Origin of the sequence: Sphingobacterium sp. (assembly GCF_032065005.1) — a bacterium.
Taxonomy (GTDB): domain Bacteria; phylum Bacteroidota; class Bacteroidia; order Sphingobacteriales; family Sphingobacteriaceae; genus Sphingobacterium.
Map to the genome: position 1 here is coordinate 57672 of NZ_DAMBMM010000007.1, position 203720 is coordinate 261391.

General features: G+C 41.0%; 180 protein-coding genes and 3 tRNA genes (1 of these 183 only partly in view). 89 read left to right on the forward strand and 94 right to left on the reverse strand.

Annotated features, from left to right (window positions below):
* From RT138_RS12250 to RT138_RS12285, 8 genes are all read left to right on the forward strand, one after another.
* Positions 1-3265, forward strand: the 3' portion of a protein-coding gene (locus RT138_RS12250; RefSeq protein ID WP_313190918.1) for a two-component regulator propeller domain-containing protein. 860 nt of this gene lie to the left of the window's left edge; 3265 of the gene's 4125 nt are visible here — the last part of the coding sequence; its start codon lies off the left edge, out of view; its stop codon occupies positions 3263-3265.
* Positions 3266-3601: 336 nt separating this feature from the next.
* Positions 3602-4861 carry a family 16 glycosylhydrolase gene (locus RT138_RS12255; RefSeq protein ID WP_313190919.1) on the forward strand — a complete coding sequence of 420 codons (1260 nt, stop codon included), beginning with the start codon at positions 3602-3604 and terminating at the stop codon, positions 4859-4861.
* Positions 4862-4930: 69 nt separating this feature from the next.
* Positions 4931-5845, forward strand: a complete 915-nt coding sequence (locus RT138_RS12260) for a hypothetical protein (RefSeq protein ID WP_313190920.1) — start codon at positions 4931-4933, stop codon at positions 5843-5845.
* Positions 5846-5997: 152 nt separating this feature from the next.
* Positions 5998-8904, forward strand: coding sequence for a triple tyrosine motif-containing protein (locus RT138_RS12265; protein ID WP_313190921.1), 2907 nt, complete (start codon positions 5998-6000; stop codon positions 8902-8904).
* Between the two features lie 288 nt (positions 8905-9192).
* Positions 9193-12312 carry a TonB-dependent receptor gene (locus RT138_RS12270; protein ID WP_313190922.1) on the forward strand — a complete coding sequence of 1040 codons (3120 nt, stop codon included), beginning with the start codon at positions 9193-9195 and terminating at the stop codon, positions 12310-12312.
* 12 nt (positions 12313-12324) lie between these two features.
* Complete coding sequence (locus RT138_RS12275) at positions 12325-13845, forward strand: RagB/SusD family nutrient uptake outer membrane protein (protein WP_313190923.1); 1521 nt, start codon at positions 12325-12327, stop codon at positions 13843-13845.
* An 11-nt stretch (positions 13846-13856) separates the two neighbouring features.
* Entirely contained in the window at positions 13857-14783 is a 927-nt protein-coding gene (locus RT138_RS12280; RefSeq protein ID WP_313190924.1) for a hypothetical protein, read from the forward strand.
* A 35-nt stretch (positions 14784-14818) separates the two neighbouring features.
* Positions 14819-15682: a glycoside hydrolase family 16 protein gene (locus tag RT138_RS12285; RefSeq protein ID WP_313190925.1), complete on the forward strand. Its 864-nt coding sequence runs from the start codon at positions 14819-14821 to the stop codon at positions 15680-15682.
* Between the two features lie 1036 nt (positions 15683-16718).
* Here RT138_RS12285 and RT138_RS12290 read toward each other — a convergent pair.
* The 11 genes from RT138_RS12290 to purD all read right to left on the reverse strand — a co-directional run bounded on the left by RT138_RS12290 (position 16719) and on the right by purD (position 27242).
* On the reverse strand, positions 16719-18179 hold the full coding sequence (locus RT138_RS12290; protein WP_313190926.1) for an SIR2 family protein: 1461 nt from the start codon (positions 18177-18179) through the stop codon (positions 16719-16721).
* Between the two features lie 475 nt (positions 18180-18654).
* On the reverse strand, positions 18655-19227 hold the full coding sequence (locus RT138_RS12295; protein ID WP_313190927.1) for a toll/interleukin-1 receptor domain-containing protein: 573 nt from the start codon (positions 19225-19227) through the stop codon (positions 18655-18657).
* Entirely contained in the window at positions 19220-19819 is a 600-nt protein-coding gene (locus RT138_RS12300) for a hypothetical protein (protein ID WP_313190928.1), read from the reverse strand. Before RT138_RS12300 ends, RT138_RS12295 begins: the two co-directional genes overlap by 8 nt.
* A complete protein-coding gene (locus RT138_RS12305) occupies positions 19801-20973 on the reverse strand; it encodes a toll/interleukin-1 receptor domain-containing protein (RefSeq protein WP_313190929.1) in 1173 nt (390 codons plus the stop codon). The genes RT138_RS12300 and RT138_RS12305 overlap by 19 nt, the downstream gene beginning before the upstream one ends.
* A gap of 619 nt (positions 20974-21592) precedes the next feature.
* Complete coding sequence (locus RT138_RS12310) at positions 21593-22243, reverse strand: hypothetical protein (protein WP_313190930.1); 651 nt, start codon at positions 22241-22243, stop codon at positions 21593-21595.
* A 4-nt stretch (positions 22244-22247) separates the two neighbouring features.
* On the reverse strand, positions 22248-22742 hold the full coding sequence (locus RT138_RS12315) for a TIR domain-containing protein (protein WP_313190931.1): 495 nt from the start codon (positions 22740-22742) through the stop codon (positions 22248-22250).
* A complete protein-coding gene (locus RT138_RS12320; protein WP_313190932.1) occupies positions 22706-23722 on the reverse strand; it encodes a nucleotide kinase domain-containing protein in 1017 nt (338 codons plus the stop codon). The genes RT138_RS12315 and RT138_RS12320 overlap by 37 nt, the downstream gene beginning before the upstream one ends.
* Positions 23723-23734: 12 nt before the next feature.
* The gene (locus RT138_RS12325; RefSeq protein ID WP_313190933.1) at positions 23735-24625 is read right to left on the reverse strand and encodes a MazG nucleotide pyrophosphohydrolase domain-containing protein; all 891 of its coding nucleotides are present in this window, start codon (positions 24623-24625) and stop codon (positions 23735-23737) included.
* A gap of 9 nt (positions 24626-24634) precedes the next feature.
* Positions 24635-25123 carry a TIR domain-containing protein gene (locus tag RT138_RS12330; RefSeq protein ID WP_313190934.1) on the reverse strand — a complete coding sequence of 163 codons (489 nt, stop codon included), beginning with the start codon at positions 25121-25123 and terminating at the stop codon, positions 24635-24637.
* Positions 25124-25798: 675 nt separating this feature from the next.
* Positions 25799-25870, reverse strand: a tRNA-Glu gene (locus tag RT138_RS12335).
* Between the two features lie 97 nt (positions 25871-25967).
* Positions 25968-27242 carry a phosphoribosylamine--glycine ligase gene (gene purD / locus RT138_RS12340; protein ID WP_313190935.1) on the reverse strand — a complete coding sequence of 425 codons (1275 nt, stop codon included), beginning with the start codon at positions 27240-27242 and terminating at the stop codon, positions 25968-25970.
* A gap of 105 nt (positions 27243-27347) precedes the next feature.
* Between purD and RT138_RS12345 the strand changes: the two genes are divergently transcribed.
* From RT138_RS12345 to RT138_RS12375, 7 genes are all read left to right on the forward strand, one after another.
* Positions 27348-30017: a hypothetical protein gene (locus tag RT138_RS12345; RefSeq protein WP_313190936.1), complete on the forward strand. Its 2670-nt coding sequence runs from the start codon at positions 27348-27350 to the stop codon at positions 30015-30017.
* A 149-nt stretch (positions 30018-30166) separates the two neighbouring features.
* Complete coding sequence (locus tag RT138_RS12350) at positions 30167-30934, forward strand: enoyl-CoA hydratase/isomerase family protein (protein ID WP_313190937.1); 768 nt, start codon at positions 30167-30169, stop codon at positions 30932-30934.
* Positions 30935-30936: 2 nt separating this feature from the next.
* Complete coding sequence (locus RT138_RS12355) at positions 30937-31809, forward strand: SDR family oxidoreductase (protein ID WP_185212802.1); 873 nt, start codon at positions 30937-30939, stop codon at positions 31807-31809.
* 2 nt (positions 31810-31811) lie between these two features.
* Positions 31812-32462: a hypothetical protein gene (locus RT138_RS12360; RefSeq protein ID WP_313190938.1), complete on the forward strand. Its 651-nt coding sequence runs from the start codon at positions 31812-31814 to the stop codon at positions 32460-32462.
* 43 nt (positions 32463-32505) lie between these two features.
* Positions 32506-34245, forward strand: coding sequence for a phospho-sugar mutase (locus RT138_RS12365; protein WP_313190939.1), 1740 nt, complete (start codon positions 32506-32508; stop codon positions 34243-34245).
* Positions 34245-34787, forward strand: coding sequence for an NUDIX hydrolase (locus RT138_RS12370; RefSeq protein ID WP_313190940.1), 543 nt, complete (start codon positions 34245-34247; stop codon positions 34785-34787). Before RT138_RS12365 ends, RT138_RS12370 begins: the two co-directional genes overlap by 1 nt.
* Before the next feature lie 71 nt (positions 34788-34858).
* Positions 34859-36172, forward strand: a complete 1314-nt coding sequence (locus RT138_RS12375; protein WP_185212798.1) for a nicotinamide mononucleotide adenylyltransferase — start codon at positions 34859-34861, stop codon at positions 36170-36172.
* 164 nt (positions 36173-36336) lie between these two features.
* On the opposite strand, the gene RT138_RS12380 is transcribed toward RT138_RS12375, so the two are convergent.
* The 3 genes from RT138_RS12380 to gcvP all read right to left on the reverse strand — a co-directional run bounded on the left by RT138_RS12380 (position 36337) and on the right by gcvP (position 40960).
* Entirely contained in the window at positions 36337-37158 is an 822-nt protein-coding gene (locus RT138_RS12380) for an N-acetylmuramoyl-L-alanine amidase (RefSeq protein WP_313190941.1), read from the reverse strand.
* A 21-nt stretch (positions 37159-37179) separates the two neighbouring features.
* The gene (locus tag RT138_RS12385; RefSeq protein ID WP_313190942.1) at positions 37180-37932 is read right to left on the reverse strand and encodes a DUF1080 domain-containing protein; all 753 of its coding nucleotides are present in this window, start codon (positions 37930-37932) and stop codon (positions 37180-37182) included.
* Between the two features lie 154 nt (positions 37933-38086).
* Positions 38087-40960, reverse strand: a complete 2874-nt coding sequence (gene gcvP / locus RT138_RS12390; RefSeq protein WP_313190943.1) for an aminomethyl-transferring glycine dehydrogenase — start codon at positions 40958-40960, stop codon at positions 38087-38089.
* 479 nt (positions 40961-41439) lie between these two features.
* Here gcvP and RT138_RS12395 point away from each other — a divergent pair, with 479 nt between their 5' ends.
* Both RT138_RS12395 and ctlX read left to right on the forward strand, forming a co-directional pair.
* Positions 41440-42354 carry an arginine deiminase family protein gene (locus RT138_RS12395; RefSeq protein ID WP_313190944.1) on the forward strand — a complete coding sequence of 305 codons (915 nt, stop codon included), beginning with the start codon at positions 41440-41442 and terminating at the stop codon, positions 42352-42354.
* A 2-nt stretch (positions 42355-42356) separates the two neighbouring features.
* Complete coding sequence (gene ctlX, locus RT138_RS12400; RefSeq protein ID WP_313190945.1) at positions 42357-43268, forward strand: citrulline utilization hydrolase CtlX; 912 nt, start codon at positions 42357-42359, stop codon at positions 43266-43268.
* 9 nt (positions 43269-43277) lie between these two features.
* On the opposite strand, the gene RT138_RS12405 is transcribed toward ctlX, so the two are convergent.
* The 7 genes from RT138_RS12405 to rpmB all read right to left on the reverse strand — a co-directional run bounded on the left by RT138_RS12405 (position 43278) and on the right by rpmB (position 48717).
* Positions 43278-43874, reverse strand: coding sequence for a Crp/Fnr family transcriptional regulator (locus tag RT138_RS12405; protein ID WP_313190946.1), 597 nt, complete (start codon positions 43872-43874; stop codon positions 43278-43280).
* Positions 43875-43881: 7 nt separating this feature from the next.
* Positions 43882-45471, reverse strand: coding sequence for a bacillithiol biosynthesis cysteine-adding enzyme BshC (gene bshC / locus RT138_RS12410; protein ID WP_313190947.1), 1590 nt, complete (start codon positions 45469-45471; stop codon positions 43882-43884).
* 94 nt (positions 45472-45565) lie between these two features.
* Complete coding sequence (rimO, locus tag RT138_RS12415; RefSeq protein ID WP_313190948.1) at positions 45566-46900, reverse strand: 30S ribosomal protein S12 methylthiotransferase RimO; 1335 nt, start codon at positions 46898-46900, stop codon at positions 45566-45568.
* Between the two features lie 13 nt (positions 46901-46913).
* Positions 46914-47876 (reverse strand): signal recognition particle-docking protein FtsY, encoded by a 963-nt coding sequence (ftsY, locus tag RT138_RS12420; protein ID WP_185212789.1) that lies wholly within the window; start codon positions 47874-47876, stop codon positions 46914-46916.
* A 143-nt stretch (positions 47877-48019) separates the two neighbouring features.
* A complete protein-coding gene (locus RT138_RS12425) occupies positions 48020-48181 on the reverse strand; it encodes a DUF4295 domain-containing protein (RefSeq protein ID WP_093100020.1) in 162 nt (53 codons plus the stop codon).
* Between the two features lie 44 nt (positions 48182-48225).
* Entirely contained in the window at positions 48226-48408 is a 183-nt protein-coding gene (gene rpmG / locus RT138_RS12430) for a 50S ribosomal protein L33 (protein ID WP_002998409.1), read from the reverse strand.
* A 75-nt stretch (positions 48409-48483) separates the two neighbouring features.
* Positions 48484-48717 carry a 50S ribosomal protein L28 gene (gene rpmB, locus RT138_RS12435; protein WP_313190949.1) on the reverse strand — a complete coding sequence of 78 codons (234 nt, stop codon included), beginning with the start codon at positions 48715-48717 and terminating at the stop codon, positions 48484-48486.
* Positions 48718-48921: 204 nt separating this feature from the next.
* Here rpmB and RT138_RS12440 point away from each other — a divergent pair, with 204 nt between their 5' ends.
* Together RT138_RS12440 and recO are read left to right on the forward strand one after the other, a co-directional pair.
* Entirely contained in the window at positions 48922-49146 is a 225-nt protein-coding gene (locus RT138_RS12440; RefSeq protein ID WP_313190950.1) for a signal peptidase, read from the forward strand.
* A gap of 11 nt (positions 49147-49157) precedes the next feature.
* Positions 49158-49877: a DNA repair protein RecO gene (gene recO, locus RT138_RS12445; RefSeq protein WP_185212786.1), complete on the forward strand. Its 720-nt coding sequence runs from the start codon at positions 49158-49160 to the stop codon at positions 49875-49877.
* A gap of 69 nt (positions 49878-49946) precedes the next feature.
* On the opposite strand, the gene RT138_RS12450 is transcribed toward recO, so the two are convergent.
* Positions 49947-50138 carry a cold-shock protein gene (locus tag RT138_RS12450; protein WP_093100014.1) on the reverse strand — a complete coding sequence of 64 codons (192 nt, stop codon included), beginning with the start codon at positions 50136-50138 and terminating at the stop codon, positions 49947-49949.
* A gap of 159 nt (positions 50139-50297) precedes the next feature.
* Between RT138_RS12450 and RT138_RS12455 the strand changes: the two genes are divergently transcribed.
* The 5 genes from RT138_RS12455 (at position 50298) to gcvT (ending at position 53827) form a co-directional block, all read left to right on the forward strand.
* The gene (locus tag RT138_RS12455; protein ID WP_313190951.1) at positions 50298-51017 is read left to right on the forward strand and encodes an SIMPL domain-containing protein; all 720 of its coding nucleotides are present in this window, start codon (positions 50298-50300) and stop codon (positions 51015-51017) included.
* A gap of 2 nt (positions 51018-51019) precedes the next feature.
* On the forward strand, positions 51020-51502 hold the full coding sequence (locus RT138_RS12460) for a DUF4112 domain-containing protein (protein ID WP_313190952.1): 483 nt from the start codon (positions 51020-51022) through the stop codon (positions 51500-51502).
* Positions 51503-51536: 34 nt separating this feature from the next.
* Positions 51537-51902 carry a hypothetical protein gene (locus tag RT138_RS12465; protein ID WP_313190953.1) on the forward strand — a complete coding sequence of 122 codons (366 nt, stop codon included), beginning with the start codon at positions 51537-51539 and terminating at the stop codon, positions 51900-51902.
* Between the two features lie 2 nt (positions 51903-51904).
* Positions 51905-52594: a pseudouridine synthase gene (locus RT138_RS12470; RefSeq protein WP_313190954.1), complete on the forward strand. Its 690-nt coding sequence runs from the start codon at positions 51905-51907 to the stop codon at positions 52592-52594.
* Positions 52595-52747: 153 nt separating this feature from the next.
* On the forward strand, positions 52748-53827 hold the full coding sequence (gene gcvT, locus RT138_RS12475) for a glycine cleavage system aminomethyltransferase GcvT (protein ID WP_313190955.1): 1080 nt from the start codon (positions 52748-52750) through the stop codon (positions 53825-53827).
* Positions 53828-53854: 27 nt separating this feature from the next.
* Here the strand turns inward: gcvT and RT138_RS12480 are convergent, their stop codons facing one another.
* From RT138_RS12480 to RT138_RS12495, 4 genes are all read right to left on the reverse strand, one after another.
* On the reverse strand, positions 53855-54106 hold the full coding sequence (locus RT138_RS12480) for a DUF6358 family protein (protein WP_313190956.1): 252 nt from the start codon (positions 54104-54106) through the stop codon (positions 53855-53857).
* Positions 54103-54408 (reverse strand): hypothetical protein, encoded by a 306-nt coding sequence (locus RT138_RS12485; RefSeq protein WP_185212779.1) that lies wholly within the window; start codon positions 54406-54408, stop codon positions 54103-54105. Before RT138_RS12485 ends, RT138_RS12480 begins: the two co-directional genes overlap by 4 nt.
* A 33-nt stretch (positions 54409-54441) precedes the next feature.
* Positions 54442-55866 (reverse strand): Glu/Leu/Phe/Val dehydrogenase, encoded by a 1425-nt coding sequence (locus tag RT138_RS12490; RefSeq protein ID WP_313190957.1) that lies wholly within the window; start codon positions 55864-55866, stop codon positions 54442-54444.
* A gap of 199 nt (positions 55867-56065) precedes the next feature.
* Positions 56066-56380, reverse strand: a complete 315-nt coding sequence (locus RT138_RS12495; RefSeq protein WP_093099998.1) for a rhodanese-like domain-containing protein — start codon at positions 56378-56380, stop codon at positions 56066-56068.
* Between the two features lie 92 nt (positions 56381-56472).
* Here RT138_RS12495 and RT138_RS12500 point away from each other — a divergent pair, with 92 nt between their 5' ends.
* Positions 56473-57780: a M20/M25/M40 family metallo-hydrolase gene (locus RT138_RS12500; protein ID WP_313190958.1), complete on the forward strand. Its 1308-nt coding sequence runs from the start codon at positions 56473-56475 to the stop codon at positions 57778-57780.
* Between the two features lie 78 nt (positions 57781-57858).
* Here the strand turns inward: RT138_RS12500 and RT138_RS12505 are convergent, their stop codons facing one another.
* The 16 genes from RT138_RS12505 to dnaN form a co-directional block, all read right to left on the reverse strand.
* A complete protein-coding gene (locus tag RT138_RS12505; protein WP_313190959.1) occupies positions 57859-58344 on the reverse strand; it encodes a GNAT family N-acetyltransferase in 486 nt (161 codons plus the stop codon).
* On the reverse strand, positions 58341-58913 hold the full coding sequence (locus RT138_RS12510; protein WP_313190960.1) for a hypothetical protein: 573 nt from the start codon (positions 58911-58913) through the stop codon (positions 58341-58343). The genes RT138_RS12505 and RT138_RS12510 overlap by 4 nt, the downstream gene beginning before the upstream one ends.
* Before the next feature lie 2 nt (positions 58914-58915).
* Complete coding sequence (locus RT138_RS12515) at positions 58916-60106, reverse strand: M20 family metallopeptidase (RefSeq protein ID WP_313190961.1); 1191 nt, start codon at positions 60104-60106, stop codon at positions 58916-58918.
* A gap of 12 nt (positions 60107-60118) precedes the next feature.
* Positions 60119-60574, reverse strand: coding sequence for an SPOR domain-containing protein (locus RT138_RS12520; protein WP_313190962.1), 456 nt, complete (start codon positions 60572-60574; stop codon positions 60119-60121).
* Positions 60575-60581: 7 nt separating this feature from the next.
* Positions 60582-63881 (reverse strand): preprotein translocase subunit SecA, encoded by a 3300-nt coding sequence (gene secA, locus RT138_RS12525; RefSeq protein WP_313190963.1) that lies wholly within the window; start codon positions 63879-63881, stop codon positions 60582-60584.
* 129 nt (positions 63882-64010) lie between these two features.
* Positions 64011-64880, reverse strand: a complete 870-nt coding sequence (locus RT138_RS12530; RefSeq protein WP_313190964.1) for a 1,4-dihydroxy-6-naphthoate synthase — start codon at positions 64878-64880, stop codon at positions 64011-64013.
* Positions 64881-64894: 14 nt separating this feature from the next.
* Positions 64895-65158: a hypothetical protein gene (locus RT138_RS12535; protein WP_313190965.1), complete on the reverse strand. Its 264-nt coding sequence runs from the start codon at positions 65156-65158 to the stop codon at positions 64895-64897.
* Positions 65159-65161: 3 nt separating this feature from the next.
* Positions 65162-65938, reverse strand: coding sequence for a 5'/3'-nucleotidase SurE (surE, locus tag RT138_RS12540; RefSeq protein WP_185212769.1), 777 nt, complete (start codon positions 65936-65938; stop codon positions 65162-65164).
* Between the two features lie 353 nt (positions 65939-66291).
* Positions 66292-66480 carry a CsbD family protein gene (locus RT138_RS12545; RefSeq protein ID WP_093099980.1) on the reverse strand — a complete coding sequence of 63 codons (189 nt, stop codon included), beginning with the start codon at positions 66478-66480 and terminating at the stop codon, positions 66292-66294.
* 105 nt (positions 66481-66585) lie between these two features.
* On the reverse strand, positions 66586-67170 hold the full coding sequence (gene nadD, locus RT138_RS12550) for a nicotinate (nicotinamide) nucleotide adenylyltransferase (RefSeq protein WP_313190966.1): 585 nt from the start codon (positions 67168-67170) through the stop codon (positions 66586-66588).
* A gap of 1 nt (position 67171) precedes the next feature.
* Positions 67172-67741 carry a guanylate kinase gene (gene gmk, locus RT138_RS12555; protein ID WP_254526747.1) on the reverse strand — a complete coding sequence of 190 codons (570 nt, stop codon included), beginning with the start codon at positions 67739-67741 and terminating at the stop codon, positions 67172-67174.
* Position 67742: 1 nt separating this feature from the next.
* Positions 67743-68615 carry a YicC/YloC family endoribonuclease gene (locus tag RT138_RS12560; RefSeq protein WP_185212766.1) on the reverse strand — a complete coding sequence of 291 codons (873 nt, stop codon included), beginning with the start codon at positions 68613-68615 and terminating at the stop codon, positions 67743-67745.
* Positions 68616-68653: 38 nt separating this feature from the next.
* Positions 68654-69223 carry a CAP domain-containing protein gene (locus RT138_RS12565; protein WP_313190967.1) on the reverse strand — a complete coding sequence of 190 codons (570 nt, stop codon included), beginning with the start codon at positions 69221-69223 and terminating at the stop codon, positions 68654-68656.
* A 59-nt stretch (positions 69224-69282) separates the two neighbouring features.
* Complete coding sequence (locus tag RT138_RS12570; RefSeq protein WP_185212764.1) at positions 69283-69933, reverse strand: DedA family protein; 651 nt, start codon at positions 69931-69933, stop codon at positions 69283-69285.
* 105 nt (positions 69934-70038) lie between these two features.
* Positions 70039-70695: a DedA family protein gene (locus RT138_RS12575; RefSeq protein WP_313190968.1), complete on the reverse strand. Its 657-nt coding sequence runs from the start codon at positions 70693-70695 to the stop codon at positions 70039-70041.
* A 12-nt stretch (positions 70696-70707) separates the two neighbouring features.
* Positions 70708-71829: a DNA polymerase III subunit beta gene (gene dnaN / locus RT138_RS12580; RefSeq protein WP_185212762.1), complete on the reverse strand. Its 1122-nt coding sequence runs from the start codon at positions 71827-71829 to the stop codon at positions 70708-70710.
* A 130-nt stretch (positions 71830-71959) separates the two neighbouring features.
* Here dnaN and RT138_RS12585 point away from each other — a divergent pair, with 130 nt between their 5' ends.
* The 5 genes from RT138_RS12585 to RT138_RS12605 all read left to right on the forward strand — a co-directional run bounded on the left by RT138_RS12585 (position 71960) and on the right by RT138_RS12605 (position 76666).
* Positions 71960-73102 (forward strand): hypothetical protein, encoded by a 1143-nt coding sequence (locus tag RT138_RS12585; RefSeq protein WP_313190969.1) that lies wholly within the window; start codon positions 71960-71962, stop codon positions 73100-73102.
* A gap of 10 nt (positions 73103-73112) precedes the next feature.
* Complete coding sequence (locus RT138_RS12590) at positions 73113-74483, forward strand: regulatory iron-sulfur-containing complex subunit RicT (RefSeq protein ID WP_313190970.1); 1371 nt, start codon at positions 73113-73115, stop codon at positions 74481-74483.
* A gap of 11 nt (positions 74484-74494) precedes the next feature.
* Positions 74495-74953, forward strand: a complete 459-nt coding sequence (locus RT138_RS12595; RefSeq protein ID WP_185212759.1) for a gliding motility lipoprotein GldH — start codon at positions 74495-74497, stop codon at positions 74951-74953.
* A gap of 2 nt (positions 74954-74955) precedes the next feature.
* Positions 74956-75987, forward strand: a complete 1032-nt coding sequence (lpxK, locus tag RT138_RS12600; protein ID WP_313190971.1) for a tetraacyldisaccharide 4'-kinase — start codon at positions 74956-74958, stop codon at positions 75985-75987.
* 307 nt (positions 75988-76294) lie between these two features.
* Entirely contained in the window at positions 76295-76666 is a 372-nt protein-coding gene (locus RT138_RS12605) for a hypothetical protein (RefSeq protein ID WP_313190972.1), read from the forward strand.
* Positions 76667-76849: 183 nt separating this feature from the next.
* Here the strand turns inward: RT138_RS12605 and dnaA are convergent, their stop codons facing one another.
* Both dnaA and dxs read right to left on the reverse strand, forming a co-directional pair.
* On the reverse strand, positions 76850-78277 hold the full coding sequence (dnaA, locus tag RT138_RS12610) for a chromosomal replication initiator protein DnaA (RefSeq protein ID WP_093099955.1): 1428 nt from the start codon (positions 78275-78277) through the stop codon (positions 76850-76852).
* Between the two features lie 352 nt (positions 78278-78629).
* Positions 78630-80558, reverse strand: coding sequence for a 1-deoxy-D-xylulose-5-phosphate synthase (dxs, locus tag RT138_RS12615; RefSeq protein WP_313190973.1), 1929 nt, complete (start codon positions 80556-80558; stop codon positions 78630-78632).
* A 151-nt stretch (positions 80559-80709) separates the two neighbouring features.
* On the opposite strand from dxs, the gene RT138_RS12620 reads away from it, so the two are divergent.
* Positions 80710-81462 carry a segregation and condensation protein A gene (locus RT138_RS12620; protein WP_313190974.1) on the forward strand — a complete coding sequence of 251 codons (753 nt, stop codon included), beginning with the start codon at positions 80710-80712 and terminating at the stop codon, positions 81460-81462.
* On the opposite strand, the gene RT138_RS12625 is transcribed toward RT138_RS12620, so the two are convergent.
* The 3 genes from RT138_RS12625 to RT138_RS12635 are packed head-to-tail and all read right to left on the reverse strand — an operon-like array spanning position 81459 to position 84193.
* On the reverse strand, positions 81459-82205 hold the full coding sequence (locus RT138_RS12625) for an enoyl-CoA hydratase/isomerase family protein (protein ID WP_313190975.1): 747 nt from the start codon (positions 82203-82205) through the stop codon (positions 81459-81461). The genes RT138_RS12620 and RT138_RS12625 overlap by 4 nt on opposite strands.
* Positions 82195-83052, reverse strand: a complete 858-nt coding sequence (locus tag RT138_RS12630) for a hydroxymethylglutaryl-CoA lyase (RefSeq protein ID WP_313190976.1) — start codon at positions 83050-83052, stop codon at positions 82195-82197. The genes RT138_RS12625 and RT138_RS12630 overlap by 11 nt, the downstream gene beginning before the upstream one ends.
* A complete protein-coding gene (locus tag RT138_RS12635; RefSeq protein WP_313190977.1) occupies positions 83042-84193 on the reverse strand; it encodes an acyl-CoA dehydrogenase family protein in 1152 nt (383 codons plus the stop codon). Before RT138_RS12635 ends, RT138_RS12630 begins: the two co-directional genes overlap by 11 nt.
* Before the next feature lie 136 nt (positions 84194-84329).
* Between RT138_RS12635 and RT138_RS12640 the strand changes: the two genes are divergently transcribed.
* Entirely contained in the window at positions 84330-85937 is a 1608-nt protein-coding gene (locus RT138_RS12640; protein WP_313190978.1) for an acyl-CoA carboxylase subunit beta, read from the forward strand.
* 313 nt (positions 85938-86250) lie between these two features.
* Here the strand turns inward: RT138_RS12640 and thiL are convergent, their stop codons facing one another.
* A complete protein-coding gene (gene thiL / locus RT138_RS12645; protein ID WP_313191062.1) occupies positions 86251-87297 on the reverse strand; it encodes a thiamine-phosphate kinase in 1047 nt (348 codons plus the stop codon).
* Positions 87298-87304: 7 nt separating this feature from the next.
* Positions 87305-88303, reverse strand: a complete 999-nt coding sequence (nadA, locus tag RT138_RS12650; protein WP_313190979.1) for a quinolinate synthase NadA — start codon at positions 88301-88303, stop codon at positions 87305-87307.
* A 493-nt stretch (positions 88304-88796) separates the two neighbouring features.
* On the opposite strand from nadA, the gene nadB reads away from it, so the two are divergent.
* Together nadB and RT138_RS12660 are read left to right on the forward strand one after the other, a co-directional pair.
* Entirely contained in the window at positions 88797-90389 is a 1593-nt protein-coding gene (gene nadB / locus RT138_RS12655) for an L-aspartate oxidase (RefSeq protein ID WP_313190980.1), read from the forward strand.
* A gap of 20 nt (positions 90390-90409) precedes the next feature.
* Complete coding sequence (locus RT138_RS12660; protein WP_313190981.1) at positions 90410-90922, forward strand: gamma carbonic anhydrase family protein; 513 nt, start codon at positions 90410-90412, stop codon at positions 90920-90922.
* An 8-nt stretch (positions 90923-90930) separates the two neighbouring features.
* Here RT138_RS12660 and RT138_RS12665 read toward each other — a convergent pair whose 3' ends face one another.
* The 4 genes from RT138_RS12665 to apaG form a co-directional block, all read right to left on the reverse strand.
* Positions 90931-92610 carry an Ig-like domain-containing domain gene (locus RT138_RS12665; protein WP_313190982.1) on the reverse strand — a complete coding sequence of 560 codons (1680 nt, stop codon included), beginning with the start codon at positions 92608-92610 and terminating at the stop codon, positions 90931-90933.
* A 77-nt stretch (positions 92611-92687) separates the two neighbouring features.
* A complete protein-coding gene (gene mnmG / locus RT138_RS12670) occupies positions 92688-94547 on the reverse strand; it encodes a tRNA uridine-5-carboxymethylaminomethyl(34) synthesis enzyme MnmG (protein ID WP_313190983.1) in 1860 nt (619 codons plus the stop codon).
* Between the two features lie 61 nt (positions 94548-94608).
* Positions 94609-96453, reverse strand: coding sequence for an ABC-F family ATP-binding cassette domain-containing protein (locus tag RT138_RS12675; RefSeq protein WP_313190984.1), 1845 nt, complete (start codon positions 96451-96453; stop codon positions 94609-94611).
* Between the two features lie 102 nt (positions 96454-96555).
* Positions 96556-96942 carry a Co2+/Mg2+ efflux protein ApaG gene (gene apaG, locus RT138_RS12680; protein ID WP_185212745.1) on the reverse strand — a complete coding sequence of 129 codons (387 nt, stop codon included), beginning with the start codon at positions 96940-96942 and terminating at the stop codon, positions 96556-96558.
* Between the two features lie 229 nt (positions 96943-97171).
* On the opposite strand from apaG, the gene RT138_RS12685 reads away from it, so the two are divergent.
* The 11 genes from RT138_RS12685 (at position 97172) to RT138_RS12735 (ending at position 107817) form a co-directional block, all read left to right on the forward strand.
* Positions 97172-97885, forward strand: coding sequence for an SAM-dependent methyltransferase (locus RT138_RS12685; protein WP_313190985.1), 714 nt, complete (start codon positions 97172-97174; stop codon positions 97883-97885).
* Between the two features lie 19 nt (positions 97886-97904).
* On the forward strand, positions 97905-98654 hold the full coding sequence (locus tag RT138_RS12690) for an alpha/beta hydrolase (protein WP_313190986.1): 750 nt from the start codon (positions 97905-97907) through the stop codon (positions 98652-98654).
* Positions 98655-99140, forward strand: a complete 486-nt coding sequence (locus RT138_RS12695; protein ID WP_185212742.1) for a hypothetical protein — start codon at positions 98655-98657, stop codon at positions 99138-99140.
* The gene (locus RT138_RS12700) at positions 99130-100227 is read left to right on the forward strand and encodes a Nif3-like dinuclear metal center hexameric protein (protein ID WP_313190987.1); all 1098 of its coding nucleotides are present in this window, start codon (positions 99130-99132) and stop codon (positions 100225-100227) included. The genes RT138_RS12695 and RT138_RS12700 overlap by 11 nt, the downstream gene beginning before the upstream one ends.
* A complete protein-coding gene (locus RT138_RS12705; RefSeq protein WP_093099925.1) occupies positions 100227-100964 on the forward strand; it encodes a zinc ribbon domain-containing protein in 738 nt (245 codons plus the stop codon). The genes RT138_RS12700 and RT138_RS12705 overlap by 1 nt, the downstream gene beginning before the upstream one ends.
* A gap of 162 nt (positions 100965-101126) precedes the next feature.
* Positions 101127-104423: a PDZ domain-containing protein gene (locus RT138_RS12710; RefSeq protein ID WP_313190988.1), complete on the forward strand. Its 3297-nt coding sequence runs from the start codon at positions 101127-101129 to the stop codon at positions 104421-104423.
* Positions 104424-104495: 72 nt separating this feature from the next.
* Positions 104496-105209 (forward strand): DsbA family oxidoreductase, encoded by a 714-nt coding sequence (locus tag RT138_RS12715; RefSeq protein WP_313190989.1) that lies wholly within the window; start codon positions 104496-104498, stop codon positions 105207-105209.
* Positions 105210-105215: 6 nt separating this feature from the next.
* Positions 105216-106157, forward strand: coding sequence for a CPBP family intramembrane glutamic endopeptidase (locus RT138_RS12720; RefSeq protein WP_313190990.1), 942 nt, complete (start codon positions 105216-105218; stop codon positions 106155-106157).
* Positions 106138-106350 carry a putative signal transducing protein gene (locus RT138_RS12725; protein ID WP_313190991.1) on the forward strand — a complete coding sequence of 71 codons (213 nt, stop codon included), beginning with the start codon at positions 106138-106140 and terminating at the stop codon, positions 106348-106350. The genes RT138_RS12720 and RT138_RS12725 overlap by 20 nt, the downstream gene beginning before the upstream one ends.
* Positions 106351-107148, forward strand: a complete 798-nt coding sequence (locus RT138_RS12730) for a phosphatidate cytidylyltransferase (protein ID WP_313190992.1) — start codon at positions 106351-106353, stop codon at positions 107146-107148.
* Positions 107149-107154: 6 nt separating this feature from the next.
* On the forward strand, positions 107155-107817 hold the full coding sequence (locus RT138_RS12735; RefSeq protein ID WP_313190993.1) for a DUF2461 domain-containing protein: 663 nt from the start codon (positions 107155-107157) through the stop codon (positions 107815-107817).
* On the opposite strand, the gene RT138_RS12740 is transcribed toward RT138_RS12735, so the two are convergent.
* Positions 107811-109004, reverse strand: a complete 1194-nt coding sequence (locus RT138_RS12740; RefSeq protein ID WP_313190994.1) for an anhydro-N-acetylmuramic acid kinase — start codon at positions 109002-109004, stop codon at positions 107811-107813. The two genes, RT138_RS12735 and RT138_RS12740, sit on opposite strands and share 7 nt — an antisense overlap.
* Before the next feature lie 73 nt (positions 109005-109077).
* Here RT138_RS12740 and gcvH point away from each other — a divergent pair, with 73 nt between their 5' ends.
* A complete protein-coding gene (gcvH, locus tag RT138_RS12745) occupies positions 109078-109458 on the forward strand; it encodes a glycine cleavage system protein GcvH (protein ID WP_093099913.1) in 381 nt (126 codons plus the stop codon).
* Between the two features lie 68 nt (positions 109459-109526).
* Here the strand turns inward: gcvH and RT138_RS12750 are convergent, their stop codons facing one another.
* From RT138_RS12750 to mqnB, 3 genes are all read right to left on the reverse strand, one after another.
* Entirely contained in the window at positions 109527-110261 is a 735-nt protein-coding gene (locus RT138_RS12750) for a DUF6263 family protein (protein WP_313190995.1), read from the reverse strand.
* A 122-nt stretch (positions 110262-110383) separates the two neighbouring features.
* Positions 110384-111370, reverse strand: a complete 987-nt coding sequence (locus RT138_RS12755; protein WP_093099909.1) for a pyruvate dehydrogenase complex E1 component subunit beta — start codon at positions 111368-111370, stop codon at positions 110384-110386.
* Positions 111371-111480: 110 nt separating this feature from the next.
* Entirely contained in the window at positions 111481-112122 is a 642-nt protein-coding gene (gene mqnB / locus RT138_RS12760; RefSeq protein WP_313190996.1) for a futalosine hydrolase, read from the reverse strand.
* 51 nt (positions 112123-112173) lie between these two features.
* Here mqnB and RT138_RS12765 point away from each other — a divergent pair, with 51 nt between their 5' ends.
* From RT138_RS12765 to RT138_RS12800, 8 genes are all read left to right on the forward strand, one after another.
* Positions 112174-112587 (forward strand): 6-carboxytetrahydropterin synthase, encoded by a 414-nt coding sequence (locus RT138_RS12765; protein ID WP_313190997.1) that lies wholly within the window; start codon positions 112174-112176, stop codon positions 112585-112587.
* A 23-nt stretch (positions 112588-112610) separates the two neighbouring features.
* Positions 112611-113243, forward strand: a complete 633-nt coding sequence (gene folE, locus RT138_RS12770; RefSeq protein WP_185212730.1) for a GTP cyclohydrolase I FolE — start codon at positions 112611-112613, stop codon at positions 113241-113243.
* Positions 113244-113693: 450 nt separating this feature from the next.
* The gene (locus RT138_RS12775) at positions 113694-114335 is read left to right on the forward strand and encodes an O-methyltransferase (protein ID WP_313190998.1); all 642 of its coding nucleotides are present in this window, start codon (positions 113694-113696) and stop codon (positions 114333-114335) included.
* 15 nt (positions 114336-114350) lie between these two features.
* Positions 114351-114857: a glucosaminidase domain-containing protein gene (locus RT138_RS12780; protein WP_313190999.1), complete on the forward strand. Its 507-nt coding sequence runs from the start codon at positions 114351-114353 to the stop codon at positions 114855-114857.
* Positions 114858-114875: 18 nt separating this feature from the next.
* Positions 114876-115715, forward strand: a complete 840-nt coding sequence (locus RT138_RS12785; RefSeq protein WP_313191000.1) for a glucosaminidase domain-containing protein — start codon at positions 114876-114878, stop codon at positions 115713-115715.
* A gap of 66 nt (positions 115716-115781) precedes the next feature.
* Positions 115782-116543 carry a hypothetical protein gene (locus RT138_RS12790; protein WP_313191001.1) on the forward strand — a complete coding sequence of 254 codons (762 nt, stop codon included), beginning with the start codon at positions 115782-115784 and terminating at the stop codon, positions 116541-116543.
* A gap of 1 nt (position 116544) precedes the next feature.
* The gene (locus RT138_RS12795) at positions 116545-117588 is read left to right on the forward strand and encodes a DUF3078 domain-containing protein (protein WP_313191002.1); all 1044 of its coding nucleotides are present in this window, start codon (positions 116545-116547) and stop codon (positions 117586-117588) included.
* 5 nt (positions 117589-117593) lie between these two features.
* Positions 117594-118520: an N-acetylmuramoyl-L-alanine amidase gene (locus RT138_RS12800; RefSeq protein ID WP_313191003.1), complete on the forward strand. Its 927-nt coding sequence runs from the start codon at positions 117594-117596 to the stop codon at positions 118518-118520.
* 35 nt (positions 118521-118555) lie between these two features.
* Here RT138_RS12800 and RT138_RS12805 read toward each other — a convergent pair whose 3' ends face one another.
* The 6 genes from RT138_RS12805 to RT138_RS12830 all read right to left on the reverse strand — a co-directional run bounded on the left by RT138_RS12805 (position 118556) and on the right by RT138_RS12830 (position 124577).
* Positions 118556-120271: a sodium:solute symporter family transporter gene (locus RT138_RS12805; protein WP_313191004.1), complete on the reverse strand. Its 1716-nt coding sequence runs from the start codon at positions 120269-120271 to the stop codon at positions 118556-118558.
* Positions 120272-120376: 105 nt separating this feature from the next.
* The gene (locus tag RT138_RS12810; RefSeq protein ID WP_185212722.1) at positions 120377-120574 is read right to left on the reverse strand and encodes a hypothetical protein; all 198 of its coding nucleotides are present in this window, start codon (positions 120572-120574) and stop codon (positions 120377-120379) included.
* Positions 120575-120582: 8 nt separating this feature from the next.
* Positions 120583-123021: a PIG-L family deacetylase gene (locus tag RT138_RS12815; protein WP_313191005.1), complete on the reverse strand. Its 2439-nt coding sequence runs from the start codon at positions 123019-123021 to the stop codon at positions 120583-120585.
* A 299-nt stretch (positions 123022-123320) separates the two neighbouring features.
* Complete coding sequence (locus RT138_RS12820; RefSeq protein WP_099369797.1) at positions 123321-123578, reverse strand: DUF6952 family protein; 258 nt, start codon at positions 123576-123578, stop codon at positions 123321-123323.
* Positions 123559-123873 (reverse strand): co-chaperone YbbN, encoded by a 315-nt coding sequence (locus RT138_RS12825; RefSeq protein ID WP_185212720.1) that lies wholly within the window; start codon positions 123871-123873, stop codon positions 123559-123561. The genes RT138_RS12820 and RT138_RS12825 overlap by 20 nt, the downstream gene beginning before the upstream one ends.
* Before the next feature lie 71 nt (positions 123874-123944).
* Positions 123945-124577 (reverse strand): peroxiredoxin, encoded by a 633-nt coding sequence (locus RT138_RS12830; RefSeq protein WP_185218618.1) that lies wholly within the window; start codon positions 124575-124577, stop codon positions 123945-123947.
* A gap of 302 nt (positions 124578-124879) precedes the next feature.
* On the opposite strand from RT138_RS12830, the gene RT138_RS12835 reads away from it, so the two are divergent.
* A tRNA-Arg gene (locus RT138_RS12835) sits at positions 124880-124951 on the forward strand.
* Positions 124952-124992: 41 nt separating this feature from the next.
* On the opposite strand, the gene RT138_RS12840 is transcribed toward RT138_RS12835, so the two are convergent.
* Entirely contained in the window at positions 124993-126198 is a 1206-nt protein-coding gene (locus tag RT138_RS12840) for an MFS transporter (protein ID WP_313191006.1), read from the reverse strand.
* 82 nt (positions 126199-126280) lie between these two features.
* On the opposite strand from RT138_RS12840, the gene RT138_RS12845 reads away from it, so the two are divergent.
* Positions 126281-127069 (forward strand): AraC family transcriptional regulator, encoded by a 789-nt coding sequence (locus RT138_RS12845; protein ID WP_313191007.1) that lies wholly within the window; start codon positions 126281-126283, stop codon positions 127067-127069.
* A 37-nt stretch (positions 127070-127106) separates the two neighbouring features.
* Here the strand turns inward: RT138_RS12845 and RT138_RS12850 are convergent, their stop codons facing one another.
* Entirely contained in the window at positions 127107-127784 is a 678-nt protein-coding gene (locus RT138_RS12850) for a hypothetical protein (RefSeq protein WP_313191008.1), read from the reverse strand.
* A gap of 3 nt (positions 127785-127787) precedes the next feature.
* Positions 127788-128777, reverse strand: a complete 990-nt coding sequence (locus RT138_RS12855; protein ID WP_313191009.1) for a hypothetical protein — start codon at positions 128775-128777, stop codon at positions 127788-127790.
* Positions 128778-128936: 159 nt separating this feature from the next.
* Between RT138_RS12855 and RT138_RS12860 the strand changes: the two genes are divergently transcribed.
* Both RT138_RS12860 and RT138_RS12865 read left to right on the forward strand, forming a co-directional pair.
* On the forward strand, positions 128937-132272 hold the full coding sequence (locus RT138_RS12860; protein WP_313191010.1) for an SNF2-related protein: 3336 nt from the start codon (positions 128937-128939) through the stop codon (positions 132270-132272).
* A gap of 144 nt (positions 132273-132416) precedes the next feature.
* Positions 132417-134393 (forward strand): ATP-binding protein, encoded by a 1977-nt coding sequence (locus RT138_RS12865; RefSeq protein ID WP_313191011.1) that lies wholly within the window; start codon positions 132417-132419, stop codon positions 134391-134393.
* 288 nt (positions 134394-134681) lie between these two features.
* Here RT138_RS12865 and RT138_RS12870 read toward each other — a convergent pair whose 3' ends face one another.
* Positions 134682-135755, reverse strand: a complete 1074-nt coding sequence (locus RT138_RS12870; RefSeq protein WP_313191012.1) for a leucine-rich repeat domain-containing protein — start codon at positions 135753-135755, stop codon at positions 134682-134684.
* Between the two features lie 203 nt (positions 135756-135958).
* On the opposite strand from RT138_RS12870, the gene RT138_RS12875 reads away from it, so the two are divergent.
* Positions 135959-136900, forward strand: coding sequence for a glycoside hydrolase family 43 protein (locus tag RT138_RS12875; RefSeq protein WP_313191013.1), 942 nt, complete (start codon positions 135959-135961; stop codon positions 136898-136900).
* 4 nt (positions 136901-136904) lie between these two features.
* On the opposite strand, the gene RT138_RS12880 is transcribed toward RT138_RS12875, so the two are convergent.
* The gene (locus tag RT138_RS12880) at positions 136905-138086 is read right to left on the reverse strand and encodes an MFS transporter (RefSeq protein WP_313191014.1); all 1182 of its coding nucleotides are present in this window, start codon (positions 138084-138086) and stop codon (positions 136905-136907) included.
* Positions 138087-138312: 226 nt separating this feature from the next.
* On the opposite strand from RT138_RS12880, the gene RT138_RS12885 reads away from it, so the two are divergent.
* Positions 138313-141495, forward strand: coding sequence for a S41 family peptidase (locus tag RT138_RS12885; RefSeq protein ID WP_313191015.1), 3183 nt, complete (start codon positions 138313-138315; stop codon positions 141493-141495).
* A 79-nt stretch (positions 141496-141574) separates the two neighbouring features.
* On the opposite strand, the gene RT138_RS12890 is transcribed toward RT138_RS12885, so the two are convergent.
* Positions 141575-141757, reverse strand: a complete 183-nt coding sequence (locus RT138_RS12890; protein WP_185212709.1) for a hypothetical protein — start codon at positions 141755-141757, stop codon at positions 141575-141577.
* Positions 141758-142471: 714 nt separating this feature from the next.
* Here RT138_RS12890 and RT138_RS12895 point away from each other — a divergent pair.
* The 11 genes from RT138_RS12895 (at position 142472) to RT138_RS12945 (ending at position 153243) form a co-directional block, all read left to right on the forward strand.
* Positions 142472-144034 (forward strand): calcineurin-like phosphoesterase C-terminal domain-containing protein, encoded by a 1563-nt coding sequence (locus RT138_RS12895; RefSeq protein ID WP_313191016.1) that lies wholly within the window; start codon positions 142472-142474, stop codon positions 144032-144034.
* 954 nt (positions 144035-144988) lie between these two features.
* Complete coding sequence (locus tag RT138_RS12900; RefSeq protein ID WP_313191017.1) at positions 144989-145660, forward strand: DUF1080 domain-containing protein; 672 nt, start codon at positions 144989-144991, stop codon at positions 145658-145660.
* Between the two features lie 21 nt (positions 145661-145681).
* Entirely contained in the window at positions 145682-147052 is a 1371-nt protein-coding gene (locus RT138_RS12905; protein ID WP_313191018.1) for a Gfo/Idh/MocA family oxidoreductase, read from the forward strand.
* 73 nt (positions 147053-147125) lie between these two features.
* Positions 147126-147761 carry an HD domain-containing protein gene (locus RT138_RS12910; RefSeq protein WP_313191019.1) on the forward strand — a complete coding sequence of 212 codons (636 nt, stop codon included), beginning with the start codon at positions 147126-147128 and terminating at the stop codon, positions 147759-147761.
* Between the two features lie 254 nt (positions 147762-148015).
* Complete coding sequence (locus RT138_RS12915) at positions 148016-148351, forward strand: hypothetical protein (RefSeq protein WP_313191020.1); 336 nt, start codon at positions 148016-148018, stop codon at positions 148349-148351.
* Positions 148352-148506: 155 nt separating this feature from the next.
* Positions 148507-148579 (forward strand) — tRNA-Lys (locus tag RT138_RS12920).
* A gap of 185 nt (positions 148580-148764) precedes the next feature.
* Entirely contained in the window at positions 148765-149013 is a 249-nt protein-coding gene (locus tag RT138_RS12925; protein ID WP_313191021.1) for a hypothetical protein, read from the forward strand.
* A gap of 507 nt (positions 149014-149520) precedes the next feature.
* Positions 149521-150183, forward strand: a complete 663-nt coding sequence (locus RT138_RS12930; protein ID WP_313191022.1) for a hypothetical protein — start codon at positions 149521-149523, stop codon at positions 150181-150183.
* Complete coding sequence (locus RT138_RS12935) at positions 150173-151210, forward strand: phosphoadenosine phosphosulfate reductase family protein (protein WP_313191023.1); 1038 nt, start codon at positions 150173-150175, stop codon at positions 151208-151210. The genes RT138_RS12930 and RT138_RS12935 overlap by 11 nt, the downstream gene beginning before the upstream one ends.
* A gap of 310 nt (positions 151211-151520) precedes the next feature.
* Positions 151521-152015: a hypothetical protein gene (locus RT138_RS12940; RefSeq protein ID WP_313191024.1), complete on the forward strand. Its 495-nt coding sequence runs from the start codon at positions 151521-151523 to the stop codon at positions 152013-152015.
* Positions 152016-152112: 97 nt separating this feature from the next.
* Positions 152113-153243 carry an endo-1,4-beta-xylanase gene (locus tag RT138_RS12945; protein ID WP_313191025.1) on the forward strand — a complete coding sequence of 377 codons (1131 nt, stop codon included), beginning with the start codon at positions 152113-152115 and terminating at the stop codon, positions 153241-153243.
* Positions 153244-153253: 10 nt separating this feature from the next.
* On the opposite strand, the gene RT138_RS12950 is transcribed toward RT138_RS12945, so the two are convergent.
* Complete coding sequence (locus RT138_RS12950; protein ID WP_313191026.1) at positions 153254-154138, reverse strand: AraC family transcriptional regulator; 885 nt, start codon at positions 154136-154138, stop codon at positions 153254-153256.
* Positions 154139-154473: 335 nt separating this feature from the next.
* Between RT138_RS12950 and RT138_RS12955 the strand changes: the two genes are divergently transcribed.
* The 4 genes from RT138_RS12955 (at position 154474) to RT138_RS12970 (ending at position 160554) form a co-directional block, all read left to right on the forward strand.
* Positions 154474-155346, forward strand: a complete 873-nt coding sequence (locus RT138_RS12955) for a sugar phosphate isomerase/epimerase family protein (RefSeq protein ID WP_313191027.1) — start codon at positions 154474-154476, stop codon at positions 155344-155346.
* A gap of 17 nt (positions 155347-155363) precedes the next feature.
* A complete protein-coding gene (locus RT138_RS12960; protein WP_214648486.1) occupies positions 155364-156500 on the forward strand; it encodes a Gfo/Idh/MocA family oxidoreductase in 1137 nt (378 codons plus the stop codon).
* 42 nt (positions 156501-156542) lie between these two features.
* Positions 156543-160034 (forward strand): PVC-type heme-binding CxxCH protein, encoded by a 3492-nt coding sequence (locus tag RT138_RS12965; RefSeq protein WP_313191028.1) that lies wholly within the window; start codon positions 156543-156545, stop codon positions 160032-160034.
* 154 nt (positions 160035-160188) lie between these two features.
* The gene (locus RT138_RS12970; RefSeq protein WP_313191029.1) at positions 160189-160554 is read left to right on the forward strand and encodes a nuclear transport factor 2 family protein; all 366 of its coding nucleotides are present in this window, start codon (positions 160189-160191) and stop codon (positions 160552-160554) included.
* Positions 160555-160561: 7 nt separating this feature from the next.
* Here the strand turns inward: RT138_RS12970 and RT138_RS12975 are convergent, their stop codons facing one another.
* On the reverse strand, positions 160562-161773 hold the full coding sequence (locus RT138_RS12975) for a carboxypeptidase-like regulatory domain-containing protein (RefSeq protein WP_313191030.1): 1212 nt from the start codon (positions 161771-161773) through the stop codon (positions 160562-160564).
* Positions 161774-161888: 115 nt separating this feature from the next.
* Between RT138_RS12975 and RT138_RS12980 the strand changes: the two genes are divergently transcribed.
* Positions 161889-163094 (forward strand): DUF1343 domain-containing protein, encoded by a 1206-nt coding sequence (locus tag RT138_RS12980; protein ID WP_313191031.1) that lies wholly within the window; start codon positions 161889-161891, stop codon positions 163092-163094.
* A gap of 9 nt (positions 163095-163103) precedes the next feature.
* On the opposite strand, the gene RT138_RS12985 is transcribed toward RT138_RS12980, so the two are convergent.
* Complete coding sequence (locus tag RT138_RS12985; RefSeq protein ID WP_313191032.1) at positions 163104-164036, reverse strand: GT-D fold domain-containing glycosyltransferase; 933 nt, start codon at positions 164034-164036, stop codon at positions 163104-163106.
* A gap of 237 nt (positions 164037-164273) precedes the next feature.
* Between RT138_RS12985 and RT138_RS12990 the strand changes: the two genes are divergently transcribed.
* Positions 164274-165071 (forward strand): DUF1080 domain-containing protein, encoded by a 798-nt coding sequence (locus RT138_RS12990; RefSeq protein ID WP_313191033.1) that lies wholly within the window; start codon positions 164274-164276, stop codon positions 165069-165071.
* Positions 165072-166087: 1016 nt separating this feature from the next.
* On the opposite strand, the gene RT138_RS12995 is transcribed toward RT138_RS12990, so the two are convergent.
* Positions 166088-167305 carry an enolase C-terminal domain-like protein gene (locus tag RT138_RS12995; RefSeq protein WP_313191034.1) on the reverse strand — a complete coding sequence of 406 codons (1218 nt, stop codon included), beginning with the start codon at positions 167303-167305 and terminating at the stop codon, positions 166088-166090.
* Between the two features lie 224 nt (positions 167306-167529).
* Between RT138_RS12995 and RT138_RS13000 the strand changes: the two genes are divergently transcribed.
* On the forward strand, positions 167530-168246 hold the full coding sequence (locus tag RT138_RS13000) for a DNA alkylation repair protein (RefSeq protein ID WP_313191035.1): 717 nt from the start codon (positions 167530-167532) through the stop codon (positions 168244-168246).
* 4 nt (positions 168247-168250) lie between these two features.
* Here RT138_RS13000 and RT138_RS13005 read toward each other — a convergent pair whose 3' ends face one another.
* The 8 genes from RT138_RS13005 to RT138_RS13040 all read right to left on the reverse strand — a co-directional run bounded on the left by RT138_RS13005 (position 168251) and on the right by RT138_RS13040 (position 180841).
* Entirely contained in the window at positions 168251-170527 is a 2277-nt protein-coding gene (locus RT138_RS13005) for a GH92 family glycosyl hydrolase (RefSeq protein ID WP_313191036.1), read from the reverse strand.
* A 99-nt stretch (positions 170528-170626) separates the two neighbouring features.
* Complete coding sequence (locus RT138_RS13010; protein WP_313191037.1) at positions 170627-171346, reverse strand: methyltransferase domain-containing protein; 720 nt, start codon at positions 171344-171346, stop codon at positions 170627-170629.
* Between the two features lie 356 nt (positions 171347-171702).
* Entirely contained in the window at positions 171703-172770 is a 1068-nt protein-coding gene (locus RT138_RS13015; protein WP_313191038.1) for a metallophosphoesterase, read from the reverse strand.
* Positions 172771-172772: 2 nt separating this feature from the next.
* Complete coding sequence (locus tag RT138_RS13020) at positions 172773-173639, reverse strand: SdiA-regulated domain-containing protein (protein ID WP_313191039.1); 867 nt, start codon at positions 173637-173639, stop codon at positions 172773-172775.
* 338 nt (positions 173640-173977) lie between these two features.
* Entirely contained in the window at positions 173978-174427 is a 450-nt protein-coding gene (locus RT138_RS13025) for a PepSY-like domain-containing protein (RefSeq protein ID WP_313191040.1), read from the reverse strand.
* A 430-nt stretch (positions 174428-174857) separates the two neighbouring features.
* Entirely contained in the window at positions 174858-176315 is a 1458-nt protein-coding gene (locus tag RT138_RS13030; protein ID WP_185212676.1) for a SusD/RagB family nutrient-binding outer membrane lipoprotein, read from the reverse strand.
* An 11-nt stretch (positions 176316-176326) separates the two neighbouring features.
* The gene (locus RT138_RS13035) at positions 176327-179590 is read right to left on the reverse strand and encodes a SusC/RagA family TonB-linked outer membrane protein (RefSeq protein WP_313191041.1); all 3264 of its coding nucleotides are present in this window, start codon (positions 179588-179590) and stop codon (positions 176327-176329) included.
* A gap of 459 nt (positions 179591-180049) precedes the next feature.
* Positions 180050-180841 carry a 2OG-Fe(II) oxygenase gene (locus tag RT138_RS13040; protein ID WP_313191042.1) on the reverse strand — a complete coding sequence of 264 codons (792 nt, stop codon included), beginning with the start codon at positions 180839-180841 and terminating at the stop codon, positions 180050-180052.
* A gap of 333 nt (positions 180842-181174) precedes the next feature.
* Here RT138_RS13040 and RT138_RS13045 point away from each other — a divergent pair, with 333 nt between their 5' ends.
* Complete coding sequence (locus RT138_RS13045) at positions 181175-181393, forward strand: hypothetical protein (protein WP_185212674.1); 219 nt, start codon at positions 181175-181177, stop codon at positions 181391-181393.
* A 60-nt stretch (positions 181394-181453) separates the two neighbouring features.
* On the opposite strand, the gene RT138_RS13050 is transcribed toward RT138_RS13045, so the two are convergent.
* Together RT138_RS13050 and RT138_RS13055 are read right to left on the reverse strand one after the other, a co-directional pair.
* Positions 181454-181711: a hypothetical protein gene (locus RT138_RS13050; RefSeq protein WP_313191043.1), complete on the reverse strand. Its 258-nt coding sequence runs from the start codon at positions 181709-181711 to the stop codon at positions 181454-181456.
* 170 nt (positions 181712-181881) lie between these two features.
* Positions 181882-182496, reverse strand: a complete 615-nt coding sequence (locus RT138_RS13055; RefSeq protein ID WP_313191044.1) for a hypothetical protein — start codon at positions 182494-182496, stop codon at positions 181882-181884.
* Between the two features lie 171 nt (positions 182497-182667).
* On the opposite strand from RT138_RS13055, the gene RT138_RS13060 reads away from it, so the two are divergent.
* Both RT138_RS13060 and RT138_RS13065 read left to right on the forward strand, forming a co-directional pair.
* Positions 182668-183690 carry a nucleoside hydrolase gene (locus RT138_RS13060; protein WP_313191045.1) on the forward strand — a complete coding sequence of 341 codons (1023 nt, stop codon included), beginning with the start codon at positions 182668-182670 and terminating at the stop codon, positions 183688-183690.
* An 837-nt stretch (positions 183691-184527) separates the two neighbouring features.
* Complete coding sequence (locus RT138_RS13065) at positions 184528-184998, forward strand: hypothetical protein (protein WP_313191046.1); 471 nt, start codon at positions 184528-184530, stop codon at positions 184996-184998.
* A 2-nt stretch (positions 184999-185000) separates the two neighbouring features.
* On the opposite strand, the gene RT138_RS13070 is transcribed toward RT138_RS13065, so the two are convergent.
* The 4 genes from RT138_RS13070 to RT138_RS13085 form a co-directional block, all read right to left on the reverse strand.
* A complete protein-coding gene (locus RT138_RS13070; RefSeq protein WP_313191047.1) occupies positions 185001-185756 on the reverse strand; it encodes a LytTR family DNA-binding domain-containing protein in 756 nt (251 codons plus the stop codon).
* Entirely contained in the window at positions 185753-186784 is a 1032-nt protein-coding gene (locus RT138_RS13075) for a sensor histidine kinase (protein ID WP_313191048.1), read from the reverse strand. The genes RT138_RS13070 and RT138_RS13075 overlap by 4 nt, the downstream gene beginning before the upstream one ends.
* A 7-nt stretch (positions 186785-186791) precedes the next feature.
* A complete protein-coding gene (locus RT138_RS13080; protein WP_313191049.1) occupies positions 186792-187406 on the reverse strand; it encodes a hypothetical protein in 615 nt (204 codons plus the stop codon).
* A gap of 92 nt (positions 187407-187498) precedes the next feature.
* A complete protein-coding gene (locus RT138_RS13085) occupies positions 187499-189643 on the reverse strand; it encodes a TonB-dependent receptor domain-containing protein (RefSeq protein ID WP_313191050.1) in 2145 nt (714 codons plus the stop codon).
* A gap of 139 nt (positions 189644-189782) precedes the next feature.
* On the opposite strand from RT138_RS13085, the gene RT138_RS13090 reads away from it, so the two are divergent.
* The 4 genes from RT138_RS13090 (at position 189783) to RT138_RS13105 (ending at position 194030) form a co-directional block, all read left to right on the forward strand.
* Positions 189783-190847: an aminotransferase class I/II-fold pyridoxal phosphate-dependent enzyme gene (locus tag RT138_RS13090; protein ID WP_313191051.1), complete on the forward strand. Its 1065-nt coding sequence runs from the start codon at positions 189783-189785 to the stop codon at positions 190845-190847.
* A 199-nt stretch (positions 190848-191046) separates the two neighbouring features.
* A complete protein-coding gene (locus tag RT138_RS13095) occupies positions 191047-191334 on the forward strand; it encodes an HU family DNA-binding protein (protein WP_093099732.1) in 288 nt (95 codons plus the stop codon).
* A 9-nt stretch (positions 191335-191343) separates the two neighbouring features.
* Complete coding sequence (locus tag RT138_RS13100) at positions 191344-192195, forward strand: tetratricopeptide repeat protein (RefSeq protein ID WP_313191052.1); 852 nt, start codon at positions 191344-191346, stop codon at positions 192193-192195.
* 281 nt (positions 192196-192476) lie between these two features.
* A complete protein-coding gene (locus RT138_RS13105) occupies positions 192477-194030 on the forward strand; it encodes an Rne/Rng family ribonuclease (RefSeq protein ID WP_185212663.1) in 1554 nt (517 codons plus the stop codon).
* A 37-nt stretch (positions 194031-194067) separates the two neighbouring features.
* On the opposite strand, the gene miaA is transcribed toward RT138_RS13105, so the two are convergent.
* Genes miaA through RT138_RS13120 form a run of 3 tightly spaced genes read right to left on the reverse strand, consistent with a single transcriptional unit; the run spans position 194068 to position 196972 of the window.
* Positions 194068-195000: a tRNA (adenosine(37)-N6)-dimethylallyltransferase MiaA gene (gene miaA, locus RT138_RS13110; RefSeq protein ID WP_313191053.1), complete on the reverse strand. Its 933-nt coding sequence runs from the start codon at positions 194998-195000 to the stop codon at positions 194068-194070.
* On the reverse strand, positions 194979-196151 hold the full coding sequence (locus tag RT138_RS13115; protein WP_313191054.1) for a Gfo/Idh/MocA family oxidoreductase: 1173 nt from the start codon (positions 196149-196151) through the stop codon (positions 194979-194981). The genes miaA and RT138_RS13115 overlap by 22 nt, the downstream gene beginning before the upstream one ends.
* A 53-nt stretch (positions 196152-196204) precedes the next feature.
* Positions 196205-196972, reverse strand: a complete 768-nt coding sequence (locus RT138_RS13120) for a hypothetical protein (protein ID WP_313191055.1) — start codon at positions 196970-196972, stop codon at positions 196205-196207.
* 78 nt (positions 196973-197050) lie between these two features.
* On the opposite strand from RT138_RS13120, the gene def reads away from it, so the two are divergent.
* Positions 197051-197638 (forward strand): peptide deformylase, encoded by a 588-nt coding sequence (def, locus tag RT138_RS13125; protein ID WP_185212659.1) that lies wholly within the window; start codon positions 197051-197053, stop codon positions 197636-197638.
* Between the two features lie 35 nt (positions 197639-197673).
* On the opposite strand, the gene RT138_RS13130 is transcribed toward def, so the two are convergent.
* From RT138_RS13130 to RT138_RS13145, 4 genes are all read right to left on the reverse strand, one after another.
* The gene (locus tag RT138_RS13130; RefSeq protein ID WP_313191056.1) at positions 197674-198663 is read right to left on the reverse strand and encodes an endo alpha-1,4 polygalactosaminidase; all 990 of its coding nucleotides are present in this window, start codon (positions 198661-198663) and stop codon (positions 197674-197676) included.
* Positions 198664-198750: 87 nt separating this feature from the next.
* Entirely contained in the window at positions 198751-199359 is a 609-nt protein-coding gene (locus tag RT138_RS13135) for a trimeric intracellular cation channel family protein (RefSeq protein ID WP_185212657.1), read from the reverse strand.
* 117 nt (positions 199360-199476) lie between these two features.
* Positions 199477-201258: a M56 family metallopeptidase gene (locus RT138_RS13140; RefSeq protein WP_313191057.1), complete on the reverse strand. Its 1782-nt coding sequence runs from the start codon at positions 201256-201258 to the stop codon at positions 199477-199479.
* Between the two features lie 2 nt (positions 201259-201260).
* Positions 201261-201623 carry a BlaI/MecI/CopY family transcriptional regulator gene (locus tag RT138_RS13145; RefSeq protein ID WP_313191058.1) on the reverse strand — a complete coding sequence of 121 codons (363 nt, stop codon included), beginning with the start codon at positions 201621-201623 and terminating at the stop codon, positions 201261-201263.
* 205 nt (positions 201624-201828) lie between these two features.
* On the opposite strand from RT138_RS13145, the gene RT138_RS13150 reads away from it, so the two are divergent.
* The 3 genes from RT138_RS13150 to RT138_RS13160 all read left to right on the forward strand — a co-directional run.
* Entirely contained in the window at positions 201829-202749 is a 921-nt protein-coding gene (locus RT138_RS13150) for an NADP-dependent oxidoreductase (RefSeq protein ID WP_313191059.1), read from the forward strand.
* Positions 202750-202800: 51 nt separating this feature from the next.
* On the forward strand, positions 202801-203154 hold the full coding sequence (locus tag RT138_RS13155; protein ID WP_313191060.1) for a TfoX/Sxy family protein: 354 nt from the start codon (positions 202801-202803) through the stop codon (positions 203152-203154).
* A gap of 348 nt (positions 203155-203502) precedes the next feature.
* Positions 203503-203720, forward strand: a 218-nt coding sequence (locus tag RT138_RS13160) for a hypothetical protein (protein WP_313191061.1), incomplete at its 3' end; no start/stop codon positions are given.

A 203720-nucleotide genomic window follows, 5' to 3' on the forward strand; every position in this document is an offset into this window, starting at 1 on the left:
CACAGAAAACGGCGGTCTTAATCTATATCTAGAAAGGGAAGACCGGTTCCATCATTATGAGAATCCACTCAGGAGTCTAAATGGCGTATCGCAAAAAACCATATCCTCAATTTTTGAGGATAGGCAGGGAAATATCTGGCTAGGGACTCATCGGTCCGGGATAAGTTATTTCAATCCCTTGATGGATAATTTTGAGTTTTACGGAGTTGGGATTCCATTTCGGGACTTAAGCTATAAGGATGTAAAGACATTTTTTGAGGATAGCGACGGAACCATCCTCATAGGGACCGATGGAGGGGGCTTGAACAGTTGGGACAGGAAAACCGATCGATTCCGCTATTACAGGCACAGTCCTACGGACGCAAACAGCCTCGGTTCGAATGCAGTCATGCATATCATGAAAGATCGTGAAGGCAATATATGGGTCAGTACTTGGGGTGGTGGCTTGAACTTGTTTGATCGAAAGGCGGGTAGGTTCAAACGGTTTATGCATGAGGACGGTAATGTGCTATCCATCAGTTCCAACTACGTTTGGCGGGTTTTTGAAGACAGCAAAGGTAACCTTTGGGTTGCAACCTCAAATGGCGGGCTAAATCTACTTAATCCTCAAAAGAGCAGCTTCAAAAAGGTCAATTGGACAAACCAGAATAACCCGAAGATAGGCATGGAACAGAGTTATTACAGTATAGAGGAGGATGCAGAAGGAAAGTTATGGCTAGGAGCAGATGGTGGGATCCTCCATTGCTATGATCCAAAAACCCAAAACCTAAAGGAATATAATTTCGCAGAGATCCCAAATTATCCCGCGTCTACCAATGCTGTAAGGGTAATTTATAGGGATAGCAAAAATAGGCTGTGGTTTGGTCAGGAGGGTTTATTCCTGTATGATCAAGCAGCTGATCGAATGGTCCCTGTGTTTCCTGAGTCAACCTTGAGGGATGAAGCTATACAGGGAATTCTGGAGGACGATCTTGGAAATCTGTGGATCAGCAGTAAAAACGGCTTGTTCCGTTACCATCTGCAGACCAAGGATATCAAGCACTTTAATTTAAATGATGGCCTTCAAGGCATGGAATTCGGCCCTAATACAGCCCTGAAGACCCGTGCTGGGGAACTGCTTTTCGGAGGTTACTATGGCTTCAATGTATTGGACCCAGGTCATATCGAGACCAACCTTGTTGCCCCAGATATTTATTTTACCGACTTTCAAATTTCGCATAAAAGCCAGAAACCCCATCAGGAACATTCTCCACTGACCCAACAGATTGCAGCAACCGAGGAGATTACCTTAGCCTATGATCAAGCAACTTTCACTATCGCCTATACGGCTTTGAACTTTATCGCTAGCCCTAAGAATCAATTTGCCTATAAGATGCTGGGCTTGGACAAGGATTGGCATTATGTTAAGGATGTCAGGTCGGCCACTTATACCAACCTGAGTCCGGGTGATTATATCTTTAAGGTCAAGGCATCGAACAATGACGGCGTATGGAATGAAGCGGGGAAAAGTATCAAGATCAATATCCTCCCTCCTTTTTGGCAGCGTTGGTGGTTTAAGGTGATTATCGCCAGCCTGGCGCTGGGTATAGCCAGTTTCTACCTGCTCTTATACCGCAACCTGGAAATCCGTAAGCTCAAGAGCTTGCAACAGGAAGAAATCCATGATGTACAATCGCAGTTCTTTACCAATATTTCTCATGAATTTAAGGCGCCACTTACCCTGATCATGGGTGCCTTGGAGAACATAAGGAGCAACCAGCATATAGAAAAAAGCCATCGCCTGATGGAAAAAAATGCGGAACGCCTTGCTGGTCTGATCAATGAAGTCATGGATTTCCAAAAGATTGAAAGTGGTCTGCGGACCTTGCAGGTAAGCCGGAACAATATGAACCTCCTGCTGAGCGACATCGCTGAGGATTTTGCGGAATTGGCCTTGCGGCGAAACATGACGCTGCAGCTCGAGCTACCCCAGATCCAGAAAATCGCCTATTGCGATAGAAAAGTTATTGAAAAAATCATGCTCAATCTGCTGAACAATGCCTTTAAGTTTTCTCCTGACCAAAGTACGGTCAGAATTTCACTGTTGAGCAGCCTTAAGTACCATCAGACCGGATTGGACCATCTGTTACAGATCAACCAAGCCCTTCCCAATGTGCATTATTGCCATATCCTGGTTGCCGACCAAGGAATCGGTATCCATAAAGAAGCATCCAAGGGGCTCTTTGAGCGCTTTTACAGGATTTCAAATGAACATATGGGTTCTGGAATAGGGCTTGCATTCGTCAAGAGCTTGGTGAGCCACCACCGCGGATATATCAATGTATATAGCCGAAAGGATGTCGGTACGGAAATCATTGTGAGCATTCCCTATCGGAAATCTGAATATCGGCCAGATGAGATTTCATATCAAGACAGTCCAGGATCGAAGGGGAATGAAGGACAGCTTTCCGCAAAGCAGGGAGACTTGAGCATTAATGTTAACGAACCTCAAAAGCATTTGCCTCGTGCTGAAAGGATCCTCTTGATTGATGATGACAGGGAACTGCGAACCTTTGTCAAGGAGAACCTGGAACAGGACTACGAAATATTGGAGGCTGAAAATGGTGAACAGGCTTTGGAAATGATGGAAAACCAGCTGCCTGGCCTGATCATAAGCGACCTGATGATGCCTAAAATGGATGGAATGGCGTTCTGTCAAACCTTGAAGGATACTCCAGCCTACAGCCATATCCCTATTATTATGCTGACGGCTAAGGAAGAGACAGCTACCCGGTTGGAAGGCCTGGCACATGGGGCGAATGTCTATCTGACCAAACCTTTCAGTATGCAATTGCTCAGGTTGACCATTGTGAATCTTTTTATGCTGGGAAAAAACCAGAAAGAAAGATATATGCTAGAATTCCAACGCTCTGCATTATCCATGGTTCAGCAAAAAAGAGAAGAAGTTTTTATGCATACGCTTATGGCTATTTTAGAAAAGCACTTGGACGACCCCCACCTCAAGGTGGAGGTTTTGAGTAGGGAAATGGGCATGAGCCAGTCAAAATTCTATAAAAAGATTAAGGAAATCACTGGAAATAATATATCAGAATATGTGCGCAAGGTCCGGATGGAACGCGCCCGGCAAATCCTGCTGAGCGAGGACACAACAATAACGCAGGTGATGTATCGGGTAGGGATTTCCTCGTCTTCCTATTTTACTTCAGCTTTTAAGAAAGAATTTGGGGAGACTCCTTCGGAGTATTTGAAGGGTGTGAAGGGGTGAGAAATAAGACATGAAACTATATTAAGACCTATCTAGCCCTGTTGAAGTAATAAAAATTTTACAAAACGTAACGTTTTTAAAATCAGCTATTTAAAATACACCTGTAGTGAATTTGTGTGAGTAATTAGCCTATAATTTACTCTCCAAACCTAATTCTGTAGTGACAATGTAGGGCCTTGATTTTACTCTCGCATAAAAGTTTTGTTGGAACTTTAATAATGGATTTTCCTATCTCGAAATTTTAATCCGTCTTGGGGAATACGGGCGGCATAGACCAGGGATTTTGAATAACCAATGATAAAGAAAATCACAATTAAACTATAAACCAAATTTATTATGAGAATCTTTCAAATTAAATGGACACAGAGCATCACATGGGCTATGTCCCTCTTTACATTGCTCGGAATGGTTTCCTGCGAAAAGGAAACTACAATCACTGAAAACCAAGTCGAAGAATTTAAAGCAACTGCACGCGCAGCTACCTACAGCTTGGTATGGTCTGATGAGTTCAATTACTCTGGCCAACCCAACAGTCAGAAATGGAGCCATGTCATCTGGAATCCAGGACAAGTAAACAATGAGAAACAGGCCTATACCAATCGGCTTGAGAACACGCGTGTTGAGAACGGAAACCTGATCATTGAAGCAAGAAGGGATTGGGGCAATGGACATGAGTACACCTCAGGCCGCTTAAACTCTAAGGCTGGCTGGACCTACGGCAGGATGGAAGCTCGCATTAAAATTCCTTCAGGTTGGGGAACATGGCCAGCTTTTTGGCTCTATCCAAATGATGAAACTAAATACGGCTGGAACAATACCACCAATTACTGGTGGCCAAACTGTGGTGAGATTGATATCTTGGAGCATGTGGGCAAGGACCAGAACAATATCCATGGTTCCGTACATAGCAGGGATTATTATTTCAGGATAGGTAACCAGCGCACTGGAAAAACCTATGTAGGCGATGCGACTTCGAATTATCACGTATATGCCGTGGAATGGTCTCCTGACCGCATCGACTTCTTTGTCGACAACAATAAATACTATACGGTACACAACGACTATACAGGTTGGGGTTCTTGGCCATTCAACCACGATTTCCACATTATCCTGAACCTAGCTGTAGGCGGAGATTGGGGAGGTGATCCTGATCCAAATATCTGGCCTAGAAGAATGGAAGTGGATTATGTTCGTGTTTATAAGATGGATAATACCTCATCTCCAATTGGTCGTACCATTACCCTAAAAGGTAGCAATAATCAGTTCGTTAGTGGACAAAACGGAACAAATCCCGTTATGTGTAACAGACCAAATGCACAAGCTTGGGAGCAATTTACGGTGGTTGATGCAGGAAATGGTAAGGTGGCTCTTCGCAGCATGAACAAATACCTTTCTTCCGAAAACGGACTTAAATCAATGACTTGTAGCCGAGACAACATCGGTGACTGGGAGAAATTCACCTGGGAGGTCATGCCTGATGGTAAGGTGGCCTTGAAAGGGAATAATGGAAAATATGTTTCCTCAGAAAATGGATTAAAAGAAATGACCTGCCAACGGGATTACCCGCAAGCTTGGGAAACCTTTACATATAATTAGTTAGAATTAATAAATTCCCAAAAAAGCCAGTGGTCCAATGGATCACTGGTGTTTTTGTTAACCTGATATATGCTCAATTACAGAATCATTTCTCTTTCTTTTTCCTTTCTATGGATCCTTATTCCTTCATTGGCTTTTACTCAAACCAATGATAGGCTTATTTTTGTGGGCAAAACCGGATTAAGGTTTGAAAGAATGGATTGGTCCATTGCTGGAAATCTTGAAGGAACGAACCCCAATATCAAATCAGAGCTGAAGTGGACAGAGTTGGTCATTGCAGACTTTGCCTTTGCTTCTCGATTTAAATTTACTCCTAGTTTCTCCATAGAAGCTGGAGGAAGTTTTGGAAAGACCCTAAGCGGCAATGTTTCAGATATAGATTATTTGGGAGATAATCGAACCAATCCTTCCTATCAACTCCATATAAAAAACAAGAAAGGCTCTGACCAGTCTTTTTATGGCCATCTATCTTATTCTTTTCAGCCAAGTGAATCTTTTGATATAGAGCCATTGATTGGATATAAGACTTCCTCGCATACCTACTGGTTGTCAGATGATGGAATCGAACAGGGAGGCAACACGTTAAACAGTTCCTATAAAACAAATTGGAAGGGACCATATGCAGGTGTCAACATGATTTATAAGCCAATGGAAAGGCTAGCCTTCCAAACAAACCTACAATATCATCAAATCAACTATCGCGCAGAGGGTAATTGGAACCTAATGACTCAATTTGCTCATCCAAAAAGTTTTGAACATACCGCAAAAGGGTATCAAGTTGCAGCATCGCTATCACCCTTGTGGACTGTCCATCAAAACGTAAGGTTACTCTTGGGCCTAAGCTACCATTACGGCCATACAGCTGATGGAAATGATTTGGCGTTTATGGCCGATGGAACGCAAGGATATACGCGTTTGAATGCAGTATCCAGAAGTTATTGGCAAGGTAGGATAGGCATAATTTTTAACTTCCTTGAAATTTAAGGAAGATCATAATCAGAAGGGAATCCATCCCTCAGTATGTCCTTGAATCCATCATTATGTACTATAGCATGCTGCAACAAACATTTTAAATATTTATTTTGTAATATTACATAGCGAATTTTAACCTATAGGTTATCCCCCAATACTTTTTTATGAACTATTGCTTTAGATTTCTATTTCTGATATTATTATTTATTTCACTGGATAGTTTTGCGCAGGGCACCATTTCTAAACCACAGATTTTCAATTATTCAAGCAGCATCTATAAGGGGGGATTGCAGAATTGGTGTGTGGCCCAAGACTCCAAAGGGGTCATGTACTTTGGGAACAATGAAGGTCTTCTATCCTTTGATGGCAGAAACTGGCGGATTCACCCACTTCCGAATGCCACTGTGGTTCGCTCGGTGGCCATTGACAAGAATGACCGGATATATGTAGGTGGACAGGATGAACTTGGTTATTTTGAAGGTGATGATAAAGGTATGTTGGTCTTCCATTCCCTGAAAGAGAAGCTACAGGAATCTGAGCGGTTTTTCTCCGATGTTTGGCATACGGAAATATTGGGAGATGACATCTTCTTCCATACCTCCCTGTATATCTTTAGGCTCAGCCATGACAAGATGATTGTCGATCGGGCCAAGAGCAGCTGGCAGTTCTTGGGACAGGTGAAGGGTGATATGTATGCCTATGAAGCCGAAATGGGCTTGATGCGGTATGAAAATGGCATCTGGAAATCCATATTAAAATCTACGGACATTGCCTCTGATGTGATTACGGATATCGTCAGTTATAATGCGGATACCCTCCTCATCTCTACTCTTCGGAACGGCCTGTATACTTATATCAATGGACAGCTTGCCCCGAAAATTATTAAAGGCTATACCAATCTCAATTCTTATCGTATTTCTTGTCTACAAGATCTTGAGAATGACCGATATGCAATAGGCACCAATTCTGGAGGATTATTTATCATCAATGCTTCTGGGGATGTGATGCAACATTACGTCTACAAGGGCGGTCTGCAGACCAATCATATACGAGCTATATTTACCGATAAAAACTCCAATCTATGGCTAGCAACCGATGATGGCATAGACTATATCACCATCAACAGCAGTGTTGGATATATACAGCCAGATCAAAACACAACAGTCAGCGCCTATTCGCACTTAATTTATGGTGGCCGCCTGTTTATAGGAACCTCAAATGGCCTTTATGCGACCGAATTGCTCAACGGCAATACAGGAAGGGATATTGGCATGTCTCAAGCTAATTTCAAAAAGATAGCGCATAGCGATGGACAGGTATGGTCATTAAATGAATTCAATGGCAGGCTTTTGATGGCTCATGAGGACGGAAGTTTTGAGATCAAGGGCGATCAGGCGAATGCGATCTATAGATCCATCGGGACATGGCTCCACAAAGCCACTACGCGGGTGCTGCCATTTGAGCGATTGATTGCGGGTACTTATGCGGGTTTATGGTTGATCGGGTTTGATGGCAATAATTTTAATGAGTTGGGCCATATCAACAAGTCCAATGAATCGCTGCGTTTCATTCATTATGATGATAATGCAAATGCCGTTTGGGTATCCCACCCCTACCGTGGAGTGTCGAAGCTATGGTTATCGAAAGATTTCAAGGAGGTCGTCAAGGAAAAATCATATACCCTTCCGGAGGCAGAGTCCTCTATCCTCCACAACTATCTGTTCTTTATCAAGAACAAGGTGATTGTCTGTAATCCCAACTATATCTATGAGTATGATGAAAAAGCCGATCAATTTGTAAAATCAACAGATTTTGCGGCATTAAATGGATTACCTATTCAGTACATGAAGGAAGACAAGTTTGGCAATATCTGGTTTGTCAGCAATAAACGGTTGAGCGTCCTGGATTATTCAAAAAGCAGTAAGCAGCATCCATTCATTCTCAATCACTTTCCTATGTTGAATGGGAAGATCTTAGGTGGATTTGAGTCCGTGTATGTACATGATCTAGAGAATGTCTTTATCAATGGGCAGAAAGGCGGGATTCTCCTAGACTATAAAGGTTATCTGGAGAAGGCCATCAAACCTAATGTATTGCTTCGGTTGATCAAGATATCGAATCAGGCCAAAGAGGAACAGGTCCTATACGGAGGAAATGGTAGCACTGCGGCTGAAGACCGGAAAATCCCCAATGCTTTCAATACCGTCCACTTTGAATTTAGCTCAACAAATTATGAGCAGCAGGAGCAGGTAGAATACAGTTACCTGTTGGATGGCTTGGAAACAAAATGGTCTTCTTGGAGCAACAAAGGGGAAAAGGAATACACGAATCTAGGGCCAGGAGACTATGTCTTTAAGGTCAAGTCCCGCAATGGAGTGGGCAATGAATCTGAAGAGGCGACTATTGCCTTTACCGTTGCTCCACCTTGGTACCTGCATCCCTTGATGTATGTGCTGTATGCCATTTTCTTTATCTCCTTCCCATTCTGGATTTTGGCCATGCAGCGTAAAAAACTGAGAAGGGTCCATCAGCAGGAACTTCAGCTTACCCAACTGGAGATCGAGAAAAAAGAAAAGGAAGTCATCAAGTTACGCAATCAAAACCTGGAGGCTGAAATAGGCTATATGGACAAGGAATTGGCCAATTTAACCATGAACATTATTCAGCGCGGTGAAGCCCTTGGCAAGATTAAGGAAGGGATAAACCGGTCCATGGAAGGCATAAAAGACGCGGAGCTGAAGAGCAATTTCAAGCAGCTGACCCGGATCATCCGTTCAGCAGAACAGACCAATGATGATTGGGAGAAATTCAATATACACTTCAATCATGCCAACGAGAACTTCTTTTTGCGCTTGAAGAAAGAGCATCCCGACCTGACCCAAAAAGAGCTGCAGCTATGTGCATTCTTAAGGATGAACCTGTCCTCAAAAGAAATTGCCCAGTTGATGCATGTTACAGCCAAGGCTGTTGAAGTAAGTCGGTATAGGCTTAGAAAAAAACTGAAGATAGACCCAGAAATCAACCTCTACAATTACCTTTTGGAATTTGCGAAGCCTGAAACACCAAATTAAGGTAAGGGAAATATTTGCCGGAACCCCCAAAATCGGAACAAATAGCACTGAGGGGAAACCGTAAATATACAGCGCTGATTATCAGCTGTTAACAATACCGATGTAGGGTAGCTGTAGTGTTCAAAACTGATGGAATGAGTCAAAAATTTCTCTGATGTAGTGGTAATTGTTTTACCTAAAAAATACACAATATTCTTCCCCACAATATCTTTGATTTATCATGAAAAGGCCATAACCAAGCCTGCATGATTTTTCAATTATATCACCATGTTAATTTATTTTCCTTTTATGAGATTAAAAATTTTGCATGCATTCATCTTGATTTGCATGTGTATTTCTGTGACGGATCTGAAAGCGCAGACTTTATCGATCCGTGGACAGGTTACCTCATCAAGTACTGGAGAACCCATCTCTGGCGTGACGGTAACTGTCGAAGGTAAAAGACAAGCTACGAGTACTGATTTAGAGGGCCAGTATACCCTTGAGTTTCCGGGCAGCAGTGCCACGGTGAAGTTCTCCCAAATCGGGAAGCTCTCCAAGAGTATACAAGTAGGGCAATCTGGAGTCTATAATGTACAGTTAGAAGATGGCTTGGACGAATTAGAAGAGATCGTAGTCGTTGGGTATGGAACGCAGAAAAAGAGCGTTGTTACCGGGGCTATCAGTAGTGTTAAAGGCAGCGACCTGGAGACTATGCCAGTTACCCGATTGGAACAGTCCCTTCAAGGTAGAGCATCCGGACTAACCATCGCTTCCAATTCCGGGGAACCAGGAGCTTCATCCACCATTAGGATCCGTGGATTCACAACGTTCGGAAACAATAACCCATTATGGGTTGTCGATGGGGTCGTTGTTGATGCTGGCGGTATCAGCTACCTGAACCAATCGGATATCGAATCTATCGAAGTGTTGAAAGATGCTTCCTCACAAGCGATCTACGGTGCTAGAGCGGCTGCGGGTGTTATCCTTGTTACCACCAAGAAAGGTGCACAGGGAGCGATCCGTATCAATTACAACACCTTCTTGGGCAGTTCAGCTCCCGCTAGAAAACTGAGCCTATTGAATGCCACGGAATATGCAACCTTGAGAAATGAGGCGGCTTTGGCTGCAGGTAATGCGCTGCCATTCCAAGATCCGGCTTCATTAGGAGAAGGAACAGATTGGCAAGAACATATCTTCAATAGAAATGCATTCCGCCAGAACCATGAACTCAGCATCAGCGGAGGAAACGAAGTTTCTACGTTCTACACCTCTTTCGGTCTATTGAGCCAAGATGGTATCGTAGCCTCAGAGATTTCCAACTATAAAAGAACAAACATCCGTTTAAACTCGGAACATAAGGTTGCCAAATGGTTGAAATTTGGTCAAAACCTTGGTTATTCACATGAAAAAGGACAAGGTGTAGGGAACACGAACAGTGAGTTCGGTGGACCATTGTCATCGGCCATCAACTTAGATCCGACTACGCCATTGATCATCACCGACCCATCGGTGATCAATAACCCAAGCTTACCTTATGCGTCACAGGCGGTTCCACGCGATCCTAACGGCAACCCTTACGGTATTTCCCAATTCGTTGCTCAGGAGATGTCGAATCCATTGGCTTACATCCAAACCCGATTAGGCAACCATGGATGGTCAGACAATATCGTAGGAAATGTATATGGCGAGATTGAGCCTATCAAAGGCCTAAAAATCCGTTCCACCTTAGGTTCAAAGCTATCCTTTTGGGGAAATGAGAGCTTCACACCTGTGTATTACCTGAATGCAGTCATGAAGAGAGCACAGAACGACTTTACACGAGGAACGAATAGAGGTTTTGATTGGAACTTAGAGAATACCATTTCCTATCAATATACCATCCAAGACCATAATATTTCCGCATTGGTGGGTCAAGGAGCGTACTATGACAACCGAGCGAGAGGTATAGCCGTAACTTATTTTGATATTCCTGTCAATAATTTTGATGATGCCTCCCTGAACTACACCGTTCCGGCAGACCAAAAGAATTCATCAGGATATGAGAATGTAGGACATACGGTTTCTTCCTTATTTGCCAGGTTAAACTATAATTACAAGGAAAAGTACTTGGCTGAAGGATTGATCAGAAGAGACGGATCATCCCGTTTTGGAGCCAATAACAAGTACGGTATCTTCCCGTCCTTCTCATTAGGTTGGGTCGTTAGCAAGGAAGATTTCCTAATCGACAACCCACATATCAACATGTTGAAGATCCGCGGTGGATATGGGGTAGTAGGTAATGATAACATCGGTGATTTTGCCTTCCTTTCCACTATCGGTGGCGGACGTAATTACACCATCGGCTTGACGGACATCTATACCGTAGGAAATAGCCCGAATGCACCATCAAACCCAGACCTGAAATGGGAGCAGACCAGTCAGGCCAACATAGGTTTGGAGCTTTCCTTTTTGAGGAACTTCAATTTGACCTTCGATTGGTTCAATAAAGTAACGACCGGTATTTTACAGAATCCACGTATCCCAGGTTATGTTGGGGCGATTGGAAACCCTGCAGCCAACGTTGCGGACATGAAAAATACAGGTGTGGAGTTGGAATTGGGTTACAAAAACCGACTAGGAGAAGTCAACTTCGCCTTGAACGGAAATGCATCCTACCTGAAGAATGAGGTGACCGATATCGGTGCAGGCGTGAGCTTCCTGAACGGAGCTGGCTTCCAGGCATCGACCTACAACATCACCCGTACCATGGTAGGCGAAGCTTTCAACTCATTCTATGGATTCAAGACCATGGGTATCTTCCAGAATCAGGCAGAGATTGAAGCTTACAAGAGCGCAGAAGGCGCTTTGATCCAGCCGAATGCACGTCCAGGAGATTTCAAATGGGCAGATCTAGATGGCAATGGCGCAATCGACGCAAATGACAGAACCTTTATCGGCGATCCGACACCTAACTGGTCTTTCGGTTTCACCCTGAACCTAGAGTGGAATAATTTTGATGCCCTGATCTTCGGACAAGGTGTCGCTGGAAACAAGGTATTCCAAGGGTTAAGAAGGCTAGACATCAACAATGCCAATTACTCTACACGAGCTTTGGGAAGATGGACAGGAGAAGGCAGTTCAAACGACTATCCGCGATTAACGGATGCCGATGCGAACAATAACTTCACGAATCCTTCCGAATTCTATTTGGAGGACGGAAGCTACTTCCGCCTGAAAACCGTTCAGATCGGATATTCCATCCCTTCGGAACTGACCAGAAGAATCGGACTTCAAAAAATCAGGCTATATGCCATGGCTGAGAACCTGATGACCTTCACGAAATACACAGGATACGACCCTGAAATCGGTGGCGGTATCATGAGTATCGACCGAGGCATCTATCCGCAAGCAAGGTCATATATGTTCGGTCTAAATGTTGCATTTTAATCTAGATTAGTGATGAAATTAAATAATAAATTATTCCTTATACTTATTGCTTTCTCTTTATTGGGGCAATCCTGTTCCGATAGCTTTTTGGAACTAAAACCTAGGGGCACGGACTTAGAAGAGAACTACTACAGGAACCGACAAGAGGCTTACAACGGTCTGGTTGCGGTATATGATGTGGTGGGTTTCCAGAGTTCCAGCTATGTCACTAAAATATTGGCTACCTCAGCGGCATCCGACGATCATTTTGCTGGCGGCGGTGGTTCCTCAGATTTACCAAATATCCAAGCTTGGTCCAACTATTCCCTAAGCCCAGCAGTGGGTCCGCAGGAGGATCTTTGGCGCCGAGGCTATATGGGAATCATGAGAGCCAACGTATTGCTGGAGAAATTGCCAGAGATCCCAATGGGCGATGATGAAAAGGCAAGGTTTACCGCAGAAGCGAAATTCCTGAGAGCCTATTTTTATTTTGACCTTATTCGCTACTTCCGCAATATCCCATTGATCCTGAGCCCGCTCGTTGGAGATGCCATTTATGCAACCCCACAAGTAGCACCTCAGGAGGTCTATGCTGCGATGGAGAAAGATCTGATGGAGGCCATCCCGGTTCTACCTATCAATTTAAACTTAGATACCGAGGCCGGAAGAGCATCACAGGGCACAGCAAAGGCATTACTGGGCAAGGTCTATCTACAGCAAGAAAAGTTCACCGAGGCAGCTGCCCAATTCAGGGAAGTGAACGGCGAACCCGGTCAAACCAGCAAATATGGCTACAAGTTATTGGCCAATTATGGCGACCTCTTCAAGGTGAGCAATAAATTCAACAGCGAGTCCATCATGGAAATCTCCTTTACTAACACTTCCGTTGGCGACTGGGGCTGTATCGACTGTACCGAAGGTAATATCCTGAATATCATGATCGGTCCCCGTGGATATGCGGCAGGTTCAGGAGCACCGGACTATATTGCCGGCTGGGGATTCCTTCCCTTGACCAATGGCCTTGTTGACCAGCTAAAGGGAGATCCTAGATACCAATACACCGTTGCGGATATGCACCAACTGCAAGCAGAAGGCAAAGCATCTTACACACCGGGCTATATGGATACAGGTTACTTCCTGGAAAAATATGCCGGTAGAGAGTCGAACAGATGGACAGGCGCCGGAACGTTCGAGCTTAATTTTCCACAGAACATCTATGATATCCGCCTTGCCGACACCTATCTCCTGGAAGCAGAAGCTTTGGTCAGAGGCAATGGAAACATCACCCGTGCAGGAGCCCTATTAAACGCCGTGAGAGCAAGGGTTGGACTTCCGGCGACTACAGCGACCTTTGCAAACATCAAGCGCGAGAGAAGGCTTGAATTGGCCGGAGAAGGGCAACGTTGGTTCGACCTAGTGCGTTGGGGAGATGCAGCAGCCGCTCTATCAGCCAGAGGATATGTCGCTGGGAAGCATGAAGTATTACCCATTCCGCTTTTGGAGCTAGATAATACCCAATTGGAGCAAAACAAAGAATACGGAGGCACGAAATAATTGACTGAATTATGAAAACGATATATAACAAAATATTTAATGCGAATCTCTGGAGGATCATGCTATTCTCAATGGTCGTGATCGCCTGTCGTCCAGAAGGAGATGACCTCAGCTTGAATCCCCTACCGCAGCCCAATTTTGAAGCGGTGGAAATAGCACCGGGCCGTGTACAACTGAAAAACACGACCAACACCCCTACCATTGCCAACTGGACCATCGTATCCAGCGGACAGAAACTGTCGGGTGACGTAGTAGAAGTTGCCTTGATATTTGCAGGCAACTACGACGTGAAATTGGATGTCGTAGGTCAGGGAGGGATGGCAAGTGTGACCAAGCCTATTGCCGTGAAGCAAAACGACCCGAATGCCTGTGATGCCAAGACCGCACTGGGCTTTATTGCCAGCTGTACCAAGAAGACCTGGAAGCTGAACCCTCAAGCGGGAGCTTTCAAGGTAGGCCCAGGTGCCGATAACGGCGACTGGTGGAGCAGCGGTGCAGGTGAAGTAACCGGTAGAGCCTGTGAGTTCAATGATGAATTTACCTTCTCCTTTAATGCAGAGGGAACCTATGCCTACGATAACAAAGGCGACTACTTTGCCGATGGCTACCTAGGGAACAAAACGACCGGCTGTGAACCCGCAGCAAACCTGAAAGGTGAACAAGCCTTGTGGAATTCCGGGAATTTTAAATTTTCGGTAACGGAAGGAACAGGCGTCAAAAAGCTAGGTCAATTGAGATTGGTGGGCAAAGGGGCACATATCGGTGTCAAGAAAGCACATAACGGTGGTGAGACAGCAACGGGTCCAGTGAACGACTTTGTGCTTTATGATATATTGGAGATGACCAAAAATAAAGATGGAGCTGGCTATGATATCCTGAAGGTTGGTGTCAACATCGGCGGAGACGCTTGGTGGACCATGACCTTACGTTCTTTCTAATCAGCGATCGATTTTATTTAATAAACAATTTAAAAATGAAGAGAAATATGAGCTTTTGGATCTTACCTATCCTTATACTATTGTCCTGTTCAGAAAAGTCGAACGAGAACAATATCGTTATCCCTGAACCTCCCCCGGCCCCAAAACCGAAAGAATACAAGTATTCGGAGGCACCGGTTTGGTTTGATGAATTTGATAAGGATGGTCTGCCCAATACCGAACTATGGGGCTATGACGTAGGAAGAGGCGATAGTGGATGGGGAAATAATGAATTGCAATATTATACCAATGCCCGTCCGGAGAACGTGAATATTGCCGATGGCATTTTGAGCATTACCGCCAGAAAAGAAAAATTTGAAGGCGCTGACTATACCTCAACCCGTTTGATCAGCAAGGGAAAAGGTGATTTCCTGTATGGTAGGTTTGTCGTAAGGGCTAAGGTTCCTGCTGGAAAAGGAACTTGGCCAGCAGCATGGATGTTGCCTACCGACTGGGCATACGGACCATGGCCAGCTTCTGGGGAAATTGATATCCTGGAACATGTGGGTTACGAACCGGATGTAGTGCATATCACCATGCATACCGAAGATTACAACCATGTTAAGGGCACCCAAAAGGAGGCCATCAAGAAGATTCAAAATGCAACTACGGAATTCCACGAATACCGTGTGGACTGGACCCCTGAGTATATCAGAGGTTTTGTGGACGGCGAACAGATCCTGCACTTTCCCAATGAAGGTAAAGGAAGTGGGGTATGGCCGTTTGACAAGAAGTTCCACTGGTTGCTGAACTTGGCAGTCGGAGGTAATTGGGGCGGATTAAAAGGCATTGATGAAGCCTCCTTCCCTAATGTTTATCAAGTAGATTATGTGCGGGTTTATGAACTGTTGAACCCATAATAGCGAAGATTGTTTTATGTGGCAGGTATTTGTACCTTAAATGCTGTTACTGATGTGATGATTGGGGTAAGAATTAGCTTCGATGGGTAGGCTAATCTTACCCCTTAATCTTTTTTATAGGGGGATTAATTGGGTGTTTCCCTTTCATTTCAGCATGAGCTTCTTTTTGATGTTATTGGGCTTGGCATTGTAATTCCTTTTCTGGAGATCTATATTTATTCCTTAGTTTTTGATGGGTTTGAAATTCTTTTGGTTTTGAAGGGGGATTGCTGGTTTTGTTTTGGTCTCATTCGAGACACATTCGGAAAATTCGCAATATGGGTAAAGGAAGGGTAAAGACAACCCCGAAGAATTGTTAAATGGATTAGAGAGGAAGGTCGGAAAATGTTGGGTGTTTTTCGGGACTTTTCTCGAATATGTCTCGAATGAGAGTGGGCTGAGAGTGGGGAGTGACCTGGAAATGAATTTATGTGTTTTTCGGGAAATATTTAATATTTAATATTGAAATATGTTGAAGTCAAATAATTAAAATAATTAGCATAAATTATTAATCGAAAAACAAAACACCGAATCAATTGATTATGTTTTGTTCTGTCAAAACATAAAATTATCGACTATGAAGTGGTTTTCTGCGAGGATAAAACAACAATAAAACTAAACTATAATAGTCGAAAAAGTACAAAATGCAAAAATGAGAGCCATACAGCTTATTAAAACCCAATTATTTGGCATAAACCAATTTAATATTTTTTAGTATTTAAATCCTAATCACTAATTGATCCAGTCAGCAAAAGTGACTTAAATAGTCGCTTTTATTGTAGTCTGTAGAAAATAACACCCATACAGTAATAATTGATATTTCATTGATTTAAATAGCCGAGATTTTCCAAAATCTGCGAATATATCACATGTTTGACATACATTTTAGCTGCAATTGCTTATAATTATTAAATATGTTAAAAAATAATAAATTCACTCTTCAATAATAAACTCTATTAATATTTTATAAGTACTCCTTTTTACTATTAGCCCTTTTCTAAGTTTCTTGAAGAATATCAATCGCTTTTATAACACCCTCTATTATTCTTTGTTTTGAAATGCCATCTTTACCTAATTCAAATATTATTTTCTGTAATTCTTTCTTTTCTGGGTAGAATAAATCAGGATTCGCCATTACTTTTTCCCATAGTTCTTTTGCCATAGATCCAGTATTTCCTATGGGAATGGGAATCACATTATTCTTTAAACAAAGATCAAATTCTTCTTTCATACCATCAGAATTGGTTACTTTACCCTCTTCTAGTTTATTTCCAAAAATAAATATCGCTATTCCAGCAAGTGATATTGTATCCTTTCTATAATTACTCCGTATTTCCTTGGCGTCTTTAGTACCCGACTGAATTTGTGGGAATGGCCGTAAAATAAGTAGGTCGTCTAAGCTTCTGTAATTTGAATTCAGTTTAAATTCCAACGCTCCGTTAATGACAACACTTCCTATTCCGACCCCAAATCCTGAAACTATTTTATAATTCCTTTCTGCTAATTTAAAACTCAACGAATGAATAAGATCTTGAGCATCATCAATAGTATAAGGTATATATTGATGAGCAGCGCCAGAAATAAAAATGTTATTCCTTTTTACTCTCTTTTCTACCTCTGAAAGAATAATTGTAATATCCGAATATTCCTTAATTAGTATAGGATTAATACCATATCGAAGTAGATTTTCTATTTTGAGATCTTGCTTTATCTTTGCATACAGAAAATCCTCTTTATTTTCATCTTTTGATTTTTTTAAATCGTCAAAATCAGTTTCTGAAATTTCTTTAAAAAAACAATAATGTGCTGGAGAATTCCCCTTAAGCAAAATTTTTACACGGCCTAAGATATAATCTAGGTTTGGATCATCAAAACTAAAACCAATAAAAAGAAATGTCTTATTAAGTAAATCACCCCTTAATGCTGTAGAAAAAAGCTCCCTATTGTCGTTGTAGGACTCATAGTCATCCTTTGTTAAGACGGCGTCATTTGGCGAATCTTTGTCCCCATGCATTTTAAACACTGTGGCATCCTTCTTTTTAATATTTCTTCCAAAATCTTCATTTCTAACTTTCTTTTCAACAGTTTTTCCATAGGACTCAAGTGTTTTTTCTATTATTTGATCGTAGTTTGTAGTCCAAAAACTATCAATATCTAATCTAGCGAGAATTTTATGGTTTTCAGTACCATCTTTAATAGTGGTAAATTCATTTATTATTTTATTATTAATCCTTCCTCGATTAAATTTATTGAAATGATATTGGGCAACTGCGATTAAATCATGTTCTTTGTCAATACTTAAGTCAAGTTCGTCAGCGAAATCTCTTAATAGCTCCTTCCAGTTAACAAATCCAACAGATGCAGAAAAACCTGCCCCAGCAAATATTGCTGCGTCGCCGTTCTTAATTTCCGATACAAAAGCATTTATAAAAGATTGTTGCTGTTTAGTAAATTCCATAAGTTATTTATTAATCCATTGATAAAACCAAAACGATGAACCATTAATATAAATTAATTTAAAGATATTATTTTAAAGAGTTTATGTACCGACTTCCCAATTAAACCATTTGATGGAATAGAAGCATTCGTGGCATATAGCCTTATCATAGTTAAAATTTTTTGATTTATTTTTTTACACAGGTGTACTGCTCTTTTTTTCTAGCTTGTTTTCATCAGTCCAATCCACCTATTTGCTAATATTCAGGAATCCGAAAAAGAACCTTAATTGAGTAACAATTGATTGGGACGTATGAATCTGTTCTTAAGATTCAAGTTTTTCACCATCCCTCCTACACCCTATAAATGAAAGAAGAGAAGAAATACATAATTTGATTACATAGTTTTCTTATTTATTAATTATGGTTGAATATCGTAAGAGCCTTGATACTTTTATCCAGATTGTGGTTAAAACCTTAAAAATTTTGAAATTATTTTCACTTTAATATCCAATCAATAAAATTCATGGTTCGATTATCATAAAAACTAATCCTAATATCTTCTGCTTTTAAAGAATGCATATTTTCTAATCCATCGATCTTCATCTCAGGGTATAGCTGTAAATATTCATTCCCAGTCCATTTCCCAGTCCTCGACTCTATAGGTAGAATTGCAAAGTCATTTTCTCCCTTACTAGAGTATGCAATACCTAGTTCCCAATTGCACCACTTTGATCTTAAAGCATTATAGGTAGCTAGAAATATAAATTTATGTGCCTTGTCAATCTTTTCTCTTATTATTCTGGCTGTATTCCGATCCGTATATCGAGGCATATCTAAATCCATCCAGTCGACATATAATTCAATATTTATCTTATTGAATAGAATAACAATCTTATCTACAATCGTCTTATCTAAATGGCTATGACATAAAAATATACTATGAGTTACGTTTGTATGATCTTTTAATTTTTGACTTCTTTTCAGTTCCTCAAATCGAGTTTTACCTAAACTTTTTATTTCTTCTTTAAAAAGCTGATCAAGATTATTTTGAGATAAAAGATTACCCATTGTTTAAGATGTTTTTGAGCATAGACTTAAATAAGGACATATATGCGTATTCTTTCTTCAATTTAATATCCAGATTTGGAACCTGATCATCATAGATTATTCTGGCTGCGGCACCAGTACTAGCAATAGGAAGTAATAAAGCAGAAGGATGAGCATTTTTAAACATCAAAAATTCTTCCTCAACACCTTGCATTCCTCCAATAAAAATTCCAGCCTTAAACTCGTTTTCTATTATCATCGCATTTCGCATATCGAGTAAACTGCTATCTCTATCAATATTTTTATCAATAATTTTAATATTCTCAAAAGCCAAATTGTCTTCAATGAAATGATCCTTAAAAAAGTTAGATTGATAAATGGTAACATGCTTTTTAACATCTGAACCCATTTTATCCATTACAAACCTAATTAATGGAGTAATTGAGGGGTGGCCTCCCCAAATGAGGATTGAATTTGGTATAACAACGGTTGCTAAGGCTTTAACAGCATCCCTAATTGCTACTATATCTGCAGTACGGTAAAATTTAGGATCCCTATCTTGTAATGGAATACTTGCAGACAGGAAGATTTTGTTTAATTTTTTTTCAGCCATGATTCTATTTCAATAATTTTAATAGTCTTAATTGGTAAATAAGTATCTAACCAAGCAAGATGATCGAGCCACCGCTTCCGTACATTTCTATGATCATAGAGTAAATATGCAGTTACAACCTCCTGAGTTTTAATTCTTTTAACAAGTTCTTCAGATTGGTTATAAGTAAAAGCTTGTGGGACCCCAACTGTTGGAATGATTACAATCTCTTTTCCATCTTTCTTTTTCATAGTCAGGAATTTTTCAGGTTGTAAGCTAACATCTAAACCTAAATTATGAGCACTTTTTACAAATTCAGTAACTATATTATCATGACGAGCGGCTAGGCTCCTAGCTCTTAAAGACTCAGCCTCACTAATGATTTTATTTAGAATTACCTGATTAAGGAAGCTTTTAGAATCTGAGAAACTTTGGTTTCCAAAATCACTTGTCTTTAATTGAAAAGGTATACTTAACTCAGCCTCCCTTTCAAGTTTATGATTTGGCCATATTAGTTGTAGAATTCCAATTGACATAGAGTTAGCTTGTGCTAATTCTTCCTTAGTCCAATTACTTTTCAAGAAACCAGGGGTGTTTAATAATACAACGATGTCTGTATCAGCCAATCTATGCCACAGCTCCTCTTGAAATACCTCTCCAGGCCGAATACTATGAGTGTCCAGAAACACATCAAATCCTGATTTCTCAAATTGTTCAAAAAGTTGTATAGCAATTGAGCTAGATTCATCCCTTTTATAACTAACGAAAAGCCTTCGCGATAACCTCAATAACCCAAGTCCTTCTAAAACATTGCTAATTAAAGGCTCTATTTCCTCTTGAGAAGTCAATTTAAAAGCATTTATTTTTCTTAATCTTTCCGGAATAATATTGCCAATCTCGTTTAAATCACAAACAACTGGTAAAATGAGTGTCGCATCATCTATTAAAATTTCTAGGATATCATGATTTGGAAATACTCCATCTTCATCACCATAGTACAAACAAAAGGCCGGAGCGTTAGCAATATACGCAGTTTGAAAGTTTTCCTCATCTATAATCAGTATTGCATTGTTGTCTATTCCAAGATCTTCAATCCTTTTTCTGAAAATCTGTTCAATTTCATGTTTAAATGGGATTGGTTTTCCAATAAATATAAATTGATATTTTGTTTCCATAAATTCGTTAAATTTAAGATTATTTTAAAGAGCTTTATTTTAATTTGTGAATTATTTAAAATTCAGATACTCTTTCATTGGCCGAGTTATCCAATCGAAAACTTTGGCTATTGGATTCCATAAACAATATTCAACAGATATTTATTTCTCATCAGAAATAACAATGTTGTAGTCTATTTGTAGATAAATAAGAATTTTTTCCTTCTGTTGCGTATAACCAATTCGCAAAAAAACTAATTTTATTAAATTGCCTCTTAGTTTTTAATAGAATAAATTTATCGTAATTATTAATTACTTCCTCAGTGCGAACAATAATGTCTCTACAGTTTTATTATTGCTTTATGTATACCTACCTATCTATGTATCTTCACTCCAAAAATCTTCAATCCTCCTCTCCCCCCTTTTAACCTTTTAAATATCAGTTTTTATTTAGAAGCGCAATAAGTACTATATGTTAATACTACTCTTAGTAAAAAAATGGATAATACTTCCGTTAATAGATTTCTTATTTAAGACTCCATTTTCAGAAAACATATTAATTCTGTTTCTTTTATATAAAGATGCAATGCTATAAATATATTAAATTATGGGAAAAGCTGCTTTCTCCAATATTAAGTTACTACTTCGTGATCTTGTTCGTTGCAACTGAATAATGGGCATTGCTATTATCGAAATTAAACGGGTCTGAAACGACAATATTCAAACAATCGGAATACTCATTTTCGATCCAATCAACCAATTTATTAGCAGCTGAATAATCAAATTTACGATGACCAATTCCATTAGTATATCCAAGGTCCTTTAATAATTCTTCAGGAATCAGCGGTGCCGCACTTCCAAAATAATAAAAGCACCTAGATATTAACACTTTATGAGATTGGGTGTCTCGATCTCTATTATATGTATTTAAACTCCCATCCGGATTACTATGGTGTGAATGTGATTGTTTCCATAATTTGTTTTCCACATCAAAAAAGTATATATTATCCCCAAGAAGCATCACCTTGCTTCCATTTCGAACTGCTTTTTTATTATTATATTCTGGATTTTCCCAATATTCATTAAATGAAATCTTATTAGTGACCTTCATTGCGAAAATACATTTTCTCGTTGCTTTTAACCGAGCCCCCCCGACGCCAATAACCCAATCACCAATTTTTGCTGAATTCCTTATCCTTGGCTTACAAGTTGCAAGTGTACAAATCCCATGAAACGGGTTTGGGGCAAATCCTAGATCTCGGTCGACAACATATATGTAAACATTTTGCATTTTATCAACAATTAACTGAACCACCAGAATTCGGGGCATCACGAGTTGAACCATCCGGATTTTCAAAGTTATTTACACCATCAATCGCATTAATAATACTATCAGAATTCCAATTAACTATTGCTGAACCATACTTTTCGAGACTGGGTGGTATATTTGCCTCGGTCCCTCCACGTACAAATACACCAATAATACGCTTCCCTTGTTGATGCGCTTTGTCAATTTCCCAATTTACCCATTTCCGTGAATGGGTATCTTTGCCAATAAGAACAACGATAGTACCAGCCCAGGATATTTTCATTCTTAAAACCCTTTCGATAACTTTATCACTAACTCGTTTCTCATCCATCCTTCTCTGGTTTTCTGGTTTCATTCTAACCGAACTATTTCTAACATCATATCCTTTCCCTAGCATTAAATTTGTCAATTTAGACACCTCACCATCATCCTTATGATGATGACTTATAAAAAGATGTCTGCGTTTTCCTTCTTTTGACATGATTTTTGTATTTTATGATTAATATTCCATTTTGGCGGAAAGAAAAATTTTTGAGTGCCCTTAGGGTTTGTAAATTTTTGTTTTATTTTTGTTCTTCCTGATGCTGTCGAAAGTTCAGGATTTGTCCCCCTTAAATACTTATCTACTTCACAAAATATGTTTTGGCAATCAATTAATTGAAGTCTTCTTCCCCACAGGTTTGGAGGCTTCAAATTCAATCTTTCACATTCTAATTCCTGGTCATCCGTCATTAACTTTATGACATCTTCGAATGAGTAAGAACCAATTGAATCAAAGCACTTTAATATTCCATTTTTTGCACCTGGTCCAGCAACAACAAAATCCATTTCAGAGAAGTTAATGAGTTGACTATAGTTAAGATCAATCGTGTATTGGTATGCCAGAAAACTACCAAATGAAGGATATGATAAAATTATTTTATAAACATCTTGAAGGCTTTTACTTCTTTGGATTTTTAGATATGTCTTTTCCTTTATCATCCTTGAAAGTAAAGCTAAATGATTGGAATGTTTTAGCTTATATCCAAACACATTTCCTGCAGAGGGCATAATATAAGCTGCTGAATATATTGTCTTTTTATCCATCATTCGAGCAGTTAACAATTTGTCGTAACTGCTAGTAGAGAAAGTATTTACAGATATCCTTTCAACATGCGTCTCCAAATATTTATACGTCTCAATTTTGTTGAAAATTTTAAACAACATGGTTTTAAAGAAAACCTCTTCTATATTTTCTCCTTGATATTGCAAATCAATTAAATACTGACTTACTCTGTCAGAAGCCCTAAAAACATTCGTAAAGCGATGGTTATTTATCACGTGGTCATCCGTCCAAGGTGCGGGTTGGCCAATGAGGCGCTTTTCAAATATCTCTTGTCTTTTATTGGCAAAGATCCAGTATAAGTCATATACAGAGGATCTTTTTGGCCTTGTTAGTTTAACGTAATGAGAAATTCCCATGTCAAATGATCTTTATTTGCCTAAATATTTTAACGTCCTGTCTACTGGAGAAACTAATACTTTACCGCCCCTATTTTCTACCACCTCATGAAAGATTTTATAAGACTCAATAATAGTTTTTTCCCATTGATTAGAACTAACACATGCTACCTCTAGATCAACTACAAGTTGCTTTATGGTGTTTAACAATTCAGTATCAATTCTATCGCTACTACGTAACATTTTATTACCTTTTGCATAATTATAAATTATCAAGGTGATTGCCTCTTCAGCAACTTGAGGTCTTCCTCTGTCTTCAGCATCTAAAGTGATACTATCACTTTTCCGTTTCAGTTTCATAAGGTGGCGGATAACAGGAGACCAGCCCAAAAAAGCAATATGTCCTAAGTGAAACACGTCATGGTATCTATAGGCATTTGGAATTCTTGAGTTGTCGGTCAATGGATCACCTAATTCGATTAATTCATCGTTTGGATTCTTTTCCCAAAGCATTTTAACTTCTAATAGTCCGTTCTCGCCTTCTTCCTCAATGAAATTAATAATAAAAGAATCTGGGAATTGTTCAACGTAGGATTTGTCCAGTCGTGGAATAGTTTTGAGATCAACTTCGTCAAATCGATCTTGTGTTTTAATTAAGTTATTTTTCGCGATGTCTTCAAGACTAATATTATTATGACTCGCTATTGAAGAGATATACCATAGCACATCACCTAATTCTTCAGTAAGCTTTTCATTAAAGCTGCCATATCCTTCACCGTCCCTAATTAGTTTTTTTAAAGTTGTTAAAACTGATCCCGCTTCCCCTGCTAATCCTAAATATCCCAAAAAAAAATTTTCTTGATCTTTTGATTTATACTGTTGAACAGTTCCTACTGCTTTTTTTTGATATTCGTCTAATGTCATGATACAAAGTTATCTACCTACAAGTTGCGCCGCTTTATCTATCCATTTATCAATGTTATTCCTTCCTCCATCCATTATCCAGTGATAAGTCTTATAATTAGAGTAATAAAATAATTCTGTTCCAAAAGAATCAACCGCTTTCTTCAGAGGATTAATGCCGGCACCGTCTATTTCATTCTGCATTGTACTCATACCGCTCATATCAATTGCTATAATTCCTCTATTTTCCTTATGAGCTTTTTCTAATTCATACTTCACCCATGGTCTAGTATAAGTTTTTAGACCAAAACACAAAATAATGACTGAAGCACCATCCATGTTTTTATCAATCCAATTTCTTATTGCAGTTGGACCTGTTCGTTCTATTGACTCCCACTCAGATTTTGGAATAAAAGGTGATTTTGTAAAGTGTTGTGAGATGCTATTACATTCACGAATTTGCGAGACACGGTGTGAATCACGTTCATAATGAAAGCTGAAAAATACTTTTCGTGCCATACCATTTAGGTTAATAATTGTTTGGTAAAATAATATAACTAATTTAATTTTATTAATCTGAATTCCAAAGAAAAGTGTGTATGTTAAAATTCTCTAATCTTCAAAAAAACCTTTCAAAAATTAATATTATTAAATTTACTATTAGATGTTTTAAACTCTTTACGGGAAGCCGTAATTTTGTAATTTTAATGGTTCTGAGATCTACCTGAAAGCTTGAGAAAAGAAAATTTATAAGTATATCATCACTACAACGTCAATCAGCTGAGCAATTAAAAGTAGGGAAATCCCTACTTTTCAGTTCATTCTTTGCATTTGACCTTTTGATCATCTTCTGCAGATACCTTTTTTTTTAATATCCCTAATCCAACTTTTCAGAATGTCTTAAGAAATCCCCTTGGGAAGTGTAAAGTAAATCCTATCTAAAATCAAAACAGCTTCATTTGTTAAAACTGATTTCACCAGAATTATTTTTTACCCAGCTGAAAAACCTATAAAAATGAACTGAAAATATAAAAGAAACAGATATGAAAATCAGATTAGTGAAGTTGGTCAGTTTTTAGAAGCTCAAGGCAGAAGTTGCGGAAGAAATATAACATTTTATTAATCAAAAAAATTCCGCATTAAACCATCCTCCCCAAACCAAAAAAAGCGACTTTTTCAAGTCGCTTTTTTCTGTAGCCCGTAGGGGAATCGAACCCCTGTTTCAAGAATGAAAATCTTGCGTCCTAACCCCTAGACGAACGGGCCATTTTGCTTTGGTGATGCAAATATAGAAGCTTTATCTATTCTTCCAAAATATTTTCACTGGCAAAAATATAACTCATTGGCTTTTAAACCGATATTTTTATATAAGATCGAATCCGATGTCGGTTCTGAAGTACTTTCCTTGGAAAAAGATGCGTCCAGCGTCAGCGGTTGCCTGTTGCAAAGCGGAGAACAGGTCATCTTCCAGTGCAGTAACGGCTAGAACCCTACCTCCGGCAGTCAGCACATTCTGACCATCAAGTTTAGTTCCGGCATGGAATACGATAGATTCTTTTACGTTTTCGATGTTTGTGATCAGCTTGCCTGTTTCATAATTTCCTGGATAACCACCGGAAACAATCATTACGGTTGCTGCCGTTTTATTTGTTACGGTATAAGAGCGCGTTGCCAGGTCTTCATTGGCTACACCTTCCAAAAGGTCAACTAGGTCAGATTCGATACGAACCAATACCGATTCTGTTTCAGGATCGCCCATACGCACGTTGTATTCAATTACGAACGGTTCTCCGTCTACATTCATCAGTCCGATAAAGATAAAGCCCTTGTAAGGGATGTTATCCTTTTTCAGCCCATCTACGGTAGGTTTGATGATGCGGCTCTCTACCTTGTCCAAAAATGCCTGATCTGCAAAAGGAACCGGTGATACCGAACCCATACCGCCTGTATTTAATCCTGTATCCCCTTCGCCGATACGTTTGTAATCTTTTGCGGAAGGCAATACCTTATAGTCATTCCCGTCGGTCAATACGAAAACTGAAAGCTCGATACCTTTCAAGAATTCTTCTACGACCACCACATCACTTGCGGCACCGAATTTAGCATCATTGATCATGGCCTTCAGTTCCGCTTTCGCTTCTTCGTAATTATCGATGATCAATACGCCCTTTCCTTGTGCCAAACCATCAGCCTTCAAAACGATAGGAAGATTTTGGGTATCTAGGTATGCCAAACCTTCTTCTAGGTTTTCTTTGTTGAAGGATTTGAAAGCAGCGGTTGGGATATTGTGTCGGATCATAAATTCCTTGGAGAAATCCTTAGATCCTTCCAATTGAGCGCCTTCTTGTTGCGGGCCAACAATAGCAATATGTTTTAGGTCTTCCCTAGAAAGGAAGAAATCATGAATACCTTTCACCAATGGTTCTTCTGGACCTACCACGATCATTTGCACTTGGTTTTTCAAAGCAAAATCAGCGATTCCTTCAAAGTCGGTCACTTTTAGAGGTACATTTTCACCGTACTGTCCAGTTCCTGCATTTCCAGGAGCGATAAATAATTTGCTTAGTTTAGGGCTTTGCGAGATTTTATAGGCAAAGGCAGACTCTCTACCTCCAGAGCCGATGATCAGAATATTCATACCGCAAAGATATTGAAGCAGATGAGAAATCCGCTCCCAAAAAAGATTTTTACATAGATTCTTTACAAATTTTCGTATAATTATAAGGATTTAGCCGACTTAATTATGAAGAAACTCACAGCCATCTTGGCTTTCCTGTGTTTTATCAGTTTATTTAATCCACTAGCTGCTCAAACTTCAGAATCCTTTCAAGAAAAAATGGATCTGTATGCAGGAAAATTCCCCCAGGAAAAGATCCACATCCAAACCGACCGCAATAATTACGGTGCCGGAGAAACCGTCTGGTACAAAATCTATTCGACGATCGGACTGGAAAATCAACTCTCTATTCTATCCAATATTGCCTATGTGGAATTGATCAGCCCGACGGGCGAGATTGTGTCACAAAAGATCAATTCCCTGTTTACGGGCGTATCTGTAGGCGATATGTTGCTTGCGGACACGCTGGTAGAAGGTTCTTACCGCATGCGGGCGTACAGCAATTGGATGCGGAACAGCAGCTCTGACTATTATTTTGAGAAGGTGTTGAATATCGGTAATGTCCGTTCAGACAATATCATTGGCAGCAGCAAGCTTATCAAGGAGGGGGAAAATGAGTTCTATCTCTTAAATTTCGAAAATCCAGAAAACAAAAGTTGGGAAAAGACTGCTGTTGGCTATACGGTGATGGATGGGGAAAAGGTAGTTGACCGAGGTCGGGAGTCCATGCAGCCTGATGGGAGCATCAGGATCAAGGTGACCGATAAAAATCGGGGGAAACCGCTTTCGATTCGCTTCAAGAACCTAGATGGCTCCATTGTCAAGAAACTGATCAATACGAATGTCTTTGATTCTGGGAATTCAGTCCAATATTTTATAGAGGGCGGGCAAATTGTCAGCAATGAACTGAATAGGATAGCCATTAAGACCTTGAATCCGCAAGGATTGGGCATAAAGGCGGATATCACGATCATCAATTCGAAACAAGATACCGCAGCCGTGCTGAGCACCAACGAACTGGGCATGGGTTCTGCACCCTGTTATTTTGAGGAGGGTGAAAGCTACCAGATCCAGACTAAATTTGAGGATGGCAGCCAAAAGACCATCAGTATAGATGCGGTTTCTGGCAACAATATCTCCTTGGCCATCAACAACAGCAATTCGGATAAGGTCTTTGCACAGGTCAATATAGCGGAAGGGAAGATAAACAATGAGGAACTCTACCTCATAGTCCAACAGCTAGGCAAGATTTACTATATGGCCAAGAATAAGGCCGGACAAGCGAATGTCCTGTTCAATGTGCCGCGTAAGGACCTGCCTATGGGTGTTTTGACGGTGAGTTTGCTGAACAAGGATTTTCTACCCCTTTCTGAAAGGGCTATTTTTAACTATAATAAAAAGTCCATTTTACCTGCTGAGGTGAAATTGAACAAGAGCAGTTATGGTTTAAGGGAAAAGGTGAACACGGAGATTACGATAGGGAATACGGAGGATAGCATTCGCTTCTCTGCATTATCAGCTTCTGTCGTTAACCTGAAGAACTACAGAGATGATGTTCCCAACTCGGTGAGCATATTAAGTTCACTCTTTTTAAATGCAGATATCAAGGGTTTTATTGAGAAGCCAAGTTTTTACTTCAATGCCGATGGTACGGTCAAGGCGGCGGACCTGGACAACCTGATGTTGACGCAGGGTTGGCGGAAGATTTCGATCAATAAATTGGATTCGCTCAGCAATGCAAAAGCGGAGTTCGACGAGGAGAAAGGGATTACCATCAAAGGGAGCATCAATAAGGTGGGCAGAAAGGCACCGGTTCCCAATGCGAAAATACAGCTGATATCCACGAATAACTTTATGGATTACTTGGATACCACGGCGAATGCAGAAGGTGAGTTTGCCTTTAAGAACCTCTTGTTTCCGGACAGTGTCAAGTTTTTATTGTCGGCAAGAAATGATAAGGGAAAAAACTTTGTGGATATCATTGCGAACCCTTTTAAGGAGCCAGCCATAAACTTCGGAAAGAACCAGCCCTTGATCTTGAATGACATCAACAAACTGAATGCGGATCAATTGCTGGCCAGCAAAAAGTTCTATGAGCAACTGGAGAAAAAGGGGATCATGGAAAAGGTATTCCAGATTGAAGAGGTTACCGTTCGGGCACAACGTCCGAAAGCGGCAGCCAATTCGTCCAACCTCAATGGTTCTGGCAATGCGGATCAGGTATTGACAGCGGAAGACCTGAGCACCTGCCCTAGTTTGGAGATGTGTCTAAACGGCAGGCTGACCGGCGTGGTATTCCGCGGAGGAATTCCCTACAGCACGCGTAGCAATGGACCGATGCAGTTGGTGATAGATGGGATGTATGTGGAAGGTGATATGCTATCCAGCATCAACCCTGTCGACATACAGAGCGTTGAGGTGCTGAGAAATATTAATTACACCTCCATCTACGGTAGCTACGGTGGAAATGGTTTGATCATTATCACTTCGAAAACAGGCAGGGATGCACGTAGTTCGGCCTATCAGCCAACGGGAATCCTTTCGATTTCGCCAAGAGGAATATCTTTGACCAAGGAATTTTATAAACCTGTCTATGAAACGAATTCGGAAAGCCAGTTCCAAACGGACCTTAGAACGACGATACACTGGGAACCGGGGATAGTATCGAATGAAAAGGGTATTGCAAATTTTGATTTTTACACTTCGGATGAAGCTGGAACCTATAGAATGATTATTGAGGGCTTGGACTTCAATGGCAGGATATTGAGAAGGATAATAGAGTTTGAAGTTAAATAATAGAGATAGGCCCATTCATTTGGGCCTATTCTTTTGATAATCTTATTCTAACATCAATATATCTCCACATTACCTTATAATAAGCGCTAATTTTTTATCAAAACGTCTAATTTTTCCGTAAATTTCCATACTTAACAAATGGAATTCATATGGGTACATTCTTAAATACTCAAGTATCAGAGAACATCTGTTACATTCAATTAGATCGAGGAAAATCCAATGCCATGCATCTGGAAATGATCGAGGAAATCACGACTACATTCAGATCCCTAAAGGAAGATCCATCCGTTTTTGCTGTTGTCCTTCAAGGTAAAGAAGGTTTCTTTACTTCAGGTCTGGACCTGATCACGCTCTTTCAATACGATGAGGCACAGATGAAATCCTTTTGGGAAAAGTTCATTGACCTGATCGAAGAACTGGTCTCTTTCCCTAAGCCTTTTATCACGGCGGTTACAGGACATAGTCCTGCAGGTGGCTGTGTGTTGGCCCTTTGCTCCGATTACCGTGTAATGGCAGCTGGAGAATATATCATCGGTTTGAATGAGGTGCCAGTAGGCATCATTGTCCCTAGCAGTATTTTTGAACTTTATGCCTTTTGGATCGGTTCAGGTAATGCGGCGCGATTCTTATTGGAAGGCAAGCTATTGACTCCGCAGGAGGCATTGAACGCAGGTTTGGTTGATGAGGTCGTTAATTTTGACCGCATCCAGACGACTGCAGCCAAGAAGGCCAAGCAGTACCTGCAGTTTGAACCCAATGCATGGAGGGCTTCAAAGTTAAATATCCGCAAGCATCTCTTGCAACAGGTAAAAGAAACCAAAGGGGCTGCCATTGAGCAGGTCCTAGAGCGCTGGTGGGCACCGTCCACAAGGGCGATCTTGAAAGCAATAATCGACAATCTCACTAAAAAATCATAAATATGGCAGTACAAGGAGCTTTACAGCAGGATGCCTTGAAAGGTAAAACAGTGGTAGTAACCGGTGGTGGAACTGGATTGGGGAAGGCGATGTCCGTCTATTTTTCGGAATTGGGGGCCAATGTGGTCATCACGAGCCGTAAACTGGATGTTCTGGAAGAAACTGCCAAAGAAATCCAGGCCAAGACCGGAAACCCCGTATTACCTGTTGCCTGTGATATCAGGAATACGGAGGAGATCAAGCTTGTACGGGAGAAAGCCATCGAGATCTTCGGGCAGGTTGATGTATTGGTGAACAATGCCGCGGGGAACTTTATCTCGCCAACCGAGCGTTTATCTGCAAATGCTTTTTCTACCATTATCGATATCGTCCTGAAAGGTACGGTGAACTGTACTTTGGAGTTTGGCAAGCACTGGATCGAAAGGAAACAGGCTGCCAACGTACTGAATATCGTGACGACCTATGCCTTCACAGGTTCGGGCTATGTGGTACCATCGGCCGTTGCAAAAGGCGGTGTGGTGACCTTGACCAAATCCTTGGCGGTTGAATGGGGGAAATATGGCATCCGTCATAATGCAATTGCTCCGGGACCTTTTCCTACAAAAGGGGCTTGGGATCGCCTTCTACCTGGCGAATTGGCCCAGAAATTTGACTTTAAGAACCGAGTTCCATTAAAACGTGTTGGAGAACATCAGGAATTGGCAAACTTGGCAGCTTTCTTGATATCTGATTTTGCAGGTTATATCAATGGCGAGATAATCAGCATAGATGGAGGAGAATGGCTACAAGGAGCCGGTCAGATGAATGGCATGGAGGCCATCCCTTCAGAAATGTGGGATACAATCGAGCAAACTATCCGGAAAAACAACAAATAATCATGATCAAAAATTACGCAGTGGGACTGTTAGCCTTTATTGTGCTATTAGGTTCCTGTAATAACTCATCAAAAACAGCAACAGCCCATCAGGACACGGTAACCCGAGCAAGCCTGAACCAACCTGAGGAGATCCAACAGATTTCGGAGGTGATTACGCGGTTTGTGCGTGCCTACCTCAGCCAAGACAATGAAAAAGTCAATGCCTTGATCCATCCTGAACATGGACTTGCCATTATCTATCGTCCTGGGGTGATGGATGACTTCAAATTAGTGGACAGCTTTGATGTTCAAAATCCTGTTCCCGAATCCTATCCCTATACTACTTTTGAAAACGACAAGACCTTGACCTTTGAGGCATTGCCTGAATTTCTATGTGATACGGATAAATGGACCAAATATGGTTTCTCTAGCGATACGACCGCAACCAGCGTGACGCATCTGCTGGATACCATCATGAAGTATCAAGGGGAATTCAATGGAGCTAAATACGATGATAAGACCTTGGAAAGGGTTTCCAAATTGGAAGATGGCAGTTATCGCGTTATTTTAAACCCGACGGATGAACACTTTTTGGTTTTCCATGTTAAACAGTTTGAGGGCTCTTGGTATGTGACTGTACTGGACCGTTCTTATGGCAACTGCGATGCCTAATTAATAATTACACTAATATATTTACCTTAAAAAATGTAACCACATGGGTACTCTAGATAAAGAAACACAAGGAAGAATCAATCAATGGCAAACGGATGAATACGATAAGGACACCGTTTCCAAAGTAAAGGCATTGGTCGACAACAAGGAAGAGACGGAATTATTGGATTCGTTCTATAAGGAACTGGAATTCGGTACGGGTGGTCTGCGCGGCATAATGGGCGTGGGATCCAATAGGATGAACAAATATACGATCGGAAAAGCGACACAAGGCTTGGCAAATTACCTGATCAAGCAATTCCCAGATCAGGAAATCAAAGTTGCGGTATCCTATGATAGCCGAAACAATTCGCAAGAATTTGGGCAGCTGGTTGCCGATGTTTTTTCAGCAAATGGCTTCCAGGTCTATCTGTTCAAGGAATTGAGACCTACACCGATGTTGTCCTTTGCTGTACGCCATTTCAAATGTCAAGGTGGGGTGATGTTGACCGCATCGCACAATCCTAAGGAATACAATGGATATAAGGCATATTGGAATGATGGTGGACAATTGGTTGCTCCACATGATAAAAATGTAATCACTGAGGTGAATGCGATCTCTTCTGTGAAAGAGATCAAGTTTGAGGGCGTTAAGAAGAATATCCACTTGGTGGGAGAAGACTTTGACCAACTCTATATAGATGCGAACAAGAAATTGAGCTTACATCCTGAAGCCGTTATGGAGCAGAGCGACCTGAAGATCGTTTATTCTCCAATCCACGGAACAGGTATCACCATCGTTCCAAAGATGTTGGAAGCATGGGGTTTTAAGAATGTTCAGGTTGTTGAGGACCAAGCTAAACCGGACGGTAACTTCCCTACGGTAGTTTATCCAAACCCTGAGGAGGAAGAAGCGATGTCGAAGGCTATGGCCATGGGTCAGGAAATCGATGCAGATGTGGTTATGGCAACAGACCCAGATGCGGACCGCGTGGGTGTAGCGATCAAATTGCCATCAGGCGAATTCCAATTGATCAATGGTAACCAAATCGGTAGCTTGTTGACCTATTATGTGCTTTCTTCCAAGAAGGACCTGGGTCAGCTTAAGGCAAACCAATATATCGTAAAAACCATCGTTACTTCGAACCTATTCTCGGATATCGCGAAAGCATTTGATGTGAAAAGCTATGAGACCTTAACGGGCTTTAAGTTTATCGGAGAGGTCATGACGAAACTGGAAGGCAAGGAAACTTATCTAGTGGGCGGTGAAGAGAGCTACGGTTTCTTGGTTGGAGATTTAGTGCGTGATAAGGATGCTGTTAACTCATGTGCCTTTATCTCGGAGATGGCTGCCTATTTCAAAAGTCAGGGTAAATCCTTGTACGATGTCCTGTTGAAGCTTTATTTGGACTATGGCTATTACAAGGAGAAGCTGATTTCCCTAACTAAAAAAGGCAAGGCTGGAGCCGATGAAATCAAACAGATGATGGCCGATCTACGTGCTGACCTACCAAAAACATTGGGCGATATCGAGGTGGTTGAGGTTAGGGATTACGAAACTTCAGAAGCGACGGATATGGCGACAGGTAAGAAGTCTAAAATTGATCTTCCTAAATCCGATGTGCTTCAGTTTATCACCAAAGATGGCGATGTTATTTCTGCCAGACCTTCTGGAACGGAGCCAAAGATTAAATTCTATTGTTCGGTAAGGGAGAATCTGGAGTTTACCTCTGAGTTTGGTCAGATTTCAAACCGTTTGGATGATAAAGTGAGATTGATGATGGCTGATATAGTGAAAGATTAATGGAGAAGTGGAAAACAATTGATTCGAAATACATTATTCAACGCCCTTGGGCCACTCTACGCGTCGATAAGCTAGAGATGCCCAATGGCAACATAAAAGAGGAATACTACGTACTGGAATACCCTACATGGGTCAATATGGTTGCTCTGACGGAAGATAATCAGGTTATATTCGTCAAGCAGTACCGTCATGGTGCCGGCAGGATCATGGTTGAGCTTCCAGCGGGCGTGGTTGAAGATAACGAGGATCCTGAGATTGCCGCAAGGCGGGAGCTGTTGGAAGAAACGGGCTATGCTTTTGATGATATCAGCTTTGTCTGCGAGTTATTTGCCAATCCTGCGACTTCGGGAAATATCACCTATACTTATCTCTTGACCGGTGGAAGGAAAGTGCAGGAACAGGACCTAGACCCTTCGGAAGATATTGAAGTGGTATTAATGGACCTGGAAGAGGCAAAACAATTCCTTTTTGATAATAAAATCGGACAGGCTTTGCATAGCTCTGCCCTATTCTATACATTGAAAAAGTTAGGCGAGCTATAATCTCGCCTAACTTTATTCTTTATACCAACCTCTTTACACAATTATTGACGCTGTTTTCGTACCTTTGCCGCATGGCAAGAGAAATTTACGAAACCAAGCGCAAAGCGCTTAAAATCAATCTTAACGCTGATATTTATGGTACATTCGCAGAAATTGGCGCGGGACAGGAAGTCGCTCGTAATTTCTTTGAAGCAGGTGCAGCGTCTGGAACCATTGCAAAGACCATCTCTGCATACGATATGGCATTCTCCGATGCCATCTATGGTATCGAAGAGTCCGGAAGATACGTGAGCCGGACCCGACTGACCAAAATGCTTGACCATGAGTATAGCCTCCTAACGGAGCGCCTACAGGGTGAGAAATACAGCAGTAAAAAATTCTTTGCTTTTGCCGATACAGTAACCACATTGAATTTTACGAAAACCAATGAACCTCATGGATGGATCGGAATCCGATTCCAACATGAAGTGGATGGTCCGACCAACGATATCATCATCCATGTCAGGTTATTGGACAGTGACAATAGATTGCAGACCAAAGTCCTTGGTATTTTAGGTGTAAACCTTGTATTTGCCGCTTATTACTATGCGGAGAACCCGCAGACGATGATTGAGTCCCTAGTGGACAATCTATCTGTAGGCTCGGTAGAAATTGACCTGGTTAAGGTTTCAGGACCTCTTTTCGCGAATGCAAATGAGCGCTTGTTGAACCTATACCTGATCGCAAAAGGTTTCTCAAAAGCAGCGATCTTCAAACCAGATGGAAAGGCTGCCCAAATCAAAGATTATCTTTATAAAAAGAACATCATTATCCTACGTACGAAGTATCGTCAAAAGTCAAATCCGAACTTTGACCTGTTTAACCTGGCCGTTGAAGAGTTCTTGAAGAACACGAAGGCGGTTCCAGAGAATACCGTCGTGCTGATTGAGGTATTGATGGGGAATGTGCTGGATGAAAACAGCGTGATTTCAGATGAGGATCTGATCTACTTCGCTGAACGTGCGGAATACCTATGTTCTACAGGTAACAATATCCTGGTTTCCAACTTCAGAAGGAATAACCATTTGGCTGAATTCGTTCAGACTTTCAAGCCGAAACATGTAGGTATTGCAACCAACGTTTCCAACTTGAAAAACATCTTCAATTCGGATAATTACAATAAGGAAAACTATACCAATGAGCTGTTGAGCTATATCTCAGGTATGTTCAGCAAGAACGTTAAGCTTTATGCTTACCCTTATTTGGATAAAAAATCAGAGAAAATCGTTACAACGAAGAACCTTCCTGTTTCTCCAGAAGCAAAACCATTGTTTGATTTCTTGATCAACAACAGATACATCGTTGATATCGAGAACTACGATGAGAAATTCGTTAAAACTGTTTAAATAGTATTTAGTAGTAAGTATTTAGTATTTAGACCTAGGGCGTCCTTTTCTTTTGAGTATTTAGTAGAAAGTATTTAGTATTTAGACCTAGGGCGTCCTACATGTCTAAATACTAAATACTAAATACTAGATACTAAATTCTAAATACTAGGTACTAAATACTACTATAAAAACTTCTTAAAGATCGAATAAAGGATCTTGAGGTCGTGTTCAGTGAGGTTGGCGCTAGTGACATCCATCTGGGTATAGTGCTGCTTAAATCCTTTGATAGCGGCATCTAGGTTCTTCACATCATAACCAATGATCCTTAATGCAATCTTAGGGTCGAAGCCCATTGGAGGATCTTCCAAGACATCATCATACCAATATCCAAATCCTTTATCTGCCAATACCTTCCATGGGAACCTTGAAGGGTCGTTCTTTCTGGTTGGGGCATAGTCCATATGTCCGATAAAGTTTGCCTGTGGGATTTTATAGGTTTCCTTTAGGTAGGAAAGCAATTGGACCAAGGCGTTGATCTGCACTACTGGCCATGGGTCACTGATACCGTTATTATCCAATTCGATACCGATGGAAGAGGAGTTCAGGTCAGTGTCATTACCCCATCTTCCCAAACCGGCATGGTGCGCACGGTACAGGTCGTTGACCATCTGAACAATCTTTCCGTCCCTGCCGATGACATAGTGCGAACTTACGCCTACCTTTTCATTATGGAAGGTCCTGACGGTCTGGTCCAGGTCCTTTTGAGCAGTGTGATGAATCATCACATAGTTTGGTTTGCGGACACCAAAATTGGTTGAAGCAATCCATTCCTTATGGTTGGCCGCAATCCTTTCTACCTGTCCTTTTACAGGGGCTTCCTTATAAAGTTCCGAGAAATCTTTGGCTTTCTTTTTATATATCTTTTCTGTGCTGGCATACTTCCCTCCGCCACAAGAACTTACCAATGCAGCAAGCGAAAAATAAATAATGTATTTCTTGATCATATCCTTTTGTTAAACATTCTCTTATAAGGGATCAACCACAAACTCTGGGCGATCCATTCCTGGTTCCAATTCAATAATCTGAAGGTTCCTGAATTCCATTTTAGCCCCTTCAGCTTCTAAGCAAAGATAGCCTTTTCGTTTGGAGGCAAGTCTGATACTGTTTACGAATTTACCATTAACCGCTAATTTCACTGTCCCGTCCACACAGACAACGGTGTATTTATTCCACTCTCCTACTCCGAGGCACCTGTTTTCTAGAGACTTACTTCTTTCGCCCCTTGGGTTGTCTGGTGATGCTGTCATCCCTCCGGCTCCGAATAATTCACCGTGGACATAGGCAATTGGCTGTTGTTTGCCATCTACGGCATTGATATTTACCCAGTCCAACTCCAACATCTGCACTTCCATTCCCATCGGAAGCCTGCTCTTCGGATCTGCCTTGGCATCGCACCATACAAAAATCCCGGAGTTGCCGCCTTTCTCCAGATGTCTCCACTCGACATGCATGATAAAGTTCTCATACATCTTCTCCGAACGTACTACACCTATAGGATTACCGCTGTTCTGTAGAAGGTTTCCCTTCGCCTTCCAAGTGGTATCGGAGGTATTGACATCAATCCATTGGATAGCCTTGCCCTTGGTTTTGGCGTTTAAGATGGATTCGTCAAAGCTCTTTTCCACTCCAAATTGGAACAGCTTCTTTTGTGCTTCTGCAAATTGAGTACCTAAAAGGAATAATACAAGGATCGATAATAGAGATAGGTAGGGTTTCATGATCAAAATCAGATTTAATTGAAAACCTAAAATAGTAAAAACATAACAGAAATGCCATGTTTTAGGGGGTTAACCTCATTTTCCACAGCAAATAGAAAAGCCTTTACTCAATATAGAGCAAAGGCTTTCAGGTTCTTAATATTTTCAGATCTTCTTAGATCTCTGCGTATGCTTCCATCGGAGGGCATGAACAGATTAATGTTCTGTCTCCTTGAGAATCATTCACACGACCTACTGAAGGCCAGAATTTGTTTACTCTTAAGTATTCGATAGGGTAAGCTGCAGTCTGACGAGAGTATGGTCTATCCCACTCATCACCTGTAACCACTCTAGCGGTATGTGGCGCATTTTTCAGAACGTTGTCTTTTTGATCTGCCTCTCCATTCTCAACCGCAGCAATCTCGGCACGGATACCGATCAATGCATCACAGAACCTATCTAATTCTGGTTTTGATTCTGATTCCGTAGGCTCAACCATCAAAGTTCCAGCAACTGGGAATGATACTGTTGGAGCGTGGAAACCATAGTCCATCAAACGCTTAGCGATGTCAGCAACTTCGATTCCAACATTCTTAAATCCACGGCAATCCAAGATCATCTCGTGTGCACAACGACCATTGGCACCAGCATATAATACTGGGTAATGTTGCTCTAGGCGAGCTTTGATATAGTTGGCATTCAAGATAGCCGTCTTAGTAGCGTTTGTAAGGCCTTCTCCGCCCATCATAGCGATGTAAGCATGCGAGATGACCAAGATAGAAGCTGAACCGAATGGAGCCGCTGAAACAGCTGAAATTCCTTCTTCTCCAGAGATCTCGATGATCTCATGGTTAGGCAAGAATGGAACTAAGTGTTCTGCTACACCGATTGGACCCATACCTGGACCTCCACCACCGTGAGGAATACAGAAAGTCTTGTGTAAGTTCAAATGACAAACGTCTGCTCCAATGAAGCCTGGGCTAGTCAAGCCTACCTGAGCGTTCATATTTGCACCGTCCATATATACTTGACCACCATTCTCATGGATGATATTACAGATCTCAACAATTGGCTCTTCAAATACTCCGTGAGTCGATGGATAAGTCACCATCAAGGAGTTCAAGTGAGCTGCATGTTCAGTAGCTTTTGCTTTCAAATCTTCCACATCGATATTACCACGATCGTCACATTTAACGACAACCACTTTCAAGCCTGCCATAGATGCAGATGCTGGGTTGGTACCATGTGCAGATGCAGGGATCAAACAGATGTTTCTATCGAAATCTCCACGGCTGTGGTGGTATGCACGGATTACCATTAATCCAGCGTATTCACCTTGTGCACCAGAGTTTGGTTGGAAAGACATCTTGGCAAATCCTGTGATTTCACATAACCAATCGTTCAATTCATTGATCAATTGCATGTAACCTGAAGTTTGGTCAACAGGAGCAAATGGGTGCAATCCACCGAATCTAGCCCAAGTAACTGGAACCATTTCTGTCGTTGCGTTCAATTTCATGGTACATGATCCCAAAGGAATCATGGAATGGCACAATGATAGGTCTTTTGCCTCCAAGGATTTGATATAACGAAGCATTTCACTTTCGGAGTGATAGCTATTGAATACTGGGTGAGTCAAGTACTCAGAAGATCTTTCCAAGTGTTCAGGAATAGAAGTTCCTAATTCCTTAACGATTCCGTCCATGTCAACATCGGTAATGTGCTTGCCTTTTACCTTAGCAAATACTTTCACGATGGTTTGGATATCATCAAAAGTAGTGGTCTCATCGATAGAGATACCAACTGTACCGTCTTGGTAGAAGAAGTTTAGCTCATGGTTCAAAGCTTCGCTCTTCAAGCCATCAACTTCTTTGCCTACATCAAAACGTAGTGTATCAAAGTATGATTCGTTAACTTGTTTGTAGCCTAATGCTTGGATAGCTTGATCAGCTAATTTTGTCAAGTCATTGATGCGGGAAGCGATATTTTTGATTCCTTTCGGGCCGTGGTAAACTGCGTAGAAAGAAGCCATGATTGCCAACAACGCCTGTGCTGTACAGATGTTTGAAGAAGCTTTATCTCTACGGATATGTTGTTCACGGGTCTGAAGAGCCATACGCAACGCATATTCACCATTGGAATCAGAAGTAACACCGATGATTCTTCCTGGAATGTTACGTTTATAAGTATCCTTCGTTGCGAAGAAAGCAGCATGAGGGCCACCGAATCCCATTGGTACACCAAAACGTTGCGAGTTACCTACAACGACATCAGCACCCCATTCTCCCGGAGGAGTCAACAATGCCAATGACATTAAGTCTGTACCTACGCATACCGTGATGTCTTTATCGTGGGCATAAGCAGAAAATTCTTTATAATCATTTACCGTACCATCAGCTGCTGGATATTGGATGTATGTGGCAAACACATCGTCCGTTAGGTTCTCTACAGTTAAATCTGCAACCCTGATCTCAACACCGAAAGGAACGGCTCTTGTTTGCAGTACATCCAAGGTTTGAGGATATACATTTGGAGTCACCAAGAAAACATTTGCATCCTTGTTTTTACGTGTGCTGTACAACATGAACATACCTTCAGCTGCAGCAGTAGCCTCATCCAGAAGCGAAGCATTGGCAATCTCTAAACCAGTAAGGTCAGATACCATGGTTTGGAAGTTCAATAACGCTTGCAAACGTCCCTGAGCGATTTCCGCTTGGTAAGGCGTATATTGAGTATACCATCCTGGATTTTCAAAAACATTACGTTGAATAACTCCCGGAAGGATCACATCATTATATCCCTGACCGATATAAGATTTGAATACCTTGTTCTTTTCAGCTATTTGAGCTATTTTTTCCAAATACGCAACCTCACTAAGTGCAGAAGGAAGGTTCAAAGCTTGTTTCTTACGAATCTGTGCAGGAACGGTCTGATCGATCAATTCATCCAAAGAACCTACTGAAAGCACGTTCAACATTTCCTCTACTTGCGCAGAACTTGGACCATTATGGCGATCCTCAAATTTTTCTTGGTAAAATATGTTACTCATTTTAAGTATTAATTGTAACTTTTGAGACTGATTAACTATCTGTTATCCAAAATATTTCAACAGGATTTCTCTGTAAAAATTTAGATGTGCAAAGATACGCTTTTTATAGGTAATTTTAAGGAGTCGACCTGCTCGAAAAACTTTTATTAACACATCAATCGATTGCACATTTCTTTAAATTCCAAACAACAATAGCGTTAATATTTTATCAATGTAACAGTCTTTCGGTCCTTTTGCTTTAAAAGACCTAAATCAATTTCCCTATTAGGATATGCTGCTTTCGGGATAATGTGACACACCTATTAAAAAAACTGCAAACAAACCTCAAAAACATTCCATTTTCTGCATTGAACACCCCTCCTTTAATACTTTAATTCCACCATTAAAGCACTTGCTGTTAAATATTTACAATAATTTTCGCAGGTATTTTTAAGATGGGAATCTTTACTAATTTAGGCCTAAATCAATTAATAAATTATATGCTTAAATTAAACGTGAGGAATGAATCCGACCGCTTGACCGCTGTAATACTGGGGATTGCCAATGATAACGGCCCCACCCCAACAGCCGAAGAAGCTTACGACCCCAAGTCACTGGAACATATCCTCGCAGGTACTTACCCCACCGAACCAGACATGGTTCATGAACTTGAGCAGTTCCAGCAAGTTCTCAAAAAATATGCTGTTGAAGTCTATCGTCCGGAAACAATCCCCAACCTTAATCAAATCTTTACCAGAGATATAGGTTTTGTTATTGACGATTACTTCGTAAAGTCCAATATCCTTCCTGATAGAGCAGAAGAATGGGAAGCCATCTTGTACATCATCGACCAGATCGATCCTGACAAGCTCATTACCGCACCTGACCATATTCACATGGAAGGTGGTGATGTCATCCTCTGGAAGGACTATATTTTTATAGGAACCTATACTGGTCCGGATTATTCAGAGATCAATACAGCAAGAACAAACCTGCAAGGAGTTGAATTCCTAAAGGAAAAATTCCCCAACAAGACCGTGATGGGTTTTGACCTGATTAAATCCATGACAGACCCTAGGTCTAATGCCTTACACTTGGATTGTTGCTTTCAACCGGTAGGAGAAAACAAGGCAATCATATACCCTGGAGGCTTCCGGAACCAAAAGGATTTCCAATTTCTGCTGTCCTTATTCTCTGAAGAGAATGTATTCCAGATTACAGCAGATGAAATGTACCAGATGTATTCTAATGTGTTTTCCATCTCTCCTACGGTCGTTGTTACGGAGGAAAGATTTACCAGGCTGAACAATTGGCTAAGGGATCAAAACTTCATTGTAGAAGAAATCCCTTATCATGAAATCGGGAAGCAAGAAGGGCTCCTACGCTGCTCTACCCTACCTTTAATCAGAAAATAACCATGCAAACCACCAATACAATCCTAATGGTCAGACCGTTCTACTTCCGAAGAAACGAAGAAACGGCTGTCAATAACTTCTTCCAAGCAAAAAATGAACGGAACGACAGGCTTTCCGACCTGGCCATTACCGAGTTTGACAACTTTGTCAAGGTCCTTAAAAATGCGGGAATCAAGGTTTTTGTGGTTCAGGATCCGGGTAAATTGGATACCCCGGACAGTATATTCCCCAATAATGTGATCTCCTTCCATGTCAATAAGAGCATTATCTATCCCATGTTTGCTGAAAACAGGAGAAATGAAAGGCAATTGAACTATTTAGGAAAGCTGGACCAGGCCGGAACACACTACGAGACGGTCCAAGACTACAGCACCTATGAAGACCAGAACAAGTTCCTGGAAGGCACGGGATCCATGATCTTGGATAGGGTCAACAAAATTGCCTATTGCTCCCTGTCGGATCGCGCAAATGAGGAACTATTTCATATTTTCTGCAAAGATCAAGGCTATACCCCATTGGTTTTCCATTCCACCCAACAGGTTGGTGAGGCTTATCTGCCCATTTACCATAGCAATGTGATGATGTCCGTAGGGACAAACTTCAGCGTGATCTGTTTGGAGGTAATCAGGAATCCTGAAGAAAGAGAGCTGGTCGTTTCTACCTTAAAAAACACTGGTAAGGAGATCATTGAGATCAGCGAAGATCAAATGAACCATTTTGCAGGAAATATCTTGGAAGTCAGGAACATTGATGGAGATCCAGTAATCTGCATGAGTTCGCAGGCATTCGAATCCTTTCAAGAGGAACAGATTGAAGCCCTGGAGAAGCACGGAAGGATTGCCCATGCTCCTTTATTTAGTATTGAAAAATATGGTGGTGGCAGCGCCAGATGTATGATGGCTGAGGTTTTTTAACCTCAGCTATTAAAAACTATCCTTTGCTATCTCTCTTCTTACCCTACTCAAACTCTCCGGAGTAATCCCCAGATAAGATGCGATCATCCATTGCGGCACGCGAAGCAAGAGGTTTGGATAAAGCTCGATAAACTCCAGATAGCGTTCTTTTGCGGTCATCGCCAATAGGGAATTGATCCTACGCTGTAAATAATAAACACTTCTTTGCAGGGACCTTTCGGTAAACATCGCGAATTCAAGACGTAATTTTGCTGCTTCCGAAAAGAACTTTGGATGCAAGAAAACGACCTTGCTGGGCTCAATGGCCTTGATATAATACAAGGAAGGCTCATCAAAGTAAACACTGGACCGATCACCCATCAACCAATTTTCTGGTGCAAACTGAAGGATGTGTTCTACGCCTTTCTCATCCAAGGACAAAAACTGCAGTAATCCCTCCTCAACAAACAGAAAATGCTTGCAAACCTCGCCTGCCCTCAGAATATATTGATTGTGCGAAAGTTCCCTAAACTCAAAAAAAGGAAGAAGCTGTTCGAAATCACTCTCAGTCAAAAAAGCTTTTTCTGTATAGTATTTATAGAAATTACTCTTCAATAACTCTTCCATTTCCATATTAATAAAGTATAGTGAATTTAAAGTCTAATGGGTTAAAACTTTTTACCAAGTCGGGAATGAATTCCTTGCCATGTTTCAGGTAAAGTTCAGCAAAGTTGTCGGTCCTTTCCTGCAGCGCACCTCCAGGGAAGAGCTTTTCCTTGATCCGATCAATCTGTATCAAGGCATCCTGATGATTCCGTTTCTCGGCCTTCAACAGCTTCTTTTCTAAGTTATTGACTGCCTTTTTCAATCGGGCTTTGACCGCATCGGTGCTTGGCCCTAGACTCGGATCAATCTTATGTGCCCTCAGCTTGATCTTTCCAAAGATAGCATTGAATTCCATCCATTCATCTTGCAGATTCAACCTATGTTTGGTAATTCGCTTCACATAATCCTTCTTCAAGGTCTCCGACGGCTTGAATATGCTCTTAAAAGTAAAATCTAACCTAAATATTTTCCCCGCCATTTGATCATCTGTAACCAATGCGGAGTTACGCGGAATCAAAATAGGAAAAGGAACTTTATACTGATCAAAATTAGCTTTAAGCTGTAGCCAATAAACTATCTCTGCACCTCCCCCAATATAAGCCAGGTTCGGAAGGATTAATTCCTCATACATTGGACGCATAACCACATTCGGACTGAATCTTTCCGGATGCGCATGGATCTCCTTCTTGATCTCTTCTTCAGTAAAATAGATCCCTTGATGCAAAACCTCAAACTTGCCATCTTCAGTACGGACGATCCTTTCGCGGTATTCATCCGTTAGATAGAAAAAGTTGATCTCCCTTGAATGGACCTGAGTAGCAAAACCCTTTTCCTTCAATTGCTCAGAAGTCTTTTCAATAGCCTTAAAGCTCTTTTCTTTCAGAATATCATCTTCCATGATCGGAGCAAAGATTTTCTTCAATTCTTTCCTGTCCGCGTCAATTATGATCAATCCATATTGCTTAAACAGGGAATTCACGAAAGTTCTCGTAGCATCAGCGAGGCTCAATCCTTTCAGATAGGCCTCTTCTACAAGCTCCGTCAGCTCCGTCGCATTATCAGAAAGCCCAAAGGTATTGCAGTATTGTTTAACGGTATCAGCTATGCTGGAAGTGTCCAAACGACCGGTCGCTGAGTACGATTCTACATCCCAAAGGACCTTTTTGCCAAAAGCCTTGGTATGGTTAATTTCCTCGAAATCATGGTCTTCTGTTGCCATCCAATACACCGGTACAAACTCCTGATCAGGGAATTCCTTCTTTAAATCTTGGGCCAACTTGATGGCCGTCACGATCTTGAAAATAAAGTATAAAGGTCCGGTAAATATGTTTAATTGATGGCCAGTAGTAACTGTATAGGTGTTATCATCCTTTAATCGGATAATGTTCTGCGCCACTTCCGGAGAGGAAGACAGCAGGTCTCCATATTGATCAGTTAATATTTTAGTTAATAATTCCCGATGAGCAAAGCCTTTCTTTTTGCCTATTTGATCCTTAAAACCTGCTATATCAGGTTTGTTCCCATAAAATGGAGCAAGCTGCTCATTATGGTTTAGATAGGCAATTAAGGTTTTGGAGAAACTATTAGTGTCGTTGTAATCAATATATGTGGCTTTCATCTACCTCTTTTAAACTTTTACAAATGTATAGGCATTTAGTATACAAAATACAAAAATTTAAAATAAGCCCGACTACTTGCCACAAATGTTATAGTTATTTGACAATATTTCCGTACAAGTCAAAGTCTTCAGCACGGTCAACCTTCACCTGAACAAAGTCACCAATACGGGCATAATTGGATTTTGCTTCCAATACAACCTCATTGTCAACCTCAGGGGAGTCATATTCTGTCCTGCCTATAAAATAATCGCCATCTACCCTATCCACCAACACTTTATAGGTATTTCCAACTTTTTCTTGATTGATTTCATAGGAAATTCCTTGCTGAACTTCCATGATCTGATCCACACGATCCTGTTTTACCTCTTCCGGCACATCGTCCTCTAGGCTATGCGCATGCGTTTTTTCTTCATGCGAATAAGTAAAACATCCTAAACGATCAAACCGTGTTTCCTCTACCCATTCCAACATTTCCTGGAAGTCTTCTTCCGTTTCTCCTGGGTAACCGCAGATCAATGTCGTTCTTAAGGCGATATCAGGAACTTTATCACGGATCTTATTGACCAAGTCGATCTGCTTTTGTTTGCTAGTCCCTCTACGCATGGAGGTTAGCATACGGTCTGAGATATGCTGCAACGGCATATCCAGGTAATTACAGATATTGGAACGTTCGTTCATGGCATCCAAAATATCCATCGGGAACCCCGAAGGATAAGCATATTGCAAGCGTATCCAATCAATCCCATCCACATCCGATAAATGACGCAAAAGGTCGGAAAGATTACGCTTTCCATAAATATCCAGCCCATAATAGGTCAGGTCCTGAGCGATCAAGATCAGCTCTTTGGTACCATTGGAAGCCAAGAACTTAGCCTCTTTTACCAGATCATCAATGGATTTGGACACATGCTTTCCGCGCATCAATGGGATTGCACAGAATGAACAAGGTCTATTACAGCCTTCAGCAATCTTGAAATAAGAAAAATGAGAAGGAGTCGTCAATAAACGCTCGCCAAGCAATTCATGTCTATAGTCTGCACCAATGCTGGAAAGAAGGTCTGGAAGATCATTCGTTCCAAAGAATGCATCAACATTAGGGATTTCAGTTTGCAATTCAGGTTTGTATCGTTCTGATAAACAACCCGTCACAATAACTTTATTTACTTTTCCCTGGTCTTTTAATTCAGAGAATTGAAGGATGGTATCAATGGATTCTTGTTTGGCATTATCAATAAAACCACAAGTATTGATCACCACAATATCATTAGCTTGGATATTGGATGCTTCGTGGACCACTTCCATCTGATTGCCCTTTAATTGGCCCATCAGCACCTCGCTATCATGTATGTTTTTAGAGCAACCTAGGGTCACCACGTTCACACGTGGTTTAGCCTGTACAGGCGCTGTTTTTGATTGTTTCGTTTTCATATTACGCTGTAGCCTACTTGAATAGTGAGTCTACAAATTCTTTTTTGTTAAATAACTGCAAATCACCGATCTTCTCTCCCACTCCAATGTATTTAACCGGAATTTTAAACTGATCCGAGATCCCTATGACAACACCACCTTTGGCAGTACCGTCCAATTTTGTCAAAGCCAAGGCATTCACGTCGGTAGCTTGAGTAAACTGCGTTGCTTGCTCAATGGCATTTTGACCTGTAGAAGCATCCAAAACCAACAAAATCTCGTGAGGAGCATCAGGGATAACCTTTTGCATCACATTTTTAATCTTGGTCAATTCGTTCATCAAGCCTACTTTATTATGAAGTCTACCTGCTGTATCAATGATGGCCACATCGTCGCCATTCGCAACGGCTGACTTTACGGTATCAAAAGCAACCGATGCAGGATCCGATCCCATGGGTTGTGCAACGACACGCACCCCAACCCGATCACCCCATAATTGGATTTGATCTACAGCAGCGGCCCTGAAGGTATCAGCAGCACCAAGCACAACCTTGTTACCTGCTTCCTTCAACTGATGAGCCAGCTTACCGATGGTTGTGGTCTTTCCTACCCCATTCACTCCAACGACCATAATCACATATGGCTTTTGGTTGCCATATTCAAATGATTCAAAGTCATTACTGTTGTTCTCAGCCAATAAACCTTGGATTTCGTCTTTCAACAGACGGTTCAGGTCATCGGTAGTGACATATTTATCCTGTGCAGCACGTTTTTGAATCCGTTCTACAATCTTCAGGGTGGTCGTCACGCCCACATCAGATGTTACCAGAACCTCCTCCAGATTATCCAACACTTCGTCATCAATGGTAGACTTTCCTACTACTGCTTTCGTAATCTTGGAGAAAAAACCTTCCTTGGTCTTCTCTAAACCTTTGTCCAAAGCCTCTTGAGCTTCAGGTGTCTCTTGCTTCTTTTTAAAAAAATCAAATAATCCCATGATGGATGTGTTATAGATAAAGGATCTGAATCGTATCAAAGATACTTAAATACAGGATACTAAAAAAGCCCTTTTGGTGCTCCCAAAACGGCTAATTATAAGATTTTTAAAGAAAAACTTTAAAAAAAGGAATATCTAACTGCTTATTTAGAAGCCGCAGCAACAACCTCTTTTACTTTGTCATTGTGTACCATACTTTCTTTGAAAGTATAAGCGCCAGTTTTTGCAGATTTTGTAGTGATAATTACTTTGGTAAATTCTTTACCACCACCTTTTTGTAATGATGCAACTGCTTTCTTTGCCATGGTATTATATTTTTAATATGGACCCTAAAGATCCAATCCGTTAATTACTTAATTTCTTTGTGAACTGTTACTTTTCTCAATACTGGGTTGAATTTTTTCAACTCTAAACGCTCAGTTGTGTTCTTTTTGTTCTTAGTGGTAATGTAACGAGACATTCCTGGAAGACCACTTTCTTTGTGCTCAGTACATTCTAAGATAACTTGTACTCTATTTCCTTTTTTTGCCATTGCCTTACTTTATTTATACCCTCACGGGTGAATTTCATGATTCTATTTTCTGCTGATATAACAGGCTACTATCTATTAAATATGACCTCTTTTAATAAACTTGTCGATAGATGCTGTAATACCGTTTTTGTTGATGGTTTTAATAGCCGAAGTAGATACTTTTAAAGTAATCCAACGATTTTCTTCTGGAATATAAAAACGCTTGGTCTGTAAATTAGGATAGAATTTACGCTTAGTCTTAACGTTCGAGTGTGATACGTTATTTCCCTTTAATGCCGTCTTGCCTGTTAAATCACAAATTCTTGACATGATATTCGATTTTTTATTGTTGTTCTAATTCAATTATCGTTCCTCAGAAACGAGTGTGCAAATATCTATATTTCTTTTGGGAAATACAATAATAATTAGCGAATTATTTTAAAATAATCTAGGAATAGGGCAGAAGTCAACAAAAATACTGTATTTTGCATTATTATTTGCGCCGACGCTCACAATAGTTTTCAACAATTCACAATGAACAAGTATTTAATACGAGGATTAGCTTTCACTTTGCTGGGAATAATCTGTATCTACTATGGTACCATCCTCATGGAATCCGACAACATGTGGTATAAACCGCTCCTGGTTGTCGGCGTCATCTCTTTCGGATTCGGCTTTATCACCTTTATTTATCGCTTGTTCAGAAAGATCGATCGAAACGCAATATTGGACGACAGGAAGTCCAAGAACAACAAATAGGGTAGAACCTGATGCTGCAACAAACCAAAGGAATCACCTTAAAAGTTACCAACTACTCCGAAAGTAGCGTTGTCGCTCAGATATATACGGAGGTTTTGGGCCTGCAATCTTATCTGATCAATGGCGCCAGAAAACCGAAGGCCAAGATCCCATTCAATATGCTCCAGCCATTTCATCTATTAGAAATGGTCGTTTATAATAAGGAAAACAACAACCTGCAGCGAATAAAGGAAGCCCAGCAGATCCCTGCACTCAAGAGCATCCCTCTAGATATCGTCAAGAGTTCCATTGCGATGTTCTTGAACGAAGTCCTCTACAAGGTCTTGAGACATCAGCATCCCGAACCGCAACTTTTCCAGTTTTTGGAAAATGCCATCATTTGGCTGGATGAAAGCAAAGAAGGATTGGCAAATTATCATCTGGTCTTCCTCGCCAAACTGAGCCACTACCTAGGCTTCAAACCCATCATACAGGATCTTCCATATTTCGACTTGATGGAAGGCCGCTTTTCCAACAGCTTACCTGCGCACTTTCATGTCCTGCAGGAACCCTACAGCACTTATTTCAGAGAAATTTTACAAAGCAGCTTTACGAATTGTAACAAAATTAGGCTAAACCGACAGGATCGGACCTATCTCCTGCAAAAAATCATCGACTATTATCGACTTCATACAGAGAACTTTGGAGAGATTAATTCCCTCTATATCCTGGAAGAAATTTTTGGAAATTAAAGGCATGAAAAAACCCGTTGAGTTGGTACTCGACGGGCTTCCACAATAAATATATATTGAATCTAATTTTTAGATAAGCTTTACATTTACCGCGTTTAGTCCCTTACGACCTTGTTGTACTTCGTAAGAAACATGGTCGTTTTCACGAACCTTGTCTACTAATCCAGAAACGTGAACGAAAATTTCACTCTCGCCAGAATTTGGAATGATGAAACCGAAACCTTTGGCTTCATTAAAGAATTTTACTACTCCTTCTTGCATAATAATTACTATTGTTTTTTTTTAAAGGTATCATTATTTTTTGAATACCAATTAAATTTAATCGTTAAATCTACTAAACATTTTTCAAATTATTTGGCAATTTCTTTTCGCCAACAATTTGGAAAGGTTTTTGCCATGAACAATTTATTTAAAAATATTATGAAAAAATTAATTACGCTAATTGCGCTTGTAGGAATGATGACCTCATTGAGCGCCCAAACTAATAATATGGAAAACACTAGGAGAGTAGCAACCCGTGGTTATGCAGAAAAAGAAGTAACACCGGATATCATCTATCTTTCTATTTCTTTGAAAGAGTATTACCAAGATGGAAATACCAAGAAAAAGGTTGCTATTGACCAGCTAGAAAAACAACTTTTTGATGCAGCTATGAAAAATGGAGTCAAAAAAGAAGACTTTACCGTTCAAAACATCTATAGCTACAATGTTGAAAACAAAAAGAAAAACAACGAACTGTTACAGGCGAGACAATACAGGATCAAGGTTACTAATCTGAAGAACTTAAATCCAATGTTGGAGGAAGTAGATGCAAAAGGACTGCAGAGCACCAACATCTCCGGATACGATCATTCGCAAAAGAAAGAAATCGAAAAGGAATTGAAAACCCTAGCTGTTCGTGATGCGAGGACAAATGCAGAGATCCTTGCTGCTGCAGATGCTGAAAACGTTGGTAAGGTTATCATGATCAATGATAACAGCAGCTTGAACTGGAATGATCTAGTTCCTCAGCCACGTATGTATGCCATGGCTGCCAAAGGGGTGAGCAATGAAATGGATTCTAATGAACAAGGCTTGGATCTAGAGGTAAAACCGATCAAACTTACCTGTAATATCGACGCCGTATTCGCGCTGAAATAACAATGGAGAAACATCATCCTTCATACAATTTACAGAAGATTGACAAAGACTTTCAATGGGTAAAACGACTATCTGTCCTGATGGATAGTCGTTTCCGCATTGGAAACTTCCGCTTCGGTCTGGACCCCATCCTAAACTTTATTCCTTTTGGAGGGCAGATTGCCACCTTCATTATTTCACTGGTACTTGTATCCGTGATGTACAGAAATGGAGCAAGCAGCAAAGTTGCCGTAAAAATGCTGCTCAATGTTACTTATGACGCACTTTTAGGTTCCATACCCATCATTGGAAATGTATTTGACTTCTTCAACAAGGCCAATGAGAAAAATGTCAAACTCCTACGGGAACATTATTACGACAATAAACATCAAGGAAGTGCCAAAAACATCCTGATCACCCTGGGTATCGTTATATTCATAACCATCATTTTGTTTATTTATGCCATGTATGCCCTTACAATTTGGCTGTTTGGCTTGATATTTTAGTCCAATCTCTTCAAAATAAACTATTTTTGTACCTATGAGTAAAACAAGAATCTTTGCCTTATTGGGGGTTGTCATTATGTTGGTCGCGGTTTTCACCAATCCTTCCAAGGAGAAAATCAATGAAAAACTGTCACTCAAGGCCAAAGAAATCCTCAAAAAACAATTGGATTACAAGCATAAGGACGCTGTAGATCTAGGTATGATGCTCATAGGCGACCAGGTGGTCAATGAATTTGTGAACAATTACACCTACACCGAAAACTATTACCTTTTTTCTCTTGCCAAGATTAACTGGAACAGCGAAAAGATTACCATTGGAGGAGGGGCTTTCGGACAGGTATGGATCAGTTCCAAGATCGATGAAAAAGCCGGAATGTTAATCGACGCATTAAAGCGATAGACATGCTTGAGATCTTATTCGAAGATGAGGATTTTGTTGCCATCAACAAACCCCATGGATTATTGGTCCATAAATCCTCCATTGCTGCAGATACTTCCGAGTTTGCCCTACAACTCTTAAGAGATCAAATAGGGAAGAAGGTCTATCCTGCCCATCGTTTGGACCGAAAGACCGCAGGGGTGCTTTTATTTTCCCTGAACAAGGAAATGGATAGCGCCATACAAACCGCATTTTCCCAAAACTTAATCAAAAAAGAATATTTGGCCGTTCTTCGTGGCCATACCGATCCCGAAGGGACCATTGATTATCCCTTAAAAAAAGAAAACGGCACGATCCAAGAAGCATTGACCAACTACCAGACCCTGGCTACCACTGAAATTGACCTTCCCTTCGGAAAATTTCCAACTTCTAGGTATTCCTTGGTCCTTGCAAAGCCCGAAACCGGAAGGATGCACCAATTGCGCCGACACTTCGCCCATATTTTCCATCCCATCATCGGCGACAGACCACACGGCTGCAACAAACAGAACAAACTCTGGAAAGATACCTTCCAGCACGACACCATGCTCCTGCACGCGAAATCACTTGTATTCACCCATCCCAAAACCCAAGAAAACATCCTTATCCAAGCCCAAATCCAACCTGAGTTTGAAAGAGCGTTAGGGATATTGAATATAAGATATGAGTATTGAGATTGGAGTATTGAGACATAAAAATCTCTAATTAAATTTTTTAAACTGAAAAATTTCGAAATTAAATTTCTCAAATCTCACATCTCATATCTCAATACTAAATCCTAATTAATTTTCCTATTTTTGTAACAACAAAAAACTCATTGATTTAACATGAAAAAAACTGCGTTAACTGACGTTCATGTCGCTTTAGGTGCGAAAATGGTTCCTTTCGCCGGATTCAATATGCCAGTTCAATATACTGGTATCAACGACGAACACGAAACAGTGCGTACCGCTGTAGGGATGTTCGATGTTAGCCACATGGGGGAGTTTATCTTAAAGGGCGAAAAAGCATTAGACCTTATCCAGAAAGTTTCTTCTAACGATGCCTCAAAACTATATGACGGTAAAGTTCAGTACGGCTATCTTCCAAACGAAAATGGCGGTATTGTAGATGACTTCTTAACTTATAAAATTGATGACAAAACCTATCTTTTGGTTGTAAATGCATCAAACATCGATAAAGACTGGGATTGGATCAGCAAATTCAATACAGAAGGCGTAGAAATGAAAAACATTTCTGACGAAACTTCTCTTTTCGCTGTACAAGGTCCTAAAGCTGCCGATGCCCTACAAAAATTAACGGATATCGACTTGGCTCCAATGGAATACTATTCTTTCCAAAAAGGAGTATTTGCTGGTGTAGAAAACGTGTTGGTTTCTGCAACAGGTTATACCGGCGCCGGTGGTTTCGAAATCTATGTTGCCAACGAACATGCGGAGCAAGTTTGGAATGCAATCATGGAAGCTGGTCAAGAATATGGCATTAAGCCAATCGGACTTGGCGCTAGAGATACCCTACGCTTAGAAATGGGCTTCTGTCTATACGGAAATGATATCGATGACAATACTTCACCTTTGGCAGCTGGCTTAGGATGGGTTACTAAATTCACAAAGGACTTTGTAAACGCTGATAACCTAAAAGCTGAAAAAGAAAAAGGTGTTTCTCAAAAATTGGTAGGATTTGAAATGATTGATAGAGGTATCCCTCGTCATGATTATGAAATCGTGGATGCTGATGGAAACAAGATCGGACGTGTTACCTCCGGAACACAATCTCCATCCTTGAAAAAATCTATCGGTTTAGGTTATGTAGAACCTGCATTTGCTAAAGAAGGTACAGAGATCTTTATCTCTATCCGTAACCAACCTATCAAAGCGATCGTAAGAAAACCTCCTTTTGTAAAATAAGGCGGATTAAAATAAAATGAAAAAGGGCTATTTTTTAGCCCTTTTCTTTTGTTGTCTCATTTCTTGCTGCGCCAGCTTGGCCTTTTCCTCTTGCTTGATCTTCACATCTCGGCTCACCTGTTTTAACAGAACCACCTTCAGATAGATCAACAACACCAATAAGGCGATGGAAATCCCCAAATACAGTACCTGTCCGCTATTATAACCTGCCCATGCGCTCAAAACCAAAAACACGATCCCTAAATTGAGCAGTAAATTCAATATAAACTTCTTCGTCATTTCTTCTTTATTACTTTAAAACCCGTTACTCGTTCCCGAATGAAATAAAAATACACTATTCCGGCCATAATATTCCCCAAGATGACGAATAAAGCCAAAATCAATCGCTCTCCATTGCTGATTCTGGTCGAACGCATGATCTCCAACAGCACCAATACCACCCATATTAATGAAAGTACCATCGAGATGCTCAATAGGATAGGAGCATAGCCCACCTTCAGGATAAATAATAAGATTGAAAGGATATAAAAAGCCAGACTAAATAGGAATGCCTGTTTAGTCTGGTGGAATAATTTATTCATGAAGCAAAGTTAAGGATAAAATCCCGTCCTCGTTTATGGGAATATTCCCAGTTCCTTATAGGATTCTCCAACTTTGTTGATCGCACAGATAAATGCCGCTGTCCTTAGGTCCTCAACGCCATCCATGCTTTTCCAGATCTGATGGATTTCATGGTAGGAACCGATCATGGTATCTTCCAGCCCTGAATACACTAAATCAACCTCATCTGGTCCTCTTAAAATGATCTTGCGCTCCAATTTAGAAACCTTTTGATTGGTCATAGATTCTATGATATTCAAGATTTCAGCATACATGTTTTCGCTGAATCTCTTTTCAAGACGACCATAGCGCACGTGGCTTAGGTTTTTCAACCATTCAAAATAAGATACTGTAACCCCTCCGGCATTTAAATAGATGTCTGGGATCACCAATTTTCCTTTCCTATTGAAAACCTCATCTGCTTCCGGTGTCAATGGACCATTTGCCGCTTCACCAATGATCTGCGCTTGAATTCTTTCTGCATTGTCTCCATTGATCACAGATTCTAATGCTGCAGGGATCAAGATATCACATGGCTGCTCTAAACCTTTTATAGATTCTTCAATATTGATGGCACCAGGGAAATTTAGGATAGAGCCTGTAGCCTTTCTATGTGCAACAACCTCTTCCAGGTCTAGTCCATTTTCATTATAGATGGCGCCCTCATATTCGATCAAGCCAACAAGGATGGAACCACCTTCCTGAAAATATTTAGCAGCATGGTAACCCACATTTCCTAAACCTTGAACGATTACTTTCTTGCCTTCAACACCAGTTGTCAATCCCAACTTGGTCATATCTTCTTCAATCTTACACGCTTCCTTAACCCCGAAAAATACGCCTAAGCCTGTCGCTTCTGTACGGCCTCTTACACCACCTTGAGAAACAGGTTTCCCCGTCACACAGGCCTGTGCATTGATTTCATTCGGGTTCAATGTAGTATAGGTATCTACGATCCAGCTCATCTCGCGTGCACCGGTACCATAATCCGGCGCCGGAACATCCGTTCCCGGTCCAATAAAGTTCTTTTTCACCAATTCCGTCGTGTATCGACGGGTAATTTTTTCTAATTCGTACTCTGAATACTTCTTTGCATCGATTTTCACACCTCCTTTAGCACCACCAAACGGAACGTTTACAATGGCACATTTATAGGTCATTAATGATGCAAGGGCCATCACTTCGTCTTGATCCACCTCCATACTGAAACGGATACCCCCTTTACATGGTAGCTTATGATGTGAATGTTGAACACGGTAAGCTTCTATAACCTCAATGTTATCTCCGATTTTAACCGGAAATCTTACTCGTAATATGGAATTACATGCTTTGATTTGTTCGAGGATGCCAGGAGAAAACTTGGTGAACTTGGCCGCTTTATCAAAATTCCGACCCACTCCTTGAAAGAAGCTGAAAGTTGTGTTTGATTGATTTGACATAAAAATATGTTTTTGTTTATTCTTGGAATAATACTATAAAGTTAGCTCTTTTAATATTTTAATAATAGGCAAGAAAATAAAAACATTATTTTTAAATATATTCTAAAGATAGGGGAGTAAAATTATTATTTAAGCAATAAATTGCCCTAAAAATAAAAAGCTCAAGGAATCCTTGAGCTTTTTATTGATTTACTGTTTCTTAATAAACATCCATCTCCGGATCAAAAGCTTCTTTCCAAGCTAAAATTCCGCCTTGTAGGTTGGATAAATTCGTGTATCCTTCTTGTTCTAAAAGCATAACAGCCTGAGCACTACGCTTCCCTGAACGGCAGTGGATCACCACTGGAATATCTTTTGAAATCTTTTCAGACTCAATCACAACGCCTGACAATGGAATGTTCACTCCATTCAGGTTCGATACCTCATATTCAAAAGGCTCACGAACGTCGATCAATTGAAACTCAACATTGTGATCCATCATGTCCTTTAATTCTTGAACGCTAATTTCTTTCATAGTAAGCTTTTTATCAAATATATAAAATTTAGACTCAAAGGCCCTGCCAATAATATAGAATTTTTGTTAATTTCATCACAAACATTTTATTCATGAAAAAACTATTCTTAGCACTCGTATTTTCTGGCTTTTTATTCCAAATGAGCTCCGCTCAGCAAAAGCAGATTACAAGCACGGAAAATATTTCCAGAATCTTGAATACCCTTGCTTCTGATGATATGAGAGGCCGGTCGGCCCTAAACCTCGAAGATATTGGCAAAGCAGCCGACTTTATAGCATCTGAATTCAAGGAAATTGGCCTGAAACCGTATGAAGGTGATAACTTCCGCCAATCCTTTCTGGTTAATCGGGGCAGGGTGACTGAACAAAGTGTCACCTTAGCTGATAAAAAATTAAATGATGATGAGTTCTTGATCGTAGGTAATTTAGACGAACCTATTACTAAAAATGCACCTTTCATTGAAACCATTAAGATTTCTGCTGATGATGATTTTTCCCAAAAATTCAGGGAAATCGTTCAACAGAACCCAAATAAGGTTGTCGTTTTGGTAGACAAGAAGCATGCTCCATTTTTGGCCCGTTTCAAGAGAATCTACAATCGCGAGAGCATTGTAATCAAAGGCCAGGAAAAAGCTGCCGGAAATCCTAAGGTTTTTATCGTGGCTGATGAATTACCTGAAAACCATGAAATCAAACAGACCCGCAAAACAGAAGAGTTCAATATGTTCAATGTGGCGGCTGTCCTTCCAGGTAAATCTAAACCTGAGGAATATGTAGTAATTTCTTGCCATTATGACCATATCGGTATCTTGCCTGCTGTGGAAGGTGATTCCATTGCAAATGGCGCTGACGATGATGCCTCTGGCACAACGGCGATGATCGAATTGGCTAGATATTACAAGAAATTAAACAACAATGAAAGAACCATCATCTTTGTCGCTTTCACTGCTGAGGAAATTGGCATGTTTGGTTCCAAATATTTCTCCAACAATATAGATCCGGAGAAGGTCGTGGCCATGATCAATATCGAAATGATCGGTAAGGATTCTAAATTCGGCCCGAATAGTCTCTATATTACGGGATACAGCGCGTCTGACCTTGGTAAACTGATGCAAGAGAACCTGAAGGGCTCTGCATTTACCTTCCATCCAGACCCGTATACTACACAAAACCTATTCTACCGCAGCGATAATGCCGTATTGGCCGCATTAGGCGTCCCGGCACATACCTTTTCTACATCACAGATCGATAAGGATCAGTATTACCACACGGTAAAAGACGAGGTAAGTACTTTGGACATCAACAATATTAAATCAAGTATTGAAGCCATCGCAACTGGGGCTATTGGAATTATCAATGGAACTCAAACACCGAGTAGGGTTGAAAAACTAAGAGATTAAGGGTTTATCCCATATAACAGAAAAAGACGGTCAACTGGCCGTCTTTTCTTGTTATATCTTAGATGGGATTAAATGCTGTTAATCCAATTTCTTGCGCATAATGTAATCATCAAGAATAAATCCATAATAGGGGATATCAATTTCCTGAATTACCTCAAATCCTTGTTTCAGATAAAATTGATAGGCATTGTTCGATCGGTTAACATTCAGTTCCAAGGTCTGAAACCCCAGTTTCTTTGCTTCCTGCGCTGCAAAATCGATCAGCAGCTTGCCATAGCCTTTTCCCTGCGTACGAGGTAACAGATAGATTTTCTCGATCCTTAAGAGGTCTTTTTTAAGGTCAAACCCAATAAAACCTACCGGTTTTCCATCCTCATATAGGAGATGAAATGCTTTATTATCTTGGATAGCCGAGCTTAATGCCTCCACCGAATACATTTTATCCAACATAAAGGCAATCTGCTCCTTAGAAAGAATGCTTTCATAAGTCGGAAACCAGATGGCATGTGCTAATTCATGGATTAACACGGCATCTTCCTGCTTTGCTGGTATGATCTCTGTCATAGCTCTTCAGATATAATAAAATAGGATTCTTGCTGCGGAATAGAAACAAAACCATCATTTAGGACAGCATAATCACGATCCCCCAAAGGTTTTAAGTTCTGCATTTCGCCCAATTTCCCTTCCTCAAGTTCAATAAACAAATTAAAGCCTTTTGGAAGCCATTTCTCGTATTTCTTTACAAAAAGTGTTTTCCCCTTATTGTTGATCAGATTGATGTTGAAATCGCCTAAATAGGGCAAATAAAGCGCTATCTCAACGATATCTGTCAAAATATTGACGGCAAAATTGTTTTTCTCTTTTAAATAGGAAAATAAGGGGCCAATATAGGAATCAGAATAGGGGATAAGGGAAATATGCTCTTCAAGCACATGAGATTCCAGACCTTGGTTATCTAGGACCACATCGATCTTTATTTCTCGTGCCTTTAGGGATTCGTAATGTTCGGCCAACGTAATAATGGTTGGACTCCACTCCAAAAGCTGGTTTAAATATTCATCAACCAAACAGTCAGGATTTGCGATGAACAAAGCTGGCTCTTGATTCTCTCGAACAATATGATGAGAAGACATAACTAATTGCCTAAATAACGGACTGCAATATAGGACATCAGACCAATACTGGTTTGAAGTGCAGTTTCGTCGATATCAAAGGTTGAAGTATGTACTGCAGATTGTATGCCTTTGGCTTGATTTCCTGTGCCCAACCTATAGAAACAAGCATTTGTTTCTTGAGAATAATAGGCAAAATCCTCTGCTGCCGGCCATAGATCAAGCTCAACAACATTCTCATGGCCAAGATACTCTTGGGCATACGAACGGGAAGCTTCCGTAATCTGAGGTTCATTGATCAGGAATGGATAACCTTTTCTGATTTCAAAATCACAGGTAGCACCCATACCCTCTGCAATGCCAACAGCCATCTTATGCATTTTCTCATGGGCTTCTGCTCTCCATTTCTCATCAAAGGTCCTGAAAGTACCTTCCAGATAAACCTCTTCAGGGATTACGTTTGTAGCGCCATTTCCAATGATCTTGCCCCAAGATAAAACCGAAGGGGTCCTTGGATCTGCAACACGGCTCACAATCTGTTGCATGGCTGATATGATCTGCGCCGTAATGGCGATAGGGTCAATATTCTGATGGGGTTGAGCACCATGTCCTCCCTTGCCACGAACTGTCATAAACAATTCGTCGCAGGATGCCATATATTTACCGGATCGGAAACCAACTTTGCCGGCCTCGATAAAAGGCATTACATGCTGTCCAACGATACCTTGAGGTTCGGGATTTTGCAATACTCCTTCCTTGATCATTAAGGAAGCACCTCCCGGTAGTCTTTCTTCTCCAGGTTGGAAGATAAGCTTCAGGGTTCCGCCAAATTCAGGTTTCAAATCATTCAATATCTTAGCCACGCCCAGCAAAGACGAGGTATGCACATCATGCCCACAGGCATGCATCACACCCACATTCTTGGAGCCATACGATCTGCCTTCCACCTCTGTGATCGGAAGTGCGTCCATATCTGCTCGTAGGGCAAGTACTTTGTCCGAAGGTAAATCTCCTTTGATCAGGGCTACAACGCCTGTATTGGCCATGGATTCAAAAGGAATCTCTAGGTCCGTCAGCACTTGTTTGATAAATGCCGAGGTGTTGTATTCTTCAAAGGACAATTCAGGATTCTGATGTAGAAACCTTCTGTTGTTTACCGTGTCTTGAAAGTAAGATTGGGCTAATTCTTGAATTCTTTGTTTTGATATTGGCATGTTGATCCTCCACTATTGCCATGTCCAGACATCCTCGACAAAGACAAATACATTATTGTATCGGCCGCGAAGCTCTCGCATATAGGCCGTCGCTGCGGAACGGCTTGTAAAGTCGCCTACTTTGACCCTGTAGTTTGGTTCTACATAATCTAGGTAAGCATTGATATCTGAATTCTGGCTTTGGAAACTACGCTGTACATTTTCAGCATCCCGGCGGCTGGAACCAGAAAAGATCTGTACCCTAAAACCACGGACCTTCACACGGGTTGCGCGTGATTTGTCAATGGTTTTAGGCTCCAGACTTACCGTCTTACTGGCGGCAGGATTTAAAGCATAGAATGAACGGAATTCTTGTAAAAGTCCGATTAAAGAATCCTTTTCAACAATCACTTTGTTCTCTTGTGCCTTTGATACTGATACGATGGCGAACAGCATCAAGAAGCTAACTATAAATCCTTTGTATTTCATTTTTTAATTAACCTTGTTTTCCGTGACAGTTTTTATACTTCAACCCAGAACCACAAGGACATTCATCATTTCTTCCAATGGCCTGATCCTTACGGATAGGTTGGGTAACTTGAGCTTCCTGTGTGTTCAGGTCCTCTTCAGATACTCCGGTTGGAGAACTTAACTCTTCTTTTGTTTCTTTAACTTTTACCTTTGGCGCTTCTGGGCGTGCTGCTTGAATGTTTTGAGGTTCTTGCTGCTGTCCAGGAATCTCGCCTTTGAACAAGAAACTAACGATATCTTTGTTCATGCCGGCCAACATTGTCTTAAACAAGTTGTAAGCCTCCATTTTATAGATAATGATAGGGTCTTTTTGCTCGTATCGCGCGTTCTGTACAGATTGTTTCAAATCATCCATCTCACGAAGGTGCTCTTTCCATGCCTCATCAATCAAAGCTAGAACGATGCCCTTCTCAAATGATTTGAATACGTCTTTACCTTTACTTTCTACAGCTTTTTGCAAATTTGTAGCAACTTGAATGCCACGAATTCCATCTGTAAAAGGAACTATGATATTTTCTATCATCCCACCACGCTCAGCAAGCACATTTGTCAATACCGGTAAAGTCTGCTCAGCGATGTTTACAGCCTTGCGGTGGTAGTAATTGATAACTTGATCAAATAATTTGTCAACTAAACTAGTCGCTGACTCACTTGCAAATTCTTCCTGTGTAATTTCAGGATTGATTGCAAATACACGGATCACCTCGATTTGGAATTCATCATAGGAGTTGTCCTCTTTTGCCTCCAATACGACATCCTCAACCACATCATAGATGGTGTTGTTCAAATCTACATCTAAACGCTCACCGAACAATGCGTTCTTACGTTTGGTATAGATTACCGTACGTTGTGAGTTCATCACGTCATCGTACTCCAATAGGTGCTTACGCGTACCGAAGTTGTTTTCCTCTACCTTACGTTGCGCACGCTCGATAGATTTGGTCAACATACCGTGTTGCATCACCTCGCCATCTTCAACACCCATCTTAACCATCAGGTTAGAGATACGCTCTGAAGCGAATAAACGCATCAATGGATCTTCTAGGGATACGAAGAATTGAGATGAACCTGGGTCTCCTTGACGTCCTGCACGACCTCTTAACTGACGGTCAACACGACGAGACTCATGGCGCTCTGTACCGATGATCGCTAAACCACCTGCATTGATGACCTCTTGGGTCAACTTAATATCCGTACCACGACCTGCCATGTTGGTAGCGATGGTTACTTGGCCCGGACGTCCTGCCTCTGCAACGATGTCTGCCTCTTTTTGGTGAAGCTTCGCGTTCAACACGTTGTGTTTTACACCGCGTAACTTCAACATACGGCTCAATAACTCCGAAATCTCTACAGAAGTCGTACCCACCAATACTGGACGGCCTTGTTCTGTCAAGGTCTGGATCTCTTGTGCTACCGCATTATATTTCTCACGTGCCGTACGATAGATCAAATCTTGACGGTCATCACGTTGGATAACTTTGTTCGTTGGAATTTCAACCACATCCAATTTGTAGATTTCCCAAAGCTCTCCAGCCTCTGTTGATGCCGTACCGGTCATTCCCGATAGCTTGTGGTACATACGGAAGTAGTTCTGTAAGGTAATGGTTGCATACGTTTGGGTTGCATCCTCTACTTTTACGTTCTCTTTAGCTTCGATCGCTTGGTGTAATCCGTCAGAATAACGACGTCCGTCCATGATACGACCGGTTTGCTCATCTACAATCTTAACTTTTCCCTCATCAACGATATATTGATCATCGATTTCAAATAGGGTATAAGCTTTTAACAATTGGTTGATGGAGTGGATACGCTCTGCTTTGATCGAGTAATCGCGCATCAACTCTTCTTTCTGCTGTGCTTTCTCTTCGATAGGAAGATCTGCTTTTTCAATTTCAGCAATCTCGGTACCTACGTCTGGAAGGATAAAGAAGTTTGGATCCTCACCTGTAGCAGTGATCAACTCAATACCTTTTTCAGTAAGTTCTACCTGATTGTTTTTCTCATCGATAACGAAGAACAGTTCCGCATCTGCCTTAGGCATATGACGGTTTTGCTCTTGCATATAGTAGTTTTCTACTTTTTGTAGGATCTGACGGTGATTTCCTTCAGATAGATATTTAATCAATGCTTTGTTCTTCGGCAAACCACGGTAAGCACGGAATAATGCCAATCCACCTTTTTCAGGATCGGTGTCATTATCAGCAATTGCTTTCTTCGCTTGGTTCAAAACCGTGTTGATATAAGCTTTTTGAGCATTTACCAAACGTTCGATCCTTGGTTTCAATTGATAGAACTCATGTTGGTCACCCATAGGGATTGGACCAGAGATAATCAATGGCGTACGCGCATCATCGATCAATACCGAATCCACCTCATCGATCATGGCAAAGTGCAATTTGCGCTGAACCATAGATTCTTTGGTGTTCGTCATATTGTCACGCAAATAATCAAAACCAAATTCGTTGTTTGTACCATAAACGATATCGCTCATATAAGCCTGACGACGTTGTGGAGAGTTCGGTTGGTATTTGTCGATACAATCAACGCTCATTCCGTGGAATTCGAAGATAGGACCGTTCCATTCCGAGTCACGACGTGCCAAATAGTCGTTCACCGTTACGATGTGGATCCCTTGACCCGCCAATGCGTTCAAGTAAGTAGGTAAAGTTCCTACCAAGGTCTTACCTTCACCCGTTGACATCTCGGCGATCTTCCCTTGGTGCAACACGATACCACCGATCAACTGTACGTCGTAGTGAACCATGTTCCAGGTAACTTCAGAACCCGCAGCGATCCAAGTGTTCTTCCAGATGGCTTTATCACCCTGAATGCTTACGTTCGGTTTACGGGCAGCGATATCTCTATCGAATTCAGATGCCGTAACCTCAATCTCTTTATTTTCTGTAAAGCGACGAGCTGTCTCCTTAACAACAGCAAAAGCTTCAGGTAATATTTCCAATAATACTTCCTCAAGCTTCTTATCGCGATCTTTTGTCAATTTGTCAATCTTGTCGTAGGTTGAAGTTTTTAGCTCCATGTCCTCCGTAGCCTCAGCCTCTTGCTTTAGGCTGTTGATTTCATTGTCGATGTCTTGCAAATAGTTGCCGATTCTTTGTTTAAAATCCAAGGTCTTCCCACGTAGCTCATCATGCGTCAAAGCGGATAATTTCTCGTATTCTTCCTTGATTTTATTTACTAATGGCTGTACTCCCTTAACATCTCTTTCGGACTTACTACCAAATAACTTGCTTAAAAACTTTAACATAATTTTCTATTTCTCTATTCGCATGTACAATAATGACTCCAAATCAAATAAGCAGACATTTTGACATTAATCGGGCAAATTTAATTATTAAGGTTGATAACTAATGCTTTCCTGATTCTTTTTTATCAATTATTTTACTAAAAATATGTTTTTCCCCGTACTGGGCACTAAGTTGAGTTCCAGAGCCTTTTCAAACATCTGTCGGATGGCCTTTTTCCCCTCTTCACCTAGGTTTTCGGAATACTGATTTACATAGAGTTCAATATGCTTGTACATCACCGATTCTTCCATTTCCTGTGCATGGGAACGGATATACTCCAGCCCCGACTTAGGATGGTCAAAACCAAACCTGACGCTTTCCGAAATCAACCGGTTCACCTTCAGCTTCACCTCTTCGGGCAGCGACCTCTTGATCACGATTCCGCCCAAAGGTATGGCAGAGCCCGTCGTTCTCTCCCAATAGTCGCCCAGGTCCACGATTTTGTGCAGACCTTTGTCCATATAGGTAAACCTGTTTTCATGGATGATCAATCCTATATCGATGCTTCCGTCCAATAAAGACTGCTCAATTTCTGAAAAAAGCATCACCTGCTTGTTCAACAGCCCCGGAAAGGCCAAGCTCAACAAGAAGTTCGCTGTCGTAAATTTCCCAGGGATACCGACCTTCAGCTCTTTGAATCGTTCCGGTATTTCCTGGCCGGCATAACTAGCCAATTCTTTTGCCAAGGACTCATCCTTGCAGATCAACAAAGGTCCTACACCAAATCCAAGTGCTGACCCAGCATCCAAAAGCTCATAGTCCTCCACGGCATATGCAAAGGCATGATAGCTCAGTTTAGTGATGTCCAGATCGCCCCGGAATGCCTTGGCATTCAAGGTTTCAACATCATGGTATTCCACGTGAAACTGTAGGCCTTCGCAATCGATCTTGTTATGGATCAGGGCATCAAATATAAAGGTATCGTTCGGACAGGGAGAAAATCCCAATGTAAGTTCCATGTTTTCTTTCAATTTTATGTGATGCTGATGTTCTTGGTCAGCACCAATAGTATCATTCCTAAAAAGGTCGCCAATACCAAACCGTTCCCCAATAGATCCTTATCCTTTTTATAACTGATCCAACAACCTACTAAATTGATTGCCGCTGCAATCACATATAGGCCGGTCGGTTTATCGGGAAAGACCTGGCTTTGGATACTGGTGAATTTCATGGCCAAAAAGGCTATCAATGGGCAAACTAATCCCATTAGCACACCCACAAGAATACTGTTTTTCATGTATTAACTATCAAATGACCAAGAATTCAACTCCGGAATCACATGGTGAGCCGTCATATCAAACTGTGTCGGAACAATGGAAACATAACCATTTATGATCGCATAGGCATCGGTATCTTCCCCGCGATCCTGCAGGTCAAATTTACCGGTCATCCAAAAATACTCTCTCTTATAGGGATCCAAGCGTTCATCAAACTCCTCAAACCACTTGGCATTCGCCTGCCTGCAGATTTTGATGCCTTTAATGTCCACGTTCTTGTTTGGAAAGTTCACGTTCAATAGGGAGTTTTTTGGCAGACCGTTTTTCAATACCTGCTCTGCAATGGTCTTCACCCAGGAACGGGTATGGGAAAAATCGGCATTGTGCGCGAAGTCATCCAAGGAATATCCAATCGATGGGATACCCTCGATAGCCCCTTCCACAGCTGCCGACATGGTACCTGAATACAGCACATTGATGGAGTAGTTCAAGCCATGGTTGATACCTGATACACATAAGTCTGGTTTCTTCCCTTTAAAGATCTTGTTGACGGCCAATTTGACGCAATCAACAGGAGTACCCGAACATTTATACATCTCAACCCCAGGATACAGGTCTATCTTATCTAGGCGCAAAGGCTTGCCAATCGTAATGGCATGGCCCATTCCAGACTGTGGACTGTCCGGTGCAACCACCACGACATCCCCAATTTCCTGCATAACCTCTAAAAGAACTTTTATTCCTGGCGCCGTAATTCCATCGTCATTTACGACCAATATCGTGGGTCTCTTTTTTGTCATAGTGCTAAGTTAGTAAAATATGGGTTCATTATCAGCCTCCCAAAATCATGAAGATGTTAAAGATTCAATAGGTTTCCATTAAGCCTCCCGTATGGAATGGACCTCATGCAACATTATTCTTTCTACCCCTCCACATGTTGAGGCTATATATTTATCTTTTGACCTTGTTTTACCCTTATTCGAGGCAAAATAGAAATTTGAAGATATCTCTCGAATATGCCTCGAATAAGGTCAAGGAAATTCTGCTATAAATAGGCTGGTATTAAGCTGAAATCCTAGGCCAAGATTTTAGCTAAGCTGTAAAATAGAAGAAGGTCGACGTGATGTCGACCTTCTTCTTCCTATTTATTACATTAACCTAGTTTGTTCAACCAGTCAATTACTTCTTCTCTGGATTTACCAAGCTTCTGTTGCAATTTGCCCAGTAACTCATCGTCTTTTCCTTCTTCATAGGCCAAATCATCATCTGTCCACTCGGCATATTGTTGTTTGATCTTGCCTTTCAACTCGTTCCATTTACCTTTTAAATCTAATTTATCCATTTTGATTTTCCTCCTTTAATTAATGTGATATATACGATAAACAGAAAGTTGAAAAAATGGTTTTCAAAAATTTATTTTTTTAATAAAGCGGGTGGAATTATGGTTTTAAGATGAATATAGCCCCTTTTTGTCAATAAAATCGATCACTGCATCTGGGGTGTAAAACTTAATGGATTTCCCTTCCTTGATAGCGTTTCTCAGAAAGGTGGACGACAGTTCCATCACTGGCGTATCGGTCATGCTGATGGATGGATGGTTCTTCAATTCGCCGCCATCATAGCCTGGTCTAGGGTAGACCACGATCTTATAGTCACGAAGCAGGATATCCGCATTCTTCCATTTCAATAATCCCTGGAGATTGTCTTCCCCCATGATCAGGATAAATTCCTTGGTCGGATATTTTTCCGCCAAGTGCGTGAGGGTATCTATGGTATAGGAGGGTTGAGGCAATGAAAACTCGATGTCGCTGGCGCGAAGTTTATCCGAACCTTCAATGGCCAAATTGACCATTTCCAGGCGATCATACATGTTGCCAAGGCTCTTTTTCTCCTTAAAGGGATTCTGAGGGGATACAATGAACCATACCTCGTCCAAAGAAGTATAGTTGGCCATATAATTGGCTATAATCAAATGTCCGATATGGACAGGATTAAAGGAACCAAAGAATAATCCAACTTTACTTTTTGCCATGTTATGAGTTGATAAAGTCTAATACCAGTTTTTCTGCTTCTGCACAGGCTGTTTCCAGATCATTGTTATGCAGGATAACATCAAATTTATCGGCAAAGCTCAGCTCATGTTCCGCCTTTGCAAATCGTTCGTTCAATTTTTCCTGGGAATCTGTACCTCTTCCGGTCAATCTTTCTTTCAAGACTTCTAGGGAAGGTGGATTTACGAAAATAGCCAAGGCTTGGTCGGGGAACTTTGATTTCAATCGAAGTCCTCCAACCACATCGATATCAAAGATCACGTGCTTGCCTTCGTTCCAGATACGCTCTACTTCAGACCGCAGGGTTCCGTAGAATGTTCCTGAATAAACCTCTTCAAATTCTATGAATTCGTGCTTTGCTACCTTGTGAAGGAAATCTTCTTTGGAAATAAAATAGTAATCGACGCCATTTACTTCAGCACCGCGGGGTTGACGGGTGCTTGCAGAGATAGAAAATGCAATCTTATCGCTATGCTTTTCCAATAATCTTCTAACGATAGTCGTTTTCCCTGCCCCGGATGGAGCAGAAAAAATAATCAGTTTTCCGCTCATGCTATAGTACGTTTAATAGTTGTTCTTTGACTTTTTCCAACTCGTCCTTCATTTTCACGACAATCTGTTGGATCTGGGCATTGTTTGCCTTTGAACCCAAGGTATTGATTTCGCGGCCCATTTCCTGGGAAATAAACCCGAGTTTCTTACCATTGGAATCTTGGCTGTTCAGGGCCTCCACAAAATAGTTGCAGTGGGAGCGTAGGCGAACTTTCTCTTCCGTGATATCTAGTTTCTCGATGTAAAAAACCAGCTCTTGTTCAAAACGGTTCATGTCTACATTCTCTTTGCCCACAGCTTCTTCCATATATTGGTTGATCCTTTCACGGATCAAAGGGATACGGCTTCCTTCAACAGCTTCTACTTCGGTTAGGTATGATAAAATCAAGGAAACACGGTATTCAAGATCCTTTTTAAGGACAGCGCCCTCATCAGCTCTAAAGCTGTTGAACTGTTTTACGGCAGCGTAAAAGGAATCCATCAAAACCTTGCCTTCTTCTTCGTCCACCTCATCATCATGGCTGATTACCTCAGGCATGTTCAGGGCTTGTTCAAAAAGATTGGCTTTGGTATCGCCCAATTGGAAGGCAATGTCCTGCAATTGTCTATAGTATTCTTTTAATAGATCTGCGTTGATACTTGCTGCTTTGGCAGTTTGGTCAACATATTCGGTGCTTATGTTGATATTTACCTTACCGCGTTCAATCAGTTTGCTGCATTCACCACGAAGCACCAATTCCTTGTCTGAAACAGCTTTTGGTAGGCGAAGGTTAAGTTCCAAGAACTTAGAATTTAAGGATTTGATCTCTACGGTATATTTAACGGTTCCGTTTTCAGCGGTCCCCATACCGTAACCTGTCATCGATTTTATCATATGCAAAGGTAAAAAACTTACAGAAAAGAACGAGTCTATTACCAATCATGTTTGGCGATTATCACGCATAAATAGGTTTTATAGGCAGCACCACGCTTTACGCGGACAAAACCGATGCCTATATCCCTTAAAGAGCCGTTCCATTCATCCATGCCCAAAACATGCTTCCTGTGCATAAAACCGGGCGATCCGCGGCCAATGATAAAGGATTTGATGCCATCAATGGCGGTTTCATGGTTGGCTCCGATGGATTCAAAATTATTGGTGCTTTTTTTCTTCAGCCAATCGGGATTTAAGTAATATCCTGCCTTGTTGATATGGTAATTTGGTCCGTAACCGCTTGGGTCGGTATGGTCAAAGTAATTCCTCCTCGCCATATCTTTGGCTCGCTCTTCAGCTACTTTTGCCAGTTTATCATTCCAGACCAAACGGGTCTGTTTTACATTTCTAAGATTGTTAACCCGGATTTCACGACCATATTTCTTGGGGTTCATCCGAAAATCATTGAGGTATTGGTAAGCCTTCTTGGCTTCGCGTCTGTCGATCTTGATGTTCTGGGCAAGGATTGGCTGTGCCCAAATGATAAAAGCAAATAAAATATATCGCATAGCTGTGTTTAAGGATACTGACTTCAGAAAAAACTCAACGTTTAAACAGCTTTATTAATTTAAGCTGATTTCTTGGCTGTTTTTTCTTTAATGACCTCAATGATAGGGGGTAATAGGGAGATGCCGATAATGGCAAGCACCACGATCGAGAAATTGTTCTTGACAAATGGGATCTGTCCGAAGAAATAACCGCCCAAAAGAAACATCGTTACCCATAAGACACCTCCGACGATATTATAGAGGCCGAATTTGGAATAAGGCATCTTGACTACGCCGGCAACAAACGGGGCAAAGGTCCTGACAATGGGTACAAAGCGTGCATAGATAATGGTCTTGAGGCCATATTTGTTGTAAAAGCTTTGGGTTTTCTCGAGATAGGAGAGCTTGAAGATCTTGGAGTCCTTCGTAAAGACCCGCTGTCCAAAGTGTTTCCCTATTTCATAGTTGACAAAATCACCGATAATGGCTGCTGCAATCAACAGGACCAACATGACCCAAAGGCTAAGGTTGGTTTCAGGTTTTGCGATCAGGGCTCCCATGGCGAATAGGACAGAGTCGCCGGGGAGGAATGGGGTAACCACCAGTCCAGTTTCTGCAAAGATGATCAGGAAAAGGATCAGGTAGGTCCAAGTTTGATATTCTTGGGTGATATCGATCAAATGCTTGTCGATATGGAGAATAAAGTCGATCAGGGTTGAAATTAATTCCATGTTTTCAAATTCGATTTTCCACTGCAAGAATTGCACCAAGCTAATTCTTTTCCTTGAATATGATCCTTGGTCTACAATAGGGCGACTTAAAAGGAAAAAGGAAGCTTATTCAGCTTCCTTTTTCTTTCCGTATTTTTCTTTGATCACCTCAATGATTGGAGGCAGTATGGACAAGATAATGATGGCGAAGACCACTAAGGTAAAGTTGTCCTTGATAATAGGAAGGCCTCCGAAGAAGTATCCAATAAACAAAAAGGAGGTTACCCATAAAATGGCTCCGATAACATTGTATGAAGCAAACTTTCCGTAGGACATAGATCCTACACCGGCTACAAATGGGGCAAAGGTCCTGACGATCGGAACAAATCGCGCATAGATAATGGTTTTGCCACCGTATTTTTCGTAGAACTTCTCTGTCTTTTCTAAATATTCTTTCTTTAGGAATTTATATTTCCCTGAAAAGGCTTTCGGTCCAATGTATTTACCGATATGGTAGTTCACCATGTCTCCTAAAATACCTGCAACCATCAACAATCCCCACATCAAAAAGACGTTCAGATCGGTCTCAGGCTTGGCGATGATAGCGCCAGTTGCAAATAGAAGGGAGTCTCCGGGTAAAAATGGAGTAACGACAAGACCAGTTTCGGCAAAAATAATCAGGAAGAGGATCAAATAGGTCCAAGTCTGATAGTTATTGACGATTTCCACCAAATGATCATCAATATGGAGGATAAAGTCAATTAGGGAATAAATTAAATCCAAAGTTTTGAGCTATTAAATATTGTTCAACATCACTGGCATCACCAACATCAAGATATCTTCATGTTCTTCCTTGATTGCCGGTACTAATAAACCTGCACGGTTTGGTGTACTCATTTCCAGTACGACCTCTTCGCAGTTTAGGTTATTCAGCATTTCTACCAAGAACTTCGCATTGAACCCGATCTCCATGTCTTCACCTTCAAACTGACAGCTCAATCTCTCGTGTGCCTCATTGGAGAAGTCCAAATCTTCAGCAGAGATGTGCAGTTCGCTTCCTGAGATCTTTAACCTTACTTGGTGGGTTGTTTTGTTTGCAAAGATTACCACACGGCGTAGGGTGTTCAGGAACAAAGAACGGTCTACAGTCAGTTTATTAGGGTTCAAACGAGGGATTACGGCTTCGTAATCTGGATAACGCTCATCGATCAATCTACAGATCAAGTTGATGGTTCCGAACTGGAAGAATGCGTTGGTATTGTTGTACTCTATTGAAACATTCACATCATCCGAAGGAAGAGATGACTTTAATAAAGTAAGTGCTTTTTTAGGCAAGATGATCGATGTTGGTTTATCAGCTCCTACATCGGTACGGCGATAACGGACCAATTTGTGCGCATCAGTAGCCACAAAAGTAGTCGATTGCTCCGCCAATTGCACGAATACGCCTGACATGGCTGGGCGAAGTTCGTCATTGCTTACTGCAAAAATGGTTTTATTGATGGCTTCCAACAAGATCGGAGCAGAGATATTCACGGTAGAAATATTCTCTACGACAGGGATTTTTGGGAAGTCGTCTGCATTTTCACCACTAAGCTTATATTTACCGTCTCCGGCAGAAATCTCGATAGCTAGAGTTTTGGTATCTACAGAGAACGCCACAGGCTGATCAGGAAGAGTTTTCAACGTCTCGATCAAGATTTTTGATGGCATAGCAACGCGTCCTTCTTCCTTAGCTTCAATCTGAAGGGTGGTCACCATACTGGTCTGCAAATCCGTAGCGGAGATGGTCAGGAGGTTGTCCTTGATTTCAAACAGGAAGTTTTCTAGGATTGGTAGCACCGTGCTGGAGCTGGAGGCGCCACTAATAGCTTGTAATTGTTTAAGTAATATAGATGTAGATACAATAAATCTCATTTCTTTTAGCTAATAGATTTTATTGCAATAATACAGAAAAGAATCTAATTTTTTGCAATTCAAATTCGAGTTCAGCTGCATAAACATTAAAAAGCACTGCATTAAAATTTGTACATTTGTAAGATTAGGTATGCAATTTAAAAATATCGTAGGCCATCAGGCGCTCAAACAACATCTTATTTCAACGGTAAGAGAAAATCGAGTAAGTCACGCTCAACTGTTTCTAGGTCCAGAAGGATCTGGCAGCTTAGCTTTGGCCCTTGCCTATGCGCAGTTTATCAATTGTGAACAGCCGCAAGCCGACGATAGCTGCGGGCTATGCCCCTCATGCCTAAAGTACGAGAAATTGATTCACCCTGACTTACACTTTTCTTATCCTTTCTTTGCAAAAAAAGCGGATGAAACGGCAAGTACCTATATGGAAGATTGGCGAAAGGCCTTTCTGGAAAACCCATACCTGAGCTTGAGCCATTGGAGAAATCAATTGGAAGCGGAAAACAAACAGGCAAACATCAATATCGCCGAAGCGCATGATATCATCAAGAAACTAAGTCTGAAGGCTTTTGAAGCTGAATATAAGGTTTTGATCATGTGGCTGCCGGAATATCTCGATACACAGGGCAATGCTCTGTTGAAGTTGATCGAAGAGCCTCCTGCGAAGACTTTATTCTTGTTGGTTGCCGAAAATCAGGACAAGATCTTGAATACGATCATCTCCAGGACACAATTGATGAAGGTCAATAAGCTTTCTCATGAGGAATTGATGCAGTTCCTGATCGAGCAGAAAAATATGGATCCTGTTCGTGCAAATGAGGTTGCATTTATCGCTGATGGAAACATGCAATCCGCACTGGACCAGCTGGAAGAGTCTTCTAACGAAAACTTTGACCTTTTGATCCGTTGGTTGAGGTGTATCGTGACGGATGCGGGCTTGAACATCATTCAGATCTGTGATGAGGAAATCAGCAAATTGGGTCGGGAGAACCAAAAACTGTTCTTATTGTACAGCATAAATGTGCTCAGACAGATCGTTCTGTTAAACCAAGGGCTAGATCAATTAGTCTTTCTTAAGAATGCGGAATTGGAGTTCGTGAAAAAATTTAGTGAGATCAGCAGCTTGGAAAAGTTGCAGGTTGCTATAGAATTGCTGGAAAAAACGCATTATTCTGTGGAAAGAAACGCAAATCCTAAAATATTATTTTTAGATTTATCTTTGCAGTTAGTTTTATTATTTAAATACAATACGTTCCCAGCGGGAACTCAATATATATAATTTTAGACATATGGGATGTGGCAGTTGCTCATCCGGGGGTGGTTGCGGAAGTAAATCACTAGGCACAGTACCAGCAGGTTGCAATAACAACGGTACGTGCATGACCAGCGGATGTAATAAATTGGATGTTTACGATTGGTTAGTCGATATGGACTTACCATCTAACTATAAACCTTTTGATATTGTAGAAGTTCGTTTTAAAGGCTCAAGAAAGGAGTTTTTTGTAAATACGGACAATTTATACCTTGAAATGGGAGAAATGGTGGTTGTGGAACCTAATACTGGGGGATACGACATTGGCCACGTTTCGTTGACCGGCGAATTGGTAAGACTACAATTGAAAAAGAACAACGTTAAACCTGACGACGTTGTAAAAAAAGTATACCGAAAGGCAACAGAAAATGATGTTGCCAAGTATAATCTTGCAAAGGATCTTGAATGGGAAACCATGCACCGTGCCCGTAATTTGGCACTGGAGCTGGGCTTGTCCATGAAGATTTCAGACGTCGATTATCAAGGTGATAAGACAAAGGCGACCTTCTACTATACTGCAGAAGGCCGTGTGGATTTCCGGGAGTTGATCAAGAGAATGGCGGAAGCTTTCCGTATCCGTATCGAGATGAGACAGATCGGAATGCGCCAGGAAGCCAGTCGTTTGGGAGGAATTGGATCTTGTGGACGGGAGCTCTGTTGTTCGACATGGCTTACGGACTTCAAAACTGTTTCTACCTCTGCGGCTAGGTATCAGAACCTTTCCCTGAACACCTTGAAACTAGCGGGACAATGCGGTAAATTGAAATGTTGTCTGAACTATGAATTGGACAGCTATATGGATGCCTTAAAGGATATTCCAAACAATATCGATCGTATTGAAACGCATTCTGGTATGGCATACTTGCAGAAAACGGATATCTTCAAGAAGACCATGTGGTTCTCATACCCACATGCAGAATCGTGGATCCCACTATCTGTGCAGCAGGTAAAAGAATTTGCTGAATTAAATGCACAAGGCAAGAAACCGCAAGAATTGATCGTCCCTGAAAAAGAGGAAATCATCAATGTGGCGATTCCAGACTATGAAAATGTCGTTGGACAGGATAGTTTGACCCGCCTTGACGAACGCAATAAAAAGAAAAAGAAACGCAAACCAAAACGTGTTCCAGGAAAGCCTGAGAATGGACAGAAACAAAGTCCTGAACAAGGCAACCAAAAGCCAAAAGCTGATAATAAGCCACAAAACAATGGCAACAAACAGCCTAAGCCAAAGGAAAACAATGGAAATTCGGAAGCTGGAGAAGGTCAGAAAACCAATAGAAGAAGGCCTCAGAATAAGAATAGACGTTTCAATAACAAAAACAAAGACAATAATTCTGAGGGTTAAGTATTAATCCTATGCATAGAACTGTATTCATAGCTATTGTTGCTCTTTTGCTGACCTCCTGTCAGGAAGGGGCATTCTATGAAAGAAATTCCGTTATCCCAGGTCAACTCTGGGATAACGGTTTTAAACCTCAATTTGAGGTAGATGTACAGAATAAACAAGATAAGTACGATCTGTTTATCAACCTTAGGCATACCGCCTACTATCCATACTCCAATTTTTCATTTGGAATCAAGCAAAAAGGTTTAGGAATCCAAGATAGCAGTGCCCACTATAATTTCAAGTTAGCGGAAGCTGATGGCCGCTGGATTGGTCCTTCTGCCGGTAATCTGTACGAGCAGACCAAACTGCTACAGGAGAATTTTACTTTTCCGGATACGGGAAAATATGTATTTTCAATCCAACAGAACATGCGTGACAATCCTTTGAGAGGAATAAACGATGTTGGCATCAAGTTAATCAAGAAATAGATATGCAGCTATTAAGGTGGTTATTGCTTCCCTTTACCATCCTCTATACCTTAATAATTTGGGTAAGAAACAAGCTGTATGACCTAAATATCCTCTCGTCTAGGACATTTGACATCAAAACCATTGTGATCGGTAATCTGGCCGTTGGAGGTGCTGGAAAAAGCCCCTTGACCCAAAAACTTATTGCCCATTTCAAAAACAAATATAAGCTTGCTACCCTAAGCCGGGGCTATGGCAGGAAAACAAAAGGCTTTCGATTGGTTCAAATAGATGACCTCGTTGAAAATGTAGGCGATGAACCTTTGCAATTCAAAAAGAACTTTCCGGATATCAGCATATCAATTGATGAAGATAGGGCAGAGGGCATTGAAATCCTAAGTAAAGACCATAACCTGATCCTGCTGGATGATGCATATCAGCACCGTAAGGTGAAACCAACCACTTCTATTTTAGTCTTTGAATACCATTCCATCCTCGAACCTATAATATTATTGCCAACGGGCCAATATCGAGATACTTTTGATCAGACCAAAAGGGCCGATCTTATCCTCATTAGCAAGTGCCCTGATTATATTCCATTTGAAAACAAATTAAAGATCCAGGAAAAGATCAGGAAACATAATAGCGGTGCAGGCATCTTTTACAGCCGGATAGGCTATAAAGGTTGGATTCCTTTAAATAATACGGAAACAGACCAACCGATTTCAAGAAAGAAAATCTTGCTAGTCACAGGGATTGCAAATCCCAAACCTCTTGTACAGCACCTGAATAGCCAAGGAATAAAGGTTGAGCATTTAAAATTTGCAGACCATCATCAATTTGATGATTTCGATTATAAGGTTATTACAGGACGCTACGAAAAGTTAAATGATAATAAGGAAGCTATACTTTTGACTACCGAGAAGGATGCGCAGCGACTGGACATGAATAAGCTGAAAGATATCCCAACGTTTTATATCCCCATTGATATTGTTATTGAAAACGAAATGGAGTTTTTTCAAGAATTAGAAAGTTCGATAGAAAATAAATCTTAAGGATCTTATCAAATTTCGATAAATAAAAGCTACTTGATATCAGGTAGCTTTTTCTTTTTTGTCACATATTGTAATATTTTTTCCATTCAACTGAAATAATTAGAATTTAACTAGAATCATGCTCAGAACATATGTAGGGCCAACATTCTTTAAATTTAATCACCCTGAGTTTGTATTATTATCTTGTTAAGAAATGTTAAAAAGTAACAAACATGATACAATCATACAATAAAAGATACAATTCGGCTGTTATTTATTGTACAGAAACGGAGTAAATAATAAAGTATTAAACAAAAAAATTAAAATCATGAAAAAGTTATTTTTAGCAGTATCCGCAGTATTATTTTCATTAACTCTAACATTTGCTCAGGAAGTAAATCCAGAAGAGAAAGCAAAAGCAACTGTAACCGAATGGACACAACAGTTGAACTTGACAGAAGATCAACAGACACAAATCTATAATGTAGTATTAGAGCACAAAAAAGCTAAACTAGCTTTAAAGGCAGATACTACAGCAGCAGCTGATGCAAAAGCTACTCAAATTGAGGCTTTGAATTCAGATCTAGACAAAAAAGTATCTGATTTGTTGACTGATGAACAAAAACCATTGTACGCTAAGATTGTAGAAGCTCGTGCAGCGAAAAAAGCGACTATGCCAGAGCCGAAACAAGTACAATAATCTAACTAATATTCATGTTTCATAAATAGAAAAGGGACTGCAGTAGCTGCAGTCCCTTTTCTGTTTCTATAGTAGATGAAAGTAATGAGTAGATAGTATTTAGACTGTTCGAATAGTATCAAAATAAAAAAGCTTGGGATGTTCTCCCAAGCTTTTCAATTTCTTTCTTTACAATGTGTTTTTTTAAGAAGCTTTTAATTTCTTTTGGATGTCTTGCACATAGGTCTTGAATTTCTTATCGGTTTCGATAAGGTCTTCAACTGTTTGGCAAGCATAGATTACGGTAGAGTGGTCACGACCGCCAAAGAAATTACCTATAGATTTCAGCGAAGATTTGGTATGGTTCTTTGCCAAATACATTGAAATCTGTCTTGCTTGTACGATTTCGCGTTTACGAACTTTGGATTTAACCATTTCAACTGGTACCTCAAAGTATTCACATACTAGTTTTTGGATGTACTCCATTGAGATTTCCTTATGGGTGTTCTTGACAAAGTTCTTTAACATCGACTTTGCTAAGTTCAGATCAATCTCTCTTTTGTTGAGAGTAGATTGCGCCAATAAAGAAACCATTGCTCCTTCTAATTCTCGGACACTGTTGTCAATCTGATTCGCCACATATTCCACTACACTTTCTGGCAGCTCAATACCATCTGAGTACATCTTTTTCTTAAGGATGGCCATTCTGGTTTCTAGATCAGGAACCTGAATATCGGCTGATAATCCCCATTTAAAGCGGCTTAACAATCTTTCTTCGAGACCAGAAAGATCCTTAGGTGCTTTATCAGATGTTAAGATGATCTGTTTGCCTGTTTGGTGCAAGTGATTAAAAATGTGGAAGAATATATCCTGTGTTTTCTCTTTGCCAGCAAAATTATGCACATCATCCATGATGATGACATCCATTGCTTGGTAAAAATTCACGAAATCATTGATGGTGTTATTCTTCAAAGAGTCAACAAACTGCTGACAGAACTTTTCACATGACACATAGATTACCAGTTTGTCTGGTAAGTTTCTTTTGATTTCATTACCGATTGCTTGAGCGAGGTGAGTTTTACCTAAACCCACATCTCCATAGACCATCAAAGGGTTGAAAGAAGTTCCTCCTGGTTTATTTGCGACAGCATATCCAGCCGAACGAGCCAAACGGTTACATTCGCCTTCGATAAAATTGTCGAACGTATAATTTTGATTTAATTGAGGATCAACTTGTAATTTCTTTAACCCCGGAATTACAAAAGGATTTTTGATGTTCTTGTTCAATGCAACAGGAACAGGAATTGATTGCTTCTTTCCCTCGGCACCATTCCCATTCGATGGAATGTTGGTGGTGTAAGGTGGGTTAGCAGATGACTTCTCTACAACGATGTTGTATTCCAGTCGGCCTTGTTCACCCAAGAATTTTTTAACTGTTTTTCTGAGAATACCTACATAATGTTCTTCCAGCCACTCATAGAAGAACAGACTTGGTACTTGAATAGTTAAAACGTTTCCTTCTAGACGTACAGCTTTAACGGGCTCGAACCATGTTTTAAAACTTTGCGTTGGTATATTATCTTTTATTACTGCAAGACAACTTTCCCAAACACTTGTACACGTTTTTTCCATTCTGAATTTGTTAATAACTTGAAAACCAATAATTGACAAAATTTCTGTTCATAACTTTTGCCTACAACGAATATGACAAAAAAAAATGAGCTAAAAAATTAAATTGACAAAAAAAAGGTAAGTAACTAAAAAACAACATTTTAATTGTAATTTTTAGCATATTTTGTCCAAAATATTAGTGCAAAATTATTTTATTAACACATATATTTTGATACCCTATTTGTAGGAGTTTTTAAAGCAAAAATTAAGCAAGGAAAAATAAATGTGGAAAACTTTTAATAAAAAAGGAAGCCTGTGGGCTTCCTCTTGTAGACGCTTGATTGTCTTTGAAATACCTGCTCTAATAGAGCAATTATCCTACCAAAGTTTCGGTTTTTATGCCTTTTGTTAATTTCCTAACCTGATCCTCAATTCCAGCAGCATCATATCCACATATATGCCACAACTCTGCCTGCTCTCCGTGCTCCACAATACCATCTGGGATTCCCAAACGTACTACCTGAGCCTCGTAATGATGGTCTGCCATAAACTCTAGGATTGCAGATCCAATCCCGCCCGGCAAACAACCGTCCTCTACGGTAATCACTTTGCTATACTTTTTAAATACCTCATGTAACAAAGCTTCATCAAGAGGTTTTGCAAACCGCATATCATAATGTGCAGGATGGATACCATCTTCACGCAGTTTCAAGATAGCCTTACTAGCTTCATTACCAATATGGCCGAAAGATAATATAGCTATTTCTTCACCATCACAGATCTTTCTGCCTTTTCCGATCGGAATTTCCTTAAACGGAAGCTTCCAATCCGGCATCACTCCATTACCACGAGGGTAGCGGATGGTGAATGGACCTTGATCCGGCAACTGAGCCGTATACATCAAGTTCCGCAGTTCCTCTTCGTTCATTGGTGAAGCCAAGACCATATTCGGAACACAGCGCATGAACGCAATATCGTATGCACCATGGTGCGTAGGGCCGTCAGCACCCACCAATCCGGCTCTATCCAAACAGAATACCACATTCAACTTTTGCAAGGCTACATCATGGATAACCTGATCGTATGCCCTTTGCATAAAAGAAGAATAGATATTACAGAAAGGAACCAAACCTTGAGCGGCCAGGCCTGCACTGAATGTAACAGCATGCTGTTCCGCAATGCCCACATCAAAAGCCCTATCCGGCATCGCCTTCATCATGATGTTCATAGAAGATCCGCTTGGCATAGCCGGTGTGATCCCCATGATCTTATCGTTTGTTTCCGCCAATTCCACCAAAGAATGACCAAATACATCTTGGTATTTTGGTGGTTGTGGTTTCTCGGATATAGATTTCTTGATTTCACCTGTGATCTTGTCAAAAAGACCGGGAGCATGCCATTTTGTTTGGTCCTTTTCTGCCAATGCATAGCCTTTACCCTTTACGGTAACCACATGCAACAACTTAGGACCATTAATATGCTTCAGATCCTCGATGGTTTTCACCAATTTATTGACGTCATGTCCATCAACAGGACCGAAATATCTAAAGTTTAGAGATTCAAATAGGTTAGAGTTCTTCAACAAGGTACCTTTAATGCTCTGCTCGAGCTTTTTAGCCCAGCCGTAAGCATTTGGACCTTTCTTGGAAATCTTCTCCAATACGGACACCAAATCATCCCTAAATCGATTGTAACTTTTTGAAGTGGTAATACTGGTCAGGTATTCTTTCATTGCCCCCACGTTCGGGTCAATGGACATACAGTTGTCGTTCAGAATAACCAATAGATTTGACTTTTCGATCCCAGCATGGTTCAATGCTTCAAAGGCCATACCGCCGGTCAAAGCACCATCGCCGATAACAGCAACATGCTGCCTATCGGTTTCACCCTTATATGCAGAGGCAACTGCCATTCCCAAAGCAGCAGAAATGGAAGTGGAGGAGTGTCCTACACCAAAAGCATCATATTCACTTTCACCGCGTTTAGGAAATCCAGAAAGCCCGCCTAAAATGCGGTTCGTATGGAATTCTTCCCTTCTACCCGTCAGTATCTTGTGTCCATAAGCCTGATGACCGACATCAAAGATGACCTGGTCATAAGGAGTATTCAATGCATAATGCAACGCTACGGTAAGTTCCACTACACCTAAACTAGCTGCAAAATGTCCGCCGTTTACAGAAACGATATCGATGATAAACTGTCTCAGCTCTTTACAAACCTCTTCAAGTTCCGATTCCTTCAAATTTCGAAGATCAGATGGAAATTGAATTTTTTGTAATAGCGGTCCTGCTTCTACCTGCATAAATGAAAAAATTTCGAAATAAGATACAAAGTAACAATTTATTCTTTTAACTATGGAATATATATACAATTTAATCCTCTGCATTGTTTTGCTTTATTCAAATGAATTCCATCTTTTTATACAAGCAAATCCTTATTTTTGAGCATATTCTATGGACGCGACAAACTACGAGATTAAACTGGCACAGTTCGAAGGACCTTTCGACCTTTTGCTATTCTTTATTGAAAGGGATGAATTGAATATCCATGATATTCCTATCTCTAAGATCACGGATGATTTCTTGGCCTATATCCAACATATGCAGTCCCTGAACATAGAATTAGCCTCTGAATTTATCTTTGTTGCCTCGACCTTGATGCGTATCAAGGCTAAAATGCTGCTTCCGCGTCCTGAACTGGATGAGAATGAAAACGAGATCGACCTGAAAAAGGAATTGGTCCAAAAGCTTGTCCTGTACAAGCAATTCAAGGAAATTTGCGAAGAGCTGAAAGATCTGGAGGACTGTAGGTCCAAATTTTATGAAAGGGGAAATACCGAGATCGACCTGAAGATAGCCCGTGAAGCCAAGGCCCAGACCATAGATGAGGAACTATCCAGCTTTGACCTCTATAAATTGATGCTAGTCTATGAAAGGGTCATGTTCAATTTTTCCCATCGCGTACAGGATGTCACGCATACCGTGGTGAAATACCCCTATAGCATAGAACAACAGAAAAAAGCGATTGCCGAATTAATTGAAATCAATAAATCAATGGATTTTTCGGCATTGGCAAAGAATTCTGAAAACAAGGTGCAGTTTGTCTATAATTTCTTGGCCATTTTGGAGATGTTGCAACAAAAACTACTGGATATAGAAGTTGGCCTTGGATTCAATAATTTCTGGATAGAAAAGAAGGTATCTTAGTTCTTATTGAGCCTTTCAGCCATAAATTTCTTCACTTCATCCCTGTCCCTAAGGTTCTGCAGAGACTCCAGGAGAAAAGCATATTGCTTATCAGACTCCATATCACGGATAGCCTTTAGGGCTTTCATCCCGGCCTGCATGGCATAAATGCTCTTATCAGCAAAGGAAGCGATCAAATCATCAATTTTATCCTGTTCCAAATAGCCGTCGACCAATCCCAGTTCTATAGCCTTATCGGTCTGGAAAGGACTAGGGTCAAAACATAATTGTAAAATCTGTTTTTCAGACATGATTCTTTTCAAGCCAGCCATCACCTGGAAAGGAAAGATCCCCAAAGCAATTTCCGGCAATCTAAAATTCAAATCGTTTTTCGCAAAAACATAGGTACAGCCCAAGATATATAGAAAACCTCCGGCGATGACATCGCCTTCAACGATAGCTATGGATGGCTTGTTGAATTGATCAAAGATCTCGCCCAAGGAGCGTTCCTTATTGACTATAGCAGGATTAGGACTATCCAATTCTGGATTTTGATAGGTCTTGAGATCCATTCCAGCACAAAATACAGGACCATTTGCCCTTAGAACCAATACATGCACCTGATCATTGGCTTCCGCTTCCTCCAGGGCATGGGCCACCTCATTGACCGTGGTAGGCGTAAAAGCATTGCGCTTGGCTTCCCGATCCAAGGTCAGGGTAAATACATGTTCTTTTATTTCGGTTTGAATGAATTTATAATTCATGCTTGATCAAATTTTGAAATTCCTGCATTAGTGCAGACATGGTATCAAAGTTAGCTTTATTGAACCGATCCACTAACAATTCCGAAGGAATATTCCCTACCAGCTCATCTTTGGCAAATGGACAGCCTCCATACCCTAAAACAGCACCTTCAAATCGCCTGCAACCCGCCGAATAAGCAGCATCTACTTTCAATAGGGCACTCTCAATCGGCGAATGGAAATGTGCACTGAAAGGAATATCGGTAAATTCCTGTGTAATTTTATGGAACAGATCCTTGATACTGTCTGGAGTAGCCTCAGAAGTGGTATCAGCAATCGAAAAGTTCCTCACCCCAATGGCATTCAGGTTATATATCCATTCCGAAACCAGATCCATATCCCAATGGTCACCATAAGGATTACCAAATGCCATGGATATATAGACCACCAACTCCTGTTTATCATTTTTGCCCATGATACCCAAGATTTCTTTCACAGCTTCATAGGCCTGGGCAATACTGGCGTTTGTATTTTTTTTCTGAAAGGTTTCCGAAATGGAGAAAGGATAACCTAAATAGTCAATTTTCTCCATTTCAGAACCTATTTCAGCACCTCTTTTATTCGCGATGATAGCCAATAGCTTTACCCGCTCATCCTTTTCAAGTCCTTCCAATACAGCTTGTGTATCACTCAATTGCGGAACCGCCTTTGGCGATACAAAGCTTCCAAAGTCTATGCAATCAAAGACCTGGCTTTTTATCAACTGATTGATATAAGCAATTTTCTTTTCTGTTGGAATCTGATAAAGGATACCTTGAATGGCATCTCGGGGGCAATCCACTAGGGTTACCTGATCTTTATTGTACATCTTTTTTTATCTCCCTTGCAATGACCATGCGTTGGATAGAGCTTGTTCCTTCACCAATAGTACATAATTTAGCGTCCCTAAAGTACTTTTCAGCAGGAAAATCCTTGGTAAATCCATATCCACCAAGAATCTGTACAGCATCGTTTGATACCTCAACAGCCGTTTCCGAAGCATATAATTTAGCCATGGCGCCTTCTTTGGTCACTTTTTGACCATGATCTTTCAAATCACCCGCTTGTCTGATCAATAGTTCAGAAGCGGAAATTTTCGTAGCCATATCCGCTAAATTAAAACCAACCGCTTGAAAATCAAAAATTTTAGTCTGAAATTGTTCCCTTTCATTGGCATATTTCAATGCACATTCATAGGCACCTCTCGCTATACCCAAGGATAGGGCAGCAATAGAGATTCTACCTCCATCCAATAATTTCAGGGCCTGCACAAAACCATCACCAATTTCACCGATCAATTGATCCTTGTGGATGCGGCAATTATCGAAAAATAAAGAACCTGTTTCAGAGGCACGCATTCCCAATTTATCCATCTTCGCACCAGCTGAAAAACCTTCCATTCCTTTTTCTACGATAAAAGCAGAAATTCCTTTTTTATCGCCCTTTTCACCGGTCCTAGCCATAACGACAGCCACATCACCGGAAATGGCATGGGTAATAAAGGTTTTATCTCCGTTTAAGATGAAATAATCTCCATCTTGCACCGCAGTGGTATTCATGCCTCCAGCATCAGAACCAGAGCCAGGCTCTGTCAAACCCCACGCGCCAATCCATTCTGCCTTAGCCAGTTTCGGAAGGTATCTTCTTTTCTGCTCCTCATTGGCAAAGCTGAGGATATGGTTGGTACACAATGAATTATGGGCAGCCACCGATAGACCAATAGAACCACATACTTTCGAAATCTCATCTAAAATGGTAATATATTCTTGGTAGTTCAGTCCAGATCCACCATATTCTTCAGGAACTAAGATGCCCATGAAACCATGATCACCTAAATTTTTGAATAGTTCAACAGGGAAAATTTGAGCCTCATCCCACTTCATCACATGAGGTTTTATATAGGCATTTGCAAAATTACGGGCACTCTCTCTAACTAGTGTCAATTCTTCTTTAGAACCGAGGTTATACATAATATTATTTTAATTAAGTTTATATTTGGGTTACAAATGTTTCTTACAAATATTATAAAAAACAAATAATATTTTATGATATTTATAATAATTTAATATTTCAGAACCTAATAAATTACATTATTTCAATAAAGCTATGCGAGGCCAATTAGAAGAACTCCAAAGGAAAAGAGAAAAACTACTGTTAGGTGGAGGCTTGGACAAAATCCAAAAACAACACGAAAAAGGAAAATTATCGGCATGGGAGCGGGTCTTATACCTGTTAGATGAGGATAGGGATTTCACCGAGATTGGTGTCTTTGCTGCCGATGGGCAGTACGAAGAACATGGTGGTTGCCCGAACGCTGGGGTAGTCGTAGTCTTGGGTTATGTTAAGAATAGGTTATGTGTGATTGTATCAAATGATGCTACGGTCAAAGCCGGAGCCTGGTTTCCGATGACCTGTAAGAAAAACCTGAGAGCACAGGAAATAGCCATGGAAAACCATATTCCCATTATCTATTTGGTCGATTCTGCCGGTGTCTTTCTACCTATGCAAGCTGAAATATTCCCTGATAAAGAGCACTTTGGAAGGATCTTTAGAAATAATGCCAAGCTTTCTTCCATGGGTATCCCCCAGATTTCTGCCATAATGGGTTCTTGTGTGGCCGGGGGTGCCTATTTGCCCATCATGTCTGATTATGCACTGATTGTCGAAGGTACCGGATCTGTGTTTTTAGCAGGATCTTACCTGGTGAAATCATCTATTGGAGAAGTTATTGATAATGAGACCTTAGGTGGAGCAGATACGCATTGTGAAATTTCAGGTGTTACCGACAACAAATATCCGAATGATGAGAGCTGCTTGGATGCCATCAAAAATATAGTCGATAAATTCGGTTCAGAACCTACCTATCAATATTCAAGGATAGAAGCGAAGGAGCCAGAATATCCGATGGAAAAACTCTATGATTATATGCCTGAAGATAGATTGAAGCCTTACAATATGGTTGAAATCTTGAAATGTATAGTCGATAGTGGTTCTCTAGAAGAATATAAAGCAGATTATGGCAAGACCTTGATCTGTGCCTTGGCTCGGGTAGATGGATGGGCAGTAGGCATTGTGGCCAATCAACGGGAAGTGGTTAAGGCCAAGAAACCCGGAGGTTCAACAGAAATGCAGATGGGTGGGGTGATCTATTCAGATTCAGCAGATAAGGCAGCCCGTTTTATCATGAACTGTAACCAACAGAAAATACCTTTGCTATTCTTCCAGGACATCACCGGTTTTATGGTGGGTTCCAGGGCAGAGCATGGTGGAATTATCAAGGATGGTGCTAAAATGGTGAATGCCATGGCCAATTCCGTAGTGCCAAAATTTACCTTTATGGTCGGAAATAGCTATGGAGCAGGTAATTACGCAATGTGTGGCAAAGCTTATGATCCTCGATTGATCTATGCGTGGCCTACCGCCAAAATAGCGGTAATGAGCGGTGCATCTGCAGGTAAAACTTTGTTGCAGATCCAAGAAGCAGCCTTAAAATCAAAGAATATCAGCCTGAGTGAAGAGGATAAAAACAAGCTTTTACAGGATATCGAAAAGACCTATAATGAGCAATTGAGTCCTTATTATGCAGCCTCCAGATTATGGGTAGATGGAGTGATCGATCCAGCTGATACCAGAAAAATTATTTCCATGGGTATAGAAGCTGCATCGCACAATACAGAGATCGGAAAATACAATGTGGGCGTGATCCAAACTTAGCGGTTAGCGATTACCTAAATCATAAAATTATAAAAGGAAAGCCTAGTTAATCATGACCAAGCTTTCCTTTTTCTTTACCTATAAAGCCGCTGTACAGTACCTGAAAATATTATAATCAATAAAATTTTTAGTAAATGTGTTTCTGTTTGAATAGGGCAGTTTTTATGGGTTTCGTTTTACTCTCATTCGAGACACATTGCGAAAATTCGCAATGTGTCTCGAATGAGAGTAAGGTCAATATAGGATAATCATAAAAAGAAAGAGCCATTCTAAAATGGCTCTTTCTATAATATTTTAATAAAGATTTTTATGCTTATCCTTGATTTCCAAAGGCATTCCAACCTTGGGCTTTGATTTCATGTACATTACCCGATTTAGAAACCATGGTACAGCCTGCAGCAGCTTCTGTAATATGACCGATAATGCTGATTTCCATGTTGTTTTTCAGCTTATCATAGTCACTTTGCGGTACAGTAAAAAGTAATTCGTAATCCTCACCACCACTTAGGGCACATACCGTTGGATCCAGACCAAATTCACGGGCTGTTTCGTAGGTCATTGGATCGATAGGGATCTTTTCTTCATATAATTTACAACCTACATTGGAAGCTTTACAGATGTGTAATATCTCCGAAGCCAGACCATCCGAAACATCGATCATCGCATGAGGCTTAACAGCTAGAGCAGCCAGTAATTCAACGATATCCTTTCTTGCCTCAGGTCTCAATTGACGTTCGATAATATAGTCCTTTCCTTCCAGATCAGGCTGGATATTAGGGTTTTCCAAGAAAATCTGTTTTTCTCTTTCTAGGAGTTGTAAACCTACATAAGCACCACCCAGATCACCGGATACACAGATCAGGTCTCCTTCTTTAGCAGCGGAACGATAAGCAATGTTATCCGTTTCGGCATAGCCAATACTGGTCACGGAGATTACCAAGCCCTGGGTTGAGGTACTGGTATCACCACCAATCAGGTCCACATTGTAATTCTGGCAAGCCAATAGTGCACCTTCATAGATTTCTTCAACGGCTTCCAGGGGAAACTTAGAAGATAATCCAATGGAAATGGTCACTTGGCTTGCGATTCCATTCATGGCATAAATATCACTTAAATTAACTTGTATAGCTTTGTATCCCAAGTGTTTAAGCGGAACATAGCGCAGGTCAAAATGCACATTTTCCAATAATAGATCGGTGGAAATCAACGTTTTCTTATTGGAAAAATCCAATACGGCAGCATCGTCGCCAATTCCTTTTACAGAACTGGGTTGGGTCAATACTACAGATTGGGTTAGGTGATTGATCAGACCAAATTCACCGATTTCGTTTAGGTTGGTTCTATCGCTATTTTCAAATATACTCATGTTATAATCCTAGTTTTGCGGAAAGTTCAAGCATGCGTTCAATAGGTTTTTGCGCACGTTGAATGATATCTTCATCTAATGTAATTTCTGGTTGTTCGTAGTACAGGCAGTTATATAGCTTCTCCAAGGTATTCAATTTCATGTGCGGGCAATCATTACAAGCACATAGATTGTTTGGAGGAGCAGGTATAAATGTTTTCGAAGGACTGGCTTTTTGCATTTGGTGCAAAATTCCAGATTCAGTTGCTACGATATAAGTATTGGTTGGATCCTCGATGGTATATTTCAACATTCCTGAAGTAGAACCTATATAATCGGCTTGCGCCAGGATATGGTCTTCACATTCCGGATGGGCTATGAATTTTGCATCTGGATACTCAGCACGCAGGGCATCGATTTTTTCTTGGGAGAAGATCTCGTGGACCATACAGGCACCGTTCCAAAGGACAAGGTCTCGACCTGTTTTTTTCTTCACGTAATCCCCTAGGTTGCGATCTGGACCGAAAATGATTTTTTGATCGGCCGGAAGGCTTTCCACGATCTGTACGGCATTGCTGGAGGTACAGACGATATCTGAAAGTGCCTTCAATTCAGCAGTACAGTTCACATAGGTAATCACTAAATGATCCGGATATTTCTCTTTGAATTTAGCAAACAAATGTGGCGGGCAACTATCTGATAATGAACAACCTGCCTTTAAATCTGGTAACAGTACCTTTTTGGAAGGTGATAAGATTTTAGCGGTCTCTGCCATGAAATGCACCCCAGCAAAAACGATGACATCAGCATCTGTTTTAGCTGCTTGTTGAGATAGACCTAAACTATCTCCTATATAATCTGCTATATCCTGGATTTCAGACTCTTGGTAATAATGTGCTAAGATAACAGCATTCTTTTCCTTCTTAAGTCTTTCAATTTCTTTGACCAAATCTAGGTTAGGATCTATTGCAACATCAATATATCCCTTAGCCACTAAGTCTGTTTCAAATGTTGTATTCATTTGGTTTTTCTAAGTTGATTCCTGCCTGTTTGACTTTCTAACATCACAAAAGTAAAGAAAGAAAACGAAACGAAATCCACATTCCCTTTTTTCAATAAATAATAATCTTTTTTTTAAAGAAGAATCTTGTTGTTTATTAGTCTGTGGAAAATGGGGATAATTCAGGTGATTTTTATTTTTTTTAGTGGATGTTCTATAGTTATTCACAACTTATCCACAGGTTGCGGAGGGTTAAGTGCTGATTTTCAATACTGTCGTTTTTCAGCTTTTATTTTTTGCATATTTTTTTGTGAAATGATAGTTGTGGGTAAGATGTTAATATTTCGGTGATATTGTCTTAATATTTTGGTAATAGATGTGTGAAAATTGCTAGTATTGTGGAAACATAAGAAGTTTTACATTTTAATTCACGAGTTATTTACACGTTTTGCACATATTTTGTTAATTTGTTGGTTCAGTAGTAATTAACCGTTACATCTACAATATACATTCCATGCTGGATAGAAAAGTTGATTTTTTGATTATAGGTTCGGGTATCGCCGGATTGAGTTTTGCACTTAAAGCTGCCAAGCTCGGAAAAGTACTTATCGTGACGAAAGCCAATGAGGATGAGTCGAATACGAAATATGCACAGGGTGGAGTAGCTGTAGTCACGGATGAAGGGGATAGCTTTGATAAACACATAGAAGATACCTTAATAGCAGGAGATGGATTATGTGATGCACATGTTGTGGAAAACGTGGTGAAAGAAGGTCCGGAACGTATTGCGGAGCTTATTTCTTACGGTACTACCTTTGATCGTGAAGATTCTGGAGAATATGATCTAGCCAGGGAAGGTGGACATTCTGAACATAGGATCCTTCATTATAAGGACATTACGGGCTATGAGATTGAACGTGCTCTTTTAGAAAAAGTACATGCTGAACCTAATATAGAGATGCTAACGCATTATTTTGCCGTGGACCTGATTACTCAACATCATTTAGGCGTACATGTGGATAAACGTACGGAAGATATCAAATGCTTCGGTATTTATGCCTTTAACACCGAAACGGGACATGTTGAAAAGATACTTTCAAAAATTACCCTGATGGCAACAGGCGGCGCAGGGCATATCTATTCCACAACGACCAATCCTACGATTGCTACCGGAGACGGTATTGCCATGGTGTATCGTGCTAAAGGAAAGGTGAGGAACATGGAATTTATACAATTCCATCCAACGGCCTTATATAATCCAAAGGAATATCCAGCTTTTTTGATCTCTGAAGCCGTACGCGGATTTGGTGGGATTTTGAAAAGGGTTAATGGTGAGTCCTTTATGGAGGAATATGATGAAAGAGGATCCTTGGCTCCACGGGATATCGTTGCCCGTGCGATCGATTCAGAAATGAAAAAATCGGGTCTTGATTATGTCTATTTAGATATCAGACATCGCTCTAAATCAGATATTTTATCGCATTTCCCTAATATTTACGAGAAATGCCTTTCTATTGGTCTGGATATGACCAAAGACCTGATTCCCGTTACTCCAGCAGCACATTATCTATGTGGAGGAATCATGGTCGATGAATATGGTGCAACCTCGATCAATAACCTTTATGCCTGTGGAGAATGTTCTTCTACGGGACTTCATGGGGCTAACCGTTTGGCTTCCAATTCTTTACTGGAGGCTGCTGTGTATGCTCATAGGATCTTCCAGGATGCGAGTAAACATATTGGAAGCATTGATTTTCAGGATCATGTACCTTCTTGGGATGAATCCAATACGCAGTTATTGAACGAAGATATCTTGGTGACGCACAATCTACGTGAAACACAAAAGTTAATGAGTGATTATGTAGGGATCGTCCGTTCGGATTTCCGTCTGGAAAGGGCCATGAGACGTTTGGGATTGCTACATGAGGAAACAGAGGCTTTCTATAAGAATACCAAACTTTCCGTTAAACTTTGTGAGCTGAGAAACGTTATTCAGATAGCCTATCTCGTTGTAAAATCAGCTATGCAGCGAAAAGAGAGCAGAGGACTGCACTATACCACGGATTATCCTAAGCATGCTGATGTACTGGAAGATACCATTCTTTAATTTTAAGTTTTAAACGCTTTATGGCCACGATATTACCTGTAAAGGACAAATACCCTATCATTGAAGAAAACAGCTTTATAGCGCCTAATTGCACCATTGTAGGCGATGTGACGATCGGTTCACATTGTTCGGTTTGGTTCAATGCTGTGGTACGGGGCGATGTGAACTATATCAAGATTGGGGATTATTCCAATATACAGGATAATGTAACCATACATGGGACCTATGAAAAGAACGGGACAGATGTTGGTAACTATGTTAATATCGGTCATAATGCTATCGTACATGGTTGTGTGATAGATGATTATGTGTTAATAGGGATGGGGGCAATCGTGATGGACAGGGCGCACATTCAATCGAACGTCATTATTGCTGCTGGTGCGGTGGTATTGGAGAATATGGTTTGTGAGTCTGGTTATCTTTATGCTGGAGTTCCTGCTAAAAAAATTAAGCCGCTCACGGAGGAGCAGCTTAAACTATTGAAAAAATTACCGCACAATTACGTGCTTTATTCTTCTTGGTTTACGGAGTAATTTGGGTGTTATTTGAATGATACATCTATGGTTTCATTCTGTTCCCAGTTTGCCCGTATTGTAAATGTCCTATCTAAGTACCAGATGGGTTCTGCCTGTCTCTTTTGATAGACATCGCCAGCATCCCATTTACCATTTTTATTGCTATCCTCAATCAGCCTTATGCTGTATTTACCACCTGGATATTTAATATATCGCAAGACATGATCGGGTGGGAGAGGACGTTTATCAAATAGTTTTTCCTTGCTTTCATCGATCAATTCGACGATATACTCTGTACTATCCTTTAGACCGGTAAAGGTTAGATTGATGTCGCCGTAATTCTCGGTTTCATTCAGGGTAAACTGCGATTTGAATTCCTTATTTGTTTCATCGAATGGACCTAAGATAGCTCCTTCCTCCAGAACCAATTCGTAATTTTTGTTTGGTCTCCAATTGAATCGGATATGGTACATTTCACGGTTTACCGAATCCTGTTGTAATTGGAAATTTCTACGTGAAACAGAATCCTCTTTGATCAGTACTTTATTTTTATCAATGGATGCAATGGGATAGTCCGAACTCAATTCTATGTGTTTTACGCGATCTACCTTATTGCTGATATTTAATTTTGGAACAATGCTATTGTCTACTTTAATATTTCTCGCTTTTCTGAGGTCAATAGTGTCCAAAGGAATATTTCTTTCGCTTACTTCCAATTTCAGGGAATCAAATTCCAAGTTTTCTAGATAGATATTAGCGGTATCCTGGGTAGGTTTAAATCTTACCATCTTATTGGCATCCAGTTCATTAGGTGATAATATCCTAATATTACCCTCCTCCAATGGCCTGTTAAAGGTCAATAGGATGGAACCATTGTTATCTACTTTTTTCTCTAAGTTCCTGAATATCTGCGCAGTACCTTTTGTATATTCTAGCTGAATGCCCGAGACATTCTGGTTCAGGAAAATGCTGTCCTGCTGAAAACCTATCCATTCATCATTGCCGTTATAGATCTTATCGTTGTTCATATCCTTCAGCGCATAGACCCTATAGGTATCTTCACGTAGGTTGCTAAACTTGAAATTTCCAGATGAGTCGACTGTGGTATAATAGGAAGCTTTCCTTTTTCCAAAGATGGTATCACGGCTGGTTGGTATGAGGATGGCGATGACTTCCTTGTCTTTTTCCAGATTGAAGTCCTTGGTATAACCATTCTTGACCTGTCCGGAGATACTGAGGGAATCGAGTTCATCACCTGTTGCAAAGACGTAATTGTAATTGATGAACGGATTACCTTCATTGAAGTCGACAAGACCTTTTCCAAAGTTAATGGTGTAGGTAGTGTTGGCTTCCAAGGAATCCGGTAGTTCGATGATGAATCTTTTTTTCCTCACTTTATAAATGGGTTGAGTTTCGACATCTGGGGAAATGTTAAATTCTTTTCCCGGATTTACCGTTTTGATAAATTCGTCGAAGGTCATCTCGATTACTTTCTCCTTGAAATTTTTCGAGAGGTTAGGAGGGGTGACCCCCAATAGTTTTGGAGGTAAAGAATCTTTTGGACCTCCGGTAGGCTTTTGCATGTTGGCACATTGCACAAAACTCAATGCCAAGATGGTAGCAAGACCTAAAAAGATTAGATTTTTAAATAAAGCTGTTTTTAGTTGATTTAACGGATTTTTATCTTTTTTGGATACCTGAGTCATAAAATTTAAAATAATGTCTTAAATCGCTTTATTTACGTTTGTTATTTTATTAATGTAATTTACTGATATTCAGGTAATTAACTCATGTGTACCATTAAAACGCTGATATCGGCCGGAGATACACCTGAAATTCTTGAAGCTTGGCCTAAAGTTCTTGGTTTTACCTTCAAGAGTTTTTGGCGGGCTTCAATAGACAGTGAAGTTAATGAATTATAGTCGAAATCAGGATTGATTTCTTTGTCTTCCATTTTCTTCATCTTACTTACGATCTCCATTTCCTTTTCAAAGTAACTATCGTATTTCACTTTGATCTCTGCCTGCTCGATGGTGTCGTCATCAAAATTTGCAATGAAATTTGCAAAGTCCTTATCGGCTTTGATGAGGTCTTCGATTTCAACTTGTGGTCTGCTCAAGATTCCAAAGAGTCTAGATTTTTGTGCAATCGGACTTGAACCTTTTTCTTCCAGGATCGGGTTCATCTCTGAAGTTCCGATAGAATTATTTTTTAGGTAGTCAACGATGTCATCTGAATTCTTGATTTTAGCATTCACCTTTTCAAGTCTCTCATCCGATACCAATCCCAATTTATGTGCCATTGGTGTCAAGCGGATATCGGCATTATCTTGTCTGAGTAGGAGTCTATGTTCAGCTCTTGAGGTGAACATTCTATAAGGCTCATCTGTTCCTTTTGTTACCAAGTCATCGATCAAAACGCCGATATAAGATTCCGATCTTTTTAGGATCAGTTCGTGCTGGTCGTTTATTCTTTGGTGTGCATTGATCCCTGCCACGAATCCTTGTGCAGCCGCTTCTTCATAGCCAGTTGTTCCATTGATTTGGCCGGCAAAGAAAAGGTGTTTTACGGACAGTGTTTCTAGGGTCAAGTCCAATTGCATAGGAGGGAAGTAGTCATACTCGATGGCGTATCCCGGTCTATACATTTTTGCATTTTCAAATCCTGGGATTAATTGCAAAGCTTTTAATTGTACATCTTCTGGCAGGGAGGTCGAGAAACCGTTGACATAGATTTCTACGGTCTTGAATCCTTCAGGCTCTACGAAGATTTGGTGTCTTTCACGTTCTGCAAATCTGTTGATTTTATCTTCAATGGATGGGCAGTAGCGTGGGCCGAGACCTTTGATTCTTCCGGTGAACATCGGTGATTTTTCGAATCCTGTTTTTAGGATTTCGTGTACTGCTGAATTGGTATAGGTAATCCAACAGCATCTTTGTTCTTGTGGAATCTCCACGTCGGTATAGGAAAATCTTCCACGTGAATCATCTCCCCATTGTTCTTCCATCAGGGAGTAATTTAAACTTCTTCCGTCCACACGTGGAGGAGTTCCTGTTTTCATTCTACCTGATTCGAAACCTAAGGATACCAATTGTTCGGTCAGCCCGGTTGCTGCTTTTTCACCGGTACGACCACCACCAAATTTCTTCTCGCCGACATGGATAATACCATTTAGGAAGGTACCATTCGTCAGGACGACAGCATCAGCATCGATGCGGATTCCCATTGAGGTTACTACCCCTTTAGCTCTTCCGTTTTCTACGATGACTTCTTTGACGGTATCTTGCCACATATCCAGATTGGGAATGGACTCCAATTGAAGGCGCCATTCCTCTGCAAATCGCATTCTGTCGTTTTGGGTTCTTGGGCTCCACATCGCTGGACCTTTTGATTTGTTCAGCATGCGGAATTGGATGGTAGACTTATCGGCGATGATTCCGGTGTATCCACCCATGGCATCGATCTCGCGGACGATCTGTCCTTTTGCCACACCGCCGATAGCGGGGTTACAGCTCATCTGGGCAATGACACCCATGTTCATCGTGATGAGTAAAACCGATGAACCTAAATTGGCAGCTGCTGCTGCCGCCTCACATCCGGCATGGCCGGCTCCAACTACAATAACATTATATTTATTAAACATATATCTTTCTCTAGTTTCACGTGAAACTCTTCATCAGTTGATTTTAGTTTCACGTGGAACGCTATATAAACTCTGCTAGTTCCATCCATCTCTCGGTCTTCTTGTCGAGAGTGGTTTTTGTCAGGTCGATCTCCTCGGCTATCTTTTGGAGCTCTACGTGGTCGGTCGTTTTCGACAGACCTTCGGTCAGGTCGTTGACCTTGTTTTCCAGGTCGGCGATTTCTGTTTCCAGTCCTTCGAATTCTTTTTGCTCCTTGAAGCTCAGCTTCTGTTTCTTTTCTTCGGCCTTTGGTTTTTCAATTTTCTTTTCCGGTTTCTTGTTCAGTTCTTCCTGCTCCAATTTGAAGTCGGCATAGTTACCATTATAGATTACGATGTCGCCATTGCCAGGGAAGATAAAGAGCTGTTCGGTCAACTTGTCGATCAAGTAACGGTCGTGCGATACCAATACCAAAACACCTGGGTAATTTTCCAGGAATTCCTCCAGGACATTCAGGGTGTCGATGTCAAGGTCATTGGAGGGCTCATCCAAAATCAAGAAGTTTGGGTTCGCCATCAGGACACGCATCAACTGCAATCTCTTCTTTTCACCTCCGCTCAATTTGCTGACAAAGCCAAATTGCTTCTCGGGTGGGAAGAGGAATTTTGTCAATAGTTGGGAAGCCGTAATGACTTCTCCGTTTTTCATTTCTATATAGTCCGCAACATTCTTTACAATGTCCAGGACTCTTTCGTCCGATTTAAAGGATAGACCTTCTTGTTTGTAATATCCATATTTGGTCGTCTCCCCAACAGAAAGTTTTCCTTCGGTCGGTTGTATACTGCCTGTAATCAAATTGAGAAAAGTGGACTTGCCGCTTCCGTTCTTCCCGGCCAAACCAATGCGGTCTGCCTTCTTGAAAGTATAGGAGAAAGGGGAGAGGATCTTCTTGTTCGGAACGGAGAATCCGGCACCTTCAATTTCCAGGATCTTGTTTCCCTGTCTTGAAATCTGCATGCTCAGTTCTACCTGATCTTTCTTGAGTGGACCCTTGGATTTTTCCTCGAGGTCATAGAAAGATTCGATCCTTGCCTTTGCTTTTGTACCTCGCGCTTGGGGCTGTCTACGCATCCAGTCCAATTCCTTTCGCCATAGGTTTCGGGCCTTGTCAGCCGCTAGGATTTCATTCGATTCCCGTTCGGCTTTCTTCTCCAAGAAGTATGCATAGTTTCCCTTATAGATATAGACCTGACCTTTGTCAAGTTCACGGATCTCGGTACAGATATTATCTAAAAAATAACGGTCGTGGGAAACAAGGAGGACGGTCTTGCTACCGGTGGTCAACAACTTTTCTAACCACTCAATGGTTTCAATATCCAAGTGGTTGGTAGGCTCATCCAGGATATAGATATCGGGTTCATCGATCAGGAGCTTGGCTAGAGCCAAACGTTTCTTCTGACCCCCGCTCAAGGAGTCAATTCGCTGTTCGAAGTTGGTAATCTGGAATCTGCTCAGGATGGTCTTGATGTTGTTTTCATATTCCCAAGCATTGAGAGCAGTCAGTTTTTCAGTGACATCAAGGAATTTTTTAGAGGTAACATCCTCATTTTCAATTAATTCCTCATATTCTTTGATTAACTGTTGTTGTTCGTTGTCTGCGCTGAATATAAAGTCATTGATGGTCTTGAGGTCAGAGAAATCAGGATCTTGGGGAAGATAGCCTACCCTTAAACCTTTTTCTTTCACAACCTTACCTTTATTAGGAATGACAAGCTCTGCCAATATTTTCAATAAAGTTGATTTTCCTGTTCCGTTGATTCCCACCAATGCTACTCGATCTCCCTTCTGTAAGGCAAAATGAAGATCGGTAAAAAGCCACTTATCGTTATAAGAATGGCTAACTTGTTCTGTGCTTAAAATACTCACCTGATATCTTGACGTAATTATCCAAGCACAAAATTATTAAATATTTGTTACTACTTAACTTTTAATATGAAAAGTATACAGTTAGTTGACCTAGATATCGGTCTAGTTGAGACGGTAGTTAGCGATTAGATTGAATCTTGGGATATGTACATGGAAGATGGAGTTGTCCATTTCACGTATCATCTCGTAATATCCTTCCATAAAGCCCATGTCACTTTTTAAATTACATCCTGAAACATATTGGTGCATTTCCCCGGGTGCGAGTATGGGTTGTTCCCCAACCACTCCATCACCATCAACCTGCTTGTTCAGGCCAATAGAATCATAAATATTCCAATGACGACGCACCAATTGAACGGTGTATTCACTCAGATTCTCAATGGTAATCCGGTAGGCGAACATGAAGTGCTCGTTTTCCGGATTTGAGTATTCTGATTGATACGTCGACTCAACCGATATCTTAACTCCTGAAGTTGTTTGTGTTGTCATAGTCAACCAAATATATATATTCTGATCATTTACACAAAAATAACCTAATTATGCTTTACCTAAATTACAATTATTAGACAAAAATAACTCATAAGTGTTTGAATTAAAGTAACAAACAAAATAGCTTTTTGAAAAAATGTAAGAAAAAATTTCACCATTGTAATTACATAAATAACGATGGAGTCTGTAAATCTGTATAAATTAATCAGCAAATGATTAGGTTTGTAGCATGGCAAAAGGCAATTTATATCTTCTACCTGTTCCCTTAGCTGAACACGCCGACCGCGCATCCTATACGCTGTTGCATCTGGACATCATCAATCATATCAAAGAATATGTGGTGGAGAACGAAAAAACGGCAAGAAAGTTCTTAAAGGAAGCTGGCTTGAAGATCCCTCAGAGCGAATTGATCATCCATGATTATGGAAAACATAGCCGAGAGAAGATCAACTATAATCTTGTTTTCAAGGCAGTGGAGCAGGGTGCTGATATCGGTCTTATGTCAGAAGCGGGCTGTCCAGGGGTTGCCGATCCAGGGGCAGATGTTGTTTTTGAAGCCCATAAAAGAGGGATTAAGGTCATTCCATTGGTAGGACCGAGCTCGATCCTTTTGGGATTGATGGCTTCGGGATTTAATGGACAGAATTTTAGCTTTAAAGGCTACCTCCCCATTGATAAAGGTGATAGATCAAAGGCAATCAAGGATTTGGAATTTGTGAGCCATAAGGAAAGGAGTACCCAGATCTTTATCGAAACTCCATTCAGAAACAACCAGATGCTTTCAGAATTATTGAAATCACTTAAACCGCAAACCCTTCTCTGTGTCGCCTGCAATGTAACGGGCAAGGATGAATACATCCGCACCCAAAGTATTGCCGAATGGAAAAATACGACAGTAGATTTACACAAGAAGCCTTGTATATTTTTATTATTTGCTCCATAAAATTGTATTTTTATAGTTCATGAAAAAACTTATCCTAATTTCCTTTCTATTCCTGTGCTTCCCTTTTATTCATTTGAGGGCTCAAGAGGCGACCTATGTCTTGGTACATGGGGCTTGGGGTGGATCTTGGCAGTTTAAGAATACCGCCGAGAAGTTGGAAAAACTAGGAGCTAAGGTCTATCGGGTGAACCTGACTGGATTAGGGGAGAGATACCATCTTGCAAACCCAGAAGTAGATCTGAACACACACATCACCGATGTAATCAATACTATTTTATTTGAAAGATTGGATTCGGTGATATTGATGGGGCATAGTTATGGAGGAATGGTGGTAACAGGGGTGGCAGATAGCATTCCTGAAAGGATAAAGAAAGTTATATACCTTGATGCTTTTGTTCCGGAGGACGGTGAAAGTGTGGCTGCATATTTCAAGGATGAATCCTCGGGTTCATTGTTGAACAGTAAGGATGGTACCTACGTATATCCATCTTGGGTAAAGGATACGACTGCATTCCCTAGGGATGTTCCGCATCCTTTGGCTTCTTTAAAGGAGGTCATCAACCTCAAGAATACCAAGAGATTGCAGATTCCATCAACCTATATCCTGACCTTCGAACCTTCGCAAGGAGGGGCAGAGAGGGACTCCTTCTATTTCTTTTCTACGAGGGCAAGGAAATACAATTGGAAAGTGATAGAAATGGAAGCGGACCATAACCCGCAAATACACAAGTTAGATGATTTGGTCACGATATTAAATAATGAAAAATAGATGAACGACGTACTTTCTCCCGAATTGACAGCCGAAATAGAAAGAATCAGTATCTTTTTTGTAGTCGTTATCCTTATTATTTGGGCACTTTTTGCCAATACGGTGAGGAATACCTTGAAATTGATTTCCAAAGAAAACCAATGTATCCTGCCTAACCAAGCTTGGTTTTTGGTCGTTCCGTTTTTTAATATCTATTGGAATTTTGAAGTGGCCAGAAGGCTTTCCTATTCCCTAAACAATGAATTTTTTGACCGCAAGATAGCCGTAGAGGACAACCCTTCCTTAGGGGCTGGTATGACTTATGCTTGGTCATTTTTGATATATAATTTCCCTTTCCCTCTTTTTTGGAGGATATTGGGGATGATCGTTAGTTTCGTTTATTTCATCACCTATTGGTTTAAGATCAATCAATACCGTGTATTGTTGATGGAACACAACAAGTGGTTGGAAGCGGAAGCAGAGAAAAACAACAGAAATGAGAATTAAAGAGGTAATAGAACATCTGGAGGAATTAGCTCCATTAAATTATCAAGAAAGCTACGATAACTCGGGTTTGATCGTCGGAGACCCCAATCAGGAGCTCAGCAAGGCCCTGATATCATTGGATTGCACCGAAGAGGTCGTTGATGATGCAATTGCCAAAGGCTGCAACCTGATTATTTCTCATCATCCAATCGTGTTTTCCGGACTGAAGAAGTTCACCGGAAGGAACTACGTGGAAAGAGTGGTAATCAAAGCGATCAAGAACAATATTGCTCTATATGCCATCCACACCAACTTAGACAACGTCGTTGGGGGTGTGAGCAGCAAGATGGCCGATAAACTTGGTTTAGAAAACCAGGCTGTCCTTCGTCCAAAGGGAGGTCTTTTAAAGAAACTGGTCGTATATGTTCCTAGGGCAAATGTTGAAGAAGTGAGACAGGCATTATTTGATGCTGGTGCTGGAGCAATTGGTGATTATGATCAATGTAGTTATAATACAGCAGGTTATGGTACTTTTCGTCCATTAGATGGAGCAAATCCCGCTATTGGTAAGGTAGGGGACCAGGAGCGTGTTGAAGAAACAAAGATCGAGGTCATCTATCCGGCTCAAGCGGAGCGGAAGATCTTGGTTTCCATGCTTGCCGCACATCCCTATGAGGAGGTTGCCCATCAAATCTTTAACATTGAGAACTCTTTTTCCTATGTAGGATCAGGAGTAATTGGAAATTTAGAGGAGCCCATGGAGGAGTCTGAATTCTTGGCTTTCCTAAAGGACCGGATGAAGCTGAACGTCATCAGGCATACGAAGACCTTGGGCAAGAAAATAAGCCGAGTAGCGGTTTGTGGTGGTGCTGGGGGCTTTTTGTTAGGAGACGCCAAGCGTTCGGGGGCAGATATCTTCATCACTGCCGATTATAAATACCATGAGTTTTTTGATGCAGAAGGCGAAATAATCATTGCAGATATCGGACATTTTGAGAGTGAGCAATTTACCCAAGAATTATTGTTAGATATAATTCAGAAAAAATTTGCTAACTTTGCTGTCCTATTGACGGAAATAGACACAAATCCAATAAAATACTACAGTTAATGGAACAAACCGTAGAACAAAAACTAAAAGCTTTATGGGCGTGGCAATCAATCGAAACACAGATTGACAAAATTCGCCAAGTACGTGGAGAACTACCTATCGAGGTAGCTGACCTTGAGGATGAAATCGCAGGTCTAGATACACGTATCGAAAAAATTCGTAATGAGCTAGACGAATTAGAAGATTCTATTGTGAAGCGCAAAAACATGATCAAAGATGCGCAGACAGCAATCAAAAAATACGAGACACAACTAAACGAAGTAAAAAATAACCGTGAATACGATGCAATTTCTAAAGAGATTGAAATCCAAGGGTTAGAGATTCAAGTTTGTGAGAAACGTATTCGTGAAGCTGAGTTCGAAATCAAAAACAAAACTGAGGCTTATGAAGCAACAGCGAAGAATGTAGATTTCAGCAAAGGTGAATTGGATGCTAAGAAACAAGAATTGGAAACAATTACGTCGGAGACTCAAAAAGACGAAGACAAATTGGTTACTGAAGTTGAGAAATCCGAGAAAAACATCGACGATCGTCTTCTTAAAGTGATCAAGAAATTACGTAAGTCCTTCCGTAACGGATTGGCAGTGGTATCTATCGAGCGTGATAGCTGTTCAGGTTGTCACAACAAGATTCCACCTCAATTGCAATCGGAAATTCGCCAAAGAAAGAAAATCATTATCTGTGAACACTGCGGTAGGATTTTAGTTGACGAAGAAATTGCATCTGAAGAAGCATAGTCCTTAAAAAACTATATAGCGAACGCCAGCACATTGTGCTGGCGTTTTTTTATTGCCAAACAATTTACCCTCGGTCTTCGAAATATTTTATAGACAGGGGACCATGAGCTCCATATTATCCCTATTAATTCCTATTTTTATCCAACACACCAATTTATCAATATGCTTAAAAATGTTTTTTCCATTCTTGCATTAGCTGTCAGTCAAATCAGCTTTGCACAAAATAGCAATGAGACTTTATTGTTGAGAAATCCAAGCATTAGCCAGAACCACATCAGTTTTGTTTATGGGGGCGATATCTGGATTGCCGATAAGAGCGGTCAGAATGCACGCAGACTTACCGTCAACCCTGCTGTAGAGCAGAACCCCGTTTTTTCTCCAGACGGCTCTAAAATAGCTTTTACGGGAAACTATGACGGGAACACCGATGTGTATGTGATTTCGATACAGGGCGGCGACCCACAGCGCGTCACGAGCCATCCATCTGCAGACGTGCTAAGGGGTTGGTTATCCAACGATGAGGTTTACTTTACGACGCAACGCGAACTGAATTATTCACTTGGAGCAAGATTATACCGCAGTAAAATCAATGGTTCTGTAGATTATCCCTTGTTGATGCCCGAGGCAAATCAGGGATCTCCATCTGCTGATGGGAGATATTGGGCATATATCAAGAACGGGGATCCTACCGAGAGGGATCGCGTGGCATTTAAGCGTTATCGTGGTGGGGGCATGCCTTCGATTTGGATCTTCGATACCCAGAGCCATGATGTACAGATCGTACCGGGCGAGAAATGCAATGACGTTAAACCAATCTGGCTTGGCGACAAGGTTTTCTTCCTGTCGGACCGAGATAAGATTGTTAATGTTTTCAGTTACGACGTCAAATCAAAACAGGTAGAAAAATTAACCAATTTTACTGATTACGATGTTCGCACTTTGCAGGGCAGGGGCAATGAATTGATCTTTGAACAGGCCGGCAAGCTGCACCTACTGAATACTTCCAATAAATCAAGCAACCCAATTTCCATCAACATTAGTGCCGATGCCTTATCCAAGCGTGGACATTATGTGGATATGAAAAAAGATATCCGAAACTTTGAAATATCCTCAACCGGACAAAGGGCACTTTTTGAATCAAGAGGAGAGATCTTCTCGGTGCCTAAGGAAAAAGGTGATGCACGAAATATTTCAAGTTCGCCAGGGTCACATGAGAAGTACCCAGCATGGTCTCCAAACGGTAAATGGATTTCTTACATTTCAGACAAGAACGGTAAATACGAACTGGTCCTACGTGATCAAAAAGGCATGGATGAACCCAATTATATCAGTTTGGGAAGCAGTAATTTCTATTTCCAGCCGACTTGGTCGCCAGATAGCAAGAAATTGTTCTATACAGATTCTCACCTAAATCTATATTATGTGGATATAGACTCTAAGAAAGTCACGAAGGTAGATGATGATTACCTAGGGTCCCATACTGGACGTAATTATAATTATTTCCAATCCAGCTGGTCGCCGGATTCGAAATGGATAGCCTATATCAAGACCCTTAACAATGGTCAGAATGCGGTGTACATGTACAATCTGGATTCTAAGAAAACACAACAGGTTACCGACGGAATGAGCGAAGTTACTCAGCCGATCTTTACTAGAGACGGCAAGTATTTGGTATTCTCAGCGAGTACCAATGTGGGGTTAACCAATTCAGGGTTGCACATGACTGCCTATGACCGTGATACCGAATATTCACCTTATGCTTTTATCCTATCCAGCGATTCCCCTTCCATCTTCAAGAATGAAAGCGATGAGGAAACCGTGAAATCGGAAGGTTCAAAAGAAGAAAAGGACAAAGAAGAAAAAAAGGACAGCAAAAAAGATAAAAAGGATAGCTCCAAAAAAGATGATTCCAAAGAAGAGGAATCCAAGGAAACCATCAAGCCGATCAAGGTTGATTTTGAACAGATCAATAATCGCATCATTGCCCTTTCCATTCCAAAAGGATCTTATGCATTTGATGGATCGGTTGAAAATATGCTAATCTATAAACGCGGAAGCAACATCTATGCTTATGACCTAAAAAAACTGGAAGAGAAAACCATTGTAGAAAATGCGAACGGTTATTCGATCAGCAGCGATGGTAAGCAGATGATCTACAGCAACAAGGACGGGTATTACATCGTGGAGGCGGGTAAGAAGCCGGCAGGAGATGTTGGTAAGCTGAAATTGGACGATATTAAGTTGCGCGTTGAACCATCTCAAGAATGGAACCAGATCTTCAATGAGGTTTGGGCGATGCAAAAGGACTTCTTCTATGTAGAGAATATGCACGGGGCAGATTGGGCAGCCGTGAAGAAGAAGTATGAAAAATTCCTTCCTTATGTCAATCACCGTTCCGACCTGAGCTATCTGTTGAACGAGATGCTAGGGGAGTTGGTCGTAGGCCATAGCTATATCTATCCAGGAGACGAGCCGAGCGCTCCATCTGTGAGCTCAGGTGTATTGGGAGCAGATTTTGTAATCGACAACAATCGTTATAAGATCAAGAAAATCTACAATAGAATGGATTGGAACCCATCTTTCAAAGCCCCGCTTGCCGAACCAGGTTTAGGTGTGAAAGAAGGCATGTACATTCTGGCCGTAAATGGAAAGGAATTGACCGCAGATATGGATATCTATAGCCTATTTGACTTTACCGTTGACAAACAGATTGGCCTAAAGGTGAATGATAAGCCTAGCCTAGCAGGAGCAAAAGACATTACCGTTAAGCCTATTTCATTTGGAAACGAGGTCGCTCTGAGACGTCAGTACTGGGTAGAAAACAACCGCAAAAAGGTCGATTCATTAAGCAATGGACAGATTGCCTATGTCTATATGCCAAATACAGGCAGAGAAGGCTATGTATCATTCAACCGCTATTACTTCTCGCAAATGGACAAAAAAGCCCTATTGCTGGATGAAAGAAATAACGGCGGAGGATCAGTTGCCGATTATGTGATCGATCTATTGTCGAGAGAATTGATTTCAGGCTGGGGAATCCGTGATGGCAAGAGCTTCACTACCCCTGGAAACGGGATCTTTGGTCCTAAAGCTATGATCATCAACGAATTTGCCGGTTCAGGTGGTGATATGATGCCGTACATGTTTAGATTCAAAGGCTTAGGTAAGCTGGTCGGAAGAACCACCATGGGTATTTTGGTCGGTATTTCTGGCTATCCGCAGCTGTTGGATGGTGGAATGGTGACCTCTCCGAACTTCGGAATCTTCGATCTTAACGGAAATTATATCATTGAAAACGAAGGTGTTGCTCCAGATGTATTTGTCGAGCAGATGCCGAAAGAACTTTTACAAGGTAAAGACCCGCAATTGGAAAGAACTGTTCAGATCCTTTTGGAGGAGATGAAAACCTATCCATACAAAGAGCTTAAAAAGCCCGCGGATCCAATCCGGGTAAATTAAAAAATAAAGGAAAGCCAGGGGGTAACTCGTGGCTTTCGTTCTTTTTACTGATTTAAAAGCGTATTTTTGAACATGTTAATAGAAATCTGGTCCGACATTATGTGTCCTTTCTGTTATATCGGAAAGCATCACTTCGAAAAAGCGCTTGATTCATTTATTTTTAAAGATGAGATTAAGGTAGCATATAAGAGTTATCAATTAGACCCAAACTATCATTATCAAGACGGCGATAGCACATATTCCTATCTTAGCCGTTCTAAAGGCATGCCAATGGAGCAGGTCAAGGAGATGACCGGGAATGTGGAGCAGATGGCAAAGAATGCTGGAATCAACATTGATTTTGCAACAAATATTCCAGCCAATACTTTCAAAGCACATGAACTGATTCATTTTGCTGCCACCCAAGGCAAAGGCGCCGAAATGAAAGAACGCCTATTCCAGGCACATTTCTCAGGTGGATTAAATATCGAAAAGGACGAGGAATTAGTATCCCTAGCTGAAGAAATCGGATTGGATAAGAAACAAGCCGAAGAGGCCCTGAACAGCGATCAATATGCTTATGAAGTCAAACAAGACCTTGCCGAGGCACAACAGATCGGTATTCGTGGCGTTCCATTTTTTCTTATTGACCGTAAATATGCGGTATCTGGCGCTCAACCGGTAGATGTTTTCACAGAGGTTCTAGAAAAAAGCTTTTCAGAATGGAAAGAAAAAAATCCACCCATTATTTTCTTTAAAAGTGATGATTCCGCACCGAGCTGTACGGATGATAAATGCGATATTTAATCTGATATGAACGGCCAAATGTTTGAACCTAAAAAGAATTCAGCTTGGATGTCAATGATGATCCTTTTGGGATTAACATTTGCCTGCGCCTTTGTCGTTCAGGTCGTTGTCATTGTTGGCATATTGATCAGTACAGGAGACATCAAGAGCATGCTGGAAGGCGGAGGCAACTCCCTCTTTTCAGAAAACACTTATGTTCTGTACACGATATTGGCTGCAAGTAGCATTTCTACCTTTCTGTTGCCCTCCGTATTCCTACAGATTACCGAGAAAAACCAATATCGTTATTTCCCATCTGAACCTTTCCAGCTTAAGAACTATCTAGTCCTTATCTTCTTGTTTCTGTTGGTCAGCAACCCTGCCATGGAGCTGGTGAGCCGTTGGAACATGGATATGAAATTGCCGGATTTCTTAGAGAAAACGGAAACTTGGATGCGTTCGCAAGAGGATCAAATGAAGGAGTTGACCGAGCGATTGGTCATGGTGGACGGCATCGGCATGTTGATGATGAACTTGCTGGTCATGGCGGTCATTCCGGCCATCGTGGAAGAATATTATTTTAGGGGCGCTTTGCAGAACATCTTAGGTAGGCTCTTTAATAATGTACATGTGGCTATCTGGGTTACGGCGATTATCTTTTCTGCCATCCACGTCCAGTTCTATGGTTTTTTCCCGAGGATGTTATTGGGCTTGATCTTTGGCTATGCCTTTGTGTGGTCCAAGAATATTTGGGTACCGATATTTGCACACTTCCTGAACAATGCCTCGGTGACCATCATAGCATTTGTGTATACGAGAAACGGAAAGACCTATGAAGACCTGCAAAATGCAGATCCCTATACCATACCTTTTTATATCAGCAGCATCATTATAAGTGTTGCCATCGCTTTCTACTTTTATAAGATTTCGAACCAAAAAACTAAATCAAATGAACTCAAATTGGACTAAAATAAAAGTTTACAACCAAGCCTTTGAGGCCGAAATTGTAAAAAATATGCTTATTGAAAACAATATCCCTGCTGTGGTATTAAACAAAAAGGACTCATCCTATCTATTTGGCGTGGTGGAACTGTATGTGGAGCATGAAAATGCCAACAAAGCAATGGAATTGATGGGTTCATTTGGAGACGAAGAAGAATAAATGAAAACAAGAGCTATTACGGGATTTTTCTTTGTGGTTGCATTGGTATGTGCCACGATTTTTAACCAATATGTTTTTGCCATATTCTTCAGTATCGTTGGTATACTTTCAGCAAGGGAGTTTTTCACAATCTGTAAAACAGAAGAAACAAAACCCTTAATGGGCTTAGGGATATTGACGGCAACTGTGCTTGCTGCGCTGTCTTCTGCCTATTTCTTGGGCGTGTTGGAGCTGAAATACCTGATGTTGGCTTTGCCACTCTTTTCCCTGTTGTTTATTTCATCCTTATACCTGAAAAGAGAAAAACCCTTTCATGATATAGCCTATACCGTATTGGGAATTTGGTATGGTACAGTTCCTTTTCTGTTTTTCATAGGACTGGGCTTCTTAAAGGGAGATTTCAATCCCTATATCCCTATGGGATTCCTGATCATACTCTGGTCCAATGATACCGGCGCCTATCTTTCCGGAAGGGCCTTAGGAAGAACAAAACTGTTTGAACGTATTTCTCCGAATAAAACCTGGGAAGGCTTCATCGGTGGGATTATCCTGGCCATGGGGGTGGCATACAGCCTGGAACACTTCTTTGGAGGCTTGTCCAAAATAGAATGGATTTCCATTGCAGCCATTATCGGCATATTTGGAACATTGGGCGACTTGGTCGAATCCATGCTGAAAAGAAGTCTTGGAATCAAGGATTCTGGACAGATATTACCGGGTCACGGCGGCTTTCTAGATCGTTTTGATGGGCTGTTAATTGCCGCACCTTTAGTCTACGTACTGCTTACTTTATTATAGAAGAACATGAAAATAGAAAAGTCAACCTTCGATTTTCTAAACGATCTGAAAGACAACAACAATAGGGAATGGTTTCAAGAACACAAGCCTGAATATGAGGCCGCATTGAAAAATGTCACTGAGTTTATTGAGGGGATTATCATGAACCTATCTGAGCTTGATCCACATATCAACCAGGAGATATCTGCAAAGAAGTGCCTGTTCCGGATCTACAGGGATGTCAGGTTTTCGAAGAATAAAGACCCTTACAAATCATGGTTTGCTGCTGGGATATCTGTTGATGGCAGAAAATTAGCAGGACCAGAATATTATATACATATCGAACCAAACGGTACTTTCATTGCTGTAGGATATTGGCGTCCCGAAAAGCACCATTTGGATGCAGTTAGGCAAGAAATTGACTATAATGCTGAAGAGCTATTCAAAGCTTTGGAAAAAGGCGGCTGGAAAGCAGAAGACATGTCTGCGGAAGACAGGCTGCAGAGACCGCCAGCAGGATATGCCGCCGACAACGAGCATATAGAGCTCCTGAAGCACCGAAGCTTCATTTTGTCGACCAACCTGAGCAGAAAACAAATGGAAGCGCCTAAGGCCTTAGAAACGGTAATCGAGCATTATGCCAGTATGATTCCATTCAAGGAATTCATCCATCAGGCAATCGATCAATAGGGTAGGGAGATCTTACCCATGCAAACTGCAGGGGAATCCTTGATATTGGAAACAGATTGAGGATCTCCCGCCAAGGTTTCATTCGCCAAAACGGCAAACAAACAAGCTTCCTTTGCGTCCGGATCTAAACCAAGGACCTCAAAGGATTCAACCTTCCCAGGGAATTCCTCCTTTAACTGCTCCATCAGCAAAGGATTGTGCAATCCACCACCACTGACATATATCTTCATGTTCTCCAGGCCTTTTGTGGCTTTTTGTATGCCTTTTACCATTGTTTTGGCCGAGAAACTGTTTAGGCTGGCCATAATATCCTCATGACTTAGTTGAGGAGAACCGATCTTTTCCATGGCCTTATCCAGGTAAGCCAGGTTAAACAATTCGGGACCTGTTGTTTTGGGGAATCCAAGGTTCAAGAAGGGTTCGCTTTCCAGCTCATGCAGTAAATCCAGATTGGCCTGACCCTTTTTGGCTTTTTCAGCGTCTTTATCCATCTCAAGCCCGAAATGCTTCTCCATATATTGGTTCATCATCGTGTTTCCTGGACCCAGATCTGTCGCATAGGCCTTTTGTTCTGAACCTAAAGCCGGAAGAAAAGTGAAGTTGGAAATGCCACCGATATTTAATAGGATCCGGTTTTCAGTATCCGAAGAGAACAAAAGGTAATCGCCATACGCCGCTAAAGGGGCTCCTTCGCCAGCAGCAGCAAGGTGTTTTTGACGAAAATCGGACAAGCAGATGATTCCGGTCCTTACCGCCAGGTGGTCCCCATCGCCCAATTGCAGGGTGCTGTTTGGCAAAGAACGATCATGGGTCAATGACTGTGGGGCATGAAATACCGTCTGCCCATGGCTTGCGATGGCATCAATTTCAGAAACCTCCATATCCCATTTCTGGAGGGCCTCCAAAACCAAAGCTGCATGCACCTCCGCGATATAGGGGTTAAGTCCACAAAGAACCTGTTGGTCAATGCTTCGTTGAGCAAATATCTTACGGACCCAAGTCCTGAATTCAGGCTTATAATCCATCGTTTCAAAGGCCAGAAGTTCAATTTTACTATGGTTTCCATTTCCTTGAATTTTGCATAGGGCAATATCCAGCCCATCCAAGGATGTTCCGGACATCAAACCGATGATCAGACGATGGTCTTTCTGCGCTATTTCAGCTAATTTGGCAATGCTAGGGTTCATAGGATAAAAATACAATAACTTTTGTATTCTCCTTTCTTAATCCTATTTTTGGAGAAATACAAATAGAAAAGACATGAATTTTCCTTCAGAATTAAAGTACACCAAAGATCACGAATGGGTTCGTGTAGAAGGTGATGAAGCAGTAATTGGTATTACGGACTTTGCTCAAAGAGAGCTTGGTGATATCGTATTTGTTGACATCAACACCGTGGGTGATGAGGTAGCAGCAAATGAAGTGTTTGGTTCAGTAGAGGCGGTTAAAACTGTTTCTGATCTATTTATGCCAGTTACTTCTACTGTATTATCAGTAAACGATGCAATTGATGCAAACCCAGAATTGGTTAACTCTGATCCTTACGGTGAAGGTTGGATCATCCGTGTTAAATTGAACAATGCTGCTGATGTAGACGGATTGATGTCTGCAGATGACTACAAAGCTGAAGTTAACGCTTAATCTAGCGATAAAACATAAAAAAGGCCGTTTAGCATTGCTAAATGGCCTTTTTTAATGGTATTAATATCTTATTTAAGGACCGTCATCGTTATATCCGAAGTTACTTTTTGTCCTTCTACATCCATTTGCATTTTGATGGTAGCCGATTTGGTAAACAAAGTTTCCGTGTCTGCAATATAGGTACTGCTCATGCTTCCGATCTTGCTGTCTGATTCATTGAACATTTCACCGGTCGTTTCCACTTGGTATCCTTCTGCCGTTTTGCCAACATATTTATTGATCGCTTTGGTCTTGATTCCTTTGTTTGTAGTTTCCGAGGCCCAGGTATCTCCTGGTTTTACCGGTTTATCAGGGTAGGTGGTGGTCATGGCAAAGTTTTCAAAACTGCTATCCGTTCCTTCAACCCCTTCCATACTGATCATTTTTCCTTTGTCGGAGGTGATCATGGTCATTTTCTTGCCTAGTAACTTTTCAAACTGAGCGGCCATCATCGCGGCCATAGGGTCATCCGAAGGTTTTTCAGAATCATAGCTGATGGTCATCATACCCGCATCCATATCCACCTTAATGGCGTCTGTGGTGTTTTCTATGGTATAGTTCGGACTTTCATATTTAGACACATTTATGGTGCTTTTCATTACCATATCCATGATCATGCTCTGTTCTCCTTCAATATCCATTTTCATGTTGGTAACGGATTTAAATGGCTTGTTCAAAGGCATCTTCATAGTAAAATCAACTTCCTGAGCTTTAGTAACTAATGCCGCTGAAGTAAGTAGGAAAAGGATCAGTAATTTTTTCATTCTTTTGAATTTAGTTCTTTAAAAATACTATTTTTTTGCAGAACACAAAGTTTTCAGTGCAGAAACTCTAAAACAAAAAGCCCCGATATTTTCATATCAGGGCTTCCATTATCTTGTATTTCTTATTTTTTGATATAAGAAACTTCTTTTACCGCTTTTACCACTTTCGCAATACTTGGCAATGATGCCTCTACTAAAGTAGGAGCATATCCTAGAGGAACGTCAGCTGAAGTAACACGAATTACTGGAGCATCCAGGTAATCGAATGCATGTTTTTGAACATGGAACGTAATTTCAGAAGAAATTGAAGCCAATGGCCAAGCTTCTTCCACGATTACCAAGCGATTTGTTTTCTTAACAGATTCGATGATGGTAGCGAAGTCGATAGGACGTACTGAACGCAAGTCGATCAATTCCACGCTTACACCGTCTTTCTCCAATTCCTCAACTGCTGGAATAACCACACGAGGAACCATCTTACCGAATGAAACTACAGTAACTGCAGTACCTTCTTTTACCACATTTGCTTTACCGATAGGCAGGTAGTATTCCTCTTCAGGAACCTCGCCTTTATCACCGTACATCTGCTCAGATTCCATGAAAATAACTGGATCTGGATCGATGATCGCTGATTTCAACAATCCTTTAGCGTCGTAAGGGTTTGAAGGAACAACCACTTTCAATCCTGGAGTATTGGCATACCAGTTTTCAAAGTTTTGAGAGTGCTGAGCACCTAACTGACCAGCATTACCGGTAGGACCTCTGAATACGATCGGACAAGAGAACTGACCACCACTCATTTGGTGGATCTTTGCCGCAGCGTTGATAACTTGGTCAATAGCAACCAGTGAGAAGTTGAAAGTCATGAATTCAATGATCGGCTTTAAACCGTTCATCGCCGCACCCACGCCGATACCTGCAAAACCAAGCTCAGCAATTGGAGTGTCAATAACACGTTTTGCACCAAACTCATCAAGCATACCTTGACTTACTTTATATGCACCATTATATTCAGCGACTTCCTCGCCCATTAAAAAGATTGTTTCGTCTTTACGCATTTCTTCGTTCATCGCTTCACGAAGCGCTTCTCTGAATTGTATTTCTCTCATCAGTATTACAGATAGTGAATTTTGTTTAGATACGCAAAAATACTATTATTTCTCGAATTTTCGTAGCGGCATTGTACTATTTTCGATGGAAATGGGTCTACACAATCGATTTACAAAAGGGGTTTTTGATCTTGTAGAGCAATTAGGAAGCGCTGTAGCCAAGAATTCAGCTCATTTAGGGCCAAAGGGATGTTCCAATTTTCTACATTTCTCTTTTCCACTAGGTTGGAAATTGACCGTACTTGGACACAAGGAATCCTTAATTTATTCGCTGCATAGAAAAAAGCAGCCCCTTCCATGCTTTCCAATATGTTCAGGCCATGTTCCTTTTTGATCCTGTCAATGCTGTTTTCAGATCCGTGGGACTTATTGACCGTAATGGCATCCACATAAGGGATTTCATAAAACTCAGCAGGCAACGCTTGCTCGGGCAAGCTTTCTACAAAAACAGATTGGCCAAAGCCCAGGCTATCGATGGGGATAAAATCCTGGTCATTCTCAGCTCCAAATTCAAAAACCTGGTCGGTCTTGATCTTCAGCATAGCCCCTAGTTTATGATAGGGGTTAAATGTTCCGGCAATACCCACGTTGATCAGCAGGTCATAGGATTTTCCCTGAAGGTATTGCCCCAAGGAAAAGGCCGTGGCGACCATACCAACGCCAGTTACCAAATAATCTGTCTTCGTTTCTATAAATGTGGGAATGGATGCGGCTATTTCTAGTTCCGTCGCTGCTACTACGAGAGTTTTCATATATGTGGCTCAAAGTACTAATTTACGGTAATTTACTTTATCTTTGTCATTATGATTTATATAACACGACGCGAACGCTTTAATGCTGCCCACAAGCTCTATCGTGAAGACTGGTCACTGGAGGAGAATGAGCGTGTTTTCGGTAATTGCTCAAACCCAAATTGGCACGGTCATAACTATGACTTATTTGTGACTGTAAAAGGCCTGGTCAATCCTGAAACGGGGTTTTTGATCGACCTGAAGTTGATGAAAGATATTATTACCAGAGAGGTTATTGACAAATTGGACCATAAGAACGTCAATCTGGATGTAGATTTCATGCAAGGAAAAATGGCCTCTACCGAGGTGATTGCCATTGAAATATTCAATATCCTAAAGCCTTTCTTCGAAAAAGAGAAAGTGTTTTTGCATGCAGTCAGACTTCATGAAACCGAAAATAATTATGTCGAGTACTTCGGCGAATAATTCACCTAAAAACCAATCTTAGAATGAGCAAATTTCAACAATTTGAAGAAGAAGAGCAGGACGGTTATTTAAAGATCGACCAATACAACGAAAAGAATGTTGAACGAATTGCAGAACATTATACAGATATTCTTCAGGCCCTGGGTGAAGACCCTAAGCGTGATGGATTGATCAAAACACCTGAACGTGTAGCAAAGGCCCTTCAGTTTTTAACCCATGGATATGATGTGGATGCTGCTGAGCTATTGCGCAGTGCAATGTTCGAAGAAGAGTACAGCCAGATGGTGGTTGTAAAAGATATCGAGGTCTATTCCATGTGTGAGCACCATATGCTTCCTTTCTTTGGAAAGGCCCATATTGCCTACATTCCTAACGGCCATATCGTAGGCTTGAGCAAGATCCCACGTGTTGTGGATGTTTTCGCAAGGAGACTACAGGTACAGGAAAGATTGACCAATGAGATCCGTGACTGTATCCAAGAGACCCTTAAACCAGCGGGTGTTGCCGTTGTGATAGAGTGTAAACATATGTGCATGGCGATGCGCGGCGTGCAGAAACAGAACTCTGTAACCACCACGTCAGCATTTACCGGTGCCTTCCAAAACGATGTGACCCGATCGGAATTCCTGAGGTTGATTACCGCTTCTTTAGGATAAAGGATTTAAAAAGATAAAATTAAGGCCTGGATTTGCGTAATTCAGGCCTTTTTTATGAACAATAAAGCCCTCTTAATTCCAATATCTACCATTTAGGACAGGAGATTTTTTCACGATTACCCCTTGATTTTACTTTGACCTTATTCGAGACATATTCCGAATTTTCCGAATGTGTCTCGAATGAGACCAAGCCCATACCTAGAGCAAACCATTCAACACAAAAAAATTTATCGAATTTCGTTGTGGAAGGTTTGGAACCCAAAAACCAAATAGGTCAAAATAATGACGTAATTTAAATAAAAGTTTAAAAATTTCACTTTTTGTGACTTGCGTTTAAAGGCTTTAAATGCTGTTTGATACGTCTACTGTTACGAACTAAAACGCTGATAATCATTTGTTTGTAAAATATCTCTTGTTTGGATGCGAGGCTAATATTTATCTTTGCGCAGTATGTTTGAAGAGTCTAATCCATTAAACAGCTATCTGGAAGATACTACGGACGAGGAAAATTCGTTGTTAAAAAAGGTCAATAGAGAGACCTATCTGAAGGAGACCATGCCCCACATGTTATCGGGGCATTACCAAGGAAGAGTGCTGTCGATGATCAGCAAGATGGTACATCCGAGGTTGGCTTTGGAAATTGGAACTTTTACAGGATATGCTACCCTGTGTTTAGCAGAGGGATTGGAAGATGAGGGTGTTTTGCATAGCATTGATATCAATGAGGAGCAACAGGAGCGGGTTCAGTCTTATTTTGATGAATCGCCCTATGCAAGTCAGATCAAGTATCATATTGGCGATGCAGCGGAGGTGATCCCAAATATTGAAGGGACTTTTGATCTGGTGTTCATTGATGCCGACAAAAAAAGGAACCTGTACTACTTCAATACATTGATAGACCGAGTGAGGCCCGGAGGGGTGATCTTAGTTGACAATGTGTTATGGAAAGGCAAGGTTTTTGATGAAAACCCCGACAAGCAAACACAGCAAGTAATCGAATTAAATCAAACCTTGGCAGAGGATAAACGGGTTGAAAAACTTATTCTGCCGATTAGAGATGGGCTTTTTGTGCTACGCAAAAAGCAGTGTTAAACTAAAACAAGTTTTATGCTAGAATATTGTAGAAAGATTTTTGTGGTATGTATACTTATCACTCTTTCAACTTTAGGGCTTTATGCTCAAGATTATACGACCAAGTCGTACATTGAGAAACATAGTCCAGCAGCTCAAACGCTAATGCGTGAAACAGGGGTTCCGGCCTCTGTCATCTTAGCAGTAGCAATTCACGAAAGTGCCTATGGCAATAGTAGAATTGCACGCTATCTGAACAACCACTTTGGTATCAAAGGGAAGAACAACAGTAAAAAGATCCGTTCTGCTTATAAAGGATATGGTTCGGTGTTGGATTCTTACCGTGATTTTGTGGGACTTCTCCAAAGAAGAAAGGCTACACAGCCCTTGTTCGACAAACACAATTCAGAAGACTATAAAGGATGGATTAAGGGAATCGCTAGATCTGGATATTCAGAGACCGGTGATTGGTCGAGAAAGGTAATCTCTACGATCGACACTTATGACCTTGAAAAGTACGACGAAAAAATAAATCTTAATTAAGCGAATTTGTCAGATAAGATGAAGAAGTTTTTAGTGGCCAGTTTAATATTGGCCTTATTTTTTGTTTCCTGTGGAACTAAAAGAAACACTACACTGAAGAACCCAAACGGCAGACCGAACAGTTCCGCCAGTTCCAGCTCTTCATCATCTAGCAACAAAGGAACCTCAACAAGTGGTCTTGACTATATCGATCGCTACAAAGGAATCGCCATTGAGGAAATGAACAAATATGGTATTCCTGCCAGCATCAAATTGGCCCAAGCCCTGTTGGAGTCTGGAAACGGCAATAGTTATCTGGCGACCCGTGCCAACAACCACTTTGGAATCAAATGTGGCGGTACTTGGAACGGCAAGTCGGTAAACCGTCCTGATGACACCAACAATGACTGTTTCAGGGTTTACAATGATCCGGAGCAATCTTTCCGTGATCACTCCCAATTTCTTCTCCGAAAACGCTATGAGAACCTTTTCACCTTAAAAAAGGATGATTACAAAGGCTGGGCAAAGGGATTAAAGGCTGCAGGATATGCGACCAACCCTAGGTATCCAGAACTGTTGATCGACCTGATCGAGCGATATAACCTGCAGCAATATGACCGTGCCGAAGCTCCTGTGGAAGTCATTGCCCGCGTGGAAAAGGTCGAAGAGGTGATCGAAGAAAAAGAAGTGGAAGAGCCTCAAGTTCCTGTTGAGGAGATCAAGAAACCGGTAGCCATGCTGATCTATGAGGTTAAGGCGACCGATACCATGTATTCCATTGCCCGAAAATATAATGTAACCGTGGAAACTATCAAACAATTGAATGGCCTGAGCAGCGATGCGGTAACGGTTGGACAGTTATTGGTCGTATCAAAATAGTTACAAGCCCCATTAAAAGATGTTAAATATTAGCAAGCTATTCTTCTAAGACGTAGTTTTATAGGAGTGAAAATTCTTGTCCGTATCTTTATATTATGCTGTATGCTTTCTCCGGCTTTGCTCTATGCACAACAAAGTCTGGAGGGTATCGTATATGACAAGGATAGCAAGCGAAGGCTTGGGGAAGTGCAAATCAGAAACCTAAACACCCAGAAATACATTTATAATGATGCAAGAGGCGAATTTAAGACTTCTGTACATGCTGGGGATGTGTTGGTCTTTAAGAAGATGGGTTATTTTAGCGATACGGTGGTTGTCAATAACCAGAGTGCGCTGATCGTCAATTTGAAGGAGAATGTATCCAACATTGAAACCGTTACGGTCATTGGCCGCAAGAACCCGGATGATGTTTTAAATGAGATAAAAAGAGATTATGGCAAGGCTTTTGAGTTAGCTAAGCCTGGCGAATTGTTTTCGGTGGGAATGACAGGAGCAGGATTGAATATTAATTCGCTCTATGGCATGATCAGCAAGGAGGGGAAAGACGCAAGGAGATTTACCCAGTTTATCGGGAAGCTCCATGAAGAAAACATTATAGACTTTAATTTTACACCGGAATTGGTCCATAGTCTGGTGGGGTTGGAAGGTGATGACTTGAAGGCATTTATGCAGTTATTTAGGCCTACATACGAGTTTGTGTCGACCGCCAACTATTATCAGATGGTAAAATATATAAAAAGTAAATATGAAGTGTTCAAACTACACCCAAATTTACGACCTTTGCGAGAATTGCCAGATATTCAATTAGACGTAAAAAAAGAAAATTAACATGAATATAAAACTTTACCTATTACCTGTTTTCATTTTTATTTTCGGAATCAGTATGATTCAAGCACAGGATTTACGCGATCTACGTGTAAAGCCGGACAGCAGCATTTCGCCGGAAACGGATGGGAAAGCGCTAGGCATTAAAAATATTAATGTGCCTATCCCTAAGTTGGACCTACAGGTCAATTACTGGAAACATTGGACAAGGCTAGGGGTTAACTTTAATCAAGCGGCCTTTTCTGAAAACTGGAAACTGGGTGGTTTGAATTCATTTGCCATAGGTGGTATCCTTTGGCATAAATCGGAGTTCAACAGGAACAACTTCAACTTTGTTTCCGAGGTGGACCTGAAGTATGGTAAGGTAAAGAATGAGGGACAGTTGGCCAAGCCAAACAATGACCGTATTTTCTGGGATAATAAGTTGGCGTATAAGTTGACCAAATCATGGGCGGTCTATTTATCCCTAACCTACGAAACCCAATTTGATAATGCCTTCCATTATGCGATGCAGGATGGTGAAGAGGTGATTACCGGTTTGAAATCATCATTTATGGCACCTGGATATTTTACGGAATCATTCGGTTTGGAGTATAAGCCAGATGATACATTCTCATTGCGTTTCGGTACAGGTACGGCTAGACAGACCTTAATCTTGGATAACCGCTTGAAACCTTATAATGCCTATGATTATTATCAGAAACATGGAAGATACTTCGACCCTAAAGATGTGAGCAAAGGGACCGGACCAATGTTTGGTGTTGAGGAAGGCAAGAACTTCAATAATGAACTGGCTTTTCAGTTAACCGCAAACTTGGATAGGAACCTGACAAAGAACCTGCATTTAAAATCGCGTTATAACCTATTTGCAGACTACGAAGACATTACCGATCCAACCCATCGTTTGGATGCAACCTTAACAGCTAAAGTGACCTCATTGATCAATGTGGCATTGGGTGGTGTTATTTTGTACGATTCTGCATTGGACAACAAGGTTCAGTGGAACCAGATGCTTTCCATGGGGGTAATGCTTAATTTACCAAAATAAGATAGATGATTAAAATTTCAGTGAGACTGATTGCTGCGTTGTGTGGGGTAATGTTCTTGGTTGGTTGTTCTACGGCCAAGAAGTCGAAGGTTTTGCAATCAAATACAGCTGTAATTACTCCTTCGGTAATCGTTGAGAACTCAGCGCCGAAGCTGGATACCCTGAACAAGCCTGCTGAGGTCATTGAACAGGCTAAAGTAGCGCCTGCGCTTTCGGTTAATTCGGAATTGACACCGGAACAGCAAGCATGGAACATGTTTTTGCAAGGGACCAGTAAACAGTATGACTTTGCAAACGCCATCCATTTTGACGTCCGGAAACCCTCTTTTGTGATGATCCATCATACTTCCCAAGCCAATCTGGCCCAAACGATACGTACCTTTCAGCTGGCACATACCAAGGTCAGCAGCCATTATGTGATCGGTCGTGATGGTCGCGTGGTGCAGATGTTGAATGATTATTTGCGTGGTTGGCATGCCGGTCGAGGCAAATGGGGGAGCATTACGGACATGAATTCGGTGTCTATTGGTATTGAACTTGACAACAATGGCTCTGAACCTTTTCCAGACGCCCAAATAAACTCCCTGTTGGTCTTATTGGATACCCTCAAGACGAAATATAGTATTCCTCAAAAAAACTTCATAGGACATGCTGATTTCGCGCCAGGAAGAAAAGATGACCCGAATGTATTCTTCCCTTGGCAGCTTTTGGCCGAACGAGGATTTGGAATTTGGTACAATCCTAATTATTTAATGGCTCCACCTTCCAACTTTAATCCCATCGATGCCCTTAAGCTCATGGGTTATGACCTGACCAACCAAGATGCGGCCATTAAGTCCTTTAAACGAAAGTTCGTGAAATCTGATCTTTCGCCGATCTTGAATGATCGGGACCGAGGGATCTTATATGATCTTTACCGAAAGTATTATTAGAAGATTTATTAAATGATAATTGCTGGTTTACGGCATTAAGCCTGGACAGCTTCGATATCCTTTTTCGGAGTACCGCCCATGAAGTACTGCAGGATAAGTCCAATGAGGATCAGTAGTACACATCCGATCAAATTCAACCACAGAAAGGCGACAATATTCATCTGCCAGATCCCTATAACGATAACCTCGGTGATTACCGCCGACCAAAAAACAGCTTTTCCACCGATTCTTTTGATATAAAACGCCACTAGGAATATTCCGAGAATGGTTCCATAGAAAAGGGAGCCTAAAATATTTACGGCTTCCAAGAGGTTTCCCAATTGACTGGAGTAAAGGGCTATCCCAATGGTAAAAATCCCCCAGAATAAGGTGCTGATACGTGAAGCCTTTAAATAATGGGCATCATTGGCATCCCGTTTTACGAAGCGTCTATAGATATCGATTACCGTTGTTGAAGAAAGTGAATTGATGGCACTGGCCGTTGCTCCCATAGAGGCCAAAAAGATAATGGCGATCAAGAGGCCTATCAAGCCTTTAGGGAATGTATCGGTTACAAACCTTAGAAAGATATAGTTCGTGTCATTGGTATCCGCATTTGGATCGTTCTTCTTGATCAGGTCCAGCAATTCGGCCCTCAATCCCTGGTCTTTCTCATTGAATTGCTGCAGGTTGGTCCTTGCATCGTCGATTTTATCATCCTGCTCTTCCTTCAATGCGCTGGTCAGCTGATTGATATAAACGGTTTTTTCCTGGCTTAACTGTTCATGTCTTTGCTTGATATCCTCATACTCCTGTTTATGGGAACTGTTTTCCAGTTTCTCAATGACTTGCTCGTTAAAGAATAGGGGTGGGGTATGGTACTGATAATAGGCAAATACCAAGATACCAATCAAGAGGATGCAGAACTGCATAGGCACTTTAAGCAATCCATTCATCAACAATCCCAATCTGCTTTCTTTTACCGATGAACCTGTCAAATAGCGCCCTACCTGGCTCTGATCAGTTCCGAAATAGGATAGCTGCAAGAAGAAACCACCGATCAATCCGGTCCAGACGGTATATTGATTATCCAGGTCAAACGTAAAGTCAATGGCATTTGCTTTTCCGGACTTTCCGGCAATGTGTAGGGCTTCTTTAAAGCCTATGTCCTCAGGTAGAAGATGGACCACCAAGACTCCCGCCAATAGCAGGCCGGCGAATATGATGGACATCTGTAAGAGCTGAGTGTATGATACCGCTTTTGTACCGCCGTATACCGTGTATATAACCACTAAAGTGCCGATGCCGATGGTCGTCATCACCAGGTCGATATTCAGAATGGTCGAGAGGATAATGGCCGGTGCAAAGATGGTGATACCCGTAGAGATCCCTCTCTGGATAAGGAAAAGGGATGCGGTCAGGACACGGGTCTTGATGTCAAACCTTTTTTCCAAGAATTCGTAGGCCGTATAGACCTTGAGTTTATGGAAGATCGGGACGAAGGTGATACAGAGGACAATCATGGCCAAAGGCAGTCCAAAGTAGAACTGGGCGAAGCTCATTCCTGAAGAGTAAGCGAGTCCAGGGGCGGAGAGGAAGGTAATGGCACTGGCCTGGGTTGCCATTACGGAGAGTCCTACGGTGTACCAAGGTAAGGAACGGTCACTGAGGATATAGCCGTCAATGGTTTTGACGTTCTTGCTTTTGTAAATCCCATAGACCACTATGGAAAGCAAGGTAAGGATGAGTACTATCCAATCGATACTACTCATCCAAAATATCTAGTAAAAATATACATTAGAACTATGCAAACGACTAACCAGATGACAATAATCCAATAGAATTGTCTCCAGCTTCGTACGAATGGCGGTAGTCCTTTATCTGTCATGCGATTTTTGTGGCAATAAAGCGGAAATGAAGATGATTGCAAAAATAAAACCACCGATAAGTCCAGCAATTAAGGATAAAAATGTACCACTTGCAACCCAAGCAGTAAGTGCACCTAAGATAGTACCTACTAATAAGATGATGCCTTTTACGTTGATTTCGTTAGAGTTTTCGATTTGATTTTCCATTATATTTATTAATTTTTTTCGTTCTTAGCCAGCAAATTTACAAATAATCTAGTAGCTCCGGGAACTCCTGCCGGCAATTGTCTGAAAAAAGCCAAAGGCGCATAGACAAACTTCCCTTTTCCATAATTCGCTACCAATAGGGACCCCTTGTTTTGCTCCTCGTTTTTGTCTGCCATACTCAACGGAGCGCGGTATTCAGGGGATATATTGGTTGCAAAATAAAGACCTCTTTCCTGTACCCAACCTTCAAAATCCTTGTCTGTAATTTTGTTGGGATAATTCAGGATAGGGTCATTTGGATCTGTAAAGGTCACTTTTGCATCCTCTTCGGTTACCCTTTCGCGATTGATTTCAAATGGATAGGGACCCAGTTTATTGGTACTCATCCTGGAATTCACATTATATTGCGCCAAGACCGTCCCGCCCTGTTCTGCATAATCCAATAGGATCGGCAACCATTGATTGGCATTCGGACTAACGTTATAGGCCCTAATTCCCACTATGATAGCATCGTATTGTTTTAAGTTAGTGCTGGCAAGCAGATCGCTGTTCAATAGGTCGACCTGAATGCCTATGTTTTCCAATGCTAGGGGAACCAAATCCCCCGCACCATGAATATAGCCAATTTTTTTCAAAGGATTGTTAATTTCCAATGCTTTAACCTTTAGGTTGATGGCCGGAAACCAGGTGATATCTGGTATATGCTGGTAGGCAATTTTTTTGAAACCATAGATTGGCTCACCATTGAGTAGGGGCTGGATTTCACTGCTATCGGTATTTTTGGGATTAGATATCTCGAATGTCTTAACGACCAGACCATGTTCAGGGATGTCTATGGAGGCCTTGTTAGGGACAATATTTAAGCCGTCAGATTGTTTAAAGCTTAATTCCGCCTTTTGGGGCTGCTCACTGTTGTTGCTGATGGTTAAACTAATGGTTTTCTTATCACCCGTTTGTAGCAGGGCTTGCGAAGAGCTGATCGCCGCGGTAAGGGCTGGTGATATGGAGACAGGCTGATAGATTTCGCCTTGTACGGGGTCTACATATCGGTATTCCACGGGCTTATCAACGGTTATGGCCAGGCCATCAACCTCGATCACAAACTTAGTCTGCGGATTATTTGTGTTTTCAGGGTTTCCAAAATTCTGGTCTTCAATATCAAACTTGCCTAATGAGTTTGGCTTTTCTAACCAATAGGGCTGTGTCCAATGGTCTACCTTCTTTTCGGAAGCGTATTTTTTGGTTTCATTGGCCGGAAGGGTTTCTTCCAACAGTTTGCCATCAATGGAAATCAATTTCACCGCTATATCTGCGGCTCTCTTGATGATTTCATTGTTTACAGAAAATGCTTGGTTAACCACATAATTCGGCTTGGAGGCAATGGATTCTGCAACTATGCCGGCACAGGATAGGATAATATCCTCGATATCCTTGATTTTCTGATCTCTATATACCGAAGGCTTCAATGCTTTAACCAATTGATGCAGTGCTACCAGTTCCTGGATGGATTTTTCAGGATGGTTGATGTTGAAAGCGTTCTGTATAGATTGGATCTTGGTTTCGATGTTCTTCACAGGTTCGCCTAGGCGCTCCCAACTTGTATTGATACCTTCAAATAGGTCTTTTGTTGCTTTTTCGCCTTCGACATGGTCAAAATACTCGGTTGTTTTGCCTCGGTTGGAGGCAGCACCGAAACCTTGGCTTTTGTGCTGGGATCTGCTCATGGCAGATATTTCACCATATGAATAGCCCAATAAAGGGTTGTAGTCATTCAGTACGACTTTCAGTTGCTCATCCGAGGTATTGTTCATGCCTCCAAAATTGGCGGTATTCCAGACAATACGCTTGGCTTTCCATGGTTTCAGTTCTTTCAGCTGTTCGGGAAAGCGATTGGGATCTGCTGCTGCTTCGTAGGCCTCCTTGGCCAGGATGGCAGAAGCCTGGTGGTGTCCATGGCCTCCACGGCTATCTGGTGGAAAGCGGTTGATGATCACATCCGGTTGGAGCTTACGGATCATATAGACTGCTTCACGGAGGATATCCTCCTTTTTCCAGAAGCTGAAGGTTTCTTCATGCGTTTTGGAAAAGCCAAAATCATAGGCCGCACTGAAGTATTGTTCCCCTTTGTCGATAGCGCGGGCAGCCAATAATTCCTGAGTACGGATCAGACCAAGTTCAATGCCTTGTTCTGTTCCCAGCAAGTTTTGTCCGCCGTCACCACGGGTCAGGGAAAGATATGCAGTTCTATATTTGCGGTCATTGGCTAAATAAGCGATGAGCCTGGTGTTTTCATCATCTGGGTGGGCCGCGAAATAAAGCGCGGTACCTAGTGTTCCGAGTTTATCGATCTTGAGCTTAATTAAGGAAGCCGAATTGCTCTGCTGCGCAAAAGCAACGGAAAAAGATGATAGGAAAAGGAAGATTAGGCCTAAGAATCTGTGAATCATCCTTAAAAGTAATAAGATTCGTGTAAAAAAATAAAAGGAATCAAAATAATTTGATTCCTTTTACCAACAATTAAAAATCTTCGACTTTAAACCATGGTATTAATTCCGTTGGTTTAATTTTTAGCAGGATGATGCGCTTTATTTTGGTCTAACCTTTAATAAATATAAAAGTAATATAAATCAATTTGATTAGCTGCGGTATTTATAAAAAACTTTTCCACAAAAACACAGTTATGCACAGGCTTTTGTGGAAAAGAAAAATGTGGTCAATAGCTTGACCTTATGATTGTTTATGCGAATTACTTGTCAATGGAGCCTAAAACACGCTTCATAAAGGTGTTCAGGGCTTCTTTTTGTGGCATTCCTTCTTGAACCAATTTGTTGACCTCGATGGCGCCGTACATATTGGAGATCAATTCACCAATTACATCTAGCTCTTCGTCTTTCAATTGAGAGACTTCGGTCAACGATTCCAAGGTTTCGATTGTTTCCAATACGAAGTCTGCGTCGTTTTCGGCAATAAATTCCGTAAGATGTTTAATTATTGGTAACTTCATTTAATAGTTCTGTTAATCCTTCGATTTTATTTGTTTGTACTTGATTGATCAACTTTCCGCCTTTGAAAGCAGCGAAAGTTGGCAGGTTGTTTACATTAGCAAGTTTCCTTGATTCTGGGAACTTCTCCGCATCTACGATTACAAATTTCACGTTGTCGTTTTCACCTGCTAATTTTTTGAACTTAGGCTTCATAATGCGGCAGTTACCACACCAAGAAGCAGCATATTGTACCATCACCGTATCATTGCTGTCGATGACCTCTTGTAGATTGTCTGAGCTTAATTCTTCTAACATGATTTTTGATTTAAGAGTTGATCTGAAATAAAAAGAGGAGGTTGCCCCTCCTCTTTCAGTATGGGGGAATATTAATTGTGTGACAAGTATGAAGCAACGCCATCACGTGTAGCGTTCATCGCTTCTTTACCTTCTTCCCAGTTTGCTGGGCACACTTCACCGTGTTTCTGAACGTGCGTATAAGCATCGATCAAACGGATGTATTCTTTTACATTACGGCCTAAAGGCATATCATTTACTGATTCGTGGAATACTTTACCAGTCTCGTCGATCAAGTAAGTAGCACGGTAAGATACCGCAGAACCTTCAACTAGAGTTCCGTATTCAGGGTGTTCAACCTCTTTCATTTCTAAGATACCTAATACGCTAGATAGGTTGCGGTTAGTATCAGCAATGATCGGGTATTCAACACCTTCGATACCGCCGTTGTCTTTTGCAGTGTTCAACCATGCAAAGTGAACCTCTGCAGAGTCACATGATGCACCGATTACGATAGTGTTTCTTTTCTCGAATTCAGCAACAGCCTCTTGGAATGCATGTAACTCTGTAGGACAAACGAAAGTGAAGTCTTTTGGATACCAAAATAATAAGATCTTCTTGTTCTCTTGTTGTGCTTTTTCAAACAAATTCAAAGTGAAGTTGTCGCCTAAATAGTCAATTGCATCTACTGTAATGTTCGGGAAATTTTTACCTGTAAAACTCATAATAATTTTCTTTTCTTTTTTGTAGTACAAAGATACACTTTTTAACGCCTAAAAATAATCGATAATACTTATTAACTATCGGTTTTATCTATTTAAAACCAGTATCACATATAAGAATGATTTATATCACAAATGGTCTTCTTTTTGATTGTCAGGGGATTATTTGATTGGCTGGGCAGAGAGAAATATTTTGATGGGCAGAAGGGTAGGTTTGACTGTTAAGTATATTTTTAATAGACCTAAACATAAGGAGTTGAAAATAAAATTTGCTCTAAGTCCATAAAATATTAGTTTTGCAGCACGGCCCTGTAGTTCAACGGATAGAATAGATGTTTCCTAAACATTTGATAGCAGTTCGATTCTGCTCGGGGCTACAAAAAAAGCAACTCAATGAGTTGCTTTTTTGCTTTCCAGCTTAATGCTCTTCTACAAACCTTGGCCTTGCTGACCTTCTGCCAAATACCGTCATCAGTACAATCACCAATAACAGGAAATAAAATGAATAGGACCAGGATAAAGCATAATCGTGCAATTTGCCAAATAAGGGTGGGCCAAAAGCTGCAATCAGGTAGCCAATAGACTGTGCCTTCCCTGAAATCTTTATGGTGCCGACCATGGTTTTGCTCCTTGAGGACAGGAACAAAATAGCTAAACTAAATGCCAGACCACCTGCTATTCCTAAAAGTATGGCCGTAAAATAGATGTATTGATCCTTCAATAACAACAGCATGAGTATACCGGCAGAGTAGAGAACTCCGATTAAATAGATCATCGATTTAGGATCTTTCATCTTACTGGCAACAATTGGACTGATGAGCATAACGGGCAGCATCGCCAACTGAAGGATAGAAAACACCCAGCCTGCAGCGGATTTGCTCATTCCATATTCCATCAGTACGGTCGGTAGAAAAGCGACCAGGCAATAATAAACTAATGATTGCAGTCCCATAAAGAGGCTGATGTTCCAAGCTTGTTTGGAACGGAATATATTGAATTTTATGTTTTCTGAAGCATTTACTTGCCGGTTTACTGGTTTATTGCCCCAAAATAACTCTGCAAATACAATCAATAAAGCTATGACCGCGACAATTATCCAGACCGACAGGGATCCTTTCCAGCCGGCACCGGTCCACTCTCCGATGGAAATACTTAAGCCTGATGCCAGGGCTGCCACCAAGTTCATGGAAACCGAAAAGATACCAGTCATTAGCCCGATCTTTGCAGGGAACTCATTCTTGATATAGGCAGGAGTCAAAACATTACCCACGCATATTCCTAAACCTATTAAAACTGAGCCCAAATACAGGGTTGTGATATTCCCCGCCACCCTTAAATACAATCCTAAAATCAAGATCACTAAGGAGTAGATCAGGCCATGCCGGATATTTAGTTTTTCAGTGGCTTTGCTCACCAAAATTGAACAAGATGCAAATACGATGAGCGGAATGGAGGTCAGAAAGCTGGCCTGAATATTATCCAGATCCATTGCCGATTTGATTTCATCCAAGATGGGACCTACAGCCGTTATAGGCGATCTAAGGTTGCTGCCTACCCAAATGATGAGCAATATTCCCAACCATGTATTCCTTGTCGTATGATTTTGTTGCATTTTTTCGTCCATGATTTTACTTGTATCTGATCTTGGCCACAAAGATAAGCTTGTCGTTTTTATTAACTTTGCCATTTACTACATATACAACGACATGAAAAACCTAGCTCATCCGGATAAAAAGATCGGGGAATACGTAGATAATATCAGTGCTGATACCTATGTATGGTATGATGCGCAATGGAAACATGATGATAAAGAGCATCAGCACCTCAGTTTTCAGTTAAACTATGTGACTGAGGGCTATCAGTATTTCCATATTGACAAGAAGATCTATTTAGTTCCCCAAAACCATATCATCTGGATTCCCAGCGCAAAACCTCATAAAACAACTACGGAGTCAAGTTCGGTGAATTTGATGTCGGTTCTATTTAGGGAGGTTCCAAAAGGGGACTTTTTCAGGAGGACCCATGTTTTTCCAGCTCCAGCAGTGTTAAAGGAAATGTTGCTATATGCATCAAAATGGAATAGGGTACTTGATATCGACATGGAGCAAAAGCTCTTTTTGAAAGCTTTGTTATACAGCCTGCCTAACTTTTGTGAAGAGAGTATGGCCTTAGAAATCCCAGTCCCTTCTGATGAAAGGTTGATCCCGCTATGTAATCACATCAATAGCAACTATAAGTTCAGTTTTGATATCCAAGCCTTGGCGGAAATGGCAAACCTATCGGTCAGGACTCTTCAAAGAATATTTAAGAAGGAGACGGGAATTACATTACAGAAATATTTACAGTTAGTGCGGATATTAAAAAGTATCGAACTTCTCGATACCAGAAAATATACCCTGACGGAGATTGCCTATAAAGTAGGGTATCAAAGTCTATCTGCTTTCAGCCTTTCCTATTCCAGTTTAATGAAGGAAGGGCCTAAGCTTAAGCAATGATCCTATTATATGGGGGTGCAGTAAGAGAAAAGGCCTTCTACCTTCTCTCAGTCAAATTACCATCCACGTCAAAGTAGAGATAAACATCTTTTCTAGGACCAGTGATGGAAGAATACCAATGGGTCACATCTATATTGGCCACCTTCATGTGAACAAAATAAACATGGTCTGAAGGGGTGCCGCCCTCAATATCCTTGCCTTCTTCAATCAGGATATCGTGGATTTTCTTTACGGTAGAAAACTTAACTTTATCCAATGGGTACAAAAGATCGACCATCTTTAAGTTTCCTGAAACCTTTACAGGAGTAGGATCCAACCACATCCCCTTTGAGTAGGTGTAGGTGTCAATGTTTTCGGGCTTATCGGGGTCTTGTATCTTGATGCTGATTCGGCCACCTTGGAAATCAAAGAAATATAGGTCCTGGTGCATCATGATCTTTTTACCTTTGAACTTCGGCAGGTTCATCAGTTCTGCCTGAATCTTGTCCAATTCTTCAGCACTTGCATATACGCTTTGCTCCTTTTTTTCGTCAGGGTCTGTGACATCAATTGTTACCGAGGAAGAACTGCTTGTCCTTTCCATGGAATGGTCGCTTGCTTCCTTTTGTTGGCGAGGTTTCATAGTGTCCTCAAAACTTTTCTTGATCTGCTGACAGGAAGAAAACAATGCAAGGATTGCAATGCAGGATATAATATGATAAAAAGTCCTTTTCATAGATTAATCGACAACTTCAATGGATTGCGGGTCTTCCGCATCGTATAATATATTTATTTGGTTCCCAACAGCAATTCCGGAAATTTCCAGGATGCCGTACAACTTCTTAAAAGAAGCTACAATGGTTTTCCCTTTGTCCTGAAACTCTATTGTAACCATTATTTGAGGCCTTTCATTGACTGAAAGGTTCGTTTCTTGAGTCGCCACTATGGTTGCGACAGCGGGCTTCCCATAGAGAAGTAAACGATCCGATTTATTGGATTTTGGCAAAAAAGAATTGAAAATAGAGAAAACCCCGAGATATATCAATGCCAGAAAAGGCGAGAGAATAAAGGGGTGCCCAAAGGACAGATAGCGCCATCCTGCGCCTTGGCTCTCATAGAGCATTCCATAAATCAATAGCCCTATGGGAGTCAATATCAATACCGCAAGGACGGAGTAAGCATAGATCAACATGCTTTTGTCGATTTTTACCTTTCCATCTTCCAACATTATCCTTGGTTTTTTTGGATCTGTGCTGACCATCAACCCAATATCTTTTCCTACTTGGTAGCGGTTCATTTCAGGCTTGGTATCAACAAACGGTAAACTAAATGTCAACTCTGATTTTACTAGGTTCACAAAGGAGATCTTAATCATTTTGCTTTCTCCATCGGCAGTTTGCTGCAAGATCCTTTGTTCGACTATTTTGCCCTTAATTCTTTTACCCTCTTTTATTAGGTCTTTATTATCTCTTTTAGCTTTTAAAAGGTTGGAAAGGGATCTCTTAAAAAACAGGTAGATTACGGTAAACCAGAGGAGTAGGCCCAATCCTAAATAAAAGAAAGCGGTTGCGGAAGATTTATCTAAATCGTATTTCCAATCGCCTTGTTGCGAATGGATTAGGATCGGAAGGCCGATGGCCATCAATAATAAGAAGATGGTACCATAGGATAATCCAAAGACTACATTGAAAGTCTTAGCAGGATTTGGTCTGTGGTTTAAGCTACTCATTTTAAACACAATATAAATAAAATTAATCCATGAATTAAAACAAATGTTATTATTCTATAGATTTTTAATTTTGTTGAATCTTTTGGCAATTAATATCAACAAAGCAATCTCAAAAAGATCAAATTTTCGTATTCTTACTCCTGCATTCAATCCACTTCCATGGGAATAGATAAAGAACATATTCTTCCAGCCTACAATTTCAGCAAGCTTTCCGTATTTGAAATGCTCAAGCATGTCGAGCGGGCAGGCTTTATGGACAGTAAGGATTACAGGAACATATATCCCGTCAGCATAGAGTTAAACTGCGGGGTCTTTACAAAGGCTGTTCCAGGCCTTGTTTACCCTAATGTATCGGTGCTTCAGTTGCAGGATCGAATTGTAACAAGTTGTTCCTGTGGAAACTATTCCAAGAAAATGTGCGAACATCAGGGCGAGGTCATACATGCCATCTTGGAAAAGGAAGAGTACCGGGTTTTCTTTGATGCCGAACTTCGGGAAAAAACATTGAAACAATATGCAAAGCCTTATGGTTTAGATAATGAGCCCGCTCTAGATCGCTACTTTGATCTGCACTATGTGGATGGAAAACTGTCGGTAGAGCCTAAGATCCAAGGTTTGTTGCCCTATGACAAACAGGCCATGGCAAAGGGACTAAGTCCAAAACAAGCCAAACTAAAAACAACCGCTCAGGATATTTTAACAAAGAAACCCTTTATCCTGATTGACAAACACCGGTATTACAATCAATTGAACTTTCAATTGATGAAAGCCGATCAGACTAAGGCCGGGAAGATTAAAAACCCTATCGAGGCGATGGATCCCATGGCCCAGGTTTGGAAGACCAATGAGCCGGAGCTACTGAAGTTTTATACGGCGATCCATAGCTTTCAGAATAAATACAATGATGACGAACTTGATCTGGATGCCGAACCCTTAAAGCAGATCATAAAGAACCCTTTGGGTTTAGACTTTTACATCCATGACAGCAAGGTATCCGAATCACTTTCTCCCAAATCCCTAGCCTTAGTAAAGTTAGAACAGCTGCAAGCTGAAATCAGGCTAACGGTCCTTAAAAAAGAGCCTTTCTATGAAATTACAGGAGAATTGCTGTTCAAGGATAGCATATTAGGATTCAAAGAGCTGAACATCCGCAACGATTATCTGCTTTATTATCGCAAGACCCTCTATTTTATCGATAATCCAGACCTATTGCGGGTCATCAAGTTTTTCAAGGCCAATAATGAAATCCTGATCTTACATGCCAACAAGTATGAGGAGTTCTTCCAGGATATCCTTTCGCCATTAGAGCACATCCTGCAGGTCAATTACAGCTACATCAAGCAAGCGACCCCTGCACAGCTGAAAGAGAAGAGCTATGAGCAACAGAAGCTCATCTATCTCGAACAGGACGGCAATTACATTTCCATAGTGCCAGTCATGAAATATGGGGAAATAGAAGTGCCTACAACCTCAAAAAAGCAGCTTTTTGATACCGATCAAAACGGCAATGTATTTCAGCTCGAAAGGGATTATGTTGAAGAGGATAAATTAGTTTCCAGCATTATGGAAAAGCATCCGGATTTCGAAAGCCAGGTCGTGGAAAGGAATTATTTCTATCTGCATAAAGATAAGTTCTTGGATGACGATTGGTTTATTGAAGTCTTTGATGAATGGCGTGAGGAGGATATTTCCATATTAGGCTTCAGTGAAATCAAGAACAACAGGATCAATGCGCATAAAGCCAAAATCTCGATAGAGGTTATCAGTGGCTTGGACTGGTTCAATGCCAAGCTGAAGGTCGGATTTGGAAACCAACAGGCAGCCTTGAGGCAGATCCATCGGACCATACGCAACAAGGGAAAGTATGTACAGCTTGATGATGGCAGTCTGGGATTGCTCCCTGAGGAATGGATCGAGCGAATTGCAGCCTTCTTCCAGATCGGAGAAATAGACCAGGAAATGATTAGCATTCCGAAGATTAACTACTCTGAGGTTTCCGATCTGTTTGACAAAGAGATCATGGGCAAGGAAGTGCAGCATGAAATCGAATTGTTAAAAAGCGACTTTTCATCTGAACTGAAGATCATACCGGTCCCAACCCCGAAAGACCTGAAGGCCGAACTAAGGGAATACCAACAAGAGGGCCTTAACTGGCTCAATTTCCTTGACAGCTACAACTTTGGAGGTTGCTTGGCAGATGATATGGGATTGGGAAAAACCATACAGATCCTGGCCTTTATCCTTTCCCAAAAAGAAAAGCATGGTCAAAAAACCAACCTGATTGTGGTTCCTACTTCACTTCTTTTCAATTGGGAGGATGAAATATCAAAATTTGCACCCTCGCTGCAAGTAATAAAGCATTATGGACCAGACCGGGTAAAGGATGTCGACCAATTTGAAAACCATGATGTGGTCCTCACGACCTACGGGATGTTGCTTTCCGATATCAGGTTCCTGAAGACCTTCAGATTCAATTACATATTCCTGGATGAATCCCAGGCAATCAAGAATCCGAATTCTGAAAGATATAAGGCAGCCCGGCTGTTGCAGGCAAGGAACAGGATCGTGCTGACAGGAACCCCGATCGAGAACAATACATTTGATCTCTATGGGCAGCTCTCCTTTGCTAGCCCAGGCTTATTGGGCAGCAAACAATTCTTCAAGGACACCTATGCTATTCCTATCGACCAATTCCAGTATACCAAAAGGGCGATAGAGCTGCAGGAAAAGGTGAAGCCATTTATCCTTCGGCGGACAAAGAAGCAGGTGGCCAAGGAGCTTCCGGAGAAGACAGAAATGCTCATCTATTGTGAAATGAACGAGGAACAGCGGAAGATCTATGAGGCTTATGAGACAGAACTGCGCGAATTTATATCGGCCAATGAGGATGAAGATATCAAGAAAAACAGCATGCATGTCCTTACAGGGCTTACCAAGCTGAGGCAGATCTGCAATTCTCCCGTGTTATTGAAAAAGGGGCACTCCGCAGAAAATGCCGTAAAGGTTGAAATCCTATTGGAGCAGATTGAAAACAAGTCCAAGGAGCACAAGATCTTGGTCTTTTCGCAATTTGTAGAAATGCTGGATATCATCAAGCCCGAATTGGAAAAAAGGAATATCCCCTTTGAATACTTGACGGGGCAGAGCAAGGATAGGGGCAAGAGGGTCCATAACTTCCAGAACAATGAGGATGTCCGTGTCTTTCTGATCAGTCTAAAGGCCGGCGGGGTGGGCTTGAACCTTACTGAAGCTGATTATGTCTACCTTATTGACCCTTGGTGGAATCCTGCAGCTGAAAATCAGGCTATCGACCGCTCCTATAGGATTGGGCAGACCAAACATGTGGTGGCCGTTCGACTGATCTGTTCTAATACCATCGAGGAAAAGATCCTGAAGCTTCAGAAACGGAAAAGCCAGCTTGCCCAAGATTTGATACAATCAGAAAACGCCTTCTTCAGCTCACTCAGCAAGACCGATATTTTAGACATCCTTTAATAGGCAAGCTTGATTATCAATTAATTGATAATAAATCCTTTGGAATAAAATTTCCTTCGATTCAATTATTTTGTACATTTCCCTTAATTTCAATAATTTAGTTGATAACAATTAACTACACTAGCTGATTTTTCAACCTTGACTATGAAGTATATTATTTCCCTTTGCCTATTATGCTGCCTGACCCTATCTGCTTTTTCACAATTGGTTATCCGAATTGATGAAGATCATGAATACCTGAAAACATTGGAAAAGAGACTCCTGGACGCCCAGACGGATAGTGCCAAAGCGATGACGGCTTTCCGGTTATCCTATATGTACAAGAAGTATAGGAACATGGACCTGGCCAAGCAGCGTCTGGAACAGGGGGTAAAGTATGCCCAAGGGAATAACCTCTTGGAAGGGATAGCCAGTTACAACGAAGCCCTGTATGGTATCGGTCTGGAGGACATGAGCAAGATAGAAAACAACCTTAACCGTAGTGATAGCCTGCTTAAAGACATACAAGATCCAGAAGCCAAGAAGACCTTGAGTGGACTATGGATAATGCGTGGCGTCCTCAGCCAGCTAAAAGGGAATGAGAAAGGCGGTCTAGAGTCTTACATTAACCATGCGCTTCCCTATGCCAAGGAATCCAAAGATAAGTTCAGCATTGCCAATGCCAATAAATTCGTGGCCACCAGTCTTTTAAACGCGACTGAGCGGGTTCGGGGAAATGACTACCTCAAAAATGCACTTGCACTCTTCAAGGAAGCTCCTGCCGAAAGTGAGATCACGAAGTTGGAAGGCATACTGGAAGTAACCATCTTACTAGCTGAAAACAACCTATACCTGAATGACCTGCATTCCAGCAAAGCCTATTTGGATGCCGCTTATGCAGTATTGAAGGACTATCCTGAATCTAATGTTTTCCTGTTCTATTATTTTCCCGAAGGGGTTTATTATGAAAAGATGGGTAAATATGTACAGGCGATCAACAGCTTTGACAAGGCCATCGCTTTTCAAGGCTCCGGTCCTGAGAACTTCTACATCAACCGTTCGAAATTTGCCAAGTTCAACCTATTGCGTAAGATAGGCAGGAATGCGGAAGCTATCGATGTGATGCAGGACCTGCTGAAAAGTACAACCCTGCTGCCTAGTGACCGTAATTCCTATGCCAACCTTTTGGCCGAGACCTATGCCAATACCGGAAACATGAAGGAGGCCTATGAATGGTCCCAAAAATACATCACGGTAAATGATAGCTTGCATGCCGCAGATTACAAAAAGGATATGCTGGATATGGAAAACAAATATCAGTCAGCAGAAAAAGCCAAGCAGATTTCCCAGTTACAGGCAGAGAAACAGGCTGCCGAGCTGGTACAGAAGAACCAGAGGCTTTGGGTGCTGCTCCTTGCAGTCGGAGCTGCGGTACTCTTGTTGGCCTTCCTATACCTGAACAATATCCTGAAAAACCAGAAACGGGCCAATGAATTTAAGTTCAAGGAATTGGAACAGCAAAGGGAACTGCAAGTGACAAAAGCCTTTTTGGAAGGGGAGGACAAGGAACGGCAAAGGATCGCCCAGGACCTGCATGATGGCCTTGGAGGTGCACTCTCTGGCATCAAGATGAAACTATCTGCCGTGCAGAACAACTTCCAGGAACCTGAAATAGACAGTTCCGTCGATCAGCTGGACCGATCCATTATCGAACTGCGTCGAATTGCTCACAATATGATGCCCTCCAATCTCCTGCGAAGTGGGCTGGATGTTGCCTTAAGGGATCTCTGCAGTGCCCTTTCCAGCAGCAGGACCGAAATAGAGCTGCAAACCGAAGGCTTAGACCCCAATTTAAACCAGCATTATCAGGTCAATATCTATCGCATTATCCAAGAGCTTCTGAGCAATGCCCTTCGCCATGCAGATGCCAACCATATCCTGGTCCAATGCATACAGAATGATGAGCAGATCTTGATCACCGTCGAAGATAATGGCAAAGGATTCGACCTTTCAAGAGCGAAAGCCTCCAATGGAATGGGCCTCAACAATATTCAGAACCGTGTCGACATCATGAAAGGAAGCTTGGATTATGATGTCATGCCAGAAGAAGGAACCATAGTGAATATTGAATTGACGGTGTAACCCTTAAGAGCTACATTTCGATTCTGAACGATTAGTGAGGAATCTGTACGCTGTTTTTTTAAAAAGAGATTGTCATTCTCTATCGAAGATAGAAGAACTGTACGCAGTTGTTGGATGGTTGAATATGGTAGAATTAGCGAAAAAACGATGTTTGTTTAATAAATATGGATTTTCAATAACCTTACTTTTTAGATATTATTATGACTATAAGTGATTCCATTGGCGTACGGTTCCTGCACCTTCGGTCCAGGATGACAAAATCCTGGTTCAAAACCCACCACCCCCTCACTACACAATCACCTTTGTGCCTTTCAAAGCTTTAACAAGTTTCTCTTTCTCCTCCTCCGGAATAGGATTGGTACTGATGCGTAACTTTTTCAGCCAGGTCATCTGCTGCATGGACGCTGGAAGGTTTTTAACCTTGTTGTTGTCAATATCCAGCTCTCTTAAGGAAGTCCATTCGGCAATGTTTTCAGGAAGCTTAATAGTTGTCTGGCAGCTCCATAGCTGCAGGTCCTGTAGATTAGTGAGCTCCTTGACGCTATTGAATAGGTTTTGGAGATCGATCGGAGGATTGAAATTCGAATTTATTTTAAGGGTCCTTAGCTGGTTCAGGTTTTTTATATCGGCTGGGATGGTCTTGATTCCGTTCTGGCCTAGATCCAACAGCCTTAAGCCATTCAACTCAAAAAGCGCTTTAGGAAGGACCTTAATGCCATTTCCACTTAAGTTCAATTCCTTTAGTCCTTGTAGTTTATTGATATTTTCAGGAATGCTCAACATTCCACTTAGTGAAAAGCTCAAGTTCTCCAGTTTTGGAAGGGTAGAAAGGACCTCAACTACAGCTTCAAAATCAATTGGCTTAGCCTTTCCTTCAAACAGGAGTTGCGTCAATGTAAAGGATTTTAAGTTCACAAACTTCGAAAAGCTGTCGGGGATACTGGTTATCTTTGGTGTATAAAATTCGATCTCCTCTAGGGAAGTAAGCTCAAAGAACTCATCCGGAAAACCATAGATCTGTTCATGGATAACCAATTTCTTGAGCTTTTTCAATTGGGCGAGTTCTTTCGGCAAGGCCTTCTTGATCGGTGAATCGAAAGCAAGGAATTCCAGGTGCTGCGCCTTTGTAATATTGGCCGGCAAGGTCTCCATGTCGTTCAGGGAAATATCCAGTTTCTTTAAATGGGGAAGCTGAAATAGCCAATCAGGTATTTCGTAGATATTGTTTCCGGTCAGTTTAATCTCCTCAACCAACTTGCATTCCTTTAGCACCTCTGGAACATCTTCCAGCCATTTCTCAGATAAATTAATTTTCTTGATCGTATCCTTCTCTTCGACTATCTTTTTCAGGTATTTTTCCATGGGGTAGATGCGGTTAAATGTGAATCCTGCAGCTTGCAATTACTCTTTATATAGCAAAGCCTGGTTCTTAAATATATTGAAATTTTTCTATTCATGACAAAAATTAATTGGTCACGAGTGGAGCGATATTTCCTCCATGCAGGGTTTAAACCTTGTGGAAATCCCTATTTTGATTATATTTGAGATATCACAAAACCTAAACCATGTACAATAAACTAATTTCCTTTTTGGCAACACTATGTTTTGCATTGACGGCTTCGGCCCAGCAGGACTCAGCCTATGTATTTTCTTATTTTAAGGGGAATGGAGAAGATGGGCTTCACCTCGCGTACAGTGAGGATGGCCTGAAATGGAACCCCTTAAAAAACGATGCCTCTTTTCTCACACCGAAACTGAGCCCCGATAAGTTGATGCGCGACCCTTGTATCATAAAGGGTGGCGATGGGCTCTATCACATGGTCTGGACCGTTAGCTGGACCCAGAAAGGGATTGGACATGCCAGCTCAAAAGACTTGATCAATTGGTCTGAGCAGCAATATATTCCCGTGATGGAACATGAAGAGAATACCAGGAATTCCTGGGCGCCTGAAATAACCTATGATCCTGAAAGCAAACAGTACATGATCTATTGGGCTTCCACCATTACCGGAGAGTTTCCCGAAACACAGGTAGAGGCGGATAATGGCTATAACCATCGGATGTACTATACCCTGACAAAGGATTTCAAGACATTCTCGGAAACCATGCTGCTCTATGATCCAGGCTTCAACTCGATCGATGCCACAATCCTGAAAAATGGAAACAACTGGATGATGGTCATCAAGGATGAAACCCGCGAACCTAAAGCCGAGAAAAACCTAAAACTTGCTTTTGCAGATAGTTTAGAGGGACCTTATAGCGATGCCAGCGAGAAGATCACCGGAGATTATTGGGCCGAAGGACCTACCGTAGCCAAAATAAACGGGGAATATTATATTTATTTCGACCGGTACATGGACAATCATTTTGGCCTGATCAAATCAAAGGACCTCAGGACCTGGACCGATATCAGCGATCAATTGGAGTTGCCAAAAGGGCTGAGGCATGGCACCATATTAAAGATTTCAGGAAAAGAATTGGACAAGCTTAAGGCCGTAAAGCCTTAAGCCTTTATTGCTCCCTAAAGATTTTCAGTCGGCTGGTCATGATGAACATCAAGAAGCCGAACATGGAAAACAGGGCAAATGAATATCGTAGATTAAATATCTCGGCCACATATCCGATCAAGGGAGGACCCATTAAGAACCCGAGATAGGAGATACTGGAAACCATGGCCAAGGCCACGCCGGCAGGAATGGTCTTATGCTTTCCAGTTACGCTGTAAACCGTAGGCACATTGCAGGCTACGCCTAATCCGACCAGCATAAAGGCCAGTGTACAGACCCAAAGGTTCGGGAAGACTACAGAAGACAACATCCCCACAAACATCAGGATTCCACTGATCTGTAGGGTCCTTTGCCTACCAATTTTGCTGATGATGGCATCTCCGATAAAACGGCCGGTGGCCATCATGATCATAAAGGAGGCATATCCCAATATCACTAAGTTCTCGGGGGCATGCACAACATCACTGAAGTACACACCGCTCCAATCAAACATGGCGCCTTCCGTTGCCATACTGAAGAAACCTATGATACCCAGCTGTACGATCAATGCATCAGGTTTAAACTTGGTCTTTTCTTTTTCCTTCTTCTCGGTACTGACTTCCGGAACCAAAAACTGCTTGTTCAACAGAATATTGATAGTCAAAAGGATGATAACCCCGATGAAATGGCCATAGGTGTTGATATTGAAGTTCAAGGTCAACAAACCGATCAAGGCACCTGTGAATCCCGCCAAGGACCATGCCCCATGGAAAGAAGACATAATGGACCTTCCGTAAAGCTCCTCGGCCAATACGCCTTGGGTATTGACGGAGATATTACAGATGTTGCCCGTTACCCCAAAAAGGAAAAGTGCAGCACCCAAAAACCAGGCGTTAGTTGAAAAAGCGATGAACAACAATACCAAAGCATAGAGGAATGCCGCCCAAGGCAATATTTTATGGCTACCGTATTTGTTGACCAAGGCTGCCGAAATAGGCATGGTCAACAACTGGCCAATCGGTAACATCAATAAGATGGTTCCCAACTGGGCTTCGGATAGTCCTAAAGCCGTTTTGATGGTCGGGATACGGCTTGCCCAACTCGCAAAGCCCAAACCTTGACCAAAGTAAAATAAGGCTACCGCCCACCGGATCCTGCTTTTCATGGATTGAGAGACATGGTTGCCTGCCTCACCTAATGATGTCATCGTTGATAAATTTGTAACAAAAGTAGCACATTTTTCAGATAAGTAGTATAGATAAGTGTAAAAAATACACAATTCTAACTATTTATTAATCTTGCCGTTATATCCAGTTTTTATTCCGTGCCTTCTGATGGTTTCGTTGAAATCCGCAAATTCCAAGTTCAGGTTTTAATAATACTGAAATTGAATTGTACATTTGTTTTGAATCAATTCAATATTGACCCAATTTATGAATAAAACACTACTGTCACTAGCCTTGTTGTTAGGGGGATCCATGCAATTGAAGGCTCAGGTCCAACCGACCTTTTTGTCCAATCCTACGCTCAGTCCCGATGCCCAAACCATAGTCTTCAGTTTTGAGGGCGATCTATGGAAAGTAGCAACAGCTGGCGGACCGGCTCTGCGCCTAACGGCAATGGAGGGCAATGAAGTCATGCCAAGGATCTCTCCAGATGGGCAATGGCTGGCATTCTCTTCCAACCAAAATGGAAATATGGACGTCTACATCATGCCGATGGCCGGTGGAAACATCAAACAGATTACCTTCCATGAAGCTAGCGATGAGGTCGATTCCTGGAGCTGGGACAGTAAACAGGTGTACTTTACTTCTGGACGCGAGAACCGCCTCAGCAGCTATAAGGTAAGCAAGGATGGTGGTACCGCAGAGCGTATCTTCCCACATTTCTTCAACTATATCCATAATATGGTGGAGACACCAAGCGGTGAATTGCTTTTTACCGACTCTTGGGAAAGCTATAGTGCGGCCAATAGAAAACGATATAAAGGCGCATTTAACCCCGATATCAAGGGTTACAACCCTAAAACCAAAGCCTATAAGGAATACACGACCTATGAAGGCAAGGACCTTTGGCCAACCGTGGACAGCAAAGGCACGATCTTCTTTGCCTCCGATGAAGGTAATGACGAATACAATCTATACAGCATAAACAATGGGCAAAAACAAGGCCTGACCCAGTTTCCTGAGTCTATCCGTAGCCCGCAGGTTGCTGCGAATGGTGCTGCGGTAGTCTTTGAGAAAGGATATCAGCTCTTCGTCTATGACGTGGCCAGCAAGAAAACCACACAACCTGCCATTAGCCTGAGCCGTAACCAGGTATTGGGCAAGTCCAAGGAGTTTGATGTCAAGAGCAATATCAGCAATTTTGATGTCTCTCCTGACGGTAAGAAAATGGCCTTTGTGTCGAGGGGCGAACTGTTTGTCTCGGATGTGGATGGCAAGTTTATCCGTCAGATGCCTAGCCAAGGCGAACGGATCTCTGAGGTCATGTGGCTGAAGGACAATAAAACCTTGGTCTACAACCAGACCCTGAACGGCTATCTCAATTGGTACTCCCGCTCGGCAGATGGGAAAGGCGAAGCCAAGCAACTGACCCAGGACAACAGGAACAACCGTGATATCAACTTCAATAAAGATAATACCAAGGCGGTTTACCTGAGTGGACGCGATGAAGTCCGTTTATTGGACCTAGTGTCCCTAAAGAGTGAAACCATCGTCAAGGACGAGATCTGGGCCTTCCAGAACTCTTCCCCGTCTTTCTCTCCTGACGGAAAATATGTGCTCTTTACGGCCATCCGCAATTTTGAACAGGATATATTCGTGTACAATCTCGCAGATAAGAAAACGCTGAACCTAACGAACACCGGAGTAACGGAAGCTTCACCGGCATGGTCGCCTGATGGTAAATATATCTACTTCTCCAGCAACCGCACCAAGCCTTCCTATCCAACGGGAATGGAAAATGCCAGCCTCTACCGGATGGCCCTTGAGAATTATGATGAACCGTACCGCATCAGCAAATTCGACGAAATGTTCAAGGAAACCGATAAGGATACGGTAAAGAAAGATAGCACAGCGACCAAAAACGACAAGAAAAGCAAGGACAGCAAAGCAAAACCAGCCGCAAAGGAGGATAAGAAAGATGATAAAAAGGTTATCGTAAGCATTGACGTACAAGGCCTTTCTGACCGGATAACCCAAGTCAGTCCGCAGGCTGGCACCCAATACAACCCTATATTGTTTGCAAAAGGGGATAAAACATACCTATTCTACCAATCCAACCATGAGGGCAAATGGGCAACTTACCGCATTACCTTTGAACCTTTTACCAACAGCAAGACCGAAAAGGTACTGGACGGTGGTCTGCAAGCCCTGCAGGAAGTGGATGGTAAATTCTTTGCCATCAGCAATGGTAACATACAGAAATACAATATTGACCAGAACAAGCTTGAAAATGTAGATATCAATTTCAAGTTCAACCGTGATCTTGACAAGGAATTCAAGCAGATGTTCTATGAAACCTGGGCCAATGTGGAAGAGAACTACTATGACGAGAAATTCCATGGCATAGACTGGGAAGGGATGAAAAAGAAATATGGAAACTACCTTTCGGGCATCAACAACCGTATGGACCTTCGGATCTTGCTGAACGATATGCTGGGCGAATTGAACTCCTCACACATGGGCTTCAGTACCTTTGGAACCGACGAGCGGAAGCAATATAATTTCATCACGAATGAACTCGGGGTCACTTATGACGCGAAAGATCCCTATAAGATCGCGCATATCGTTGCCAAGGGTCCTGCTTCCAAGAAAGATGTCAACCTGAAGGTTGGGGATGTCCTGGTTGCGGTGAATGGAAACAAGATCGATAAAACACGTGACCGCGACTCCTATTTTACCTGGCCGTCACTTGCCAATGAAGTCCAATTGACCGTAAACCGTGGCGGTAAGGAAGAGATCATCAATATCCGTCCGCAGAGCAATGCTGCTTTCAAGGACCTATTGTATGATGAGTGGATCAAAGGGAACCGTAACAAGGTCGATCAGTTGAGCAAGAATAGGATTGCCTATTCGCACATGAAGAACATGAGCGGGGGTGAACTACAATCCTTCTTGATCGATATGGCAGAGCAGGAGAACAACAAGGATGCTGTTATCCTTGACTTGCGCTATAATACCGGTGGTAATGTGCATGATGAGGTACTTAGGTTCCTTTCCCAACGACCTTACCTAAAATGGCAATATCGTGGGGGTAAGCTATCTCCGCAGAGCAATTTTGCTCCAGCAGGAAAGCCAATCGTGCTATTGATCAATGAACAGTCCCTTTCGGATGCGGAAATGACTGCGGCAGGTTTCAAAGCGCTCAAGTTGGGTAAGATCATCGGTACGGAAACCTATAGATGGATCATCTTTACCTCAGGTAAGGGTTTGGTCGATGGTTCGTTCTACCGCTTGCCGTCGTGGGGATGTTATACCCTGGACGGACAGGATCTGGAACTGACCGGTGTCGCTCCAGATATCGCCATCAAGAATACCGTAGCGGATCGCGTTGCAGATAAAGACCCGCAATTGGAAAGAGCGGTGCAGGAAATCTTAAAGGACCTGAACTAATCGATTCTCCATAAACTAAAAAAGCCCTGAATTCAAACTTGAGTTCAGGGCTTTTGTAGTTTAGTATCCTTGGCTTGGATTATGTGTTTTTTAGTTGCCTATTCTGCCTGATGAGGAGAATGGTCAAGGTAGCAAAGACCATAAAGCCAGTCCCGGCGCAGATTATCCGCCATATCTCCTTATCCAAAGAATCAAGAAGAATATAGAAGCTAAAGGATGCCAGTACCAAATTCAGCAATAATCCAAGTCTGTTGTTTTTCATATCCGTTAATTATAATATCGGAAAAATATCTCAGAATTCCAGAGAAGGAGGGTTAAAAAACTATCTTAACGAACAAATATTAATTAATAGGTAATAATTCATTAATGTTTTCTAAATATTACTGGGTTACATTTGTGCAATTATTAAAATATTTAGAGAATGAGAATCCTTATTCCATTGGTGTTGAACACGTTTGCGATAAAACTCGCCCAGAATGAAAATGACAAAACTTCAAAATTGAAGTAAAAGAGAAACATACAGCTTCAGTTGCAGCAAACTGTAAGCGTTTTTGTAGGTTGTAATTTATATTTGTTTGAGAAGGTTGCCTGTTGATCAGGCAACCTTTTTTGTTTTGGGTTAGACGTAGTGCATACCTCCGCTGTCGATCCTATTGATGCATGGATCTTCCCGACATTCCCATCTTGAATCCTTAGGATATACCATTTGTTAACATTAAATACATGTTCAAATTTTCATCGCCAGCAGAAAGAATTCGGAAAAAAATTGACCATGTTCGCTTAGTCTTGTTCGACCCATATTCGAGACATATTGCGAAAATTCGGAATATGTCCCGAATAAGACCAAGTCCAGAATAGGTGATAATTCCGTATTTTAGAAAATAGCCAAGGAATTTTAATATAAGATTAACTTAACAGTGGCTTAACCTTTTATTTAATTACATACCCTATGTTTGGGACAAACAACCATAAACACATGAAAAAATTATATTGGTCTTTGCTAGCATGTTTATTGACAGGAACAGCTTTCGGTCAGGACATGGCAAAGGGAACTGTCTTTATTGATGCAAATGCAAACGGTCGTCTGGACAAAAAAGAGGCAGGCATAGCAGGAGTAAGTGTCAGTAATGGCAAGGAAGTCGTACAAACGGACAAGAACGGAAAATATCAGATCCCGGTTGATAACGACAACATCATCTTTGTGATCAAACCTTCTGGTTATGAATTACCGGTAGATGCCGACAATCAGCCTAAGTTCTATTATATCCATAAACCAAACGGTGCCCCAGCCTTGAAATATCCGGGCGTAACGGCTACCGGTCCGCTTCCAAAATCAATCGACTTTGCCTTAAAGGTGAAAGAAGAACCGGCAAACTTTTCGGCTTTCGTGTTTGGCGATCCTCAACCCTATACCCCTGAGGAAATGGAGTTCTTTAAAAATGGCGTGGTAAATGAAGCAAAGACCAGAAAAGGTCCGCTTTTCGGGATCAGCCTTGGCGACTTGGTTGGTGATGACCTAACCCTGCACCCAAGTTATAAACAGACTATCGGACAGATGGGCTTACCATGGTTCAATGTGATGGGTAACCACGATATGAACTATGATGTGAAGGAAGATAAGTATGCGGATGAAGGTTTTGAGAAATCCTTCGGACCGGCAAACTACTCTTTCAATGTGGGCAATGCACACTTTATCGTGCTAGATGATATTATCTATCCGCATCCAGAAACAGGAAAAGGTTACCAAGGTGGATTGAGACAAGATCAGATCGATTTCGTAGCCAATGACCTGAAGTTTGTCCCTAAGGATAAATTGATTGTCCTTGCTTATCATATCCCATTGTTTCCGGAGAATGCCAAGTCATTCCGTCCGGAGGATAGAAAACAACTTTTCGATATCCTAAAGGACTACCCGAATACCTTAGGGCTATCAGCACACACGCATTATCAACAGCAAAACTTCCTAACGACTGAGCACGGTTGGTCAGGTAGCAAACCTTACCATGAATACAATGTGGGAACGACCTCTGGCGACTGGTACTCTGGTCTTCCGAATGAACAGGGTATCCCTGCTTCGACCATGCGTGACGGTACGCCGAAAGGTTATGCCATTCTATCCATAGATGGAAATCAATATAAATTCGACTATAAGGTCGTAGGAAAAGATGATAGCTATACCATCGGTCTATTTGGCCCAGCAGTGGTAAAGGCGAAGTATGCAGGTCGCTATAATGTATATGCAAACTTCTTCTTAGGTTCAGCAAATGATCAGGTACGTTATAGGATCGACAATGCAGATTGGATCGTGATGGACAGGGTAAAAGGTCAAGACCCCGCATATATGAAAGAACTATTGGCCTATGATGGTGCCAATTCCTTGGTTGCCGGCAGAAGACCAAGTGATCCTGTTCAATCAGCCCACCTCTGGAAATTGAAGCTTCCAAAGCTTAAAGCTGGTAAACATACCATCGAAGTGGAAGCCGTAGATATGTTCGGCAGAACACATGCCGCCAAGAAAGAAATTGAGGTGGTTGAGTAGGTGGTTTTGATGTAAGGTATTGTGGTATAGGTCTTTGTGAAAAATGTTTCACGGGGAGCGTGGGGTAGGAACCACTTGATAGGTAGCAGGCAGTGTAGGGGCTTTTGAACCAGGATTAATGGGATGGGAGGATAGGCCAAGATCTACCCGCAGAGGACAAATTCAATATTTTAAGAAAATAACAAAAGCGGTATTTTTGCAACAAGCAAGAATACCGCTTTTGTGCATTTTGATTCTGAACAATTCATGAAGAATATGTACCTTTCTTCTCCCTTAGGTCTTGTCATCCTGGACCGAAGGTTCAGGAACTGTACGCCAATGGAATCCTTTATATTATTTATTCTGAACAATTCGTGAAGAATCTGTACGTTTCTTCTCCCTCAGGTCTTGTCATTCTGGACCGCAGGTTCAGGAAAGTACGCCAATGTAATCCTTTATATTATTTATTCTGAACAATTCGTAAAGAATCTGTACGTTTCATTTCCCTCAGGTCTTGTCATCCTGGACCGCAGGTTCAGGAACCGTACGCCAATACAATCCATGATATTTTTGGGTTTGAAGGTTGGCATTTTTCCGAGACCATTTTGGGAAATCCTACTGTGGCACAAAAGCATTAAATACAGGTTAGTCGGGAATCAAAAAAACAAATGTTGATGCCATATCTATATTAGCGTACAGTTCCTCTATCTTCGATAGAGGATGACAGGGGGGGGTCTTTCATACGCCAAATGCTGCCATGCTCTTGGTCCATCCTCCAATCCTCTTAGGGTGAGCGGAGTCGAGCCCAATCCTGGTTCAACCCCCCATCCCCCTTATACCATTATTTTTACAATTAATAACCTTACATGTATATACAATCTGTTCATTAATTTATTATATTAGGGTCTATAAACCTGATAGCTAAAGGCTTGCGTCGCATTATCTTATAGACCTAAGAATTAAAATTTATTGTATATGAACATATTGAGATTTAGTGCCAATCAATGCTGTGCATTGATTTTGCTGTGTTTTTTTGGATGTTTTGGCGTTGGTTCTGCTGCTGCGCAGACGCAGGCTGAGAAGGATGAAGGTTGGATTTCGCTGTTTGATGGGAAGACCCTGAATGGCTGGAGGGTGAATGAGAACCCGGAAACCTTTTCCGTGAAAGATGGTGCCATTGTGGTGAACGGTAATGTGTCCCATCTATTCTATGAAGGGGATGTCAATAACCATGACTTCAAGAATTTCGAACTGAAGATCGATGTCATGACTTTCCCGAATTCCAATTCGGGAATCTATTTCCATACTGACTTTCAGGAAAAGGGCTTCCCCGGTGTAGGTCATGAGGTACAGGTAAACCTGACCCATACGGATTGGAAGAAGTCTGGTAGCCTTTATAATGTGGTAAATGTGGATAAGGCTCCAGCAGTGGACAACCAATGGTACACCCAACATATCATCGTAAAGGGCAAGACGGTAAGGATTCTGATCAATGGGCAATTGCTATATGAATATGTGGAGCCAAACCTAAAAAAGGATGCTGAACGTGGTCAGTTTATTTCCCATGGAACCTTTGCACTACAGGGACACGATCCGGGAAGCAAAGCCATGTTCAAAAATATACGTGTGAAAGTCCTTCCAAACTAACCAACAGCAAAGCCTAAAATTATGAACAATAAGAACCTAACTTCCAGAAGGAATTTTATCCGTACCGTTGCGGGTGTTGCGGTCTCTGCGCCATTTTTCCTAGACCAAGCTTTTGCAAATGCTCCTGCCAAGAAACTGAGACATGCCTGTATTGGCGTTGGTGGAATGGGCGGGCATGACCTGCAACAGTTTAAATCGCACCCCGATATTGAGATCGTTGCCCTTTGTGATGTGGATGAGAACCACCTGAAGCAGGCGGCACAGCAGATCCCCGGGGCAAGATTATATACCGATTGGCGAGAAATGCTCGAAAAGGAGAAAAAGAACATCGACTCGGTGAACGTAACGGTTCCTGACCATAACCATTTTATCATTGCCATGGCCGCCATCGATGCGGGCAAGCATGTGTACTGCCAAAAGCCGATGTGCCATGATGTTGCTGAGGTCAGGGTTCTGACCAAGCATGCGGTAAAAGCAGGGGTGGTCACTCAATTAGGGATACAGATTGCCTCTTCCATCGGGGACCGCACGGCGGTGCAATGGATCAAGGAAGGTCTGATCGGAAAGGTGAAGCAGGCCTATTTATGTTCTAACCGTTCGGGAATCGCGGGCTATCGCTTGGAAGGACCAAGACCAAAGGAAACCCATGAGGTTCCAGCGACCTTGGACTGGGATAAGTGGATTGGAACAGCTCCCATGCGTCCTTTTGCGCCGAGCATCTATCATCCTGGAATCTGGCGTACCTGGCAGGATTTCGGAACAGGTTGGTCCGGAGATATCGGTTGCCATATCTTCGATGCGGTCTGGAAAGGCCTGGGCTTGAAAGCTCCGCTTTCCGTAGTTGCCGAAGTGCAGCAATCTTGGAAGGATTCCCCTGAACGTAGGGCTGATACCTGGTCGCTGGGGAACCATATCAGCTGGCAATTCCCTGGAAATGAGAAAACAGCGGCAGAAGTACTGCCATTGGAATGGTTTGATGGCGAGTTCTACCCTCCAAAAGAGGTTCAAGCGCTTTTCAACAATGGCGAGAAGTACCCCGAAGAGGCCGCAATGTTGGTCGGTACCGAAGGTGCCCTGTTGATTCCGCATGGAGGAACGCCGGTATTGTTGCCACAGAGCAAGTTTAAGGACCATCAGTACCCTAAGTTGGAAGAAAGAAATCATTATCACCATTATGTGGATGCCTGTCTGAAAAAGGCAAAAACGGAATCGCATTTTGCGCAGACCGGTCCGATGACCGAAGCGATATTATTGGGTACCGTAGCGATTAGAGTGCCTGGGAAGGTCTTGGAATGGGATGCAGTGAATTTGAAATTCCCAAATGCCCCGGAAGCGGATAAGTTTTTGAAGAGGAAATATAGGAAGGGTTGGGAAGTGAAAGGTTTTGGGTAGGGGAATAATTGCCTCAGAAAAGTTATTTGTTGTTTCGTCTTGATTTATTAAATTTAATGAAACAACAAACAATATGAAAAAAGAGCAATTGGTTGCCATTTTGGAAGTCCTGAAATTAGCAGAAAAGCTAAAGTTTGAACTTAGGCACAGCTGGTTGTCCAATGGTAGGCAAGAGAGTGTTGCCGAGCATACCTGGCGCATGTCCTTAATGGCGGTTTTGCTTGAACCATTGTTGGATCAACAGGTCGATATGGCTCGTTTATTGAAAATGATCATAATCCATGATCTAGTGGAAGCTGAAGCTGGTGATGTCTCTGTGCTCGACCAAATCCGTAATCCTGAAATCAGAAAAATAAAGCAACACAGAGAGGAAATAGCCATCAATAATCTCCGTAAAAAACTAGCTGCTAGCAATGGTGAAGAGATATACCATTTGTTCTATGAATTCGAGGAGAAAGAGACCTTTGAAGCAAAAGTGGCCAATGCAATAGATAAGCTAGAAGTTCAACTTCAACATAATCATGCCGATATTACTACTTGGGAAGAGATTGAATATGATCTGTCATTTGTAATAGGTAAGCATGTGCAGTTTGATGAAACCTTTGCGATGCTGAAAGACTTAATTGAGCAAGAAGCAGAAGAAAAGCTTAGGGGAGCTGGCTTGGATGTTTCAGAGATTAGGATCAGAGCGATTTCTCAATTTTCGTAAGGGAAGTGGATTCAGAATTGATATTTTTAGTGAAAGAGAACATATTCAATTCCTGTTATTAATCATTGTTTTTTATGAGGCCAATAGCTTTAATTGTATTTCTGTTTTTGATAAGCAGTTGTGTTCAACCAAAATATTATTCTGAAAACGTATTTCCCTATAGAAACTATACAGAAAACTACTCTCCATTTGTTCCTATCAATCTGCTTAATTTGGATACAGTCTATAGAATATGGTTATTCGAATCGACTTCATTGGATAGATTGATAGTCATTACGAATCACGAAAAGAACAAATTTCAAGCTGAATTAGTCGAATTTGGCTTTGTACAGAACAAGAAGCAGATAAAGGAGGTTTTTCGCTTGAAGGCGATAACTGGGAAAGATAGTCTAAGTAAATTTATTGAGTACTTGGATGTGATTTCAAAAAATGATTCTATCAGTGTTGATACTACAGAAATCGCTTATGATCAGCCCATCAAACATTTTTTCTTAGAAAGGAAAATCAACAAAACAATTGAAACTATTGTTTTACACCCTGAAAGTAAGGCTTTAAAGGTTATAAAAGATCAATTTAATCTCAAAAATTAGGCTTTTGAAATAATTGGTATTGCTTATTATTCCTGCAAAGAGGCTTCTGTTGAATTTTATTTAAGGTGAAAATTTATACAATGTCAGAAAAGTTCAAAAAACTATGGAATTTATTTGATTTTTTTGTGATGACTTGTACCTTTGATTCATCAAAAGACTTCGTAGCTCAGTTGGTAGAGCAACAGACTCTTAATCTGTGGGTCCTGAGTTCGAGCCTCAGCGGGGTCACTGGAAACCATCTCTAGATAATAGAGGTGGTTTTTTTGATTATTCCCCAAAGAAACGAGGTTATTCATGAAAAATTTCTGAATTTCAATTTTTAGATTAATATTTCCTTAATAATTTTTCATGTTCAAAGTTTTATATATGAATAACTTAGAAAAAAGCGATGGAACTCGATTAAGACCTAAAATTTGAGATTAATACTTCTGGTAATTTTTATTAGCATCACTCCAATTCACCGTATCAATTATTTTTCTGATTTTGATTGGGATAAAAATTTGATAAAAACTCGCATTGAGATAAAAGCTGGAGGCTTTATAGTATCCTATGAAACAGACTTAACAACTTTTGATTTTAAGAATTTAAAAGAAGACTTAAGCAAATTATACAATAACCTAAATGAGAAAATTATATTTAACGATTTAGAAGGTTATTTGTAACTTATCTTTGAGGGCGATAATACAGGTAACTTTACTTTACAAAAAACTTGTATTGATCAACCTGGAATTTATTCAGCAGAACTTAAATATGAAATGCAATTTGATCAAACATATATAACCATTGGTTAAAATATTGGATGATATCTTAAAGCAATACCCTATTGTTGGAGAGTATAATTATTAATTCTCTTGGTTTATCGACTTGGGAATTGAACAAATGAAGTTTAAGAGAAGATTGGGAGCCTATTCAATGACAATTTCGAAGCATGAATGCTCAACAGGTGAGCCAAACTCAAAAAGCGATAAGATGTTTAATGAAATTAAAAAAATTTAAGAGCTTTTATGTAGAGAAGTAATTGCCAATTCAGTTATTATGACAAACAGAAAAGCTTAATAAAAAAATTACGGGAAACCGTTTTATTTATGGCTTTGTTTGGTGTAAATTGATGCTGGTAATTCCAAAACGGAATGCCTTATAATCTATTTTTATTAAACCAATTAAATATTATGGACCAAAACACACTAAAAATTTTAAGGCTAATAATCCCAGGGATTATAATATTTGCAGTAGGTTATTTCTTTTTTCAAATATTAACTAATAATCAACTAAAAGAATTGAACTTTTCTGAATTTGGAATTCAATTATTAGTAGCTGTTGTTATTGGGGCTCTCTATCAAACATTTAATTTAAGATTTATTATTACAAATTACACCCATAAGAAAATTGATTTGAACATTAAAAATCATATTTTTAAATTATACGTCGGAAATTTAAGTCCTACTCAAATACAATATTTATTCAAACAAAATAGATTAAAAAATGTATTTTATAAAATAGTTGATAATGATCCATCCTTAGTAGCAAAAGGTAAAAATGTATATTTTAATGGACTTCTTTGTACATCTTTTGCAGATTCTTTTATTATTACTTTTTTGAGTTCAATTTTTGTTCTGATTTTTACATTTTTCAATGATACAAACTCAGAGGAATTACTTTCATATTCATTCATTTTATTTTTAATTGCAATAGGATCAATTCTCTTTCATATAATCGCATTCTTCAATCATACTAAAATTTCTAATACTCAAATTGAATTTATTGAAGCAAATTACATTTCCGATGTGAAGAAAATAATCGATAATATTATCCGAGAAAATAATGTTCAATAAAGACCTTAATTTAAATACAGTTAATTTCATAAAGAATGAATATTTAAAAGATGATATCCCTTGGTATCTTGGCTATAGTGGAGGAAAAGATTCATCAGCTGTTTTGAAATTAACATTTAATGCTATGTTGCAAATTGAAAATCACCATAAAAAAATCTATATTTTATATTGTGATACTGGTGTGGAGAATCCAATTGTAACAAATTATGTTTATCATACTTTTGAGAAACTAAGTCTTGAAAACGAACTTCATAAATTACCTTTTATTTTCAAAATACTCAAGCCAAAAATTGAAGATAGATTTTTTGTAAAAGTTATAGGACGAGGGTATCCAACACCCACTAATATTTTCAGATGGTGTACTGATAAATTAAGAATAAATCCGGTAAGTGATTTTATAAATAAATCCGGTCGTTCCACAATTTTATTAGGAGTTAGAAAATCTGAGAGTGAGCAAAGGGACCGCACTATTTCTAAACATGATTCTGGTAATGAATACTATTTAAAACAAAATAATTCAAAAAACAAAATGATATTTTCTCCAATCATTAATCATTCACTTGAAGAAGTTTGGATAACATTAAAAAGTTTAGAGTTACCTAAAAGTATTGATTATAAAAAAATTAGAGAAATATATCAAGATGCTGAATCAGAGTGTGGTGCTATAAAAACCGAAAAAGGTAAAGCTTGTGGCAGTTCACGATTTGGTTGCTGGACTTGTACGGTTGTAAGACAAGACAAGTCTGTTAAGAATATGATATTAAATGGGTACAATGAATTAAACGAATTATACAAATTCAGAAATTGGATTTACGAGTTTAGAGATAATAAGAATTTTAGATGTAGAAAAAGGAGAAATGGAATTGAAGGACTTGGTCCATTTACAATTGAGGCTCGAAAAATAATTCTAAATCGATTAATAAAAACTGAAACAAAATCAGGTTTTAAATTAATTGAGCAGGAAGAGCTTACAAAAATTTATGAATTGTGGGATTCGGATATAAATAATCCCAAATATTTTGAATAATTAACTATTTAAAACTACTTCATTAAAACCTTTGTAATGTAACCTAAATACCCTTTGATTACCAAAATCAAGCAATTCTCAATACTCCATTGGAACTGTTTATAAGGTTTACAATAAACTCTTCCAAGAAAGTATTTAAAATTTCTTCCCCGACATTTATAATAATCTGGAAGGTTTCCTAAGAATGAGATTTGGGGCCATTCAGATAGCTTTAAATTTTATTCCAAAGTAACTCCATGATTTAAAATCATTTTGTATTTTACTTAAACTAATCCAATAAACACTAATCCCCTACAATAACCCACCGCCCATGGCACTCTACAAGGCAAACTCTACAAATTCCCGCAATTTTAAGGTGACTCTCGAAAACCAAGAAATTGGCGAATTACTAATCAAGAAATGGTATTCCTTTGATGCTGATTTAATTATGTCTGATGGCAAAAATTATCAGCTTATCACAAAAGGGTTTTGGGATTCTAAGGTTGAATTAATCGATGGTTCACAAACCTTATTGGACTTTAAGATGGGTTGGAAAGGAATAGTAATCAAGACCTATTTTGATAATCAAGAAAGGTACTATCTGTTAAAGGTGCAAGGTTTTATTAATAGTAAGTTTATTCTAATAGACGATTCTGATCAAAAGTTATCGGTAGCCAGTACAGATTTCAAATGGCTAACCCTCAACTTTAACTATGATATAGAAACGTCTGCAAGCTTTGACCAATTAAGGAATAGGGATTTACTGCTGATGACCATGTTGCATTGCATGAATTATTATATATCCTATCTGAGTGCTGCTACATAATTTCAATGGGTCAGGAAATTATCCTGTCGACCTGTTTCAAATGGATTGGTTATATTTAACCTAAGCCATTACAAAATCACCTAAAACGAATCCATCTATGCACAAGCCCAGGTCTGTTTTACTTCTTGTCATTACTCTTCTTTTCATTGCTAATCATTCATGGGCACAGAAAGGACCAGAGGAATTGTCCTTAAAGTCGGCTTTTTCCGGGAAGTTTGACATTGGGGCTGCATTAAACCTGAAGCAGATCTATGAGCGGGATGAACAGGCTGCTGCCTTGATTAAAGCACAATTCAATTCCATTACGGCTGAGAACTGTATGAAAGCGATGTACCTGCAGCCTAAGGAAGGGGAATTTAATTTTAAGGATGCAGACCGATTTGTTGAACTGGGTGAGAAGTACGGTATGCAACTTATTGGGCATACCTTGATCTGGCATTCCCAAGCGCCAGAATGGATCTTTATTGGCAAGGACGGCAAAGAGGTTTCTAGAGAAGTTTTGATCGAACGGATACGCAAGCATATCCATACCGTAGTATCGAGATACAAGGGAAGGATAAAGGGCTGGGATGTAGTCAATGAGGCCATATTGGATAATGGGGATTGGCGGCAGAGCAAGTTTTATCAGATCATTGGAGAAGATTTTATTGAATTGGCCTTTCAATTTGCACATGAGGCTGATCCGGATGCTGAACTGTATTACAATGATTTTTCCATGTCCCAAAAAGGGAAAAGGGAAGGCGTGGCTAGGATGGTCCGCAAACTCAAGGTTAAAGGAGTTCAAATAAATGGAATAGGTATGCAAGGGCATTTAAGCCTAGATTACCCTTCCCTTGCTGACTTTGAAGCGAGCATCTTGGCGTTTTCTAGTTTAGGTGTACAAGTAATGATTACGGAGCTTGATATCTCTGTGTTGCCGATTCCCGGTCCTTCACAAGGGGCGGAGGTCAGTACCAATTACCAATATGATCAAGTCCTCAATCCTTATGGGGAGGGATTGCCGGTGGAAGTGGAAAGTAAATTGGCCAATCGCTATAAGGAGTTTTTTGCACTGTTTGTAAAGCATCATGATAAGATTGATCGGGTTACCTTGTGGGGGCTAACAGATGCTGACTCTTGGAAAAATAATTGGCCAGTAAGAGGAAGGACTGATTATCCTTTGCTGTTTGACCGAAACTATCAGGCAAAGCCTTTTGTAAGGGAATTAGTTGAGATGGCTAAGGAATAAAATTGGTTTCTTAAAGCATCATAAACTTCAATCTATACTCCATCGGTGTCATTCCAATAAAAGTCTTGAATTGTTTATTGAAATTGGATAGGGTATTAAATCCTGAATCATAGCAAATCTGGGCTACGCTCTTGGATTCGGCTACGGATAGGAGCTTGCAGGCATGCTTGATTCGCAGCTCGGTGATGAAATAGGAAAAGGTCTTGGAAGTCTTGGCTGTAAAATATCGGCTAAAGGATGTGGGTTTCATATTGAGCAGGGCGGCCACTTCTTCCAAGGTTATTTTATTTCTGAAATGGTTCAGGGCATAATTATAGACGATATTGATGCGGTTGGTTTCCACATCTTTGGACTGATACTGGAATTCATCATAATGCAAAAGCGCATAATCCTTTCCCTTGGCCAGTACATTCAAGATCTTGAAAAGATGAATGATGCTTTCCATGCCATGCAGGTTGAGGAGTTCATGCATCAATGCGATGATTTCCTTGGCTGTAGCTCCCTGAATCTCCATTCCATGTCTCACTTTTTCCAACAGGACCTTTAACTGATTAAACTCCTCTTTTTCAGTGAATTTCTCTAATTCTGAACCATTGATATAAATGACCAAGCCTTCGCTGCTTTTTTTGGATTGGGGATCAAAGTAAATATCATCACTTCGCCATAGGTGGGGGATATTGGGTCCAATAAAAGATAGGTCCCCTTTTACAAAGGATTTCATGGTATTGCCGATAAACCTGGTTCCGGAGCCCTCTACGACAAGGAAAAGTTGATACTCGGAATGGGCATGCCAAGTGGTATCAAAATGTTTGTCGGAAAGCTTTCGCACAAAGAATATGCGCGAGGAAGGTATCCTGGTTTTCTGGACGGCGGTTTTTTTGAAATTGATATCCATGGATGGAATATAAATGGTCGTCCCCAGGTCTGCTGGGGCTCATATCAAAAGTAAGGGTTTAAGGGGCAATTCGCAAGGTTTACAGCGGGTAAATGTCTGATTGTTGTCCAATGTTCTGCTGTTTGTCTGTAAACTGTGGTAAAATACAGTCATCATTGGGTATTTAATAGGTATGTAAAATTCTTCATGAATCTTAATTTAGGGTTCTAGGATTAACCATTTTAAACCAACCTTGGATAATGCAATAGGCAAGCTCTATTTCATTTGATCAAGGACAATGCTAAAGTGTATGGCCTATAAACCTTTAAGAATCATCAATTTATTAAAATAATTATATGCAATTACCTGTAAAATTAGGCGTTAGCACCTGGCTATGGACTTCTCCTTTCCGTACGGAGGATGCTGCTGGCCTGTTTGAGAAAATAGCAAGCTTGGGCTACGAAGTTGTGGAGATAGCGGTGGAAGACCCTTTGTTGATCGATACCCAAAAGATTGCTATTGAGCTTGAAAGGAATGGTTTGCAAGCGCTGGTGTGCGGTGCGTTTGGACCGACTAGGGATTTGACCAGTGATGATGGGTCCCTGCAAAAGACCGGTCTTCAGTATATCGAGGATTGCCTAAATATTTCGAATGAATTGGGAGCCAGTTTTTTCGCTGGTCCTATGTATTCTGCAGTGGGCAAAGCGCGGATGGTTCCGGATGCACAGCGCCAAATCGAATGGAACAGGGCGGTTGATAATTTGGGGAAGGTCTGTGAGATGGCAGCTTCCAGAGGATTGGAGCTTGGTTTGGAACCTTTGAATCGCTTTGAATCGGATCTGATCAATAATGTAGATGATGTTTTGCGTTTGATCCATGACCTCAATCACCCAGCAGCCAAGATCTGTCTGGATATGTTCCATATGAACATCGAGGAACCGGATCCAGGATTGGCGATCCGAAAAGCCGGAGATAAGTTGATCCATGTGCAGGTATCGGAGAATTATCGTGGTACCCCAGGCACCGGAAATGCCAGTTGGGGCGCCTTCTATGAGGCACTGTTGGCCATAGGCTATAAGGGTGCCGTATCGATTGAAAGTTTTACACCAGAAAATAAAGAGTTGGCGGCGGCAGTTTGTATTTGGCGCAACCTAGCCGAGGATCAAGATGCATTTGCGCGTGATGGGCATGCGTTTTTGCAGAAATGGGCGGCCAATAAATTAGACTAACATAATCAATGAACGAAATGATGAAGAAAGAAAAAATTAATGTAGCTATTATCGGGTTAGGATTTGGAGCGGAGTTTATTCCTATTTACCAACAGCACCCTCATGCTAACCTATATGCTATCTGTCAACGTAATGAAGCAAGCCTGAACGAAATTGGAGATGCCTTTTCGATAGAAAAGCGCTATACCGATTATGATGAGCTGCTGAAAGATGAAAATATTGATGCCGTACATATCAACACACCTATTCCAAACCATGCGGAGCAATCGATCAAGGCATTGCGTGCCGGCAAGCACGTGGCCTGTACCGTTCCGATGGCGACGACGGTTGAGGAATGTAGACAGATCGTGGAAGCGGTTGAGGAAACTGGTCTTACCTATATGATGATGGAAACCGTGTTGTATGCGCGTGAATTCCTGTTTATGAAGGAACTATACGAGAAGGGTGAGCTGGGCAAGATCCAATTCCTTAAAGCGAGCCATCAGCAGGATATGGATGGATGGCCGAACTATTGGCCGGGTCTGCCGCCGATGCATTATGCTACGCACTGTGTAGGGCCGGTTTTAGGCTTGACGCGTAATGAAGCGGAGTATGTGTCCTGCTTTGGCTCTGGTACCATCCGTGAGGATTTGGTTGGGCATTATAATTCTCCATTTGCCATAGAATCTGCACATATAAAATTCAGGAACTCTGACCTAAGTGCTCAAGTGTACCGATCACTATTTGATACGGCTAGGCAATACCGTGAGAGCTTTGAGGTATATGGATCTAAGCAGTCAGTGGAATGGCCATTGATCGAAGGCAAGCCATTGGTTTTACATGTGGCCAAACGTCCGGAGCCTGAAATTCCAGAGGAAGTGGACTGTCCAGATTATGCACACTTGCTACCGGAACCGATTCAGCATTTTACTAGGGCCGGAGTTTATGATGAAGGCGAAAACCAACACCTTTCTTTCCTGCAGGGAAGTGGGCATGGGGGTTCGCATCCGCATTTAGTACATGAATTTATCAGTGCATTGGTAGAGGGCAGACAGCCATTTCCGAATGCTAGGCAATCTGCAAATATAACATGTGTGGGGATTTTGGCGCATGAGTCTGCCCTGAAAGGAGGAGAGATCATTCCTTTACCTGATTTTACTTGGGAAACCAATTAATGGCTTTGCTTCCTGAGGAACCTTTATCTCAATAATATTAAGATGAATAAGATTTTAAAATTTTGCGTTCTGTTCTGTGTTGTTCTGTCGGTACTGGGATGTGCCGATGATAACAAACCTAGAAGACTGGAACTGTTTTTTCTGGGACATGATAGTAAACACCATGACTCGGAACTATTGGCCGACATCTTGTCAAAAGAGTATTTCGCTGATGGAATAAACATTACCTATTCTATCGATCCCGATGATTTGACTCGTCCGGATCTCAAGAAATATGATGGTTTGATCTTGTATGCGAACCATGATACGATCAGTCCGGCGCAGGAGAAGGCCTTGTTGGATTATGTAGCCTCCGGTAAAGGCTATATTAATATCCACTCTGCATCCTACTGCTTTCGGAACTCGGATGATGTCGTAGCCTTGATCGGTGGCCAATTCAAGAGCCATGGTGGTGGTTCGTTTGGCGCTGAGATCATCAAGCCTGACCATCCGGTGATGAAAGGGCTTTCGCCATTTGTCACCGAATGGGATGAAACCTATGTGCATCATCTTTTGGCGAAAGATATCGAAGTGTTGATGGAACGTGTGGATAGCACGCATAGAGAGCCTTATACCTGGGTAAAAGAGCATGGGAAGGGTAGGGTGTTCTATACGGCTTTTGGCCATGATGAGCGGACCTTCCGTAACCCTGGATTTTTACAATTGGTGAAGAACGGTATTCTTTGGGCTGTCGGTGATAAGGCTGTGGAGCGCATGAAGAAGTATGAGATTGCGAAGCCTCAATATGAGGAAGCGCGCATGCCTAATTATGAACGCAAAGACCCGGCACCGCGCTATCAGCATCCCTTAACGCCGGAACAATCGCAAACCCTGATACAGGTGCCTGTTGGTTTTCGCCTGGAGCTGTTTGCCAGTGAACCGGACATAAAAAAGCCGATCGCAATGGATTGGGACGAGCAGGGAAGGCTATGGGTCATCGAAACGGTGGACTATCCGAATACCGTAAGAAATGACAAAGGGGAAGGTGATGACCGAATCACCATCTGTGAGGATACGGACAATGATGGAAAGGCGGATAAGTTTACCGTATTTGCTGAAGGTCTTAATATCCCGACTTCCTTTGTGTTTTCTGATGGCGGGATTATCGTTGCGCAGGCTCCTCACTTTCTGTTCTTAAAAGATACGGATGGAGATGGCAAAGCAGATGTTCGCAAGGTTTTTATTGATGGCTGGGGCACCTTTGATACGCATGCTGGCCCATCTAACCTGAAATATGGAATGGATAACAAAATCTGGGGAACCGTTGGTTATTCTGGATTTGAAGGTAATATTGCGGGCAAACCTTATAAATTTGGATCGGGGGCATATCGTTTTAATCCTAAGGCTCAGGATTTTGAGTTCCTTGGGACCACGACCAATAACACTTGGGGATTGGGATTCTCGGAAGATTTTGATGTATTCCTGTCCACGGCCAATAACGAGCACAGTAACTTTATGGCTATTCCTGCTCGCTATTATGAAAAAGCTAACCTGAACGAGCGGGGGATCGAGAAGATTGATGCCCACTACATGATACATGAATTAACTAAAGAACTGCGCCAGGTGGATGTATTTGGTGGATTTACCGCCGCAGCTGGCCATAATCTCTATACGGCACGTGCCTTTCCTCAAGAATATTGGAATAGGGTAGCCTTCATTGCTGAGCCGACCGGACGCCTGATCCATAAACATATCTTGGAACCTTCGGGATCTGGATTCAAGGAAAAGGGCGATGGCTGGAACATGGTCGCTAGTTCTGATAACTGGTTTGGACCTGTGGAAGCCAAAGTAGGACCTGATGGTGCGCTGTGGTTCTTGGATTGGTACAACTTCATTATCCAGCATAACCCAACTCCTCAAGGCTTTGACAACGGACCTGGAAATGCCTACATAGACCCATTGAGGGATAGTTCTAAAGGGCGTATTTACCGATTGGTGCATGAAGATGCTGCCAAGCAAAGGAAGTTTAAATTGGATGGCAAGAAAGGACGTGAATTGGTCGACGCATTGACGAGCGATAATATGTTCTGGCGTACGACCGCACAACGACTATTGGTTGAAGGCGCGGATAAGTCTATTGCCAATGACCTTAACAAACTGATTAGTGATAAGTCGGTGGATGAGGTCAACATCAATGGGGGTGCCATTCACGCAATCTGGACTTTGCATGGATTAGGTTTACTGTCTGATGGTGAGAATGCTAGCTTTGATGCCGTTCTAAAGGCTCTTAAGCATCCAGCCGCAGGGGTGAGAAGGGCAGCAATTCAGACCTTGCCTAAAAATGCGAAGGTGATAGATGAGTTGATTTCCGCAGGTGTCGTTCAGGACAAGGACTTGAGAGTTCGCTTAGCGGCCATATTGGCTTTGTCTGAGGCGCCGCCAAGTGCGAAAGTTGCTAAGGTGATCTTTGATGCGGTACAGAACCCTGAAAATGAAAAAGACAAATGGTTATTCCATGCCTTGATGATTGCCGGTGGTATTCACCAGAAAGATTTTATGCATGAATATCATACGAAGTTTGGACATCCTGACTTTTCAAACGCCAATGGATCCTTAGCAGAAAGGATCATTGCCGGAAATAACATGAACGTCCTTGCGCTGAATACTGCAAGGAACGGAGTGATTGGGCCAAGGCAAATTCCTGATCTGATGAATAGAGAGATCCATTTTGTGGGTACAGTAAGTCAGAAAGATAAGAAGCCCCTAAATGGAGCCTTACTTTCCTATGGTAACAAGAAGGATGGATTTGCAGTTTCTTTCAAAGATGGTAGACTGGAGTTTAGGGTCAACCAAAAAGGAAATAAAGCAGTCATTCAATCTGAGGTATTAACTAAACCTACATTTAAGCTGAGGACTTCCTTATTGTCTGATGGAAAGATGTTGGTGTTCATTGATGATGCGAAGGTTGCAGAAGGCAAGACTTTAGGTCTATTCCCTGAAAAGCAAGATGGTTTCCTTCTGGTTGGGAAAGCCAGTGCATCCAAGGATGCTGAACAAGGGCCTAATGATAGCCCAGGAGATTTTGCCAAGGATTTTGACTTTAATGGAAACCTAGAGGATGGGCGATTGGTGGCTATGAACAAAACGGTAGTGGCTGAAGGCAGTACCGTAGAAGCGGATAAGGTCTTAAAAATTAAGGCTATCGTTGGGGAAATGAAGTATGATATCACTAATTTTTCTGCGAAGGCGGGTTCTAATCTGAAGATTATTTTTGAAAACCCTGACCATATGCAGCATAATCTACTGATCCTGAAACCGGGTAGTCTGGACCGTGTTGGACAGGCCGCTGATAAGTTGGCCACTCAAAGCAATGCAGCCGAGCTTCAGTATATTCCAAATACACCTGATGTCTTATTCAGCACCTCCTTGATTGATCCGGAAGGTTCTTATGAATTGAACATCAAAGTGCCTTCGGAGCCGGGAGATTATCCATTTGCCTGTACTTTTCCAGGGCATTGGCGAATAATGAACGGGGTCATGAAAGTGACGAAATAATAGAAAAGGGGAATAAGCTTCAGGGTTTATTCCCCTTTTTTAATGGCTTTGTATTTAGGTTGACATAGTGGTCTTGTTGGAGCTCATATGAATAATGAAACGGTTGGATTAGCGTTACTATATGAGTGAATAACCTGATCATAAATCGAATGCCATGATGAAAAAGCAAGATATCCTGACCCTTGAAAACCAACTTTATGATGCCATGAAATCGGGTAACCTCGAAATGTTGGATAAGCTATTGCATAAGGATTTGCTGTTTATTATCCCGAGCGGAGAGATTATAGGTAAAGAGAAGGATTTAGAAACATATCGTTCTGGAGTTCTTAAAATCATTGAACTCAGCCCAGATGTTGAAAACCTAAATATCATTGATGATGTTGCCATAATCACCTTAAGGATGAAATTAGTAGGAAGTTATTCCGGAGAGCCTTTTGAAGCCCAGTTTCGATATATCCGCTTTTGGAAAGAATTCGAAGATGGAATAAAGGTTATCGGTGGAAGCGGAATTGCCCTATAACTTAAGCTTAATCACTTGGTACATAATCCAAAGGCAACATATAGGCTAGTTTAGAATAGCCAACGGCATAGCCGCTCAATATCCAGTTAGCAGTCGGAAAATAGGAGCCTTGTGGCTCAATGATGATTCCATCGGTCTCGACGATAGACAGTTCGGAAACTTCGCTGGCAGCTTTCTGTAAGATCTTGTTCTTGGATTTTGAGAAATCAGCAGGGTAGATGATGTAGAGGTAATCAGTATAATTAAGTTTCATGAGCCCTTTCTCTTTATCCTCATCTGCAATAATTTCATTGGGCTGCATGATCCCCATCAAATAACTGATTTTCTCGGGTTGAGACATCTGCTTCCGGATGGTATTTACCTTGTCTTCCGTGTAGTCCTTTTGAGAGACATAGAATAGGTTCCAGTTTCCTCGATATTTCTTCTGAACGCTGTCTAAAATGGCATTATATTTTTGTCTGGCCTCCATGCGGACTGCATTGTCTTCCTTAACCAATTTCCTGACGATATAGCCGTCCTGTTCCCATTGTTTGTTGTAGGTACTTCGTACAAACCTGTTCAAGGACAATAGGTAGGAAACATTTCGGTTCTTTTTATATTTAGACCGTCCCTTGCCTACATCCTTAAAAAAAGCATAACCCTCGAAAAGAAACATCCTGCTTCCAAAGTCCATTCTAAATCCGCCTAGATCATAGGTCAGCTCATAACCCAAGGCATCATTGCGGATCTTAAGTGGCTCGGTACAGATAGCCGTCAAGACATTAGCCTTTTTGTCAAATCGGAATTTTACGACCTCATGGTTGAGGATTTTGCAGTGATCGGCAAAGTCTCCTTGTCCTATTAAATTCTCAATAAAAAAGTCGCCCCATTCCTTCCAGCCATCTTTTAGGTAATTGGTAACTACGACTTCTTCTATAGCTGTAGACTTTTCCTTGATCGCGATGACCAGCTCGTGCTGCAAGGGAAGCTGGATTTCCAAGACCCTTTTTTCAAAGCCCATATTGCTCACCACCAGTTCCACATTCCTGTTCGGCGAATGCAGGGTAAACAGTCCTTCCTTATTCGAACTGGTTCCCAATGAAGAATTATTGATATAGATTGAGGCACCGGCAATAGGGCTGCGGTCATCTGCATTGATGATTTTCCCTTGAATGCTATGTTGGGCCAATAGGGGATGGGCAAAGAAAAGAGACGCAAGAAATAGGTAGAATCGGATCATGTTACGACATTTTCGTAAATATACTGAAAAGCAAGAAGAGATTTCAGTAGCATTAAGGCTTTAATTTGCAGCTAGTTGGTCTTTAATTTTTTGATAAAATGCTATATTTAGTTCTATGAAAAAGGTAGTTTCCCTAGTATGGACATTGTTATTAGCCGTGAATTGTCTAATTGCGCAGGTTCATTATTCCAATGATATCATTCAGACCGGCGCTGAACGCACAGAAAAGTACATGCCACAGCTACAGGGTAAAAGAGTTGCCCTGATTGCCAATCAAACTTCCATAATAGGGGATAAACATCTATTGGATAACCTCGTGAATGCTGGGATAGAGATTGTCAAGGTCTTTGGTCCGGAACATGGCTTCCGGGGGAATGCCAGCAATGGAACGTCTGTGGGCGATGAGGTAGATCCGAATACAGGGGTCAAGATCATCTCGCTTTATGGGAAAAAGAAGAAGCCTTCAAAGGAGGACCTTGCTGATGTGGATGTACTGCTCTATGATATACAGGATGTGGGATGCCGTTTCTATACCAACATAAATGTCTTACGGGATGTGATGCAGGCAGCGGCAGAAAATGGAAAAGAAATGCTTATCCTGGACCGACCTAACCCTAATGCCTACTTTATTGATGGGCCTATTTTGGATATGAAAAACAAATCTGGAATCGGGCAGTTTCCAATTCCCATAGTTCATGGACTTACGGTTGCCGAATTTGCACTTATGGCAAATGGAGAGGGCTGGCTGGGTAATGGCCTGAAATGTAAGTTAAAAGTCGTTGAAAATGCCAACTATAAACACAGCCTAATGTATAAGTTGCCTGTTAACCCATCACCGAACCTCAACACTCCTGAGAGCATTCTATTATATCCGACAACCTGCCTTTTTGAAGGGGTTTCATTAAACCATGGACGTGGTACTGATTTTCCATTCACCGTTGTAGGTGCACCAATGTTCAAGGGAATCTATGAATTCAGTTATACCCCGGTTTCTATGCCTGGACGTGCAGAAAATCCATTGTATAAGGACCAGGTTTGCTATGGTCTGGACTTACGTGGGACAGATTTCGAGGAGTTGGTCAAATCCAAGAAGATTAATCTGAAATGGATGATTGAGCTTTATGCTAAAAGCCCAGATAAAGCTGCCTTTTTTGAAAGGTTTCATCCACAGATCGGTAATATCGACTATCTCGTTGGGGTGTCAGCGTTTAAGGATCAGATCCGTGCCGGCATGACGGAGGATCAAATCCGTAAAACTTGGGAGCCCGGTATTGAGAAATATAAGGAGATACGCAAAAAGTACTTGTTGTATAAGGAATAGAGATCATTTCTATATCCTAAAAACAACATCGCTTTCCTCGTAATCCTCTTGAGTAGCCGGGAAAGGATCGTTTTGGATACTCTCCACAGTCCCGATTTTAATCCCTGCTATTGAGCTTTCATCTGTAGCATTCGTGAGAAAGAAGTGGTATTCCAGTTCTAGATAGCCCAAGTCAAGTGCCCTGATCCCTTCCTTTGCCAAATCATATGCTAATACCGCAGAGGTTGGTCCTAGGGCGAGTATGATTAATTTATTGGTTCCATATTTTTTTGCTGCCGATAAGATTTCATTATAATGCTTAAAGCTGTTGCTATTCGGGCATTCAATCCTTTCTACGCTTTTAGCATTTCCATAATAGCCTTTGCCCTTACCTAGATTGCTGCCTTTGCCCTCGATTATTAATAAATCCTGATCTTCCCAAAGTCTTTTCCAATGCGCTATCCTTTTTTCAATTGCCTCTTGATCCTTGTTTCTGTCATCAAGATAGAACCTACTGATCTGCGCATTGAGGTAAGTGTAATCCTTCCTTAGAAAAGATGATATTTTGTAGAATAATTCATTTAAATAATGTTTCCAAAATCCTATTGATGAATCTGTCAACTTGTTGTTATCTAGGTCTACTAAGGTTCGAGGAACTGCAATTTTTAAATTGTATTGATCGGTGTTTCTATCCTTCAGAATTTCCAGCAACCTCTTTTTGAGATCAGGGTCTGCTTCCTGATGCTTTAATGAGACGTTCCTTGGACACAGGAACTCTCCATTTAGCATCAAGGTAAATTCTCCGTCCCCAAATCTGGATAATGAACATTTGGAATCAATCAAAAAGTCAAGGCTTTCATCAAAGGTCAGTACCTGCAGTTTGTTGTTCTGAAGTTCTTTGCTGGACCTGGAAACATTGAGTTTCCAATCTATCTTGTTCAATAGCTTATGAAGGATGTTCATTTAATAATTAGTTTGGTTACTGTGATGCTGTAAATGTACTATAAAACATTCAGGATTTGGGATGAGTGCGCCCAAACTATTGTATTTGTAAATGGATTTCTAATCTTTTGTTTATATGTCGAACATGGCGATTCTAATACTTTGCATGAAAATATAGGACTGGGAAAGTTTATTAAATTATTATATCCGCAAGGGATTATCCTGTATATTGCAGGCAAATCAACCCTAAAAACCAAAATGAAAAAAGTTGTTTATTCTATTCTGTTTGCATGTTTATTGTTTTCTGGCTGTAAGAGCAATTTATCCCAAAAGGGAAATGCTGATTGGAAGCCCTTGTTTAACGGGAAGGATATTGATGATTGGTTTGTCAAGATCCATCATCATGAGGTAGGTGAGAATTTTGGGAATACCTTTCGTGTGGAAGATGGTATCATCAAGATCAGGTATGATCAATACGGCGATTTTAACGATCAGTTTGGCCACCTGTATTATAAGACTCCGTTTTCCTATTATCACCTGAAATTTGAATATAAGTTTGCTGGTGAGCTTCAACGTGGGGCACCTGAATATACCCTCTTAAACTCTGGCGTAATGTTCCATTCTCAAGATCCTCGTGGGATGCTAAAAGAACAGGATTGGCCTATTTCCGTCGAAATGCAATTGTTAGCTGGACTTGGTGACGGCAAACCTAGACCTACCGGAAACATGTGCTCCCCAGGAACCAATGTAGTTTACCAAGGCAAGATTGCTGAATCCCATTGCTTGAACTCGACTTCTAAGACCTATGATAAAGACCAATGGGTCAAGGGCGAATTGATTGTTTATGGAGACTCCCTTATCCAGCATATTATTGAAGGCGATACTGTGCTGCAATATTCCAAACCGCAGATCGGTGGAGGTACAGCAAATGGTTATGATCCGAAAATTAAGATTGACGGGAAACTATTGAGCAGTGGTTTTATTGCTTTGCAGAGTGAAGGTCAGCCGGTAGATTTCAGGAATATTTATATCAAAGATCTTTCGAAGCCCTTTTAATGGCATAGAGTGGAATGCCCACTGGGCATATTAATACGGTTGTAATGGCAGCTCCCCATAATCTAGCCCTACTGGAATAAAAGGCTTAAGCAAAGTGCAATATTGTGATAAAGAATAGGGAAAATGCGGTCACTTAAAGACCAAATAGATTCTGTTTTTTATTATATTGTTCAGAGAGATGACCCCTGCGGCTGCTCTTGACCCATATTTGGCCGCAGAGGATGCATCTCTTAATACGCTTATACTTTAGGCAACGTTTGGATTTACATCATCGATGCTATTATTAGGGACAGAACTTACAATAATTAAAGGGACATTGTTTGAGCGACTGGTCTTATTGTTTGTTCCAACCACCTGCACCTTTAAGAAACCAATGGGCTCTTGGTAACAATATGTAAGTTGGCCTCCCTTATTTTTGTTTTTTGTCCATGCAAATCGTTAATGGAAAACAGCAACGAGAAAATGGTTAATAATGATTGTTAGATTCTTTTTTATACGGTAGGAGATTTGGGTTGAATCTTTAATTAAATGGGTCTGTTGATTTTCTCCTTTATAACCTATTTCTTTGCCTTTATTATTATGAATGTTTCCTAATATTATTGGTCAGCTCTGGACTGGTTACACTCAAATATAGAACCACTATTTTATTCTTGCAAATTTATTTTTTAATTAATAGTAATTTTTATCACTAAATATATCAACAAAGTAAAAAGCGTATTGCAAACATTTAAATTAAACCTGTAAGGATAAATTAAATTTTCATATTGCGTTAAATGGATGACTTGTGGTTTATTTATTGTTTTAAGGCGTTATTTTGAACCACGAGAATACAAGATGGTCTATCTGTCCTGCTGTGATAAGGTATTTTAAAAATACTATTTTAATCTAAATCATTGTGATAACCTATAGACGAAGAAAATTCAAGTCCCCAATCCTTAAGTAACATATGTAGACATCGGTACCGATGTCTACACCAAAGATCTTAGAGTTTCACTACACTTAAAACTTTCTAATTGCTATATGGTCTTCAATAACTGCATACCAAAACCCGGCAGATCAGGCGGAATTAATTTCCCGTCTTTTACCGCGTAGGCTGTCAGGTCCATATCGTCTGAACTGCTTGTCACCCCTTCAATGGTGACGGTGTTTCCCAGACCACCAGCCAGATGCGCCGTATAATTCGTTTTCAGTAATGAGCCCCAAGCATGCGGAGAGGCTAGGGTGCCCGTCTTGACCAGTTCAGGCATCATCCTTCTCCAGTTGGTAAAGCCTAATCCTTCAATATCAGTTAATTGCACGTCCAAGAGCTTCTGTTCAAAGAGTTTCTTGAGGAAGGCTTGGTCTGGATCCGCTTCTCCATCGGCCAATAAGGTGTCCAACTTTTCTTGCTGAACAAAGTCCCGAAGCTTTTTATAGTCTTCGACCGTTTCATGGAAAGGCTCTTCAATCCAGAAAAGCTTAATTCCAGCAATACCTTTTAAATATTGGATAAACTCGTCACTCGTAAAGCCATTGTTTCCATCAACCAGTATCTCACAGTCTGGAAAGGCAGCAGCAACGGCCTTTGTCACCTCGATATCCCTTTGCAAACCTTCGGCTTTGGGCATCCATTTATGGCCACGACCTATCTTTAATTTAAACTGTCTGTATCCCACGCCGTAATCGAATAGGCACTCCTCCAGGATTTTATCGATTCCGGCGGGCTGATCCTTAGGTTCTAGATCGTCAAAATAGATCATGCCGCTATAATACTTGGTAATAAAGGGGTCTTTTTTGCCTAATAGAGCATAAACTGGCTTTTGAAGGATGACACCGGCCAAATCATGCAAGGCCATGTCAAAAGCGATATGTTTTTCCGAAAGTGTCCCAGCTTTTGGAGTAAAGAGTTCCGATATTTTTTTACCAACTAACTCAGGGATTAACCGTTCGGCATCTTTTTTTGATCCACGAAGGGATGCCCAACCCATTGCGCCTTGATCCGTCCTCAAGCAACAGATGTCCAACTCAGGACCATGGCCATGTAGGTCTAATCTGGCATTTTTTCCAACTAATCTTGGATAGTTCAGTTTTACTTTAGAAAAAACTATACTATCTATTTTATGTTCGGCAAGTTCCCTTTCGTCTGCTGCCAATTCGAATAGATCCGCCAAAGGACTACCATATCCATTGGAATTTAAGAGTAGGGAAGAGGCAAAGCCAATACCTAAGGAGTTGATAAAGGTTCTTCTTTTCATAGGTTTTTTGTGGTAAGTTGATTGTACAAAATTACAACAAAAAATATTCCCTTATGTTTGGTTATTAGTGATTTAGCTTAGATTATTTACACTGCAATTGCTCCAGTAGCTCATCCAAGTTTCCTTGACTGGCAGACATGCCTGCCAAACTAAATCGATCTCTGCATTTGGTTTCACAAGTATTTTGAATAATTTCCTCTATCTATTTTTCTAAATTTGATTCCATGAATGATCTTTTGCTTGATATCCGGCAAACCTTAATTGACAATGTCAATAATGCCACTTCTGACTCCATGGCTCGTTTTTTTAAAGAAGGAGAAGGTGCAAAACGCTATGGCGTTCCCATTGAAATTGTTCGAAAGATAGGCAAGGAGGTTTATCAGGATATCAAGAAAAAGCCAAAACAGGATATCTTTACTTTATGTGATGAGCTTTGGAAATCCAAGATCTTTGAAGAAGCCTATATTGCATGTATCATCACTAAATCCCTTCGTAAACATTATGAGGCGGAAGACATGAAGATCTATGCAAACTGGGTCAATCTATATGTCAACAATTGGTCGGATTGTGATACGCTTTGCTGTACGACCATTGGCTATAATCTGATTCAATTTCCAGAAAATGTAAAAATGCTGAAGACCTGGGCAAAGTCCAAAAATCGCTGGACCAAGCGTGCCGCAGCGGTTAGTTTGGTGGTTCCAGGTAAGAGAGGCTATTACTTGGCCGATGTTTTTCAGATTGCCGATATCCTCATGATGGACCCTGATGATATGGTGCAGAAAGGCTATGGCTGGATGTTGAAAGAAACCAGCAAAGCCTATGAAAAAGAGGTTTTCGACTATGTTATGAAGCACAAGGCAAGCATGCCAAGGACTGCCCTGCGATATGCCATTGAGAAAATGCCGGATGACCTTAAGGCTGCGGCCATGAAAAAAGACTAATTCCTTACCGATTTTGCTGCAATGAAAATGGTCTTGCCTCTTTACTGGTTCCTCTGCTTTTATTTGGAGCACCACTCATCTGAAAGACCATTTCACCGCCTTTATTGATGTCATCAAAGGTGATGTAGTTCTTGTCCAAGGGTTTACCATTCAGTTCAGCTGATAGGATATAAACATTCGCTTCATTATTGTTATTTGCTTGGATAACAAAAGTTTTTCCATTCTCTAAACTGATGGTTGCCTTTTCGAACACCGGACTTCCGATCACATATTGGTCCGTTCCTGGGCATACACTATAGATTCCTAAGGCACTAAGGACATACCATGATGACATCTGTCCTTGATCTTCATCGCCGGGATAGCCTTTTTCCGTGGCATTGTACAATTGCTTGCAGACCATGCGCACCTGTTTTTGTGCTTTCCAAGGCTCGCCGCTAAAGTTGTAGAGGTAAGGGACATGCTGGGTAGGTTGATTGCCATGTGCATATTGACCCATCTTGGCCAATAGCATTTCGCGCATTTCATGGATTTCCTGCTTATAGCTGCCGTATTTTATGCTTTGATCCATCGTGAAAAAGGAATCCAACTTGGCATTAAATCTCTCTTCGCCACCAATCATGCCGATTAAATCCTCAACATTGTGCAAGACCGACCAGGTATATTGCCAAGCATTTGCTTCTGTAAAGGGACCGCCCCATTCAACGGGATCAAAATCTGGTTTCCACTCCCCATTCGGCAATCTCCCCCGCACAAAATTGACCTGTGGATCAAATACATTTCGATAATTGTACATCTGTCGCCCAAAAACATTTTCATAGAAAGTGTTGCCTGTCAACTTCGCCAATTGATAGGCGCAAAAATCATCGTATGCATATTCCAAGGTTTTTGCAGTGCTCTCATGGATGTCACCGTATGGGATATAGCCAAGGGTATAATATTCCTTCCAGCCTTCTCTTCCATTTGATCCTCCATAAAAGCCTTTGTTGGTGGTTTCATGGTAATAGGCACTTAAGGCTGAATTGGGGTCAAAGGTTCTGATTCCTTTCACCCAAGCATCGGTCAGTAATGAGATGGCATGATTTCCGATCATGACACCGGACATGCCTGGATTGGACCAAGTCGGGTAAAAACCTGCTTGCTGCTGGGCATCTAATAGAGATTGCATATACCTGCCTTGCATCTGCTGATGTAGAATGTTGCTCAATGGAAATTGAGCCCTAAAGGTATCCCAAAATCCATTGTCCGTATACATGTATCCGGTGTGGATCTTGCCGTCATAAGGACTGTAATAATAGGGATTGCCCTTGGCATCTATTTCATAGAACTTCCTGGAGAATAGGTTTGCCCGAAACAGGCAGGAATAGAATGTGGCCTTATCCTCCTCGGAACCACCTTCCACCAAAACCCGATTCAATAGCTCATTCCAGATCTCAAATCCCTTTTTCTTGGTTACCTCTAAATTTTTATGGTCAGCTAATTCCTGTTTAAAATTGAGTTCGGCCTGTTCGGGACTGATATAAGAGGAAGCCATCTTGACTTCTACCTTGGAACCCGGCTTAAACTCCAAAAACGCACCTACACCTTTACCTAGATCCTGCTTATTATTGGCTTTAATCGTCCCTTTCTCGTTTTCCCAAGTCCCATAGGATTTAAAATCTTGATTGAACTCAAGGACAAAATAACTCTTAAAGTTTTCCGGTACTATCCTTCCATTGTTTACATAGCCAATTATTTTCCTTTCTTCCGGTATGATCTTGATTTCACAGTCTTTGGTATAGCCATCAAACACCAAGTTTGCTCTTCCAGTTTTTGGAAAACTGAAACGCATGTGTGACCCTCGTTCCACCGGACTGATTTCTGTCTGTATGCCATTGTCAAATATTACGGAATAATAATGTGGCTTGGCAATCTCATTAGCATGTGAAAACTTCAATGCACGCTGATCTTCATTGACGGTCAATTCCCCAATTCCCGGCATCAATGAAAATACCGCATAGTCGTTCATCCAGGGTGAACATTGATGTACCTGCTGGAACCCCCTGATCTTTTCGGCTTGGTATTGATACTTCCAGCCATCGCCATTTTTTCCGGTCTGCGCAGAAAAGAAATGTACCGCAAAGGGTAGTCCTATGGTCGGGTAAGTGTTTCCATAAGAAAGGGCATATTCTGAATGTGTCCCTTGTAGGGTATTGACGTATTTTACTAAATCTGGTTTTTGAGCCAAAAGAAAGGCTGCATGGAATAGTAGAATAAGGAGTGTTACAAAAGATTTAAGCTGCATGTGATTTTATAATTGGTGATTTGTGATGATTAAAAATAATCATTTTTGGAATGGGAATAGGGAAGGGATTGAAATAATGTGTGGGGCACTAATTTTCCATCACAAATAAGGGTTATGAGGAATATCTGTTAATTTATATCCATCTTTCTTTAATGCTCTTCTCAGCTCGGGAGAAGGAGCGGTTTTAAAAACTGCGATACAAAGGGTTTGGCTAGGAGCCAAGCCAAACTTGGTCAACATATCCCGGAAAATCTTTTTTATTTGGATTGCCATAAATTTATGATTTGTATTCTTAGCTTGTATTTTTTCGCAGCCAAGAAACCAAAAATTAGGATTTAACTGTTTTACAGCAATACATGGGAGGTTGAGTGCTGCTGCATATTTTTCAAATTCTCGCTCAGAAACTTTATAGACATAATTGCCAACAGGTTCGTATGAAAATCGGTTTTTCCATATTTTATTGATCATGCCTGGGCTTAATTTTTCCAATATATTCGTGATGAATAATAATGGAGACATTCTAGAAATAGGATCTTGAGGCTCAATTATAATAAAACCATGGTTGGCTACTCTGATCATTTCGTACAAGGCAGCATATGGTCTTGGGAAATGATGATAACTTTCCTTGCAAAGGATATAATCCACGCTATTATCTTCCATTAATATACTTTCTGCATTCTCTGATTTATATTCTGTAATCAAACCAAGCTTTTTAGATACTTCCAATAAGTCAGTCGAAAGGTCTGTCGCAATCACTTGCTTCACTCCGCTATTCAGCAAGAAAGCGGCGTCATGTCCATATGCGTCGCCTAAAGTCATCCAAATTTTTTCCTTATCAATAAGAAGGGGTTTTAGGCTGTCAAAAAATATAGACTGTAACCAATGATTAATACTACCTCTGTATTTGATAAACCTGTTCAATACTTCGTGTTTCTTTTCCGGAGATGGAAAGGTGTTTTTGTACCAGTCCGCATGTTTGTTATAGCTGTCCTGATGAAATGGGGATACTGGCATATTGCAACTAGATTTGTATTCTAAAGTAAATAAAATTTAGTAACAAGCAATGCTTTTGCTTTGAGTATCTTCTGAAGAATTATAATTTAATTTAAGAGTTGTTCTACAGCTGTGTTTCTAAAGGTGTAGATGAGCGTTTTTAATGGTTAACATTCCTTAATCTAAAACTCAACCAATACCTCATACGACTTCGTCAAGGAGTCCTTAGGACTATCGATATAAAAGGTCAGCCTGACTTTATCGTTATCCAGCAAATCAATAACCGAAAAACCCTGTTTATTATAGCCATATTTCAGAGGTTCCCTTTGATGGATATCTGATTGTTTCGACCCAGAACCACTGACCACCTGTCGTATTTTATCCTGTTCGATATATTGTAGACCATGGTCATGACCTGCGACAAACAATACCTTTGGATGTTCCGCTGTGGCATCGGTCACCCTTTTTATCAAATCCTGGTAGATAGGGTGTTTGAGGTCTTCTGCAAATTTGACTACATGCGTCCGTAAAAGGGGATACAGAGAGCCAATACCGGGTAAAGGGATATAGAGAGAGGACTTCACATCAGTTAGCGGGAAGATATGGTCTTTCCAGTTGTATATTAAGCTATGGTCACCAAAGGATACCATGGGGTGATGGGAAATCATAAGCACTGTTTTGTCCCTGTTCTTTTCCAATATCTTTTTGATATCGGCAATGAACTGATCTTTTTCCGCTGTTACATCACGGTTATGATGCGGGAAGAGCCAGAATTCACTGTCGTATAAAACGGCTATGGTTTTGGGATTTAGCGTAAGTACAGTTGGACCGATTTTGCCAGCTTCCGGAAGGTATTTTAGACCAGGGTCGCCATAATTATTGAGAAAATCAGCTTGGGCCTTGATTTTTTCCAGACCTTCTTTTCCAGATCTATCCCAATCATGGTTTCCAGCTAAGAAATAAACGGGAACCTGAAGTTCCCTAAAGCCTTCAAATTGTGATTTTAGGATTTCCTGTGTTTCTTCTTTTTTCTTGCCGCTGAGGGCCATGCCAGTAGGATAGATATTGTCCCCTATAAAAAAGGCCTTGGTCTTATTTGGGATTTGAAGACCATTGGCATTCTTGATCAGGAAACTCTGTTTGCTGTTGATTTCTCCCGCATCTCCAAAAATGATCAATCGTTGCTCAACCTGCTGGGCGATAGCGAATTGAAAAAGGAATAGAAAGGCAATAAAAAGTATTTTTCTCATGATTATTTCATGTTGATCTGATAAATAAATGCATTATCTGCTTTTCCTTTTTCGCTACTGATAAACATTTGGTCTTGGTTGTTGAAGCTGATGCCTTCAGGTTGTTCAAACTGTTTCTTTTTAAAGTGATGAACTTCCTTGGCTTGGAAGCTCTCATCGAAGATCAGTAAAAGGCGGTCCACAGAGGAGAGTAGAAACCACTCATCCGAAGAGTTCCGCTTGCTTAAACCCGAAGGTTTCAAGGAATCCTTAAATTTTGGGTCAATGTTCGCAATGCTGTTCAGGTCAATGCTAAACTGTTTATTAAGGCTTAGGTCGCCCTGATCCAGAACGTTTAGCACATATCCTGTTAGCTTTGTATTCCCTTTATCGGCCTTACAGGATTTGCAGAAAACAACAAGTCTGTTGTTCTTCTGGTCATAAGCCATGGACTCATATTCTCCTTTTTCTAACTGACCTCTGAAAGTACTCACCTTACCTTGGTCAACATCCATGCTGACCGGGAAACTATGTATATCGCCATTGCTTTCCAGCACATAGAAATAATTACCATCCGTCGTGATTTCCTCGTAATCGCCAGCGGGACCGAATTCAAATTGAGAACTGATGTTGCCGTTCTCGAGGTCGTAGGTGAAGACAATACCTTCTTCATCCTGCAGGACATAAGCAATGTCTTGGCTGTTCGGGAGAAAGGTCAAACCTGATATTTCATTCAATTCTGTGGGTAGGGTATAGGTCTTTTTTGCATAGAGTTCTGCCGAACTGGATTCTGATCTTTTTTCTTTAGTATCTGTGTTCTGTCCTGTTTGGTTCTGGCAGGAAATAAAAGTGGATAGCAATAGCAAAAAGGGTAATATTCTATATTTCATTGTTGTTTCACGTAGATTTTGATCACTTCAGCTAATTAATCTACGGAAAATTTGAAAAAGCTGGATAATCTATCGATAATATTTATTCGAAATTGGGAAATACCTATGGATGAAGGTTTAGATATAATATTGACCTCATTCGAGACATATTCCGAATTTTCCGAATATGTCTCGAATATGGGTAAACTAATATTCAAGAGACCTTCTAGAAATTATGGTTGTAAACTGCCGAAAAACTACTCTTTATAGAGAAGATTTTAACCACCTAGGAACAAAAAAGGACTGCCCCATGAGGCAGTCCAACTATTTTGAGATGTATGGAAGATTGCTTTGATCTCTTATTTGTCAATCTTAATGAAGGTTCCTTCCAGATCGAAATCAAGGTCCGTACCATCAGTCAATTCGATTTCATAGCCATCATCTTCAATTTCGATGCTGTTTACACCTAAGTTGGGGTAATTTAGGGTCACATAAGCCAGGATCTTTGCAGGAACAAATTCATTAGGGATGGTTCCATCGTCTTTCACGGCTTCAATTTCTACCCAATTGCCATCTTTGTCAAATTCTACTTTGATTCCATTGTCTAGGATAACTTCGAATTCTTTCTTGGTTTGATTATCATTCACCTTGGATAGTTTAACGATGCTAGCCCCTTTAAACTTGGCCGACAAGAAAGTGTTTGCTTTGCTCGGCAATACTACTTCATTTACATTGTCATCTTTGCTACAAGAAACAGCAAATACTGCAATGGCCAATAGGAATGATAATCCCAATAATAACTTTTTCATAGATCTTTTTTTTGTTATCAATAATTGTTTTTAATGATTGATCCTGCATGTGTTATTGTCATACAGAATCAACCTAAGCTATCGATATCAATGCCAGTGCTCAAGTCCTTACCACTTATCGATATTTAATCATTAAACTATTTTTAAGAAAGTTGTTAAAACATTGAATTATAGCGGTTATAGATTTAACAAATAATTTAATCTACTATTATTATAGTGTTAAATTAATGTTACGTCGTACCTAAAATGCTGTCCTTATTAATATTCAAATTGTATCATTTTGAATACAATCGGACGTTTGGTAGGTCAAAAGAGTCGTTTTTGAGCGATAGAGGCCCTTTTTGGAGATTTAGTCTATTGCTTTTTCCTTTTAGCAAAGAGAGGCTGCCCTTCAGGGACAGCCTCTCTTTTTTAGCTTAGGTGCTTAATTTTATTTTTCCCACCATACTTTGGTATGGAAGGTATCGCCGCCCATTTGCTGAACAGCTTTTGCATAGTTGTCCGGATTAAATCGGCGGACTTCATTTTTATACATAAAACGGGTTGGCATGACAGCATCATGCAACATAAATTCTGTTTTTGGCAGTTTTGGAAATCCAGTTCTACGGTATTCAAACCACTGTTGATAATCGACCATAAAGAGGGAAAGGTATTTTTGGAGCATGATCCTTTCGAGCGTACCATTGAATGCTGCCGCAGGATTGTCGAAATAATTCGCTGGCATCACACCACCATATTGTTCGATAGAAGCTTTCACCCCTTTTTCATAAGCTGCTTTCGCTTCTGCAGTCAATCCCAAGGCATTATAGGTTTCTGCTTTGATGAATTCTACTTCGGCATAGGTCATGATCAATTCCTTGATCGGGGTGCCAACCACTTCTGGATACATCAGGTCGCCATTCGGTGTACTTGGGCTATAGCTGATGCCTGAAAGATCGCCAGAGTGACCAGCAGGGATTCCTTTATAGCCGATAGGGACAATTTTACCGTCAACCAATTCCGTTGCTTGGGTCATGATAAACGGTCTCCTTGGATCTTCTAAGCTGTTCAGGTTGTCCACAAAGAAAGAAGCCATCGCTGTGAAATTTACATAGTCTTGGCGTCTGCCCCAGGCATAGTCGTAAGGTGAAAGACCAGTGATACTCAAGATCGCTGCATCATCATTGGAAGTGAAGATCGGGTATTTTTCAGGATCATCTAAAATGGTCTTGATCTTCGCATATACATTCGAACGTTTTGAGGTTCTTAAGATGTAGCGCAATAACATGGAGTTATTGAATTTACGCCACTTATCTTTTTTGTTATTGTACAACAGGTCGTTCCCATTCATTTCTGAAGGGTCAGTGTACTGTAAATTGGCTTTTTCTAGGGCCGCAATCATGTCCGTATAGATCTTTTCCTGTGTGTCAAAAACAGGTTGGTCCACACCATCTTCCGCTTTCATGGCCTCAGAAAGAGGTACATCACCAAAGCTATCGGTCAAGATGCCAGCGATATAGGCTTTCAAGGTTGTGGCCACCGCTTCGTATACCGGAAGCTTAGTGTTACCATTGATAGCTGCACTTTCCATTTCACGGATATTTCTCAGGTACCTGTAGCAATTGTTCCAAGTTCCATCACCAGATTGTTCCGTAAAATAATAGCGGTGTATACCATTGGCAGCGCTAGGGTTTGCAAGGCCATCCTGCATGATTTCCCAAGTGAAGTCATTGCTTCGAACGGTAAAATAAGTGGCCATTCCATATACTGTTGGAGTTACCAAGGTACCGGGAGCAACAAATTCCAATTTATTGGGATTATTGTTGGTCTCGTCAAAGTCTTTCGTACATCCTGTCAATCCTGCAGAAAGAACAAGAGCGATAAGGATATTTTTATAGTTGATTTTCATTGTTTTTCAGCTTAGAAGTTTACTTTCAAATTCATTCCAAAGGTTCTTGTACTTGGCATTTGGCCCATCTCCACACCCGGCATAATGGTGGCACCATTTAATGCTGCGGTTTCTGGATCGTACATTGGGAAGTCGGTGATCATGAAAAGATCACGTCCAAAGAATGCGATGGAAGCATTGTTCATTTTCCATTTTGAAACCAGGGATTTAGGCAATGCATATTCAAACCTCACTTCACGAAGCTTGAGGTAAGAAGCATCGAAGCTATTGGTTTCCACGTTTGCTCTTCTGTAGTAATCACCATAGTAAGTGTTGATCGCTACTTCTTTGGTATTGGGACTGAAAGAACCATCTGCATTTTGGATTACTCCATCACCTACGATCTTCCCAGTTTCACGGCCGCGTAGGGTATGTTCCAACTTACCTTGCTCAGACATTTTGTGGTGTGTCTGTGAATAAACGATACCACCGTACTGACCATCGATCAATGCACTTAAGGTAAAGTTCTTGTATCTGAATTCATTGTGGAATCCACCTCTCCAATCGGCATAGGCATTTCCAATTTTAACTTTATCAGCAGGGCGAACCGGCAAGCCAGTTTTTGCGTCATAAATCACCTGACCTTGATCGTTGCGTACCAATCCGTAACCCCAAAGGTCACCGGTTGAACCTCCTACTGTCGCGATGATTTCCGCTGCGCCCGATCCGCTGGATGCAATGACCTGTTGCGGGGTTTCCACACCCTCACTTAACTCAAGGATCTCATTGTTGTTCTTTGCCCAGTTTGCCGTTACGTTCCATTGGAAGTTTTCGTTCCTCACGGGCGTTCCGGTCAAGCTGACTTCCCAGCCTTTGTTCTGGATCAGACCTCCGTTGATCACTTCAGAGCTGAAGCCTGTAGTGACGTCACGTGGAACAATCAGGATTTGGTTTCTGGAACGGTTGAAATAATAGTTCACATCGGCTGTCAAGCGATTGTTGAAGAAGGCAACATTCACACCCGCTTCTGTAGAGGTTGAAATCTCCGGTTTAAGGTCTGCATTATGCAATAGGGAAGGCGCTTCTGCAGAACCAGGGAAAATGGAATTGTTGAAATACTTGATCGTTTGGTATGGATCTGCATCATTACCAACCTGCGCCCAAGATAGGCGAAGTTTGGCAAAAGAGATCTGACTTGGCATTTCCATCATCTCGCTCAACACAAAACTACTGCTCACCGATGGGTAGAAGTAAGAACGGCTGCTGTTTGGCAGGGTAGAGGACCAGTCATTTCTAGCGGTCACATCGACAAAGATCATGTCTCGCCAGCCTAGGTTTACCATTCCGAACACACTCTGGATCTCTTTCTGTGTCGCTGTATTTTCAGCAACAGGAGTCGTCAAGGCATTGGCTAATTTGTACACCCCAGGGGAAGTCAAGCCTCTAGCCACACCGATATCTTCCTTGATGTCCCGTTTCATGAGGTTACCACCAAGAGATGCGCGGATATTGAAATCTTCATTGATCTGATCATTGTATGAAAGCAATGCATCGGTATTGGATTCCATGTAGAACAGGTCCTGTTGTTTATAGTATCCTTTCGGGAAGTTGGCGGTATCCCAAGGGCGACGCTGTTCCCTGATATCCGAACGCATGGAAAGACCCGAACGGAGCATGATTTCCCATTTTGGGTTGAAGGTATAAACCCCTTGTAACATCCCATCGATTCCATGGCTCTTTAAGCTATTGGTCATTTCATAGGCAATGACAAATGGGTTTTCTATATAGGAGCTGAAAGGATGGATCTGTTCGATATCCTCTCTATCCTTTTTCCACATCGGTCTGTACCAGTCTAGGCTGATGCTTGGATTTTGGAAAATCATGAAATAGCCAATGGATTGGTTGTTATAACCTGTTCCCGGAAGGTTATCACTGCCTTTGTTGGTATAATTGGCTTTCATGTTGATCTTCAGCTTATCACTTAGTTTTGCAGCTGAATTGATGGAGGCCACCATTCTCTCAAAACCGGTATTAGGCATGATCCATGAGTTTTTGGTATGGGTCAATGAAGCTCTTGTGGTAAAGTTTTCATTGCCGCCATCGAAGGAAACACTATTCATGTAGGTTTCTCCGACGTTGAAGAAATCTTTTACACCGCCTTTATAGGGAACCCATGGCGTTCTGCTGGTGCCGCCCATTTCGGTGCTTGGGTCATATTGGAAATATTCCTGACCGTCGAATTTTGGTCCAAATGCACTGGAGGTTGACCCCGTATTCTTTCCGTCTTCTGTTAGTCCGTATGAATAGTATTGTTCCCCTGCAGCATTACGCTCCAGGTTTCCTTGTCCATATTCATATTGGAATGCAGGCCATTTCAGGACTGATTGAAAGCTGGTGTTGGAGTTAATGGAAATCCCGATTCCTTTTTTGCTATTTCTTCCTGATTTGGTAGTGATGATCAATGCACCGTTTCCGGCACGGCTACCGTACAGTGCGGTAGCGGCAGCACCTTTCAATACCGAGATGGATTCAATGTCATCAGGGTTGATATCGCCCAGACCATTTCCAAAGTCGATAGGAATATCTTTATCTGCACCACTGGAGCCAGCGCCGTAAGCATCCGTTACGCCCGAACTGAAGCGGCCAGTAACCATAGGGATACCATCCACCACGATCAGTGCTTCGTTTTTGCCTGGATCTAATGAACGGTCTCCCCTTAGGTTAATTCTTGCTGTATTTAAAGGACCTGAACTCGCTTGTGTGATGTTCAATCCGGCAACCTTTCCTTTCATCGCATCTACCCAGTTGCTTGGGGTAGCCTCGGTCATTTGCTCAGCAGTTACCTTACTGACCGCATAACCCAAGGATTTTTCCTCTCTTTTTATCCCTAAAGCCGTTACTACCACTTCTTGGATGGATTCATCAGAAGGAGTCATGTTGATTCGAACTGATTTTGAATCGCTGTTCCATTGTTGGCTATGCGTCTGGAAACCTAAGCTTTGGAAGCTGACCGGTTTTCCTGCATCGACCTGAATGGAAAATTCTCCATTTTGATTACTAGTTCCTATTGCTTTCCCATCAGCAATAATGGTAACACCACTGATCGCTGTATTGCTGCTCTGATCGTAGATGATACCTGAAACTGAAATCTTCTGTTGTTTGTTCCATTCCGCTGCTGTGGCTGTTGAATGGAAGGAATAGGACATTGCTGGTGAGAAACCAAGTCCGAGTAAGAGTAAGAAAGTACATGAGGTTCGTTTAGAACTTCGATGAAAAGGAGTAAATACTTTTTTCATATTTTTTCGATGTTAGATGTCGAGGAATCATGGGTTCTTCCTCGGATGGTCAAAATTAATTAGGTTATGTTAACGCAATGTTACGCCATGGTTAACAATTAATAAATCAATAACTATGAAAATTGTTTTTTATTCCAATTCATTTAATTTTTAGGGGTATTGGGTAATTGATTTTACGTTGATATAAAATAAATGTTAAAGGAATTTGCTGTTTAATTGGATGCTGGGAGCAATAACAAACGATAAAATGAAAGCTACACCGCTATTTATCGGCGGTTAAAAGAAAAATGATATCTGTGCTGTTATTGATGGGATTCGCAAAGACAGCTATTGTTGGACAAGAATGTTTGGTTGTCGCTAATGGATTTGTTTTTAGAAATTACAATGGGGAAAGTAAAGAGGGGAGGTTCAAAACAACGGAGCTGATCAGGATAGGTCTCGATCAGCTCTATTGTTTAATTACAATAATCGCGCTACTATCTTATTATAGATTCTTTTCAGAATCGGTTTCTTCCTTTTAGATTCATCATAATTATCCCAAGCCATAGAATCTTCGCTTGAATTTTTTCTTTTGACAAAGATGGAATTGTGGCCATCCTTGAAAGCGACAGCTTCAGCCTCAGGTCTTCCATAGGAATAAAAATACAGAGCCAATGATTTCCGGCTCATGTGTTCTGGGCAGGTCAAAGGATTTGGTAGTCCATGGTAGGATACCGAAGTGGTAGAAAACATGGCAATGGAATTGAAATTTGGAGCGAACTTATCTACGCATCCGTTCATCTCTTCATCCCAAAGTTCAAAATGACCTCCATATTCATCTTTCCAATCTTTATTTAAGTAAACAATTAAGTTGACACGACGGTCAAGACCATTGATAGGGTGCTTGTTGAAATCGGCATGTACCTTTAACAGACCACCACGCTTGGTTTCATGAAGACCCGCTCCAGAGAAATAAGGATCTCCAAATAGGGTTTCATCAATACTGGTTATTTCCTTAACAAAATTCAAAAAGGGCTCTGAATTCAAGAAATGCATCAACAGTTTGGTTTTGGGACCAAAAAGTTCTTCTCCGTTTCCTGCTAATTTTTTCTGTAGTGGATCATTATAGACAATATTGTTGCCTTTGGAAAGGTCTGGGAACTCTTCTAATACCTCAGTTAAAAAATCTGGATTGAAGAAATTGTCAAATGAAATAGAAGGGAATGGGTTAGCATTCTTGTACTTGGCCTTATGCTTCCTAGCATAATCCATAAGATCTTGATTGTGGGAATTAAGATAAGGATTCATCGTAGTAATTGTAATTAAGGCGATTAGCCAATTAAGTTAATAATGATTTTGATTCCGTAAAGTTCGATAATATTATTTCTTCCAATTGTGATATACCTATACTAAACTTAGAAATGTCGATTTTTTACTACATCGGATACGGGATAAAATTAACCGAGGTTTAAATTTTATCGGAAATCGTGAAATAGTTGACTTTTGGCTATAGGCGCCTATCGTATGGGTAGTTTAATTTTAAATGAAAACATTTGTTGTCACAAACTGTTATAACACAAATTATGAACTTTTAAAACATCAAATATGAAAGGAAATTGGATCATTAAGTTTCGTCCAATGGCAGTTTTAATGCTGTTGTTTGTGTCCCTTCAAACTTGGGCACAGGACAAAGGGTTAGATATCAATGTGGATATCGACAAAGGAGATGAAGGTATGTTTTCAAAGCCTTGGGTATGGGTCGTTGGTGGGGCGGTCTTTATTTTGCTATTGGTTGCCTTGTTGAGAGGTGGCGGCAAAAAATAAGCATAAACGGTAATGGACAAGGGCCCCCAACATTGGAGGCCTTTGTTTTTATGAATTAACTTATAAACAGTTCGTGATTTCCCATCCGAAGGATGAATTTACTTCTCTAGCCTTTCCAACGGGTTCTCGTTCCATTGAATTTTCAGGTTGCGATTGATCGGCCCCTTCACTGATACCCTGAAAATAGATCAAGGTTTTGGACCCCATGCTTTCCAGGCTGCTCTGAAGGTTAAAGGATTGTGCCTGTGACGCCGTCAAAAGGAATGTGCCCATCAGTATAAATACATTCCATCCTTTTCTATGATTTATTTTTCTCATTGTATCTCTCCTCCATTTTATTCGCTAAACCAAAGATGAAGGAAAGATCCACGCCTATCAAATAAAGGGTTTGTGGAATTATATATAATGAGGAGCAATAGGGTTGAATTGCTGTTTAAATTATATAAATTGAATAGAAAGGGAATCCAGAAGGCCGTTTGATGGCTTTTTTATTTCAATGCTGTAATCGAAACGATCCTGACTCCATTGAAAGGAACGTCTTCATAAGGTTTCAATTTTATCCCTACCAAGGAGATTATTCCCTTATTGTCCGTTTCAAAGATGGCTTCGCTATCTTTGGTTGGAACCAACCAGCTGTCTTTTGCTTTTTGATAGATTTGGTCGATGGTCATCGCGAGATCCTTGGGGTCATATTTTCCTAAACCAGTCAGATCTTCCTCCCATTCCATATTGGCAATAAAATCGGCTGTGAGGATCTCTTCGATCCTGGAATTATCCATGTTCATGGAGACGAGGGCCTCCCTCATGTTTTCTTTTGTCCAGCCTGACTCTGGCCGTTGGACCGAAAATAGTTCCGTTTTATATCCGCTCCTTTTCGTTAATATTCCATATTCTACTTTTAGAGTGATCCTAGAGGGTGGTGAGGAAAAAAATCGATAAGTTTCAATGACATAAGTATAGCTGTTATTGCTCTCAGACTTAAAGTTTTCCCATTTTTTTAGGCTCTTTTTATAGGCTGATTCGTGGTCAATGGACAAGGAATCATCTTTGCTGCAGGATATTAGTAGCATCAACATGGAAAGTAAGGTGACTAGGCTTTTCATAATAAAAGATTTATTGGTATGAGAATATTCTCGTTTTTGAGAAACGAGTATCATATTCATTCCGCTACTTTGTTTGGTTAACATGTTTTGTACCTGAATTTTACGATAATTTCTTATCTTAAATGAGCAAATGCTTATGAATACCTGAAATATCTATCTAAAACCTATACGATGAGAAATCAAGCTATCTATAATTTAAAAACATTCCTTATTTCCTTCCTGTTCATTTTTATGGCACAATATACTGTGGTTTCCAAACCATTTCCAACAGATTCCGCTAAGGTAAAGGTCATATTTGACACGGATATGGGGCCGGATTATGATGATATCGGAGCCATTGCACTGTTGCATGCTTTTGCCAATCAAGGCAAGGTAGAAATATTGGCTACGGTTTCATCGGATGCCCATAAGGACATTCCTGGGACGATTGAGGTATATAATAAATATTTTAAACGTGGGGATATTCCCGTTGGACAGACTTATAGCCCCTTAGCACCCAATTTTACGGCGGCTAACAATTGGAATGAGCAGATCATCAAAAAGTTTGCTCCAGAGCTCTTAAATAAGAAATATGAATCATCGGTTTCGATTTATAGAAAGGTCTTGGCGGAGCAGCCGGATAATAGCGTCACGATAGTGACCGTTGGGTTTATGACAAATATCAGTGATCTATTGCAGTCAAAAGCAGATAAATATTCCAATCTAAATGGAATGGAGTTGGTGAAGAAAAAAGTGAAGAATTGGGTGGCGATGGCAGGCGGCTTTCCGCAAGGCAGGGAGTTTAATATCCATAAGGATGCTGAATCTGGTGTTTATGCCTTCGACCATTTTCCAAAACCAATCTTGTTCTCTGGGTTTGAAATAGGGGACAAGATCAAAACGGGAGGTTTAATAGCAGGGAAAAAGCTGGAAAGCAGTCCTGTTTCAGTTGGTTATCAGATCAATTTAGCGAGCTATGCCAAGGAAGCGGTGAAGGCAAGGAGTTCATGGGATCAGACAGCTGTGCTGATTGCTGCTGAAAATCCTGAAAAGTACTTTTACCTAAGTGGGCCAGGAACGATGAAGACTGAAAAGGATGGGTCAAATTATTGGGAACCTTCGGTAGAAGGGATGCATAAATTCATAATCCATAAATATCCGTATAAGAAGTTGGAGGAAGCTATCGATGAATTGATGTTGGAACAACCAAAATAGGTTTTGGCAAAACTATCCCCAATCCCATCATTTTGGGTGCTTTTATGCTGAAATGCTGAGCTAATGATTTCAGCAATTGGGATTCTAGTGTATTGAACGAAGACTAATTTGAAGATTAAGCACCAGGCGATGGATTAATCTGAGAATCGGTCTGACAATAAATAGATAATAGAAAATTTGAATGTAAGGATTTAACGAGCGCTAGTGTGATAACTCATTAATCTCTTTCGCGTAATACATAAGAGGATTTATGGCATTGATTGCACGAATACCTCTTGACCGGCAAGAAAAACAAAAATGACTTGACCCACCACGGTCTACGAACCCGAGAGTAGAGATATGCTTCTCCACAATGAGGACATAAGGGGTGAGATTGACTCATAGCAGTCGTTTTTAAACTAATAATTTTCATACAATAGTTTCAAATAGTTTTGTGAATTAATTAATTAAACATCATCCCAGAAAAGAATGGTTTAGGGTCTAGTACTCAAATAAACGTCCAAACCTTGTTTTTATTTTGTCTTCTATAGGGAGATAAAAATAACATGAATCAACATGTTTGGTTAAACTCTTTGATTGCTAGTGATTTAACCTGTCGAAAGTTACCTCTTTGATATTAATACCTTGTTAAGAAATCTGTAATGTTAAATTAATTGTTGTTTGTTAAAATAAGTTTGGTTACAGAAAGTGTGTGGCAGAATAGTGTTGAAAAACAATTGTTTAGCCACCTAATCCTAGCAATTGCAAATAGTTATGTGTGATTTTGATAATACTTTTTAAAAATAACAAAAAACAATGAAATTTGTTCTGTTAACAATTAAAATAGATTAAAGATATATGAGAAAAATCCTAATAGTCCTTGTCATGTTGTTTATAGGGCAGCAAGTTGGCTTTTCGCAAGAAAAGAGCAGGAAAGCAGATGGTTGGATTTTTGGTCCTTCCATAGGTTACCAATATCAGAGCGGTAACTTCTTGAAAGCATCAGCTTGGGGGTTATTTGCGCCGAACCAATCACAGTACATCAAGTTTGATGCTGGTGCCAACTTTACTTGGATGATGGATCAGTCTACTGTAATTCCTGAATTTGGAGTTACATATTATCTCAATAATGTTGCGGTTTGGCCATTCATCAAAGGGGAAATTACCCCGTATACCGCTACGGCTAAGGCAGGTATCAGTGTTTTTTCTATTCTAGAACTTTCTGCTGGCTATGGGTTTGATATTAATCCCAAAGAAAATTTTAAGCCAATCGATGGGTTTACCTTCGGCGTTGGCCTTAATATTCCTTTGAAATTCCATCTGTACTAAGGTTATTCCAACCATTCTTTAAAGTCGCTGACTCTTTCTCGGCTTACGATAAGTTCCTGTGAAGGGCAGTTGTTCAGTTGTACGCGCAGTCGGGAACTCGAATGGACCGATATGCTCTGAATGGAATGGATGTTCACGATGTTTCCTCTGCTTATCCGGAAGAACTTATCAGGGTCCAAAACTGTTTCGATCTGTTCCAATGTTTGGTCCAATAGATATTGGCTGTTGTTGTCGCAATAGGCGTAAGTGCCCTTGTTTTCAGAAAAGAAACATTCGATTTCTTCAATGGGAATCAATTTGATGTTATTGCCCACCTTGATGCTAAACCTGGTCTTATATTGATTTTTATCGGGACTGATCAGCTTTTTTATTTGCTGCAAATCGACGTTGGGCTGCTGATTCCTTAATCTTTCAAACTTTCCAATTGCTAATTCAAGTTCTTCTTCGGCTATCGGTTTCAAGAGGTAATCGATGCTGTTCAACTTAAATGCACGGATAGCAAATTCATCATAGGCAGTAGTAAAGATAATGGCGCTATTGATTTCCAATCCTTCAAAAATCTCGAAAGACAAGCCGTCAGATAGTTGGATATCCAGAAAGATGAGATCTGGAGCTTGATTTTCCATAAACCATTTTCTTGCCTGTTCAACCGAATGCAGCATTTCGATGGCTTGTATCCCCATGCTGGTCAATTTCCTGGATAATAACCTGGCTGCAGGCTTTTCGTCTTCGATAATTAAGGTTCGGTAATCTTTCATGAAACTAGGATTGGCAATTTAACGGTGAATTTCTCTTCGGATTTGATGATTTGGATATCCTTCTTGCTTGTCAGGAGATATCGCTCCCTGATATTTTTGAGTCCAACCTTGGTGGAGTAGCTTGTGTTTTCTCTTTCTTGGAGATTGTTCTCTACTACCAGTAAGTCGCCTTCCTGAAAGATTTTAATCTTCAATGGATTTTGTTCAGTCGCCTTATTGTGCTGTATACAGTTTTCTAACAGTAACTGCAAGGCAAGGGGGACTGTATGCTCGTTTTCCTGAAGGTCTTGCACTTCCATTTTGTATTCAATGGCGTCTTCAAAACGGATTTGCAGCAGTGAAATATAGTTGTTTGCAAATTCCAGTTCCTGCTTGATGCTAACATATTCTTTGTCCTTATGCTCGAGGATATAGCGATAGATCTTGGAAAGTGATTTGGTGTAAGCAATAGCGTTCCTTTGATCTTCCTCGATCAAGGATACCAGTACGTTCAGGCTGTTGAAAAGAAAGTGGGGGTCAATCTGATTTTTTAACGATTCGAGTTGTGCTGTTGCTTCCCCAGCGATCTTTTTCTGCTGCGCAATCTGTTTATTCTTGAATTGCTTGTAATAGTAGAAGGCATAGAATCCTAATCCAATCAGGATGGATATAATGGTCAAAGGGATGTAGGCAAACCAGTTTTCATCGGATACAAACTCGCTGAAAGTTTTTTTCAGCATCAGTTTTGATATCAGCATGTTGATGATGAAAATAACGATTGGCGCTTGGATGCAGGTTAGGATGATATAGCCCAAAACCCGAGAGAAAACCTTGGTTTTGTCGGGAACAAAAAGATTTAAGATACGGTCTGAAGAGCTTCCGGAAAGGAATAGGCAAATGCCATAAGCCAGGCCAGCAATGGATTCGGGAGCTTTGATAAAGGACATTTCTAAGCTCCCGGTATGAAACAGTACATAGATGGCAATGCTGCAATAGATTGCCAAACTGATGACTACTGCCAAAATGATGGATCTTAGAAATGGCTTCATTTAGTGGTTATTTACATTCTTTTAGGAGCGCTTCTGCTCTTTCTTTTCCCCATGAAGGATAGAAGGCAGGGTCAGTTTTTTTAGTGTCAAATAAATGTAATGCTTTTTGTAAACTTTCGCATTCCTCCTTGGTGTCACCGCCCATAAATTTCTTGGATTGCATGCTGAATTCAGCTAGCCCAATAATAGCACGAGGATTATTGGGGTCCATCTTGATTGCAGTTTCATAATCAGCCATGATTGAAGGGCTTAGGATAGCGGCTTTACTCATGGGGTCGGTAATCATATCGGAGGTGGTAGCCAACGCCCTTACGACCAGCCATTCTGAATTGAGATCTTTCTCGTCTTTCGGAATTAATTCACCGATTTTCTTTAATGCGTTAGCCTTTTCCGTCTCATCCTGCAGTTGAAAAGAGTTTGTGACCAAGGTCAATGCCTGGTAGTATTTTGGAATCCAGTTATCTTTTTCTACCTGAGCTATTCTCTCAAATTGAGCGCTTGCTTCCTTCACCTTGCCATCTTTCCATGCCTGTAGGGCTTCACCCATTGCTTTTTCATAATTACCTTGTGCAAATACGGAAAAACTAATTAATGTCAATAAAGTGCAGATTAAAGTTTTCATGTCGTGTATATTTTAGTTTATATAAAAATCAGTTTTTTGAAGTCGTGCATAAAATCCAATGGGATGAACTGTTGAATTCACTGGATGAACGGTTATAATTGATCCAATTGGTTGTCTTTTTTGTTCTTGCTAATGGTCCAGAAGAAGCCTACAAATGCAAATCTTTTAGCGGTTGGAATCATGGCACGGCCTTCGAACTGTCCTGAAGCGTTGCGAGAAGGGCCATATTCATAACCATAGATGGGTTTGTTTCCCAAGATATTGGTGACCGAGAAAAAGAGGATTTTCTGCTGGGTCAATAGAAATGACCAACTGAAAGACAGGTCGTTTTGAGCTCTGGTCATCGATTGCATAAATCCGCTAAGGTTGGGATTGTTATATGGTCTTCCTGATATGTAGGTGTTTGTCAGGCCTACCTGGGATCGCCAGCTGGATATCCAGTATTTTCCAACGATGGAGAAGTAATGCTTGGCTAAATAACTCGGCTGCACAGCGTATTCGTAGTTTCTTTCGAGTTTCTTGGGGTCGGTATAGGAGTAAGATATCCAATATTGAAGGTTCGGGATAGTTTTGTTATCCTTCCAGAAAAAGTCGATTCCCTTCACTTTTCCGTAGCCATTGTTGGCAAAGGTTGAGTTGTATTGTGGAATAAAGGTGCTATAGCTAATTAGGTCGTTGTAGTTTTTTAGGAAACCTTCTAGACGCAACATCTGCCCTTTTTGATTGAAGGTGTAGTTAAAAATATAATGTTCTGCAGATTGCCATTTCAGGTCTGTATCGAACTTGAAGATATCTGGATTAGGATCCTGATGATATTTGCCATAGGAAAAAGAGAGCATGTGATTTGTTGTTGGAATATAAGCCAATGCTGCCCTTGGCTCCAGGAAGCGCTGGTTTTTGAAGTTGTCTACATACCTCAAGCCTAGGTCTAAGGTCATTTTCGAAAACAGCCTATATTGTCCTTCTGTGAATACAGCTGCAGTAGACCGATTGAATCCGTAAGAAAAGGGGTTGCCTTCGTTTTGCCGGAACTTTTCATCGACCGCATTGTAAAAATGTTCTGCTCCAAACATGAAATTCCATCGATTCGCATTCTTCTTGAACAAAGCCTTTGCATGGCTCCCTCTTTCCTTTGTTGGTATGTTGAATTCATGGAAATGCAAGTCGCGGTCTAGATAGCTTATCCCTAAGCCTGTTTCCAACTTCCAGTTTGAAGGCAGATAGTACACTAAATTGCCGTTCAGATAATAGTTGTTTGACTTGATCGCAGTTTTGATATCTTGGGAATATTGAACGCTATAATCCGTAAAACTGAAGTCTTCAACGGCAAATGATGCGTAAAGATTAAAAAAATGATGTTTGCCCTTGTTTCTGAAGATGGCCTCTCCAGAAGCCTGCTCATAAGGTTTATGCCAAGTAATGTTCTGGTTGATTAAGCTGTTATATGGCTTGAGATTGGTATAACTGGCATTTAGGCTCAGGGAACTGTTTCCCCATTTCTGCGAATTGCTCAGCCCTAGACCCACTGTAGAGAAGGAAAGTTCAGTTTTGGGCTCTTCAATAACCTGAGAGCTTGTCAGGTTCAATATTCCGGAAAGAGCATTTCCGAACTCCGCACCATAACCTCCTGTGGAGAAGTTGGTCCCTTTGAAAAGGAAAGGGGAGAAGCGGCCACGAACCGGAATGCCATTGGCTGATGCGGTGTATGGCTGGCCGACCAGTATGCCATTGATGTAAGTCTGGGTCTCGCTAGGATCGCCACCCCGAACCATCAATCTTCCGTTTTCTCCTGCAATCTGAGCTCCCGGTAATTTTCCTAGGGCCGCCACAATATTTCCCATGCTCCCCGCCGTCGTTACGATATCCAACGGTGAAAGGACTGCGCCGTTCTGGTTCCCAACGCTCAACTGACCTGCCCTGACCGTCACTGCCTCGATCTGATTGTCCTCTGCAGCCATGTTGACTTCGATAAAAAGACTGTCTATAATCTCAACCTCAAGAGACTTGCCTATGTAACCAACCGAACTGAATTGCAAAACTTGTTTTCCTGTTGTTTCAGTCTTGAAATAAAATCCACCAAGGGAATCTGTTGATGCTCCGTCATAACTGCCGGCTATAAAAACATTTACATTAGAAATAGGCTTTCTTTTAGTGCTAATCACTTTTCCGCTAATGATTTGTGCCTTTGAACTCGTGGAAATGAGGATGATCAGGACTAGGGCTATAAATGGTTTCATGAGCAGTTTTTATTTCAATTTTAGGCCTATTTCAACAAAAGGAAAACATTAAATAGCTGAACGGTTGGAAATAAAGGATGAATCGTAAAAATGGGAGTTTGAAAGGTTTTTGTACATTTGCTTTCTGATAACATTTGCCATGACCTCCTTTAGAAATCTTCATCAAACTACAGGAAGAATTATTAGCCTAGACGGTACGGATTACCACTTTTTTGGTGGCACGGCCTATCTTGGATTGCTTGATAATCCAGAATACATCGAACTTTACAAAAAAGGGATCGACCTGCTTGGGCTCAATAACGGAACCTCCAGGACCAACAATGTCCAGCTTGGGATCTATCAGGAAGCTGAGTCCCATTTGGCAGATCGTTTTGGCTTTGAAGCGGCAGCTTTGCTGTCTAGTGGTTACCTTGCAGGGCAGGTAGCGGTTCGTGCCCTCTCCAAAGGCAAGACCGTTCTATACGCGCCAGGAAGCCACCCCGCACTATGGCTGGATGAAACTCCTATTGTGGAGGGAAGTTTTGACCAATGGGCAAGGGCCACGGTTGAATTTATTAATGATGCCGAGCATGATGATGTCCTGGTGATTTCCAATTGTATTGATAATCTAACCCCTTTACATTTTGATTTTTCTATCTTCAGGGAAATAAAGCCAGAAAAAAAGGTTCTTTTGGTCTTGGATGACTCCCATGGAATTGGCGTATTGAATAAAAATCAGGTCTCAGCTGGTCTATCAGCTTTGAAATTCGACAATATCGAAATCGTTGTTTTAGCGTCATTGGCAAAAGGTCTTGGAACTGATGCCGGAGTTGTTTTTGGAAACAAGGGCACTGTAGAAAAGATCAAGAAACATCCTATTTTCAATGGAGCTTCGCCGACAGCACCGGCAGCACTCTATGCGCTGGTTCATGGGCAAGATATTTATGAAAAAGCATTTGAAAGGATGCAATCCAATACGAGTTTGTTGGCATCGATTACACGAGAAACTTCACTGAACCATATAGAGAAATTTCCGGTTTTCAGCTCGACCCAGCCGTTACTTTACAAACATTTGTTGCAAAAAAACATTGTGATATCAAGTTTTCCATATCCATTAGCGACAAGTCCACTGTTAAATCGGGTTGTTGTATCTGCTTTACACTCAGAAGCTGACATTCGTCATTTAGGAGAAATATTGTGTTCAGAAAGTTCATTAATACTTTGATAGTCAATAAAATAATTGTAGCTTTGCAAGCCTTTTGAAATGTAAAATTGGGGAGTGTTGTACTAAATCATTGAATGATAGTGGTTTGGATTTTAAAAAATCACAAAAATATTTCCATTACTCATTTTAAAAAGATACTTTTGCATCCCCAAATGGGCTGATAGGCTTAGGGTATAGATTAATTAGAGTAAAAATAGATATGACTAAAGCAGAAATTATTGCAGAGATCTCTAACAAGACTGGTTTAGAGAAGGTTGATGTACAAGAAACCGTTGAAGCATTCTTCAAAGTAGTTAAAAGCGCTATGATTGGCGGTGAGAATGTGTACGTAAGAGGTTTTGGAAGTTTTGTAGTAAAAAAGAGAGCTGAAAAGACAGCACGTAACATTTCTAAAAACACAGCTATTATCATTCCTGAGCACTACGTGCCTAGCTTCAAACCTGCAAAAGTATTTGTAGAGAAAGTTAAGAACGGAAATAAGAAATAATTCATTTTCATGAAAAACACCAAGCAAATCCAGATCATCGTTGTAGCAGCAGTAGTCCTTGTTATAGGATTCCTATTGTTTAAACCTGTGAAGGGCTTGGTAGATGAAGAAGAAAAAAATGCAGCAGCTACAACTTCTCAAGCTGCAGCTGCTGCATCTCAGTTTAATCTGAGTTCTGTATCTGAAGCGGCTAAGCGTGGATTGAACCCAGCTATTGTCAATGAAATCACAGATCTAGAGGCAAAAGCCAATAAAGCAGAAGGTTCCGAACGCGTGCAACTTTATCAACAACTTGCTGATAAATGGAACGATGTGGAAAAACCTGCTCCTCAAGCTTATATCTATGAGGAAATGGCTAAGATTGACCCTAAATTTGAGTTCTACTTGAAATCTGGAGACAATTTCCGTAAAGGATATACCAATCTTCAAGATACCGTCCTAGCAAGTGCCTTAAACCAGAAAGCTATTGAAGTTTATCAAAAAGCTGTAGATTTAAACGGCTCGAGCTTAGATGCAAAAACCGGATTAGGGGCAGCAATGGTTACTGGAACCAACAACCCGATGGCTGGTATTGCTATCTTGAGAGAAGTTGTTCAAGCTGATCCAAAAAACCTGGAGGCTAACAAAACCTTAGGTTTGTTCTCATTACAGTCTCGTCAATTCGACCGAGCAATCGATCGTTTCAAAATTGTAATTGAACAAAAACCTGATGCCGAAGCATATTTTTATTTGGCAACAGGCTATGAAAATATAGGGATGAAGAACGAAGCTATTGCTGCTTTCCAAAAGAGCAAAGAACTGGCTGCCGATCCTAGTCTCTCCCAGTTCATCGATCGCAGGATTGAAGAACTAAGTAAGTAATTAACAATTTTTTTTAAAATCATTTAAAAACATTAAAGCTATGCCAAGCGGAAAAAAAAGAAAAAGACACAAAATGGCTACTCACAAACGTAAAAAACGTTTAAGAAAAAATAGACACAAGAAAAAATAGTTATAGGGCATTAGCCTTATAAATCATGTGATACAATCTATGATCGATTATCCATCATCATAGATTGTTTTTTTTCATTAAACGGTTTTATGTTTAACCGGACAACATTCGTTGTGGAGCGAGTCCACAACTGTCCTTAATTAAGTAGCTGTTGGTAAAGGAATTAATTATCGATTCAGTCCCCGATAAGGGGGTGACTATTGCTTTACTACAGGACAAACAACTAGTTGAACTAAACAGGGAACAAGCTGGCAATCATTATGCCGTGGGTGATATTTACTTAGGGAGAGTAAAGAAAATCATGCCCGGACTGAACGCCGCATTCGTAGATGTAGGCTACGAAAAAGACGCTTTCCTGCATTACCTCGACTTAGGGCCTCAAGTACAATCCTTGATCAAATTAACAAGGGTAGTAAAGAATGGCAGTTATCAAGAGAAACTGCTCAATAGTTTGAAGCTTGAAAAGGACATTGACAAGGCTGGAAAAATATCTGATGTTTTAAGCCGTAACATGTTATTGCCAGTACAGATAGCGAAAGAACCTATCTCGACTAAAGGACCAAGGTTAAGTTCCGACTTATCCATCGCTGGTCGATTCGTCGTCCTGGTACCATTTTCAAGTTCGGTTTCCATTTCCAAAAAGATCAAAGGCAGTGCCGAGAGAAATAGACTCAAGAAGATTGTAGAGAGCATTAAACCTGCAAATTTCGGCGTCATTATCCGTACGGTATCGGAAGGTAAGGGAGTTGATGAACTCCAAAAAGACCTTCTTGACCTGATCTCCAAATGGGAATTGTTTACCAAACGCCTTAAAACAGCTGAACCCCCTCAGAAAGTACTGGGTGAGTTGGACAGAGCGTCCACCATCCTGCGTGATATCCTCACCGATGAATTTACTCATATCTATGTTAATGATAATGAAATCTACGAGGAAGTAAAATCATATATTCAAGAGATCTCTCCGGATCTGGAAAAGATAGTCAAATTCTATAAAGGAAAAGAGCCTATTTTCGACCATTTTGGAGTAGAAAAGCAAATTAAGGCGTCGTTCGGCAAAACTGTAAACCTGCAAGGTGGTGCCTACCTGGTGATTGAACACACCGAAGCACTCCACGTCATCGACGTCAATAGCGGAAACAGGATTGCCAACAAAGAAAATCAAGAAGATAACGCGCTCCTTGTAAACAAGGAAGCAGCAAAAGAAATTGCCCGTCAGCTTAGGCTGAGGGATATGGGCGGCATCGTGGTCATCGATTTTATCGATATGCACAAAGCCTCCAACCGGAAAGAACTGTATGGTTTCTTGAAGGAATGTATGGCCAGCGACAGAGCACGTCATACCATTCTCCCTCCTAGTAAATTCGGATTAGTCCAGATCACTAGGCAAAGAGTCAGACCTGAAATGAGCATTGTGACCAATGAAAAGTGTCCTGCTTGTGACGGAACCGGCGAAATTAGATCCAGTATCGTTTTATTGGATGATATTGAAAACAATTTGAGTTTTATTCTTCAGGAACAGAACGAAGTAGGGGTTACCCTTTGTGTACACCCTTATATCGCTGCCTACATCAAATCTGGTTTTATCTCCAGAAGAATGAAATGGTTTCTAAAATATTGGAAATGGATTAAAGTGAAGGAAATGAGTTCATATCATTTGACCGAATTCCACTTCTTTAACTCCAAAGACGAAGAAATAAAATTGTAAAAAAAGCTGGTTGCATTACGCAACCAGCTTTTTTACTTTATAGCAGGTTGATCCAATGGATCTTCAGTCCATCTTTCTCCATTTTTCTAAAATAGGTCATCTGCCGCTTCGCAAACCGATGGATCTCTGTCCTTAGCTTTTCCTTGAAATCCTTCATGGTCAATTCACCCTGTAAATGCAAAGAAGCATATTTATACTCCAGTCCAAACCATTGCAATTGTTCATGGCTGATCCCTTGGGCCAATAGACCTTCAACTTCCGCCAACAAACCTTCCTCCATCCTGGTTTCCAGGCGTTGGTCTATCCTTGCTCTCCTTGTTTCCCGATCGGGCGAAAGCCCTAGGATCAAAAAATCCTTAACGGTATTAGCTTCCATTTCCGGCTTGGGATGGTCTTTCAGGTAGATCAATATTTCCAGTGCCCTGACCAATCTCTTATGGCTGTTCCAGTCTATATTGAAATCTTTAGGAATGCTATATTCCTTTATCCTCGCGACGAGGGTCTCTTTTGGCAATAAGGACAACTCCGTTTGCAGGTCTTTATCCTTTGGGATCTGACTATAGGGTTGCTCTTGCAATAAACTCTGTATATAAGAACCGGTTCCACCACAAAGGATAGGGAGTTTTCCCCGATCTCGGATTTCTAGCCATGCTTGTTGAAAGGCCTCCCTGAACAAATCCACATTATAATGCTCATGTGGATCCACAATATCGATAAGATGGTAGCGGATATCTTGGTATTCGATCAGGTCCTTTCCCGTACCGATGTCCAATTGCCTGTAAACTTGCCTGGAATCGGCAGAGATGATCTCTCCGTTCATGGCCTGGGCTAGTTGTACGGCCAGCTTGGTTTTTCCGGATGCCGTTGGCCCTAAAATGATCAAAAGAAAATCAGGCGAAAGAAACTCTTCCGCCTGATGTATAGATTCAATAAGTTCTTGAATATGGGTTATATCACGAACTTGGTCCATTTTTCCTTACTTGTGTTGCTAGCTACAACGGTATCAATAAATGCCATACCGCGAACTCCATCGTTTACATTTGGGAAATCCAATTGCTCCGGAGTAGGGGTTTTGCCGTCTTTTTTAGCAGCTACAGTTGCTGCAAAATTACGGTAGATATTGGCAAACGATTCCAATAATCCCTCAGGGTGACCCGCTGGAATTCTAGTGTTATGAGTTGCAAAAGAACTCAAGGTATATGGTGCTGCATATGCGTTTCCAGTACGGTAATACTGTCTCGGCTGATCCAACATTTTTACGATCAGGTTGTTAGGGTCTTCATTTGCCCATTCAAAACCACCTTTTTCGCCATAGATACGCATTCTAACGGCATTTTCCTCTCCAGCGCAGATCTGCGAAGCGGTCAACACGCCTTTAGCACCTTCGGTGAAGTGCAACAATACCGAACCGTCATCGTCCAATTGGCGGCCTTCGACAAATGATGTCAAATCAGCACAAACCTCCGTGATCCTAAGTCCGGTTACATATTCAGCCAAGTGAGCTACGTGTGTACCGATATCACCCATGGCCAAAGATTTTCCAGAACGTTTCGGGTCTGTACGCCATGCTGCGCCAGCATTTCCTTCGCGCTCCGTCAAACGGCTTAACCAGCCTTGAGGATATTCAACCAATACTTTGCGGATCTTGCCAAAATGACCATCTTTAACCATAGCCTTAGCCTGTTTTACCATTGGGTAACCAGAATAAGTATGCGTCAAACATAGTGTGCGGCCTGTACGTTCCACAATCGCCTGCAATTCCAATGCTTCTTCTAGGTTCAAGGTCATAGGTTTTTCAACCACAACATCAAAACCATTTTCCAAAGCAAGCTTTGCTGGTTCAAAGTGCAAGAAGTTCGGTGTTACGATCGTCACGAAGTCCATGCGCTCTCCTTCTGGAAGCTGTGATTCCTTCTCGATCATTTCTTGGTACGTCAAATAGACTCTTTCTTCAGGAACAAATAAGTCCTCGCCCGATTGTAAAGAAATCTCTCTATTTATACTGAATGTACCACATACTAATTCTATTTTGCCATCCATAAAGGCAGCAATTCGGTGTACAGCTCCTATAAAGGCATCGTTTCCACCACCGACCATGCCCATGCGAAGTTTTCGTTTCATAAGGAATAAATTTCGATTGATTAAGCAATAAATATAATAAAATAAAGCTGTTTTTAAACAGCCAATACTAATTTAATGCTTCCTGAATTCTGGGATAGATAACCATTTGGATGGTTCTCAGCCATTTCCAACAACTGCTCCTCACTTTCTATCAGATGTTGCTGCTGCTCGGCAATCCAAAAACTCGCACCTTCTCGGGATCCCATTTCCTGAAAGCCAATGGTCTTGAGCGATGAGTCCTGGGACCAATCCTTATCCACATAGGTCATGATATCGCCAGGATGGAAATCCTTGATAAAGGCTTGGATCAATTTGGAAAGCCCCCCGATAATGAGCAGTTCAGATTTATGGCAAAAACGTAACAGCTCAAACGAACGGTAATCCTCTGGTTTGTCCTTCATCCGGCGTCCGCCGCTAAAAACCGCTATGGAAACCAACTCACCTTCATAGAAAAGACCGTATCTATATTTGCCGGGCAATGGCACCTGCAAATGATGCTCCTCTAGGAAGGACATACTTTGGTTTTTGTCCAACCGCGCCACAACGGTCGACCTTGCATGTAGTTTTTTGGCCTTTCCGGCCAGTACTTTCAGTCTGTTCTGTATTTTGGAATCCTCCTGCTCCAGTTGACCTAAAGAAATCAGGATATACTTCCTCATAGAAGTGCTCGGTATTTCCATAAACCTTTTGTAGACATAAATGTCAAAGGATAGGGAAGGGCAGATGAGTTTCGAATAATGTTCCAGCTCTTCCTGATGTGCATCAGGATCTAACTCCTGTTGGATATAGCTTAGTAGCTTGCTGGTAGCTGGATTTTCCATCTTGCAAAAATAAGGCAAATCATTCAATATGCTAGCTGTGCTAAATTATTAATACCTTTGTACCGTAAACAATAACAGATGAAATTACCAATAGTAGCATATGGAGATCCGGTTTTGCGTCAGAGAACGGAAGAGATCGATGAGGATTATCCAGAATTAAAACAATTGATAGATAATATGTTTGAGACCATGTATGCAGCAAATGGTGTAGGCCTTGCTGCTCCGCAAATTGGTTTGCCAATCCGATTGTTTGTCATTGATGCCACTCCTTTTGGCGAAGATGATGAAGACGGACCGGGTGACCCAACGGCAAAGGATTTTAAACGTGTTTTCATCAACCCTATCCTAGTGGAAGAAAGTGGTGAGAAATGGCCATTCTCTGAAGGATGTTTAAGTATTCCGCATATCAATGAGGAAGTATTGAGAAAGAAAGACGTTGTCATCAATTATTTAGATGAAAACTTTGAAGAACAGGAAGAGGAGTTGACTGGTTTGGCTGCCCGCGTTGTTCAACATGAATATGATCATATCGAAGGAAAACTGTTTATCGACAAACTGGGGCCTTTGAAAAAAGCCATGTTAAAGGGTAAATTAGATTCCATTTCTAAAGGACAGATAAGAGTTTCTTACAAAATGTCATTTCCGCAAATGAAAAAGAAAAGATAAAAGAAAAGCCAGATCCACATCTGGCTTTTCTTAGTCTATTGTAAGTCCTCAAAATATTGAAAGGCATCGATGATATCCAGGTATGCCCCATCAAATCCAGCATCCAATATATTTTTCAAATAGCTCTTATCATTTCCATAGATGATGGACTGCCATTCCCTATCCCAATATTTCACCTTAAAATTCCCCTTCCAGTCCGGGTTTTCTGCAAGTATCCAACTTGGCCGGTTATTTTGCCAAGAGGCATCCCAATAGGGTCGGTAATCCTCTGCTTCCCCAATGGACATATAGGAGATCAATAAGCGACTCCCGCCGTTTGCCTTTTTCCTGAGCTGTGCAATTTCCTGATTATTGAATTTCTGTCCATCCGTAAAGTATAGATCCATGATCAGTACGTCATAGTTGGTCGCCGTTACGGCCTGAATAAAAGCTTGCTTGGAAGCAAAACCATTCGGATTGATGAGATAGAGGAAGTTTTTGGCTTCTGAAAGTTTTTGGATGTGCTGTTTGTTCTCCCCATGAACAGCGACTTTTGGGATAATATTTAATTCCCGTTCTGTTGCCGCAAAGGAAATAAAACCATTTTCTTGGTTCCAAGAATAGGAATTGCTGATGTTTTTTGCTGTAGAGCAATAATCGCTGACCAAAATGTTATTGCCAGCTTGTTTAGAAATATTTAAATATTTGATCAGCCTATTGGTTTCCGCCGGATCCGTTGCCCGGTCATCTTGGTCATAACCAAAGAACAGGTCTTCTTGTCCATTGCCGTCAATCGCCGCAAGGTAATCATTGGCCGGAGGTCCAGTAGGTTCTCCGCTTTGGGAGACCAATTCAATGCCATTCTGTGGTATGATCAGAAATTCATGCCTCGATTGTTTCGCATATTTACTGAGCCCCATCACAAAATTTCGCATCTCCTGTCTAAAATCTTGACCAGGTTCCGGTGTAAAGCCTTCGTCTTTCGTGCAAGCCGCCAATAGGCCTAACCCCAAAAGGATAACAAGCAATGGTTTCTTTATGCCCATGAATGATTATTTATTCGGTATTTGAATTAAACGGAATAAATAATGATTTAATATAGATGAACTAAAAATATAGCTTTTCTTAACAAATTAATTTATGGGCCGAACCGTTGGTAAGGATAGATTGTAACGAACCGAAAGGAAACGGATGCCGAACACGACCGTTGCACTGATAAAGGCGTTCAAATTTTGGTGTAGCGGGACAAAGGTCAGCAGCACATAGGTAATGGCGCCCGCCAAACAGGCCGAGGCATATATCTCCTTTCTCAATATCAGCGGGGTGACATTCATCAATACGTCACGGATCACGCCGCCCATACAGGCTGAAAACATCCCCAGCATCACCGCTGCCATCGCACTGCTCTCATAGGCCAAGGATTTTTCAACCCCTACCACCGTAAAGAAACCGATCCCTAAAGCGTCAAATAGGAACAAAGTGCGGGCAAAACTGTCCAGATGTTTGTTGAACAGAATGGAAATAAAGACCCCAACAAAGATGGCAATGAGATAATTTCCATCTTCTACCCAGACTGGCCGGATATTCAGGAAGACGTCGCGCAACGAACCGCCCCCAATTGCTGTAACAAAGCCCATAAAGGTGGCACCAAAAATATCGATCCCGTATCGGTTTGCGGCCATTGCACCTGAAATGGCAAATACCATGGTCCCCAATAAATCAATGTAATAAATCAATTCCATTCCATTCCGTTTACATCCGTCTGCAATAATACATAAAATATGAAATTCTCTAAATTAAATAAAAAAAGGCCTCGAGCGAGGCCAATTAAACTAAACAACGAAACAATGATTTCTATATTAAATTTTGGAAAGTCCTTTTTTAGCTTTCAACTCCTCTAGTTCTTTCTGGTATTTTTTGTTGATCTCTTTGTATTCTTCCGAATCCTGCAGCTCTTTCCACTGTTTGGTTTTTTCTTTCCATTCAGGGCTGTTGAAATACTCTTGGATCTTCTTGCCGTCCTCCTGTAGTTTTTGCATCTGTCCTTTCCATTCAGCTGAATTGAAATGCTCTTTCAACTTGGCGGATTCCTTTTCTATGTTGGCCATCTGTCTTTTCCAATCCTCACTTTCAAAGTATTTTGAAACATTGGCAGACTCTTTTTGAATGTTTTCCATCTGTTTTTTCCACTCCGGAGAATTGAAATATTCGTTCACCTTGCTGGATTCCTTTTCGATATTGGCCATCTGTCTCTTCCATTCTGGAGAATTGAAATGTTCCTTTACCTTGGCAGACTCCTTTTCAATTTTCGCCATCTGCTGTTTCCACTCCGGGCTTTCAAAGTAGGCACTTACCTTTTTACTCTGCTCTTCTATATTTTTAACCTGGGCTTTCCATTCCGGTGAACTGTAATATTCTTGGATCTTTTTGCCCTGCTCCTGGACAGACCTGATGGTATTGCGGACATCTACAGGCAGTTCATTGGTATCCCGGATCACGTTCCCTTGATAGACCAGCTCCGATTTTGCCTTGGCTGGTACAACAGGTTTCTGTGCCGGTTGTGGGCTTAGCGGTTTTACCGTATCGATGATCACATCTGTCGAATGATCGGTCCAGTTCCAATCAACTTTTACTTCCTCAGCCTTTGCCTCATTCGTTGGGATAATCAACGCCAAGGTTAGTATAGCTAAACCGCTAAGCAATACAGCCAATAATTGCGGTCTTACGTTTTTATAATTCGTTTCCATTTTGGTGATTCTTTTAATTCGGTTCAATAAGTGATTTTTGTTCCCGGTAGCCGCCAAGGTTAAACTTGGATTCATGCTCATGCGCAGCTCCTCCAATTCAACCAATGCCTGGGCATAGGAAATAGGGGTGGATACATGTTCTACGACCATGTCATCACATGCATGTTCCCTTTCTCTTTCCAGTACTTTGGATAGGGCCCAGATAAATGGGTTGAAGAACATGACCGTTTCAATACCTACCTTCAACAGGTTGAACAGATAATCCTGACGTTTTACATGGGCCAGTTCGTGCAATAGGATAGCTTCCACCTGTGCCAGATCCATTTTATTGGCATAAGCAATTGGGAAAAGGATAAACGGTCTCAGATGACCCAAGGTTATCGGTACGCTGATCTTATTGGAAAGATAGATCCCTACGGATTGTCTGATATCAAGTTTCTTTTTTGCTTGGTAATATAGGTTGGTCCAAGATTCCGGAATGGAGTCCAGTCCTTTATATTTTAACCTCTTCAATTGGATCAGGCTATTGGTGAGCAAGATTAATTGAACAATGAATCCAAAAATGTATCCAGCCACGACATATGGTAAAAGACTTTCTAATCTAAAGCCATCCTGTTGTATATTGGCCATGATGTTTTTCAGGTCTTCAGGATTTAAGGTCCTTAAGTCGATGAATTGACTGCTGTTTTGGAAGAAGTAGATAAAAGTCGCAATAAAGCTGATAAATATAGATACTTGGGTGCCTAATGCAGCGTTATGTTTCGCTTTGGCACTGATGTTTGATTTTGAAAGTGTATATATACTATATATAATATACCAAATTGCAGCTTGCCATATAGAATGCAGAATGCTCCAGCCTAAAGCATTGCCTATATTGAGTGTTAGATTTTCCATGGCTAGTTTTGTTCAAGTTTCTTTAAAAATGCTTTGATTTCGTCAAGCTCTGCTTTGCTGGCCCTTTCATTTCCCAGTGCCTGCATGACAAGTCTCGCGGTCGATCCATTGTAAACCGAATCGATCATCCTGTCCAACATCTTTTCCTGGATTTCCTCCTTCACCAATTTTGCTTTGTATAGATGGGTCTTTGAACTGGTGTCTCGAGTCACCATGCCTTTGTCGTGCATGATCTGCATCAATTTCAGGATCGTTGTATAGCCCACATCTTTTTTGTCCAAGGTTTCAAATACGTCCCTTACACTGCTTTGCCCCTTGTTCCAAAGGACTTGCAATATTTCCATTTCGCTTTCTGTTGGTTTCATACGATGATTGTTAGTATCTACGAATGTTTTCGTATTCAAATGTACGAAGCGTTTCGTATAATCCAAATATTTTAAGAAATATTTAACATTTAAATATCATAATGCGTTGATAATTAGTGTTTAAAATTCGTTTTCAACTGTTTTTATGAATCAAAAATGTTAAATTGAAAACAATATTCGACATCCTTTTATCTTATTTAATGATATGAAAGCTATAGTATATAATGAATTCGGAAGCTTATCCAAAGGGGAGTACAGCGATGTAGCTGCTCCAGAATTAAAATCGGGCACCCTGAAAATTAAAGTAAGCTTTGCTGGGATAATTCCTTTCGACCTCAAGGTCCTTGACAAAACCATTCCCATGCCGCAGCTAAAATTTCCCTTTATCCCCGGCGCGGAGTTCGCTGGCGAGGTTGTGGAACTGGCCGATGACCTCAAAGGATGGGAGAAGGGCGACTTGGTCTGCGGTAACCCGAAGAAATATGGTGGAGCATTTGCCGAGGAGTTTGTGGTCAAGGCCGATGAGATCTGCAAAGTGCCTGCTGGAATGTCGATGACCTTGGCAGCAGCCTGTCCCGTTTCTGCTCTCGCCGCTTGGCATGGATTGTTCGATGCCGGCAAATTAGTTGCGGATCAAAAAGTGCTGATCGTAGGAGCATCTGGAAATGTCGGTTCCTTCGCCGTACAGTTTGCCAAACAGAAAAAAGCCACTGTCTATGCCGTCGGCTCTTCACGGTATAAGTTTGATGTACTCGACCTGGGCGCCGATCATTACCTGGATTATAAGGATGAAGGCTACCTTAATGACCTCCCTGCCTTTGATCTGATCCTTGATATGGTTGGTGGGAAAGATCAGGAGAAATTGATTCCCTTATTAAAGAAAGATGCAACGATTGTCAGTCTAGTTCAGGAACCAAATGCCGATTTGGTTAAGGAATATCAGGTCCATGCGCACATGCTGAATTCAGGACCCAACCCAAAGGAACTTGAAAACATCCTGGAAGAGGTCAGTAAAGGTATTCTCAAGGTAAAGGGTATAGATGAATATCCCCTTCAAGCTGCCATACAGGCTTTCGAGAAAATGAATGATAATAAAAGTAATTCTAAATACCTGCTGAAATGTTAAGGACGGATGAATTGGTTTTTAGCATGAGAACTTTACCCTTATATAATATATATGGCATACGATGAAAGATTAGCTGACTCGGTCCGGGCATATCTCGCTGAACATACCTCACTAGAAGTTGAAGAGAAGGCGATGTTTGGTGGAATTGCTTTTTTAGTCGATGGCAAAATGTGCATCATTGTAGGTGATGACCAATTGATGTGCCGTTTCGACCCCCAAAAAACAGAAGAGTATAACAACAGGCGTGGCGTGCAGCCGATGGTCATGCGCGGTAAGCTGCTCGATGGTTATTGTTATGTTGATCCAGAAGGCTATAAAAACAAAGAAGATTTTGAGTTCTGGATAAATACCTGCCTAGATTATAATCCCCTGGCCAAAGTCTCGAAAAAGAGGAAGGCCAAATAAACCTTTAAGCGGTACCTATATCTTGATCTGATTTTGAGGTGTTTTTTTGGAGGTCTCCTTCGGGACTCGTTCGGGGCATGTTCGGGAATGGTCCGGAAAAAGGAGGGAAACGGGCCGGAGCGTACCCGAGGACGCATAGGGGGTTTGGTCGCTTGCGTTGCGAATTTTCGGAATGTGGGTCGAATGAGGTCAGGTGGAAAGGGAAGATGGGGTCTTGAACCAAAATTCCCATCCACGGTAGGGGCGAATTGAATTCGCCCGCCCCATTTATTTGAACCAGGATTCCCTTCGGCTTCGCTTACCCTTCGGATGGGAGGATTTTTGAACCAGGATTAAGGGGATGGGAGGATGGGCCAAGATCTGGGACTGAACCAGGATGGAAAGGATGGGAGGATGGACCAGGACCATGTAAAGGTCCGGAAACCCTCCCGGTTGCCCTCTTTTGCCCCTTTTTCACCGTCCCTTGGAAAAATTATCTGGCAATGCTACAGCGAGTTAGCTGGCGGTGCTGAAAATACTTTTGCCTCCCCCTTGGAAGTGAAGGTATTTTGTCCCTATCTTTGCAC

What these genes read in the sequence shown, in the direction of transcription:
- RT138_RS12255 (WP_313190919.1), top strand. Translation starts at nt 3,602, where the DNA reads ATGAGAATCTTTCAAATTAAATGGACACAGAGCATCACATGGGCTATG.
- RT138_RS12260 (WP_313190920.1), top strand. Translation starts at nt 4,931, where the DNA reads ATGCTCAATTACAGAATCATTTCTCTTTCTTTTTCCTTTCTATGGATC.
- RT138_RS12265 (WP_313190921.1), top strand. Translation starts at nt 5,998, where the DNA reads ATGAACTATTGCTTTAGATTTCTATTTCTGATATTATTATTTATTTCA.
- RT138_RS12270 (WP_313190922.1), top strand. Translation starts at nt 9,193, where the DNA reads ATGAGATTAAAAATTTTGCATGCATTCATCTTGATTTGCATGTGTATT.
- RT138_RS12275 (WP_313190923.1), top strand. Translation starts at nt 12,325, where the DNA reads ATGAAATTAAATAATAAATTATTCCTTATACTTATTGCTTTCTCTTTA.
- RT138_RS12280 (WP_313190924.1), top strand. Translation starts at nt 13,857, where the DNA reads ATGAAAACGATATATAACAAAATATTTAATGCGAATCTCTGGAGGATC.
- RT138_RS12285 (WP_313190925.1), top strand. Translation starts at nt 14,819, where the DNA reads ATGAAGAGAAATATGAGCTTTTGGATCTTACCTATCCTTATACTATTG.
- RT138_RS12290 (WP_313190926.1), bottom strand. Translation starts at nt 18,179, where the DNA reads ATGGAATTTACTAAACAGCAACAATCTTTTATAAATGCTTTTGTATCG.
- RT138_RS12295 (WP_313190927.1), bottom strand. Translation starts at nt 19,227, where the DNA reads ATGGGTAATCTTTTATCTCAAAATAATCTTGATCAGCTTTTTAAAGAA.
- RT138_RS12300 (WP_313190928.1), bottom strand. Translation starts at nt 19,819, where the DNA reads ATGGCTGAAAAAAAATTAAACAAAATCTTCCTGTCTGCAAGTATTCCA.
- RT138_RS12305 (WP_313190929.1), bottom strand. Translation starts at nt 20,973, where the DNA reads ATGGAAACAAAATATCAATTTATATTTATTGGAAAACCAATCCCATTT.
- RT138_RS12310 (WP_313190930.1), bottom strand. Translation starts at nt 22,243, where the DNA reads ATGCAAAATGTTTACATATATGTTGTCGACCGAGATCTAGGATTTGCC.
- RT138_RS12315 (WP_313190931.1), bottom strand. Translation starts at nt 22,742, where the DNA reads ATGTCAAAAGAAGGAAAACGCAGACATCTTTTTATAAGTCATCATCAT.
- RT138_RS12320 (WP_313190932.1), bottom strand. Translation starts at nt 23,722, where the DNA reads ATGGGAATTTCTCATTACGTTAAACTAACAAGGCCAAAAAGATCCTCT.
- RT138_RS12325 (WP_313190933.1), bottom strand. Translation starts at nt 24,625, where the DNA reads ATGACATTAGACGAATATCAAAAAAAAGCAGTAGGAACTGTTCAACAG.
- RT138_RS12330 (WP_313190934.1), bottom strand. Translation starts at nt 25,123, where the DNA reads ATGGCACGAAAAGTATTTTTCAGCTTTCATTATGAACGTGATTCACAC.
- purD (WP_313190935.1), bottom strand. Translation starts at nt 27,242, where the DNA reads ATGAATATTCTGATCATCGGCTCTGGAGGTAGAGAGTCTGCCTTTGCC.
- RT138_RS12345 (WP_313190936.1), top strand. Translation starts at nt 27,348, where the DNA reads ATGAAGAAACTCACAGCCATCTTGGCTTTCCTGTGTTTTATCAGTTTA.
- RT138_RS12350 (WP_313190937.1), top strand. Translation starts at nt 30,167, where the DNA reads ATGGGTACATTCTTAAATACTCAAGTATCAGAGAACATCTGTTACATT.
- RT138_RS12355 (WP_185212802.1), top strand. Translation starts at nt 30,937, where the DNA reads ATGGCAGTACAAGGAGCTTTACAGCAGGATGCCTTGAAAGGTAAAACA.
- RT138_RS12360 (WP_313190938.1), top strand. Translation starts at nt 31,812, where the DNA reads ATGATCAAAAATTACGCAGTGGGACTGTTAGCCTTTATTGTGCTATTA.
- RT138_RS12365 (WP_313190939.1), top strand. Translation starts at nt 32,506, where the DNA reads ATGGGTACTCTAGATAAAGAAACACAAGGAAGAATCAATCAATGGCAA.
- RT138_RS12370 (WP_313190940.1), top strand. Translation starts at nt 34,245, where the DNA reads ATGGAGAAGTGGAAAACAATTGATTCGAAATACATTATTCAACGCCCT.
- RT138_RS12375 (WP_185212798.1), top strand. Translation starts at nt 34,859, where the DNA reads ATGGCAAGAGAAATTTACGAAACCAAGCGCAAAGCGCTTAAAATCAAT.
- RT138_RS12380 (WP_313190941.1), bottom strand. Translation starts at nt 37,158, where the DNA reads ATGATCAAGAAATACATTATTTATTTTTCGCTTGCTGCATTGGTAAGT.
- RT138_RS12385 (WP_313190942.1), bottom strand. Translation starts at nt 37,932, where the DNA reads ATGAAACCCTACCTATCTCTATTATCGATCCTTGTATTATTCCTTTTA.
- gcvP (WP_313190943.1), bottom strand. Translation starts at nt 40,960, where the DNA reads ATGAGTAACATATTTTACCAAGAAAAATTTGAGGATCGCCATAATGGT.
- RT138_RS12395 (WP_313190944.1), top strand. Translation starts at nt 41,440, where the DNA reads ATGCTTAAATTAAACGTGAGGAATGAATCCGACCGCTTGACCGCTGTA.
- ctlX (WP_313190945.1), top strand. Translation starts at nt 42,357, where the DNA reads ATGCAAACCACCAATACAATCCTAATGGTCAGACCGTTCTACTTCCGA.
- RT138_RS12405 (WP_313190946.1), bottom strand. Translation starts at nt 43,874, where the DNA reads ATGGAAGAGTTATTGAAGAGTAATTTCTATAAATACTATACAGAAAAA.
- bshC (WP_313190947.1), bottom strand. Translation starts at nt 45,471, where the DNA reads ATGAAAGCCACATATATTGATTACAACGACACTAATAGTTTCTCCAAA.
- rimO (WP_313190948.1), bottom strand. Translation starts at nt 46,900, where the DNA reads ATGAAAACGAAACAATCAAAAACAGCGCCTGTACAGGCTAAACCACGT.
- ftsY (WP_185212789.1), bottom strand. Translation starts at nt 47,876, where the DNA reads ATGGGATTATTTGATTTTTTTAAAAAGAAGCAAGAGACACCTGAAGCT.
- RT138_RS12425 (WP_093100020.1), bottom strand. Translation starts at nt 48,181, where the DNA reads ATGGCAAAGAAAGCAGTTGCATCATTACAAAAAGGTGGTGGTAAAGAA.
- rpmG (WP_002998409.1), bottom strand. Translation starts at nt 48,408, where the DNA reads ATGGCAAAAAAAGGAAATAGAGTACAAGTTATCTTAGAATGTACTGAG.
- rpmB (WP_313190949.1), bottom strand. Translation starts at nt 48,717, where the DNA reads ATGTCAAGAATTTGTGATTTAACAGGCAAGACGGCATTAAAGGGAAAT.
- RT138_RS12440 (WP_313190950.1), top strand. Translation starts at nt 48,922, where the DNA reads ATGAACAAGTATTTAATACGAGGATTAGCTTTCACTTTGCTGGGAATA.
- recO (WP_185212786.1), top strand. Translation starts at nt 49,158, where the DNA reads ATGCTGCAACAAACCAAAGGAATCACCTTAAAAGTTACCAACTACTCC.
- RT138_RS12450 (WP_093100014.1), bottom strand. Translation starts at nt 50,138, where the DNA reads ATGCAAGAAGGAGTAGTAAAATTCTTTAATGAAGCCAAAGGTTTCGGT.
- RT138_RS12455 (WP_313190951.1), top strand. Translation starts at nt 50,298, where the DNA reads ATGAAAAAATTAATTACGCTAATTGCGCTTGTAGGAATGATGACCTCA.
- RT138_RS12460 (WP_313190952.1), top strand. Translation starts at nt 51,020, where the DNA reads ATGGAGAAACATCATCCTTCATACAATTTACAGAAGATTGACAAAGAC.
- RT138_RS12465 (WP_313190953.1), top strand. Translation starts at nt 51,537, where the DNA reads ATGAGTAAAACAAGAATCTTTGCCTTATTGGGGGTTGTCATTATGTTG.
- RT138_RS12470 (WP_313190954.1), top strand. Translation starts at nt 51,905, where the DNA reads ATGCTTGAGATCTTATTCGAAGATGAGGATTTTGTTGCCATCAACAAA.
- gcvT (WP_313190955.1), top strand. Translation starts at nt 52,748, where the DNA reads ATGAAAAAAACTGCGTTAACTGACGTTCATGTCGCTTTAGGTGCGAAA.
- RT138_RS12480 (WP_313190956.1), bottom strand. Translation starts at nt 54,106, where the DNA reads ATGACGAAGAAGTTTATATTGAATTTACTGCTCAATTTAGGGATCGTG.
- RT138_RS12485 (WP_185212779.1), bottom strand. Translation starts at nt 54,408, where the DNA reads ATGAATAAATTATTCCACCAGACTAAACAGGCATTCCTATTTAGTCTG.
- RT138_RS12490 (WP_313190957.1), bottom strand. Translation starts at nt 55,866, where the DNA reads ATGTCAAATCAATCAAACACAACTTTCAGCTTCTTTCAAGGAGTGGGT.
- RT138_RS12495 (WP_093099998.1), bottom strand. Translation starts at nt 56,380, where the DNA reads ATGAAAGAAATTAGCGTTCAAGAATTAAAGGACATGATGGATCACAAT.
- RT138_RS12500 (WP_313190958.1), top strand. Translation starts at nt 56,473, where the DNA reads ATGAAAAAACTATTCTTAGCACTCGTATTTTCTGGCTTTTTATTCCAA.
- RT138_RS12505 (WP_313190959.1), bottom strand. Translation starts at nt 58,344, where the DNA reads ATGACAGAGATCATACCAGCAAAGCAGGAAGATGCCGTGTTAATCCAT.
- RT138_RS12510 (WP_313190960.1), bottom strand. Translation starts at nt 58,913, where the DNA reads ATGTCTTCTCATCATATTGTTCGAGAGAATCAAGAGCCAGCTTTGTTC.
- RT138_RS12515 (WP_313190961.1), bottom strand. Translation starts at nt 60,106, where the DNA reads ATGCCAATATCAAAACAAAGAATTCAAGAATTAGCCCAATCTTACTTT.
- RT138_RS12520 (WP_313190962.1), bottom strand. Translation starts at nt 60,574, where the DNA reads ATGAAATACAAAGGATTTATAGTTAGCTTCTTGATGCTGTTCGCCATC.
- secA (WP_313190963.1), bottom strand. Translation starts at nt 63,881, where the DNA reads ATGTTAAAGTTTTTAAGCAAGTTATTTGGTAGTAAGTCCGAAAGAGAT.
- RT138_RS12530 (WP_313190964.1), bottom strand. Translation starts at nt 64,880, where the DNA reads ATGGAACTTACATTGGGATTTTCTCCCTGTCCGAACGATACCTTTATA.
- RT138_RS12535 (WP_313190965.1), bottom strand. Translation starts at nt 65,158, where the DNA reads ATGAAAAACAGTATTCTTGTGGGTGTGCTAATGGGATTAGTTTGCCCA.
- surE (WP_185212769.1), bottom strand. Translation starts at nt 65,938, where the DNA reads ATGACAAAAAAGAGACCCACGATATTGGTCGTAAATGACGATGGAATT.
- RT138_RS12545 (WP_093099980.1), bottom strand. Translation starts at nt 66,480, where the DNA reads ATGGATAAATTAGATTTAAAAGGTAAATGGAACGAGTTGAAAGGCAAG.
- nadD (WP_313190966.1), bottom strand. Translation starts at nt 67,170, where the DNA reads ATGGCAAAAAGTAAAGTTGGATTATTCTTTGGTTCCTTTAATCCTGTC.
- gmk (WP_254526747.1), bottom strand. Translation starts at nt 67,741, where the DNA reads ATGAGCGGAAAACTGATTATTTTTTCTGCTCCATCCGGGGCAGGGAAA.
- RT138_RS12560 (WP_185212766.1), bottom strand. Translation starts at nt 68,615, where the DNA reads ATGATAAAATCGATGACAGGTTACGGTATGGGGACCGCTGAAAACGGA.
- RT138_RS12565 (WP_313190967.1), bottom strand. Translation starts at nt 69,223, where the DNA reads ATGCGATATATTTTATTTGCTTTTATCATTTGGGCACAGCCAATCCTT.
- RT138_RS12570 (WP_185212764.1), bottom strand. Translation starts at nt 69,933, where the DNA reads ATGGAATTAATTTCAACCCTGATCGACTTTATTCTCCATATCGACAAG.
- dnaN (WP_185212762.1), bottom strand. Translation starts at nt 71,829, where the DNA reads ATGAGATTTATTGTATCTACATCTATATTACTTAAACAATTACAAGCT.
- RT138_RS12585 (WP_313190969.1), top strand. Translation starts at nt 71,960, where the DNA reads ATGCAATTTAAAAATATCGTAGGCCATCAGGCGCTCAAACAACATCTT.
- RT138_RS12590 (WP_313190970.1), top strand. Translation starts at nt 73,113, where the DNA reads ATGGGATGTGGCAGTTGCTCATCCGGGGGTGGTTGCGGAAGTAAATCA.
- RT138_RS12595 (WP_185212759.1), top strand. Translation starts at nt 74,495, where the DNA reads ATGCATAGAACTGTATTCATAGCTATTGTTGCTCTTTTGCTGACCTCC.
- lpxK (WP_313190971.1), top strand. Translation starts at nt 74,956, where the DNA reads ATGCAGCTATTAAGGTGGTTATTGCTTCCCTTTACCATCCTCTATACC.
- RT138_RS12605 (WP_313190972.1), top strand. Translation starts at nt 76,295, where the DNA reads ATGAAAAAGTTATTTTTAGCAGTATCCGCAGTATTATTTTCATTAACT.
- dnaA (WP_093099955.1), bottom strand. Translation starts at nt 78,277, where the DNA reads ATGGAAAAAACGTGTACAAGTGTTTGGGAAAGTTGTCTTGCAGTAATA.
- dxs (WP_313190973.1), bottom strand. Translation starts at nt 80,558, where the DNA reads ATGCAGGTAGAAGCAGGACCGCTATTACAAAAAATTCAATTTCCATCT.
- RT138_RS12620 (WP_313190974.1), top strand. Translation starts at nt 80,710, where the DNA reads ATGGACGCGACAAACTACGAGATTAAACTGGCACAGTTCGAAGGACCT.
- RT138_RS12625 (WP_313190975.1), bottom strand. Translation starts at nt 82,205, where the DNA reads ATGAATTATAAATTCATTCAAACCGAAATAAAAGAACATGTATTTACC.
- RT138_RS12630 (WP_313190976.1), bottom strand. Translation starts at nt 83,052, where the DNA reads ATGTACAATAAAGATCAGGTAACCCTAGTGGATTGCCCCCGAGATGCC.
- RT138_RS12635 (WP_313190977.1), bottom strand. Translation starts at nt 84,193, where the DNA reads ATGTATAACCTCGGTTCTAAAGAAGAATTGACACTAGTTAGAGAGAGT.
- RT138_RS12640 (WP_313190978.1), top strand. Translation starts at nt 84,330, where the DNA reads ATGCGAGGCCAATTAGAAGAACTCCAAAGGAAAAGAGAAAAACTACTG.
- nadA (WP_313190979.1), bottom strand. Translation starts at nt 88,303, where the DNA reads ATGAATACAACATTTGAAACAGACTTAGTGGCTAAGGGATATATTGAT.
- nadB (WP_313190980.1), top strand. Translation starts at nt 88,797, where the DNA reads ATGCTGGATAGAAAAGTTGATTTTTTGATTATAGGTTCGGGTATCGCC.
- RT138_RS12660 (WP_313190981.1), top strand. Translation starts at nt 90,410, where the DNA reads ATGGCCACGATATTACCTGTAAAGGACAAATACCCTATCATTGAAGAA.
- RT138_RS12665 (WP_313190982.1), bottom strand. Translation starts at nt 92,610, where the DNA reads ATGACTCAGGTATCCAAAAAAGATAAAAATCCGTTAAATCAACTAAAA.
- mnmG (WP_313190983.1), bottom strand. Translation starts at nt 94,547, where the DNA reads ATGTTTAATAAATATAATGTTATTGTAGTTGGAGCCGGCCATGCCGGA.
- apaG (WP_185212745.1), bottom strand. Translation starts at nt 96,942, where the DNA reads ATGACAACACAAACAACTTCAGGAGTTAAGATATCGGTTGAGTCGACG.
- RT138_RS12685 (WP_313190985.1), top strand. Translation starts at nt 97,172, where the DNA reads ATGGCAAAAGGCAATTTATATCTTCTACCTGTTCCCTTAGCTGAACAC.
- RT138_RS12690 (WP_313190986.1), top strand. Translation starts at nt 97,905, where the DNA reads ATGAAAAAACTTATCCTAATTTCCTTTCTATTCCTGTGCTTCCCTTTT.
- RT138_RS12695 (WP_185212742.1), top strand. Translation starts at nt 98,655, where the DNA reads ATGAACGACGTACTTTCTCCCGAATTGACAGCCGAAATAGAAAGAATC.
- RT138_RS12700 (WP_313190987.1), top strand. Translation starts at nt 99,130, where the DNA reads ATGAGAATTAAAGAGGTAATAGAACATCTGGAGGAATTAGCTCCATTA.
- RT138_RS12705 (WP_093099925.1), top strand. Translation starts at nt 100,227, where the DNA reads ATGGAACAAACCGTAGAACAAAAACTAAAAGCTTTATGGGCGTGGCAA.
- RT138_RS12710 (WP_313190988.1), top strand. Translation starts at nt 101,127, where the DNA reads ATGCTTAAAAATGTTTTTTCCATTCTTGCATTAGCTGTCAGTCAAATC.
- RT138_RS12715 (WP_313190989.1), top strand. Translation starts at nt 104,496, where the DNA reads ATGTTAATAGAAATCTGGTCCGACATTATGTGTCCTTTCTGTTATATC.
- RT138_RS12720 (WP_313190990.1), top strand. Translation starts at nt 105,216, where the DNA reads ATGAACGGCCAAATGTTTGAACCTAAAAAGAATTCAGCTTGGATGTCA.
- RT138_RS12725 (WP_313190991.1), top strand. Translation starts at nt 106,138, where the DNA reads ATGAACTCAAATTGGACTAAAATAAAAGTTTACAACCAAGCCTTTGAG.
- RT138_RS12730 (WP_313190992.1), top strand. Translation starts at nt 106,351, where the DNA reads ATGAAAACAAGAGCTATTACGGGATTTTTCTTTGTGGTTGCATTGGTA.
- RT138_RS12735 (WP_313190993.1), top strand. Translation starts at nt 107,155, where the DNA reads ATGAAAATAGAAAAGTCAACCTTCGATTTTCTAAACGATCTGAAAGAC.
- RT138_RS12740 (WP_313190994.1), bottom strand. Translation starts at nt 109,004, where the DNA reads ATGAACCCTAGCATTGCCAAATTAGCTGAAATAGCGCAGAAAGACCAT.
- gcvH (WP_093099913.1), top strand. Translation starts at nt 109,078, where the DNA reads ATGAATTTTCCTTCAGAATTAAAGTACACCAAAGATCACGAATGGGTT.
- RT138_RS12750 (WP_313190995.1), bottom strand. Translation starts at nt 110,261, where the DNA reads ATGAAAAAATTACTGATCCTTTTCCTACTTACTTCAGCGGCATTAGTT.
- RT138_RS12755 (WP_093099909.1), bottom strand. Translation starts at nt 111,370, where the DNA reads ATGAGAGAAATACAATTCAGAGAAGCGCTTCGTGAAGCGATGAACGAA.
- mqnB (WP_313190996.1), bottom strand. Translation starts at nt 112,122, where the DNA reads ATGAAAACTCTCGTAGTAGCAGCGACGGAACTAGAAATAGCCGCATCC.
- RT138_RS12765 (WP_313190997.1), top strand. Translation starts at nt 112,174, where the DNA reads ATGATTTATATAACACGACGCGAACGCTTTAATGCTGCCCACAAGCTC.
- folE (WP_185212730.1), top strand. Translation starts at nt 112,611, where the DNA reads ATGAGCAAATTTCAACAATTTGAAGAAGAAGAGCAGGACGGTTATTTA.
- RT138_RS12775 (WP_313190998.1), top strand. Translation starts at nt 113,694, where the DNA reads ATGTTTGAAGAGTCTAATCCATTAAACAGCTATCTGGAAGATACTACG.
- RT138_RS12780 (WP_313190999.1), top strand. Translation starts at nt 114,351, where the DNA reads ATGCTAGAATATTGTAGAAAGATTTTTGTGGTATGTATACTTATCACT.
- RT138_RS12785 (WP_313191000.1), top strand. Translation starts at nt 114,876, where the DNA reads ATGAAGAAGTTTTTAGTGGCCAGTTTAATATTGGCCTTATTTTTTGTT.
- RT138_RS12795 (WP_313191002.1), top strand. Translation starts at nt 116,545, where the DNA reads ATGAATATAAAACTTTACCTATTACCTGTTTTCATTTTTATTTTCGGA.
- RT138_RS12800 (WP_313191003.1), top strand. Translation starts at nt 117,594, where the DNA reads ATGATTAAAATTTCAGTGAGACTGATTGCTGCGTTGTGTGGGGTAATG.
- RT138_RS12805 (WP_313191004.1), bottom strand. Translation starts at nt 120,271, where the DNA reads ATGAGTAGTATCGATTGGATAGTACTCATCCTTACCTTGCTTTCCATA.
- RT138_RS12810 (WP_185212722.1), bottom strand. Translation starts at nt 120,574, where the DNA reads ATGGAAAATCAAATCGAAAACTCTAACGAAATCAACGTAAAAGGCATC.
- RT138_RS12815 (WP_313191005.1), bottom strand. Translation starts at nt 123,021, where the DNA reads ATGATTCACAGATTCTTAGGCCTAATCTTCCTTTTCCTATCATCTTTT.
- RT138_RS12820 (WP_099369797.1), bottom strand. Translation starts at nt 123,578, where the DNA reads ATGAAGTTACCAATAATTAAACATCTTACGGAATTTATTGCCGAAAAC.
- RT138_RS12825 (WP_185212720.1), bottom strand. Translation starts at nt 123,873, where the DNA reads ATGTTAGAAGAATTAAGCTCAGACAATCTACAAGAGGTCATCGACAGC.
- RT138_RS12830 (WP_185218618.1), bottom strand. Translation starts at nt 124,577, where the DNA reads ATGAGTTTTACAGGTAAAAATTTCCCGAACATTACAGTAGATGCAATT.
- RT138_RS12840 (WP_313191006.1), bottom strand. Translation starts at nt 126,198, where the DNA reads ATGGACGAAAAAATGCAACAAAATCATACGACAAGGAATACATGGTTG.
- RT138_RS12845 (WP_313191007.1), top strand. Translation starts at nt 126,281, where the DNA reads ATGAAAAACCTAGCTCATCCGGATAAAAAGATCGGGGAATACGTAGAT.
- RT138_RS12850 (WP_313191008.1), bottom strand. Translation starts at nt 127,784, where the DNA reads ATGAAAAGGACTTTTTATCATATTATATCCTGCATTGCAATCCTTGCA.
- RT138_RS12855 (WP_313191009.1), bottom strand. Translation starts at nt 128,777, where the DNA reads ATGAGTAGCTTAAACCACAGACCAAATCCTGCTAAGACTTTCAATGTA.
- RT138_RS12860 (WP_313191010.1), top strand. Translation starts at nt 128,937, where the DNA reads ATGGGAATAGATAAAGAACATATTCTTCCAGCCTACAATTTCAGCAAG.
- RT138_RS12865 (WP_313191011.1), top strand. Translation starts at nt 132,417, where the DNA reads ATGAAGTATATTATTTCCCTTTGCCTATTATGCTGCCTGACCCTATCT.
- RT138_RS12870 (WP_313191012.1), bottom strand. Translation starts at nt 135,755, where the DNA reads ATGGAAAAATACCTGAAAAAGATAGTCGAAGAGAAGGATACGATCAAG.
- RT138_RS12875 (WP_313191013.1), top strand. Translation starts at nt 135,959, where the DNA reads ATGTACAATAAACTAATTTCCTTTTTGGCAACACTATGTTTTGCATTG.
- RT138_RS12880 (WP_313191014.1), bottom strand. Translation starts at nt 138,086, where the DNA reads ATGACATCATTAGGTGAGGCAGGCAACCATGTCTCTCAATCCATGAAA.
- RT138_RS12885 (WP_313191015.1), top strand. Translation starts at nt 138,313, where the DNA reads ATGAATAAAACACTACTGTCACTAGCCTTGTTGTTAGGGGGATCCATG.
- RT138_RS12890 (WP_185212709.1), bottom strand. Translation starts at nt 141,757, where the DNA reads ATGAAAAACAACAGACTTGGATTATTGCTGAATTTGGTACTGGCATCC.
- RT138_RS12895 (WP_313191016.1), top strand. Translation starts at nt 142,472, where the DNA reads ATGAAAAAATTATATTGGTCTTTGCTAGCATGTTTATTGACAGGAACA.
- RT138_RS12900 (WP_313191017.1), top strand. Translation starts at nt 144,989, where the DNA reads ATGAACATATTGAGATTTAGTGCCAATCAATGCTGTGCATTGATTTTG.
- RT138_RS12905 (WP_313191018.1), top strand. Translation starts at nt 145,682, where the DNA reads ATGAACAATAAGAACCTAACTTCCAGAAGGAATTTTATCCGTACCGTT.
- RT138_RS12910 (WP_313191019.1), top strand. Translation starts at nt 147,126, where the DNA reads ATGAAAAAAGAGCAATTGGTTGCCATTTTGGAAGTCCTGAAATTAGCA.
- RT138_RS12930 (WP_313191022.1), top strand. Translation starts at nt 149,521, where the DNA reads ATGGACCAAAACACACTAAAAATTTTAAGGCTAATAATCCCAGGGATT.
- RT138_RS12935 (WP_313191023.1), top strand. Translation starts at nt 150,173, where the DNA reads ATGTTCAATAAAGACCTTAATTTAAATACAGTTAATTTCATAAAGAAT.
- RT138_RS12940 (WP_313191024.1), top strand. Translation starts at nt 151,521, where the DNA reads ATGGCACTCTACAAGGCAAACTCTACAAATTCCCGCAATTTTAAGGTG.
- RT138_RS12945 (WP_313191025.1), top strand. Translation starts at nt 152,113, where the DNA reads ATGCACAAGCCCAGGTCTGTTTTACTTCTTGTCATTACTCTTCTTTTC.
- RT138_RS12950 (WP_313191026.1), bottom strand. Translation starts at nt 154,138, where the DNA reads ATGGATATCAATTTCAAAAAAACCGCCGTCCAGAAAACCAGGATACCT.
- RT138_RS12955 (WP_313191027.1), top strand. Translation starts at nt 154,474, where the DNA reads ATGCAATTACCTGTAAAATTAGGCGTTAGCACCTGGCTATGGACTTCT.
- RT138_RS12960 (WP_214648486.1), top strand. Translation starts at nt 155,364, where the DNA reads ATGATGAAGAAAGAAAAAATTAATGTAGCTATTATCGGGTTAGGATTT.
- RT138_RS12965 (WP_313191028.1), top strand. Translation starts at nt 156,543, where the DNA reads ATGAATAAGATTTTAAAATTTTGCGTTCTGTTCTGTGTTGTTCTGTCG.
- RT138_RS12970 (WP_313191029.1), top strand. Translation starts at nt 160,189, where the DNA reads ATGATGAAAAAGCAAGATATCCTGACCCTTGAAAACCAACTTTATGAT.
- RT138_RS12975 (WP_313191030.1), bottom strand. Translation starts at nt 161,773, where the DNA reads ATGATCCGATTCTACCTATTTCTTGCGTCTCTTTTCTTTGCCCATCCC.
- RT138_RS12980 (WP_313191031.1), top strand. Translation starts at nt 161,889, where the DNA reads ATGAAAAAGGTAGTTTCCCTAGTATGGACATTGTTATTAGCCGTGAAT.
- RT138_RS12985 (WP_313191032.1), bottom strand. Translation starts at nt 164,036, where the DNA reads ATGAACATCCTTCATAAGCTATTGAACAAGATAGATTGGAAACTCAAT.
- RT138_RS12990 (WP_313191033.1), top strand. Translation starts at nt 164,274, where the DNA reads ATGAAAAAAGTTGTTTATTCTATTCTGTTTGCATGTTTATTGTTTTCT.
- RT138_RS12995 (WP_313191034.1), bottom strand. Translation starts at nt 167,305, where the DNA reads ATGAAAAGAAGAACCTTTATCAACTCCTTAGGTATTGGCTTTGCCTCT.
- RT138_RS13000 (WP_313191035.1), top strand. Translation starts at nt 167,530, where the DNA reads ATGAATGATCTTTTGCTTGATATCCGGCAAACCTTAATTGACAATGTC.
- RT138_RS13005 (WP_313191036.1), bottom strand. Translation starts at nt 170,527, where the DNA reads ATGCAGCTTAAATCTTTTGTAACACTCCTTATTCTACTATTCCATGCA.
- RT138_RS13010 (WP_313191037.1), bottom strand. Translation starts at nt 171,346, where the DNA reads ATGACTTTAGGCGACGCATATGGACATGACGCCGCTTTCTTGCTGAAT.
- RT138_RS13015 (WP_313191038.1), bottom strand. Translation starts at nt 172,770, where the DNA reads ATGAGAAAAATACTTTTTATTGCCTTTCTATTCCTTTTTCAATTCGCT.
- RT138_RS13020 (WP_313191039.1), bottom strand. Translation starts at nt 173,639, where the DNA reads ATGAAATATAGAATATTACCCTTTTTGCTATTGCTATCCACTTTTATT.
- RT138_RS13025 (WP_313191040.1), bottom strand. Translation starts at nt 174,427, where the DNA reads ATGAAAAAGTTATTATTGGGATTATCATTCCTATTGGCCATTGCAGTA.
- RT138_RS13030 (WP_185212676.1), bottom strand. Translation starts at nt 176,315, where the DNA reads ATGAAAATCAACTATAAAAATATCCTTATCGCTCTTGTTCTTTCTGCA.
- RT138_RS13035 (WP_313191041.1), bottom strand. Translation starts at nt 179,590, where the DNA reads ATGAAAAAAGTATTTACTCCTTTTCATCGAAGTTCTAAACGAACCTCA.
- RT138_RS13040 (WP_313191042.1), bottom strand. Translation starts at nt 180,841, where the DNA reads ATGGATTATGCTAGGAAGCATAAGGCCAAGTACAAGAATGCTAACCCA.
- RT138_RS13045 (WP_185212674.1), top strand. Translation starts at nt 181,175, where the DNA reads ATGAAAGGAAATTGGATCATTAAGTTTCGTCCAATGGCAGTTTTAATG.
- RT138_RS13050 (WP_313191043.1), bottom strand. Translation starts at nt 181,711, where the DNA reads ATGAGAAAAATAAATCATAGAAAAGGATGGAATGTATTTATACTGATG.
- RT138_RS13055 (WP_313191044.1), bottom strand. Translation starts at nt 182,496, where the DNA reads ATGAAAAGCCTAGTCACCTTACTTTCCATGTTGATGCTACTAATATCC.
- RT138_RS13060 (WP_313191045.1), top strand. Translation starts at nt 182,668, where the DNA reads ATGAGAAATCAAGCTATCTATAATTTAAAAACATTCCTTATTTCCTTC.
- RT138_RS13065 (WP_313191046.1), top strand. Translation starts at nt 184,528, where the DNA reads ATGAGAAAAATCCTAATAGTCCTTGTCATGTTGTTTATAGGGCAGCAA.
- RT138_RS13070 (WP_313191047.1), bottom strand. Translation starts at nt 185,756, where the DNA reads ATGAAAGATTACCGAACCTTAATTATCGAAGACGAAAAGCCTGCAGCC.
- RT138_RS13075 (WP_313191048.1), bottom strand. Translation starts at nt 186,784, where the DNA reads ATGAAGCCATTTCTAAGATCCATCATTTTGGCAGTAGTCATCAGTTTG.
- RT138_RS13080 (WP_313191049.1), bottom strand. Translation starts at nt 187,406, where the DNA reads ATGAAAACTTTAATCTGCACTTTATTGACATTAATTAGTTTTTCCGTA.
- RT138_RS13085 (WP_313191050.1), bottom strand. Translation starts at nt 189,643, where the DNA reads ATGAAACCATTTATAGCCCTAGTCCTGATCATCCTCATTTCCACGAGT.
- RT138_RS13090 (WP_313191051.1), top strand. Translation starts at nt 189,783, where the DNA reads ATGACCTCCTTTAGAAATCTTCATCAAACTACAGGAAGAATTATTAGC.
- RT138_RS13095 (WP_093099732.1), top strand. Translation starts at nt 191,047, where the DNA reads ATGACTAAAGCAGAAATTATTGCAGAGATCTCTAACAAGACTGGTTTA.
- RT138_RS13100 (WP_313191052.1), top strand. Translation starts at nt 191,344, where the DNA reads ATGAAAAACACCAAGCAAATCCAGATCATCGTTGTAGCAGCAGTAGTC.
- miaA (WP_313191053.1), bottom strand. Translation starts at nt 195,000, where the DNA reads ATGGACCAAGTTCGTGATATAACCCATATTCAAGAACTTATTGAATCT.
- RT138_RS13115 (WP_313191054.1), bottom strand. Translation starts at nt 196,151, where the DNA reads ATGAAACGAAAACTTCGCATGGGCATGGTCGGTGGTGGAAACGATGCC.
- RT138_RS13120 (WP_313191055.1), bottom strand. Translation starts at nt 196,972, where the DNA reads ATGGAAAATCCAGCTACCAGCAAGCTACTAAGCTATATCCAACAGGAG.
- def (WP_185212659.1), top strand. Translation starts at nt 197,051, where the DNA reads ATGAAATTACCAATAGTAGCATATGGAGATCCGGTTTTGCGTCAGAGA.
- RT138_RS13130 (WP_313191056.1), bottom strand. Translation starts at nt 198,663, where the DNA reads ATGGGCATAAAGAAACCATTGCTTGTTATCCTTTTGGGGTTAGGCCTA.
- RT138_RS13135 (WP_185212657.1), bottom strand. Translation starts at nt 199,359, where the DNA reads ATGGAATTGATTTATTACATTGATTTATTGGGGACCATGGTATTTGCC.
- RT138_RS13140 (WP_313191057.1), bottom strand. Translation starts at nt 201,258, where the DNA reads ATGGAAAATCTAACACTCAATATAGGCAATGCTTTAGGCTGGAGCATT.
- RT138_RS13145 (WP_313191058.1), bottom strand. Translation starts at nt 201,623, where the DNA reads ATGAAACCAACAGAAAGCGAAATGGAAATATTGCAAGTCCTTTGGAAC.
- RT138_RS13150 (WP_313191059.1), top strand. Translation starts at nt 201,829, where the DNA reads ATGAAAGCTATAGTATATAATGAATTCGGAAGCTTATCCAAAGGGGAG.
- RT138_RS13155 (WP_313191060.1), top strand. Translation starts at nt 202,801, where the DNA reads ATGGCATACGATGAAAGATTAGCTGACTCGGTCCGGGCATATCTCGCT.